Below are 227,383 nucleotides of genomic sequence, written 5' to 3'. Positions count from 1 at the left end.
TTGAAACGCTCTGAAGCACTGACTCCGCACGGGAAGACGGTGGAATATCGCTGCATCACTTCACCTGTTTTGTTTTTCTTAAGTGTGAGTGCATGTAACTGGTGAGGCCGACTATAAACCTGGCCCAGGATAAATCTCAATATATATATTTACATCCCATATTTTGGGATTTATCCCGCAAAACGAGTGCAATGCTTTCCGGGGACGTCCACACGAATCGACAACACGGCCCCATCCAGCGAATGCCCGAGCGGGCTCGCGGCACTGGTGATGTACAGGGTTTTAAGATCGGTATCGCCGAACACGCAACTGGTGGGGCGGCTGACTGGCAGCTCAATCACCCGATCGACTTTCCCGTCCGGACTGAGCCTGAGCAGGCAGCTACCGTCCCACCGGGCGTTCCAGATAAAACCTTGCGCATCCATCGCCGATCCGTCCGGACCGCCGCGCCCATGGGCTGCAAACCAGGTCTGCGCCGGTTCGAGGTTGCCGTCGGTGCGGATGACATGTTGATACAGCGTGCCATCGAGGCTGTCGCCGAAATACAGGGTGGTGACGTCATCGCTCCACAACAACGTATTGGGAATGCCCAAACCGCGAAGCAGGGGCGTTACCCTGGCGTCGCGGTCAATGCGAAACAGCCCGCCGGTACGCCGCACGATGGGCAGGTCTTCGCCTTGTTCGCCGATATTGTTTTGCATGGTGCCGAGCCAGAGCCGACCGAGGGCATCGCAACGCGCTTCGTTGGCGCGGTTGCCCGGTTGCGGGTCGGCAACGCAGAGCAACGTCAGCCGCGGCTCCAGGCCGGGCGAATCCAGATCAAGTCGATAGACGCCACTGCTCAAGGTCACCAGTGCATCGCCGCGCTCACACGGAATGAACGCTGACACGTGCTCCGGCATCTGCCAGATCTGCACGTTGGCGCCAATCAGCCGCAACGCTTGCTTGCCGGCGATGTCCACCCAGTACAGTGCCTGGTTCGGCGCATCCCAGAATGGGCCTTCACCGAGTTGCGCCCGGTGTCCGGTCACCGCTGTCCACGTCATGAAACCTCCTGCTTTCTTATTCTTTTCAGGTCGGAGCCGGTTTGCCGGCGCCCACAGGTTCTTCGTTTTCAGCTGGCTTTTTTGTCGGCCATGACCTGCGGGTAGTAGCGCTTGATCGCCAGGTCAGCGTTGTCGATCAGGGTCATGCAGGCCCAGACACCGCGCGCGGCATCGCGGGCGGCGATGGCTTGGGCCATGTCTTTATGAATGGGCAAGGTGCGACGCAGTTCGTCGGGGTCGGCGGCGGACACTTCGAAACACACCGCCAGCAAGGCACCGAGGGCCGGCACCATTTGCTCGATGAATTGATTGTGGCTCGCGGCGAGGATGCACTCATGGAAGAGCTGGTCGGCGCGGTTGTAGTCGATGCCACTGTCCACGGCGCGTTCGAGCGCGTTGCAAGCCAGTAAAATCGCCTCGACCTGCTCGCCCGTCGCCCGCTCACAGGCCCAGCGCACGGCCATGGGTTCGATGGTGCGGCGCAGGTCGAGCAAGTCATCGACGAAGTTTTCCGGCAAGCCGCTGCGCGACAGCCAGCCGACGACTTGCGGATCGAACAGGTTCCAGCGCCGTACCGGCAACACACGGGTGCCGACCTTCGGCCCGACTTCGAGCAGGCCTTTGGCAACCAGGGTTTTGATGGCTTCGCGGATGACGGTACGACTGACGCCGAGCTGCTCGCCGAGGTCAGCTTCGACCTTGATGGTTTCGCCGGGCTTCACTTGGCCGGTAGCGATCCAGCAACCCAGCCAATCGACGGTCGACGCATGAAAACTGCTGGACATGGATATCCCCAAAGCCATTCGCTAAGGTGGCCACGCTAATCATCATATGATTGACTGTCAAATTGATTTTTTGAACACACGCAAACCCTTTTGGGAGCGAGCTTGCTCCCATAGGGTTATGTGTCAGGGCTCAAGACCGATGCGGAAAAACTCACCCCCACTCCACACGCCCAACCAACGCTGCCCATCGATCTCGCGACTGACTGCCAGCTCAACCAGTTGGTAAAACACATTGCGATGGATCAGCGCTTCAAGGTTCGTGCGCACATGCACGTAAGGCGCCGGTTCCTGGGTGAGTGGATCGACCACCACACGAATCGGGTGTTCAGCACCGGCGTCGGTGGTTTCGTCGACGTTGGTGGTGAAGCGCAGGACCTGCGCCTCACCCTCGCCTTCGACGTCCACGGCGATGGCCACGAAGGGCGCGTCATCAACCTTGATGCCGACCTTCTCGACCGGTGTGATTAGGAAATAATCATCGCCATCGCGACGAATGATGGTGGAGAAGAGTTTGACCATCGGCTTGCGCCCGATCGGCGTGCCCAGGTAATACCAGGTGCCGTCGCGGGCGATGCGCATGTCGATGTCGCCGCAGAAGTCGGGATTCCACAGGTGGACCGGCGGCAAGCCTTTGGTTTTGGGGATTTGCCCCAACAGGTCGTTGGCTTTTTGCGGGCCACTCATGGCGATCTCCTTTGATTTACTGGTCGCTGAGCCCCAGCAGACTACGAGCGTATTGCTCCAGCGGCGGGCCCATCAGGTCTTCCGGCTTTTTATCGTGGAACGTCAGTAAACCGCCACGACTCTTGATACGTGCAGTATCAATCAAATACTGGGTGCTGGTCTCGATCAACATGATCTGAATCACGCCGCTGTCGATTCCGAGGCGATCCAGCGCCTCTTGATCCAGCCATTCATCCGAGTTGCCAATGCGGTCATCGGACTTGGCGAAACGGGTGTAGAGCAGGTAATGGGCGCCAACGGCACGGGCTTCGCTCATGGCCTGGTCCAGACCTTCCGGCGTGCGAGCGCGGCGAACCATCGGGAAGTATTCGACAAAGCCATCAAAGGCGACTTCGGCGATCACGTTAGGTCGCGGGTAGACGGCACTGCCCGGCGGTACGAATGCGCCCTGGGCAATATAGACGAACGAGTCCGGCTGAATGCGCAGGTTATTCACGCGGCGGCTGTCGCTGTGGTCCAGCAGACCGGCGTCGCTCATGTGGTAACGAGTCCCTTCGGCCATATCGCTGACATTCATGCAGCCGCCAAGCGCCAAAACGGCCAGCAGCAAAACCAGGCTACGCATCCTATCCTCCAGAGGCCGGTGTCGGAAAACCGGCGAATGGCCATGGGATGCAGCTTTTGCGCCACCTCACGGACATCGTCACCTGATCCAACGCAATCGCGGGCAAGCCACTCTCCCACAAGGTTTTACGTAGATGCTTGTGGGAGCGTGGCTTACCCGCCATGAGGCCGGTTCAGCCGCCGATAATCTTCATGACTGTGGCACCACCGGAAAACGCCACCTCCTGCTTGTCGCCCAAGGCTTTCACCAAAAGCCGCTGGAGCGCCGGCAGCGCTTGATGACGCGGTTTGTCCAACAGATCGCCGACGTAGTGGCGATTGCTCGAGGACAAACAGCCATGCAACCAGCCGGTGGAGGACAGGCGCAGCCTGGAACAGGTGCGACAGAACGGCACGCTTTCGTTGGCGATTACACCGAAATGGCCCATCCCCGGAATCTCGTAACGCACGGCCGTGGCATCGAGTGGGGCATCGGCCTGGAGATATTCGTAGCGTTCGCCGATCAGGCTCAACAACTGCTGAAGGCTGACAAACTGCTGCAGGAAGGCATTGGAGTCGCTGGCCAGGTGGCCCATTCGCATCAATTCGATGAAGCGCAGCTCATAGCCACGCTCCAGGCAGTACTCGAGCAGTGGCATCACCTGGTCAAGGTTCTGGCCACGCAACGGCACCATGTTGACCTTGATCTTCATGCCGGCGGCGCTGGCCTGGTCCATGCCGTCGAGTACCGTCGCCAGATCGCCGCCACGGGCAATGCCGCGAAAGGCGCTGGCGTCGAGCGTATCGAGGGAAACGTTGATGCGGCGAATGCCGGCATTGACCAGCAATGGCAGCTTTTTCGCCAGCAGTTGGCCATTGGTGGTCAGGCTGATGTCTTCCAGGCCCATCTGCCCGATGGCGGTCATGAAGGCTTCGAGTTTGGGGCTGACCAGCGGCTCGCCGCCGGTGATGCGCAAGCGCTCGATGCCTGCCGCTTCAATCAGATAGGCCACGCCGCGCGCCATGGCTTCGGCCGACAGTTCATCCTGCGCAGCCACCAGCCGCTTGCCGTTAGGCACGCAGTAGGTACAAGCGTAATTGCAGGCTGAGGTCAGACTGATTCGCAAATTACGAAAACGCCTGCCTTGACGGTCAACGATCATGGATCACTCCGGCGGAAGAAAATCGAACCGCTAAAACTTGACTCACAAATCAAGTTTTAGCAAGCCCTATGCCTGAGTATATTCCTGCGGTATCGCACCATGTAACGAATTCATGGCGTCATAAGGCAACTGAATGGCTCAGCTGCTCGGGGCGTCGGTGTCGCGCTTGCGCTTGTTGCCCATGCGAACGCCGATGTCCATCAGGAACTGGAAGAAGCCTTCCTGATCTTCCAGCACATTGCTCCAGAACGGCGAGTGATACAGGGCCACGGCACCGTGCACCAGCGCCCAGGATGCGCAGTAATGGAAGTAAGGCGGCACGTCTTCCAGCTTGCCTTCGCTGATCCGGCCCTTGATCAGCAAGGTCAGGCGTTCGAAATTCGAGGCGCGGATCTTGTGCAACTCCTCGATCATCTCCGGAACCTGGTTGCCCTTGACCACCTTTTCTTCCAGGCGATCGAACAGCCGATAACGTTGCGGGTCACGCATGCGGAATTCGAAATAGGCGCGCGACAGGGCTTCCTTGTCCTTGTCGACGTCGGCCGAATGCAGCAGTTCATTCAGATCGCGCTCGTAGTCGAGCATCAGCCGCAGATAGATCTCGGCCTTGGATTTGAAATGCTTATAGATCGTGCCTTTGCCGATACCGACGGCATCAGCAATCATCTCGACGGTGACACTGTCTTCACCTTGTTCGAGGAACAGCTTGAGCGCGGTATCGAGAATTTCCTGCTCGCGGCGGCGAAACTCACGGACCTTACGAGGTTCTTTATGCATAAGAAAAGGTCTGTAGGGGTCAAAATTCGAAGCCGCGTATTATGCCTAACTTACGCAAAAATGCACGGATCATCCGACCATGTCTGTGTTTCCTGATGAATTCGGACAGGGTCTGCGCCTGATGAGAACGCTTCCGAAGCGGGCGTATTCCAAAATTGTTTAAAAACTGTGTCCGGTAAACTGGACTGGGCGCAATAGTGATCAATACTTGAACTGTCGGCGGGGCATCTCCCCCAAGTGTCACGCCGATATTGGTACCAACGGACCGCGTGCCATTGTTTTACTCCTAATGGTCTTAACCCGGATTCACCCCCCAGAACCCGGGTTTTTTTTGCCTGCGATTTAACCCTGTAGGAGCGAGCCTGCTCGCGAAAGCGGCTTCGAACCTTAAACTGATTTCACATGCGCCAGCGGGAACAATCGCTTGAAGTTCTCGGTGGTCTGCTCGGCAAATCGCTCGTAGGGTTCACCGCGCAGCATGGCCAGAAACTCTGCCACTTCTCGCACATACTGCGGCAGGTTCGGCTTGCCACGATAGGGAATCGGCGCCAGATACGGCGAGTCGGTTTCGACCAGCAACCGATCGGCCGGGACTTTGCTGGCCACATCACGCAACGCATCGGCATTGCGGAAAGTGACAATACCGGACAGGGAAATGTAATAACCCATGTCCAGGGCTGCCTTGGCCATGTCCCAGTCTTCGGTGAAGCAATGCAGAACGCCCGCCTGGGGCAGCGCCGCTTCACGCAGCAAGTCGAGGGTATCTGCACGGGCACCACGGGTATGGATGATCACCGGTTTGCCGGTTTGTTGCGCCGCTTGCAGGTGCAGTCGAAAAGACGCCTGCTGCAATTCGGCGGCTTCGGGTTCGTAGTGGTAGTCCAGACCGGTTTCACCAATCGCCACGACGCGCGGGTGATTGAGTTCCTGCAACAGCCAGTCCAGCGCAGGCGCCGCTCCCGGCTGCACATCCAGCGGATGCACGCCAACCGAGCAGTCGACGTCGTCATAACGCTCGGCCAGCGCTTTGACATCAGCCGCGTTATCGACGCTGACGCCGATACACAGAAAGTGCCCAACCCCGCGTTGACGAGCGGCATCCAGAGCTGCGTCCAGGGATCCGTCGTGGGCTGCCAGGTCAAGGCGATCAAGGTGGCAATGGGAATCTACGAGCATAAAAAGGGCTGCAACTTACATCGTATGAGTGGGAAGGCCGGACTCGAGGACTCCGGCCAGATGGATTTCGATTCGACTGCGGGCAGTGTTTTCACCATGGTTGAACTGTACGCCAACCCCGGTGGCCTGGTAACGCCTTACCGCTGACAGGTAGCGTCCAGGTTACCTCTGGGCAGGCAGGGACGCCCACTGCACCAGCAGCGCCTCCAGCAGCAACACCCGGTTGAGGTTGGCCTTGCTCAGTACTTTCTGGCGCTGGGCAAGGATCCAGTCCTGGATATTCAGGACTTTGTCCTGCGCGGTCTTCTGCGCCAGGTATTGAATCACCTTGCGCATATCCGGCAGTCCCAGCCCCTCTTCGTCCTGGGTCAGCTGATAGCGCAGGATCAGGCTCGACCAATCGCAGAACCAGTCAAACAACAGCAATAACGGGATCGCATTCCAGCCTTCGGCCAGTTGGGTCGGCGATTGCTGCTGCTTGAGCAGCTTCTTCACGCCATCGACCACTTGCGCACGTTGTTCGCGCACACCTTGAGCCTGCAAATTGACCGCGGCCAATGGCGAACCGGCCGCCAGGGTCAGCAATTCAATACGCTCTTCTTGCGAGCAATCCGGCAGCGCTTTCGCCAGCCAGGCCAGGCTCATGGCTTCACTCGGTAGCGGGCAAGCCTGCTGCACGCAGCGACTCTTGATGGTCGGCAGCAAACGGCTCGGCTGGTGGCTGACCAACAGCAATACGGTATCGCCAGACGGCTCTTCAAGGCTTTTGAGCAAGGCGTTGGCGGCGTTGATGTTCATTGATTCGACGGGCTCGATCAGCACCACTTTACGCCCGCCCAGCTGCGCGGTCTGGACCACGAAGCTGACCAGGTCACGTACCTGATCGACTTTGATGGCCTTGTCGGCCTCTTCCGGTTCGAGAATGTAGTTGTCGGGGTGACTGCCGGCCTTGAGCAACAGGCAGGATTTGCATTCACCGCAAGCGCCCTGCGCAGTGGGACGCTGGCACAACAGACTGGCCATCAGGCGCTCGGCCAGCGCTCGCTTGCCGATCCCGGCCGGGCCATGCAGCAGATAGGCGTGGGCGTGATGCGTACGACCGGCCAACTGGTGCCAAAGGCTGTCCTGCCACGGATAGGCTTCAGCCACGGGTCAGCTCCAGCAGACGCGGCAGCAAGGCATCGAGGGACTGCTGAACCTGCGCAAGCGGCTGCGCGGCGTCGACCAATACATAACGTTCCGGCTCCGCTGCCGCGCGCTTGAGGAAGGCACTGCGCACCGCATCGAAAAAGGTTCGGCCTTCGAGCTCGAAGCGATCGAGACGACCCCGCGCACTGGCACGGGCCAGGCCCACTTCTACCGGCAGGTCGAAAATCAGTGTCAGGTCGGGACGCAGATCGCCCTGCACGAAGGTTTCCAGTGTCGCGATACGCTCCAGCGACAAGCCGCGGCCACCGCCCTGATAGGCGTAGGTCGAATCGGTAAAACGATCACAGAGCACCACAGCACCCCGAGCCAGCGCAGGGCGGATCACCTCGGCCAGATGCTGGGCCCGCGCGGCGAAGACCAGCAGCAATTCGGTGTCCGGGTTCATCTGCTCTTCAACCGGTGCCAACAGCACTTCGCGGATACGCTCGGCCAGTGGCGTACCGCCCGGTTCGCGAGTCAGCACGACCTCAATACCGGCGGCGCGCAGGCGCTCGGCCAGGTATTCGCGATTGGTGCTCTTGCCGGCGCCTTCCGGGCCTTCCAGCGTAATAAACAAGCCAGTCACAGGCAGTCCTTAGTCAGAGTCATTGCGGGCTTTGCGGGGCGGCTGCGTCCGGCTCCGGAGCAGTCGCTGGCGCAGGTGCGGGATCTTGCGCCGGCACTGGCGACAGGGCTTCCGGGGCCGGATCGGGTGAAGCAGCCGGAATCGCCTGGCCTTCCGCGGCCGGGGTCTCCTGCGTGTCGGGTACGGTGGCGGGCGCCGGGCTGGAGCGGTAATCGGCACGACGCTTGAGCTGGAACTCGCGCACGGCGTTGTTGTGGGCATCCAGGTCATCGGAGAACACGTGGCTGCCATCGCCACGAGCGACAAAATACAGGCTGTTGCCAGCCACCGGATTCAACGCCGCATGAATCGCTTCACGGCCGACCATGGCGATCGGGGTCGGCGGCAGGCCGGCAATCACATAGGTGTTGTACGGCGTTGGCTCCTTGAGATGGGCGCGGGTCAATTTGCCGCTGTACCGATCACCAAGGCCGTAGATCACCGTCGGGTCGGTCTGCAGCAACATGCCGATCGCCATCCGCCGCACAAATACACCCGCGATCTGCCCGCGTTCCTGTGGCACGCCGGTTTCCTTTTCCACCAGCGAGGCCATGATCAACGCCTGATAGGGCTCGGTGTAGGGCGCATCAGGGGCACGCCGCTCCCATTCCTTGGCGAGCACTTCATTGAGACGGTCATAGGCTGTTTTCAGCAGTTCTGCGTCGGACATTCCACGAACGAAGCGATAGGTGTCAGGGAAGAATCGTCCCTCAGGGAAAATTCCGCCATGGCCGAGCTTATCCATGACCTGGGTGTCGCTCAGGCCGTCCAGGGTGTGATCGAGTTTCTCTTCCTTGGCCAAGGCGGCGCGAACCTGATGGAAGTTCCAGCCTTCGACCAGGGTTACGCTGTACTGCACCATTTCTCCACGCTTCCACAGATCGATCAGACCTTCTACGGTCATGCCGGGAAGCATGCGGTATTCGCCGCTGTGCAAGGGTTGTTTCGGTAGATTGAAACGCCAGTACAGGCGCAGCCAAAAAGCGTCCTTGATGACGCCATCGGCTTCGAGTCGGTAGAAGGTGCGGGTCGGCGTGGTGCCCTTGGGCACCTCCAGCAGTTCTTCCTGAGCGATATTCAGCGGCTGCACCAGCGCCGAATGAACTTTCCAGGCAGAAGCGCCCAACATCAGCCCTGCCAGAACCAGTCCGGTTTCCAGCAGCAGCAAGAATTTACGTCTCACGTATCAAGCATCCAATAGCGCACGGGCAATGATTTGGAGTTTACGGGTGAGCGGCCCAACCGGCCAGCTCAGTGCGGCATAGGCATGCACGGGCCAAATACCATACACGCTGTTGCAGACAAAGACTTCGTCAGCCCATTGCAGCTGTTCGAGGGTGATATCGGTGATTTGCGTGGGAATGCCCAATGACTCGGCTTGAAACAATATCTCGGCACGCATCACACCTTCCACGCCGCAACGTTTCAGATCGGCCGTGATCAACTCGCCATTGCGTACGAGGAACAGGTTACTGAACACACCTTCGATCACGCGCCCCGCCTGATCGAGCATCAGGCCTTCGGCATGTTCGGTGTCTCGCCATTCGGCGCGGGCGATCACCTGTTCGAGGCGGTTCAAGTGCTTGAGACCGGCGAGCAATGGCTGAATGGAAAGTCGTGTCGTGCAGGGGAACAGACGAACACCCTGCTCAGCATGGGCGGCTGGATAAACGGCTGGAGGATTACCAGACAGGATACGTCGGGCCTGGGCTGAAGGATCGAAAGCGTAGCCACGCAAGCCATCGCCGCGAGTCACGATCAGCTTGAGCACACCTTCGTCCAGCTCCCTGGCGTAGGCCAGCAGCTCCGTGGCCATCGCATCACGATCAAGGTTGATCGCCAACCGCTGGCACCCCTTCGCCAAACGCTGCAGATGGCGGTCCAGCAACACTGGAAGGCCACGCCGCACGGCAATGGTCTCGAACAGACCATCACCATAAGCCAGGCCGCGATCCTTCAGCGACAAAGCGTCAGCCGGCTGACCGTCGACCCAGCTGTCCATCAGCCTGCGAACCGGCGGAATACCAGCGAGCCGTTGGTACCGCCAAAACCGAAGGAGTTGGAGAGGACGACATCGATATCCATGTTGCGCGCGGTGTGCGGCACAAAATCGAGATCGCAACCTTCGTCCGGTTCATCGAGGTTGATGGTCGGTGGCGCCACCTGACTGTTGATCGCCAGCACGCTGAAGATCGCCTCGACCGCGCCCGCCGCACCCAGCAGGTGACCGGTCATGGATTTGGTCGAACTGACGGCCAGCTTGTAGGCGTGATCGCCGAACACCGAACGGATCGCATTGGCTTCCGCCAGGTCGCCAGCAGGCGTCGAGGTGCCATGGGCGTTGATGTACTGCACTTGATCGCCATTGATCCTGGCGTCGCGCAAGGCATTGGTGATGCAGCGCGCAGCACCGGCGCCATCAGCCGGAGGCGAGGTCATGTGATAGGCATCGCCACTGGTGCCGAAACCGATCAGTTCGGCATAGATGGTCGCGCCGCGGGCCTTGGCGTGTTCCAGCTCTTCAAGAACCAGCGCACCGGCACCATCGGAAAGCACGAAGCCATCACGGCCCTTGTCCCATGGGCGGCTGGCGCGGGCCGGTTCGTCATTGCGGGTCGACAAGGCGCGAGAGGCACCGAAGCCGCCCATGCCCAGGCCACAGGCCGCCATTTCGGAGCCGCCGGCAATCATCACGTCAGCTTCGTCGTACATGATGTTGCGTGCAGCCATGCCAATGCAGTGCGTACCCGTGGTACATGCGGTGGCGATGGCGTAGTTAGGTCCCTGTGCACCCAAGTGGATCGACAGGAAACCGGAAATCATATTGATGATCGAGCCAGGCACGAAAAACGGCGAAATCCGTCGTGGGCCGGAATCATGCAAGGTACGGCTGGTTTCTTCGATATTGGTCAGTCCGCCAATGCCCGAGCCCATGGCGACGCCAATGCGCTCACGGTTGGCATCGGTGACTTCCAGGCCGGCATTGCGTACCGCCTGAAAACCTGCGGCCAGGCCGTACTGAATGAACAAGTCGAGCTTGCGGGCTTCCTTGACCGACAGGTATTCCTCGACATTGAAACCCTTTACCGAGCCGCCAAAACGGGTGGAATAGGCAGAAAGGTCGGTGTGTTCGATCAGACCAATGCCACTGCGGCCAGCCAGAATGCCCTGCCAGCTGCTTGGCACATCCGTGCCCAGTGGCGACAACATACCCATACCGGTGACTACGACGCGTCTACGCGACACAGCACTCTCCTTTTTTGAAATGACGACTTTGCATCAGGCCTAAAGAAAAAACCGCACGCCGTGATAGCAGTGCGGTTTTTCCATGACAGCAAGCAACGATTACAAACTATTACGCCTGGTGGCTAGTAACGTAGTCGATTGCAGCTTGTACAGTAGTGATCTTCTCAGCTTCTTCGTCAGGGATTTCGGTCTCGAATTCCTCTTCCAGAGCCATCACCAGCTCAACGGTGTCAAGGGAGTCAGCACCCAGGTCTTCAACGAAGGAGGCAGTGTTGATCACTTCTTCTTCTTTAACGCCCAGTTGCTCGGCAACGATTTTCTTGACGCGCTCTTCGATGGTGCTCATACCTTGTTTTCACTCCTAATGGACAAATTCAGGCAGCTGGCCAGTGGGTAAGTGTATAGAAAGACTTTTCAGCTTTTCAACTGAAAGCTTCACTCCTCAAACCCTGCAGCCCTCTGCCTATAAATAGATTGCAGCTTTATAACGGATTTTAGACAGCTCGTATGACATTTTTTTGAAGCAATCCGTCACATTTAACTCATGTACATCCCGCCGTTCACCGGGATTGTAGCCCCAGTAACGTATGCCGCACCGTCGGACGCAAGAAAAGCGACCACAGACGCGATCTCTTGTGCTTGCCCCAGACGACCCAGCGGAATCTGCGCCTGCAAGGCTTCACGCTGCGCCTCGGGCAGTTCGCGGGTCATATCGGTATCGATGAACCCTGGGGCCACCGAGTTTACCGTAATCGAACGCGAACCGACTTCACGCGCCAGTGCACGACTGAAACCTTCCAGACCGGCCTTGGCGGCAGCGTAGTTTACTTGGCCTGCGTTGCCCATGGCACCCACAACCGAGCCAATACTGATAATTCGTCCCCAACGGGCCTTGGTCATGCCACGCAAAACGCCCTTGGACAGGCGGAACAGACTGTTCAGGTTGGTATCGACAACGTCATGCCACTCGTCGTCTTTCATGCGCATCATCAGGTTATCGCGGGTGATGCCGGCATTATTGACCAGAATCGCCGGCGCACCGAACTGCTCCTGAATGCTCGCCAGGACAGCCGCCACGGACTCGTCGCTGGTGACATTGAGTTCCAGGCCAGTGCCCTGAATGCCATTTTCCTTCAGGGTGGCGGCAATGCGCTCGGCACCCGAAGCGGAGGTCGCGGTGCCCACAACGATGGCGCCCTGACGACCCAGTTCCAGGGCGATAGCCTGGCCGATACCGCGGCTTGCACCAGTGACCAGTGCAACTTTACCTTGCAGACTCATGCAAGCTTCTCCTGATTCAGGCCAGCGCTGCACGAGCGGCAGCGAAAGCGTCTGGGGTATTGAGGTTGGAAGTCGATACGCCTTCGGCGCAGCGTTTGTTCAGACCGGCCAGCACTTTGCCCGGGCCGCATTCGACCAATTGAGTTGCCCCCTTGGCCGCCAGTGCCTGGACCGATTCGACCCAGCGCACAGGCTTGTAGAGCTGTTCAAGCAGATCGCGCTTGAGGGTTTGCAGATCGGCCGGCACCTCGGCACTGACGTTCTGCACCACCGGAATCTGCGGCGCCTGCCAGTCGATCGCCGCGATCGACTCAGCGAAACGCTCGGCGGCCGGGCGCATCAGCTCGCAATGGGACGGCACACTGACCGGCAGTGGCATGGCTCGCTTGGCACCACGGGCCTTGCAGCCTTCGATGGCGCGCTCGACCGCCGCCTTGGCACCGGCGATAACCACCTGGCCCGGGGAGTTGAAGTTGACCGCGCTGACCACTTCGCCTTGTGCCGCTTCAGCACAGGCCGCCACTACGTCAGCATCGTCCAGCCCGAGGATGGCGGCCATGCCACCCTGCCCGGCCGGAACGGCTTCCTGCATCAGTTGGCCACGACGCTCGACCAGCTTCACTGCATCGCCCAGGCTCAGGCTGCCCGCCGCGACCAGCGCGCTGTATTCACCCAGGCTGTGACCGGCCACGTAGGCTGGACGCGCACCACCTTCAGCCAGCCACAGACGCCACAGGGCGATCGAGGCGGTCAGAATGGCCGGCTGGGTCTTATCGGTTTGATTGAGTTGCTCTTCCGGCCCTTGCTGGGTCAGTGCCCACAGGTCGTAACCCAGAGCATCGGAAGCTTCTTTGAATGTTTCGAGGACAACCGGATGTTGCGCGCCCAACTCGGCCAGCATGCCGAGGGACTGCGAACCCTGTCCCGGAAAGACGAATGCGAGGGAAGCAGACATGTAACAAGCCCCTAATGATCTTGTCGTCGGAGAATTGACGTCCCTCTTGGGGGACGCAAGAAACTGACAGTTGGATGGCCAATTGAACTGAGCGGTCACATTTAAGCATTGTCCGACGAAAACGCCTAAAGCAACAAATCCGCAAGACGACCGTGAAGCCGTTCAGGCAGGTTTTCCTGAATCTCGATCAGGGCACGCTGAATGGCACTCTGAAAGCCCTGCACTCCGGCAGAACCGTGACTTTTCACCACAATCCCCTGCAACCCCAAAAAGCTTGCGCCATTATGCCGCGCCGGAGCCAGATCCGCCTGCAGGCGCTTCATCAACGGCAGCGCCAATGCACCGACCATTCGCGACATCAGGGTTTTCTTGAACAATGCCTCGATGCGTCCGGCAATCATGGTGGCCAAGCCTTCGCTGGATTTGAGCAGGATATTGCCGACAAAGCCATCACACACCACGACATCCGCCTCACCACGGTACAAGCCGTCACCCTCAATGAAACCGATGTAATTGATGCCACGGGCATTCTGCAACAACGTTGCCGCCAGTTTGACCTGCTGGTTGCCCTTGATGTCTTCAGTGCCGATATTCAGCAGCGCTACACGCGGACGAACAATACCGAGGGTTTCTGCCGCGACAGACCCCATCACCGCGAACTGCAACAAGTGCTCGGCACTGCAATCGACATTCGCACCCAGGTCGAGTAACTGGCAGTACCCTTTCTGCGTCGGAATCGCCGCGATCATGGCGGGCCGATCAATGCCAGGCAAGGTCTTGAGCACAAACCGCGACAACGCCATCAACGCACCGGTGTTGCCAGCACTGACACAGGCCTGGACCTTGCCGTCACGCAGCAACTCAAGCGCCACGCGCATCGAGGAATCAGGCTTGCCGCGCAGGGCCTGGGCCGGTTTTTCGTCCATGGTGATGAATTCGGACGCAGGTGTAATCGACAGGCGAGCGCGATCCACAGCCGAATGGCCAGCGATCAATTCTTCAAGGAGGGAGGCTTGACCGACGAGGGTCAGGTGTAGCGAGGGTGTAGCAGACAGGCAAGCAAGGCTGGCCTGGACAATGCTGCGGGGACCGAAGTCCCCGCCCATTGCGTCAATCGCGATGACTTGAGCGGACAAGTGATTACTCGTCAGCGCCCTTGTCGATCACTTTACGGCCACGGTATACGCCTTCTGGCGATACGTGGTGACGCAGGTGAACTTCACCAGTGGTTTTTTCTACAGACAGAGTGCTAGCCTCAAGAGCGTCGTGCGAACGGCGCATGTCACGGGCAGAGCGGGATTTTTTGTTCTGCTGAACAGCCATAATTGATTAACTCCTAAACGTTTGGGTCACGCTTTAACTGCGCCAATACACTGAACGGGTTGGACCGCGTTACCTCGTCCTCGCTCGGTTCGGGCTCATCTGCTCCCGCCGGCTGCTGGCATTCTTCCGGATGATGAGCAGGCACAATGGGCAAGGCGAGCAGAAGCTCCTCCTCGATCAGTGACTGCAGATCCAATGGATCTTCGCCCAGTTCCAGCACGTCATAACCTTTCGGCAACGACTGGGTATTCGCACCCTCCTTCACCACAGCATAACTGCATTCGCTATGGATCGGCAGGGTGACCAGCTCAAGACAACGCTGGCAAACCATTTTGACTTCAGTGTCGATAAAGCTGTGGATGACCACAGATTTACGTTCATCTCGTTCAAAAACGAATTTAGCCTGCACCGTACCGACATTGTCGGAAAGCGGGTCGCAGAGTCTCTCCAAATCGGCCAGCAGCATTTCACCTTGAAGGGTGGTGCCACGGTCAGCCAATTTGCGCGGGTCAACGTGAGGTGGAATCGGGTCATTCAACATAGGCGCAGCATTATAGGGATGCCCCCGCCCATGTCAAAGGAAATTCAGCCCTGTCCGTCACTTGGAAGGCTCGCTAGAATTCCCGCCTGCCTTTTGGAGTTGCCCATGCTGCCTTTATTACTCGCTTCCAGCTCGGTATATCGCCGGGAATTGCTGGCCCGCCTGCAACTGCCGTTTACCTGTAGCTCGCCGGATATCGACGAAAGCCATCGCCCGGGAGAGACCGCCGTTGATCTGGTCAAGCGCCTCGCCGAGGAAAAAGCCCGCGCATTGACCGGCCGTCACAGCGCTCACTTGATCATTGGCTCCGACCAGGTTGCCGTGCTCGGGGACAGCATCATCGGCAAGCCCCACACCTTCGAAAAGGCCCGCGAACAACTGCTGGCCGCCAGCGGTGCCAGCGTGACCTTCCTGACGGGCCTGGCACTGCTCAATAGCCAGACCGGTCGCTGCCAGATCGATTGCATACCGTTCACCGTGCACATGCGCACACTCGACAACGCCCGCATCGAGCGCTATCTGCGCGCCGAACAACCCTACGACTGCGCTGGCAGCTTCAAAGCCGAAGGCCTGGGCGTGAGCCTGTTCCAAAGCACCGAAGGCCCGGACGCCACCAGCCTGATCGGATTACCGCTGATCCGCCTTGTCGACATGCTGCTGACTGAAGGCGTGCAAATTCCCTGAGCCACAAAAAACCGGCCAAACGGGCCGGTTTTTTTGAGCATCCAAAAGATCAACGCAGTGATGGACCCTTGAAACCCATCCACATCGCCAAATGCTCAGCAACGCTGGCGCCGAGCTTTTTCGAGAAGCGATCGAACGGCGACTCCTGAACCGTGAAGTCCACCAGCTCTTTTTCGCCGATCACATCCCGGGCTACCGAACTGGCATTGCCCAGGCCATCGATCAGCCCCAGCGGCAATGCTTGCTCGCCAGACCAGACCAGACCGGAGAACAGCTCAGGATGCTCTTTGTCCTTCAGGCGATCACCCCGCCCCTGCTTGACGCTGTTGATGAACTGATTGTGAGTGGTATCGAGCACACCCTGCCAAAACGCCGTCTCTTCCGGTTTTTGCGGCTGGAACGGATCAAGGAACGACTTGTGCTCGCCAGAAGTGTAGGTGCGACGCTCGACCCCCAGCTTCTCCATGGTACCGACAAAGCCGTAACCGGCCGCCGTGACGCCGATGGAACCCACCAGGCTCGCTTTGTCGGCGTAGATCTGATCGGCCGCACTGGCAATGTAATACGCGCCGGAAGCCCCCAGATCCGAAATCACCGCATAGAGCTTGGTATCCGGATGCAGGCCACGCAGACGGCGAATCTCGTCATAGACGTAACCTGACTGCACCGGACTGCCACCCGGACTGTTGATTCGCAGGATCACGCCCTTGACCTTATCGTCCTCGAAGGCCGCTCGCAGGCTTCCAACGATATTGTCGGCGCTGGCCGGCTCCTTGTCGGCGATCATGCCCGTCACGTCGATCAACGCGGTGTAATGGGCGCTGCGGGTGGCGGCTTTTTCCATGTCCATCAGCGGCGTGAACAGGGCCAGCGCACCAAACAGATACACAAACGTCAGCAACTTGAAGAAAATCCCCCAGCGACGGGACCGACGCTGTTCCTGCACGCTGGCCAGCAGCGTCTTTTCCAGCAGCTTCCAGCTTTTCTCGTCACCGCTCTCTGCGCTCGACTTGGCGGGCGCTTTCCATTCGTCGGTCATGCCATCTACCCCAGCAACAACGTATTAAGCCCGCTGACTCAGCCAGGCATGCAATTCTGAAAAGCGATCAACCGCCAGCCGCGGCCCGAACAGCTTCAGCGCCTCGATCGATTGAGCACCGTAGCTGACCGCCACCGAATCCATCCCGGCATTGCGCGCCATCTGCAGATCGAACGACGAGTCGCCAACCATCAGCGCCTGCGCGGGAGCCACCTGACAATGAGCCAGGATCTGCTCAAGCATCAGCGGATGCGGCTTGCTGGCGGTCTCGTCAGCCGCACGAGTGATGTCGAAATAATCTTCCCAGCCATGGGATTTCAGTACCCGGTCCAGCCCGCGACGGGCCTTGCCGGTCGCCACAGCCAGATGATAGCCCTCGGCACGAAACGCTTCGAGCGACTCGACCACACCTTCGAACAACGGCGAAGGCACAGCTTCCGATGCGATGTAGTGATCCGCGTAATGCTGACGAAAGGCTATCAGCTCGGCATCGCCGATTTCGGGATACAAGGTGCGGATCGCTTCCGGCAGACCAAGCCCGATGATGCCTTTGACGGCGAAATCATCACGCAACGGAAAACCGGTTCGCTCCGATGCCACATGCATCGCTTCGACAATCCGACCAATGGAATCGGCGAGCGTGCCATCCCAATCGAAAATCAGCAGCTTGTAATCAGATGGGCGCACTCAATCGCTCCACGGTCTTGGCCCACATTTCATCGACCGGCGCCTGCAACTTGAGTTCACCGCCATCGGGCAGCGGCACGGTCAGCATGTAGGCGTGCAGGAACAGGCGCTTGCCGCCCAGGTCGCGAATTTCCTTACTGAAATCGTCATCGCCGTACTTGGTATCGCCGGCGATGCAGTGCCCGGCGTGCAACGTGTGGACGCGGATCTGGTGAGTGCGGCCGGTGATCGGCTTGGCTTCGATCAGGGTGGCAAAGTCGCCAAAGCGACGCAGGACCTTGAACACGGTCACAGACTCCTTGCCCTCCTCCTCGTCGACCTCGACCATGCGCTCGCCGGAGCGCAGATTGCTCTTGCCGAGCGCCGCACGGACTTGCTTGATCGAGCTCGCCCAGTTGCCACGAACCAGCGCCATGTAGCGCTTATCGACACCATCACCGCGCAATGCGGTGTGCAAGTGACGCAACATGCTGCGCTTCTTGGCGATCATCAGCAGCCCGGAAGTGTCACGATCAAGACGGTGAACCAGTTCCAGTTCCTTGCAATCGGGGCGCAACTGACGAAAGGCTTCGATGACGCCGTAATTCAAGCCACTACCGCCGTGAACAGCGATGCCAGCAGGCTTGTTGATCACGATCAGCGCCTTGTCTTCATAGACAATCGAGGCTTCGAGTCGCTGCAGCAGGCCTTGGGCCAGCGGCACCGGTTCGTCGCGCTCAGGCACGCGAACCGGCGGCACGCGCACGATATCGCCCGCCTGCAGCTTGTATTCGGGCTTGATCCGCCCCTTGTTCACCCGCACTTCGCCCTTGCGCAAAATGCGGTAAATCAGGGTCTTGGGCACGCCTTTGAGCCGAGCGAGAAGGAAGTTATCAATACGTTGGCCGGCATATTCCGGCGAGACCTCAAGCAGTTGTACGCTTGGGGTCGAGGGGGCTGTAGTCGTCATGCCGCGGATGATAACAATTTTTTATGGAATTGAAGCACTTAATCATTGCTGCTATAGTCGCGAACGCCGCCAAAAGCGGCCTGGACAGCGGACCAACGGTCAAAAACCGACCCTGACCAACGCAATTCACCAGGACGCGAGGCCGTCCTACGGGGCTTTCGCTGCGTAACGGTGGAGTTTGCAGTTGTAACAAGCGCAGGTGACATGAGGCCTGAATCAAACCGCAAAGCAGAGTTTTCACTCGTCTTGCGAGCCAATATTCATGGCCAGTTCACAAAGTGCAGTCAGCTGCGAATGACCCCGAGCGAATGCTTCGGAAACAACGCCTAAATTAGCCATGATGCGTGACCTCCCCTATCGGAGCTCACGGTAAATGCCAACCCGCTGCGGATTCTGCGCGCGGCAGCACCCGAATTATCAGGGATACGTGTAGGGTGGAGATGCACAACCGCTGGACTGTGTAGCAATAGGCTTTATCAAGACGCTTCATCTCGTCCACAGCCGCTGGTTGATTCCTCCTCCTGACTGAGTGCTTAAGTAGCCACAGCAAGCAGGACGCGTACGTCGCGACACCGGCCCAATTGGTCGGGGTTCGCTAGACACTGGAGTGTCCAACCACTCCTGACGCACCTGACACCGACCATGAGAAGTCGTGTGTGCCGAACGCCGTTTCCGGCAGCCCGGAAACCGACGGTACTACATGAAAAGAATGCTGATTAACGCAACTCAACCCGAAGAGTTGCGTGTTGCACTGGTAGATGGCCAGCGCCTCTACGACCTGGACATCGAATCCGGTGCACGCGAGCAGAAGAAGGCCAACATCTATAAAGGCCGGATTACTCGCATCGAACCAAGCCTTGAGGCTGCCTTTGTCGATTTCGGCTCCGAGCGCCACGGCTTCCTGCCACTCAAAGAAATCTCCCGCGAATACTTCAAGAAAGCCCCTGAAGGCCGCGTCAACATCAAGGACGTCCTGAGCGAAGGCCAGGAAGTCATCGTTCAGGTCGAAAAAGAAGAACGTGGCAACAAGGGCGCCGCCCTGACCACGTTCATCAGCCTGGCCGGTCGTTACCTGGTACTGATGCCGAACAACCCGCGTGCCGGCGGTATCTCCCGTCGCATCGAAGGCGAAGAGCGCAACGAATTGCGCGAAGCCCTGAACGGCCTGGTTGCCCCGGCCGACATGGGTCTGATCGTGCGCACTGCCGGCCTGGGCCGCAGCAGTGAAGAAATGCAGTGGGACCTCGACTACCTGCTGCAACTCTGGACCGCCATCAAAGAAGCCTCGCTGGATCGCTCCGCGCCATTCCTGATCTATCAGGAAAGCAACGTGATCATCCGCGCCATCCGTGACTACCTGCGCCAGGACATCGGCGAAGTGCTGATCGACAGCGTCGAAGCCCAGGACGAAGCCCTGACCTTCATCCGTCAGGTGATGCCGCAGTACGCCAGCAAGATCAAGCTGTACGAAGACAGCGTTCCGCTGTTCAACCGCTTCCAGATCGAAAGCCAGATCGAAACCGCATTCCAGCGCGTCGTCGAACTGCCTTCCGGCGGCTCCATCGTTATCGATCCGACCGAAGCCCTGGTGTCCATCGACATCAACTCGGCGCGCGCCACCAAAGGCAGCGACATCGAAGAAACCGCCCTGCAGACCAACCTCGAAGCCGCCGAAGAAATCGCCCGTCAGTTGCGCCTGCGCGACATTGGCGGCCTGATCGTCATCGACTTCATCGACATGACCCCTGCCAAGAACCAGCGCGCCGTGGAAGAAAAAGTCCGCGAATGCCTGGAAGCCGACCGCGCCCGTGTGCAAGTCGGTCGCATCTCGCGCTTCGGCCTGCTGGAAATGTCCCGTCAGCGCCTGCGTCCTTCCCTGGGCGAAAGCAGTGGCATCGTCTGCCCGCGTTGCAACGGCACCGGCATCATCCGTGATGTTGAATCGCTGTCGCTGGCGATCCTGCGCCTGATCGAAGAAGAAGCACTGAAAGACCGCACCGCCGAAGTTCGCGCCCAGGTGCCGATCCCGGTCGCCGCGTTCCTGCTCAACGAAAAACGCAACTCGATCACCAAGATCGAACTGCGCACCCGCGCCCGCATTGTTATTCTGCCGAACGATCACCTCGAAACGCCGCACTTCGAAGTTCAGCGTCTGCGTGATGACAGCCCAGAAGCCGCGATCAACCAGTCCAGCTACGAAATCGCTGCTGCCGCTGCCGAAGTGGAAGAAGTCCAGCCCGCCGCAGCGACCCGCACCCTGGTTCGCCAGGAAGCCGCGGTCAAGACTGCGCCAGCCCGTGCCAACGCTCCGGTTCCGACCGAAGTCGTTGCCGCTCCGGTTGCCGCTCCAGTCGCTGCTCCAGAGCCAAGCCTGTTCAAGGGCCTGGTGAAGTCGCTGGTCAGCCTGTTCGCCTCCAAGGAAGAGCCTGCTGCCCCGGCCGTGGTCGAGAAACCGGCTGCCACCGAGCGTCCGGCTCGCAGCAATGAAGAACAACGTCGCAACGGTCGCCAGCAGAGCCGCAACCGTAACGGTCGCCGCGATGAAGAACGCAAGCCGCGCGAAGAACGTGCACCGCGTGAAGAGCGCGCACCACGTGAGCCACGCGAAGAGCGTCAACCACGCGAAGCCCGTGAAGAAACACCAGCCGTAGCACGTGAAGAACGCGCACCGCGTGCTCCACGAGAAGAACGTGCACCTCGCGCACCGCGTGAAGACCGTAAGCCACGTGGCGAACGCGAAGAGCGCGTTCGTGAACTGCGTGAGCCTCTGGATGCTGCTCCGGCTGCTCCGGCTGCTGCGGCGACCGCTGAAGAGCGCCCGGCCCGCCCGCCACGCGAAGAACGTGCTCCACGCCCACCGCGTGAAGAACGTCAACCCCGTGCCGAGCAAGCCGCTGCCGTCGCTGAAGAAGAGCTGACCACCAACGAAGAGCAACTGCAGGAAGAAGGTCAGGACGGCGCAGAAGGCGATCGCCCACGCCGCCGTTCCCGTGGCCAGCGTCGTCGCAGCAACCGTCGCGAGCGTCAACGCGATGCCAACGGCAATGTGATCGAAGGATCGGAAGAATCCGAATCCGGCGAAAGCAATGAAGCACCAAGCACCGCCGACCTCGCCGCCGGCCTGGCTGTTACCGCAGCCGTTGCCAGCACCGTGATCAGCGCCCCGGCCGAAGCACAGGCCAACGAGCAAGCCGAACGCGCCACTGCCGCCACCCTGGAAATCGCTCCAGTCGAAGCGCCAGTCGTTGAAGCGACTACCCCGGTCGAAGCTACCGCATCGCCGGAAGTCGAAGTGGCACAAGCACCACACGTAGAGCCTGTGGTTGAAGCGCCTGTCGTGGTTGCAGAGCCGGTTGTCGAAACCGCCACTGAAACCGTGACCGAAGCCGTTCGTGAAGCTCGCGAAGAGCAAACCGCGTTCAACTGGGTTGCCGAGCCAGCCGTAACCGAAACTCCAGCGCCAGTCGTTGAAGCTCCGGCGATTGAAGCTCCGGTTGCCGATGCAGTGACCTCCGAGCCGGTCGTCGCAGCAGCCGAGCCTGCTCCTGTCGTGGAAACGCCGGTAGTTGCCGAAGTGCCTGCATCAGTGGTTGCTGCCGCTCCGGCCAATGCCCTGACACCAAGTGGCCGCGCACCGAACGACCCGCGTGAAGTGCGTCGTCGCAAGCGTGAAGAAGAGCGCCTGCAGAAGGAAGCCGAATTGGCTGCCGCTGCTGCTCAGGCTGAAGCAGTCGTTGCTGAAGTGGCCGAGGCAGCACCTGCCCCGACTGCAGAAGTTGATGCCGAGCCAGCTCAATCCGCAATCCACGAAGCACCACGCTCCGTTCAGGAAGCGATTGAGCAACACGAACAAGCCCTGGAAAAAGAACACGAACCTAAACCTCTCGTCTGATTCCATCGGCTAATGAAAAGCCCCGCCAGGTGACCCTGGCGGGGCTTTTTTATAGCTAAAACAATCACACCGATTCCCTGCTTAACATTCGGAAATTGATGCAGGCTGACCCACCGCTATCGCGAGCAAGCTCCCTCACACAAGGGGTCTGCGATCACTTGAAGAGCAAGCTCCCCGGCACATCCACATCCCACAACACCCCGGGATCCCCCACAGCCACCTCAACCACGCGCCCGTTGGCAAATAGCGGCTTGGCGCCACGATCTCCCGATAGCGCCATCAATCCCGCCGCGAAATCACGTCCGAACCCGACCGGATGCCCATACTCTCCGTTTTGCACCGGCACGCTGACGCTGTCGTGACTGATACCCGCCAGGACTTTTTCAATGGTGGACGGGAGGATGAACGGCATGTCACCCAACACCATCAACCAGCCATCGAGTTGGGCACAGGCAGAAACTCCCGCAGCAATGCTGTCACCCATGCCGATGGACTCGATCAACACAATTTCGCAGCCATAGGCCTGGGCCATGCGAATCACTTGAGGTCGATCAGCGGTGGTCACCAGGACGCGCTTGCCGCCATTGGCCGGAAGATTCACCAGCACGTGCTCGATAACCGAACGAACCGCGCCATCGCGGCCGGTGCAATCGGCCAGTAACTTGTCCTTGTCGGCACCGGCGAGCTGACGAAACCGACTGCCCTGCCCCGCTGCCAGCACAATGACGCCGATGGACTCGCTCATACGCGCTCCCGTAGCGGCTTCTTCTGTTTCAGCTCCACGCCATTTTTAATGGCCACGATTTCAGCCATCAGCGACAAGGCGATTTCCGCCGGGCTATGACTGCCGATATGCAAACCGATCGGACCGTGCAGCCGCTCGATGGACTGTTGCGACAAGCCCAACTGCGCCAGATTGTCCCGGCGCTTCTGACTGTTGACCCGTGAGCCCAGCGCGCCGACATAAAACGCCCTGGAGTCGAGGGCCGTGAGCAGGGCCATGTCATCCAGGCGTGGATCGTGAGTCAAGGCAACGATGGCCGTGCGCTCGTCGGTCTGGATACTCAGCACCGCCTCGTCGGGCATGCCGGAGACGAAACGACCATGCTGCTCTTCCCAGCCATGGACGAACTCGGTCCGCGGATCGCAAATCAGCACTTCGAAATCCAGCAGCCGCGCCATTTCGGCAACGTAGCGCGACAATTGCCCCGCGCCGATCAACAACAAGCGCCAGCGGGGGCCATAGATCGCGCGCAAAGTCTGCTCGTCAAACACCAGTACATCCGTTTTACCGGCCGGCTGCAAAACCACTTCACCGGTTGCGATATCAAGGCAACGCGCCACGATTTCGTGGGCTTCGCAACGCGCCAGCAGTTCAGCGACCCACGCCGGATCACCGACACGCTCCTCGGTTAATCGCAACGTGCCGCCGCAGGGCAAGCCAAAACGTGCCGCCTCTTCGCGGGTCACGCCGTAGGTGATCAATTGCACCGGCGGCCCGTCTGCCGGAATCCGACCATCGTGCAACCGGGCGATCAGGTCGTCCTCGACACAACCACCCGACACCGAACCGATCACCACGCCGTCTTCACGCAAGGCCAGCATGGCCCCGGGTGCCCGGGGCGCGGTGCCCCAGGTCTGGACCACGCTGTACAACACCACCCGCTGACCGGCGCGGCGCCACTCCAGGACACTGCGCAGGACATTCAGATCAGCGCTGTCCATCAGGATTCAGCCTTTTGCCAGCCCTGCAACTGATAGCGAACCGGCAGGCTGCGGATGCGCTTGCCGGTGGCAGCGAAGATCGCGTTACACAGCGCCGGCGCAATCGGCGGCACGCCGGGTTCGCCGACGCCGCCCAACGGGACATTGCCCGGCGGCGTGACCAGATGCACCGCGACCTCCTTCGGCGCCAGGGACATGCGCGCCACTTCGTACATATGGAAGTTGTCCTGCTGGACCTTGCCATCCTTGAAGCTGATCTCACCCAGCACCGCATTGCCAAGGCCCATCACGCAGGCGCCTTCAAACTGTGAGCGAATCCGCTCGGGGTTGATCTGCGGCCCGCAATCCACGGCAATGTCAGCCTTGTGCACAATCAATGTGCCATCATCTTTGACCTCGACTTCGATCACCGCCGCCACGTATGTGACGAAGCTGTAATGCACCGCCAGGCCCAGGCCGCGCCCTTTCGGCAGCTCGCGCCCCCAACCGGCGGCTTTGGCGGCAATTTCCAGCACCGTGCGCAAACGTCCGGTGTCGATCGGGTAACGTTCCGGTGATTCACCGTAGTTCCACTCTTCACTCAAGGTGCGCGGATCGATCTGACGGTCTGGACCGAGCAATTTGATCTGGTACTTCAGCGGGTCCTGTCCGGCCTTGTGCGCCAATTCATCGACGAAGCTCTGGATCGCAAAGCCGTGGGGAATGTTCGATACCGAGCGATACCATCCCACCCGGGTGTGTACCGCCGCTTCGGGGTTTTCCAGGCGTACGTTGGGGATCGCGTAAGCCATGTTGGTAAAGCCCATGCCCAACTCGAATGCCGCCTCGTGGTTCATGCCCGGCGCGAATAGTGCGGTGATACTCGGCGCTACCGTGCGATGCAACCAGCCGGATGGCAGGCCATCCTTGTTCAGGCTGGCCTTCAGGTATTCAGCGGACACGGTGTGGAAATAGGAGCAGTGGATGTCGTCTTCGCGGGTCCATTGCACGCGCACGGCTTTGCCAGGGAACTCCTTGGCAAGAATCGCCGCCTCGATAATGAAATCGGGCTTCGACTTGCGGCCGAAACCGCCACCCAACAAGGTGACATTGAAGGTGACATTGTCGAACGGCAGGCCGAGACGTTCGCTGATCCGCTCACGGGTGACCTGTGGCGCCTGACTCGGGCCCCAGGCTTCGCACACACCGTCCTTGTAGCGGGCGATGGCGACCATTGGCTCCATCGGTGACTGCGATAGATGCGGCAAGTAGTAGGAGGCTTCCAGCGTGCTGTTGGCGCCGCTCATGGCTTCATCGATGTTGCCCGTGTTGCGCACCACTTTGCCGGGTTTGAGCGAAGCGGCTTCCAGCTCCTTGCGGTAGGCGATCGAGTCGTAACTGGCATTGGCGCCGTCATCCCATTCGATTTTCAGCGCTTCACGTCCCTTGATCGCCGCCCAGGTGTTACTGGCCACCACCGCCACCCCACCCAGCGGTTGGAACTCTGATGGCAGTGGACGGCTTTCGATCTGCACGACCTTGAGCACACCGGGGACTTTCATCGCGGCGCTGGCATCGAACGTTTTGACCTTGCCACCGTACACCGCTGGACGGGCGATGGTGGCGAACAACATGCCGTCGACATGCACGTCGGCACCATACACCGCGCGACCGTTGACGATGTCGTCGCCGTCGATGGCCCTGGTGCCTTCCTTGCCGATGTAGCGGAACTCCGAAGGTTGCTTGAGTCGCAGACTGTCACGCGCCGGCACGGCCAAGGCGCCGGCAGCGGCGGCCAGGGCGCCATAATCCAGCTCGCGACCGGAAGGTTTGTGGATGACTTTATGCAGTTGCGCATGACATTCACTGACCGGCACTTTCCACTGCTCGGCAGCCGCCTGCTCCAGCATGGTCCGCGCGGCGGCACCGCAGCGGCGCATGGGTTCGTACCAGTGGCGCATGCTGCGCGAACCGTCGGTGTCCTGGTTGCCGAAACGCACTTCGTCGCCCGGCGCCTGTTTGACTTTGACCCGCGCCCAATCGGCTTCGAGTTCGTCGGCCACGACCATGGTCAGGCTGGTGCGCACACCCTGGCCCATTTCCGACCGGTTGCAGATAACCGTCACCGTGCCGTCGGTGGCGATGCTGAGATAAACCTTGGGATCGTCGACCCAGCCATGGGGCATACCATCGGCGCCGAACTTCTTCTGCGCCTCTTCGGCGAACGCGTCTTGCCAGCCCCAACTGGCGGCCACCACCAGCGCACCTGCAGCGCCGACGCCTTTGAGGAAACCACGCCGACTGAGATTGCTCAGGGCGAAATCATTCGGTAACTGGCTCATGCCTTGGCCTCCTTCAGGTGAGTGGATGCCTGGCGGATCGCGGTCTTGATGCGGTTGTAGGTGCCGCAGCGGCAAATGTTGCCGACCATCGCCTCTTCGATCTGTTCGTCGCTGGGGTTCGGATTGGTTTTAAGCAATGCAGTAGCAGACATGATTTGCCCGCCCTGACAGTAACCGCACTGGGCTACGGCCGTATCGAGCCAGGCTTGCTGCACGACTTGGCCGACCGGGTCGGCATGCAGGTTGTCGATCGTGGTGACGTTCTGCCCCACTACCGAGCCGATTGGCGTGATACAGCTGCGTGCAGGGGCGCCTTCGATGTGAATGGTGCAGGCTCCGCACAGGCCCATGCCGCAGCCGAATTTGGTGCCGTTGTAGCCGGCCACGTCGCGGATCGCCCAGAGCAGCGGCATGTCCTCGGTGACGTCGAGTTGATGGTCTTGACCATTGAGTTTCAGGGTAATCATGGGCACGCCCGCATAGTATTGGGTTATGGGGTCGAGCAATCTGCCGCTTTAGCCAAGCGGTTCGGTCATCGCAGATCGACTCAGGCTAATGGGCTCTCTTGTGCGAACGAACACGTCTGCACCGGGCCTTTGGATGGAGCAAATGCTGGTATCGTTAGGTGGCTAAGTTAACCCAGTATTAACAAAAAAGCCCTGCACAACGGAAGTTGTACAGAGCTTTGAGATCAGTCAGGAGAGCTTAGCTTCAATACTGATTGGGCTCCATTTCCAGATTGACATGAAAACGTTCTGAAATGTCTTTCTGGATACGCTGTGCCAGGTCGAGCAATTGCAGCCCGGTGGCACCGCCATAATTGACCAACACCAATGCCTGCAATTTATGCACGCCTGCATCGTTCTCGCGAAACCCTTTCCACCCTGCCCGTTCGATCAGCCAGCCTGCCGCCAGCTTCATCTGACCGTCCGGTTGCGCGTAGGCCACCAGATCCGGGTATTCGCCCTTGAGCTGCGCGACCAGCGCGGCCGGCACCAGCGGATTCTTGAAGAAACTACCAGCATTGCCGAGCACCGCCGGGTCCGGGAGCTTCTCATTGCGGATACTGCAAATGGCCTGGCTGACATCAGTGGCGGTCGGCTGATCGATGCCCTGCTCGGTCAGCCGCTGACGCACGGGGCCGTATTCCAGGTGCAGATGTGCGGTGCGGTCGAGCGTAAAACGTACCCGAAGGATCAACCAGCGCCCCGGTTGCTGCTTGAAGACGCTGTCGCGGTAAGCGAAGTCGCATTCTTCCAGGCTGAAGTCGCGCAGCTCTCCGCTGTGGCGATCGAGCGCCGTCAGGCCGGCAAACACGTCCTTGATCTCGACGCCATAAGCACCGATGTTCTGCATCGGTGCCGCGCCGACGGTGCCGGGAATCAGGCTCAGGTTTTCCAGACCGGACAACCCCTGCGCCAGTGTGTACTGCACGAACGGATGCCAGGGCTCGCCAGCCTCGGCTTCAAGCACGACTTTGCTGCCATCGTCGCTTAGCACACGAACCCCGCGAGTGGCCATGCGTAGCACCAGCGACGACACGTCTGCCGTCAACAGCAAGTTGCTGCCACCACCGATGACCAGCAGGGGCACATCATGGTCCCGTGCATAAGCCAGAGCGTCACGCACGTCGGCGTCGCTATGGGCCTCGGCAAACAGACGGGCCTGAACATCCACGCCAAAGCTGTTGTACGGTTTGAGCGAAACCTGTTGCCGCACCTGCAGACTCATAACCGTCCCTTCAATTCGATCACCAGCAGATCACTGGCGCGCTCGATCAAATCCAGTACCCGCTCGAAGCCCTGGTCACTGTCGTGATAGGGATCCGGCACCTCATCGATGCCCGACTGATAGCGACGCAGGAACAGATCCAGCTCTGCTTTACCCTTGACCGGTTGCATGGACTCGAGATCGCGCAGATTGCTTTTATCCATCGCCAGGATCAGGTCGTAGGTGGCGAAATCGGCGCGGGTCACTTGTTGGGCGCGCTGGGCGGACAAATCATAACCTCGCAGCTTGGCAGCCGCCTGACTACGCTTGTCCGGCGCCTGGCCGACGTGCCATTCACCGGTGCCGGCGGAGGCGACTTCTATCTGGTCGGCCAGCCCCGCCTCACGCAATTTATGCCGCAGCACGCCTTCGGCCGTGGGTGAACGACAGATGTTGCCCAGGCATACAAACAAAACACGCATCAGGCCTCCAGCAGGCGACGAACGCGCTCAAGGTCTTCAATGGTATCGACGCCGGCCGGCGGTGCGATCAGCGCATCGGCAACGTGAATCCGCACGCCGTGCCACATCGCACGCAGTTGTTCCAGGCTCTCGGTGTTTTCCAGCCAGCATGGCCCCCAGCTGACAAAGTCATGCAGGAAACCGGCGCGGTACGCATAAATACCGATGTGGCGGCGGTAAGGCACGCCTTGCGGCAATTGCTCGCGGCTCTTGGCGAAAGCATCCCGTGCCCACGGTAGCGTGGCGCGACTGAAGGTCAGGGCCAGGCCATTGAGATCACTGACAACCTTGACCACGTTGGGATTGAACAGGGTTTCAACATCGTCGATCGGCTCGGCCAGGGTGGCCATGCGCGCTTCGGTGTGGATAGCCAGATTGGCGGCGACCTGATCGATCACGCTCGGCGGGATCAACGGCTCATCGCCCTGGACGTTGACAACGATGGCATCGGGCGCCAGGCCCAGTTTCGCCGCGACTTCCGCCAGGCGATCGGTACCGGAGTTGTGGTCTTCGCGAGTCAGCACCACCTCAGCGCCAAAACCCTGGCAAGCCTCGACTATACGGGCGTCATCAGTGGCAACCACCACACGCTGGGCGCTGCTTTTGCTGGCCTGCTCCCAAACATGTTGAATCATCGGCTTGCCGGCGATCAACAGCAGTGGCTTGCCCGGCAGGCGCGTAGAGGCGTATCGCGAAGGAATGACAACGGTAAAGGCTGCGGTCATTTGTCCAGACGCTCATCGGTCGTGAGGGTGCGAGCTTCGGTTTCGAGCATCACCGGAATACCGTCCCGGATCGGATAAGCCAGGCCGGCGCCCTTGCTGATCAGCTCGGTCTTGTCGGCGCTGAGCTTGAGCGGGCCTTTGCAGACCGGGCAGGCGAGGATGTCGAGCAATTTGGTGTCCATGAGCATTCCCTGGATAAAACGGTTTAAGGCAAAAGTCGAGCCGGCAACAGGCGCATCAACTGCGTATCGAACCAGGCCACGAAGGCCGGCGACGGCACAGCATCGACCGCCAGGTACCACCAATCGGCAGCGGCGAAGGCACGGCACTTCACCGCGTCCTTTTCGGTCATTACCAATGGCAATGACGGAGTGAAATTCAAGGCCTGCACGCTATATTCGGCATGGTCGGCGAAGGCATGCGGCACGGGTTGCCAGTGTAGCGTTTCGAGGGTCTTGAAGAAACGCTGCGGATTGCCGATCCCGGCCACGGCGTGCAGCGCCTGGCCTTTGGGAAAGTGATCGAGGGGACGACGCTCACCGCTTTGCAGATTGACCAGCGCGGTGGGTTGCAACCGGAAAGCGAACCCCCCGTCTGGATCAGCCATGGCGCCGTTATAGAGCACCGCATCGACGCTTTGCAGGCGTTCGACCGGTTCTCGCAGCGGCCCGGCCGGCAGGCAACGCTGGTTGCCCAGGCCACGGGCAGCGTCGATAAGCACCAGTTCCAGATCCCGCGCCAGCCGGTAATGCTGCATGCCGTCATCGGACAAAATCAGATCCAGCGGCTCGCTCGCCAGCAAGGATTTGACGGCATTGCTGCGATTGGGGTCGATCATCAACGGCACACCGGTGCGCTGGACGATCAACAATGGCTCGTCACCTGCAATGTCTGCGGCTTGATCCGCCTCGACCCGCCATGGCCAGTGCGCCGGCCTGGCGCCGTAACCACGACTGACCACACCCACCCGCAAACCACTGCGCTGGCAATGCTGGATCATCCACAGAATCAGCGGTGTCTTGCCGGTGCCGCCCACGGTGATGTTGCCGACCACGATCAACGGCACGGGTGGCTGATAGATTTCACCTTCGCCCGCCAGAAAGCGCTTGCGCTTGTTGTTGACCACGCGTCGATACAACCACTCCAGCGGCTGCAGAAGTTTCAGGGCCGGATGACCCCGATACCAGGCGGCAAGCAGGCGATCGGACATGGCCATCAGGGTGCGGGCGGCGCCGCCTCGATGGTGGTCATGCGCAAGTGACTGAAACCAAGCTTGCCGGCGGCGTCCATGGCGGTGATCACCGCCTGATGCTGGGTTTTGCCGTCGGCGCTGATGGACAGCGGCCGGCTGGTATCGCCGCCTGACTCTTTCTGCAACGCTTCCATCAGGGTCGCCAGGTCGCTTTTCGGCAAGACCTGGTTATTCACCGAAAACACGCCTTCGGCACTGATGGCGATGTCCAGCTGCCGGTTCTGGTCTTCAGCCGGCGAGCCGCTGACCGCTTCCGGCAGGTCGACGCGCAATTGGGTTTCACGGGTAAAGGTCGTGGTCACCACGAAAAACAGCAGCAGGACAAACACCACGTCGATCAACGACACGAGGTTGATGTCCACCGTTTCCCGTGGTTTGCGGCGGAATTTCACGCTTTGCTCCCGGCCAGATCCACATCACGGTCGCCCTGCACCACCTCGACCAGTTTGATCGCTTCCTGCTCCATGCCCACGACGAGCTCATCGATACGCCGTTGCAGGAAACGATGGAAGAACACCGATGGGATACCTACGATCAGCCCCGACGCCGTAGTGATCAATGCCTTGGAAATACCGCCGGCCAACACCCCTGGGTTGGTCGCCATGCCCGTGCCCATGAACGAACTGAAGATATCGATCATGCCCAGCACAGTACCCAGCAGGCCCAGCAGCGGCGCCATGGCGGCAATGGTACCGAGGGCGTTGATGTAGCGTTCCAGCTCGTGGACAACCCGGGCGGCGGCTTCTTCAATGCACTCTTTCATGATCTCGCGGCCATGCTTGGAGTTCGCCAGACCTGCCGCCAGGATCTCGCCCAACGGCGAATTGGCGCGCAGTTCCTTGAGTTTTTCCTTATTGAGCTGCTTGTCCTTGATCCAGACCCAGACCTGCCCGAGCAAGTGCTCCGGGGTGACGCGACTGGCACGCAGGGTCCAAAGGCGCTCAGCGACAATCGCCATTGCCGCGATGGAACTCAGGATGATCGGTATCATCATCCAACCGCCGGATTTAACCAATTCCCACACAGTGACAGTCCCCTCGAAAAAGTGCGCCACTCTAACATAGGGGGTCGACGCACCGAAGACCGTGATGTCGCATTCGGTCGGGCATTCATGACGCCCGGTTATTTGGCCAGGGGTGGTGGATCGCGCCAGAAGCGCCGTTCCAGACGCATTGAGCGCGGCGCCTCGAAACGCCCGAGCTGGAGATGAATGGCACCTTGATCCGCACTGTCGTAGATCGCCATGCCGTACTTTTGATAGCGTGCCAGGACGGTCGGGTGTGGATGGCCGAACGAATTGCCCTGGCCACGTGAGATCAGCACCGCTTTGGGCCGCAATCGGTCGAGCAGCGCCATGGAGGACGAACTGCGGCTGCCATGGTGCGGCGATTGCAGCCAGTCGGTGGGTATGGCCAAGGGACTCTCGAGCAACGCTCGCTCGGCGGCCATGTCGATGTCGCCGGTCAGCAGCATTCGCTCACCGCTGGCTTCAATCTGCAGCACGCAGGATTTTGGATTGCTTTCACGGGCGTGCGCCCATTGCCACAGTTCAAAGTTCACGCCGTCCCAGGTCCATCGCCGACCGCTCTCGCAGCCCGCCGCTTGCCATTCATTCGGCAATTCTGCGGGTTCACCACCGAGTACGTGCTTCACCGGTAGCCCCTGGGCGACCGCCCGCGCCCCGCCGGCATGATCGGCATGGGCGTGGCTTATCAGCATCAGATCAATACCGTCCACGCCCAGCTTGCGTAACGTTGGCAAGACCACGCGCTCGCCAAGATCGTTATCACCGAATCGGGGACCCGTGTCATACAGCAGCGTGTGGTGGCGAGTGCGCACCAGGATCGCCAGACCTTGGCCGACGTCCAGTTGCCAGATGTCGGCAACGCCTTCCGGTATTTCTGAACGCGGCGGAAAAATCAGCAACAGCAGCAGCGGCCAGCCCAGCGGGCGTAACGGTACGCCTCGCGGCAGCAACAAGAGAAAGGCTCCCAAGGCACCCAGCCCCCAGCCCCACAGCGGGATCGCCGCGGGCACCCATGCCGGAACCAGGCCAGCCACCCACGCCAGGCCCCTGAACAACCCATCGATCAAGCCGCCGGCGAGCCATAACAGGCCCTCACCCACATACGGCACCGGCAATAACAGCGTCCCGAGCAAAGCAGGTGGCAACACCAGCAGGCTGATCCACGGCACGGCCAGCAAGTTGACCAGCGGTCCACTGAGACTGATCGGCAACCCCAGCACCAGTAAAAGTGGGCCCAGGCCGATGGCGATCAACCATTGCGCGCGCGTCCAGGTTTGCCACCATCGCCACGGCCCCAAACGACCGCTGAAAGTGAAAATCAACACCGCGACCGCCGCAAAGGACAACCAGAATCCCGGTTGCAAACTTGCCAGCGGATCCAGCAATAACACGCCATTGAGCGCAAGCAACAGCGGCCACCAGGCACCGAGATGACGAAAACGCAGGCGCCATAACAACACCAGACCGATCATCAAACAGGCACGCCGCACCGGCACCTCGAACCCGGCCAACAACCCGTATCCGAGGGCTGCTGCGAATGCCAGACCACAGGCCCAGGGCAACCACGACAGACGGTTCGGCCACAGGCCATAGCGGGCGAGTCCGGCAATCAACAGATACACCACCCCCGCCAGCAGACCGATGTGCTGCCCGGAAATCACCAATAGATGCACAGTGCCGGTGTCTTGCAACACCTGCCAGTCCTGACGGCTGAGTCCGCTACCATCCCCCAGCACCAACGCCGTCAGAACGCCCGTCCGGCCCTGGGCATCCACGGCCTGCAACCGCTGCCGGATGCCGTCGCGCCAAGCCCAGCGTGCCTCGCTCAATAGCTCGCCGTCCTTGACCGTCCCGGTCGCACCGATTCGTTGCGCCAACAGCCAGGCGTCGTAATCAAAGGCATGTGGATTCAGCAGCCCGGCGGGACGTTTCAGCTTGACCGCCACTCGCCAGCGCTCGCCGCTCTTCACTGGCGGTCCGCCATACCAGGCCAGACGCATGAGTGGCGGCACGGTGCCGTGGCGCGACCGCGCGTCGGCCAATTCGAAACGCACCACTGCCTCGGTATGCTGCGGCAACCCCACCACCCGCCCTTCGACCCAGCGCGTTTCGCCATCGAGGCGCGATGGCAATCGATCATCCAGCGCCCATTGGGCCTGCAGGCAGGCCCAACTCAAACCGAACAGGAAAAACGCCACTGGATAAGTCCTGAACGGCAGCAGCATCAAACCGATAACCGGCAACAACGTGCATAACCAGACCGGCGGCAATGCCGGTAAAAAACGCAACGCCAGCAGACCCAGCGCCAACGCAACCATCCCTGTGCGCATAAGCTCGTCCTAGAGAGTCCAGCCCCTAGGCATAGCCGGCCCGTCGCACCGCCGTCGTTATTAATTGTCACAAACTCTGAATGGGCGCCTCATAGAATCCAGACATACTTGCCGTCTTAACCGACCGAGAAGCCTTATGCCCCGGCGCTTATTCAAACGCTACATGCCAGACCCGACCAGCATCAGGGAACACAAATCCTTACGCTTTCTCGGCACTCTGCTGCATGACCCTAACCTCTGGCACCTCAATCGCCACTCCGTAGCCCGGGCGATGGCGGTTGGCCTGTTCGCCGCGTTCCTGCCGATCCCGTTGCAGATGCTGGTGGCCGCCATACTCGCGATCATCGTGCGCGGCAATATGCCGATTGCCGTCAGCCTAGTCTGGCTGACCAACCCGATCACCATGCCAGCGGTGTTCTACTGCACTTACCAGGCCGGCGCCTGGTTGTTGGACGTTCCTCCCCGCCAGCTGCCGGATGCGTTGACCTGGGAGTGGATCAGCGGCGAGTTATCAACCTTGTGGCAGCCGTTTTTGCTGGGTTCGGTGGTGACGGGACTGACCCTCGGGGCGCTCGCCTATTGCCTGGTGATGATGTATTGGCGCTGGTGGGTGGCGCGGCAATGGAAACGGCGCAAGAAAAGTCGAATGTGAGAAAGCAAAACGGCCTCCTGAGTGGAGGCCGTTTTTTTATCGCATCTGGATCGACAGCTTATTGGCTTGGCGCCACTCAGGTACGCATCCCGCGGCCGCTGACCAGCAATCGCGCGCAACCGATGTACAGCACGACGGTCGCCACCAGCATGAAGGTAATCGCAATGCTGATGCGGATATCCGACACGCCGAGGATGCCGTAGCGGAACGCATTGACCATGTGCAGCACCGGGTTGGCCAGGGACACGGTCTGCCAGAACGGCGGCAGCAACGAGATCGAGTAGAACACCCCGCCCAGATAGGTCAGCGGCGTCAGCACGAAGGTCGGAATGATCGATATGTCATCGAAGTTGCGCGCAAACACCGCATTGATGAAGCCCAGCAGCGAGAAGATCGTCGCCGTCAGCACCACCACCAGAACGGTCACACCCAGGTGATGCACCTGCAAATCAGTGAAGAACAGCGACAGCAGCGTCACGATGACGCCAACCATCAGCCCGCGCAGTACACCGCCCAGGGTAAAGCCAATCAGAATGGTGTGGGGCGAGACCGGCGACACCATCAGTTCTTCAATGGAACGCTGAAACTTGCTGCCGAAGAAACTCGACACCACGTTGCCGTAGGAGTTGGTGATCACCGACATCATGATCAGCCCCGGCACGATGTACTCCATGTAGGTAAAACCACCCATGTCGCCGATCTGCCGGCCGATCAGGTTACCGAAGATCACGAAGTACAGAACCATGGTGATCGCCGGCGGCAGCAGGGTCTGCGGCCAGATCCGGGTAAAACGCCGGACCTCACGGTAAACGATGGTGTTCAGGGCAACGAGGTTGGGCTGCAGCTCGGAACTCATACCGCCACCTTCGACAGATTTTTCTCCACCAGGGACACGAACAACTCCTCGAGGCGATTGGTTTTGTTACGCAGGCTCAGCACTTCGATGTTCAGCTGTGCGAGTTGAGTGAACAACGCAGTGATACCCATGCTCTTGTCGACCTGGACCTCCAGGGTGTGGTCGTCGAGCAACCGTGACGGATAGCCGATCAGCTGCGGTGGCACGCTCAGACTGTTCTTCAAGTCCAGCAGGAAGGTTTCGACGTGCAATTGGCCGAGCAACTGCTTCATGCTGGTGTTTTCGACGATGGTGCCGTGGTCGATGATGCCGATGTTGCGGCACAACTGCTCAGCCTCTTCCAGATAGTGCGTGGTGAGGATGATGGTGATGCCCTTTTTGTTCAGCTCGGTGAGAAAGGTCCACATCGAGCGACGCAGTTCGATGTCCACGCCGGCGGTCGGTTCGTCGAGGATCAACAGGCGTGGCTCGTGGACCAGCGCACGGGCAATCATCAGTCGGCGCTTCATGCCGCCGGACAGTGAACGCGACGGCACATCGCGCTTGTCCCACAGACCGAGCTGGGTCAGATACTGCTCGGCGCGTTCCTTGGCGATTTTCGCTGGAATGCCGTAGTAACCGGCCTGGGTCACGACGATGTCGAAGGTCTTTTCAAACTGGTTGAAGTTGAACTCCTGGGGTACCACGCCGATGGAGCGCTTGAGCCCCGCCGGATCCTTGTCCAGGTCGTGACCGAAGATATTCACCGTACCGCTGGTCTTGTTCACCAGGGTGGAGAGAATGCCGATGGTCGTGGATTTGCCGGCGCCATTGGGGCCGAGCAAGGCGAAAAAGTCACCTTCAGCGACATCCAGATCGATACCACTCAAGGCCTGGAAACCGTTGCCGTAGGTTTTGGTTAGCTGCCGGATGGACAGAGCGGAACTCATATCGGATTTACGCACCAAGAAGGGAAGAGAGGAATAAATAGGGGCGGGCGGCGGACAACTCAACCACGACGCACCGGCACAATGGTGCTTGTCGCCGCCACACAAGTACAGTCAAGTGTGTCGATAGTGAGTATTAAGTCAACGCGGTCATCACCGCCCGTTGATAAGCCGGACGCTGTTTCAGCCGTGCGTACCAGGCCTCCAGATGAGGCATGGGCGCACGCTCGATCGGCATTTCGAACCAGGCATAAATGAAACTGCCCAAGGGAATGTCGCCCATGCCGATCTCATCGCCGGACAGGTAAGGCCGTGTTGCCAGTGCCTGATCGGCCATCGTCAGCAGTGCTTCGCACTCCTTGATTGCCGCCTTGATGGCGGACCAGTCCTGCTGGTCTGCCGGGGTGCGCAAGACGCCCCAGAACACCGTGCGGAACGGTCCGGCAAAACTGGAAGTGGCCCAGTCCATCCACTTGTCGGCCGTTGCGCGGGCTTGCAGGTCGGCCGGATACCAGGCGCTGCCCGCGGCGTGACGGGCCATCAGGTAACGGACGATGGCATTGGATTCCCACAACACGAAGCCATCATCTTCAATCACCGGGACGCGGCCGTTGGGGTTCATCGCGCGGTACTCAGGGGTGTCAACGACACCAAAGGCACCGCCGGCATCGATGGCTTCATAGGCCAGGCCCAGCTCTTCGGCGGCCCACAACGGCTTTCTGACATTCGATGAATTTTTCCGACCCCAGATCTTCAGCATGACCGCCTCTCAATGGATGAATGCGCAGGCAGCATACGCCGGATCAGGCGCGACTCAAATCGCTCTGCATGTCCCCCAGCAACGCTGGAAGTTGCTCGTCGAACAAGTGCGGATAACACTTTTCAAGGTGGGCGAAGAAAAACGTTTCGGGCACGTCGGCGAACTGACCGTGGTCAATCAGATACTCCATCAATTTCTCGCCATCGCGATTGAATGGGTGGAAAACACTGTCGTTGATTCCGTCGAATTCCAGCGGCGCGACATTGAACAGCTCACACAGACCCTGGTTGAAGGCCGGGGTGGCTTTGACCCAGCGACCACTCAGGTAAAACTCGGTATAGCCATGCATGGCAAACACGTCGCTCTTGAGCAATTCGAGCAGACGCGGCGTCGATAAATGATTGCGTACGTCCGCCAGGCCGATCCGCGCAGGAATCCCGCAGTGCCGCGCACACCCGGCCAACAGCGTGGCTTTGGGCACGCAATAACTCTCACCGGTGGCCAGTGCATGACTGCCGCGCAAGGTCTGGGGATTACGGCTAAACGTGTAAGGGTTGTAACGCACGGCTTCACGGACGGCGTAATAGAGGTTGATCGCCTGCTCGAGTGGGTTGCGACTGTTGCCACGATGTTTTTCGGCGAACTCCACCACCGAGGGATGGTCACTATCGATGAAGCGGCCGGGACTCAGATACTCGTGCATGAGGGCAATCTCCAGGGGAAGCCCCGAGTCTAGCGAGCGATCAAGCACAAAGATAACGACGTTTCGGCCAAACATGGACGCTATGTCGCTCGTTCAATGAACGATTTTTCACGACCTGTCGTTCATCAGGCCTACAAAATCATCCATGGTTTCCCCACGTTTTCAATCACAACGCTGTGCCCCCCTGTTTTGCGGATGCCGTCTAAGCTCTGAGGGTTGGCTCGCCCTGGTTTCACGGAGGATTAAATATGCTGCTGTTGTGGATACTGGTTTTGATTGTCGGGATAGCTTATCTGGCCCACCGTCGCATTTCGCCGCTGCCTGCACTGGGCATCGTGGCCGTCTATCTGGTGGCAATGGGTGCTTTGAGCCGTGCACCAGGCTGGCTGTTGCTGATTTTCTGGGTGTTGCTCGCGGTCGTAGCGGCCCCCTTGTTGCTGCCCGAGCTGCGTCGCAAATCCTTCAGTGCGCCCCTGTTCAAATGGTTCCAGAAAACCCTGCCGCCCATGTCTCAAACCGAGCGCGAAGCCATCGAGGCCGGTACGGTGTGGTGGGATGGCGAATTGTTCAGTGGCCGCCCGGACTGGAACAAACTGCTGGCCTATCCCAAAGCGCAGTTGAGCGAAGAAGAACAGGCCTTTATTGACGGCCCGACCAATGAACTCTGTGCCATGGTCAGTGACTGGGAGCTCGGTCAGACCCTGGATCTGCCGGCCGAAGCCTGGGCCTTCATCAAGGAAAACGGCTTCTTCGCCCTGATCATTCCCAAGGAATTTGGCGGCAAGGGATTCTCGGCCCATGCCCACTCCCAAGTGGCGATGAAACTGGCCTCCCACAGCGGCGACCTCGCTTCCACCGTGATGGTCCCCAACTCCCTCGGCCCGGCCGAACTGTTGCTGCATTACGGCACCGACGAACAACGCAATCATTACTTGCCACGCCTGGCGCGCGGCGAAGAAATCCCCTGTTTTGCCCTGACCGGTCCCCTGGCCGGCTCCGACGCGGGCGGCATGCCCGATACCGGGGTGATCTGCAAAGGCGAATGGGAAGGCAAGGAAACCCTCGGCCTGCGCCTGAATTGGGAAAAGCGCTATATCACACTGGGCCCGGTGGCCACCCTGCTCGGCCTGGCGTTCAAGGCCTACGACCCCGACCATTTATTGGGTGACAAGGAAGACCTGGGCATCAGCCTGGCGCTGATACCGACGGATACCGCCGGTGTGGAAATCGGCCGCCGTCACCTGCCGCTCGGCGCGGCGTTCATGAATGGCCCGAACTCAGGCAAGGATGTATTCGTGCCGCTGGAATACCTCATCGGTGGCCAGGAAATGCTCGGCAAGGGCTGGATGATGCTGATGAATTGCCTGTCGGTCGGGCGCTCGATCTCCCTGCCAGCGGTCGGTACCGGCATGGCCAAGTTCACCAGTCTTGTGACCGGCCAATACGCGCGGATTCGCGAGCAGTTCAACGTTCCGATTGCCGCCTTCGAAGGTATCCAGGAAGCCATGGGGCGCATCGCCGGCAACGCCTGGATGATGGACGCGGCGCGAATGCTGACGACCAATGCAGTGGATTTGGGCGAAAAACCGTCCGTGCTGTCGGCCATTCTCAAATATCACCTCACCGAACGCGGTCGCGAGTGCATCACCCACGCCATGGATGTTCATGGCGGCAAGGCCATCATCATGGGGCCAAGGAATTATCTCGGTCGGATCTGGAATGGCGCGCCGATCTGCATCACCGTGGAAGGGGCGAACATTCTGTCGCGCAACCTGATGATCTTCGGCCAGGGCGCGATTCGCTGCCATCCGTTCGTCCTCAAGGAAATGGCGCTCGCCAGCCGCGAAGACAAGGATCAGGCACTGATCGAATTCGACGGCCTGCTGCTCAAGCACATCGGTTTTGCCGTGAGCAACGCAGCCAGCACCCTGGTGTTGAACCTCGGTTTCGGGCATCTGGAACACATGCCCGGCGACAAGCTCAGCCAAGGTTATTTCCGCGCGCTCAACCGACAGGCCGCTGCGTTCGCGCTGCTGGCCGACCTCAGCATGATGTTGCTGGGCGGTGAACTGAAACGACGCGAACGCCTCTCGGCACGACTGGGTGACGTGCTCAGCAACCTGTACCTGGCCAGTGCCGCGCTCAAGCGTTACAGCGACCTCGACTCACCGGAACACATGACGCCGCTGTTGACCTGGGCCATGGAGGAAAGCCTGGGGCAGGCCGAACGGGCCATGGATGAATTGCTGAATAACTTCCCGAACAAGGTGCTGGGCTGCCTGCTGCGGGTAATCGTGTTCCCGTTCGGCCGCCGTCACAAAGGGCCATCGGACAAACTCGGTGCCGAAGTGGCAGCGGTGATCGGCCGTGCCAAAGGCGATCCGGCCCTGGAAGAGTTGCTCCTGGGTTGCTACCGCCCGCAATCGGCCGACGACCCGGTCGGCGCATTGCAGCACGCCAGCGATCTGTTGAGCGCGGCGCAACCTCTTCAAAAGAAACTGCACACGGCGCTCAAGAGCGGCCAGGTCAAACCGGTCGCCGGGGAACATATCATCGATACGGCACTCGAGGCTGGCGTGTTGCAACCCGTGGAGGCTCACACCCTGCGTGAAGCCGAAGCGGCGCGACGCAAGGTGATTGATGTCGATGATTTCGACAAGGACGAGCTGGCGCTGGCCGCAGGGAAGGTCCGCTGATCCCGCACCCCCTCTCTACCCAGTGAAAAAAGGGCGCAGGGGCTTTATACTCCCGCGCCCGTTTTGCTCTTGAGGACTTATCTCGTGTCCAACATCGTTGCCGATCATCTCGTTTTGCTCGACCACTTGCGCAGCATCCTGGTCGCCGTAGGTGAGGCCGACCAGGTTCCCGAAGAAAGCCATGCCTTGTTCCTGGAGCGCTTCGACGAATTGCGTGCGTTGCTGCCGGTCGACCCGATCGAAAGCCAATACCTGGGCCAGGACATTCTGTGTCAGGTGATCACCCGCTACCCGCAAATCGCCCACCTGGTCCCGCGCGACTTGCTGTGGTACTTCGCCGGCGATTGCCTGCATTACATGCCCGACGATGAAATCGACCTGTACCAGGCCCTGGAAGAACGTCGTTTCGAAGCCGAACAGAACGACGAACCTTTCGACTGGAACCAGGAAAAACAGCTGCTGGCGTTGTCGAATGAAGACAGCAAGCACTGATCCGCGATCAGCCATACAAAGGCCCGCCTGTTCAACCATGCGGGCCTTTTTAATGCGTTAAAACAAGCCGTCACTCTCAGGCAATTCATACTCCGAAACCGCCGTAGCCAGCTTGCCCGGCTTACCGGGTTTGCCCAACGTCGGCTCTTTCTCCATGCACTCCACCAGGTAATCGATCAACACCCGTAGCTTGGGAGGCAGGTAGCGAGTGGGCGAATGCAGCAACCAGGCGCCGCCGTGGTAGGACGCCAGAAAAGTCCAGTCCGGCAGCACCTGCACCATTAAGCCCTTCTCCAAGGCACGGCGCGCCGTAAAGTACGGCAGGCTGCCAATACCGATGTGCTGCAAAACGGCGCCAAAACGGACACCCGTGTGGTTGGCGGCGTATCGCCCGCGCACACCCACGGTGACTGATTTGCTGCCTTTCTTGAACTTCCAGCGCGCATCGCTCGGGGTTTCACCCAGGTAGATGCAGCTGTGGTTGAGCAAATCATGGGGATGAGTTGGCGTTCCGTGTTCAGCCAGATACTGCGGCGTCGCACAAAGCAAATGGTCAATCGTCAGTAACTGCCGCCCCACCAGACCCGCAGGGGGCCGATCGGTGATGCGAATCGCCAGGTCGACGTGATCGTCGATCAAATCCACCTGACGATCCTCAAGCAACAACTCAACATCCACTTTGGGATAGCGGCGCAGAAACTCCGGTATATGCGGGTGAATCACGATACGGCCCACCGCTTTCGGCACACTGAGACGCACCACGCCCTCAGGCTCATCCGTAAACTGACCACTGATTTCCATCACTGAACGAGCGGCATTGACCATCTCCCGGCAACGCTTGAACACCTCTTCGCCACCGTCACTCAAACGCAATTTGCGCGTGGTGCGTTGTAGCAAGCGAGTGGCCAGCGCCTTCTCCAGGCGCGAAATGCTACGGCTCACCGCCGAAGGTGAAGTGCCCAATTGCCGGGCCGCCTCGGAGAAGCTGCCGGTCTCGACGACCTTGACGAAAATCGCCATTTCACCGAGCAACGGCAGCGGAAGATTTATGCTCAAAACGCAACAGTCCTTTGATATTTGAACGGATTATCACGCAATTCGAGGCTTCATATAATAAAAAGTGGAAACATTTATACGAGCATTGAATATGACGCTTCGCCTTTTTTTCCATAGGGATGACCTCAAGGCCAATGTGGAAGTCCTGGAATGCACGCCCCACGAGAACGAATTCGCCGTGGTGCTGCGCGCAACGCTGTTTCACCCTCAGGGTGGCGGGCAGCCCTGCGACACCGGATGGATAGGCGAAAGCCAGGTACTGCGCGTGGTTCAGGATCCCGACCGGATCATTCACTTTGTCGACCAACCGATTACACCTGGCATGGCTCCGATCCAGGTGGACGAGCAACGTCGTCAGTTCAATACGCGCATGCATACCGCCGGCCACCTGATCGGCCACTTTGTTCAGGCCATGGGCTGGATGCCGACCAAGGCCCATCATTGGCCAGGCGAAGGACGTGTGCAGTTCAAACCCGCAGAGTCGGCAAAAGACGTTGATGCCCCCATGGTTCAGCACGGCATCGAACAATGGATCGCCCGCGATCTGCCGCGCCTGACATCGCTACGCGAAGGCGCACGGGAGATCGGTTTCGGTGAACTGCCCGCCTATGGCTGCGGCGGCACCCACGTACGCAGCCTGAAGGATCTGGGCACAGTCACAATCGCATCCCTTTCACAGAAGAAAGGGATTCTGTCGGTTCACTACCACGTGGACTGACGCCGGGGCGCCTGTATTCGCAGGCCTCGTTGATTCTCTGATAGATGGACCTAAGACATGATGTTTGACGTCGAGCGTCTCGATGAGGCGTGCATAAAAAAACTGGCCAACGAAGAAGTCCTCGCCATCCGCGTCAAAGGCTGGATACCCCGGCCGCTGGCCATCCAGATCGGTGAAAAGATTCTCGCACCAGGCTTTGAAGGCTATATCAACGCACCGAGCATCGGACGCATCGGCATGGCGTTCTATGAAGCGGAAAACCGGCCGCAGTTGATCGAGGATTACTTTGAGCGGGCCACCCGCAACATCGCAGAGTTGCGCAACCGTTGCGCGCCCTATGCCTGCCCGGTCGACACGCTGCGTTGCATGCTCGACGAATCATGGCCAGCCGGCGCGCACCTGGAAAGCCTCTACGGCCGCAAGATGTACGTTGGCCTGTCGCGGGTGGTGAAACCAGACGTGTGCTTTCTGGCCCACCACGACATTTTCGCCAAGGACGCCCCCGACAGCTTTCAGGCCAGAAGCCTGGCAGCGCAGTTCGCCTGCAATATTTACCTGAGCATGCCCACTGCGGGTGGCGCGCTGCAGATATGGAACCACGATGTTTCCCCGGAGCGGTTCGACGAAATGCGCGGCGACAGCTATGGCATCGACCCTGCTCTTCTGGGCACGCCAACCCTGGAAATTCGCCCCGAGCCCGGGGATTTCATCATGTTCAACTCACGACGCATGCATTCAGTAACACCGGGCGTGGCGGATCCGCGTTTGAGCCTTTCATTCTTTGTCGGCTACCGCGGCAATGCTTCCCCCCTGACCTTTTGGAGTTGAAATGTATTCGAACTACCTGAGCGAGTTTCTGGCGCTGGCGATGATCCACTTTCTGGCGGTGGTCGCTCCCGGCCCTGACTTCGCCGTGACGATTCGCCAGAGTGTGCGTTTCGGCCGGATGATCGGGATTTGCACGGCATTGGGGATCGGCGCGGGAATTTCAGTACACGTGCTGTACACCTTGTTGGGCGTCGGCGCGCTGATGCACACCACTCCCTGGCTGTTGACGGTGGCCAAGGTCGTGGGCGGCGCCTACATTCTGTACCTCGGTGTCAGCCTGTTGCGCAGCAAACCGAAAACCGTGGCGGAGGGCAATAACGACGCCAACGAACCGTTCGTCGAGCAAACGATGCTGAAAGCCTTCACCACCGGTTTTCTGACCAACGCCTCAAACCCCAAAGCCACTCTGTTTTTCCTGGCGATTTTTACCACCCTCATCAGCGCCACGACCCCACTGAAGATTCAGGCGCTGTACGGAGTCTGGATGTGTTTCGTAAACGCATTGTGGTTTGTCATCGTTGCACTGTTCTTTTCCAGTGCACGGGTGCGATTGTTGTTCATGCGCATGGGACACTGGTTTGAACGCACCATGGGGGTGGTCCTGATCCTGTTTGCCGGCAGGCTGATTCTGTCGATGTAAAATCCCGACCACGTAAAAGGCCCGCTCAGTCAGACTGGCGGGCCTTTTTTCTATCTCGCAGATAAATCACGCACAAACAAAAACGCCGCTCAATGAGCGGCGTTTTCGTTAAATATGGAGCGGGAAACGAGACTCGAACTCGCGACCCCGACCTTGGCAAGGTCGTGCTCTACCAACTGAGCTATTCCCGCAAATGGCGTCCCCTAGGGGACTCGAACCCCTGTTACCGCCGTGAAAGGGCGGTGTCCTAGGCCACTAGACGAAGGGGACACGCTACCCGGAACACATGGTGTGTGTTTCGGTGCCCAGATCCGCATCCGAAGACTTGGTTCTGGTTTCACTCAGCCCTGCCCGAAAGCAACGCTGTTTAAAATTGGAGCGGGAAACGAGACTCGAACTCGCGACCCCGACCTTGGCAAGGTCGTGCTCTACCAACTGAGCTATTCCCGCATTGGCGTCCCCTAGGGGACTCGAACCCCTGTTACCGCCGTGAAAGGGCGGTGTCCTAGGCCACTAGACGAAGGGGACACGCTACAACATTCACTCCCTGCTTCGTTTCGCGGTGTGCTTTACGCTGCAAGTGGCGCGCATTCTATGGATGGATTGGAAGGTCGTCAACCCCCTGATATAAATTTATTTAAATCAATGACTTCGCCCTGCTTTTCGGCACCAATCCGGATTTTCCGCCGCCCGGTGTTTGGCGCCTATATTCTGACACTCGCCAAGACGTTATAGTCAATGGCATGAATGATGGCAATTTGCTCAGGAGGTGCCAGTATTCATATAAGCAGGGTCAGACCGATACAGGTTGAGCCACGCCGATCCAACTCGTCGAGCGGCCCTAGGCGCTTAAATGCCAAGCCACTAAACTCGGACGCGAACCCTATTAAGAGGTCTTACCGGTGACACCACTCATGATCACCCTGTTCGTAGTAGCAGGGATCGCACTATTGATCGCCATTGGCTACATCAACCATGTGGTGGAAAACAACAAGGTGGAAAGGGCCCGTACCAAGATTGAACTCAATGATCGCCTGCGTCGTTGCGGCGAGATTACCGAGACCTTCCCCGGCCAGTTTATGACACCAGCGCTCAAGCTGCTGTTGACTCGCCTGGAAATGAACGTCTGCCAGCGCCTGCTGAATCTGGAAAAAACCAGTTCCAATCTCAAGGTACGGATTGCCGAGCTGGAGGTACTGATGGCCTTGGGCGAAGGGATACCAGTGAACAACCCGCCGGCACCGATCCTGACCGAAGCCAAGGCTAAGGACGTGCGTTTCCTGCTCGAAGCCCTGCACGGCCAGATCACCCGCGCGACGCAGGATGGCTTCCTGCCGCCCACTGAGGCCAAGCGCTGGATCCGCGAGGTGCGCCACATTCTGGTGTTGCTGCACATTGAATTCTTCAACAACCTCGGTCAGCACTCCCTGCAACAGAACCAGCCTGGCCAGGCGCGCCTGGCATTCGAACGCGGCGTGCAATACCTGCGCAAACAGCAGGAACCACAGGTCTATGCCGAACAACTGGAATACCTGGAAAAACTCCTGGCCCGCGCCAACGACCAGGTCATGGACCGCATCGCGCCGGTAGAAGGCGAAGTGAACCAATTGACCGAAGGCCTCAAAGACGTCGAGGCGGATGCGGACTGGAAGAAAAAAGTGATTTACGACTGATCACCGAGCAATCGCAAAAAAGCCACCGTGACAGGTGGCTTTTTTTTGGTTCGCAATCCTGGGGAACATGCAGGACGCAATACCGGAGCTGGCTTGCCAGCGATGACATCAAGTGCGCCGCGCTTAACCTGTTCATACGCGTAATCGTTAACGACCATCGCGGCGATGCGGCGACCCGACAAGCCAGCGCCTACAGGAAAACGCGTATACCCGCCAAACAGTACAGCGCAACCCCGCGCAGACGTGACCGCTGGGAGTTGGTCAGGCCACCCTCAGAGCCTGAAATGCCCCACCATCCCCTTCAGCTCAACCCCCAGCTGCGCCAGCTCGATACTGGACGCCGCATTCCCCTGCATCGCCAACGAAGACTGATCCGCACTGGCACGAATACTCGTGACACTGCGGTTGATCTCCTCGGCCACGGAACTCTGCTCCTCGGCAGCGGCGGCGATCTGCTGGTTCATCTGCTGAATCAAGGACACCGCCGTGGCAATGCTGCCGAGCGCACTCTCGGTCTGCAGCGCATCGCTCACCGCCAGCTTCACCAGCTCGCCACTGCTCTGAATCTGTTGCACCGATGCCTGTGCTGCCGTGCGTAAAGCGCTGACCAGCCGTTCTATCTCTTCGGTCGATTGTTGGGTGCGCTTGGCCAGCGCCCGCACTTCATCGGCCACCACCGCAAACCCCCTGCCCTGCTCCCCGGCTCGCGCCGCCTCGATGGCAGCGTTGAGCGCCAGCAGGTTGGTCTGCTCGGCCACACTCTTGATGACACTGAGCACAGTGCCGATGTTCTGGATTTCCGCACTCAGGCTTTCGATGCTGGAACTGGCCGAGGTGGCCGAGTCCGCCAATTGCTCGATCCGCGCCATGCTCTGGCGCACCACCTGTTGCCCACTTTCAACCTTGCCGTCCGCCGTTTGCGCGGCTTGCGCAGCCTCCTCCGCGTTGCGTGCGACGTCGTGCACGGTAGCGGTCATCTGATTCATGGCCGTGGCGACCTGCTCGGTTTCTTCCTTTTGGCTGCTGACTTCGAGGTTGGTCTGCTCAGTCACGGCGGACAGTGATTGCGCTGACGTTGCCAGTTGCTCGATCCCGGCCTGCAAGCCGCTGACGATATGGCTCAGCCCTGCCCCCATCTGCTGCATGGCCTGCATCAATTGACCGATCTCGTCGCGGCGAGTCACCTCGACCGTGGCGCTCAAATCCCCCGAGGCGATCTGCTGCGCCACACGAATCACACTGCGCAGCGGGCCCACGATCAAGCGGGTAATCACCCAGGCCGCCACCAGCCCGACCAGCAACGCCAGTGCCGAGGAACCGATGATCAGCAGCGAGTTCTTTTTCAGTTCGGTCTGCATGGACCGATCTTCGGCCGCATAGGCCTAGTCCACTCGCTCCACCACTTGGTCAGCCCGTTGATGCAGCTGCTGGTAGACGGTCTTTTCCTGCTCCAGCAGTCCGGTGTACTCAGCGAGCTTGTCACTGAAACTGGCGATGTGACCGGTCACTTCATTGAGCACGGTACGGTAGCCGTCATCCTTGACCGTGGTTTTAAGCTGCTCGGCCTGGGTCAGTGCTTGACTGGCCTGTTCGATCTTGCCCTGCCCCGCGCTGTCGTCACCCTTGCGGCTCTGGTCCAGACGCACACGGGCTTCATTCATGGCTTGCAGCATCAAGCGCGACACCTGGCTGACTTGATTGGCTTGTTCGATGAACTGCGCACCGTCCTTGCCTTCGGAGTCCTTCAAGGTATAGGCGCCGTCATCGGCGAGACCGGACTGCAGCACATCAAGATTGTTGGCCACGCTGGACACCGACCAACTGGCCATTTCCAGCGCCAGGTCCTTGGCCTGACTGAGCGAAACGAACTCGTCGAAAGCCTTGCGGTAAGCCCCCAGGGACTGCTCGACGTCCGTCATGACCGGCACATTGGCCGCCGACTGCGCCTTGAGCTGGGTGGCCAGGGCGATCAGCCCATCGACCCCTTCGTGCAAGGCATCGGCGGTTTTCGGATTACCGCGCAAGGCGTATTCCTGCTCCAGCAGTCGCACCTTCAACAAACCGCTGTTGAGCAATGACATTTGCTTGAGCCCGTCGAAACGATGACTAATGGTTTGCAGGGACCAGACGCCGATACCCGCAACCAGGGCGGTCAACAACAGCACCAGCACAAACCCGATACCCAGTTTTTTTGCCATCCCGAGGTTGGCAAAACGTCCTTGCACGGCCGAAATCATTGCACTTAGTCCCCTGCCAGAATCAATAGACGCAGATTCGCAACGGGCCTGTAGCAACACAAGTCTCTGGCGTCGGAATAATGGCAAAAAGCTACGCCCACGTCGTTTTCAGAACGCTTGAGGTCGATCCGGAGCGGTGGACTGAAAAAAAGCGCGGGCTTGCGGATCACAGGCAAAGGCCACATTGATGCGTTGCCAGTCATTGGCCGCACCGCTGGGGCTGAAGGCCGTCTTCGATGAGAGCAAGACACCAAAGCGCTGCGCCTGGGTCCGCACATGAGCGTAGTCGGACATCCGTGATCGCGCCCAGATGAACAGGCCACCGACGGGCTTGCCGAACACCTCCCAGTCAGCGTCTTCGAGCAACTGTAACGCCGCCAGCCCGACACCATTCAAGCGCTGGCGCTGGCGTTGCACCAATTTACGGTATGCGCCGTTGGCCAACAGACAGGCCAGCACCGATTCACCAAACAGCGACGCTCCCATGCTGCTGATCATCTTGACCTGCGCCAGTCGCGCAATCGCCTCGGCACCCGCCACCACAAAGCCGACCCGCAGAGAACTGCTGAGGGTCTTGGAGTAACTGCCGACGTAGATCACACCGTCATCCAGCGCAGCCAGCCGAACACCGGGGCCACAGTGCAGGTCCGCATAGACATCATCCTCGATGACCAGCACGCCATGCTTGTTCGCCAACTGCAGCACTTGCAGCGCCACTTTTGGCGCCAGGCTGCTGCCCGTCGGGTTGTGGCAGAAACTATTGATGAACACTCCACGCGGCTGATGCTTGAGCAACAGCGTCTCCAGCACTGTGGCGTCCGGACCACAGGGGGTTCGCGGCATTTCGAGCAAGTTCACCCCGTGCAGCCTGAGCAAATCGAACAGCAAGGGATAACCGGGACTTTCCACCACTGCACAATCGCCCGGCTTGAAGAAGGTTCGCACGATCAGGTCCAAGCCCTGACTGGCACCCGCGGTGGTCAGGATTCGACTGTCGTCCACCTTGATATCCAGTTTGTTCAGGCGCTTGAGGATCTGTTGGCGCAGGAATGGCAAGCCCAGCGGCGTGCTGTAGTTGAACAACCCGGCCATGTCGGTACGACTGACCTCGCGGATTGCGTAACTCAGGTCGTCCGTCTCGCGCCAGCTTTCGGGCAGTCCACCGCAACCCAGTTTCAACGCGCTCAATAACGAGCCTTGATTGATTTGTGTCCCTTCGAACCGCGATGTGTCCTGCTGCCCCTGACCGGCCGACTGCGCAGCGGCGACGAAAAAAACGCTGCCATGACGCGATACCAGTACACCTTGCGCCACCAGACGTTCACAGGCCTCCATGACACTTGATTGACTGAGCAGATTGATTCGCGCGATTTGCCGCACCGAAGGCAAACGTATACCCGGCGGCACACCGTTACAACGCAGCCAACAGGTCAGCGCATCGACAATTTGCTGCACAATCGGCACCAAAGCCTGTCGATCGATTCTCAACTCCATGAGCAAGCAAACTCCTGTTCGTTTTGCAGGAGCAGTTAATCACAGGAGCGCGCGATGGAATGTGCGACAACGCCGCCAAAATCCTCGGTTCTAACGATTTGAAACATATCGCCCGGCCTTTGGCGGAACCTGAGGCCAATGAAAAACCGGTGGGCAAACTCGCTCGCAATCAGGATGCGCCAGGCAGCACAAATGTCGACTGACACTTCCTGGTCGCGAGCAGGCTCGCTTCCACCGGTTCGGAGTGGTGTGTTGAAAAAAATCCGGCCTTAAAAAGCCGTGACGCCGCCATCCACGGCCAACGAGTGCCCGGTGGTGAACGCCGCGCCGTCGCTGCACAGGTACAACACCGCACTGGCGATTTCCTCGACCTTGCCAATGCGACCGACCGGGTGCATGGCATTGGCGAACTCGCCTTTCTTTGGATCGGCCTCATAAGCGCGACGGAACATGTCGGTGTCGATCACCGCCGGGCACACCGCGTTGACCCGGATCTTTTTCTTGGCGTATTCAATGGCCGCCGATTTGGTCAGGCCGATCACCGCGTGTTTCGATGCCGCGTAGATGCTCATCTTAGGCGCCGCCCCGAGGCCCGCCACCGAGGCAGTGTTGACGATCGCACCGCCCCCCTGGGCCAGCAGCAACGGCAACTGGTATTTCATGCACAGCCAGACGCCTTTGACATTGACGCCCATGATCGCGTCGAACTCGTCGATCGTGCCTTCTGCCAGTTTGCCCTTCTCGATCTCGATACCGGCATTGTTGAAGGCATAGTCGAGACGGCCGTAGGTATTCACGACCTCATCCATCAGGTTTTTCACATCGCTTTCCACGGTGACGTTGCAGCGCACGAACGTCGCTTCGCCGCCCGCCGTACGAATGAGCGCCACGGTGCCCTCGCCCCCCGCCGTGTCCATATCGGCCACCACCACCTTCAAGCCTTCGGCGGCGAATGCCTGGGCGGTCGCGCGGCCGATACCATTGGCCGCGCCCGTGACGACGGCGACCTTGCCGGAAAAGGTCATGCTCATTGTTATGTCCTCGAAGAGAGAGATGTGCGGGAGATCGTGTTTGCCCAGTCTAGCCATAGCGGCCCCGGGCACGGCAGCACTATCAAGAGGCCGGTTGCCAGACCATGAGTTGCAGTGATGGAACTGCCGTACCAACTATCACTGCACTGGATCGGCCTGCATTCGCCGCATCAGCCGAACTTGCGGCAATGGTCATGTGGGGCTATCAACAAGGCTTCATTCATCTTGAGTGCCTGTCATGACTACCCAGACCAATCGCCAGTTCCTGCTCGCCAAACGCCCCGTAGGCGCGGCAACCCGCGAGACGTTCACCTATCAGGAAGTACCGGTCGGCGAGCCGGCTGCGGGTCAGATCCTGGTCAAAAACGAATACCTGTCCCTCGACCCGGCCATGCGTGGCTGGATGAACGAAGGCAAGTCCTACATCCCGCCGGTGGGCCTGGGTGAAGTCATGCGCGCCCTGGGCGTGGGCAAGGTCATCGCCTCGAACAATCCCGGATTTGCGGTTGGGGACTACGTCAACGGTGCGCTGGGTGTGCAGGATTACTTCCTCGGCGAACCGCGCGGTTTCTACAAGGTCGATCCGAAACTGGCACCGCTGCCGCGTTACCTGTCCGCCCTGGGCATGACCGGCATGACCGCTTACTTCGCCCTGCTCGACGTCGGCGCCCCGAAGGCCGGTGACACCGTGGTGTTGTCAGGCGCGGCTGGCGCGGTGGGCAGCATTGCCGGGCAAATCGCCAAGATCAAAGGTTGCCGGGTGGTCGGCATCGCCGGCGGTGCGGATAAATGCCAGTTCCTGATCGATGAACTGGGATTCGACGGCGCTATCGACTACAAGAACGAAGACGTCATCGCCGGGCTCAAACGCGAATGCCCGAAAGGCGTCGACGTGTATTTCGATAACGTCGGTGGCGACATTCTCGACGCGGTGCTGAGCCGCTTGAACCTGAAGGCGCGGGTGGTGATCTGCGGCGCCATCAGCCAGTACAACAACAAGGAAGCGGTCAAAGGCCCGGCGAACTACCTGTCGCTGCTGGTCAATCGCGCGCGCATGGAAGGCTTTGTGGTGATGGACTACGCCGCACAGTTCGCCGCCGCCGGACAGGAAATGGCCGGCTGGATGGCCAAGGGGCAGCTCAAGAGCAAGGAAGACATCGTCGAAGGACTGGAAACGTTCCCGGAGACGCTGATGAAGTTGTTCAGCGGGGAGAATTTCGGGAAATTGGTGCTGAAGGTTTAACCCAGCGCTTGAAATGAGCTCAAAACAACGGTGGGAGCGAGCTTGCTCGCTCCCACAGCTTCAGCGGTATTAGGCGAGTTCGGCCACAACCGAAGCCAACGCCTTCGCCGGATCAGCCGCCTGGCTGATCGGACGGCCGATCACCAGGTAGTCGGAACCGGCATCCAATGCCTGGCGCGGGGTCAGGATGCGGCGCTGATCGTCCTGGGAACTGCCCGCCGGGCGAATGCCCGGTGTCACCAGCTTCAACGACGGATGTGCCGACTTCAGGGCTTGGGCCTCCAGCGCCGAGCACACCAGACCGTCCATCCCGGCTTTTTCCGCCAGCGCGGCCAGGCGCAGGACCTGCTCCTGCGGCTCGATATCCAGGCCGATACCCGCCAGATCCTCACGTTCCATGCTGGTCAGCACGGTCACGCCGATCAACAGCGGTTGCGGGCCACTGCGCTTGTCCAGCACTTCACGGCAGGCCGCCATCATGCGCAGGCCACCGGAGCAATGCACGTTGACCATCCACACGCCCATCTCCGCAGCGGCCTTGACGGCCATGGCGGTGGTGTTGGGAATATCGTGGAACTTGAGGTCCAGGAACACGTCGAAACCCTTGTCGCGCAGGGTGCCGACGATTTCCGATGCACAGCTGGTGAACAGCTCTTTACCGACTTTGACCCGGCACAGTTTCGGGTCCAACTGATCGGCCAGCTTCAGTGCGGCGTCACGGGTAGGGAAATCCAGGGCGACGATGATAGGAGTCTGGCAGGCGGACATGAGTGGGCTCTCAGGCAAGTCGAAATCGGCGCGCATTGTAGCGGAAGCAGCGCCACTGCGGGACCCGATGATCGGTAAATCGTCGAGAACGCTCACGCAATCCTAGCCGCTGGCCCAATTGTGTCGAGCCCGGTACATACACGACACGTCCACAACACCCTTGCCCGCTACCCTCGGCAGCCGCAACACGTCCTTACAGCACTTCCCGCCCCCGGGCCGGACGCCTATGCTGGAGCCACAACCTCGCCGCCTATCTTTGTGGTTGGCAGCCTACACGGCAGATAATCGCACGCATGCACAGCACCCAAGCCCCCTTGAACGACGATCAAAAAGCGCCCGGCGACGACAAACGCTGGAGCATTCGCGCCCTGATCGTCGACGATGACGTCCCGATCCGCGAACTGATGATCGATTACCTGGCCCGGTTCAACATCCATGCCAGCGGCGTCACCGATGGCGCCGCCATGCGCCTGGCGATGCAAGCGGAACATTTTGATGTGGTGGTGCTCGACCTGATGCTGCCCGGCGAAGACGGTCTGTCGCTGTGCCGCTGGCTACGTGCCGAGTCAGACATCCCGATTCTGATGCTCACCGCCCGCTGCGAACCCACCGACCGGATCATCGGCCTGGAACTGGGTGCCGACGACTACATGGCCAAACCGTTCGAACCCCGGGAACTGGTGGCGCGCATCCAGACCATCCTGCGCCGGGTGCGTGACGACCGCACCGAACAACGGGCCAATATCCGTTTCGACAACTGGCGCTTGAACAGCGTGCTGCGCCAATTGATCGCGGCCGATGGCTTGGTCGTTCCGCTGTCCAACGCCGAGTTCCGCCTGTTGTGGGTGTTCATCGAACGCCCGCGCCGGGTCCTGAGCCGTGAACAGCTGCTGGACGCCGCTCGCGGCCGTTCGATCGAAGCCTTCGATCGCAGTATTGACCTGCTGGTGTCGCGACTGCGGCAAAAACTGGGCGACGATCCCAAAGCGCCGCAACTGATCAAGACCGTGCGCGGCGAGGGTTATCTGTTCGACGCCAGAGACATCGGCTGATGCGCGGGCGCTTCGATACGCTATTCGGCCGCCTGTTCGGCGTGCTGTTGGTGGCGATCATCCTGGCGCACCTGCTGGCTTTTGCCTGGTTTCACTACTACAGTCCGCCGCCGCCCCCACCGCCGCCGGCCTTTTCCGAAGATTTCGGCGGACAACGTCCGGCACCAGACCCGCGTTTCGAAAAACGACCACCGCGGCCGTGGTTCGGCGGGCCGTTGGTGCCGCTGACCTTTCAGTTGATCTCGCTGATCGTTGCCGCCTGGTATGGCGCCAAATTGTTGAGCCGCCCCATCCAGCGCCTCAGTGACGCGGCCGAACGCTTGAGCGAGAACCTCGACAGCCCGCCGCTGGAAGAGTCCGGCCCCCTGGAAGCGCGCCAGGCGGCACAGACCTTCAACAAAATGCAGCGGCGCATCATTGAGCAAATGAAACAGCGCTCGCGCATGCTCGGCGCGGTATCCCACGACCTGCGCACCCCGCTGTCACGGCTCAAGCTGCGACTGGAACAGATCGACGACGATAAGTTGCAAGGCCAGATGCGTCAGGACCTGGACGACATGATCAGCATGCTCGACGCCACCCTCACCTACCTGCATGAACAACGCACCAGCGAAGCACCGCAATGGATGGACGTGCAGGCGCTGATTGAGTCCCTGAGCGAAAACGCCCAGGACCAGGGCGCCGACGTCCAGGCCAGCGGTCATTGCGCGCCGCTGCAGGTGCAGCCGATGGCCTTGCGCTCATGCATCAACAACCTGATGGACAACGCCCTGCGTTACGCCGGGCAAGCGCTGATCAGCCTCGAGGACCACCGTGAACAGTTGATCATCCGGGTCATCGACCATGGGCCGGGAATCGCAGCGGAGAAACGCGAAGCGGTGTTCGAACCGTTCTTTCGCCTGGAAGGTTCGCGCAATCGCAATTCCGGCGGCGTGGGCCTGGGCATGACCATCGCCCGCGAGGCCGCGGAACGGATGGGAGGGCAGCTTAGCCTGGAGGAGACCCCGGGCGGCGGCCTGACCGCGGTCATTCGCCTGCCGCGGACTTGAAGATTCGAGCGGCTCCCACTGGGTTCAGTGATCCACCTTCAGAGTTCAGTGTTGGCCTGATGCTTGTGCATGTGTACTGACCGCTACAAACCCCACATACCCACGACAACTTGCCCCTTGAGTCTGCATAAACCGGTACACCCACCGGTTTTCCATTCCAGGGAGTGAGTCCAATGATTGGTAGCGTCAGCAATTACACGAGCTACACCGGTACCAGCAGTACCACCACCAGCAACGCCCGTTCGCAACAGTTCCAGAAAGAACTGCTCGCCAAACTCGACACCAACACTGACGGCTCGGTGGGTCAGGATGAGCTCAAGAGTGCGCTGTCGCAGAAAAGCAATGACGGCCTGCTGGTCAGCCTGAGCAAGAATTTTTCCAATCTGGACAGCGACAACAGTGGCAGTCTGAGCAGCGAAGAGATGGCCGCCATGGCCCCTCCACCACCACCGGATAAGTCGACGGATCAGGCGCCGAACACAGAACTGGCCGATGCCGTGATCAGTGCCCTGGATGCCGACGGCAACGGCACCATCAGTAGCGACGAACTGAGCAACGGCCTGAACAGCGCGGGCAGCAGCGCCGACAGCAGCCAGATTTTCTCGGCCCTGGACAAGAATCAGGACGGCACCGTCAGCAAGGACGAATTGGCTGCCAGCCTGACTCCACAGCCGCCACAGCAAGCGTCCAGTGATGAACTGTTCAGCAGCCTCGACGCCGACAGCGATGGCAGCGTCAGCGGCAGCGAACTCACCAGTGCATTACAGGCCGGTCATTCATCGACCAGCAGTGACACCAGCGCCGCCTTGCTCAAGGCGTTGGACAGCGACAGCAGTGGCGGCGTCAGCAGCGATGAACTCAAGGCCGTCCTGCAAGCCGGCCGCGAGCAAACCAGCGACAGCACCACGGCTCAATCGACCACCAGCGAGGCGCTGAACAAAATGATTGCCAACCTGAGCAAGCAGTATTCGCTCGACAAGGTGGCGAGCGTGGGCAAATACCTGAACGTCGCGACCTGAAGTTCTATCCGAAACAAAAGTGGGAGCTATCGCCGCCAGGCTAGCTCCCACAGGTTTTCGGCTGGGCCGCTAACTCAGCGCTTGCGCAGAATCACGCTGCCGATCGAGTAACCGGCGCCGAACGAGCTGAGCACGGCCAATGAACCGGCGGGCAGATCGTCCTGGTTCTTGTGGAATGCAATCACGGAACCTGCGGAGCTGGTGTTGGCGTAAGTGTCGAGAATCACCGGCGCTTCCTGTTCGGTCGCATCACGACCGAGCAATTTCTTGACGATCAAGTGGTTCATGCTCAGGTTGGCCTGGTGCAGCCAGAAGCGCTTCACGTCGCTGACGTTCAGCTTGTTCTCTTCCAGGTGAGCCGCAACCAGTTCGGCCACCATCGGGCAAACGTCGCGGAATACCTTGCGGCCTTCCTGGACGAACAGTTTGTCCCTGGCACCGATGCCCTCTTCCGCAGCGCGGTTGAGGAAGCCGAAGTTGTTGCGGATGTTGTTGGAGAACTTGGTCAGCAGCTTGGTGCTGACAATGTCGAACTGGTAGGGAGACGTGGCCAGGTCGGCACGTTCGATGATCACGGCGGTCGCGGCATCGCCGAAAATGAAGTGACTGTCGCGGTCGCGGAAATTGAGGTGACCGGTGCAGACTTCCGGGTTGACCATCAGGATCGCCCGGGCCTGGCCCACCTGAATGCTGTTGGCGGCGGTCTGGATGCCGAACGTGGCGGAAGAACACGCCACGTTCATGTCGAAACCGAAGCCCTGGATGCCCAGCGCTTCCTGAACTTCGATGGCAATCGCCGGGTAAGCGCGCTGCAGGTTGGAGCAGGCGACGATCACGCCGTCGATGTCCGCCGCTGTTTTACCGGCACGTTGCAACGCTTGTTCGGCAGCGCCGATGGCCATCTGGCACAGCACCGACCATTCGTCATTCGAGCGCTCCGGCAGGCGTGGCGCCATACGCTGTGGATCGAGGATACCCTCCTTGTCCATGACAAAGCGGCTCTTGATGCCTGAGGCTTTTTCGATAAACGCGGCACTGGACTCGGTCAATGCTTCGACTTCACCACGCGCGATGGCGTCAGCGTTGTCGGCGTTGAATTGCGCCACATAGGTATTGAAAGACTGCACCAGCTCTTCGTTGGAGATGCTGTTGGCCGGTGTGTACAGGCCGGTGCCGCTGATGACGACGTTATGCATGGTCGTGTCTCTATCTGTTCAGGCAGAAAGTATTGGCACCGTCGTACCAACACACAAAGGGATTGTTCCAGTCACAGGAAGCAAACCTGGCATCGCTTTATTCCGTACCGCCCGAACCTTAAAGGCTCAAAACCGCGGGGCCGGCGTTTATAGGCGCGAAGTTTGCCATAAACCTTGGGTTTTGGCCCCTTTTTGCTGGATCAGGAACCACTGACACAACACTTGACCTGTGGGAGCGGGCTTGCCCGCGAAGACGGCGGCACAGGCAACATCATCGCCACTGACAAGCCGCTTTCGCGGGCAAGCCCGCTCCCACAGGTATTCGGTTCTATGGCTCGACCTGGCTCCACTGCTTGCTCAAGCGTTTGTCGGAAATCGGCACCTTGGTTCCCAATTGCTGGGCGAACAGCGAAACCCGGTATTCCTCCAGCCACCAGCGATACAGCTCCAGTTGCGGATCGCGCTTGCCTTCTTGGGCGTGCTTGTTCGCGCGGGTCTGGTATTGCGTCCACAGGCCGGACAATTCGCCGCTCCAGACCCGATCCCGCTGCACCTGAGCGCCGATTTTCTCGAAACGTTGCTCGACCGCTTTCAGATATCGCGGCAACTCCTTGAGCCATTGCATCGGCGTTTCCCGGACAAACCCCGGATACACCAGATGGCTGAGCTGCTGCTTGATGTCGTTGAGGGCCACGGCTTGCGCCAGGTCGATCTTGCCCTTGAAGCGCTTTTGCAGACCATGCCAGAGCTTGAGGATTTCCAGGGTCAGCCTGGCCAGGCGCTCGGCGTGCTCGGTCCAGGCCCCACGCTTGCGCTCGGCCAGCGACGCCAGCGCGGCGCCGTCACGGGGCAACGGGTCTTCGCCTTCGAGAATGCAGCTGTCGAGACTGGCCAGCAGGATGTCTTCCACCAGGCTGTCGACACGCCCCATGTCGCGGTACATCAACCCCAGTTCAGTCAGCCCCGGCAATTTGCCGCGCAGGAACTTCGCCGGTTCCGCCAGTTGCTGCATCAACAAACGCTGCAAGGCCCGGCGATGCTGGAACTCGGCTTCGGCCGGCGTCGAGAAACGCCCTTCCTTGACCGTGCCCGCCTCCTCCACCAACGCCGGATAAACCGTCATCGACAGCCCGGCGATCTTCTGCTGGGTTTTCTCCGCGACCGCGGCAAACACCTTCGGCTCGACCGGTTGCTGGCTTTTCGCCGATTGCGGGACGGCCAACGCGGCCTGGCTGGCTTCGGCGAAACGCGCGGTGAGCTCGGCCAGATCACGGCCTTCACCGAGGAACTTGCCCTGGGCGTCGACGATTTCCAGGTTCATGCGCAAATGGCTTTCGACCTGCTGCGCCGCCTCGGCCCAGGCTTCATCACTGACCCGGGCACCGGTCATGCGCAGCAGCTCGCGGCCCAACGCCTGAGGCAAAGAGCCCTCGGCGAAGGTCATGCGCTGCAAGGCCGCCTTGATGAAGTCCGGCACCGGCACGAAATTCTTGCGCAACGCCTTGGGCAGGTTACGCACCAGGGCAATGCATTTGGCTTCGATCACACCCGGCACCAGCCACTCCAGGCGTTCCGGTGGCAGCATCGGCAACAGCGGCGCCGGCACACGCAGGGTCACGCCGTCGCGCGGATGGTTCGGCTCGAAGTGATAACTCAGCGCCAGTTCCAGATCTCCGATGTGCAGGGTGTCCGGATAATGCTGGGCGGTGACTTCACTGGCCTCGCGGGCCAGCACGTCCTCTTCGCGCATGATCAGCAGCTGCGGGTTTTTCTGGCTGTTGATGCGGTACCAGCTGTCGAAGGTCGCGGTCTGATGAATCTCCGCCGGCAGTCGCGCGTCATAGAACGCGAACAGGGTTTCTTCATCGGCGAGGATATCGCGACGGCGGGCCTTGGCTTCCAGTTCGTCGAGCTGCTCCAGCAACTGCTTGTTCGCCGTCAGGCACTTGGCCTTGGACTGAATCTCGCCGCGCACCAGCGCTTCACGGATAAACAGTTCACGGGACACCACCGGGTCGACCGGGCCGTAATGCACCGGCCGGCGACCGACCACGATCAGCCCGAACAGGGTGATCTGTTCGAACGCCACGACCTGGCCGCGCTTCTTCTCCCAATGGGGTTCGAAGTGGTTTTTCTTGATCAGGTGCCCGGCCAGCGGCTCGATCCAGTCGGCATCGATCTTCGCCACCATCCGCGCATAGAGCTTGGTGGTTTCCACCAGTTCGGCGGCCATCAACCATTGCGGGCGCTTCTTGCCGATACCCGACGACGGATGAATCCAGAAACGCCGCTGACGGGCGCCCAGGTAGTCACCGTCTTCGGTTTTCTGGCCGATCTGGCTGAGCAGGCCGACCAGCACGGCCTTGTGCAGTTTCGGATAGTCCGCCGGCTCTTTGTTGAGGCTCAACTGCATGTCGCGGCAGATCAGACTCAACTGACGATGGGAATCCCGCCATTCGCGCAGACGCAGGTAATTCAGGAAATTCTTGCGACACCAGTTACGCAGCGGGCTGGCGGTCAGTGCCTGGCGCTGCTCTTCGAAACCACGCCACAGATTGACCAGCCCGGCGAAGTCCGAGTCGGCGTCTTTCCATTGCGCGTGGGCCTGATCCGCCGCTTGCTGGCGCTCCGGTGGACGTTCGCGCGGGTCCTGGATCGACATGGCGCTGGCGACGATCAGCACTTCCTGCAAACTGCCGAGCTTGGCCGCTTCGAGCAACATGCGACCCATGCGCGGGTCCACCGGCAGGCGCGCCAGTTGCCGTCCAAGCGGGGTCAGCTGGCTGTTGCGGTCCACCGCCGAGAGTTCTTGCAGCAGGTTGTAGCCGTCGCTGATGGCCTTGCCATCCGGCGGTTCGATAAACGGAAACGCGGTGACCTCGCCGAGGCGCAGGTGCAGCATCTGCAAAATAACCGCCGCGAGGTTGGTCCGCAGGATCTCCGGATCGGTAAATTCCGGACGCCCGAGAAAATCTTCTTCGCTGTACAGGCGCACGCAGATACCCGGCTCGACCCGTCCGCAACGGCCCTTGCGCTGGTTGGCGCTGGCCTGGGAAATGGCTTCGATAGGCAGGCGCTGGACCTTGGCGCGATAGCTGTAGCGGCTGATGCGCGCGGTGCCGCTGTCGATCACGTAGCGAATGCCCGGCACCGTCAGCGAGGTTTCCGCAACGTTGGTGGCCAGGACCACGCGACGGCCAGGGTGCGACTGGAAAATCCGCTGCTGCTCGGCCGGTGACAGGCGTGCGTACAGCGGCAGAATCTCGGTGTGCTTGAGCTGGGCCTTGCGCAGCATGTCGGCGGCATCGCGAATTTCGCGCTCACCGGGCAAAAACACCAGCACGTCGCCAGGACTGCGGCGTTCACTGCGTTCGAAGGCGGCGATTTCATCGAGGGTGGCGAGGATCGCCTGATCCACGGTCAAGTCATCCTCGACGCGGTTGCCCTCTTCGTCTTGCTCCAGGGTCAGCGGGCGGTACCAGGTGTCCACCGGGAAGGTACGGCCAGACACCTCGACAATCGGCGCATCGTCGAAGTGTTTGGAGAAACGCTCCAGGTCGATGGTCGCCGAGGTGATGATGACTTTCAGGTCGGGACGACGCGGCAGCAGGGTTTTCAGGTAACCGAGCAGGAAGTCGATGTTGAGACTGCGTTCGTGGGCTTCGTCGACGATGATCGTGTCGTAGCGTTCCAGATAACGGTCGTTCTGGGTTTCCGCCAGCAGGATGCCGTCGGTCATCAGTTTGATCAGGGTATTGGAATCGCTCTGATCCTCGAACCGCACCTGATAACCGACCAGCGCCCCCAGTGGCGTGCCCAATTCCTCGGCGACGCGGCTGGCCACACTGCGCGCTGCGATTCGGCGCGGTTGGGTATGGCCGATCAAGCCATGCTGGCCACGACCGATTTCCAGGCAGATCTTCGGCAGCTGGGTGGTTTTACCCGAGCCGGTTTCGCCGGCAATGATCAGCACCTGATGCTTGAGCAATGCCTCCTTGATTTCGTCACGCTTGGCGGCGATCGGCAGGCTGTCGTCGTAACGAATCACCGGCAGGCTGGCCTTGCGCGCCAGCACCTGATCACAGGACGCCTGCATGCGGGTCACCCACTGGGCCAGCTTGGCCTCGTCGGGTTTCTTGCGCAGCTCAAGCAACTGCCGCCGCAGCCGGTGGCGGTCGGCGAGCATGGCGTGATCGAGGTTTTTCAGCAATTTGTCGATGGAGGGCGATTCGTCGGTCATCAGGTACGCAATTCAGTCGTCTAGTGGCGCAGGGCGGTGATTGTCGCAGATTTTACGACCGCTGCGCGGCCGATCGCGAGCAAGCTCGCTCCCACTGTAGATCGCAGCGAGCACACAAATGGCGGCACCACGATCAAATGTGCGAGCTTGCTCGCGATAGCGTTGGGCCCGACAACGCGCTTACAGATCAGTCATTCGTTATCCAGGCCTTTGCGCCGATACGGAAACACATCGATCACTTTGCCGGCGCGAATCGCCTCTTGCAGGCTCTTCCAGTAATCGGCGTTGTACAACTCGCCGTGCAGTTGATTGAACAGCTTGCGCTGCCCCGAATCGGCAAACAAAAACGGCGGAAACTCTTCAGGGAACACGTCCAGCGGCCCGATCGAATACCACGGCTCGGAAGCCATTTCGTCCTCGGGCGTGCGCGGCGCCGGAATATGGCGGAAGTTGGCCTCGGTGAGGAAACAGATCTCGTCGTAGTCGTAAAACACCACGCGACCGTGACGGGTGACACCGAAGTTTTTGAGCAGCATGTCGCCGGGAAAGATGTTGGCCGCCGCCAGTTGCTTGATCGCCAGACCGTAATCGTCCAGGGCCTCGCGTACTTGCGCCTCGTTAGCGTTTTCCAGATACAGATTCAGCGGCGTCATGCGCCGTTCGGTCCAGCAGTGGCGGATCAGCACCGTGTCACCTTCCACCGACACCGTGGACGGCGCGACCTCCAGCAGTTCTTCCAGGCACGCCGGCTCGAACTTGCTCAGGGGGAAACGGAAGTCGGCGAACTCCTGGGTATCGGCCATGCGCCCAACGCGGTCGACGCTTTTCACCAGCCGGTACTTCTCGATCACCGTGGCACGGTCGACGTTTTTCGACGGTGAGAAACGGTCCTTGATGATCTTGAACACCGTGTTGAAGCCCGGCAGGGTGAACACGCTCATGACCATGCCGCGCACGCCCGGGGCCATGATGAACTGGTCGTCTGTGTTGGCCAGGTGGTTGATCAGCGCCCGATAGAACTCGGACTTGCCGTGCTTGTAGAAACCGATCGAGGTGTACAGCTCGGCAATGTGCTTGCCCGGCAAGATGCGCTTGAGGAAGCCGATGAACTCCGCCGGCACCGGTACATCGACCATGAAGTACGAACGGGTGAACGAGAAGATGATCGACACGTCCGCCTCGTCGGTGATCAGCGCATCGATCTGGATACCATGGCCCTCGCGATGCAGCAGCGGAATCGCCAGCGGCCATTGTTCATCGGCGGTGTAGATGCGTCCCACCAGGTACGCGCCTTTGTTGCGGTACAGCACCGAGGAAAACAGTTCGACGCTCAGTTCCGGGTCCTTGCATACCCAGTCCGGCAGGTTCTCGCGCAGTTGCGCCTCAAGGCGGCGCAGGTCGCCAGGCAAATCGGCGTATTCCTCGCTGAAGCGATAGTCGGCAAAGATGCTTGCCAGCATGCCCGACAACTGGCCATGGGGTTTATAGGTACGGGTTTGCGCGGCGCGGGCCCGGCGCAGGCTCGGCCGGGTGGTGTGGATGAACATGCAGCCGTCGCTGATCAGGTCATGGCTGAACAGCCCGCAGAAAATCGAGTTGTACCAGGTCTCGGACAGCTCATCGTCGAACCGCAGGTCGATCAGGCTGATGTAGGCGCTTTTCACCAGCGGCCAGGAGCTCACGTCCAGCGTGTCGGTATCAAACGCCGTGCGCAGGCGCTCTACGGTTTCGCTGACTTTGTCTTCGTACAGATTGATCCGCGCCGCCGAGGCCGACTGCGTCTCCTGCCACTGAGCCTGCTCGAAACGGGCCCGGGCGCCATCGGTGATCTGGCGAAAATGCTCGCGGTAATCGTCAAAGCCATCGAGGATCATTCGGGCGATGTCGGCGGCTGGCCATTGCTGCGGCATGGTGAGACCTCTGCGGGAATTCGGGAAGCCAGAGCTTAGCCACTGAAGCGGGTACAGGAGAAGCGTAATTTCGGCCGCCACCTGGACAATTGGTTGGGTCAGCGATGTTTTTTTTGTTTTTTTAACTCGACCGTTTAGTCAGGAAAAAATCGCCGCACGCCTCAATGGCCTGATGAATCGACTCATCCGCAACCCTCGCACCGAGCGGCTTGTCGGTCCAATCAAGCCATCAGCTCATCCACGCTAACCTCTGCTCTTCATCGCCCTCCTCTCTGCGCTCGCCCTGAAACGGCACGAAGGTCGGCCTTACCAAAATAGTGGCACTTTGATATATACGCCACCTTCACCCGCCTAAAAACAAGATCTTCGGTCAACGAGGACTACCTCTCCTAATACACCAAAGGAATAATTTCATGCCGTTAAGGAATCTTCGCATTGGTTTGCGTGCAAGTTTGAGTTTCGCCGTTCTGGCCAGCCTTCTGGTGCTGGTCGGACTGTTCGGAGTCGGTCAGATGGCGACCCTTCGTGAAAGCACGAGGGTTCTGGAAGAAGTGTGGATGCCGAGCAGCGAGAGCATCCACGACAGCGCGGCCAACATTGCGACCATCCGCCTGGAGTCGTTGCGGATGAGGACCAGCAGCCGCCGCGAGGTCCAGGAAACGAGCAAGGGCATCATCAGCGCTCAACGCCAGGAGTTGCTCCAGCGCCTCGACGATTATGCGGCCCTGCTGTCCAGCGATCAGGAACGAGGCATGCTCGACAGTCTGAAGGCGGCCGTCGCCAAGTACCTGTCACTCGTCGACCAGATTATTGTCCACATCGACGCCGGCCATGACAGCCGGACTTACGATCACCTCAACGTTGAAATGAACGTGCTGGGCAGCCTTTTGGATAAAACCCTGGAGTCGATGATCAGTCTCAATCAGCAGGGAGCCGATGCCGCCGCCAATGCCGCCACGTCGTTGTACCAGCGCGCACAATGGATCGTCAGCACGATCATCGTCATCGCATTGATTGCCACCCTGCTGCTGGCCTGGGCATTGACCCGCAGCATCACCACGCCGATCAATCAGGCATTGAACGTCGCGCGCCGAATTGCCTCGGGCGACCTCAGCGGCAAGATTGTCAGCGATGGCAAGGACGAAGCTACGCAGTTGCTCGATGCCCTGGCCGACATGCAGGGCAACCTGCGCTCGACCATCCACGGCATCAGCGAATCGGCCCAGCAACTGGCTTCTGCGGCCGAGGAAATGAGTTCGGTGATGGAGCAAAGTACCCGCAGCCTGCAACAACAGAATGACCAGATCGAAATGGCTGCCACCGCCGTCACCCAGATGAGCACGGCGGTGGATGAAGTCGCCGCCAATGCCGTGTCCAGCGCTGAAGCTTCGCAAGCGTCGAACGAGGACAGCAAGCACGGGCACGTTCAGGTCAGCGAAACCATCACCTCGATTCAGGGCCTTGTCAGCGAAGTGATCAGCGCATCGGAACAGGCCCAGGGCCTGGCCGATCAGGCGCAGGACATCAGCAAGGTACTGGAAGTGATCCGCGGCATCGCCGGGCAGACCAACCTGCTGGCACTCAACGCCGCCATCGAAGCGGCGCGGGCCGGTGAAGCCGGACGCGGGTTCGCCGTGGTGGCCGACGAGGTGCGTTCGCTGGCGCAACGCACGCAGAACTCCACCGAAGAAATCGAGCTGATGATCACCAACATCCAGCAAGGCACCGGGACCACGGTCAGTGCTTTGCAAAGCAGCGCCGAGCATGCGAACCAGACCTTGCGTCGGGCCAACAGCGCCGGCAATGCGCTGGAGAAAATCACTGCGTCGATTTCGCAGATCAACGAGCGCAACCTGGTGATTGCCAGCGCGGCCGAACAGCAGGCGCTGGTGGCCCGGGAAGTCGATCATAACCTGGTGAACATCCGCGATCTTTCGACCCAGACCGCCGCTGGCGCCACCCAGACCTCGGCCGCCAGTCATGAATTGTCGCGACTGGCCGTCGACCTTAACGGCCTGGTGACACGCTTTGTAATTTGATGCCGGTTTTTCGGTTGCCACCGGCAAGGCGCTCGGCAACACTCTCGTCCCGATCAAGAAGGAGTGTGCCGTGAGCCCTGCCGATATCGTTCGTTTACTGTCGCTGGCGGCCATCTGGGGTGCGAGCTTTCTGTTCATGCGCATCATTGCCCCGGTGATTGGCAGCCTTCCTACCGCTTTTTTCCGCGTATCGATAGCCGCCGCCGGACTGCTGGTGATTCTCGGCCTGATGCGCATCAGCTGGGACTTCAAAGGCAAGCTCAAGACCGTGATGCTGCTCGGCGTGATCAACTCCGGGATTCCGGCGACGCTCTATTCGGTGGCGGCACAGGTGCTACCGGCCGGCTATTCGTCGATTTTCAATGCCACCACACCGTTGATGGGCGTGTTGATCGGCGGCCTGTTCTTCAGTGAAAAACTCACCGCTGCCAAACTCGGCGGGGTTTTTCTCGGACTGCTCGGCGTGGGCGTGCTGACCCGCGCCGGCCCGGTGGCGTTCGACCTGCAATTGCTGATGGGCGCCCTCGCCTGCCTGCTCGCTACCACTTGCTACGGCTTTGCGGGGTTTCTGGCCCGCCGCTGGCTCGATCACGCCGGTGGTCTCGACAGCCGTTTGTCGGCACTGGGCAGCATGCTCGGCGCGACGTTGTTCCTGCTGCCCCTGTTCGGCTACAGCGTGATCAGCCAGCCGCCGGCGAGCTGGGGCGGCTGGAGTGTCTGGCTGTCCTTGCTGGGGTTGGGGCTGGGCTGCACGGCGCTTGCCTACATCATTTACTTCCGCCTGCTGAGCTCGATTGGCCCGGTGAAATCGATGACCACGACCTTCCTGATCCCGCTGTTCGGCGTGTTGTGGGGTGCGCTGTTTCTCGATGAACCGCTGTCGATGGCGCACATCTATGGCGGGGTGTTGATTGCGGCGGCGTTGTGGTTGGTGTTGAAACCGACGGTGGTGAAGGCAGCCCAGGTGACCGCCCGATAAATCGCTGGCGTTTTCAAGGACGTCTTCGCTGGCAAGCCAGCGGATTGCCCGCCAGTGACGGGATGGGCTGTTTTTGATCGGGTCACCGCGACCCTGGATATTCGCCGTCACGCCAACTCCCGCTCCGCCTGCGCGGCCAGTTCCGCCTCGCGTTCGGCGATGGCGGCTGCCAGTTCCGGGGAGCGTTTGGCCCATTGCTCGGGAGGCAAGGGTTTTGACCATTCGATGATGTCGGGATAAAGCAGGTCTGGCGGCGGGTACAGCTTTTTCCTTTGCAGGTAGGTGGCGAGTGGAGCATTGAAGATAAATACGCCGAATACTCCTTCCCACAGCAGTGTTAAAAACCAGCCGCGCTGTTTGGCTTTATCGTTCAGGTAATCGATGTAGTAGCGCAGGTTGGCGCCAGAGTTAAGTGCTGCTGCCTCCGGTGCGGCTTGCGGACCAATCTCCATGTAGCTGCGCATGCACTCCCACAACGCCATCGCCGTGGTGCCGCCGCCGCAGTTGAAACCCAGTGAAAAATGCTTGTTGTCTTCCCCGGCCTGCGGGTCCGGGTTTTCGAAGCCAATGATCAACAAACCCATGGTGGCTCGACCGGCCTGACTGACCGACGACTGCTGGGTGGCGGCGGCGGTCACGGTTTCCCACGGGACGATCCAGTATTCGCCATCGTCACGTGGGATGCAGACTTCTCGGCGTTGGCGGTTGAAGCGCACGGGGAGCGGGACTTCGCGGAAAAGGCCGTGGATCAAGATCAGTATCGGAATGCCCAAAATGATCGCCCCCAGGATCAAAACATCCTGGCTGAAATCAGAGTCAAGATTTCGCGTGAAGAAAGACATGGCTAAAAACACCACCACCCCCAGCCACAACACCATCACAGCAGAACCAACGGCGTAGCTGCCAACATCGAGAAACACCCCGTTCTTGCGCCAAATGGTATTAAGCACGTCCTGCGGTTTTTCCCCGGTAGGTAGGGGAAGCGGCGCCAAGTAGTCATTGCGCGAAAGCAGCCGTTTTTTCGTGGTGCCTGCCGGGGGCGTGCTCATCGTTTGTCCTTGGGTTGCAGGTAAATCGCACCGGGATGGCCCTCGCCGAGCGGGTAGTTCAGTACCCGGTCCAGCTCCGGCGTCGGGTCCCCCATAGGGCCGTCACGCCCGTTGAGTGATTCAGGGTAAAGGCCAGCCCTCGCTCGCCGCCGATGAAGTGTTGGGCGCCGAGCATGGCGGTCAATGGCGTGCGATAGCGCACACGCAGGCCTCGGGTATGCGCCGTCACGCCAACTCCCGCTCCGCCTGCGCGGCCAGTTCCGCCTCACGCTCGGCGATGGCGGCCTCCAGTTCCGGGGAGCGTTTGGCCCACTGCTCGGGAGGCAAGGGTTTTGACCATTCGATGATGTCGGGATAGGGCAAATCGGGGGGTGGCGATAATTTCCACTCCTGCAACATCATCGCCAGCGGACCGCCTAGAAATATGGCCCCGATGACCAGCCATAGCGCCTTGCCCACTTCCTGCGCGACCAGGTATCGCCTGATGCCATCCAGATATTCACAGCTAATACCCCAAACGACGTTTCTACCCCGCAGCTTTTCTCGCCCGCCTTCAAAGTCATTTGTGACTGGCAGAGCCTGCGGCCCTATCTCCATATAGCTGCGCATGCACTCCCACAACGCCATCGCCGTGGTCCCGCCGCCGCAGTTGAAGCCCAATGAATAGTGCTTGTTGTCTTCCCGAGCCTGCGGGTCCGGGTTTTCGAAACCAATGATCAACAAACCCATGGTGGCGCGACCGGCCTGACTGACCGACGACTGCTGGGTGGCGGCGGCGGTCACGGTTTCCCACGGGACGATCCAGTACTCGCCATCGTCGCGCGGGACACAGACTTCTCGGCGTTGGCGGTTGAAGCGCACGGGGAGAGGGACTTCGCGGAAGAGGCCTTGGATTATAAAAATGGCTGGGATACCAGTGATCACCCCTCCGCCGATAAGAGTAAAGGTACTCAGTTCAGGTGAAATATTTCTGAATCCATAAGCCAGAGATAAAAACAACATCACCCCCGGCCACAACACCATCACCGCCGAGCCGATGCTGTAATTGCCAACATCCAAAAACACCTCGTTCTTGCGCCAGATGATGTTGAGTACGTCCTGCGGTTTTTCTCCGGTGGGTATAGGCAACGGCGCCAGGTAGTCATTGCGCGAAAGCAGCCGTTTTTTCGTGGTGCCTGCCGGTGGCGTACTCATCGTTTGCCCTTGGGTTGCAGGTAAATCGCACCGGGGTGGCCCTCGCCGAGCGGATAGTTCGGTACCCGATCCAGTTCAGGCGTCGAGTCCGCCCATAGGGCTGTCACGCCCGTTGAGTGATTCAGGGTAAAAGCCAGCCCTCGCTCGCCGCCGATGAAGTGTTGGGCGCCGAGCATGGCGGTCAGTGGCGTGCGATAGCGCACACGCAGGGAAACCGTGGCGGGTTGGGAGCTCAAGACATTGCTCAGTGTGTTGAACGGGCCGCTGAGGCGCAGGCCCTGCCCTTCCTTGAACGGTATCCACTGGCAGGCGCTGCTGGCCAGCCAGTGCGGTGTCAGGTCGCGCCAGGGACGCAGTGGCTTGAAATGATCGCGCCGGCCGGTTTTGATCTGTTCACGGTAGTTCAGGCTGTCCACCGGGTCACCGACCATGCTCAGTTCCAGGTAGGCACTGTCGGGTTCGGCACCTGGCAAGTCGAGGGTCAGGTGATTGATGGAACTGAAATACTCGAGGCGGGAAGGGCCATTACCATGGTTGGACTTCAAGTTGCTTTCCATGCTGACCCGCGGCGCATACAGGATGAAGTACAACCGGTCGAGTTCATCCTGCTGGGCTTTGGGCGGGATAGGCTGTAGATCTTTGGCCCGCGCCTTTGACCAGCAGCAGTGGTTGAGGAAGTTTTGCAGCGGGGTTTTCTGCATGATGCTGGTGATCAGGTACAGCACGCCAAGTATGAGAATCAGCCAGTTCAACGGTCCCATGTACAGCGTGTAACGCAAGATGGCGACATCGACGGTAATTGACCCTGCCAGGGCACGAGCGGTGTAGCCAAACCCTAACAGCGCTTGGGTGCCGAAGGTCGCTATTTGTCCACCGACCACGGTTTGGCGCATCTCCAGCCACGGGTCGACTCGGTTTTGAGCGTTCTCTATTTGTATTTGTAAGGATTTGAACTCTGCTCCTGCTGCAACAAATGAAAACCCACCAATCACCCCACCAAACAGAGTCAGTGTCGGCGCGCTTCCAACCCGGCCATCAGGCAGACGCAGGGACATTTCTCTAACCCTCAACCCCTTCCGCACCTGATTATCAACCACCGCCACCAACGCCGCCCCCGCATACAACGTCGCCGAAATCGTGTCATTGACCCGCCGGCTGTCCATCCCCTCCAACACCCCGGCCTGACTCAAATAGTTATTCGCATTGACCACGTTCAACAACAACGCCGCCAACGGCACCACCCCACCACTGTTGGCCACCACCGGCGATTGGATGATCCGCCCCACCTGCCCGGCGCCAATGGCCTTGCCGGTTGCCCTGGCCCATTGGCCCAGCGCTTCGGCCTGTTGGCCCAACAGCTTCGCCACTGGCCGGCCCGCCTCGGTGACAATCTGCAAGCGCGTGTCGTTGCCCAGGCGCGCGGCGACAAAGATGCCCATCCAGGAACGGCCGAGGCCGCTGTCCCCCTTGAGCAGCAACAGCGCCGCCGCCAACCGGTTGACCAGCACGCTCCATTGGCTGCCGACGTCCCGCGCCATGTTGGCGATGTCGCGCAGGGTCGGTTCGCTCAACGGCGCCAGTGCCTGATGGGTCGCGCTGAGGTTGTCGGAGGCCAGGGCGGCCGTCAGCTCGCTCAGGCGCGAACTGCTGTTAACGGCCGCATCGATGGAGGGTGTCCAGGCGTTGAACAGTTGCTTCAGGGCGCCGCCGTCAGGGGCACGGATGTAGTCGGCGTATTGTTCGGCCCCCTGGGCGCGGATGCACTGGGCGGTCAGGCAGCCAGTGGCCAGTTCGGTCAGCCAGCGGCGCGTCTCCAGGTCGTCGTAATCCACGAACCAAGTGCCGCTGTGTGAGCGCTTGAGGTACAGGCCCCGGTCGGCAAACAGCGCGGTGTGACGTTGCTCCAGATGTTGGTAGTGCGCCGCGGCGGTCTGGGTGAACCAGGTGTTCATCGCCTCGAGGTCGATGTATTTGCCGACCTTGGCACTGAAGAGATGGTTATTGAGGTTGGCGTGCTTTTCGGCGCGGTATTCGCGGACGACGAATTCTGCTTCGGTGTACAGGTCCTCCGGAATAAAGGCCCGCACCGGGGCGACGATGGCCCCAATCCGTGCGTCGCGCTCGGCGGCCTGGGCCTGGGTGGGCTGCCCGCCGTATCGACGGGCTCGGGTTTCTGCCTTGAGCTCTTCGTCCAGCCGATGCTGGGTGTCGAGCATGACCTGGCCCTGGGCCGGCGTGAGGTTGATCTCATGCGCCTTGTAGCGGTAGCTGATGGACCCGGCCAGTTCGGCGCCGTCCTCGCTGATCAGGCTGCGCACGAACCCGCCGATGCTCAGGCGCAGATTATTCTCGCCCAGCCATTTTTCGTGGTTCGCCTCCAGCCATTCCTGTTCGTGATTGATGTCACGCAGCACACCCAGGTCGTCGTCGAGACAGGCGAAGACGGCGAACAGCCCCTCGGTTTGTGCCTTGGCGCCGTCCAGCCAATCCTGAGTGCCCTGCCCCTCCCACGGCTCGGCGCTCCACTCGCCGGGCGGCTGGTCGCTGGCATCGGGATGCTCAGCGAGGATGCGTTTGCGCTCACGGGCGCGGTGCATGGCGTCGGTGTAAGCCTTCATGTTGCCTGGGGTCGGGTCCTTCAGCACGGCTTCGCCCAGCGCGTCGGTATCCTCGACGCCCCGCTTCAGGTCCGCTTTCAGGGCACGGGCGAAGGTGTCGGGGAGCAGTTCAGCCATCACCTCGGCGGCTTGTTCCAGCGGCGGGCAATGTTTGGCTTGCAGTTCGTTGGCCACGGTACGCAGAGCGATATGGCGCATGTGTTCATGGCGCTTGGCGCTGCTGTCACTCAGCGCCTCGCAGTACTCGGGGTTCAACGGGAATTCACTGTAGAGCATCCAGGCATCGTGGATTTTTTCCAACGCCAACCCCGACAGGGGCGCGTCGAGCAGCAGGGTTTCATCCTCCTCCAGTGCCTGTTCCTTGAACTGGCCAGAGCGCGAGACGCCATAGCGCTTGAGCGGACCCTGGTCCTGCCACAGATAAACAAACCCGGCACGCAGGCGTCGCACCGCCATGGGCCGGCCTTGGGTGGACACGCCGGGGGCGCAGCAAGGGTTTTCCGCCTTTTCCTCGGCCAGGGCATAACGCACGGGCACGACGAAAAGCTCCGCCTGGCTAGCGGGGCACGGCATCAGCGTATTGTTGATATCGACGTGAGGCTGCGCCTTGGCGGCGCGCTCGGCCTGGGCGGCTCGATCAAGGCGGGCGAGTTTCTCTGCGCTCATAGGGAGAACTCCTTGTCGATGAGCTGCCGACGCATCAGTTCGGCGTTCAGGTTATCCAGCCGTTGCCTGGGCGATAGGCCGGGCTCGGTCAACATGTTTCGGTAAGTAGCGTGAGCCGGTGCATCGGGGAAGTCAGTGCCCAGCACAGCGTGGAAGTGAGCCCAGAGCAGGACCTCATCGATGGCGCTGTAACCGTGACGGCCGGCATGCTGCTGGCACTGCGACGCCCACTGTTGCAATGCCTCGTCGTCCAGCCCTTGCAGGTATTCGGGAAAGTAATGCTGACCGTGTTCGATCAACTGCTGAGCGAAGTGCTGACGCTGGGCGCTGCCCAAGTGCTCCAGCTGATGCGCGGACAGCAACAGCCAGGGCTCATGCGCATAGAGTGCAGCGGGTTGATCGGGATTTTCCTGGTGGATCTCCAGTTCCGGGAGCCGGATCAGTCGCACAGGTCCCATCAAGCGATCACGCTCGAAAGCGGGCAGCGAGGTTAGCCACAAGGCCGCGATCCGAGGGTCGTGGTAACGGAACAAGACCGTGACATCCCCTTCGACACGCACGTGAATCAGGCTGCGTAAATGTCCAAGCACAGCCTCTTCTTGCGCCTCTGACTCCAGCCAGATGCCGCAGGTCGTGCTCCACTCCTGAAAAAAGCGCTGGGCCAGCGGGCTATCGGGAGACACAGGCACCAGGGCCGGCCCGACTTCCTCCAATGGGCCATAAGCGGTGTTGCGGTAGAGTGACCGGAACGTCGTGTTCCCTAGCTCAAACAGACGCTCGGGCAGACGTTCAATGCGGGTTCGATCCAGCAGCAGATAAGCCTGACTCATGTCGGTTTCTCCGCCAGTTTTTGACACACGGCGCAAATCGGTGCGGCCATCTGAGCCGCCTGAGCCAATGCCCGTTTTTGCGCGGCCAGTGATAGCGCAAGCTGTTGCGACGCTACGGGGAGTAACGAGCCAGCCGCCTGCGGTGCTATCCCGGGTACCGGCACCCCGCCTTCCACAAGGGCTACGCTGCTGAAAATCCCGGCGGAGTTGATGATCAGGTGATGGCCGCCAGCCGTGAGCGTCAGGCTGGCCCCCGCATCAATCACCACGTTGTTGGCGGTGACACGGGCCTGCGACCCACCCTGAATCACCCAGGCGCCTTCTGCGGTCGTGCTGCTGTTGCCGGTGATGTTGACCAGCTCATCGCCGCCGATCACCGTATTGCGCGCGCCTTGGGTGGTGCGCGACTCGTCGCCCTTGATCAGGCAGGTGCTGTGATTATCCACCTGCTCGAAACGGTCGTGGCCAATCCGGATGTCGCTGTCATTGAGAACCCATTGCTCGAAGTCACGCTGCGCCCGCAGGTAGATTTTTTCCTGCCCGGCGCGGTCTTCGATCGACAACTCGTTGTACCCCCCGGTGTGCGGGGAGCTGTGGCTGCGCAATACGGTTTTGGTCTTGTGCTCGGGCAGCGGGTAAGGCGCCGAGTTGACCTTGTTCATCACGCAACCGGTAATGAGCGGATGGTCGGGATTGCCCTCCAGGAAGGTGACGACCACTTCCATTCCGACACGCGGAATGGTCACAGAGCCAAAATTTTCACCTGCCCAGTTACTGGATACCCGCAGCCAGCAACTGCTTCTTTCACTGCTGAGTCCGGCCCGGTCCCAATGGAACTCGACTTTGACCCGACCATACTCATCGCAATAGATCTCCTCGCTGGCAGGTCCGGTCACACGGGCGGTCTGACTCACCAGTGGCATTTTTCGCGTACGCATTGGCGGTCGGTAAAACACATCCCATGGAATGACGCTGAAGCTGTTGCGATAGCCCTGGGTAAAGCCGTCCCCGGACTGGACGTCGCTGGTGATCGCCTCTTCCAGAGACTGTGGCTGTTTTCCAGCGTGCGCAACGCTGAGCAACAGCCACAGACCGTTGCAGCGTTCACGCGGATGCTCGGTCAGGGTAAAAAAGTGACCACTGCGCAGCGTCGCCTGATCGCTCTGGCCCTCGAACAACCGGTAATCAACACGGTGCCGCTCCAGGGCCTGGCGAGCGAGTTGATCACCATGCTTTTCATTCTTGATCAGTACCGGGTAGCGATAGTCTTCAAGCTCGGGACTGAACTCGGCAGCGAAGCAGCTTTCCTGCATCACACTCGGGCGCTGGAAGTCATAGTGCCTGCGCGTGGTGGTGCTGGTGCGGGTGCGATACCTCATGGAGAACTGGTTGACCACGGGGTGATTCGCCACCATGCCGGAGTCTTGTCGATAGGGTGTATCGGCCAGTGTCGGGAACCAGGTCTGATCGTCGGTGAACACCAGCAAATGACCGTCCGGCGAATGCTGGAAATGCCACGCGATACCGTCCTCGGCGCACAGCCGCTGAACAAATTCGTAATTATTTTCCCCGTATTGAGTGCAGTATTCGCGCTCCGGGCTGGTGCTGACATGGAAGGCGAACGCATCGGCCTGAATGCCGTGCCCCTTGAGCACCTGAGCGATGATTTGCGGCACCGTCTGCTTCTGGAAAATTCGTTGGTCGTGGCTGTACTGCAAGTAGTGCAGCGCCGGGACGAGGCACAGGTGGTAATGGGTCAGACGCTTGCCGGTTTCACCGACGACCACCTCTTCGATATGGCCATGAAGACCTTCGCCGTTGAGACCGAACTGAAGGAACGCGGGCTGACCGAGCAGACTCTCCGGATCGACATTCGGATTTTCGCTGACCAGTTCAACCTGGATCGCGTACAAGGCGCTGATGGCCTCTACACCGTCAAAGGAGAGGACTTTGAAATCATTACGAACAGCGGGAATGTGCAGCGCGAAATGCGCAGTGTTGGCCGACCTGAACATACGCTTATCCCTTATCAAGCGCGAGGTGCAAACCATCCCTGGTTGTGCACGCAAAAATTTGGCGGGCACGTTAACAACGGGGCAAACAGATTGATGTAGGAAGGGTCTTGGTATGCGGTCAGACCGTTCCGTCTTGCTAGAGGCTGAGTCAATTCATGAGGGGGGGAATGATCTGGACTGGCCAAGTCACGGCATGACAGGCCCGGCGCAACACGCCGGGGCTGTCCAGCTTTACGCCGTCTTACGGAAGACAAACACCAGACCAACAATGATCAGCAACATGCCGAGCAGGCTCAGCAGTGCCAGGCGGTTGCCGAAGAACAGATAGTCCATCACCGCGGTCACCGCCGGCACCAGGTAAAACAGACTGGTGACGTTCACCAGATTGCCCCGGGCGATCAAGCGGTAGAGCAACAACGTCGCCAATACCGAGACCACCAGGCCCATCCACAGCACCGGCACGATAAAACCGCTGCCGTGCTCGAAGTGGAACGGCTGGAACGGCACGAATATCCCGCACAACAGCAGCCCGGCGAGGTACTGCACCGGCAACGTGCCGAGGGGATTGTCGGTGATGCGTTTTTGCATGATCGAGCCGAACGTCATGCTCACCAGAGCCAATAACCCGAAGAGCATCCCGGCCAGCGACATGCCGGCCAGGCCGATGCCCTGGTAGACCACCATGATCAACCCGGCCAGACCGAGCGACAGGCCGAACATCCGGCTAGCCGATCGCTGACGCTCCATGATCACCACGGTGAGAATGGGTTGCACGCCCATGATGGTCGCCATCACGCCCGGGGTGACTTTCAGGTCCAGGGCCAGCAGATAGAAAATCTGATAAGCCCCCAGCAACACCACCCCGGTGGCCATGGCATACAGCATCGGTTTGCCGCCCTTGGGCAGCTTCAGCTTGAGCAAGGGCACCAGCAGGATCAAGCCGCACAAGGCAATGACAAAGCGGATGAACAGAAAGGCAAAGGGCGACGCGTGAGCCAGCCCCCATTTGGAGAAGATCGCCCCACTGCTCCACAGCAGGACAAACAGACTCGTGGAAGCCGCCGCGAGCGCGGACTTTTTCGAAAGGACAAACATGAATACCACCTGTAGTCAGGCAAGAAGCCAACTCAGCCGTAGCTGAAATTCAGTCGTGTTTTTTTCAGGCAGGCACCGGGGAGCAGCAGAAAACGCTGATCAGCCCGAAACGCCAACACCTGGCGGCGAGACCACCGCGCACACTGGCGTGCGACTGACAGGAGGAGGGTAATGACTGATCTGCCCCGGCTGCTGATTCCCGCACGGCACGACTCCAGCGTTGACCGCTGAATCGACTACCGCGTTGATGAGAGATGCAGGCATGGGCTGATCTTTTCTCGAGGGAGGAAAAAGTGAGTCCTGAAACTCACCGTGCGCCGACTATAACCAGCGTGAGACATGAATTGCAATAAGTTGCGTTAAAGGTCGACCCATCGATGTTGTCGCCCGAATCTCTTGGATTTCCCACCAGAACTGACGAAACAAGCGATCTCTGCGGGAGCCGGCTTACCAGCTCCCGCAGGTTTATTCAGCCAAACAACCAATAACCCAACAATGTCAGCACCACCACCGCCAACACCGGGCGCAGCACTCGGTAGGCCTTGGGGTTGCGACGCTTCCACTGCTTGATCCCACCGCTGAGTTTGTCACTGAAGTGCTTGCTCCAGGCATAGGCCTGGTTGATCCCGCCGACGCGCTCGTCGTCCAGGTTCTGCGGCGCGGTTGCACGCCCCAGCAGGCCGCTGACCCAGCGATTGATACGGGTCATCAGGCGGTTGCTCAGCGGTCGTTCGATGTCGCAGAACAGGATGACCCGTGTCTTCTCGGTTTCGTTCTTGACCCAGTGCACGTAGGTTTCATCGAACATCACGTCTTCACCGTCGCGCCAGGCGTACACCTGACCATCAACGAAAATGCGGCAATCGTCGGAGTTCGGCGTGGACAGGCCGAGGTGATAACGCAGGGAACCGGCGAACGGGTCGCGATGGGGATTGAGATGACTGCCGCCCGGCAGCAGCGCAAACATCGCGCCCTTGACGTTGGGAATGCGGCTGACCAGCTCCACGGTTTTCGGACACAGGAGCTCGGCCGACGGCAATGGTTTGTCGTACCACTTGAGGTAGAAACGCTTCCAGCCTTTCTTGAAAAACGAGCCGAAACCGGCGTCGTTGTTCTTCTCGGCGGCGCGAATGTAGCCCTCGTCGAACAGGTGCATCGCTTCGTCGCGAATGACTTCCCAATTGTCCTTGAGCACATCCAGTTCAGGGAACTTGCTGCGATCCAGGTAGGGTTTCGACGGTACGCCGGAGAACAGGTACATCAGGGCGTTGTAGGGGGCGAACAGCGCCGAATGATTGACGAACTGTCGCAGCACCGGCAACCGTGCCTTGCCACGCAAATGCACATAGAGGGTGCTGCCCAGAAAAAGCAGCAACAATGACGCTTTCGCGGCAAAGGAAAAGGTCATCAACAACTCCTTGGAAATAGACACTGTTGCACAACGCCATCCACCCGGCGCGGCAGTCGGCATGATAAACACTACCGACCTCAGTAAACACCCGCGGGATTCGACATTCAGTGTTGAGGATTGCGCAATAAATGCTTATTAACACAAGACTCTTGAACATTCGCTGACCTGAATCAGCCTCCCGCGGTGCAAGGGCACGCGTCCCTGCGGCAGCACTATCCGGCGCCCGGGTGTTACTGCTGAGTCTCCTGCTCGGTGAACAGATCGCTGAACAGCATGCTCGACAGGTAACGCTCCCCGGAGTCCGGCAGGATCACCACAATGGTCTTGCCCTGCATCTCCGGGGTTTCGGCCAGCCGGACCGCCACCGCCATCGCGGCCCCGCAGGAAATGCCGCACAAAATCCCCTCTTCCTGCATCAAGCGCAGGGCCATGGCCTTGGACTCCTCGTCGCTGACCAGCTCCACCCGGTCGACGATCGACAGGTCCAGGTTCTTCGGCACAAAACCGGCACCGATGCCCTGGATCTTGTGCGGGCTCGGCTTGATCTCTTCACCGGCCATAGCCTGGCTGATCACCGGCGATACCGCGGGTTCCACCGCGACCGAAATGATCGGTTTGCCCTGGGTATTCTTGATATACCGCGAAACGCCGGTAATGGTTCCGCCGGTTCCGACGCCTGCCACCAACACATCGACAGCGCCGTCGGTATCGTTCCAGATTTCCGGGCCGGTGGTTTTTTCGTGGATGGCCGGGTTGGCCGGGTTTTCAAATTGCGCCGGCATGAAATATTTCGACGGATCGCTGGCCACAATTTCGCCAGCCTTTTCGATTGCGCCTTTCATGCCCTTGGCTGGTTCAGTCAGTACCAGTTCGGCCCCCAGGGCCTTGAGCACCTTGCGTCGCTCGATACTCATGGACGCCGGCATGGTCAGCATCAATTTATAGCCACGTGCGGCGGCGACGAAGGCCAGGCCGATGCCTGTGTTACCGGAGGTCGGTTCGACAATGGTCATGCCAGGCTTGAGTTTGCCGGTGCTTTCGGCGTCCCAGATCATGTTCGCGCCGATGCGGCACTTGACCGAATAACCGGGGTTGCGCCCTTCGATCTTGGCCAGGATGGTCACACCGCGCGGGGCGATACGGTTGATCTGTACCAACGGCGTATTGCCGATGGAATGGGCGTTGTCAGCGAAAATGCGGCTCATGACTGGGTCCTTACTACAGCATTTGATAAGCGCACAAAGGTATGCCTGTTGGTCGTGGGCGTCCAGTCAGGCGAACGTCCGCGGGCCGGCGCAGTCAATCGCTATAGTTCGCCAGAGAATTGCCATCATGAAACGTCGATACAGCTGGCCCCTATGGACCTTCGCAGGCCTCGTCGTACTGTTGGTTGCCCTGCACATCGCCCTGCCCTACCTGGTGCGCAATTACCTTAACGACAAGTTGGCGGACATGGGCGAATACCGTGGGCAAGTCACTGACGTGGACCTGGCCTTATGGCGCGGCGCCTACAAAATCAACGGCCTGAAAATCGTCAAAGTCGACGGCAAGGTGCCAGTACCGTTCGTCAATGCGCCGCTGATCGACCTCTCGGTCAGTTGGCATTCGCTGTGGTACGACCATGCGGTGGTGGCACAGGTGCAGTTCATCAACCCCGAGGTGAACTTCGTCGATGGCGGTGCCAACAAGCAGAACTCCCAGACGGGCCGGGGCACCGACTGGCGCGCCCAACTGGGCAAATTGCTGCCGATCACGCTGAATGAAGTGCGAATCGATGACGGCAAGATCAGCTTCCGCAACTTCAATTCCAAACCCCCGGTGAACATGAACGCCACCAAGGTCAACGCCAGCATCTACAACCTGACCAACGTGGTGGATACCGAAGGCAAACGCGACGCCCGCTTCGAAGGGAAAGCCCTGTTGCTGGGGCATGCGCCACTGGAAACCACCGCGACCTTCGACCCGTTGAGCAATTTCGAAGACTTCGAGTTTCGCCTGCGGGCCAAGGACATCGAACTCAAGCGCATGAACGACTTCGCTTCGGCCTACGGCAAGTTCGATTTCAATGGCGGCCATGGCGACGTGGTCATTGAAGCACAGGCCAAAAAGGCCAAATTGACGGGCTATATCAAACCGCTGCTCAGGGATGTCGACGTGTTCAACTGGCAGCAGGATGTGGAAAACAAGGACAAAGGGATTTTCCGCTCCATCTGGGAGGCCATCGTCGGAGGCTCCGAGACCGTGCTGAAAAACCAGGGCAAGAACCAGTTTGCCACCCGGGTTGAACTCAGTGGCAACGTACATCAACAAGATGTCAGCGCGTTCCAGGCGTTTTTGCAGATTTTACGTAATGGATTCATTCAGGCATTCAATGCCCGCTACGAACGACCGAAGCCGGATGCCGGTTAATATCCAGATGGACATGCCCGGTAACCGCCGCGACCCAGTCAGGATGTGACGCTCCATTCAGAGACTGAATAAGCCGTCTGCGTTCACAGTCGACCGGGCACCGCGTTATAGTCGGGGTTGACCCATTTTATTGCGCCCCGCCCTGCCTCGTTCAGGTCGGCGTTACCGTTCGAGGATTAGCAGATGAAGTTCGAAGGCACCCAGGCCTACGTCGCCACCGATGACCTGAAGCTGGCGGTCAATGCCGCCATCACCCTGGAGCGGCCGTTGCTGGTCAAGGGCGAACCGGGCACCGGCAAGACCATGCTCGCCGAGCAACTGGCCGAATCCTTTGGCGCCAAGCTGATCACCTGGCACATCAAGTCCACCACCAAGGCCCATCAAGGCCTGTACGAGTACGACGCGGTCAGCCGCCTGCGTGATTCGCAACTGGGCAACGAAAAAGTCCACGACGTACGCAACTACCTGAAAAAGGGCAAGCTCTGGGAAGCCTTCGAATCCGAAGAGCGGGTGATCCTGCTGATCGACGAAATCGACAAGGCCGACATCGAGTTCCCTAACGACCTGCTGCAAGAACTCGACAAGATGGAGTTCTACGTTTACGAGATCGACGAGACGATCAAGGCCAAGAAACGCCCGATCATCATCATTACCTCCAACAACGAAAAAGAACTGCCGGACGCCTTCCTGCGCCGCTGCTTCTTCCACTACATCGCGTTCCCCGACCGCGTCACACTGCAGAAAATCGTCGACGTGCACTACCCGGACATCAAGAAAGACCTGGTCAGCGAAGCCCTCGACGTGTTCTTCGACGTGCGCAAGGTACCGGGCCTGAAGAAGAAGCCATCGACCTCCGAACTGGTGGACTGGCTGAAACTGCTGATGGCCGACAATATCGGTGAAGCCGTGCTGCGCGAACGCGATCCGACCAAGGCCATCCCGCCGCTGGCCGGCGCCTTGGTGAAAAACGAACAGGACGTGCAACTGCTTGAGCGCCTGGCGTTCATGAGCCGTCGCGGCAGTCGTTGATCATCTGGGGCAAATGCCATGCTGCTCAATCTGTTCAATGAAATGCGCGCAGCCAAGGTCCCGGTCTCGGTGCGCGAGCTGCTGGACCTGATCAACGCGCTGAAACAGCGCGTGACCTTCGCCGACATGGACGAGTTCTATTACTTGTCCCGGGCGATCCTGGTAAAGGACGAAAAGCATTTCGACAAGTTCGACCGGGCCTTCGGGGCGTACTTCAACGGCCTGGAAAAACTCGACGACCATTTGCAGGCCCTGATCCCCGAAGACTGGCTGCGCAAGGAATTCGAACGTTCCCTGACCGATGAAGAGCGGGCGGCGATTCAGTCCCTCGGCGGTCTGGACAAGCTGATCGAAGAGTTCAAGAAGCGCCTGGAAGAGCAAAAGGAACGCCATGCCGGCGGCAACAAGTGGATCGGCACTGGCGGCACCAGCCCGTTCGGCTCCGGCGGGTTCAACCCGGAGGGCATTCGGGTCGGCGATGCCGGCAAGCGCCAAGGCAAGGCGGTCAAGGTCTGGGACCAGCGCGAATACAAGAACCTCGACGATTCGGTCGAACTGGGCACGCGCAATATCAAGGTGGCCCTGCGCCGCCTGCGCAAGTTTGCCCGCCAGGGGGCAGCCGAAGAACTGGACATCGACGGCACCATCGATCACACCGCCAAGGACGCCGGCCTGCTGAACATCCAGATGCGTCCCGAGCGACGCAACACGGTGAAGTTGTTGCTGCTGTTCGACATCGGCGGTTCGATGGACGCCCATGTGAAGATCTGCGAAGAACTGTTCTCGGCCTGCAAGACCGAGTTCAAGCATCTGGAGTATTACTATTTCCACAACTTCATTTATGAATCGGTGTGGAAGAACAACATGCGCCGCACTTCCGAGCGTACATCGACCCAGGACGTGCTGCACAAGTACGGTGCCGACTACAAAGTGATCTTCATCGGTGACGCCGCCATGGCGCCCTACGAAATCACCCAGCCCGGCGGCAGCGTCGAGCACTGGAACGAAGAAGCCGGCTACGTGTGGATGCAGCGGTTCAAGGAGAAGTACAAGAAGCTCATCTGGATCAACCCGTATCCGAAAGACACCTGGGGCTACACCTCCTCGACCAACATTGTGCGGGACTTGATCGAGGACCAGATGTATCCACTGACCCTTCGCGGGTTGGAGGAAGGGATGCGGTTTCTGTCCAAGTAATCCTACTGCCCTGTAGGAGCTGGCTTGCCAGCTCCTACCTGGGTCAACTGAACCGGCGCAGGTAATCGATGTGCTCACGGTGCGCCACGTCCTGCACCACCGGCCGCAACCGCACCTGCGCACCCGGCAGGCACTGCGCCAGCTGCGCCAGCGCCAATGGCGTCAACGCCCCCAATCGTGGATAGCCGCCAATGGTCTGCCGATCATTGAGCAGCACGATCGGCTGCCCGTCCGGTGGCACCTGAACGGCGCCCAGCGGGATGCCTTCGGAAATCATCGGCTTGCCCTGGTACTGCAACGCCGTGCCCAGCAGGCGAATGCCCATCCGGTCGGCGCGACTGTCCAGGCGCCATGGGTTGTTGAACGCGTCGAACAGGCTCTGGCCGCTGAACTCACCGACTTGCGCCCCCAACACCAGATCCAGCGGCGCCTCCAGCTGCAGATCCGGTCGCAGGTCCGCCGGCAACTGCCGCAGCAGCATCACCGAGTTGCCCGAATAACCGAGCGAGTCATCCTTGCCCAACGGGCGGCCCATGCCATCCAGGCCACCGAGTGCTTCGCGCACCACCGTCGCGCTGCTCCCCAACACCTTCGGCGCATCAAACCCGCCCGGCGCGGCCAGATAGGCCCGGGCACCGAGCAACGGCTGGGTGAATTGCAGTCGTTGGCCTTTGTGCAGCCTGAAGCTGCGCCACGGCGCCAGCGCCTCACCGTCCACCTGCGCGCCAAGATCGGCCCCGGCCAGCGCCAGCACGCAATCATCCTCGGCCACCACGGTGAACCCGCCGAGGGTGATTTCGATCACCGGTGCATCCAGCCGGTTGCCCAGCAGCCAGTTGGCCCAGGACAGCGAACGCCAATCCAGCCCACCGCCCTGGGTCACGCCCAGGTGCCGCACGCCAAAGCGCCCGGCGTCCTGCAACAGGCACAGCGGCGTACTGGCTTCAATCGTCAGACGGCTCATGCCTGGCCCTCCAATGGCGTGTCATCACCGCCCAGGTTAATGAACTCGGCGTGATCCACCGCTTCGAAACGCACGGTATCGCCCGGCTGCATCAGGCTGTAGCCGTCGCGGTGACGATCGAACAACTTGGCCGGCGTGCGACCGATCAGGTTCCAGCCCCCCGGCGACACCACCGGGTAGGCGGCGGTCTGCCGTTCAGCGATGCCGACACTGCCAGCGGCAACTTTCTTGCGCGGGGTGTCCAGGCGCGGCGCAGCCAGCACCTCTTCCACCAGCCCCATGAAAGCGAAGCCCGGCGCGAAACCCAGGGCAAACACCTGATACTCACGCTGGCTGTGCCGACGGATCACCTGCGCCACCGTCAACCCGCTGCGCTGTGACAACAGGCTCAGCTCCGGGCCGACGCTCAAGTCGTACCAGACTGGCAGCACATGGCAGGAGCCACGGGTACGGGCGTTGGGCGACAGATCGATCAAGGCTTCGGCAATCACCTCCCGTGCCTGGGCCGGACTCATCGCGACAAGGTCGTAATGCACCATCAGCGTGGTGTAGGACGGCACCAGATCGATCAGATGTTCACCGAAAGCGCTGCGCAGATTTTCGCTGGCGGCGAGCATCCACGGCATGTTGGCTTCGGCGATTTCATCGAACAGACGCACCATCAGACAATCCAGCGCGACCACTTCCACCCGCAGTTTCATGACGCGCTCTGCTGATTCAAGGCCTCGCGGATGCGCCGCACGGCGGCCACCGAACTGGCGTTGTCGCCGTGTACGCACAGGGTGTTGGCCTGCAAGTGCAAGGCGCTGCCGTCGCTGGCGGTGAGGTGGTCGCCACGGGCAATGATCAGCGCCTGCTCGATGATTCTCTCCGGATCATGGTGCACGGCGCCCGGCAGTTGCCGTGATACCAGCATCCCGGCGCTGTCGTAGGCGCGATCGGCAAAGGCTTCGAACCACAGGGTCACGCCATATTCATCGCCCATCTGCTGCGCGGCGCTGTTGTCGCGGGTGGCCATCAACATCAACGGCAAGCTGCGGTCATAACTGGCCACGGCCTGCAACACCGCACGCAATTGCGCCGGGTTGGCCATCATGTCGTTGTACATCGCGCCGTGGGGTTTGACGTAACTGACCCGACCGCCCTGGGCCCGGCAAATGCCATCGAGGGCGCCGATCTGGTAATGCAGAATGTCCTGGAGCTCCTGGGCGGCGTAAGCCATGGAGCGGCGACCGAAGCCCACCAGGTCCTGATAGGCGGGATGGGCGCCAATCTGTACGCCGTGGCTGAGGGCCAGGCTGACGGTCTTGCGCATGATGCTCGGGTCGCCGGCGTGGAAGCCGCAGGCGATGTTGGCGCAATCGATAAACGGCATGACCTCGGCGTCGAGCCCCATGGTCCAGTTGCCGAAACTCTCGCCGATGTCGCAGTTCAATAGCAGGCGGCTCACGGTGAACACTCCTGTAGGCATTTTTCTTTTTAGCTGCGGGACGTATCTGTAAGACAGGCCCGCAGATTATCAGTTACTGAGCGTCGAGTTGCTTGCCACGGGTTTCTGGCAAACTCAGGGCCGCGAGGATCACCACACCGTAGGAAACCGCCGCAAAGGCACCGATTCCCACACTCAGCGGTACTTTCTGGCTGAGCAAACCGATCAGCAGCGGGAACAACGCCGCCAGCGCCCGGCCGATGTTGTAGCAAAAGCCCTGGCCTGAACCGCGAATCCGCGTCGGAAACAACTCGGTCAGGAACGCGCCCATGCCGCTGAAGATGCCTGAGGCGAAGAAACCCAGCGGAAAGCCCAGCCAGAGCATCACACCGTTGCTGACCGGCAGTTGGGTGTAGAGCAGAACAATGGTGAACGAGCCGACCGCGAACAGGATGAAGTTCTTTTTGCGGCGAAGGATGTCGGTCAAGTAGGCACTGATGACGTACCCCACGTAGGACCCGACGATCACCATCGCCAGATAACCGCTCGTATTGAGCACGCTCAAACCGCGTTCGTTCTTCAAGAAGGTCGGCAACCAGGACGTGATCGCGTAGTAGCCACCCAACGCGCCGGTGGTCAACAGTGAAGCGCGAAACGTGGTGAAGAGCATGCCGGGCGCGAAGATCTCGTAGAACTTCGACGGGTTGCTCGGCTCCTGCCTGGCTTTGGCCTCGCGGTAGATTTCCGGGTCCTTGACCAGGCGACGGACGAAGATCACGAAAATCGCCGGCACGATGCCGAGAATGAACAGTGCGCGCCAGGCATCTTCTGCTGGCAACACCGAGAACAACAGCGCATAGAGAATGGCCGTCAGCCCCCAACCCAGTGCCCAGCCGGATTGCACCATGCCAACGGCCTTGCCGCGATCCTGGGCGCGGATCACTTCACCCATCAGGACCGCGCCAGCCGTCCACTCGCCACCGAAACCGAAGCCCATCAGGGTGCGGGCGATCAACAGCTGTTCGTAGTTCTGGGCAAAACCGCAGAGGAAGGTGAAGAAGGCAAACCACAACACCGTCAGTTGCAGGGTACGCACGCGGCCGATGCGGTCGGAGAGAATGCCGGCCACCCAACCGCCGATGGCCGAAGCGATCAGCGTGCTGGTGTGAATCAGCCCGGCCTGCCCGGTGGTGATGCCCCACATGGCAATCAGGGTCGGCACGACGAAGCTGAGCATCTGGGTGTCCATGCCGTCCAGGCCATAGCCGATCTTGCAGCTCCAGAAGGTGCGACGTTCCTGCTGATTGATGTTGCGATACCAATCGAAAGGTCCCGGACGAGCCGCGGCTTTCGGGATGAAGGGGGTGTCGGGCGCACTCATGGCAAATCTCCGCGCTGATTTTATTGGTATTGTTCTGAGCCCCGACGACGCCTATCGTGGGAACCGGATGCATCGATTTTTGGGCCGCTTGCCCTGCTGCGTCCAACTAATAAAAACCCGCCCTAGACATAAGAAATCTTTATCCCCCGAGCCGCCCCCATGAACCTGAAGTTTCTCGAGACCTTCGTCTGGGTCGCCCGACTCAAGAGCTTTCGCCTGACCGCCGACAAACTCTTCACCACCCAGGCGTCGATCTCCAGCCGCATCGCCGTGCTCGAAAGTGAGCTTGGCGTGAAGCTGTTTCTGCGCGATTCCCGTGGTGTCAGCCTGACGCCCGAAGGCTTGAAGGTGCTCGATTATGCCGAGCAGATGATGGACACCATGCAGGCGCTGCGGCAGTCGATCGAGAACCGTTCGAGCAAGGCCGGACGCGTGCGCATCGGTGTGATGGACACGGTCATCCACACCTGGCTCAGCCCGTTGGTGGCGCAGATGACCGATCACTATCCCCTGGTGGAAATCGAGCTGGTGGCCGATACCTCGCTGAACCTCTGCGATCAGCTGCAAACAGGTTTTCTCGACTTGATCCTGCAAACCGATCTGTTACGCCAGGAAAGCGTCCGCAGCCTGGAATTGGCCAGCCATCCCATGGGCTGGATCGTCGCCAGCAATTCCCTCTACAACCGTGAGTATTCAGGCGTCGCCGATCTGGCGAATGAACGGATCATCACCTACTCGAAAAACTCCCATCCGCACCAGGAAGTGCTCGCGCTGATGCAGGCCAATGGCGTCACGGCGCCGCGGCTCAATTGCGTGAACTCGGTATCGGCGATCACCCGATTGTTGCGCGATGGCTTCGGGATTGGTGCGTTGCCGCCAGTGCTGGTGGCCGAGGAGCTGGCGCGTGGGGAACTGACCTTGCTGGCCATCGAGCAACGTCCACCGAATCTGCAGGTGGTGGTGTCGTGGCGGGTGGGCGCGGAGTGGGTCGAGGAGATTGTGGCGTTATGTCAGCAGGTGCTGGAGGGGTATGCGCGCAGGGTGGGAGAAAGCTACATCGTACTGGCGGACTAGCGAACCGTGTGGCGAGGGAGCAAGCGCCCTCGCCACACGGGCCTTGTTCACAAGCCCCGCAGATCCCGCTCTTCGATCGGCCGGCTCTGGCGCAAGCGCTTGCCGCCCAGCACCACCCAGTCTATCAGTCGGAACAGGCACTCCAGGCCGAACGACAGCAACATCGCGCCGCTCATGCCCCAGATCATCGCTTCCGGCGTCAACAGGATCTGGTAGCTGTAGCCATTCCAGGTTTCCTTGCGAATGTCGGGATCGGCGGCCAGCACCACTTGCAGGAAACGGATGTACCAAGGCCCCTGCATCGCCTGGAACTGCTTGTCCAGCGCCAGTTGGCGGGTCAGCAGGTTGCTCAGGCTGTCGGCGTCACTGCGGAAAATCGGGTCTTCGCTGGCACGATAATGGGCCACCAGGGCCTGCATATCCCCTTTGAAGAACTGATTGGCCGTCCCCTGAAATCCGCTCAGGCTGGCCTGCGCTTCGATCAGATGGGCCTCGACCCGTTTGGCGTAATCATTGATGAACCCCGGCACCTGGACACCGATCAACAGGCCCGCCGCGAACAACACCAGCCGTAGGTAACTGAGCAACATGGGGAAGAATCCTTATTCGGTCCTGCCCTGGCTGACGCATTCGCCGCGTCGCCACAGGCTCCATTGGCCCGGTTCGTAGCGGGTCCAGGTTTCGTTTTCGGTCAAGGGTTCGGTGGCGATCACCGTCACCACGTCGTTGGGGGTGGTTTCGGCCTGAAAGTCGACGATGACATCGACGTCCTTCAGGCGCGCCGGGCCGAACGGGGCTCGGCGGGTGATCTGCGCCAGCTTGGTGGAGCAATAGCAGAACAGCCAGTCGCCGTCGCTGAGCAGGCAGTTGAATACGCCTTTGCTGCGATATTCGGCACACGCGGCCACCAGGTCGGGCAGCAGTTCCTCGACCTCGACCGGCTCGGGGAATGCCGCACGCACGCGGTTGAGCAAATCGCAGAACGCCGCTTCGCTGTCGGTATCGCCCACCGGACGATAGAAACTGGCGCCGGGATTAAAGTCCGCCAGTTGACCGTTATGGGCGAAACACCAGTTACGGCCCCACAACTCGCGTACGAAAGGGTGGGTATTGGAGAGGCAGACCTTGCCGACGTTGGCCTGGCGGATATGCCCGATCACGACCTCGCTCTTGATCGGGTAGCGCTGAACCAGGTTCGCGACTTCCGACTCGCAGCTCGCCGCCGGGTCCTGGAACAAACGCAAGCCCCGGCCTTCATAGAAGGCGATGCCCCAGCCGTCGCGATGCGGACCGGTACGGCCGCCACGCTGCATCAACCCGGTGAAGCTGAACACAATATCGGTCGGCACATTGGCGCTCATGCCCAATAATTCACACATGCTCGGACTCTCGCTTCAAGCCAGGGGCGACGTTACAGACGGGGTTCGACCCGCATACGCTGGGGATTGCTCGGAACAGGGGGACGACCATAGCGATCGTCGCCAGCGCCGCCGAAGGCACGCTCCTCTTCCGGCTCCTCGGCAAGCGCGGCCGCTTTGGCGGCGGCGGCCCTTTCCTTGCGCGCATTGGAGGCGCGCTCGATCGGGAAGCGAATCGCCACGAACACCAAGTAAATGCCAAACGCGATCATGCCGTACATGAACAGATCGGAGATCGCCCGCCACGCGTTGTTGCCGACCTTGAACAACAGATCAAGGGCCGTAATGGCGATGGCCGGGGCGACCTTTTCCTTCACGGGGTCGATGATGGTGGGGGAAAACAGCAGCACCGCCACCAGCAACCGCAGCGGCTCACGCAGCCAACGCCACATCCAGCGGGTGATGCGCATCCACACCAACAGGCAGCCCAAAGCGGCAAAGGCGTAGAGGCCCCAAGCGATCAGATAGTCGTTCTCGGTCATGGTGTCCATGGCAAGGCAGGCAAAGAGGCGCTTATGATAACGGCTTTTCGTCCTTGAGGCTGCATCAATGGCAGCCGGTCGGGACACAGGACCTGTGGGAGCGAGCTTGCTCGCGATGAGGCCAGCACATCCAGCATCCATACTGACTGTCAGAACGCTATCGTCGGAACGCCGCCCGGAGCAAACTCGCTCCCACAGGTTCAAAACCTATTCCGTTTACAGTTCGAGAGTCCTCCATGCCGCTATCCGCCACCCTTTGCGACGCTCCGGTTGCCCACAAGGCCGAAGGTTCCGACCCATACGCCTGGCTGCAAGAGCGCGACACCGATGCCGTGCTCGACTATCTCAAGGCTGAAAACAGCTATCAGGAAGCGCAAACCGCCGATCAGGCCGGGCTGCGTGAATCCCTGTTCGAAGAGATCAAGGGCCGGATTCTCGAAACCGACCTGTCCCTGCCCTCCCCGTGGGGACCTTACCTGTATTACACGCGCACCACGGCGGGTGACGAATACGCCCGCCACTACCGCTGCCCGCGCCCGGCCGACGACAGCCTGCAACTCGATGAAAGCCGGGAACAACTGCTGCTTGACCCGAACCTATTGGCCAATGGCGGCTTTTTCTCCCTGGGGGCATTCAGCATCAGCCCGGACCACCAGCGCCTGGCCTACAGCGTCGACTCAACGGGCGATGAGATTTACACGCTGTTCGTGAAGGAATTGTCCGACGGACGCGTCAGCGAACTGGAGTTCCAGGACTGCGACGGCAGCATGACCTGGGCCAACGACAGCCTGACCCTGTTTTTCGGCGAGCTGGACGACACCCATCGTCCGCACAAGCTGTACCGCTATCGCCTCGACGGCACGGCGGCCGAAGAAGTGTTTCATGAGCCGGACGGCCGGTTCTTCATGCACTGCTACCGCTCGAGTTCCGAGCAGCAATTGCTGCTGTCCCTGGGCAGCAAGACCACCAGCGAAGTCTGGGTGCTGGATGCCAACCAGCCGCAGCAAGCCTTTGCCTGCATCGCACCACGGGTCGAGGATCACGAGTACGACGTCGACCACGGCGCGCGCGATGGTCAATGGACCTGGTTCATCCGCAGCAACCGCGACGGCATCAACTTCGCCTTGTACACCGTGGTTGACAGCGGCACGGCACCGAGCGAAGCCGATTGGCAAAACCTGATCCCCCACAGCGACTCCGTGATGATCGACGGCATGAGCCTGAATGCCGGGGCCATGACGCTCAGCCTGCGCGAAGGCGGCTTGCCGATCATCGAAGTGCACCCGCAAGACCTGCCGAGCTACCGGGTGCAACTGCCGGACGCGGCCTACAGCCTGCACGTGCAAAACAGCCTGGAGTTCGTCAGCGAGCGGATTCGGCTGCGCTACGAAGCGTTGAACCGTCCGGCGCAAATCCGCCAGTTGGAATTGAACACGGGCGAACAACAAGTTCTCAAGCAAACCCCGGTGCTCGGCCCGTTCGACGCCGACGCCTATGTCAGCCAGCGCCTGTGGGCCACCGCGCCTGACGGTACGCAGGTGCCGATCAGCCTGGTGGTCAAACGCGAAGCGCTCGGCAAACCGGTGCCGTTGTATCTGTACGGCTACGGCGCCTATGGCGAAAGCCTCGATCCGTGGTTCTCCCACGCCCGCCTGAGCCTGCTTGATCGCGGCATGGCGTTTGCCATCGCACATGTGCGCGGCGGCGGCGAACTGGGCGAAGCCTGGTACCGCGCCGGCAAGCAGGAACACAAACACAACACGTTCAGTGACTTCATCGCCTGCGCCGAACACTTGATCGCCAATGGCTTCACCAGTGCCGCGCAACTGGCGATCAGCGGTGGCAGCGCCGGCGGCCTGCTGATCGGCGCGGTGCTCAACCAGCGTCCGGAGTTGTTCGGCGCGGCGATTGCCGAAGTGCCGTTCGTCGACGTACTCAACACCATGCTCGACCCGGACCTGCCGCTGACCGTCACTGAATACGACGAATGGGGCAACCCTGAAGAACCGGACGTCTATGATCGGATCAAGGCCTACGCCCCGTACGAAAACGTCTCTGCGCAAGCGTATCCGGCGACCCTGGTGATTGCCGGCTACAACGACAGCCGCGTGCAGTACTGGGAAGCGGCCAAGTGGGTGGCCAAATTGCGCGCGACCAAAACCGATACAAACCCCCTGCTGCTCAAGACCGAACTGGGCGCCGGGCACGGCGGGATGAGCGGCCGATATCAGGGATTACGTGACACAGCACTCGAATACGCATTTTTGTTCCGGGTTTTGGGGATCGCCTGAGGAACTTGTCCCGACGAACCGGTCTCAAGACCAGCACTCCGGACCCGATACAACGAAGATCGCCTGGGTGAAATCTGAACCTGGACACAACAAAAAGACCGCACGACATGTCAGAACCGACCTTGCTCAACAATGAAATCCGCGACTGGCTGATGGACTGCGGCCTGTTCAACCAATTGCTGCCAGCGGACTTTGCCGCCGCCTCGGGTTATTTCAGCATCAGCACCATTGCCCAGGGCGAAGAGATTTTCCATGAGGGCGATGCCGGCAGCTTCATGTGCATCATCCACACCGGGCAAGTGGCGGTACAGAAGACCAACGGCGACGGACAACTGGTGACCATCGCGACCCTGCGCAGCGGACGCTCCTTCGGCGAAATGGCGGTGCTTGACGGCGAACGTCGCTCGGCCAGTTGCGTGGCGGCGAGCAACTGTCAGTTGCTCAACCTGGGCAAGGACTCCTTGGAAAAGATGCTCAACGACGCGCCAAAAATCGCCGCCAAGATCATCCGGGCCCTCGCCGTTTCGCTCTCCAAACGCTTGCGCATGGCCGACGGGCAGCTGCTTTTACAGCAAGTCTAACCCCCGGGCGATTTGGTTTTCGGCGGGTTTGGCTCAATCCCGGGCACCGGTTGATCCTTGGTCGGCGGGCTGGGCATCTCGATCGGCACCAATGGCGGACCACCGCTGCCGGGGCCGACTTTCGGCATGGGCGCCGGGCTGATTTGCGGATAAGGCGTGGGCGTCGCGGTACCCGGCGAGCCGGGCAGCGGGACGGGAGTGACGGGAGTGGTTTGCAGCGGTTGGGCCTGCACTGCAGTAATCGAGAGCGCGGCCAGGGTAATGACCGTTAGAATGGTGCGCTTCATCAATGGCTCCGTTGGCCTTGTTGTCATGTGCAGGCTACTCCCAACCACGGGTGTTTGCCCTCCCCGTCTTGCCAATTCTTCTCAAGAGAGCCCTATGAAACGTTTCGTTCTGCTCGACACCGCGCCAATCCCTGAAAATGGCGGAGCCCTGTGCCTGTTCGAGTACGGCGAGGATTTCGTCATCAAGATCCAGGGGGGTGACGGCGGACAGTTGATGAACACGCGCATGCACGGCTCCGAGGATGCGCTGGCCGAAATCCCCTGCCGCAAGGTCGCCGGCCGCCCGAACTCACGGGTGCTGATTGGCGGCCTGGGCATGGGTTTTACCCTGGCCTCGGCGCTCAAGCACCTGGGCAAGACCGCTGAAGTGGTGGTCGCTGAACTGGTGCCCGGCGTGGTCGAATGGAATCGCGGGCCGTTGGGCGAAAAGTCCGGCAACCCGCTGCTCGACCCGCGCACGGTCATCCGCCTGGAAGACGTGGCCAAAGTGCTGCAAGCCGAGCCGCAGGGCTTCGACGCGATCATGCTCGATGTCGACAACGGCCCCGAAGGCCTGACTCAGAGGGCCAACAGTTGGCTGTACTCCGCTGGCGGCTTGAGCGCCTGCGCCAAAGCCCTGCGGCCCAAGGGTGTGCTGGCGGTCTGGTCGGCCAGCGCGGACCGGCAATTTTCCGACAAGCTGAAAAAGGCCGGTTTCAAGGCCGAGGAAGTGCAAGTCTTTGCCCATGGCAACAAGGGCACCCGGCACACCATCTGGATTGCCGAGAAGCTCAAGGGCTAAGCTAAACTTACGTCATAACCGTCATTAGTCTTTTACAAAGGTGAACCCATGAGTTCGTCCACCCCGACCAATACCTCGAAGCTGGATCGCATCCTCGCCGACAACCAGCGCGACAAGGAAATGGGTTACCGCGACAAGGCCCTGAAGATGTACCCGCACGTATGCGGCCGCTGCGCCCGTGAATTCTCCGGCAAGCGCTTGAGCGAACTGACCGTGCACCACCGTGACCATAACCACGACAACAACCCTCAGGATGGTTCGAACTGGGAATTGTTGTGCCTGTATTGCCACGACAATGAGCACTCGCGCTACACCGATCAGCAGTATTTCGGCGAAGGCTCGCTGAGCACGCCGAAAATCGCCAAGGCCACCCATAACCCGTTTGCCGCATTGGCGGGCTTGATGAAAAAAGAAGACTGACCCCCCCCTGCAGGAGCGAGCGTGCTCGCTCCTGCAGGTATCGTGTCAATAACCCGGCAAAATCTGACAGCAGCCGGCGACAACCTGCCGCTAACGGCAAAAAAATTCCCGCCCTTTCCCAAGCTGCAATGTGTCCAGTCCGTTACAAAGCGCCCATCACATGGCCACCACCCCATGATGGCACTGTTCTTGCCGTGTATCAGGTTCAATACATTGAGCGCCAAAAAAGCCCCTGAGCGCTCACGTTGCCTCTGAACCGCGTCATACATGGACAGGCCCGTTTTATGAACGTCACTTCTACCTTCAACAGCGCCGCTATCTTGGCCTACAACAACACGTCCGAGGCGAAGACCCGATCCGTCGCCCCTGACAGCGAGCAGACGGCCAGCAAAACAAGGAATGAAGATTCGCTAAGCCTCTCTAAAACAGCCGCCGATTACAGCGGCTCGATTGCCAACAATGCACCGTTTTTTCCGGTGCGTGCTGGCATGAACGCTGATGCCCTGGTGCTGGGTGTCACCCGACCGGGCGCGGTTTCCAGCTCAGCGGGCAAGACATTCGAAGAAGTGGCCACCGATGCGCGCAAACGCATGGATCAGAAATACGCGCAGATGAACGCCGGCGACAAGCCCTACAGCGGCAGCGTCGAAGACCGCAATGCGCTGATGGGTGACCTGGATCGCCGTTCACTCAATGCCGTCGCGACGAATGAAGGCGGACTGTTTTCGAAGGACGAACAGGAGACGGCCAGAGGGCTGATGCAACAGCAGGCTCGACTGGCTTCTGGCCACTACAGCGGCCCCGATGATCAGAAGAAAAACTGGAAAGACCCTTTCGCCAATGACCCGGTCGGTCGGGCCAAGGCGGCGCTGAACTTCCTCGAAAACATGAGCCCCGAAGAAAAAAACACACCGCAGTGGCTGTCTCAGCACATGACGTTGGCAGACGCATTGAATCAGTATGCAAATGGCAGCAAGGACTCCGCGGACGATGGAAAGAAAACCGGCCACTTCCATAACCTTGCTGAAATTCTCGCCGGCGTCGATAGCGACCCGGGAGCCAGCAAAAACCCGCAGAACGAACAGATCAACAATGCCGGGAATGCCATGATGGACAGGATCAAGGCGCTGACGCCGGCGACACAGTGAGCCTGTCGCCGAATCAGCGGCCCGTCCCCAAACCCCGTATAATCGCGCTTTTTTCCTGAAAGGCGCTTCGCTCGTGGCAGACAAACGGTACAGCTGCATTGGTTTGTATAACCCCAAATCACCGGAGAACGTCGGTTCGGTGATGCGCGCCGCTGGCTGCTACGGTGTGGCGTCGGTGTTCTACACCGGCAAGCGCTATGAGCGTGCCGCCGATTTCGTCACCGACACCAAGCGCGTGCATTACGACATCCCGCTGATCGGCATCGACGACCTGAAAAAAATCCTGCCCCTCAATTGTGTTCCCGTCGCCGTGGAACTGGTTGAAGGCGCCCGCCCGCTGCCCGAATACACCCACCCGGACCGCGCACTGTACATCTTCGGTCCGGAAGACGGCTCGCTGGATAAAGAGATTCGCGACTGGTGCGAAGACGTGGTCTACATCCCGACCACCGGTTGCATGAACCTGGCCGCTACGGTCAACGTTGTGCTTTACGACCGCATGGCCAAGGGGCTCAATACCCGTTCGGGGCCAAAATTCCGCTGAAGCGCCGCACATCCGATGGAACGAGCTGACCGCCCTGGCAGTCAGCTTAACTATCCATTACTGATCCTGCCTGGAGACAGATCATGAGCGAACTCAAACGCGTTGAGCGTATCGAATCCACCCCGTTACAGACGCACACCGAGCAGAATGTGCAGGGCTGGGAGCGCATCGGTTCCCTGGCCGGTGGCGTGGTGATGGTCGGCAAGGGCCTGCGTCGCGGCGGCATCTTCGGCTTGATTCAAGTGGCCATCGGCGGCGTCGCCCTGGCCCGCGGCATCACCGGCCACAGCTCGGCGAAAAGCCTGCTGGAGAAAAGCCGCCAGGACATGGACAACGTGCGAGCGAAGATTCAGCGTGCCGGTGAGGACTTGAGTCGGCTGAAGGCGAATGCCGAAGCAGCGACGAAAACGGCGACCGTGACCGGAAATGACGCCTTGAAGTCGCCGAAAACCGGGGTTTGATCCGAAACAGGCGGTGAGGCTTATGGCCTCTTCGCTGGCAAGCCAGCTCCCACAGTTGATCGGTTTCGCTCACAACCGGTGTGACTGACAAGAATCCGCTGTAGGAGCTGGCTTGCCAGCGAGGGCGGATTTACTGGATCAGCGCGGTATCCAACACTTTGGAAGACTCGCCCAGCACGCTCTCGCTGAGCTGCACGAACGCCTTGGTGTCAACGCTCTCCAACCGCATCGCCCCACGCAATACGTCATCCAGCGACCGCTTGTTGCGTGTCTTCAGGCGAATTTCGCGATCCAGTTCCTGCATCAACACCACCGCTTTTGAAACCTGCGCCGGGCTGACCTGCTCGCCACGCAAGGTCGTGACGTTCTGGCTGTCCTTGCTCAACCGCTCCTGCAGGCTCTGATAACGCTCGTCACTCATACCACCGGCACGGCGTACCAGTTCGATGGCGTAGTACTCGGCAAACCCTTCGCCGATCCATTCACTGCGCTGCGTATCGTTGATCCGTCCGAACACCTGGGCCAATTCACGCACCAAGGCACTGGAGCCGCTCTCGCTGACCAATGGCAAACGGCTGTTCAGGTAGATCGACTCGTGCGCCGCCGAGCCACCGCGCCACATCGGATCGTTGGCGCCGACAATCAGCAGTTTGGTGGGATGACGTGGGTACACGGCTTGCACTTGCGGCCAGACAAACGTCAGCAACGTCAGCACATCCATGCGGCGCATGCCCTGGCCTCGGGGTGAGGCCACGGTGACTTCGGTTTCCCCGAGTCGAGTGCGACGGCTGCCGAGGTGCCCGGCAAGCATCCAGCCAGTAGGCCGGTCGAACCGTCGGGAAACGTTGTCGATGCGGAACTTGTTCTTGCCGATCCGCGGCCAGGCGGTTTCGACGCTTTTCCAACCGCTGGGCAACTCGAACTCGAGGCGTGAAATCAGCTCGATGCCATCCTGTTGATCGAGTTTGGCGGCGGGCACCAGGTCATCGCCTCGCATCAGCGCCCAGGACGGGGTCATGCGCGTATCAAAACTGCCGCTCTTGCGCCCGTGGCTGATGCGTACACGATAGGTCAGGCTGGCCTTGTCAGCCGCGGGGCGCCAAACGCCACGGGCTTGCTTGCCGGGCGTGAGCTGCCATTGGCCGTCGGCCTTGAAATCGCTGTAAAGGCTGCCGTCGCCGAGATCGAAATCCAGATTGCGAACCGCAGAACCCTGGGCCAGGGTCAGTCTCACCTCAGCCTGATCACTTTGGGGCAACAGGCGCACGTGGTAATCCAGATCGACTTTCTTGCCTGCCGCCCACGCTGGCGAGCTCAGGGTCAGTAACCCAATGATCAACGCCCGCCGCCATCGCACAGCCATACAGTCCCCTAGTGTGGCGAGCGAGCCCGCTCGCGCCGGGCTGCGAAACAGCCCCGTTTTTTTGTTATCACTGCCCATGTTCTGAGCGCTACGCACTCAAGCGGGAGCAAGCTCCCTCGCCACGATCAACCGGCACGGAAAATCAGGTGATCTTCCCAATCCTCTTCGGCCACGCTGCCTTCGGCAAGCATGCGCCCGGACTGGGAAATGCGTTCGTGATGCACCGCGTCGCGATCCCCGCACACCAGGTGATGCCACAGCGGCAGGTCCTTGCCTTCGCTGACCAGCCGGTAACCGCAGGTCGGCGGCAGCCATTTGAACTCGTCCGCCTTGCCCGGCGTGAGCTGGATGCAGTCCGGCACGAAGTCACGGCGGTTGGGATAGTCAGTGCACTGGCAGGTTTTCAGGTCCAGCAGTTTGCAGGCGATGCGCGTGTAATAGACGCTATTGTCGTCTTCATCTTCGAGCTTTTGCAGGCAGCACAGGCCGCAGCCGTCGCACAGCGATTCCCATTCCTCGTGATCCAGTTGATCGAGGGTTTTACGTATCCAGAACGGTTCGACTTTGGCGGCCATGGCTCAAGCATCAACATCAGGTGGTGAAAAGGCCGCCAGTCTAGTGCCGCAAGGCCCGTCGGCCAAGCGTTGGCGACTGTCGGTAGAACGCGCTTGTCAGTTTTTGCGCCGCCAAGTAGGGTTTTGCCTCGCCCCACACATTAAAACCTAGCAAGGAATCTGTTGATGAGTGCCAACCCACGCGTAGCCGACTATGCCATCCACCCTCAATTCACCCATCGCTGGTCGCCGCGCGCCTTCACCGGCGAAGCCATTCCCGAAGAAACGCTGCTGAGCTTTTTCGAAGCCGCGCGCTGGGCACCGTCGGCGTACAACTCGCAGCCTTGGCGCTTTCTCTACGCACGCCGGGATACGCCGAACTGGGAGCGTTATCTGGGTCTGCTGAACGAATTCAACCGCAGTTGGGCGCAACATGCCTCGGCTCTGGTGATCGTGGTATCGAAAACCACTTTCGCCGTGCCCGGCGCCACCGAAGAAACCCCGGCCCTGTGGCACACCTTTGACACCGGTGCGGCCTGGGGTCATCTGGCGCTGCAGGCAAGCATCAGCGGCTGGCATACCCACGGCATGGCCGGCTTCGATCAAGCGCTGACGCGCAAAGAGTTGAAGATTCCTGAAGGCTACGCCCTGCACGCCGCCGTGGCGATCGGCAAACTGGGCGACAAGTCGACATTGGCCGACTACCTGCAAGCCCGCGAAGAGCCGAGCCCGCGCCGGCCATTGAGCGAGCTGGCGGCTGAAGGCGACTTCACCCTCTAAGCAATAGCGAAACGCCCTGTGGGAACGAGCTTGCTCCCACAGGTTTTGCCCAATATTCAAGTCCGCGGCGGACTCAATACCCGCGGTTGAAATCCACTTCCCCGCGTAACGCCTCACCGGCCTGATAAGCCCGCAAGTTCTCGACAAACAGCTTCACCATCAACGATGGCGAGGTCGGTGCCGAGCTGTGACCGGTCAGCAGCAAGCCCCAAGCCGTCCAGAAAGGATGACGTTGCGGCAATGGTTCCTGACGGCAGACGTCGATCACGGCGCCCACCAGGTGCCCTTCTTTCAAGGCTTCCACCAGGTCCGCATCGACTACTGCCACACCGCGCCCGACGTTGATGAACAAACCGGTCGGCTTGAACTGTTTGAACAACGCGGCGTTGTAAATATCGTGGGTATTCGGTGTATTGGGCAGCAGATTGACCACGTAATCGACTTTACCGACCAGACGCGGCAAATCGTCGAGCGAGCCGACTTCGACAAACGGCGCCTGCTCGCGGGCCGAACTGGCGATACCGTACAGTTCGACGCCAAAGGGTTGAAGAAACTGCGCCACGGTCTGGCCGATGTCACCGGTGCCGACAATCAATACCTTGCGTCCCGCCAGGCTTTGCCCATGGCGACTGTCCCACTTGCGCTCGACCTGGCTGACCAACCGCGCCAGCACTTCCCGTTCGTGCCCAAGCATGTAGGTGAGTACGTATTCAGCCATGACCTGACCAAAAATCCCCACCGCACGTGTCAGGCGATAGTGCCTTGGCAAACCGTCGGCCAACAGCGGCGTGATGCCGGCCCAGGTCGATTGCAGCCATTGCGGCTGATGGCCTTGACGCAGCAGCGTCGCCAGCAGGTCGGGCTGTCCGAGCCAGACCGGGCAGTCGGCCGCCTGGCGGGCCAGCTCGGCGGAATCACCGCTGGTCAGCACTTCCAGGTCGGGCGCTGCTTCACGCAACAGTTGGGCGTACACAGGGTGGTCGTGTTCAGCAATCAGAACGCGCATGCTTCAACCTTTCAAAAAAACGCTGCAGACGACCGCCGACAGAGTTTCGCTCCCTCGGCATGGCCATCGCCAAAATCATTCCAGTGGGTCACAAAGGCTCTGAACAGAGCCTGTCCGCCGATTACATAGGGTCGTTGCGGCGCAACAACTCTTCCGGCAAGTGCTCGATGTACTCATCCTCGGCCGGCGGCATTTGCAGGTGATAGCCTTGTTTTTCGAGGTTTTCAAGCACAACGGTGATGTCCTCGCGCGACAGTTTGCGCTCCGGGCTCAGCACCAGGTCGAAGGCGTGGAAGGCCTTGCCAAAGGCAGCCATCAAAGGCTCGGGCACACGCTCCAGAGCATCGCTCTTGAGCACATACAGGTACATTTCGTTTCTTTTCGAACTGCGGTAGATGGAGCAAATACGTTTCAAGGCTGTTCTCCGGCGGTGGCCAGGCTGTCGAGCAGCGCCTGGCCCATCAATTCGCGGCGCCAGCCACGCAACGAATCAGGCAATTGGTAGGGACCATTGGGGAAGCCGCTTTTCAGCAGCGCTTCCAGGGTTTTCTTGCGCAGCATCAGTTCCGGCGCGATGTTCAGGCGCTCGGCCTCGGCCTGGCCGATGGCTTTCATTTGCTTGAGCAACACGGCGGCGTCCACCGGCAACGGCTCCGGCACGGCGAGCGGCCATTGATCCGGCGACACACTGCCAGAGCGCTTGATCAGATCAAGCAGAAATTCGCCGTCCTGACGCACGGTACGCGGGTGCATGTCTTCGATTTTCGCCAACGCGCCGAGGTTGTCCGGCTGCGTCCGGGCCAGTGGCCACAGCGAATGCTCGCGGATGATCCGGTTACGCGGCAGGTCACGGGCGCGGGCTTCTTTCTCACGCCAGGCGCAGAGCTCGCGCAGTACGGCAAGTTGGGCGCGGGACAGTTTCCAGGCCAGCTTGGCGTCGCGATAGACCTCGTACGGGTCGATTTCGCGGCGCAGGTTGGCCACCAGTTCGGCACCGTCTTCCAGGACCCAGGCGTATTTGTCGTCGGAAAGCTTCGGCCGAAGCTTCACGAACACTTCGGCCAGGTGCACGGCATCTTCGGCGGCGTAGCTGATCTGGGTTTCGGAAAGCGGACGTTGCAACCAGTCGGAACGGGTCTCGCCCTTGGGCAGGTCGATACCGAGCACTTCCTGCACCAGACGCGAATACCCCATGGAGAAGCCCAGGTTCAGGTAAGCGGCAGCCAGCTGAGTATCGAACAATGGCGTTGGCAGGCTGCCCGTCAGGCGCAGCAGGACCTCGAGGTCTTCGCTGCATGCATGGACGACCTTGACCACCGCCGGGTTCTCCAGCAGTGCGGCCAAGGGCTGCCAGTTGTCGATGGTCAGCGGATCGATCAGGTAAGCACGTACGCCATCGCCCACCTGCAACAGGCCCGCGATGGGATAGAAGGTGTCGACCCGCATGAATTCGGTGTCGAGGGCAACGTATGGCAACTGCTGCCACTCGGTGCAAAACCGACCGAGGCTATCGTTGTCGCGAATCCAGTGAATATCGATGGCCACACGGCTCTCCCTTGAAGAATGGCGCGCAGTATATATCGCGCCCGGCGATTTCCGCGCATCCACTGAACAAGAGCCTTGGCGAAAACACCTGACGGATAGAAAGAATAGTCCGAGAGCGAGGGGCTAGCCGGCCTTGCGCAGTACATAAACCCGCATTGGCGCGAAGCCTGGCAGGAAGTCCTGATGGCTGAGTACGCAGAAACCCGCTTGCTTGAACTCGGCTTCCAGTTCGGTCTTGTTGACCAGCGGACGGGCTGCATGCCCCTCCTCGTCTGAACGTCGCCCCTTGAACCGTCCACTGACCCGTACGGCGACAATCACGGTATCGCGACCGACCCGGTGAAACTCGTGCAGCAGCGCCAAACGATGCTCAGAGCAGGCAATGTGCTGAAACAGATGCATGCAGGAAATGCAGTCGACCGCATTTTCCGACAAGCCGATGTTGAACGCTGAGCTTTGAAAGGTCCTTATCCGCTTCAACAGACTCTGCGGATGGTGGGTCCGGGCATGATCGAGAATGTCCTGGGACGGATCGGAGGCAAGGATCACCCGATTCCCATGCTCGGCCAGCACTCTCCAGAAGCGCCCGACGCCACAGGCCACGTCGAGGATCAGGCCTGGCTCGCCAGCGACCTTGAGCGCATTGCGTACCAATCGCTCTTCACGCCAGAACGCCAGACGCTCGACCAAGCCCTGCGCCCGCGGCTGCAGACAGACGCGGGCGTGTTCCTGATCGTAGCGCCGGGCGAACTCGAGTTCGATGGCGGATGGGGGCTGAGCGGACATGTGCAATGACTCTTGATCGTAGTTTTAGCGGTCGCTATATGAAAAAAAAGGTCCAGTTACTCTTTGGCCAACACTCCGTCTTTCACCGCGCCACGGCATCCGGCAAACATATCCAGCCCCTGGTCATAGGTCTTGCTGTTGACCTGTAGCAGACCCAACATCGAATGGAACAGGTTGTCCTGGCTCAGGGGTTTTTCACGACCCTGTTGCAGGCAATGGGTGTCTACCGAGAACGACTTCTGGTAGCTGTCGGAGAACCAGGCCAGCATCGCAACATGCTTCTGTTGTTCCGGCGCTAACATGTAAGGCGTGCCGTGGAGGAACAAATTGTATTCGCCCAGGGATTCGCCGTGATCCGACAAATAGAGCATTGCGGTATCGACTTTCTGCTGATTGCTGCGCAGCAGATCAATCAAGGTCGACAACACATGGTCGGTATACACCAGCGTGTTGTCATAGCCATTGACGATACTTTCACGGCTGCAGTTGTTCAGTGCATTGCTTTCACAGACGGGTGTGAAGCGTTCGAATTCTTTCGGATAACGCTTGTAGTATTCCGGACCGTGGCTACCCATCTGGTGCAGGACCAATACCGTGTCTTTGCTCAAGGTATCGATGAAGTGCTGCAAACCTTGCAGCAGGATTTCATCCCGGCATTCGCTGTTGGCGCACAACACCGGGTCTTTCAGGTTACTGACGTCATCGAGCGTGACCCGATCGCAAGTACCTTTACAACCGGATTGGTTGTCGCGCCAGATCACATCCAGCCCCGCATGCTTGAGTACGTCCAGCAGGCCCTCTTCATTCTTCGCCTTGCTGGCTTTGTAATCATTGCGCCCCATGTTCGAGAACATGCACGGCACCGAGACTGCGGTTTCAGTCCCGCAGGAATGCACATTGGTAAATGCAATCAGACCCGCTTCTTTATCAAGCTTGGGGGTCGTGTCGCGGTTGTACCCAAGAATGCCGAAGTTCTCCGCCCGGGCACTTTCGCCCACCACCAGAACAGTCAGGGATTTACGGCTGTGGGTTTGCCAGGCCGGATTTCGCTGGGCATCTTCACCGATTTTGACAAAGGGTTGATGGGCGGACACGACCTGCTCACGCAAGTAACCGAACGAAGCACCGATGTAGTTGCTCGGCACCACCATCAGGCGCAACTCATGGTGATTGCGAAACAACGACGACAGGCCTTGATAGTTGACCAGCGCAACACCACCGATAACCGCGACTGACGCCACACTCACCAACACCTTACTGAGCAGTTCGCGGTGCCAGCGGCGGTAGCTGATGGGGGTTTTCCACAAAAGGACCGACGGCAAAACACCCAGCAGCACTATATAAACCAGTAACTTTATCGACAGTAAGTCACGCACTTCCGTGGCATTCGTCTCAGCGAAATTGCGGAACATGCCGGCGTCAATCAAGACACCATACTGACTCATGAAATAAGCGACGCCTGCACTGACCATGAACAGCAGGGTCAGAATCGGCTTAAGGACAGGGCGGAAAGCCAGCAAGGTCAGGATAATATTGAAGGCCGCGAGAATCATCGCCCCGAAGGCAACTCGCATGACGATGCCCTTGCCGTCAGCCGCGGTAATGTCGAACAGGTGCTGCCACAAAACAAAATTGAAGGCGACCAACAAAAAGGCACTGGCTATCAATGTCACCCACTCAGGGCGCACGGCTTTTATCTTCAACATGGGGGGGTCGGCTGTTCCTGAAAAGAAAGGCCTCGGCAAATGAGAAAATGTTCCGTTTGCCGCGACGGCCTGAACTGTAGGCCGTCGACCATCAATTTTTTGTGAAAAAGAAGCCAATTAATGGTTGGCTTCAGGTGACAGACAGAAACTTTCGGACCATTTGAGAACTGTTCAGCTTTCATTCAGCTCTGTTCAGGCCGGGGTCAACCGCCATCGCCTGTCACCTTCGCCGGTCGCGCCGATGAACCGTCGATATCGACGGCCGCTCGCCCCCATTGGTTCAACGTCGCCGCCAGCATTATTTAACTTCTAAATACATCTCCGGACTTTCTGATTTGCGGCCTGCAGATCGCACGCGCCTAATCGGCCCACTGCCAATCAAGGTCCGCTCATGGAAAACGTTCGCTCAAGCTCCCGTCCCGCCCTGTGGCTGATGCTCGGCATCATGTTCATCGCCCTCAATCTGCGCCCCTCCATGGCCGCTGTGGGCCCGCTGTTGACGGCCATTCGCGGCGACATCCCGCTGAGCTTCACGCTGGCGTCGTTGCTGACCATGCTGCCGGTGATGGCCATGGGGCTGGCCATGTTTGTCGGGCTCGGTGTCAGTCAGCGCCTCGGCGAACAACGCACCGTGGTGCTGTCATTGTTGATCATCGGCCTGGCCACGGTGTCGCGTTTGTTCGTCGATTCGGCAGCCGAACTGATTCTCAGCGCGGTACTCGCCGGCATCGGTATCGCGCTGATCCAGGCACTGATGCCGGTGCTGATCAAATCCCGCTTCAGCGACAATGCTGCCTTGTGCATGGGACTCTACGTCACGTCGATCATGGGCGGCGCCGCCCTCGCCGCCTCTTTCGCGCCATTGCTGATGACCCGCACCGGCAGTTGGCGCCTGGGCCTCGCCGGTTGGGCGTTGCTGACCGTGCCAGCACTGCTGTTCTGGTGCGCCCAACGCGCCGGGATGCCGACACAGCCCGCCCGGTCATCGAGCAACAGGTCCTTTTTCAGAAACCCTCGCGCCTGGTTACTCGCCATTTTCTTTGGCCTGGGCACGGCTTCCTACACCTGTGTCCTGGCCTGGCTGGCGCCGTACTACGTAGAAACAGGCTGGAGCGAACAGGACGCCGGTTTACTGCTGGGATTTCTAACGGCCATGGAGGTGTTGTCCGGCCTGCTGACGCCCGCCCTCGCCAGCCGCAGCCGTGACCGACGGTGGGTATTGGGGGTGTTACTGGTGCTGATCATGGCCGGTTTCTGCGGGCTGATACTCAGTCCGCATCACTTGAGCCTTCTGTGGCCGTGTCTGCTGGGGCTGGGTATTGGCGGATTGTTTCCGATGAGCCTGATCGTGTCGCTGGATCATCTGGATGATCCTCGGCGCGCCGGTAGCCTGACTGCGTTCGTGCAAGGCATCGGTTATTTGATCGCCGGGCTCTCGCCGCTGGTGGCCGGGATGATTCGAGATCAGTTCGCAGGCTTCGACTGGGCCTGGTGGACGCTCACCGCCGTCATGGCGCTGATGCTGCTGATGGTCTGGCGCTTCAATCCACTGCACTACAGTCGACACTTTGATTGACTCAGAGGCCACCATGAAACACACCGGATTCGCTGCTGCTCACGCTGGCATGCTGCTTTGGGCGGTGTTGATCGCCGCGTCGTTTTCCGCTGCGGCGCAGGTCAGCCAGGCCATAGACCCGATCCTGCTCACCGGTTTGCGCCTGTTGTTTTGTGCACTGGCATTTCTCCCCCTGCTGCTGTTCAAGGGCGATAGCGTGATGACCGCTCGCGGGTTGTTTGGCCACTGCGTACTCGGCTTGTTGCTGGCGGTGTATTTCGGTTCGCTGTTCGAGGCGCTGCGTTATACCTCGGCCGTCAACACCGGAACGATGTTTACCCTGGTGCCGCTGCTGACCTTGGGTTTCGAGGCAATGCTCATGCCCGACAGCCACTTCAAACAACGACTGTGGCCAATGCTGATCGCCGCTTCCGGCGCCGCGCTCCTGGTGATGAAAGGCACTGGCCCCGGCGAGTTGCCTTCGCCGTACGCGCTGTCGGTGTATGGCGTCGGTTGCCTGGCAATGGCGCTCTACTCGCCCCTCAGCCAGCGACTCAAAACCCGTAGCCTCAAGGGGCGCGGCCCCGTGGCCATGACTTTCTGGAACATGCTGTTCGGCGCGCTGTTCCTGTTGACGTTCTGTGGGTTCAGCGGCGGCTGGCGTTCAACGTCATTGCTGACGACGACGGATGTCTACTGGCTGATGTACCTGGCACTGTTTGCCACCCTGGCGACATTCTGGTTATTGCATCGAGCCATTGGCGTGATCGCTCCGTCCTCGGTCATTGCCTACATTTATCTGAGCACACTGTTCATTACCCTGTTTCACTGGCTCTGGGGGCGTCAGTCACCGTTGCCCCTGGAAACACTGGGCGCAGTGATGGTCGGGGCAGGCATGCTTGCCTTATTAAGGTCCAGCCGACGCACGACACCTGTAAGCGCTGGCCGTTGAATACTTGCCGGACGTTCTCCTTGCTCTTTCGTTGCGCTAGGATCGCTCGCACAGGTTTGCGCACCCGCAGCGCCCGACGAGCCGCGAGAGACAAGGAATGCTCAACAGTAACGTGCTAAGAAAGCTCGACATGCAGGACCTCATGGTGTTCGTCGCCGTATACGAGCAGAACAGCGTCACCGGGGTGTCCGAGGCGTTGTGTGTCAGCCAGTCCACTGTCAGCTATTGCCTGAAAAAACTGCGCGCCGGGTTCGCCGACGAGCTGTTCATCAATACCCGAAGCGGCATGCGTCCCACATTCAAGGCCAGCCACATGTACCCTCATGTGCTGAAGATCCTCGAAAGCATCAATCTGTGTCACGCCGGGGCACCCGCGTTCAATCCAGCCTTGCAACCGGCGACCTTCAACATTTGCGCACCGGAGTATTTCGAGCAGTTGATCCTGCCGCGCCTGTTGAAGAACTTCGCTTTCGCCGACCTTCCGGTGATGATCAACATGCACAAGTTCGAGACCGATATCCCGGCCGAGGCACTGCGCGATGGCAGCCTTGATCTGGTGATTGGTTTCGGCCCGAACTTTCATCGCAGCCACGGCGACTTGAATGCGCGCACGCTACTGGAAGATGATCTGGTCTGCGTCTTCGACGCCTGCGCCACACCAGTGGAACCGCGCTTGAGCCTGCAAGCGTTCGTCCAGCGTCGCCATGTGTTCCCGACACCATGGACGTCCACCACCAATATGGTCGATGGCTGGCTGGCACAGCAGGCGCGGAAACGACACATTGTGGCGCGGGCCAATAGCTACAGCGCGGCACTGAAAATGATCACAGGCACTGACCTCATCCTGACTTTGCCCCGGCGCATCCAGCGACTGCTGGCCGATGAAGCAGCCTTCAATCACCGTGAAGCGCCGGAGGGTCTACCGGGCTTCACGCTCGACATGCAGTGGAGTCAAAGGGTCGATCAGGACAGCGCCAACGCCTGGTTGCGCGAACAAGTGATCAGGGCCTGCACCGATCCGCAAGGGGCCTGAAACTCAGACGCCAATGGCGGTCTTCGCGTAGGACTCGCGGTCGATGTCGAGGATTTCCACACATAACTGGACTTCAACGCCCGTCGGCCATTCGCACAGATCTTTCACGACGGCGAGCAGGCTTTCGGACAGTTGCTGCTTGATCTGCGGCGAGCGCCCGCTCAGCAGTGCCAGCTTCACATGCACGAACGCCCGCTCGGCCATGACAGTACCGACCTTGAATGTCTCGACCTTCACCGCGCGACTCTTGATGTCGAACTCGGCCCCGAACTGACCGGACGCCACCAGCGCATTGTTAAGCCGAATCAATGCCACATCGGCGTTCAGCTCGGGCAGGTTGGCGGTGTATTCCAGGTGCAGATGAGGCATGACGTTACTCCTGTAGGTCGGCGCAAAGGACTTAGATATAACACAGAGCTGCCTTGCTCACTGCGGTAGCGACAACAAATTGCGTTCGCCCATGAACGACTCCAGGCGCGAGCGCAACCAGCGTTCGGCGGGGTCGGTGTCGGCATGACTGAGCCAAACCATGGACAGCTCCAGGGTCGGGGTGTTGAACGGAAAGGGTTCCATGAACAACTGCCCGGTCGCTGCCATGGCCTGCGCTGCGTAATCGGGCAGGCTGGTAATCAGATCGGTCCCGGCGAGCAATGCAGGCAAGGAGCTGTACTGCGGCACCGAAAGCACCACTTGGCGCGTGCGACCGATTTGCGCCAGCCACTCATCGGCGAAGCCACTGACGTTGGCGACGGGGGACACCAGCACATGGGGACGCGAGCAGTATTCATCGAGGGTCAGAGGCGTATCGGAGGCATCGGCACGCAACACGCAGGGTTGAATGTGCCGCAGCAACTTGCGTTTGGCATTGGCCGGCAGGCCACGCGTCTGAGTGATACCGACCGTGACATCGCCGGACGCCAGCAAATCGGGAATTCGCCAGGAATCGACATTCTGCACCACGAACACCACTTTCGGCGCTTCCTGGCGCAAGGCGCGCAGAAGCGACGGCAGCAGACCGAACTCGACATCGTCCGACATGCCGATCCGAAAGGTCATGGTGCTGCTACCGGGGTCAAAATCGTGGGTCAGACTCAACGCCACCGACAACGAATCCAGCGCTGGCGACAGGTATCGAAAGATCTCTTCAGCCCGCGCGGTCGGTTCCATGCGATGGCCGACACGAATGAACAACGGATCGTTGAACATCGCACGCAAGCGGTTGAGCGCCGAACTGATGGTTGGCTGGCCGAGAAACAGCTTCTTCGCCACCTTGGTGACGTTGCGTTCGATCATCAGCGTTTCAAACACCACCATCAGATTGATGTCGGCCTTGCGTAGTTCGTTGCGATTCATCCATTGCCCCTGCGCCCATACACTGTCGACAGTTTAGGGAGATGTCACAATCGGCGTCTATGCGACTAGAGAGAATCACCTGACTACTTGCGTTAAATGTAAAGGCCTTCACGGTTTTGTCTTACAGTCCGGGGTTAAATCGCCCGGCTGAAACGAAGCTGCCCTGCATGGGCAGCTTCATATTTGACGCCTAGATCTCCTTGACCGGCGTCTGTTCGCATGTGCCTTTGATCAAACCGATGGCATGCAGACAATCCGACTTGTTGATGTAAGCCTCCCCGCTGGCAATCGTTTCATGATTACCCGCCTTCAAACGCCAGCGCCATTGGCCTTTGCCAGTCAGAACGGTGCCACGGGTTTGCCTGTAAATCTCAAAATACATACTCGCTCCTTGCGGTTATTTATGACGACAGGAAACTGACCTGCGCCGACAGAGTAGAGGAGCGATCCGGGATATAAAGGCAAACAAAAGCCAGTAAATATTGCGAAGAAACGTGTGACCTTCTATCGGTAAAAATCACACGGATGCGGGGAATAACAACGACCAGGCTCGGTAAACTTTCAGACGTCTAAATGGCTTATTCATACAGAAAAACAGCGACCCTGCCCAGGCACCCACTTCTCTGTCAGTTTTCAACCATCACTTCGAAGGAGTACCTGTTTTTGCCCGCACTCTTTGCTTTATACATTGCATGATCGGCATGCTGGATCAGAGTCCCAATGTCGTTGCCATCGCGTGGAAACATGCTCACGCCCATGCTGGCATGGACGTTCACCCCTTTTCCATCGATCAAAAGCGGCAGCTGAAAGCAGACATGCAGCTTTTCCAGTAACGCGACTATTTTCCGAGGATCCTGGACATCCTCAAAGAACATCACGAATTCGTCTCCTCCCAAGCGTGCGACGTTGTCGCGGGCCTCACTGACTGAACCGAGCAGCTTGGCCACCGCCTGCAGGACCTGGTCGCCAAAGCGGTGACCCCACTGATCATTCACCTCCTTGAAATGATCCAGATCGACAAACAGCAAAGCCATTTTCTGACCGCTCTGTCGCGCACTGATCAAGGCCTGTTCCAGACGTTCGAAGCACATCCGCCGATTGGGCAGCCCCGTCAGCGAATCATGGCGGGCCAGGTGTTCGAACGCGGCGCGGCTGTGGGTGAGGTCCTCGAGCTGGGTGAGAATTTCCTGTTTCATCGCACGGAAACTGCGCGCCAATACACCCAACTCGTCTTGTCGAGGCGGCAGCTCGCTGATCTTCCGTTCCCGGGAAAACAACTCGACCGCTTCGGTCATGTTGCGCAGCGGTCGAATCAGCGCCCGGGACACAATGAACGCTACCAGCAGTGCCAGCAGACTGAAAAACACGGCAATTTGAGCGATATAGCCACCGGCACGCGAGGCTTGCGCCAGCACATGACTCTGCAGTTGCCCCAGGCCTAGAATAATAAAAGGCTCAGATGTTTTGCTGTTGTTGGCAAGCCGCACAAAAGCCGCAACCAAACCATCTTGTTGATTTTGTTCGACACTACGACTGATCAAGCTATTGGGTCCGCTCGTATCGAGAAGCCGGGACACTTCAGAAAACTCATCTTGCAGAAACAGCCGGCGGCCCTGGTCGAAACCGAACGTCCGCCGATGATCGGGATGAATCAATAAATCGCCCCAACGATTACTGAGATACACCTGATATTCATCCGGCAAATCGCTTTGCAGTTGGCTGAACAGCTGGTCGAGATCGACATTGATGACCAGCAGTGCGAACACTTTCCCGTCGGCGTCCGCCACAGGCGTCGAAACGTGCAACGTCGGTTTGCCCAACCCGGAATGCGCGCCTTGCTCGCGATTGATGACAATAGGCGAAATGCGTACATCGCCCGGAGCCAACTTCAACGCCTCGAACACATAGGCAAAATGCCCCTTCTCTTGCAGATCGGCACCACTGACCCTGACGATATGATTGCCGTCCCGATCCTGGCGAACCCATTCCAGTCCATGGTCGGAGGCGCTGATCAAACGAATCTGCATGTAGTCAGGATGCGCCAGCAGCATCGCGCGGAACAAGGCGGCCAGATCATCCTGCACGTGACTACGTTGCGCGGGGTCGTTGATACTCGCCAACTGGCGAACCTGCGGACCATGAGTCAACACAGCGGCATCCAGAGAGATATTGTGCAAACTGCTCTGAAGATTACGCCCGAGCACTTGAACCGCGGTTTGCAAATCGCGCTCGGCTGCCTGAAGCAGTAACTCGCGACTGCTGTTATAGATGTAGTACCCCGCGAGAGCCGTGGGCAACATGCCAAAAACAGCCATCAAGCAGCCAAGTTTAAAGGCGATGCCGAACCTCATCGCAGCTCCAACGGCGGACGTTCGCCCGACACGATACGTTGCCAAAGCTCGGCGCGGCGTTTGTCGTCCTCAACGGGACGCAGCCAGATCAAGGTGTGTGTGGAACCGCCCTCGTTCGGCTCCTGCAGTGTATTTGGGAGCCCCTGACGTTCAGTGAGGAGGATGCTGACCTCAGGTTCGAGCATGTAATTGATCCAGACGCTGGCCAGTACCGGATCGCGCGCACCACGACTGATTGCCCAGCAGTCGAGCCAGGCCAGCGCGCCTTCACGCGGGATCGCATAACCCACATCGATCCCCGCGTCTCGTAGCTGCTTGAGTTGCTGACGCCCGTAGTTGGCAAACAAAAGTGCCACGTTATGCGAACGAAAAAGCTCGGCAGCCTCCTCCGGTAGCGAATAGAACGTCAGGACATTGCGGCGCAGAGCAACCAAATGCTCGGACACACGGGCAAAATCGGCAGCCTTTATCCGAAACGGATCGCCGCCCAAAGACAGGCTGGCCAGGGAAAAATTATGGTTGCTTGTATTGAATGCCAGCACACTGCCCTGAAACTTCGGGTCCCACATGCTGGTGATCGAGTCGGGTGGCTGACTGAACTGCTTTCGATCATAGATCAGTCCCATGTCTGACCAGACATAGGGAATGGCGTAGATGCGACCGTCGACCACTACATCGGGGATTCTTGAATAATCGCGAAACCGCGGGAGCTGACGAGAAGTATTGGCAATCCGCTCCGGGCGAAGCGGTTGAAGTAAGCCTTGGTCGGCGTAGTAGTGGACCTCCGCCGTATTGGCAGCAATCACATCGAAATCACCGCCCCGGTTTTCCATCATCTTGCTTCGAAGCACTTCATCGCTACCCACCATGGTGACTTCGACTTTAACGCCATGGCGTTTTTCGAAGGCAGCAACGATGTCACCGTCGGCATACCCAGGCCAGGCAAGCACACGCAACGTTGGCGTATCAGCCTTGACCTGCAGTGATAGCAAAAAGATGAAAGGTATTACCCACAATGGGCACCGGTAACTCATGAAGACTGCCCAGAAGATGCAATATGGCCACTATACATAGGGCAATGTGCCGATGCTTGGCAACCTATTCGAACAGGCCGCGCCTTCGGTCGGAAACGCCGGGCTGATCACGACTGCCTATTGAGCTTGAAACCGGATCGCAACCTGTAAGCGCCCCTCAGGAACGCTCCTGCCCAGTTGCGCCTCAGATGCTGAACAATGACCCGCTTACGGCGGATTCACCCACACATTGCGCTCATGCCGGGCACACAGCAAAAAAAAACCGCCTCCTTGTGAGAGGCGGGATTTCTTGGCTTTCACCTACATCCCTCACCGAGTCGTGGTGGAGTTGGAATGGTTAAGCCAAACCGGTGATACCCAGACTATGGATATCGGTGACTCCTGCGACACCTACTAGACCGGCGAGTTTAATCACTGTGTCGCTAGGGTCATACATGCCGGCATATTCGTGAGCATTGACGTAGACGTAGGTATTGCTGTCGTACTGAAACACGTACGTGGCGTTGTGGTTTCCGCTAAAACTAGCAAGAAATTCGATAACCAATGCAACCTCGGATTCGCCCATTCCAGATTGAGCACCAAGGTCAGAAACCGCATCAAAAACAACAGAAGAGAATACAGATACTCCGATACTTGCTGTATCACCCGCGACAAGATGAGGACCGTCCCAACGGATCGTATCGGTTGTCGCACGGTAGTCGGTGATGGTGTCCATTGAATACAGGGTTGAGTCGCTGGGAGCGAATACGAACGTATCGTTACCACCACCGCCAGTCAGAGTATCGGCACCAGCACCACCAGTTATGGTGTCGTCGTAAGCCGAACCGATCACCGTCTGGTTACCATTACTCCCTGTCAGTGTCACACCGGTGTTGCCGGTGAAGCCCGTTGTGAAGTTCTGGCCATTTGCAGCCAGGATGGTGTCGCTGATGCTGTAGGTGTGCCCATTGAGATTAAAGCCATTCAATGCAATCAAGCCCTGTGCATCGCCGACGCCAAGGCCAATTGCATTCCCAGACAGCTTGTTGGCCACTTCGCCGCTAAAGGTGCTGTTCAGCAGGTTGGTCGCGGTGTCGACCAGGGTGACGCTTTTACCGTTGAGGTTAAAACCGGTCAACGCCGCCAAGTGGCTCGCGGTAACGGCGTCGACTTCAGCATCGGCCGACAACTTATTGGCCACTTCACCGCTGAAGGTGCTGTTCAGCAGGTTGGTCGCGGTGTCGGCCAGGGTGATGGTCTTGCCATTGGCGTTGTAACCGGTCAGGCCGACCAAGGCCATGGCATTCAGATTGGACAGTTCGGCATTGGCCGACAGCTTGTTGGCCACTTCGCCGCTGAAGGTGCTGTTCAACAGGTTGGTCGCGGTGTCGACCAGGGTAATGCTCTTGCCATTGGCGCTATAACCGGTCAGGCCGACCAAGGCCATGGCATTCAGATCGGACAGCTCGGCATCGGCCGACAGCTTGTTGGCCACTTCGCCGCTGAAGGTGCTGTTCAGCAGGTTGGTCGCGGTGTCGACCAGGGTGATGCTTTTACCGTTCAGGTCAAAACCGGTCAACGCCGCCAATTGGCTCGCGGTAACGGTGTCGACTTCGGCATCGGCCGACAACTTATTGGCCGCTTCACCGCTAAAGGTGCTGTTCAGCAGGTTGGTCGCGGTGTCGACCAGGGTGATGCTCTTGCCATTGGCGTTGTAACCGGTCAGGCCGGCCAATGCCATGGCATTCAGATTGGACAGTTCGGCATCGGCCGACAGCTTGTTGGCCACTTCGCCGCTGAAGGTGCTGTTCAACAGGTTGGTCGCGGTGTCGACCAGGGTGATGCTCTTGCCATTGGCGTTGTAACCGGTCAGGCCGACCAAGGCCATGGCATTCAGATTGGACAGCTCGGCATCGGCCGACAGCTTGTTGGCCACTTCACCGCTGAAGGTGCTGTTCAACAGGTTGGTCGCGGTGTCGACCAGGGTGATGCTCTTGCCATTGGCGTTGTAACCGGTCAGGCCGACCAAGGCCATGGCATTCAGATCGGACAGCTCGGCATCGGCCGACAGTTTGTTGGTCACTTCGCCGCTGAAGGTGCTGTTCAGCAGGTTGGTCGCGGTGTCGACCAAGGTGATGCTTTTACCGTTCAGGTCAAAACCGGTCAACGCCGCCAATTGGCTCGCGGTAATGGCGTCGACTTCAGCATCGGCCGATAACTTATTGGCCGCTTCACCGCTAAAGGTACTGTTCAGCAGGTTGGTCGCGGTGTCGACCAGGGTGATGCTCTTGCCATTGGCGTTGTAACCGGTCAGGCCGATCAAGGCCATGGCATTCAGATTGGACAGCTCGGCATCGGCCGACAGCTTGTTGGCCACTTCACCGCTGAAGGTGCTGTTCAACAGGTTGGTCGCGGTGTCGACCAGGGTGATGCTCTTGCCATTGGCGTTGTAACCGGTCAGGCCGACCAAGGCCATGGCATTCAGATTGGACAGCTCGGCATCGGCCGACAGTTTATTGGCCACTTCGCCGCTGAAGGTGCTGTTCAACAGGTTGGTCGCGGTGTCGACCAGGGTGACGCTTTTACCGTTGAGGTCAAAACCGGTCAACGCCGCCAAGTGGCTCGCGGTAACGGCGTCGATTTCGGCATCGGCCGACAACTTATTGGCCACTTCACCGCTAAAGGTACTGTTCAGCAGGTTGGTCGCGGTGTCGACCAGGGTGATGCTTTTACCGTTCAGGTCAAAACCAGTCAACGCCGCCAATTGGCTCGCGGTAACGGTGTCGACTTCGGCATCGGCCGACAACTTATTGGCCACTTCGCCGCTGAAGGTGCTGTTCAACAGGTTGGTCGCGGTGTCGACCAGGGTGATGGTATTGCCATTGGCGTTGTAACCGGTCAGGCCGACCAAGGCCATGGCATTCAGATTGGACAGCTCGGCATCGGCCGACAGCTTGTTGGCCACTTCGCCGCTGAAGGTGCTGTTCAGCAGGTTGGTCGCGGTGTCGACCAGGGTGATGCTCTTGCCATTGGCGTTGTAACCGGTCAGGCCGACCAAGGCCATGGCATTCAGATTGGACAGCTCGGCATCGGCCGACAGCTTGTTGGCCACTTCGCCGCTGAAAGTGCTGTTCAACAGGTTGGTCGCGGTGTCGACCAGGGTGACGCTTTTACCGTTGAGGCCAAACCCGGTCAACGCCGCCAATTGGCTCGCGGTAACGGTGTCGATTTCGGCATCGGCCGACAACTTATTGGCCACTTCACCGCTAAAGGTACTGTTCAGCAGGTTGGTCGCGGTGTCGACCAGGGTGATGCTCTTGCCATTGGCGCTGTAACCCGCCAGGGCCGTCAGCTTCATGGCATTGGCATTGCTCAGTTCGGCATTAGCGGACAACTTGATAGTTGCCGCTCCCGCGAGGCTCTCGATTGTTGCAATTGAGACTTTTGTCGCTGCTGTAACACCACCACGAACGAATGTTGCTTCACCATTCGCCGAGACTGAAAAAGTGATATCGCCAGTTGCCGTACCTGCAAATGTAACAACCCCGTCAACGTCACTAACAGTAAAGGTCGCACCACCCGTACTGCCACCTGGAGTGGCAGTCGCCACATCATCAATTGCCTGGGTAACCGGGTTGTCCAATGCGGACGGGTTAGTCTGGGCCGCCATAACCTTGGTATTGATGCTAGTGAACAATGTTGTCAGGTTAGTTGCAGCGCTGACTTTGCCAGCAACGGCGGTCAGATAGGTCGCCAGGTCACCCATTTCGCCCGGAGCATTTGCACCCAGATTGATAATGCTATCGAAAGCCTTCGACAGCAGATTAATCAAAGCAGGGGACAAGTCAGCAGCGGTGGCCGGGACCAATTGGATGACAGCTTTAGCAGCCGTCAGGGAGTCAGGAGTGTTATTGACAGAGGCGACGACTTGGCCAGCCAATGTGAGATCATTAAGACCTTTGTCCGCAAACGCTAAGCCTGCTGTAGTCTTATTGCTCAAAGTAGCTGCGTCGAGCACGCCTTGGGTCGAAGAGTTCTCCTTGGCGCCATTGATCACGGCGGCCAGGAACACATCGCGACCTACGCTGTTGTTGGTTAATTGACTCTGCCAATAAGCAAGACCTTCGGCATCAGGTGCTCGACCCAACGTAGCTTGATAAATTTTGCTGATGAAATCGGCATTAGTCAGTGTCGACGGGTATTTGGCGAGACCTTCAGGCTGCTCCGACATCCAGTTTCTGGAGATATCTTCCAGGCTCAGGCTGCCCTTATCAAGTTGATCAACCCAATAAGCCAAGCCAGCGGAATCAGGCGCACGATTGAAGAAAGAAACGTACAACTCTGCCAATTTAGTCTGAGTAATGGTCATGCTTATCCCTATGATGTTCGCCATCGAACGATGGAACTCCGTAATCCATTGACCAGCCCGAAAGGTTCGCGCGGCCGCTCAACACCCTGGTCAAAAAAAGCCACAAACTCCAAACATTTCATGGCCTTATCTACACAAATAACGACAGCTACTCAAAGAGAGTCTCTTCTTAACTTCGATTATTTGACCTATTCAAAATGAAAAACAATCGATTACACGGGTCTACGTCGCTAACTGCGTACTTTTTTATAATGAACAATAGCAAAAAGCCACTGATTTTTTTAAACACGAAAAACTCCCAATCTCGTGTAAGAAAACACCACGGTGACGCCTCTCAGGGTCAGCCTTAGATATAAACGACATCTTCGCTCGGTATCCACTGGAGGATGCAGGCAAGATCACGCCATGGGAAGTGCTGGGGATCGGCACGAAGACAGCTGTCCTTATGGAGGAACGGCAAGTTGGCATCACTGGCTTTTTGTCCGTTGCCACAAGTCGTACAGCACAGATAGACACCACTTAGATGCCATTGACGGAAAAACTCCAACACCTGGTTATCCAGCCCTAGCTGTCGTTGCGGTGGCTGCTTATCAGCCAACTCGAAACCGTCATTCATTACGTTAACGCCCCCAGAATTGCGCCGCCAGCAGTTGAAGGCGCTCGGCCAGTTGGGCGACATGGGCAGCAGTCGTGCGACTCTGGTTACCGGCAAGCACATTGCTCTGAGTGGCTTGACTGATACCTGTCAGGTTGCACTGGATACTGTCACCCACCGAGCTCTGCTCTTCCACGGCGGCGGCTATTTGCACACTCATGTCGCTGATTTCACCGACTCGCTGGGTGATTCCATCCAGCGCCCGGGCGGCAAACTGTGCCTGTTCAACACTGGTTTCGGCCTTGCTGTGGCTGCGTTGCATCGCGACCACGGCGTCACCCGTGGAGCGCCGCAAGGTATCGATGGTTCCCTGGATTTCCGCGGTGGATTGCTGGGTGCGCGAAGCCAGCCCGCGCACTTCGTCGGCGACCACGGCGAAACCGCGCCCGGCCTCGCCGGCGCGAGCGGCCTCGATAGCGGCGTTGAGGGCGAGCAGGTTTGTTTGTTCGGCGATGCTTTGGATGACCTCGAGGACGCGGTTGATTTCCTGGCTATGTTGTTCCAATTGGTAAACCACCGCGCTGGTCTGCTGCACCTCGCTGGCGAGGCTATCGATGTGTTGGCAGGTTTGCTCGACCAGTTCTCGACCTCGGTCGGTTTCTTGATTGGCCAGGCTCGCCGCGTTGGCGGTGAGCTGAGCGTTGCGCGCCACTTCCTGCACACTGCTGGCCATCTGGGTTATGGCGCTGGCCACCTGGGCAGTTTCCCCTTGCTGCAGTAAGGTCACGCTGTTGTTATTGTCCACTGCGGCGACGAGTTCTTCGGCTTCTTTGTTCAACTGATGGGCCGAATCGGCAATGCGTCCAACGACTGCCCGCGTCTCGGCTTCGAGCATTTGCAAGGTGAAATCGATCTGTCCAAATTGGTCGCGACGGCCGGTGTACAGCATCTGGCTCAGTGGATTATTGGCGATATTTGTGGCTTTTCGGGCAAGGACGTCGAGGGGACGCAGGCTATAGCGCAGCATGCCGCCGATCAGCAAGCTCAATAGCGGCGCTGCGATAGCTGCATGGTTCCAGGATAGGGCGCCCACCCAGCCTAAAACGATAAAACCGAGCAGATTCAGCGCAGTGCCAGCAAGTGCCAAGCGCATGCCAACGGACAGTCGCGACGGAGACAGGCAGTGTGTTTTTTTTCCGCTGCGCAACTGCGCATAGAGATGTTCGGCGGCGTCTACCAGTGCTTTCGGTGGGCACGTACGAACCGATTGGTATTCCACTGTTTCACCATTGCGCTGCATCGGCGTGGCGTAGGCGCTGACCCAGTAGTGATCACCATTCTTACAGCGATTTTTTACAAGGCCCATCCACGAGCGTCCGGCCTTGAGGGTTTGCCAAAGATGTTCAAAAGCTTCTGGCGGCATATCCGGGTGACGCACGATGTTGTGATTGACGCCGAGCAACTCGGCCTCACTGAAACCGCTGATGTTGATGAAATCCGGATTGACGTATGTGATGGCGCCCTTCGGGTTGGTTGTTGAAAGAATGTTCGCATTGACGCTGAACTCGACAGCACGACCACTGACCGGAAGATTGATTTTCATTATTTGCCTCCTTAGCTGATGGATAACGCTGGGTGCCTGCCGTGCTTACAGCAATGGACATCCGAGCCCCTCGAAACAGTCTTCTCCGCTGAACAACCGTTGCATCTGCGCAGCAGGTCGTGGTCGGCTAAACCAATAGCCTTGGGCGTAGTGGCAGCCTTCACCGACCACAAAGTCGAGTTGTGCCGGGCTCTCGATGCCCTCGGCCACGACTTCCAGGCCAAGACTACGGCCGAGGCCGATGATCGCCTGGCTGATCGAGCTCTGTTTGTTGTCGTACGGGATGCCGCCGATGAAACTTTTATCCAGCTTGAGGATGTGCAGTGGAAAGCGTGTGAGATAACCGAGCGAGGAGTAACCGGTGCCAAAATCGTCCAGCGCCAACAAGACGCCCAGGCTGGCCAATTCGTTCAGACAGGCCAATGTGTCCAGATCGTCATGCATCAGTTGGCTTTCTGTAATCTCCAGGATCAGGCTGGCAGGTGGCAGGCCGCTTTCACGCAGGATGTCGATCACTCGGAGGATGAAGTCGGCCTGTTGCAACTGGAGGCTGGAAATGTTCACCGAACAGCGCAGATGGCCATGTCCGGCCAGTTGCCACAGGCGGGTCTGTTGGCAGGCCTGGCGCAATACCCATTCGCCGACGCGGATGATTTCCCCCGACTCTTCCAGCGCCGGGATGAACTCCAGTGGCGAGATCAAGCGTTCGCCATGGCGCCACCGTACCAGCGCTTCGACCCCGGACATGAGGGGCGTCCCCTGCTCAAGACGATAGATCGGTTGGTAATGCAGTTCGAATTCATTGTGTTGCAGCGCCTGGCCCAGAGCGGACTCCAATTCCAGATGGTGCTGCGCGGTGTCTTGCAACGCTTCGCTGTAATGGGCGAACCGTGCCTTGCCGGCAGACTTGGCTCTGTAGAGGGCAAGGTCGGCGGCCTGCAAGACATCCAGCGCTTTGCCGTGATCGTGCAATGGGGCGATGCCAATACTGGCGCTGACCACCAGGACACGACCGTCCAGGTGCAGGGGTTGATGCAGGTTGTCGAGAATGCGTTGGGATATTTGCTCGGCGTCGCGTTCGCAGGAGAGTTCATGAAGCAATACGATGAACTCATCTCCGCCGAAGCGGAACAGCTGATCGCTGGGGCGCAGAGCGTCTCTCAAGCGCTGTGCCACTTCTACCAGCACGCGATCACCGACGTTGTGACCGAGGCTATCGTTGATCAACTTGAAGCGGTCGAGGTCGATGAACAGCAGCGCCTCGTGAGCCCCTCCCTTGCGCCGCTTCATGAAGGTTTTCTGCATTTGCTCGTCAAGGCGCATACGGTTGGCAAGGCCGGTCAGCGGATCATGGTGGGCGGCGTGATTGAGCCGCTGCTCAGCGTCCTTGCGTGCACTGATATCCGACTGTGAGCCAGCCATGCGTAGCTGGCCTGTTGTCGTGACTTCGGCGACCCCTCGAACCAGTACCCAAATATAGCCACCGTTTTTTTGACGGATGCGGTACTCGTGATGGACAGAAGATGTCTGCCCTTTTATATGGGCATCGATGGCCTGGCGAAAATCCGGAAGGTCGTCCGGATGCACGCGACCGAACCAACTGGCACTGCTCTCGCCGATGCTATCGCGGTTGAGGTCGAGCATGCTGGCCCAGCGCTCTGAAACGTACAGGCGATCCTGATCGACATGCCAATCCCAGATTCCATCGTTGGCACCGCGTAGCGCACGGGCAAAGCGAGCCTCACTATCCTCCAGAGCCTTGTGCTGAGCCGCGCTGTAGGTGTCGATGGCCAAGGTCATGTCGAAGAACACCGCCTTCAACAGACTCGAATAGAGCGTGGCGTTTTGGCTGTCGCCGAATACGCTTTTAAGCATGTCGTCCAGGTAAAGACGGTAGCTACCGAGGTACCACTTCAACTCCAGGCCGACTTGTTGGTGAATCACTCCGATGCGCAGACGGCCGTTGACGTAGGTGTCATCGAAGGGCCCGCCCCACAAACACTGGTAATACTCGACCTGGCTGTGCTTCAAACGTGCGGTGACCTCCGGCGCACGAAGTAACGCGGACGGCGTGGAGAAGTTCGTCAGGTGACGGTACAAATGATCGACGAAAGCCTGTTGAGCCGGGGCCATGTGCTGAGCTGCTGCACCGAGTCGCTCGGCATCTTCGGCACTCCAGTCGAGAAAGCGAAAGCGTTCGACAATTTCCTCGTGATCGAGACGAATACGCCTGAGCAACTCCTCCAGATCTTTTGTCACCTTCATTCGCAGACCCCTGTGTTGTAGAGATTCCTTTCTGTTAACAAAAAAAAACGCCGCGACAACGAGTTCTGGTCAAGAACTGGTGTCACGGCGCTTCGTCTTTCAGGCCCATTGTCCTGCTCGGCAAAGCCGGTTCCCGCATTGGGCGGAACCTACTAATGGCATATTTACATCATTCTGGATTGTCTGACAGTTTATCCAGCAATGCAACCAAGCGCCGCCGTAGCAGCCCCAGCTCGCGAGATTTGAAGGCGTGTCGAGTCTGCTCCAAAACCTCGGTAGCATCCAACAAAGCAGCCTGCACCAGGCCAGCCGAGGTCAATTGCGCCTCACCGAGCCAGCGGCAAAACGGCACGGCACTGCAATCACCCGGAGCGCTCAGCACCTCGCAATCTGGTGCTATATGAACCAGCAATTGGCGCAATTGATCGGCTAGTTCAAGGTCGTTGCAGATAATTCGGTTTGTCTGGCTGGAATCGTTCATCAACTGCATCCCCAAAAGGTTGATGCGCTGTTTACAACACAGTCCTTGGCGTTTTATTGATTCAAATCAATGGCGAAACCGATCCCATGGATTTTCCACCTGCCATGAAACTCATCGCTATTACTTCCGGTCTCGGATTCCTGGAGGGGAGACTGCAGAATTCGTAAAAATCGCACTAGGGTTTCCGACCTGTCCAGCTGCAAGCGGCTTTTGTTGATGTCGTGTTGGCGCCCACGCCGAATTGACCTAAATGCCGACGCAAGACTGCCCCCCCCCCTCTCCAATCGACAGAAATTCAGCACAGGAAAGGGTTCGCAAGCATCAGACTGGATCAGTGGCATCTCGGTAACTGGATCAACTCGGCGTAGGCGGCAACAGACATCAGCCTTTGATCGAAAAAACACTGGGCCATCCAGGGTGATGGGCCGAGTTTTTTTTCAGAAACACAGAAACGAAAAAGCCCTGAATAATCAGGGCTTTTTCGTAAAGGTATGGCGGAGAGATAGGGATTCGAACCCTAGGTACCGGTGAAGGTACAACGGATTTCGAATCCGTCCCATTCGGCCACTCTGGCATCTCTCCAACGGCGCGCATCATAACAACACTTTCGCCGGAAGCGAACCCCCTAAGCGAAATTTTTCCGTGCTATCAGATGCTTGCGTCGATTAAAGCGGTACACCCAGACGATTGGCGACTTCTTCGTAGGCTTCGATGACGTCACCGAGGCCCTGACGGAAGCGGTCCTTGTCCATTTTCTTGCCGGTCGCCTTGTCCCACAGACGGCAGCCGTCCGGGCTGAATTCGTCGCCCAGGACGATGGTGCCGTCGTGGAACACGCCAAATTCGAGTTTGAAGTCGACCAGCAGCAGGCCTGCGTCGTCGAACAACTTGCTCAGCACTTCGTTGACCTTGAGCGACAGTTCTTTCATCCGAACCAGTTGCTCAGCCGTCCCCCAACCGAACGCCACGACGTGGGATTCGTTGATGAACGGGTCGCCCTTGGCGTCGTCCTTCAGGAACAGTTCGAAGGTGTAAGGGTTGAGCTTCATGCCCTCTTCCACGCCCAGACGCTTGACCAGGCTGCCAGCGGCGTAGTTACGCACGACGCACTCGACCGGGATCATGTCCAGCTTCTTGACCAGGCACTCGTTGTCGCTCAGCAGTTTGTCGAACTGGGTCGGCACGCCGGCTGCTTCGAGTTTCTGCATGATGAAGGCGTTGAACTTGTTGTTCACCATGCCTTTGCGGTCGAGCTGTTCGATGCGCTTGCCGTCGAACGCCGAAGTGTCGTTGCGAAACAGCAGGATCAAACGGTTAGCGTCGTCGGTCTTGTAAACCGACTTGGCTTTGCCGCGGTAGAGTTCTTCACGTTTTTCCATGATGGGCTCCGCTTGGTAAGTAGATGGGCTAGGCGATGTGTCGCCAGTCGAGCCCTGAATCTTGATCGGCCAGTTGCAGCCAGTCCGGGTCGCACCCAAGGGTGTCGACAAAACATTGCCGGGCCAGCTGCGGCAAGTTGTTCTTGCTGCTCAGGTGGGCCAGGACCAGGTGTTGCAGGTCTTTCCAGCCCAACTCGGCCACCAGAAATGCCGCCTGATGGTTGTTCAAATGTCCCAGTTCGCCGCCAACCCGCTGCTTAAGAAAGTACGGATAGTGACCGCGAGCCAGCATGTCACGGCAGTGGTTGGCCTCGATCATCAATGCATCGAGATCCCGATAGCCGTCCAGCACCTTGTTGCAGTACGAGCCCAGGTCGGTCAACAGGCCAAAGCGTCGCTGACCGTCGCTGAACACGTATTGCGTCGGTTCCTGCGCATCATGGGCCACGGCAATGACACCGATGCTCAAGTCGCCGACTTGCAGTTGTTCTCCATCCGCCAGGAAGCCCGCGGGTTCAATCGGTTTGCGCATCCCGCGCAAGGTCCCGCGACTGAGGTAGACAGGCAGATTGTAGCGCCGAGACAGCAAACCCACGCCATGCACGTGGTCGGCATGTTCGTGGGTCACGAGTATCGCGCTCAGCTGCGCAGGGTTCACACCCAGGCGCAGCAGGCGTTTTTCGGTTTCCCGCAGGGAGAAACCACAATCCACCAGCACGTACGTGTCAGCACTGGCTATCAGCGTGCCGTTCCCCTGGCTACCGCTGCCGAGAACGGCAAAACGCATGTGATCAGCCCAGGTTGTCCTGAATCACGCTCAACACTTTGCGCGCTACATCAGCAGGCGCCACAGTATTGATGTTTTTCTCGACGGTGACCTGAACACTGTCGCCCACCTTGCTCAGGCGAACCTGATAACGCTCGGCACGGGCTTCAAGCTGTTCCTTGTCTGGCTTGCTGCCGAACAGACCACTGAAGAAACCTGGCTTGTCATCCTTCTTCTCGGCTTTTTCCGCCAGGTTGATGTAGTACAGGCCCAGGCTGCGGTTAATGTCTTCAACGCGCCATTCGCCCTGTTCCAATGCACGACCGACACTCGCCCAGGCACGATCCAGGTCCGAACCGACGTTCAGGACAGGGTTGCCGCTGCCATCAACACTCAGGCTGACACGGCTTGGCGTTTCGAAGTCACGGGAGGCCAGCATGGAGACCGAACCGCCCTTCTCCGAGATGCGGCTCATGCTCGCGAGCATGTCGTCGACCAGTGCCGCGTCCAGGCCAGTATTGACCGAACGGTTGGTGAAGGCGACATCGGCGGTGCTGCCGGCAGGACGCTCGGCAGTGACCACGTAGACTTCACTGGTGTTACGTTGCACGCCCGGTTCGATACGCACACGGACACGGATTTCGCTGTCAGTGCCGACACCGGCTGCGCTCAGGCGCTTGGCCATGGCGGCGGACAGTTCGTCAGCGTGTTGCCAGGTCGTGGTGAACTCGCCGGTCTGCGGGCGCTGCTCGTCCAGACGGAAACCGTTGTCCTGGAAGAACTGCACGGCCACTGGCCAGGCTTCGGCCGGCGGATTTTGTGCCAGGATCCAGTGCGAGTCACCGCTCTTCTGCAGGGAGTAGGCGCTGGCATCGGCAATGGCCGACAACGGTTGCGGCCGAGGCACGATGTATTCGCCCTTGACGGTGTCGTCCGCTACGTTACGCGGGATCGGCAACAGCGGATCCAGACGCTTGGCGGTGCTGACATCCGGCGGCAGTTGCATCGGTGCAGTCTGTTGCGCTTGCAGGTAATCGCTACCACGGTCACGGAAATAACCTTCCGGGCCCCAGACCCATCCACAGCCACTGGTGCTGGAGATGATCAAGGCAAGTGCGGAAAGTCCGGCCAATCGCTTCATGCGTAATGCTTCCTCAATTAAACCAGAACGCCGGACTGGCGCATGGCCTGCCGCAGCGGTTCGTGACATTCGGCGCTGAGCCAGGTGAGCGGCAGACGGATGCCTTCCGGCATCAGGCCCATCTCATGCAGCGCCCATTTCACAGGGATAGGGTTGGATTCGATAAACAGGGTTTTATTGAGCGGCATCAGCTTTTCATGGATGGCGCGCGCCTTGTCGGCCTCGCCATTCAGCGCGGCGATGCACAGGTCGGCCATTTCGCGCGGTGCAACGTTGGCAGTGACCGAAATATTGCCCTTGCCGCCCAGCAGGATCAGCTCGACTGCGGTGGCATCGTCACCGGAGAGCACCAGGAAATCGCTGCTGACACCGTCGATGATGGCTTTGGCACGCTTGAGGTCGCCGGTGGCTTCCTTGATGCCGATGATGTTCTTGACGGTCGACAGACGGATCACGGTTTCAGCCTGCATGTCGCAAGCGGTACGTCCGGGCACGTTATAGAGGATCTGCGGGATATCGACGGCTTCGGCGATCGTCTTGAAGTGCTGGTACAAGCCTTCCTGGGTCGGCTTGTTGTAGTAGGGAGTGACCAGCAGGCAGGCATCGGCGCCGGCGGTCTTCGCGTTGGTGGTCAGCTCGATGGCTTCACGGGTCGAGTTGGCGCCGGTACCGGCGATCACCGGAATGCGGCCATTGACCTGCTTCACTATGCGACGGATGACTTCGATGTGTTCGCTCACATCAAGAGTGGCCGACTCACCTGTCGTGCCGACCGCCACGATGGCGTGGGTGCCGTTTTGCAGGTGAAAGTCCACCAGTTTGCTCAGACTGTCCCAGTCGAGACGACCCTGTGCATCCATGGGTGTGACCAGTGCCACCATACTGCCCGCAATCATGCAACCGCTCCTGCCGGAAAAAGAGAGCGGTAATGGTACTGGCGCCAAGATGCTTGTACAAGCGAAGTACTGCGCTGCCGCCATTCCCCTGAGCGTCGCTTTTCGCTACCCTTCAGACTTTGATCGATACTGACAAGCTCGTACGTCGGGTTTAAGCCTCCATTTTCGGCATCACAAGCCCCAATCCAGCGTTGCGGCCCCTCGCTCTTGCCATTGTGGAGCACGTTGCAACCTGTGCCTCGGGCTTTCTGAATTCGCATCCGCTGGCTCGCCCTGCTAAAACAAGCCGACAGAAGTATTGACCGCTCATCGCTTTAGGAATGCTGCATGTCCACCCCCACAGTTCGCGAACAATTCCTTGTCATCAGTGCCCTTGGCGCCAACCCCATGGAGCTGACTAACGTCCTGTGCCGCGCCAGCCATGAAAATCGCTGCGCCGTGGTTACCTCACGCCTGACACGCCACGGCGAGTGCAGTGCGCTTATCCTCGAAGTCTCCGGCAGCTGGGACGCCCTGGCACGCCTGGAAGGCAGCCTGCCCGTGCTGGCGAAACGGCACGCGTTCACCGTCAATGTAGTGCGCAGCGCAGCCCTGGAGAATCGTCCACAGGCTCTGCCTTACGTTGCATACGTCAGCTCGGCCTACCGATCGGACATCGTCAACGAGTTGTGCCAGTTCTTCATGGACCACAACGTCGAGCTTGAAAACCTGACTTGCGATACCTATCAGGCTCCGCAGACCGGCGGCACCATGCTCAACGCCACTTTTACCGTGACCTTGCCGGCCGGCGTGCAGATCAGTTGGTTGCGCGATCAATTCCTGGACTTCGCCGACGCGCTGAACCTGGATGCCCTGATTGAACCGTGGCGCCCACAAAACCCAATGTAAGGAAGCTTTCATGGCCGTTGCTATCGACCAACCGGTTGCCGATTTCGAAGCACCCGCCACCAGCGGGCAGACCGTCAGCCTCGCGGCCCTCAAAGGCAAGCAGGTGGTGATCTACTTCTATCCGAAGGACAGCACACCAGGCTGCACCACTCAGGGCCAGGGCTTTCGCGATCAGCTCGAAGCCTTCAAAGCAGCCAACACCGAGGTGTTCGGCGTGTCGCGCGACAGCCTGAAATCCCACGAAAACTTCAAGGCCAAGCAGGCATTCACCTTCGAGCTGATCAGCGACAAGGAAGAAGCGCTTTGCCAGCAGTTCGACGTGATCAAGCTGAAAAAGCTCTACGGCAAGGAATACATGGGTGTGGATCGCAGCACGTTCCTGATCGACAAGGACGGCGTGCTGCGTCAGGAATGGCGTGGCGTGAAGGTGCCAGGGCATGTTGATGCGGTTTTAGCCGCTGCCCAGGCGCTGAACAAGGCTTGATTTTTTGACGCCTGCGCCGGCGCTCTCACTGGTCAGCCAGCGAAAGCGCCTTGGCGCCAACAGACAATTCGGTCATTAAAGCAGAGGCGCCACCACAGGCTCCTTGCGCGGCCAGGCATCCAGCACAGCCTTGAACAGGGTCGCCAGGGGAATCGCAAAGAACACCCCCCAGAAGCCCCACAGGCCACCAAACAACAGCACCGCGCAAATGATCGCCACCGGGTGCAGGTTGACCGCCTCCGAAAACAACAAAGGCACCAGCACGTTTCCGTCCAGGACCTGGATGATGCCGTAGACCGCCATCAAATAGATGAACTGATCGCTCCAGCCCCACTGGAACAGCGCAATCAGCAGCACCGGCACAGTGACCACCACGGCCCCGACATAGGGCACCACCACCGAGATGCCCACCAGCAGTGCCAGCAGCGCCGCGTAGTTGAGCCCCAGCACGACGAAACCGATGTAGGTCGCGCCACCGCAGATGAAGATTTCGATGACCTTGCCGCGAATGTAGTTGGCGATTTGCCGGTTCATCTCATGGGCGACACGGGTGATCAACGCGCGCTCACGAGGCAAGTAACCGCGCACCCACAAACCAATCATCTCCCGGTCCTTGAGAAAGAAAAACACCAGAATCGGCACCAACACCAGATAAATCATGATATTGACCAGCAGCGGCAGGCTCGACAGCGAGAACGTCAGCGCCCACTGGCCGAACTTGCCGATCTCGCCCCGCGCCACTTCAATCGCCTGCAGCACCTGTTCGTCAGATACCAGATGCGGATAGCGTTCCGGTAGCAGCAACAACAGTGACTGCCACTTGGCGAGCATTCCCGGCAACTCGTTGAACAGCGTGATCAACTGATGCCAGAGCAACGGCACCACGACCACGATGAACACCAGCAGCACTCCCATGAACAACGCAAAGACCAACCCCACCGCAACCCCACCAGGTATACGAAGGCGTTCGAGGGTCACCACCAGGCCCTGCATCAAGTAGGCCAGCACCATCCCGGCCAGCACTGGCGCAAGCATGCCGCCGAGCGTGAGCACGGCGGTGAACGCCAGGAACAACAGGACGGCCAGAACCACGGCTTCTTCGTCGGAGAAGTAGCGCTGAATCCAGTCGCGTAACACCTTGAACATTAGAAATCCTTAAGAACAAACACAGCAGGTTTCAGGCTTTTTTCAACCAGTATCGGTAAACGCCCGCTTCATCCTCTTCGCGAAGCAACGTATGACCGGCCAATCGGACAAAGGTGCGGAAGTCGCGCTGTGAACCCGCATCAGTGGCAATCACCTTGAGCACTGCGCCACTGACCATCCGGTTGAGTTCCATCTTGGCTTTGAGCAACGGCAACGGGCAATTCAAGCCACTGGCGTCCAGTTCAACGTCATGGGCTACAGCGTCGGTCATTGCATCACTCCTGGTCAGGTGGTTGAGCTGCCTAGAATATCTGGTCGCGGCGCTGGTGTCCGGCTACAGTAAGGTCTTTGTCGACTAAGGCTTTGTGCATGACTTTTTTGCGCCCTACCCTGCTGACGCTTGCTTGCCTGCTTGCCTCGCCAGGCTTCGCCGACGACCTGCCGTCACTCGGCGACGCCAGCTCTGCCATTGTCTCGCCGCAGCAGGAATACCAGTTGGGCCGTGCATGGCTGGCACTGTTGCGCAGCCAGGTGTCGCAGCTCAACGACCCGCAGCTCAAGGACTATGTGGAATCCAGCGTTTACCGACTGGTCGAGACCAGCCAGGTCAATGACCGGCGCCTGGAGTTCATCCTGATCAACAGTCCCCAGCTCAACGCCTTCGCCGCCCCGGGCGGGATTGTCGGGGTGAACGGCGGCCTGTTCCTCAACGCCCAGACCGAAGGTGAATACGCCTCGGTACTGGCTCACGAATTGGCTCACTTGTCACAACGTCACTTTGCCCGTGGCATCGAAGCCCAGCAGCGCATGCAAGTCCCCATGATGGCCGCCCTGCTGGCGGGTATCGTGATTGCTGCGGCCGGTGCCGGCGACGCCGGTATCGCGGCCATTGCGGGTACGCAGGCGGCAGCGATTCAGGAACAGCGCCGGTTTTCGCGCCAGAACGAGCAGGAAGCCGACCGTATCGGCATCCTCAATCTGGAAAAAGCCGGCTACGATCCGCGCTCGATGCCGACCATGTTCGAGCGCTTGGGGCGTCAGTACCGTTATGACGCCAAGCCACCGGAATTCCTGCTGACTCACCCGGTCACCGAATCACGGATCGCCGACACCCGCAACCGCGCCGAACAAGCGCCAAAGGGTGGTATCGAAGACAGCCTTCGCTATCAACTGATTCGCGCACGGGTCCAGTTGTTCTATGAAGAAACCCCGGGCTTGGGTGCCAAGCGTTTCCGCGCCGAGCTGGATGAAAATCCGAAAAGCGATGTCGCTCGCTACGGCCTGGCCATCGCCCAGATCAAGGGCGGCCAATTGAACGAAGCACGGGAAAATCTCAAGCCACTGCTGGCCAAGTCGCCGAACGAGCTCATCTATAACCTCGCTCAGGTCGATCTGGACATCACCAACAACCGCCTGCCGGACGCTCAATCCCGAGTTGACCGCATGCTGACGCAGTACCCAGGCAATTACCCGCTGAATCAGGTGCGCGTCGACCTGTTGCTGAAACAGAACCGTGCCGCCGATGCCGAAAAGGCACTCGAAGGCCTGCTCAAGTCGCGGCCGGATGATCCGGACGTGTGGTATCAGGTTGCCGAAACGCGCGGTCTGTCAGGCAACATCATCGGTCTGCATCAGGCACGTGCCGAGTATTTCGCGCTTGTAGGCGACTATAAACAGGCCATCCAGCAACTGGATTTTGCCAAGCGCAAGGCTGGCAGCAACTTCCCGCTGTCGTCACGCATCGATGCGCGCCAGCGTGAGCTGATGGAGCAGGAACGCATGATCAAGGACATGATGGGCTGAGTGCCCGAAAAATTTCAGGCACAAAAAAACCGCCTCTTTCGAGGCGGTTTTTCATTCAGCTTACAACCGGATTATTCAGCCAGTTTGAAGGTGATGAAGCTGGCGCGACCTTGACGCAGAACCCGCATCGACACCGAACGGTTCTTCGGCAACGACTTGGCGATCTCCGTGAATTGCTTGGTCGATTCGATGGCCTGATTGTTCAGGTGAGTAATGACGTCTCCTGGCTGCAAGCCAATCATCGAAGCAGGACCATCCTGGACTTCCTTGATCACCACGCCGCCTTTGAGGTCGAAGGTTTTTTTCTGCTCATCCGTCAGCTCAACCACGGAAACACCCAGGCGATTACTGCTGCGCTCGATGCTCGATTTGGGCAGGCTGTCCAGCTCTTTGCCTTCCTCAGGAATGGCACCGACAGTCAGCTCGACGTTCTGGCGCTTACCGTCGCGAATCACCTCCAGCTTAGCCTTGGAGCCAGCTTTCAATGCGCCCACAAGGTGCGGCAGATCGGCAGACATGACGATCGGTTGACCGTTCATGCTCAGGATAACGTCACCGACTTGCAGACCACCCTTGGCAGCCGGGCCGTCGTCCTGGATCTGAGCAACCAGCGCACCAGCCGGTTTCTCCAGACCGAACGACTCGGCCAGATCCTTGTTCACTTCCTGAATCACGACACCCAACCAGCCGCGGCTCACTTTGCCGCCGCTTTTCAGCTGATTGGAAACGTCCATGGCGACATCGATAGGGATTGCGAACGAAACGCCCATGAAGCCGCCGGAACGGGTATAGATCTGCGAGTTGATCCCGACCACTTCACCGTTGAGGTTGAACAGCGGACCACCGGAGTTGCCCGGATTGATCGGCACGTCGGTCTGGATGAACGGCACGTAGTTTTCGTTTGGCAGGCTACGACCGACGGCGCTGACGATACCTTGGGTCACGGTATGGTCAAAGCCGAATGGCGAACCGATTGCCACGACCCACTGGCCAGCCTTCAAATCCTGGGATTTGCCCAGTTTCAAGACCGGCAGATCCTTGCCTTCGATTTTCAGCAGCGCCACGTCGGAACGCGGGTCGGTGCCGACCAGTTTGGCTTTCATTTCGCTGCGGTCGGACAGACGCACGAGAATTTCGTCGGCATCGGCGATCACATGATTGTTGGTGAGGATGTAGCCATCAGGCGAAATGATGAAACCCGAACCCAGGGATTGGGCTTCACGCTGACGATCGCCCCGCGGTGAACGAGGCTGCTGCGGCATGCCCCGCTCGAAGAACTCGCGTAGCGCCGGCGGCAAGCCTTCCAGGTCAGGCATATCCTGGATCGACACTTTGCGGTCCGGCAGTTTTTGCGTGGTGCTGATGTTGACCACCGCAGGCGATGCCTGTTCGACCAGCTGCGTGAAATCAGGCAATTCGACCGCTTGAGCAGCGACCGCCTGACCGAGCACCAGCACGGTGGCAAAAATGGAGAGGTAAGACTTCAAGCGTGGTATCGACATACGGCTCCCGTTACGACGAGCATGGTTAAGCGATATGGATCAAGGAACACCGAGAAAGATACGCCGGTATTTTTGTTCCGGGAACAACAAACAAGGCCAGAGCCGAGGGGTTCTGACTTAAAAAAAATTCACTGGATTTTGCAACTTGAAATGTTCACGAAACATTTCGATCTCAGCTCACTGCTTGGTTGCAGCGGCGTCACTGCGCATGGAAAGCGCAATCCGCTCAGCAGTGCCGACCGGAATTTCGCCGACTACCGTGACCATCATTCCGCCTTGCGGGGTGGTCAGGCTTCGGGAAACGGCAACGGTGGGTCCCAGCTGCGTGCGGGTGTCAGTGACTGTCGCGCCGTTCAACGGCTCCAGGAACACCGAAAAACGCGCCAGACCATCGTCATACATCAAGCTGTTGACCTGGGTTTTGGTTTCCTGATCCTTGCGGGCCGAGCTGCTGACCAACTCGAAACCGGGAGGCAACCAGTCCGAATGCCAAGTTTGCGCCGCCTTCACAGAGGAAGCCTTGTCACTCTCGAGATTGACCGCCTTGCAATCTGCGCCTGGCTGCAACTCGGCGTCAGAAGGGACATCGGCGGTATCCAGTTGCGTAAACTGGAATCGCTCAAGCAAGTGTCCTTTGTCATTCAGTAGCAATGACTTGAGAGGCAGGCCGGTTTCTTTATCCAGATGCAGTTCAAAACCATAGCGGTGTTGATCGCGTGGCGTCAGTGAAACGATCACCGCCGGTCGACCGGCCACGCGTGACTTGCCGATGACAGCAAGGTCATACCAATTCTTGAGCTTTTGAGGATCGAGGGCTCGAGCGGGAGAATTCGGGGAATCCCCAAGCCCGGCTATCAGGATGCCGCTGACGCATTGAGTATGCCCGTCAATGCGGACAACTTCCTGCGCGGAGCCATCCTGCTGGAGCAGGCGTTCATGGACCTTGCCCTCCTGGACGCGGTGCCAGATCTTATGGGTAGAAAAACTACCGTTACGCTCGTAGACAAAAGTACCCTGAAAGCTGTGCTGCTGCTCGGCCTGACCAAGACGGGTCAACCAGTCCTGGGCTTCATCGGCATGGGCTGGAACAATGAACCAGCCACTAAGCAGAAGCGTAAGTAGAGGTATGGCGCGCATGATCCTCCTTAACGGTTTTCCAGGCTTGCTGCACGAGCGTAAGGCAGAGCGCTCTCGGTACCTTTCATTGCAGCCTGTTGAGCATGTTGGCGCAAGTAGCCCGGCAGACGCTGATCGTGCCAGCCTGGTTGACCTTGCAATACGCCATTGGCCATGGGACCAGTAGCTTCCGAACTCTCATTGTAGCCTGCCAAAACGGCTGGGCCTTTAACTTGAGGAGCAATCAGGTTCTGTTGACTGGATTGCTGAGCCAGTTCGACGCCAGCGATCTCGTCCTGGTTGTACAGACGAACACCGGCCAGTACGGCAAGGGTTACCGAAGCCGCTACAGCCAGACGACCCAGGCTGCGCCATGGTCCGCGGGAGGCTTTAGCCGGCACGGCTTCATCAGCCAGAGCAGCAGATACGGCCGCAGCAATATCCAGGCGTGGAAGCAGCAGATCCTTGTGCATCACTGCCCGAGCGATTTGATAACGAGCCCAGGTATCACGGGTTTCAACATCGTCAAAGGCATTCAGTACCCGACGCAATTCCAACTCGTCCGCTTCGTTATCCATCACTGCGGACAGCGATTCCTGCAGGGCTTCACGACTCATGGCGTTCCTCTCTTGGCTGTCGCCGCTGTCTTCAGTTTTCCTGCAACAACGGCTGCAGGGCTTTATCGATGGCCTCCCGAGCGCGGAAAATCCGGGAGCGCACGGTACCGACCGGGCATTGCATGACGCTCGCAATGTCCTCGTAACTCAGACCATCGAATTCACGTAAAGTTAAAGCCGTACGCAAATCTTCTGGCAGTTGCTGAATGGTTCGATGGACGGTGCCTTCGATCTCATCCCGCAGCAAAGCTCGTTCTGGCGACTCGAGATCCTTGAGGCCATGATCGCCATCGTAGAACTCTGCATCCTCGGAACTGACATCGCTATCCGGCGGCCGACGGCCGCGTGAAACCAGATAGTTTTTCGCCGTGTTAATGGCGATGCGGTAAAGCCACGTGTAAAACGCGCTGTCCCCGCGAAAATTTCCAAGTGCACGGTACGCCTTGATAAAGGCTTCCTGTGCCACATCCTGGGCTTCATGGGTGTCGTGCACAAAACGCACGATCAACCCGAGAATTTTGTGCTGGTATTTCAGCACTAGCAGATCGAAAGCACGCTTGTCGCCACGCTGAACGCGCTCGACCAGTTGCTGATCCTCTTCCTGGGTTAGCATGAACACTCCTCGATAAGCTCGAAGGAGGCTTGCATAACTAAACGACCGGACTTGCAAACATAGACTCGGGCTTTTCGCAAAAGTTCTCCCCCTCCAGGCAAGTTTCCTGCGGGCTCTCATTCGGCACGCACGAAAAGCGCAGCGCGAGATGGCCCGGCTGCGCAAATAATCTTGTCATCGGATTCGCTGGCAAGGACCCAACCGCGGTTCCTGCGCTGAAGCCGACACTGTCCCTTGAATCGGGCAACCGTCTATTGATCTTGGGCCTTTGGCAAAAGTTCCAAATATTTATAGCCGTGCCGAACCGACATTGTGCGACTGTGAATAGAAAAAGACTGTTAAATCCGCGATACAGTTCACTTGTCGCCGAATCGACGAAAAAAACATCCGACGAAGCGTCAGGTCTTTTCTGTCACGGTAGTTTCACAATGCCATATAGGCTCGGGTATTGTGCCGCTCCCCCTCTCTATATACTAGTGGGCTGCGCGGCTGCCTGACTCGCCTGTCCAGATGTCTGGCGCCTACCCCGACCCGGGTCGCTTTGAGCGGAATCCTGAAATGAGCCAACAGTTTCAACACGATGTTCTGGTAATTGGCAGCGGCGCTGCCGGCTTGAGCCTTGCGCTGACCTTGCCCGGTCATTTGCGCATCGCCGTACTGAGCAAAGGCGACCTCGCCAATGGTTCGACCTTCTGGGCGCAAGGCGGTGTTGCCGCGGTCCTCGACGACACCGACACCGTCGAGTCCCACGTCGATGACACCCTTAATGCTGGCGGTGGCCTGTGCCATGAGGACGCCGTGCGCTTTACCGTCGAACACAGTAAAGAAGCGATTCAATGGCTGATCGATCAGGGCGTGCCATTTACCCGCGATGAACAGTCAGGCACTGAAGATGGCGGATTCGAGTTTCACCTGACTCGCGAAGGCGGTCACAGCCACCGGCGCATCATCCATGCGGCCGATGCCACGGGCGCTGCGATTTTCAGGACGCTGCTCGCCCAGGCCAAGCAACGGCCGAACATCGAGTTGCTCGAACAACGGGTAGCCGTCGATCTGATCACCGAAAAACGCCTGGGCCTCGAAGGCGATCGCTGCCTGGGTGCCTACGTGCTCAATCGCGGTACCGGCGAAGTCGACACCTACGGCGCACGCTTCGTGATTCTTGCCTCCGGCGGCGCGGCCAAAGTCTACCTCTATACCAGCAACCCCGACGGCGCCTGCGGTGACGGCATCGCCATGGCCTGGCGTTCCGGCTGCCGGGTGGCGAACCTGGAGTTCAACCAGTTCCATCCCACGTGCCTGTATCACCCGCAAGCCAAGAGTTTCCTGATCACCGAAGCCCTGCGCGGCGAAGGTGCACACCTGAAACTGCCCAATGGCGAGCGTTTCATGCAGCGCTTCGATCCACGGGCCGAACTGGCACCACGGGACATCGTCGCCCGGGCCATCGACCATGAAATGAAAAGGCTTGGTATCGATTGTGTCTATCTGGACATCAGCCACAAGTCCGAAGATTTCATCAAGACGCACTTCCCCACCGTGTACGAGCGCTGCCTCGAGTTTTCCATCGACATCACCAAACAGCCCATTCCGGTAGTTCCCGCGGCGCACTACACCTGTGGCGGCGTGATGGTCGACCAGCAAGGTCGCACCGACGTGCCAGGGCTGTATGCGATTGGCGAAACCAGCTTTACCGGCCTGCATGGCGCCAACCGCATGGCCAGTAACTCGCTGCTGGAGTGCTTTGTGTATGCGCGCTCAGCGGCGGCGGACATCCTGGAACAATTGCCGAACGTTTCGGCCCCCGCCGCCCTGCCGGTCTGGGACGCGAGCCAGGTGACCGACTCCGATGAGGACGTGATCATTGCGCACAACTGGGATGAACTGCGGCGATTCATGTGGGATTACGTGGGTATCGTGCGCACCAACAAGCGCCTGCAACGGGCCCAGCACCGGGTGCGTCTGCTGCTGGATGAAATCGACGAGTTCTACAGCAACTATAAAGTGAGCAGAGACCTGATTGAGTTGAGGAACCTTGCTCAGGTTGCTGAACTGATGATCCAGTCAGCCATGGAACGCAAGGAATCTCGGGGTCTGCACTACACGCTGGACTATCCAGAGATGCTGCCAGAGGCGAAGGATACGATCCTTACCCCGACCAGATGAGGCACGTTAGGAGCCCTGAGCGTAGCACGGTGAAGGCTCGTTTTGTCACAGGTTTGGCCCACCTTTGTCTCATCGCTTGGGGTCCTTATCGTCCGCCTGCGAGGGTCCTTATGGCGCCCGCGAGGACCTATGCGAAGGCACACGGGGGAACCTCGGCCTGTAGTAGCAATGAGGTGGTCATTCCCAAATTTTCTGTATTTTCTCATCGGGACCTATGCGACCACAGCCAGATGACCAAATGGACAGCCGCACAGACCAGATAGGCAGCCTGTAGCTTGTCCATTGGGTTCTCCTAAAGGTTACTTGATGGGTCGGCCCCAGCGATCTACACCAGCAAACGCAACAGCCGTGTTCATCTCCTCAGCCTTGGCCTTGAGCCACTCAGTGAGACCCTTGCTGGTGATCTTGAACAGGTGACCGCCATTCTTTGAGACGACCAGATTGGAAGGCTTGAGCGTCTTGATAAAGCCATCACGCTCATAGTCTGGGTGAAGCTGCGTGTGGCCTTGCGTCGTCTTACGGGCGCGCCCAAGGGAGACCAGAACGGCCAGCAGTTTGTCAGGGTGGTCGATGTCAGCGAGGCGGCAGGCTTCACGCCAGCTATAGCCAACTGTGCGGCCCTTACGGACATGCTCGTCATACGCTGGGGCCATTGCATTGACACGGGCCTGTAGCTCATTGAGGGTCTCGGTGATGGCCTGAGCTGCAAAGGCTGGGTTAGCGACTTGCTCCAGTTCGATCCAACGACCTACTACGTTGTGGCGAAGACCAGTGTCATAGCCAGTAATGAGGGTGAAGGTAAGATGCTTGTCGAGGACCAGCATGGGATGTTCTTTATTTTGCTTGTTTGTGTAGGTCGCCTCTGAGTAGCCCAAGGAGGACGGCTGAGATTTCAGCCCACCGATCATCTCGATTACCTTACGGGCATCTGCAAGGACGTTCTTGTGGGCCTTGCCAGTCAGCTCAGCGATCTCAACGGTGGTCATGGTTACGGTGTTGGTCAACATAGTGTTGTGACTCCTTTCTGATTGCTCCCTGAGTTCGCTCCCACAGGCCAGCTCAGAGACCCACAACAAGGGTTCTGGCGAGTGGCACAAGGAGCAATCAGAAAGACTCTGATGGTTGAATGCCCAGCGACGGGCGATAGGTCTCCTCAGATTTGAGGAGTCCTCTTTAAGGTGAAGCGGTGCCCCAGCCGATCCGTCATTAGGTCGGCCTTACGGGGCTCTTTACGATCAGCTCAAGGTAATGCGGGTGATCATCGGGAACGCCACAGCCTCGGTCTGGAGACCATCAGCGGTCAGCTTCACACGGACCTTGCCATTAGCAACGATGTCCACGACAGCCATGATCTCGATGTCCCAGCACTGATGGGCACCGTTGCGGGTCGCTTCGATCTTCCATACGTCACCGTTACGACCTTCGCGGTAGCTCAGAGAGGTGAACATCTTAGGTAACAGAAACAGACCATAGTCAGTACCAGCGTATGGCTGCACAGAGGCGCCGATGAGGCTCTCGATGTCCGGTACGCCAGCTCGCTGAGCAGCACGCTCAAGAACGGCCACCAGCGACACAGGGAGCAGGACCACGAAGTCACCCAACGAGGTGCCCACAGTCTGGTTGATGTTCATCGTCAAGATGTCGATGAGGTCCTCTGCGATTTCCACAGGCTTGCCGGTTGGTTTGGTCGTTGAGACGCTCTCGGTGCTTGGAGCAGTAGCCAGAATGCCAGCGATTTTGCCAGCGGCAAGGAACTCGATGTCCCGTAACAGCTTCTCAGCGGTCTGGTTCATGGAGCCCTCGGTGAAGCCTGCTAACAGTGTGTGGTCGAGGATGGTGAAGCGGTGGCTGATGACCAAGGCTTTATCGGTGGGCTCGGTGAAGATCACAGACCCAGCCAGGACTACGCCCTTCGAGATGGTCTGATTGTCCCAGTTCTTGCGAGGGTCGAAGGTGACCGAACGATCAGCCGTGGTGGTGATCTGTTGACCAGTGGCATCAGAGCCAGCCGGACGGAACTCGCAAGGGGTTCTCTCAGCCGCCTCTTCGCGCCATTTGTCACTGTTGAGGTACTCGTCGAGGCCATCGGTCAATACTTCCACGTAGACGGACACATCGGTGGCGGCTTCGTTCTCAGCGCGGACATCAGCAGTGTTAAAGCGGATCGACCCGTTCTGATCGTCAAAGATGGTCGAGTAGTGGGTAGTTGGTTTCACGTATTGGTTAGGCAGGCGCATGGGGATGTTTCTCCTGAATTAGTTGATTGAAGTGGTGGTGTTAGTAGCCAGAGTTACCAGAGGCAGCACGGATACGAATACCTTGTTCTCGAATGGCAGCCGCTCGGGCTTCTCGGTCGGCCTTCAATTGGGCCAGCTCACGGGGCGTAGCTTCACGGAGACGCTCAGCGTGGGCATTGGCCTCAGCTTGTTGACGGAGACGCTCACGGGCCTTCTCTGACTTGTCTTGGCGGTACTCACGGGCGACATCGGGAACCGCATCGAGCGACAACCCGGCCTCATCGAAGACCTTAACGATCTCGAACTTTCGGCTTACTACGGTGGCGCATTGGGCGACCAGCATGGGCAGCATGATGTTCTCGACGTACTCACGGCTCAGGGTCTGGCCGGACACGGTGACTTCGTTCTTCAGGACGTTGGTGATGGTGATTAGCATGGGATTGGGACTCCTATTGGGTGACCCATTAGTTCAGCCTTGGCGCCATTGAGGCACGCGACCAGACGGCCAAGGAGGGAGCCACGCGGGCATCATCCAAGACTGACTAATAGGTTCTGGGTTTGGTTGTGTGTTGATGGTCAGGACATGGCAATCCTGAGCGGGCATCTTTAAGTTGATCTACGAGGCGACGTAGAGGTGTTACTGAGGTCGAGCTTTGAGGATCACGGGGACACGCTTGACGAGCTTGACGAGCGTCTCCAAGTCGAACCCAGTGGACTCAAGGAGCATCTCAAGGGGGACCAAGTGGAACGCTGATAGTCTGGTCTTCAGGAACTCAAGGGTATCTTCAAGACCACGGTGGAACCGGAGACCACAGGCTTTAAGTTCAAAGACTGCATAGGCCGATCTGGGAATCTCACCCATGGCCTTCTCGATGGTCAATAGGTCCGCTTGGTGCTGCGCGCTAAGATCATCGAGGACAAATTGGAAGTTCATTTATTGACCTCCTTTGAGGTAACTAAGAGAGCGGGATAATCATGGTCGCAAGACCAATCCCTAACTTGAGATGGTCTTAGAGAATCTATTAGAATCTTTAAGTTCTTTTCTTATTAGATTATTTAAAGATAATAATTATAGAGTTACTCAATGAGTAATCTTTAGAATCTTTAAGTTAAGGCCCCCGTGAACATTGAGCAATCCACGGCGGCCCCAAGTCCGTGGAAGGCTTCCCAGCGGTGCCCTTAAGGGACACCGACTTATGGTCAGCAATATCAATGTTCGCTCCTTCCTACTGGAGCCAGATCGCAATGAAGGGTCTGCTTACCGGGGGCAGTTGAGCGCTTGGCGTGTCACCTTGAAAGGTGGTCGCACTGGTCGTCTCGGTCGTCTCGGTCGTTGCCCATGAAGGGAAACGGTAGGAATCTGGAAGATCCACAGAAATATTAATTTTTGTTTTCTGTGGTGTCCTCGCAATAGTGAGGGGTTATTAAATCCCTATTGACGTCCTTGCGGAATCCATGAGTGAAATCAGTCCACATCACTACCGTAGTAGGACGGAACGTCAAGAGGACCGTCATAGCCGTTGAACTCGAAAGGTTCCTCATCGACCACCTTACGGAGTGGACTGAAGTTCTCGGGGAGTTCGTCAAGAACGCTCAACCGGACAAGATAAGAGTTGCCCGTCTCGGTGTTGGTGTGTCGCTCGATGAGGTCACCAGTGTATGCGTCGGCGCCGAGGTGCTCGCTAACGATGTTGGCTGTGATGGAAATAGCTGGGATGCTGGACATGTCGTGGTCCTCCTGTGCGTTGGATGGGTGTGTCGCAACAGTGAGGGGAAATTAAATCAGTATCAGGAATGACCGGAACGGCTTAGATGGTCATGAACTACCACGCTCCTACGCTCACGCAGCAAGGCCAGGGACCCAGCGAGTCGATTAGATTTCTCATAGGAACGCGATCAAGTGCTGGGTTGGTGGACTCCTCAGCGTCATACGAGCCGGTCTTGCGAATGGTCGGGAGGACTTCCTCAGTGACCCACTTACGGAACGGCTCAGAGGTCGGGGAGTTGCCCCGAAGGAGCATCTGGTAGACCCAAGGCTCAGTGCCTGTCCCATAAACATGCGCTCTTCAAATTAAGACCGTTTAAATTGATCTTTAGTTACCTCTCTGCACAACCCGATAATAGCGAGCATTGAGTTCACAAGACATTTTTCACCGCTGGGCTTTTCTGGACAAATCCACCGATAAAAACTCTCCGAATCGAGATTGTCTTTACCAGTCATTAATCCCATAAGTCCTTCAAGCTTTTCAATCGATATCGGAGCGTTCGTCTTCTGATCAATCGGATGAGCTACATGCGCATTGCGCAAATCACCCACATTGAATTTCTTGACCTTTTTCATATGGCTGAAGAAATCCTCAACAACCGAAACCGGGAGCTTTTTTATAAAAGCCCCATAATGGTTTCTCAGTTCGTTTAGCTTAAAAAGGGACAGCACAATACTATGGTTGCAAACCCGCAGCCGACCACAAAGCTTTTCGATACCACCGGGCCCATTCCGATCCGCTGCAAGAACTTCCCGACCCATGCTAACGGCGGAAATCAGGTCAAGAACCAAGTCATTCAAGGCCCAGCTCAAATCATTAGCCACAATTTCATCATTCATCTAATTCATTCCCTAAATAAGCAAAGCGGTCTTGAGCGCATCAGCCATACGGCCAATCTCCACGGAACTTCCCGCACCATAGAGGTCGTTACTGATCGACCCCGAAGCGTGCCCCAAGATCGCCTCATTGATCTCCACTTGAGTCGCAACGGCCTTAAGCGCGCCTGCCAATGAGTGACGCAGCGAGTGGAAGGTTTGGGTCCGGTCAGCATTCAAGCTCAGGACATCCCGAAGGGCTCCATTGAGAACTGCAGAGAACTGACCAGCTCCCAGCTTGAACAGTCGGGAGTCTGCCTTTTCGACAAACTCACGGAATGCCTGAAGGTCGAACCCATAGGCCCCATCTGTAAGCGGTATGACACGCAGCGCATTCTTGGTCTTGGCTGTCTTACCATCGTTCCTATTGATGTCGATCACCCATACGCCAGCGACCTGCTTAACATCAGCCTTGGTCAACTGCCTGAGTTCCGCAATGCGGGTCCCAGTGATAACCCCAAGGGACAATGCCCAGCGTTGCCATGAGTCCATAGGAAGCGTCTTGGCGTGGGCCATGAGAGCCTTCATCTGATCCTGAGTGAACGCCTCACGGGCGCTATCAGTGCCCTTTGTTGGCTTCAGACCATCGGTCAGCGCCTTACTGATGTAATCGTTATTCACAGCCCAGTCCATGACCGTAGACAGTCGGGTCAGAATCTTCTTCACGGTGGATGGCTTGCGATCTTCAAGGAGCTTTGCCCTGAGGTTCTTCATGTCATCCCGCGTGTGGGTCTTCAGGTCCAAGTCACCGAGGATCGCCCCAATAGCCTCGCAGGACGACTTCACGTCCCGCATGGTGCTGGCCTGAATGTTGTCTTTGCGCTCCTCCATGTAGAGCCCTGAGAGGGTCTTGAAGGTCAACGGCTGAATTGGCAATACAGATAGGGACGGAGATAGGGCCACTGGCGTGCTACAAGACTCCCCTCTGAGGTCCCTAACGATCTCGACCAGCTTCCCCGGCCTGCCCTCCAAGCGCTCTTGAGCGGCCTCAATGATCTCTAACGCCTTGCCCACTGCCCGTTGCTGGTTAATGCTCAATGGCAGCTTGGCGCTGGCCTCACGGAGTGCCTGATGCTGCTCATCATTGATCATCTCGTAGGCGACCAGCGAGCTATCGCCATGCGCCATCGTCAGGCATGACTCAGCGATGTCTATCAGACGCTCACGGAGTTCGTCCCAAGTGGCCTCAGGGTTGTCGAAGTGGTACGCCTTGAGGGTCTGGAGGATTTCTTGGGAGATGGTCATTGCGGTGGCCTTGTCAGTCGTCCTGAGCGATAGCGTGAAGAAACCCGTAGCGGTGCCTTGAGGGCGAAGGCGAAGGTAATAGCGACCAGACCGGCGATAGTGGTACGGCTTGGCGAGGGCAGTTTGTAACAGGTTTGTCCCAGTTTGGGAGCGCTGGTTGATGGTCATCGGCTGAAACCCCTGTATCCATTGGGTTTAGCCTCACCGCGTCGAGTTCTACAGCAACTACAAGGTCAGCCGGGACTTGATCGAGTTGCGCAACCTGGCCCAGGTGGCCGAGTTGATGATTCGCTCAGCCATGGAACGCAAGGAAAGTCGTGGCCTGCACTACACGCTGGACTATCCGAAGATGCTGCCGGTCGCGCTGGACACTATTCTGGTGCCGTCCACCTACGCCGGCTGAACTTGAGTCGAACCCGCAGGCGTCGGTGCAGATCCGCCGCCTGCGAATCCCGGGGCACGCAAACAGACCGGATGCGCCGCTCGCCCCGCAGACGAACCCGCAGCAACACCACTAATGGCAGCGCGATACTGTCCGGACGAAGCTGCACCGCTTGCCATCCCGCCGCCCGGCTCCACAACTGCCAGCCATCGGCATCGCGACGCAAGCCGCGAAAGGCCTGCGCGTGGGTCAGCAGAATCTGGCGTGGCAATGCCCAAACGGCGTGCAGCAGGCAGCAAAAGGCGCCGAGCAGACTGGCCCAAAGCGGAATAGCGAGAAGATAAAGCGAACCCAGCGCGAACAGCTGGGCCAACAGATACACCGCCAGCAACTGCCGTGAGGCATGCCAGCGGCATTCGAAACCGTTACTTGGGCTGAACACGGTCCAGAATCATGCGGACCATGCGTTGAAGCTCCGGGTCTTCCGATTCGGCGCGCTCCATGAACCAGCCGAACATGTCCTGATCTTCGCATTCGAGCAACCTGACGTAGCAGGCGCGATCAACCTCGTTGAGGTGCGGATAAACCTCTCTAACAAATGGCACCAGCAACACGTCAAGCTCAAGCATGCCGCGGCGGCTGTGCCAGTAGAGGCGATTCAGTTCAACATCTTCGACCATGGAGCGCTCCTCAAATAGGCCGCAAGTATACAGCCCAACGCCCCGTAGAACAGTCGGCTTTGGTCGGGCACCGACGATCCTTTGTGAACTACCCATTTCAACAGCGCCCCCTTATCATGTCCGCCAGATTCTTTACCCTGCGATGACCCATGGCCGATTCTGCTTTTTTCTGCACGCTGTCTCATGAAGGTGTTCTGGCGGTCCGCGGCGCGGATGCCGGCAAGTTCCTGCAAGGTCAATTGACCTGCAACCTCAATTACCTGAGCGATACCCAGGCCAGCCTCGGCGCGCGTTGCACGCAGAAGGGCCGGATGCAGTCGAGTTTCCGCATTCTGCTCGAAGGTGACGGCGTGCTCATGGCCATGGCCAGCGAATTGCTGGAACCGCAACTGGCCGACCTGAAAAAGTACGCCGTGTTTTCCAAGTCCAAACTGACCGACGAAAGCGCTGCCTGGGTCCGCTTCGGCATCGATCATGGCGATGCCGCGCTCGGCAGCCTCGGCCTTGAACTGCCAGCGGAAACCGACCGGGTGGTGCGCAGTGACGGGCTGATCGCCATTCGTGTTTCACCCGATCGCGCCGAACTCTGGGTCAGCGCCGATCAAGCCGGGGCCATCAAGGGCAAGCTGTCCGCCCTGCTTGCCGAAGGCGACCTGAATCAATGGCTGCTGGGCCAGATCCGCGCAGGGATCGGCCAGGTGATGCCGGGCACCCGCGAGCTGTTCATCCCGCAAATGCTCAACCTGCAGGCTGTCGGAGGCGTGAGCTTCAAGAAAGGTTGCTACACCGGCCAGGAAATCGTCGCGCGGATGCAGTACCTGGGCAAACTCAAGCGCCGCCTGTATCGCCTGCAACTGGACGCCAGCGAACGGCCTGAACCTGGCACCCAGCTGTTTTCCCCGAGCCATGGCAGTTCAATCGGCGAAGTGGTACTGGCCGCCCATGGCGAACAACAGATCGAACTGCTGGCGGTGCTGCAAGCCGAAGCAGCGGAGGCCGGCGACATTCACGTCGGCGCGGTCGACGGCCCTGCCTTGCACTTGCTCGATCTGCCTTATCAACTGGACCGCGACCGCGAAATCCAGCGTTAACCGCAGTACTTTTTTGCAACACCAAGAGAACAGAAATGAGTGAGTTGGCGGAAAAGGTCCAAAGGGATTTGGTTGAGGCCATCGATAACGATGACCTGGTTCTGCCAACACTTCCGGAAGTGGCACTGCAGATTCGCAAGGCGGCAGAGGACCCTGAAGTCAGTATCAGCGCCCTGAGCAAAGTCATTGGCCGCGATACCGCGCTGTCGGCGCGCCTGATCAAAGTGGTCAATAGCCCGCTGCTGCGCGCGACCCAGGAAGTTACCGAGTTGCACACGGCCGTCACTCGCCTGGGGATCAACTACAGCAGTAACCTGGCCATCGGCCTGGTCATGGAGCAGATCTTCCATGCCCGCTCCGAGGTGGTGGAACAGAAAATGCGTGAAGTCTGGCGCAAGAGCCTGGAAATCGCCGGTGTCAGCTATGCGTTGTGTCGCCACTGCACCCAGCTCAAGCCCGATCAGGCAGCCCTTGGCGGGCTGGTGCATCAAATCGGCGTCCTGCCAATCCTGACTTACGCCGAAGATCACTATGATCTGTTGTCCGACCCGATCAGCCTCAACCATGTGATCGACCATATCCATCCGCTGCTCGGCGACAAATTGCTCAGGGTCTGGGAGTTTCCGGACATGCTGGTGCAGGTGCCGAGGCTCTACCTGAACTTCAAGCGACGGTCTGACCAGATCGATTATGTTGATCTGGTGCAGGTGGCCAGCCTGTACTGCTGCAAAGACACCGACCACCCGTTTGCCTGCATCGACCCCTTTAGCGTGCCAGCCTTCAACAAGCTTGGGATCGATTACGACAACAAGACCCTGTGCGCCGATCTGGAAGAATCACGCTCGATGTTTTATTAAGCATCAATGCAATTCCTGTGGCGAGGGAGCTAGCTTCCTCGCCACACATGCTTGACTCACTCCCCGGCAATAAAACTCACCCGCACTTTCAACCCCGCGCGCTCACCATCATGCAGGCTGATCTGCGCCAGGTGCGCGCGGCAGATCTCGCCGACAATCGCCAAGCCCAACCCGGACCCGGCCACTTGCTGGTTACGTCGGTAAAAACGTTCGAACACGCGATCACGCTCATCGAGCGGAATGCCCGGTCCATCGTCCTCAACCTCCAGCACCGCCGGGGCCGAGACTCGCAAAATCACGTTGCCGCCCGGTGGTGTATGGGCCAGCGCGTTATCCACCAGGTTGCTCAACAGTTCGTTGAGCAAGGTCGGCTCACCCCGCATCCACACCGGTTCGTCCGCTTCCAGCGCCAGCGCCACACCGCGCTTGTGGGCCAGCGGCGCCATGGCCATACCCAGGTCACGCGCCAGTTGACTGAGATCGAGCAACTGCGCGCCCCCTTCGGCAATCGCCCGGGCACCGTTTTCAACCCGTGCCAGGGAGAGCAATTGATTGGCCAGATGGGTCAAGCGATCGGTGCCCTGGGCGGCGGTTTCCAGCGTACTGCGCCAGGTTTGCGGTTCGCTTGAACGCAGGCCCAGTTCGAGCCGCGCCTTGAGCGCCGCCAAGGGGGTACGCAGTTCGTGGGCGGCATCGGCGATGAACTGCGCCTGACGCTCGAACTGCCCGCGCAGGCGTTCGGTAAAGTGATTGAGCGCACGCACCAGCGGCCACAACTCATGCTGCACTTCCACCAATGGCAATGGCCGCAGGTCATCCGGCTGGCGTTCTTCCACCGCCGAGCGCAAGCGCTCCAGCGGGCGTAGCGCGGCACTGACCGCAAACCACACCACCATCAGCGCACCAATGGCCAGCATGCCAAGACGCAGCAACGTGTCGGTCGCCAGGCTGCGGGCCATGCTGACGCGCGCCTCGTCGGTTTCCGCCACGCGAATTTCCGCCATGCCATTCATGTTCGGTTCGCTGACCGGTTTGAGCAGACTCACCACGCGTACGTTCTGCCCTCGATAAGTCGCATTGTAGAAACGCGCCAACGCCGGATAGTCATCGGTGCGCGGTGTCCCCGGTGGAGGTGGCGGAAGGTTTTCGTAACCGGAAATCAGCTTCTGATTGATATCGTTGACCAGGTAAAAAATCCGCCCGGCACTGTCGTAAGCGAACGTATCGAGCGCCACGTAAGGCACATCGGCGCTCAGCGTGCCGTCGCGCTGGGTCACGCCCGCCGCGATGGTCCGGGCCGAAGCGAGCAATGTCCGGTCATAAGCGGTGTCGGCCGCTTCGCGACCGTTCCAGTAGGCACTCAAACCACTGGCCAGCATCAACACCACCAACAACAGCGCCAGGTTCCACAGCAACCGCCAGCGCAGGCTGCTGGGCTTATGCATCGCGACTTTCCAGCAAATAACCGAGGCCACGGAAGGTCACGATGGCAACCGGCTGACCGTCGAGCTTCTTGCGCAAGCGATGTACGTAGATTTCGATGGCGTCGGGGCTGGCTTCCTCGTCGAGGCCAAATACCTGGGAGGCCAATTGCTCCTTGCTCATCACCCGGCCGGGACGGGCGATCAAGGCTTCGAGCACCGCTTGTTCACGGGAGGTCAGGGTCAGCAGTTCTTCGCCAAGGGTGAAACGGCGCGTGTCCAGGTCATAGGCCAGCACGCCGCAACGTTGCAGGCGCTCGCCACCGAGCACGCTACGCCGCAGCAGTGCCTTGACCCGGGCTTCGAGTTCGGTGAGTTCGAAAGGTTTGGCCAGGTAGTCGTCGGCACCCAGATTCAGCCCATGGACCCGATCCTTGACGTCGCTGCGCGCGGTCAACATCAACACCGGCAGGTTCTTGCCCCGCCCGCGCAAACGCGCCAACACCTCGAAACCATCCATGCGCGGCAAGCCGACATCGAGGATCGCCATGGCGTATTCCTCGCTGCCCAGCGCCAGGTCGGCGGCCACGCCGTCGTGCAGCACATCCACGGTCAACCCGGTGCTCTTGAGCGCCTGGGCGACACTTTCGGCGAGCTGCAGATGGTCTTCGACGAGCAGGACACGCATGGATCTTTACCTCATTCAGGGATGGTCGACGCCATTCTTTGGCGCGGAGTTTACAGCGGCGTCCGCCACTGTGAAGCCTGAAAAACCGTGAAAGTCAGCTGAAAGGTTAACGAAAGGTTAGCCCGTTACAGTCCAGCCACGGACAGTTTCGACTGCCGTCGCTGCTGCCACACAGCGATACGAAAAACGCCTCGAAGCGTTTTCGACAAATAAAAACAATAAACGGAGTCATTCATCCATGCAGTCCTTGCAGACCCAGGCTATCGCGCCTGCCCGCCTCTCCCGTTTCAGCCACACTGCGCTTGCCAGCGCTGCCGCCCTGGCCGGTTTTTCACCGTTGAGCCAGGCCGCCTTCATCGAAGACAGCTCGGCCACGTTCGAAACCCGCAACATGTACTTCAACCGCGACTTTCGCGACGGTACCAGCGCCCAACAATCCAAGCGTGACGAGTGGGCCCAGGGTTTCATGCTCAATCTGAAATCCGGTTACACCGACGGCACCGTGGGGTTCGGTGTCGACGCACTGGGCATGATGGGGGTCAAGCTCGACTCAAGCCCGGACCGGACGGGGACCGGCCTGTTGCCGACCGACGATGGGCGCGCCGTCAACGAATACTCCAAGCTCGGCCTGACCGGAAAAATGAAGATCTCCGCCAGCGAGCTGAAAGTCGGCACCTTGATTCCGGAACTGCCCATCCTCAAGCCCAACGACGGGCGCATCCTGCCGCAGACCTTCGAGGGCGGCATGCTGACCTCCAGGGAAATCAAGAACCTGACCTTCACCGGCGGGCGCCTGGACAAGGCCAAGGATCGCGACAGCACCGACTTCGAGGACATTGCCCTCAACAACAAGAACAGCCGCTTCGCCGGAACGGTGGCCGGCAAACACTTCGATTTTGGCGGCGTGGACTACAAGTTCACCGACAAGATCACCGGCAGCTACCACTTCGCCCAACTCGATGACGTCTACAACCAGCACTTTCTCGGACTGGTCGCTTCCAAGCCGTTCGGCCCCGGCACCTTTGCCAGCGACCTGCGGTTTGCCATCAGTGACGACCAGGGCCAGGCCCGTGGCGGCAAGATCGACAACAAGTCCCTCAACGGACTGGTGAGCTACGCCTTGAGCGGGCACAAATTCAGCGCCGGCTACCAGCACATGTCCGGCGACAGCGCGTTCCCCTATGTAGATGGCAGCGACCCGTACCTGGTGAACTTCGTGCAGATCAACGACTTTGCCGGCGCCGAAGAGCGCTCCTGGCAGGCGCGTTATGACTTTGACTTTGTCACCCTCGGCATCCCTGGCCTGAGCTTCATGAGCCGTTACGTGAGCGGTGACAACATCAAGCTCAAGAACGGTGACGAAGGCAAGGAATGGGAACGCAACAGCGAGATTAAATATGTTGTACAAAGCGGCGCACTCAAGGATGTCGCCGTCCGCCTGCGCAATGCCACCTACCGTTCCAACTACTCCGCTCGCGATGCCGATGAAGTGCGTCTGCTGGTGAGCTATAGCGTTGCCCTTTGGTAATTCAGTAAGTCCATAACAACAACTCCCAAGGAGACTTGAATGAACCTGTCAATGCGTAAAATCGCCCTCGCCGCCAGCGTCCTGCTGTTCACCGGCCAGGCACTCGCCGAGCCCAAACGCCCCGAATGCATCGCCCCGGCCTCGCCAGGGGGTGGTTTCGACCTGACCTGCAAACTGGCGCAAAGCGCGCTGGTCAACGAAAAATTGCTGACCAAACCGATGCGCGTGACCTACATGCCCGGCGGCGTCGGCGCAGTGGCGTACAACGCGGTCGTCGCCCAGCGTCCGGCCGATGCCGGCACCCTGGTGGCCTGGTCCAGCGGTTCGCTGTTGAACCTGGCGCAAGGCAAGTTCGGGCGTTTCGATGAAACCAACGTGCGCTGGCTCGCCGCCGTGGGTACCAGCTATGGCGCCATCGCGGTGAAAAGCGATTCGCCCTACAAGACCCTGGACGATCTGGTGCAGGCGTTGAAGAAAGATCCGAGCAAAGTCGTGATCGGTTCCGGCGGCACCGTTGGCAGCCAGGACTGGATGCAGACCGCACTGATCGCAAAGGCCGCCGGCATCAATCCGCGTGACCTGCGTTACGTCGCCCTCGAAGGAGGCGGTGAAATCGCGACCGCCCTGCTCGGCGGCCACATCCAGGTCGGCAGCACCGACATTTCCGACTCCATGCCGCACATCCAGAGCGGCGATATGCGCTTGCTGGCGGTGTTCGCCGACAAGCGTCTCGACGAGCCGGAAATGAAAGACATCCCGACCGCCAGGGAACAAGGCTACGACATCGTCTGGCCGGTGGTTCGCGGTTTCTACCTCGGGCCGAAAGTCAGCGATGAAGATTACGCCTGGTGGAAAGCGGCCTTTGACAAGCTGCTGGCGTCCGAAGAGTTCGCCAAGTTGCGCGATCAACGTGAACTGTTCCCGTTCGCCATGACCGGCCCCGAGCTGGACACCTACGTGAAGAAACAGGTGGCGGACTACAAGGTGCTGGCCAAAGAGTTCGGCCTGATTCAGTGATCGTCTCTGTCTAGCTAGCGGCTGCGGCTCCGGTTTGCGGGGCCGCGGCACAGGAGTTCCCCATGCTCTTACAACGCATTTTTGCATCGGTGCTGTTGCTGGCCTGTGTTGGCCTGGCGCTGATGGCGTGGCCGTATCAAGCGGCTTTTTCCTACGAACCGGTGGGTCCTCGGGCCTTTCCACTGCTGATGCTTGGCCTGATGAGTGCGGCGCTGCTGTACATGGTTTTTCGCCCGGCACCGATCAAGCACAGCGCTGACGAGCCGCCACTGGACCGCGCGACCCTGAACAAAATCGGCCTCTGCGTGGTGCTGTTGCTGGTGTTCGCCGGTGCCTTCGAACCCCTCGGCTTCATCATCGCCAGCATCCTCACCGGCGTGCCGATGGCGCGCCTGTATGGCGGCCGCTGGCTGCCCAGTGTCGTGATCATCAGCCTGATGGCCGTCGGCCTCTACCTGCTGTTCGACAAGTTGATGGACGTGCCGCTGCCCCTTGGCGTGCTCGACGTTCTGGAGAACTGAAATGGATACTCTTGGCTATTTGGGTCAGGGTTTTGGCGTTGCGCTGAGCCCGTACAACCTGGTGACCGCCCTCTGCGGCACCCTGATCGGCACGGTCGTGGGACTGTTGCCAGGCCTGGGGCCGATCAACGGCGTGGCACTGCTGATCCCGATCGCATTCGCCCTCGGCCTGCCACCGGAGTCGGCACTGATCCTGTTGGCGGCGGTGTACCTGGGCTGCGAATACGGCGGCCGGATCAGCTCGATCCTGCTGAACATCCCTGGCGAAGCCTCCACCGTGATGACCACCCTCGACGGCTATCCGATGGCCCGCAAAGGCCTGGCCGGTGTGGCCTTGTCGCTCTCGGCGTGGAGCTCGTTCATCGGTGCCTTCATCGCCACCTGCGGCATGGTGCTGTTCGCCCCGCTGCTGGCGAAATGGGCAATTGCCTTCGGACCGGCGGAATATTTCGTACTGATGGTGTTCGCGATTGTCTGTCTCGGCGGCATGGCCGGTGATCGTCCGCTCAAGACCTTCATCGCGGCGCTGATCGGCCTGTTCCTGTCGACCGTCGGCATCGACGCCAATAGCGGCGTGTACCGTTTCACCGGCGATAACATCCACCTGACCGACGGCATTCAATTCGTGGTGCTGGTGCTGGGCCTGTTCTCCATCAGCGAAATCCTCCTGCTGCTGGAAAAGACCCACCACGGTCAGGAAGCGGTGAAAGCCACTGGGCGGATGATGTTCAACTTCAAGGAAGCGGCATCGGTGTTCGTGGTGAACATTCGTTGCGGCGTACTCGGTTTCATCATGGGTGTATTGCCAGGTGCCGGTGCGACCCTGGCCAGTGCCGTGGCCTACATGACCGAGAAACGCATCGCGGGCGCCAAGGGTACGTTCGGCCAAGGCGATATGCGCGGCCTGGCCGCACCGGAAACCGCCATTGGCGGCGCGGCCTGCGGTGCGCTGGTGCCGATGCTGACCCTCGGTGTACCCGGCTCGGGCACCACGGCAGTGATGATCGGCGCACTCTCGCTGTACAACATCACGCCGGGGCCGCTGTTGTTCCAACAGCAACCCGACATCGTCTGGGGCCTGATTGCCTCGTTGTTCATCGCCAACGTCATGCTGGTCATCCTCAATATCCCGATGATCCGTATTTTCACGCGCATCCTCGCCGTGCCGAACTGGGCACTGGTACCGGTGATCGCCATCATTACCGGGATCGGCGTCTACGCGGTGCACGCGACCACCTTCGACCTGTTCCTGATGATCGGCATCGGCATCTTCGGCTACATCCTGCGCAAACTGGATTTCCCGTTGTCGCCCCTGCTGCTGGGCTTCATCCTCGGTGGCTTGATGGAGCAGAACCTGCGTCGTGCCCTGTCGATTTCCAACGGAGCGCTGGAAATCCTCTGGTCGAGCCCAATCACTTTCGGTTGCTGGGTCCTGACGGCGATCATGCTGTTGATGCCGATCATCCGTATCTGGCGTAAACGTTCGGCCGCGCAACGCGCCATCGCCGATGTCTGATCGGTTGCCCCTCAAAAACGGGTGGGGTACACCGCTGGTCGGCCTGCTGGGCGGTTACCTCGCCAGCCAGGTCGGCTGGCCGCTGCCATGGATGGTCGGCTCGTTGCTGGCGATCATCCTGGTGCGCTGCCTGACCTCCTGGCAATTGGCGGAAATCCCTGGCGGCCGCAAGTGCGGCCAGTGGATCGTCGGTATCGGCATCGGCCTGCACTTCACCCCGGTGGTGATGGAGCAGGTGCTCAGTCATTTCGGGCTGATCTTCTTTGGCGCATTGGTCACCAGCCTGTCCGCGGTGGTCGGGGTCTGGTTGATGCGGCGCACCGGTGAAGATCGAGCCACCGCATTCTTCTCCAGCATGCCCGGTGGCTCCGGGGAGATGGTCAACCTCGGCGCCCGCAATGGCGCGGTACTCAGCCGCGTTGCCGCCGGACAAAGCCTGCGGGTACTGGTCGTCGTGCTTTGTGTGCCGGCGGCGTTCAAGTATTTGTTGGGCGACGGCGCACCGGTCTCCCACGCCACCGCCGTGGACTGGCGCTGGCTGGCCCTGCTGTTCCCGGCCGGCGCGTTGGCGGCGTGGCTCTGGGAACGCCTGCGTCAACCCAACCCGTGGCTATTCGGCCCATTATTGGTGAGTGCGGCAGTGAGCATTGGTTGGGATTTGCACATCGGCCTGCCCCAGGGCGGCAGTCAGATCGGTCAGTGGCTGATCGGCAGCGGCCTGGGTTGTCACTTCAATCGGGAGTTTTTCCGACGCGCGCCATCGTTCATGGGCCGCACCCTGATCGGCACGGTGCTGACCATGCTGATCGCCACGGCGGCGGCATTGGGCTTGAGCGCGCTGACCCGTCTGGATCTGCGTTCATTGACCCTGGGCATGATGCCTGGCGGGATTGCCGAGATGAGCCTGACGGCGGAAACCCTGCAACTGTCGGTGCCACTGGTGACGGCGATGCAGGTGATGCGGCTGTTGTTTGTGCTGTTTCTGGCGGAGCCGCTGTTCCAGTATTGGAACCGCAAGCCCGAGTGATACCGAGTCACTGTGGCGAGGAAGCTTGCTCCCTCGCCCAAAATGCCCTCAGCCTTCCTGAACCGGCGGCAGACGCCATTCGATCGGCGTCTCGCCGTTCTGTTCCAGGAACTTGTTGGTCCGACTGAAGTGCCCGCACCCGAGGAAGCCACGATAAGCCGACAACGGTGACGGGTGTACCGACGTCAGGACCAGATGCTTGGTCGCATCGATCAGCTTCTGCTTGCTCTGGGCATGGGCGCCCCACAGCATGAACACCAGATGCGGCTGCTGCTGGCTGACGACTTCAATGATCCGGTCGGTGAAAAACTGCCAGCCCTTGTCCTTGTGCGCATTGGCATTGGCGCGCTCGACCGTCATGGTGGTGTTGAGCATCAACACGCCCTGATCGGCCCAGCTCTGCAGATAGCCGTGGTTGGGAATGTCGATGTTCAGGTCACGCTTCAACTCTTTATAGATGTTCACCAGCGATGGCGGCGCCGGGACACCCGGTTGCACCGAAAAGCACAAACCGTGCGCCTGGCCCGGACCGTGGTAGGGGTCCTGGCCGAGGATGACGACCTTGACCTTGTCCAACGGCGTCGAGTTGAGCGCGTTGAAAATCATCGGGCCCGGTGGATAGATTTCCTTGCCGGCCGCCCGCTCCTCTTGCAGGAATTTTCGCAACTCCGCCATGTAGGGCTGGTCGAACTCAGCACGCAGCGCCTCCTTCCAGCTCGGTTCGAGTTTGATACGGTCGTCAGCAGTCATGGTCATATCCGGTAAAAACAATGGGGCGAACCCTAAGAAGGCCCACCACGCTTGTCAATTGATCTGACGCAGATCCGGCACTTTCCCACACAACGATCATACTTAACCCTCAAATTCCCGATCGAGGTCACGATGAATCTGCACTTCGAAGAACTCACCGGCACCGACGGCGCGCGCATCGGTATCGCCAGCCTGGATGCCGAAAAGTCGCTGAACGCCCTGTCCTTGCCGATGATCAAGGCCTTGCGCGTTCAACTGGACGCCTGGGCCAACGAGCCGCAAATCGTCTGCGTATTGTTGCGCGGTAACGGCGCCAAGGCTTTTTGCGCCGGCGGCGAAGTGCGCAGCCTGGTCGAAGCCTGTCGCGCCCATCCCGGCGAAGTGCCACCCCTGGCCGCGCAGTTCTTTGCCGCGGAGTATCGCCTGGACTTCAGCCTGCACACTTACCCCAAACCCTTGATCTGCTGGGGCCATGGCTATGTGCTTGGCGGTGGCATGGGCCTGCTGCAAGGGGCGAGCATTCGCATTGTCACGCCAAGCAGTCGCCTGGCGATGCCGGAGATCAGTATTGGCCTGTACCCGGATGTCGGAGCCAGTTGGTTCCTGTCACGCCTGCCCGGCAAGCTCGGCTTGTTCCTTGGCCTGACCGGCGCCCACATGAACGCGCGTGATGCGATCGATCTGGACCTGGCCGACCGTTTCCTGCTCGATGAACAGCAAGAGGCACTGATCGAAGGCTTGTTGCAATTGAACTGGCAGGAACAGACGCCGAGGCAGCTCAACAGCCTGCTCAAGGCCTTGCAGCAGCAAGCCGTTGCCAAGATGCCCGAAGCCCAATGGTTGCCGCGGCGCCAGCGTATCGATGAGCTGTTGGATGTCAGTGATGTGGGGTGCGCCTGGAAGGCCATCAGCACGCTGCGCGATCACTCGGATCTGCTGCTCAGCCGCGCGGCGCGGACCCTGAGCGAAGGTTCGCCGCTGACCGCGCACCTGGTATGGGAACAAATCATCCGTGCGCGGCATATGTCACTGGCTCAAGTCTTCCAGATGGAATACACCCTGAGCCTCAATTGCTGTCGCCATCCGGAGTTCAGCGAAGGCGTGCGTGCACGGTTGATCGACAAGGATCAAAAGCCTCACTGGCACTGGCCCGATATCAACAACGTACCGAAGGCCGTGGTGGAGGCGCATTTCCACAAGGTTTGGGAGGGTCGCCATCCACTGGCGGATCTGTCGGAGTATTAAATAAAACTGTAGGAGCGAACCTGCTCGCGATGCTGGGTCAGTTACCGCTGTGGTGACTGATCCTCCATCGCGAGCAGGCTCGCTCCTACAGGGATTTTTGCTTAAGCCGGATTAACGGTGGTCACCCCGGCCGTCGTGATTGCCCCGACCGTTATGGTCGCCTCGGTCGTCGTGATTGTGGTTGCGGCCGCCACCACGGTGGTCATTGTCCCAATTGCCGCGGTTACGGCCGTCCCAGCCGCGATTCTGATACGCCCGGTAGTCGGCCCGCGACGGCTGGTAGTAACGCGGAGCCGGTTGATAGATCCGCGGTTGCGAGTAATAGCGCGGGGTTGGCTGGTAGTACCGCGCAGGCGGGGCGTAATACCGTGCCGGTGGCGAATAGTAACCACCGCCATTGGAATAATAGGAACTGCCGCCGGCGTAATAGGTCGGTGCTGGCGAGCTATAGACCTCGGAACTGTAGTAACCGGCTCCTCCATCGGGATAAGCCACGCATCCACCCACGGACAATCCCAACACTGCAATCAGTAGAATTCGGCGCAGCTTTTTTTGATAGAGCATGGCGGCCTCCTGGACCGCGGGTGAGCCACACCAGCGACGCTGGCAGGCGACAGTCGATGATTCGGTGACTGTCGAAACATCTGACATCAAATTCCGGATCTGGTGCGATCTAGTAACAACTTGAAACATCTCGCCGGTGAAAGGTTTTTCATCTATTCAGCCGCTGATTAATGGTGACCTGCGTGGTATCCGCCGCGGTAATAACGCGCCCCATGCCCGCCCCAATAGTAATAGCGATAGCCACCATAGAAACGTGGACCGGCGTAGTAGTAACCGGGGCCGTAGTAGTAGGAATAAGGCGCGTAGCCAGGATAGTAATAAGGCGCGGGATACACATCGTAGGGGCCGGCGTAGTAATAACAGCCGCAAAGCCCCAGACCGAGCACAACGACCAGCAACACACGACGAAACATGGCGGCCTCCTGAAAGACCCGCCGTCGGGACCAACCGACTGACACCTGTTTTGACTCGCAATCCGCGTCCGAGTGCAGTGCCCTGCCGGCCTTCGGATCAGTGGCCGGCACGTCCCATTGCGGTGCGCGCACGCACCATCACAAGGCAGCCCTTCCCACTGCCGGCCCACGCACCTCACGCCTGAGCCGCATTCCAGAGCGCTTCAAGCGACTTGGCACGGCTCTCGCTTTAACAACAGCGTGCAGGAGTCACTACAGGTTCGCGGCACCACAATTTGCAATGGCTAACTAGGGTTCCGGCTCGCAATCGCGAGTGACTGGTCCGAGAGTTGGCGACCTCCAGTTGAGGTTACACGGCGGGACAAAAGCCCGGGAGACAAGCCACCGTTCGCGGTGCCGCTGCCTTCCTGTCCGTCCTTGACCAACTGGAGAACCACCATGTCCCAGCTTCGTTTACCCGCCTTGCTCGCCGCCGCCTTCGCCGCCCTCGTGAGCCTCTCTTCCCAAGCCGCGCAGAAAGACCACTTTAGCGTCTGCTGGACCATCTATGCCGGCTGGATGCCCTGGGAATACGCCGGCAGCCAAGGCATCGTCGACAAATGGGCGAAGAAGTACGGCATCAAGATCGATGTGGTCCAGCTCAATGACTATGTCGAATCGATCAACCAATACACCGCCGGCCAGTTCGACGGTTGCACCATGACCAACATGGATGCGCTGACCATCCCCGCCGCCGGTGGCGTCGACAGCACCGCGCTGATCGTCAGCGACTTCTCCAACGGCAATGACGGCATCGTGCTCAAGGGCGAAGGCAAGAAAGTCGCCGACCTCAAGGGCATGGACGTCAACCTCGTCGAACTGTCGGTGTCCCATTACCTGCTGGCCCGTGCCCTGGATTCGGTGGACCTCACCGAGAAAGACCTGAAAGTGGTCAACACCTCCGACGCCGATATCTCGGCGGCCTTCAACACCGATCAGGTCAACGCCGTGACCACCTGGAACCCGATGCTCTCGGACATCAAGGCCAAGCCTGCGGTGACCGAAGTGTTCAACTCCAGCCAGATCCCCGGCGAAATCATGGACATGATGGTGGTCAACTCCCAGACCCTCAAAGACAACCCGGCCCTGGGCAAAGCCCTGACCGGCGCCTGGTTCGAAGTCGTCGAACTGATGAACGCGAAAAACGCCGCGAGCAAAAGCGCGCTGGAGCACATGGCCAAAGCCTCGGGCACTGACCTGGCCGGTTTCCAGGCTCAGCTGGACACCACCAAGTTGTTCGCCACGCCTCAAGAAGCCCTGGCGTTCAGCACCAGCAAGCAATTGCCGGAAACCATGCGCAGGGTCGCCGAGTTTTCGTTTCAGCACGGCTTGCTGGGTGAAGGCGCCAAGGACACCAGCGCGGTCGGCATGGCCTTCGCCAACGGCGTGACCAGCGGCGACAAGGGCAACCTCAAGCTGCGCTTCGATCCGAGTTACGTGCAGATGGCCGCCGACGCCAAGCTGTAAGAAGAGGACTTGGCCATGCGCCTGATCAATCGTCACCCGGACAGCCCGAGCCGCCTGTTGTTGGTGATCCTGCCGTTCGCCCTGGTGCTGTTCGCCTATTTCATGGGCTCGGCCGAACGGCTGACGGACAACCCCAACGACAAGTTGCTGCCCAGCGCCGTGCAGATGACCGATGCGGTCAAACGCCTGGCCTTCGTCGCCGACAGCCGCACCGGTGAATACGTACTGTGGCAGGACACCGCCTCCAGCCTGCGCCGCCTGGCCATCGGCCTGGGCATCAGCGCGCTGGCCGGGCTGTGCCTGGGCATGGCCGCTGGCACCCTGCCGCTGTTCGGCGCGCCGCTGTCGCCAATGCTGACGGTGCTGTCGATGGTGCCGCCACTGGCGATCCTGCCGATCCTGTTCATCGTCTTCGGCCTAGGGGAATTGTCGAAGGTGATGCTGATCGTGATCGGCATCACCCCTGCCCTGGCCCGAGACCTGGAGCAGCGCGCCCGGGACATTCCCGTGGAGTTGCTGATCAAGGCCCAGACCCTCGGCGCCTCGACCTGGACCCTGATGCTGCGAGTGGTGCTGCCGCAGTTGCTGCCGCGCCTGTTGATCTCGCTGCGGCTGATGCTCGGTTCTGCGTGGCTGTTCCTGATTGCCGCCGAAGCCATCGCCTCCACCGACGGCCTCGGCTACCGGATCTTCCTGGTGCGCCGCTACCTGGCCATGGACGTGATTCTGCCCTACGTGGTGTGGATCACCCTGCTCGCCTGGCTGATGGATTGGGGGCTCAAATACCTGACCCGTCGCGCGTTTCCCTGGTATGAGGGGGCGGCCAAATGAGCTTCATCACAGTGAAAAACGTCTGGCAGCAATACGCCGATCAGGTGGTGCTCGAAGGCCTGAACCTGAACATCAATGAGGGTGAGTTCTGCACCCTGGTCGGCGCGTCCGGTTGCGGCAAGTCAACCTTCCTGCGCCTGTTGCTGGGCCAGGAGCGCGCCAGTCGCGGCGAGATCCTGCTCGACGGCCAGCCGCTGGCCGGTGAACCGGACGCCAGTCGTGGCGTGGTGTTTCAGCGCTATTCGGTGTTCCCGCACCTGAGCGTACTGGACAACGTCGCCCTCGGCCTGGAACTGCCGCGCTCGCCGCTGTTTGGGCGTTTGTTCGGCAGCGCCAAAAAAGAGGCCCGTGAACAGGCTTCGGTGCTGCTGCACAAAGTCGGCCTCGGGCACTCGCTGGACAAGTACCCGGCGCAGCTTTCCGGTGGCATGCAGCAACGCTTGGCCATCGCTCAGGCGTTGGTCATGAAGCCGCGTGTGTTGCTGCTCGATGAGCCCTTCGGCGCCCTCGATCCGGGTATCCGCAAAGACATGCACGCCTTGTTGCTGGAGCTGTGGCGCGAAACCCGACTGACAGTGTTCATGGTCACCCATGACCTGTCCGAAGGCTTCAGCCTCGGCACGCGCCTGCTGGTGTTCGACAAGGTCCGCGTCGACCCGCACGCCCCCGGTGCCTATGGCGCGCGCATCACCTACGACATCCCTTTGAACAGCGACCGCCGCGCCCAACGTGCCGCCGTCGACGCCCTGCCGATGCCACTGGCAGGCACGCTTCGTATCGCTTAGAGGAACTCTGAAAATGACTGATTCGACTCAACTGTTCCCGCCCTTCGCCGAAGAAATGCTCCCCGGCGGCGGCCATCGCTCCTTCGTCCTGAAACGCGGCCAACTGCTGCGCCTGACCGACCTGCGCGGCGGCGCCAACGTCAGCCTGACATTGCTCAACGCCAATGAAAAAACCGAACGCCTGAACTTGCCCGACAGCCTCAAATGCCAGCACACCGCCAAGCTCACCACAGGCCATTGCCTGTACTCGGACATGGGCCGCGTATTGGCCGCCATCACCGCCGACACCTGCGGCTGGAGCGACAGCCTCGGCGGCGTACTGTGCGCTGAAGAAGTCGCGGAAAAATATGGCGCCGGCCGCTATCAGGAACTGCGCAACGGCTTCTTCCGCAACGGCACCGACAACCTGCTGGTGGAACTGGGCAAGTGGGGGCTGGGCCTGTCGGACTTGCTGATGACCCTCAATCTGTTCAGCCGGGTGAACGTCGACGATGCCGGGCGTTTCCACTTCGTCGAAGGCCATTCGAAGGCCGGCGATTACATCGAGCTGTACGCGCCGATGGACACCCTGGTGGTGCTCACCGCCCTGCAACACCCGATGGACCCGTCGCCGGACTATGCACCCAAACCGCTGAAGCTCAGCTGGATGAACGCCGACGCCAGCGTCGCCGAACACTGCCGCACCTCGCGCCCGGAAAACGAGCGCGGCTTCATCAACACCGACCGTCTGTTCGCCTGAGGATCGCTGCCATGTCACTCGCTATCGCCACCGCCGCTACCACCAACCGGCAGCCAGAAACCGCGATCTACCGCGCCACCATCCCCGCCGGCGAACCCTGGCTGATGGAGGTCAAGGCTGGCCAGACCCTGCGCATCCTTGACCTGGAAGGCAACCAGGCTGTCGACACCCTGTTCTACAGCGTCGCCAACCCGAAAGAACGCTACGACGTGCAACGCACCTTGCGTCGGCAGAACAGCGTCTACCTGAGCACCGGCAGCGTGCTGTATTCCAACCTCGGCAAGCCGATGCTGACCCTCGTCGCCGACACCTGCGGCCGTCACGACACCCTCGGCGGCGCCTGCGCACAAGAGAGCAACACCGTGCGTTACGCCCTGGAAAAACGCTACATGCACAGCTGCCGCGACAACTACCTGCGCGCCTGCGTGCACGACGGGCGCCTGGGCAAGGGCGACATCGGGCCGAACATCAACTTCTTCATGAACGTGCCGGTCACCGCTGACGGCGGCCTGACCTTCGAGGACGGGATTTCCGCGCCCGGCAAATACGTCGACCTGCGCGCCGAGATGGACGTGATCGTGCTGATCTCCAACTGCCCGCAACTGAACAACCCGTGCAACGCCTACAACCCGACGCCTGCGGAGCTACTGGTATGGAACTGAAACTCAACCGTTTGCGCCGCTGGTTGTTTGCCCTGTCCCAGGCCCGTTCGGGGCAGTGCACCAAACCTAAAGAACACCACCAGCCACTGTAGGAGCGAGCCTGCTCGCGAAAAACCAGAGGCCACCGCTGGGCATCTGGTGCTACGCGTCATCGTTCACGTCCATCGCGAGCAGGCTCGCTCCTACAGGGGTGAGCGTTGAAGAAAAAAAGATTTTTCCGTCGGGGACGACCCCGGCGCTCATCGAAAACTGCGGGACGGCCCGCATCCCCTTCAGGGGTTATGCCATGTTCGAAAAAGTCCTGATTGCCAACCGTGGCGCCATTGCCTGCCGCATCCTGCGTACCTTGCGCGACCTGCAAGTCCAGGGCGTTGCCGTTTACTCCGAAGCCGATGCCGCCAGCCTGCACATCCTGCACGCCGATGAAGCCCACAGCCTCGGTGAAGGCGCGGCCTCCGGCACTTATCTGGCGGTCGACAAAATCCTCGCCATCGCCAAGGTCACTGGCGCCACGGCGATTCATCCCGGCTACGGATTTCTGTCGGAAAACGCCGCGTTCGCCGAAGCCTGCGAAAGCGCCGGCATTGCGTTTATCGGCCCGACGCCAGAGCAGCTGCGCGTGTTTGGCCTCAAACACACCGCCCGCGCCCTGGCCAAACAACACGGTGTGCCGATGCTCGAAGGCACCGAGTTGCTCGACAGCCTCGACGCGGCCCTGATCGCTGGCGAGCAGGTCGGCTACCCGGTCATGCTCAAAAGCACCGCCGGCGGTGGCGGCATCGGCATGCGCGTGTGCCGCAGCGCGGCCGAGTTGAGCGAATCCTTCGAGGCCGTGAAGCGCCTCGGCCAGAACAACTTCAGCGATGCTGGCGTGTTCATCGAGAAGTACATTCAGCGCGCCCGGCACCTGGAAGTGCAGGTGTTCGGCGATGGCCGTGGCGAGGTGATTGCCCTCGGTGTGCGCGATTGTTCGGTGCAACGGCGCAACCAGAAAGTCCTCGAAGAAACCCCGGCGCCGAACCTGCCCGACGGCATGGCCGATGAGCTCTGCGCAGCGGCGATCAAACTGGCCAAAGCGGTGAATTACCGCAGCGCCGGCACCGTCGAGTTTGTGTTCGACAGCGATGCCCAGCGCTTCTATTTCCTGGAAGTGAACACCCGCCTGCAGGTGGAGCACGGTGTTACCGAACAGGTGTGGGGTGTGGACCTGGTGCGCTGGATGGTGCAACTGGCGTCCGGTGATTTGCCGCCACTGCACGCCTTGCGTCAGGGATTAAGGCCGGAAGGTCATGCGATTCAGGCGCGCTTGTATGCGGAAGATCCGGGCCGGGATTTTCAACCCAGTCCAGGCTTGCTGACAGCTGTGAATTTTCCCGCCGCCAACGGCATCCAACTGCGCATCGACACCTGGGTCGAGGCCGGTTGCGAGATCCCGCCGTACTTCGACCCGATGATCGCCAAGGTCATCAGCTGGGCACCGACACGCGAACAGGCCCGCGCCGATCTGCATCAAGCCTTGGGCGACAGCCTGCTCTACGGCGTGGAGACCAACCGCGATTACCTGCGGCAGATTCTGCTCGATGCGCCCTTCGCCAGCGGCCAGCCATGGACCCGCTGCCTGGAAGGCCTGGTGTATCAGGCCAACACCTTCGAAGTGCTGAGCGCCGGTACCCAGACCAGCGTTCAGGACTATCCGGGGCGCCTCGGCTATTGGGCAGTCGGCGTACCGCCGTCGGGGCCGATGGACAGTCGCGCGCTGCGCCTGGGCAACCGTCTGCTCGGTAACGATGAGGGGGCGGCAGCGCTGGAAATCACCATGAGCGGGCCATTGTTGCGCTTCAATTGCGACGCGGTGGTGGCAGTGACCGGGGCAGAGATTCCCCTGACGCTGAACGGTGAATCGGTGCCAATGAATACGGCGCTCCTGGTTCCGGCCGGCGCGGCCTTGAGTCTCGGCACCATGGCCGGGGCCGGCGCGCGCAGCTACCTGTGCCTGCGTGGTGGCCTGCAAGTACCGGATTATCTGGGCAGCAAAAGCACCTTCACCCTCGGCCAGTTCGGCGGCCATGGCGGTCGCGCCTTGCGGGCGGGTGATGTGTTGCATGTACCGGCGTTGAATGACCGCAGCGTCGGTGCGCAACTGCCTGAAACTCAAGCCTGCGATTTGCCTGCCGTGCGGCAGATCCGGGTGATTTATGGCCCCCATGGCGCACCGGAATACTTCACCGAAAACTACATCGGCACCTTCTTCGCGACGCAGTGGGAAGTGCATTTCAACTCAAGCCGAACCGGCGTGCGACTGATCGGGCCGAAGCCCGAATGGGTGCGTGCCGACGGCGGTGAAGCCGGCCTGCATCCCTCCAACATCCATGACAATCCGTATGCCATCGGCGCCGTTGATTTCACTGGCGACATGCCGGTGATCCTCGGTCCGGACGGCCCGAGCCTGGGCGGGTTTGTCTGCCCGGTGACGGTGATCGAGGCGGATCTCTGGCAGCTGGGGCAGCTCAAGGCCGGGGATAAGGTGCAGTTTGTGCCGGTCGATATCAAAACTGCCCGCCACCTCGTGTTGAAATGGGATCAATGTGGGAGCGGGCTTGCCAGCGAAAGCGGTGTATCAGACACATCAATCCTGCCTGACAGGGCCCCATCGCTGGCAAGCCAGCTCCCACAGGGGGTTGTGTCGCCTGTGGTTTTGGACATTGGGCAGGACGATACGCGGTTGGTGGCGCGCCTGTCCGGTGATACTCACCTGCTGCTGGAAATCGGCGCGCCGGAACTGGACCTGGTCCTGCGTTTCCGCGCCCACGCCCTGATGCAGGCACTGGAAAGCAAACGCCTGCACGGCGTGATCGACCTGACACCGGGAATCCGCTCGCTGCAAGTGCACTACCAGCCCGAACAACTGCCGCTGGCCGATCTGCTCGGTATCGTCGCCGGCGAATGGGACGCCGTGTGCGCGGCCAAAGACCTGCAAGTGCCGTCGCGCATCGTCCATCTGCCACTGTCCTGGGACGACCCGGCGTGCCAGTTGGCGATCGAGAAATACATGACCACCGTGCGCAAGGACGCGCCCTGGTGCCCGAGCAACCTGGAGTTCATCCGGCGCATCAACGACCTGCCGAACCTCGATGAAGTGCAGCGCACGGTGTTCGATGCCAGCTATCTGGTGATGGGCCTGGGCGATGTGTACCTCGGCGCACCGGTCGCCACACCGCTCGATCCGCGCCATCGCCTGGTGACCACCAAGTACAACCCGGCCCGTACCTGGACCGCCGAGAACTCGGTGGGCATCGGTGGCGCCTACATGTGCGTGTATGGCATGGAAGGCCCCGGCGGATATCAGTTCGTCGGGCGCACGCTGCAGATGTGGAATCGCTACCGCGAAGTCGCCGCGTTCGACGGCAAACCGTGGTTGCTGAGATTCTTCGACCAGATCCGTTTCTACCCGGTGAGCGCCGATGAACTGCTGCGCATCCGTCGGGATTTTCCCCTCGGGCGTTTCGACCTGAACATCGAACACAGTCAGTTGAACCTCGCCGACTACCAGGCGTTTCTGGCCCGGGAAGCCGAAACCATCGCCGCGTTTCGCAGCCAACAACAGGGCGCTTTCAATGCCGAGCGCGAACGCTGGATCGCCAGCGGCCAGGCGCATTTCGACAGCGAAGAGCTGGTCGCGCAAACCACCGAAGACGCACCGCTGGCCAGCGGTCAGCAGAGCGTCGACAGCCACATCGCCGGCAACCTCTGGCAGGTCCAGGTGGACACCGGCACGCGGGTCGAGGCCGGTGATGTGCTGGTGATTCTAGAGTCGATGAAGATGGAAATCCCGCTGCTCGCGCCGATGGCCGGCGTTGTGCGGGAGATTCGCGTGCAGCCGGGTTCGGCGGTGCGTGCCGGACAACGCGTCGTGGTGCTGGAACTCGACTGAACCCATTTGAAAAGGACGAACGTCATGAACATCGATCTGCAACTCGACGCCCTGCGCAACGCTTACCGCGACGGCAGCACCACGCCCCGGCAATTGTTGCTGAGCCTGCGATGCAAAGCCGCGGCGCTGAACCCGGACTATCACCTGTTCATCCACGTGCTCAGTGTCGAAGAACTGGAACCCTACCTCGCCGCCCTCGACGGTCGCGACATCGACAGCCTGCCGCTGTACGGCGTGCCGTTCGCGATCAAGGACAACATCGATCTGGCGGGCATTGCGACCACGGCGGCCTGCCCGGCTTTCGCTTATGTGCCGCAGCGCTCGGCGACCATCGTCGAGCAACTGCTGGCGCTGGGCGCGGTGCCTCTGGGCAAGACCAACCTTGACCAGTTCGCCACCGGCCTCAATGGCAGTCGTTCGCCTTACGGCGCATGCCCGAACAGCGTGTTGCCGGAGTATCCGTCGGGTGGCTCCAGTGCCGGATCGTCGCTGGCCGTGGCGCTCGGTGTGGCGAGCTTTGCCTTGGGCACCGACACGGCGGGATCGGGGCGCGTGCCGGCGGCACTGAACAATCTGGTGGGGCTCAAAGCGACCAAGGGGCTGATCTCTACCGCTGGCGTGGTGCCCGCCTGCCGCACCCTCGATTGCGTGACCACTTTTACCGCCACCGCACGGGAAGCCAGCCAACTGCTGGCGCTCACTGCGCATCTCGACCCACGGGACGAGTACAGCCGCAGTAACCCGTTGTGGAATGACGGCTCGGCCTTCGGCGCGCTGCGTCCATTTCGTTTCGGTGTGCCGCGATCCCGGGACCTGGAGTTTTTCGGCTGTACGCAAGGGCCGCAGTTGTTCGCCGAGGCCATCGAGCAACTCGAGGCCCTGGGCGGTGAAGCCGTGGAGCTTGATCTGTCGCCCTTCCTCGAAGCCGCGCGCCTGCTTTACGAAGGCCCGTGGGTGGCCGAACGCTACAGCGTGGCCGGCGAACTGATGGAGCAGAATCCCGAGGCCGTGCTGCCGGTGATCCGCGCCGTTCTGGCCAAGGCTCCTGCGGTCAGCGGGGTGCAAACCTTCCTCGCCCAGTATCGGCTGCAAGCGTTGAAGGCCCTGTGCGACAAGGCATTGGAAGGTCTTGATTGCGTGCTCACACCGACCATCGGCCGCCCCGTCACGCGGGCGGAGCTTGAAGCCGAACCGGTGCTGCGCAACTCGGAACTCGGTTACTACACCAACTTCATGAACCTGCTCGATTACGCCGCCGTCGCCGCGCCCAGCGGTTTCATGAGCAATGGCCTGCCGTGGGGCGTGACGCTGTTCGGGCGGGCGTTCACCGACCAGTACCTGTTGAGCGTGGCGGCTGGCCTGCAGCGCCAGCAAGGTTCAACCGACCCGGCACCGACGACAGCGGCCCGGAACGACCGCGCGCGGCTGGTGGTCTGCGGGGCGCACCTCGATGGCCTGGCACTGAACTGGCAATTGAAGCGTCGTGGGGCCCGGCTGGTCGAAACCACCCAGAGTTCGCCTGATTATCAACTGTATGCACTGGCCGGCGGCCCGCCGTTTCGTCCAGGCATGGTTCGGGTGAACGAGGGCGGCGTGGCGATTGCCGTAGAAGTGTGGGAATTGCCGAGCAGTGAATTGGGCTCGTTCCTGACCGCCATTCCGGCGCCGCTGGGCCTGGGCAAAGTACAACTGGCGGATGGTCGCTGGGAGAGCGGATTTATCTGCGAGGCCTATGGGTTGGAGGGTGCGGTGGACATCAGTCATTTCGGCGGGTGGCGGGCCTATCTGAAAAGCCTCGTCTGACAGTGATCCTGTGGGAGCGAGCTTGCTCCCACAAGGTTCGGGCAAGATTTACGACCATTCGTGGCACACATGGAGCAGTTATTTCCCGGCAGTGCCATTAGAATGCGTGCCATCGGATTACTGCCAACGGAATGTGTCATGCCGCTTCGCTCGCCGCTGTATTCTCAACGCTCGTTGATTCTCACGCTGATCGCGTTGCTGGGCGCCGGCTTCCTGGCCACTTCGTTTCTCAGTTACCACGCTTCGCGAACGTCAATCCGCGACAGCATCGTCAACACTGAATTGCCACTGACTTCGGACACGGTCTACTCGGAAATCCAGAAAGACCTGGTCCGACCGATCCTGATTTCCTCGATGATGTCCCGCGACACCTTCATGCGCGACTGGGTGGTCAACGGCGAACGCGATCCCACGCCGATGACCCGCTACCTCAACGAGGTCATGACCCATTACGGCGCCTACACGGCGTTTTTCATCTCCGACGCCAGCCTGACCTACTACCACGCCAAGGGCGTACTGAAACAGGTCAAGGTGACCGAGCCCCGCGATGCCTGGTACTTTCGTGTGCGCGACATGAAGGATCCCTACGAGATCAACGTCGATCCCGACCTGGCCAACAAAGACAACCTGACCGTCTTCATCAACTACAAGGTCTACGACTACAACAACCGGTTCATCGGCGCGGCCGGTGTCGGCCTGACCGTCGATGCGGTGATCAAGCTGATCGACAAGTACCAGCAGCACTACCAGCGCAGCGTGTATTTCGTCGACACCTTCGGACGCGTGGTGCTGACCGGTGCAGAGGGTGGCCCACAAGGCGCCCGGGTCGGACAATCGCTGAGTGAAATAGACAGCATGAAGAACCTGGTCAGCCAGTTGCCCAAGCCCCACAGCGGCAGCTATGAGTACTCCGGCGCGGGCCAGGGGCATTTTCTCAATGTGCGGTTCATCCCGGAGCTGAACTGGTATTTGTTCGTCGACAAACTCGAAGACGGCGACCTCGGTGACATCCGTCGCTCGCTCTACCTCAACCTGCTGATCTGCCTGATCGTCACGCTGATCGTGCTCGCACTGCTCAACCGGGCACTCAAACGCTATCAGGACAAGATCCAGGCCCAGGCCACCCTCGACAGCCTGACCGAATTGCCCAACCGTCGCGGCTTCGACCTGCTGGCCGCACAAGCGATGCAGGAAGCCCAGCGAGAACCCAAACCGCTGACCGCGTTGCTGCTGGACCTGGACCACTTCAAGGTGTTGAACGACACCTACGGCCACCTGGCCGGTGATCAGGTGCTGATCGGCTTCGCACGGGACCTGGAGAGCTGCCTGCGCCAATCCGACATCGTCTGCCGCTGGGGCGGCGAAGAGTTTATCGTGCTGCTCAAGGACACCGACGGTGAGTCCGGTCTGATGATCGCTGAGAAAATCCGCCAGCATGTGGCACACCAGCGCTATGCCTACAACGGCAGTAGCCTGCATGTGACGGTCAGCATCGGCCTGACCACCCTGCGGGTCGACGACACCTTGCACACCCTGCTGTCGCGGGCCGATCATGCGATGTATCGGGCCAAACAATCCGGCCGCAACCGTACGTGCTCGGAAATGCCTCAATCCGTCTATGGCTAACGACTCATGAATCAGCCAGACCTCTGCCCGGCCTGCGGTGCGCCCAATGACTGCACCCTGGCCGACCCGCGAACCGCTGACCGGGCGTGCTGGTGCTATGGCGTCAGCATCGACCCGGCGATACTCCAGGCATTGCCGCTCGAGCTGCGCAACGCGTCCTGCCTGTGCCCGCGCTGCGCCGCCGTCGAGGCGCAGTTGCAAGCGGCGCCCCGGCCAATCGAGTAAGATGCGCGGCCCCTTTTTCGCCGATCCTTAGCCATGCGCGTCGACCGCTTCCTCAGCAATCTGCCTTGCTTCAACCGTCAGCAGGTGCGCCTGTTGCTGGTGGAAAAACGCGTGAGGATTGACGGAGAAATCACCCGCGACCCCCACGCCGAAGTCCGTGAATTCAGCCGCGTCGAGGTCGACGACCAAGTGCTGCAGGCCGGCAAACCGGTTCGCCACTTCATGCTGCACAAGCCCGCCGGTTGCGTCAGCGCCACCCGTGACCCGCAGCACCCGACCGTGCTCGACCTGATCCATGAGCCGGACAAGGATGACCTGCACATCGCCGGTCGATTGGATTTCAACACCACCGGCCTGATGCTGATCACCAACGACGGCAGTTGGTCGCGGCGCCTGACCCAACCGCAGACCAAACTGCCAAAGGTCTATTACGTCGAAACCGAACAGACCATCGGCCCCGAATACGCGCTCAAATTCAGCGAAGGCCTGTACTTCGCCTTCGAAGACCTCACCACCCAACCGGCCGGGCTGGAGCTGCTGGGGCCGAAATCCGCGCGCCTGAGCATCGTCGAGGGACGCTATCACCAGGTGAAGCGTATGTTCGGACACTTCGACAACAAAGTGCTGCGCCTGCATCGCGAACGCATGGGGCCTCTGGTGCTCGATGAAGTGCTGAAACCGGGCGAATATCGCCCGCTGAGCGACAAAGAGATCGAAATGATCTAAGCCGCCTACCGCTGAGCAGAAGTTGTCGAACAATTTACCAACGGCACTTGCGCGATCGCTTCTCCCCTGCTTGAATCAGGTCGTCAGCCGAAATGTGACTGACGAGTCACAACGTACTTCTAAGAAACTTTTTGCCGGTAGAGAACCTTCAGGTTCCGCTTCCCCCGGCAAACTGCCCGCCAATAATAATACCCGTCGACCTGCCGTACCGGATCGACATGGGCCTCTCAAATTCCAGGCGTATGCCTACCTGTCACAAAGCTCGTGCAATCTCTTTTGCGCGCATACCCGCTTGCCAGGAGTCTTATGACATGAGGCCAGAAATCGCTGTGCTGGATATACAGGGTCAGTATCGGGTTTACACGGAGTTCTATCGCGCAGACGCCGCAGAGAAGACCATTATTCTGGTCAACGGCTCGATGGCCACGACTGCGTCGTTTGCACAAACCGTGAAAAACCTCCACCCGCAGTTCAATGTGGTCTGCTACGACCAGCCCTACGCGGGCAAGTCAAAAGCCCACAACCTGCATGAGAAATTGCTGACCAAGGAAGTTGAAGGGCAGATCCTCCTGGAGCTGATCGACCACTTCGCCGCCGAACACGTGCTGTCGTTTTCCTGGGGTGGCGCCGCGACACTGGTCGCACTCGCCCACCAGCCACGACGCATCGAAAAAGCTGTGATCAGCTCGTTCTCGCCGGAGATCAACGCGCACATGCTCGACTACCTCGAGCGCGGTGTGGATTATCTCGGCAGCCGCGATGGCGACCGGGTCGGCAACCTGGTGAACAGCACCATCGGCAAACATTTGCCGACGCTGTTCAAGCGCTTCAACTACCGGCACGTCAGCAGCCTGGCCGATCATGAATACGGGCAGATGCATTTCCACATCAGCGACCTGCTGCACAGCGATCGCCAGTGCTTCTTCAAGGCCGCGCAGCAAATCAACGTGCCGGTGCTGTTCATGAACGGCGAATGGGACGAATACACCGCCGCCGAAGGCGCCCGGTTGTTCGCCGACCATGTGCAGCAGGCCACCTTCACGACGCTTGAAGCCACCGGCCACTTTCTCGACATGGAACACAAAGCCGCCTGCCGGGACAGCCGCAACGCACTGCTTGGGTTCCTGAAACCGGCACAGCACGAAAGCCGACCGCGTTACCACTACGTCCAGGACCACCATGCATTGGCAATCTGAAACAGAGTCATCGCGAGCAAGTTTCGCCCCGCAGCGTTAAACGCATTCCTGCACGTGCGAGGCTTGCCCGCGATAGACCGCCATGCGCTTCAACTGCGTTAAACCCGCCCCACGTAAAGAAAAACTTCAAATCCCCAGCTGTATCTGGTACAAAGTCACCGCTCTGAGCGGGTGTCGCACAATGGCATTACTCCAGCTTAACAAGCTGATAACGAGGGTTCTTATTGGACACCCCCGCTTTGGTGCACCGAGTAAGCGCGTAATGCGGGTATAGTTTAGTGGCAAAACGAAAGCTTCCCAAGCTTTAGTTGAGGGTTCGATTCCCTCTACCCGCTCCACCTCCCTCCAGTATTTCCGGGCCTTCAAGCCGACTTTCTCTCCGCGTTCGAACCTTCAAGCCCACCTCGATCCACCCCTCCATCACTCCCGGCTTTCCCCCTACCAACTCAACCGAAGCCGAACCATAGCCCCAGCTCATTCTGGCGCTGGATTGTGTCCTCAGCATCCTGCTTGCGGGATATGCCGGAACCAAGCCTCGGACCGCCACGTTCTCCCGGAACGGAGTGCAGATTAAAACCACTGAACGCTGAAAGCGACTCGGGCTATCTGAAGACCCAAATTGAGTACGCGAAAGCTTCTACGAGACCGAGGGCGATTCAAGTGGGTGATCTACGGGCCTGGGCGGTACATGTATCGCGCACCCAACACAATGCAGAGCTTGCTGACGACGACGCTGCTTATTGGCGTACATCGCGGCATCTGCAGACGCAAGCAACTCCCCCAGAGGCTTCAGCTCATTTGGCGAACAACGAACAGCACCGATACTTAAGCCGATAGGATAACGACAGCGTTCACTACCATTGAATTCGTCGACCAGTGCTTGCACACGAGCAGAGAGCGCATCCGAGGAATCCCCCGCCTCGACAGCCAGGACTACAAACTCATCACCGCCGATCCTGGCGACAATGTCACTCACTCTAAATGCAGATTTGAGCACCTGCGCAGCAGCCATGATCGCCAAGTCGCCCGCCTCATGGCCGTGGATATCATTAAGTTTTTTCAGACCGTCGAGATCAACAAAAAACAGCAAGCAGGATTGATCATTACGGCGAGCAGAGCGCATTAGCTGGTCAGCCAAAAGAAAAAAGCTGCGGCGATTGTGCAAACCGGTCAGTTCATCCGTCAGTGACAGTCGGCGCACATCATCTTCGACTTTTTGTCGCTGCGATATTTCGTCCGTGAGTTTGCTGTTCACCGCTTCGAGGGCACGAGTTCGTTCGAACACCCGCAACTCAAGGGATGCATTCAGCGCAGCCAGTTCCGCCTGAGCATTCCCTCTCGACTTATCGAGCTGACAAAGATGCCTCGCAGTTCGCAGGATTACCGCAACGAGCATGGCTATGCTCAGCGTCGCCATCAAGGCCAGGCTGAACCGCTTGTCGTAGTAGCCCAACCTTTCTCCGACCAGCAGAGCACCTCCGATGCCGAGAATGACCACCGGGATACTGGCGAGCAAGCTTCTGGCAACCTCGCCACCCGCTGTGTCGCTTATCAGTAACTCGACAAATTCGGAACGCTCCTGGATAACCAGCAGTCCGGTATTGAACAGGATCAGCGCAATAGCCGTATGGATGGCCATGGAGCTATAGAGGCCCACCGAGTAAAGCGCGCTGACATCGAACAAATAGCCCACAAACGCCATCAGGCTAATAAATAGCGCTGATGAAGCGAATATTTGCGGCAGTAATGGTCTGCCCTCAAGCAGCAGGCCAAAGCCGGAAAGCAGAAAACACAGCGCTGTCGCCGGCGCCATTCGCCCCGGAAAAAGAACAGGTTGAGTGCGCTGAAGCTCGAAAGGAAGGAGCAAATCGATAGCGAGATCAACCGACATGACATATTCAACGAGGGTCAGTCCTCCAACCAGTATCGTCAAGACAGCGCCAAGCCGTCTGATCCAGTTTCCGGCCAGGGACACTCTAAACGTAGCGCACCACAGTCCCACACCGAGCACAGTGAAGGTACAGGCGGTATTGACTACCATTGCAGTCCAGCCAGGAAGCACGGCCTTTAGCGAAGGCACATCAAGCAGCCAGCCAACCAGCACAACCAAGCCGATTATCATCACAGTGACGGCGGCCAGCCGAGCATAGGTTATGAACTGACGCAGCCTTTTTACTTGGCTGAGTTCCGGCTCCGCCGTCATCGTCATCCCCGTTAATGTGTAGTGGAATGCGGCCATTATGCTGGTATGCATTCAGCACCGCCAATGTGTTGAGGCTGTTGATGTCGACGCCGAATTGACCGAGTGCTGACGCAAGACTGGCCCACCTCCAGATCGGAACAAATTCAGCCAAGTCAGTTGTTAGCAAGGAACAGACCGGGTCAGTGACATCCCGGTATGCGTATCGGCACTGAAACTGCGCTGGCCAGGGAGATTGCGGTGTTCGGCGTGGCGAAGCCGCATTGCGTTTATCTGTTCGCGAACCGCCGCGCCACTCGTATGAACGTGCTGGTGCATGACGGGATTGGCGTCTGGCTGCTCGCAGGTTGAATCAAGGCAAGTTTCACTGGCCAGGCATTCGACAAGGCTGCGAGATGGAGCTGGATACTGAGCAACATAATTACCGAGGCTCAGCGAGGCTGAAATTTCAGCCTCGCACGCCAATACATTGATCCTATTTTTGGCTGAGCGCCGCTATCGATACTCCCGAAGCGACGAAGGTGAGTCCTGCCCCTACGTTCAAGCCATTCACCAATCGTGGCCTCTGACGCAAAAACCGGGAGAGTGCAGTAGCAAATACGCCCATGAGTGCGAATCCCACTGCCGTAAGTACGGCGAACCATATGCCATACACCAGCATCTGCACGCTCACTGAGCCGCGTTGTGGATCGACGAATTGCGGGATGAATGCAAGTACGAAAAAACCAGGCTTTGGATTGAGTGCTGCCGAGAGTAATCCTGTGAGAAAAATGCTCGGCAGAGATTGTCGAGTCGCTGGCCGGAAGCTAATCAGGCTGCGAGAGCGTAGTACTTTGATGCCTAGCCAAAGCAAATAGCCGGCGCCGATAAGCTTGACGACCCAGAAGGCTACTGCGGAGGTTTGCATAAGCAAAGTCAGTCCTAGCGAAGCAGTTGCCACATGAAAGAGAATTCCCGCCCCAGATGCCATGCCCGATACGATAGCGGCCATCCTGCCCTGACTGAGTCCTCGGCCTACGGCCAGCAGATTGTCCGGGCCTGGTGCGAGCACCAATAGCAAGCAGGCGGCAGTATAGGCAAGCCAGATATTGATCGGAAACACGGCATTCTCCTTGGGCCTCAACGAGGCATCCATCCTCATGTGGCGAAAGAATGTGCCCACACCGGGCTGCAAAGTCAAAGCCGCCGGATTTGAGAAGATGTTACTGGCAGCAAGCGCCGGCGCTCCATGAGAGGCGGATAACCGCCGCACCGGCGGACAGACATTCAAACGGCTACGAGGTCGAGAATCCGAAACGGATAAGCAGTCATTCAAAGCAATTGATCAATGTCGACCAGCCTCCTCAACCCATGAGCTGGATCAGTTGAGTTCAAACCTGGGTCGCTATACTGGCTACCGCCCGACATCGACTCAAGGTTTTCCCCATGACTCCTTCGCCCAGCGACCAACGAGATGTAGTGATTATCGGTGGGGGTCAGTCAGCCTTGGCGGTAGCGTATTTCCTGCGCCGAACTCAACTTTCGTTCGTTATCCTCGACGCAGAGGAAGAGCCCGGTGGTGCCTGGCGGCATGGTTGGAATTCGCTGCGTTTATTCTCTCCGTCCACCTGGAGTTCGATCCCAGGCTGGATGATGCCTCCTGTGCAGGAGGGGTATCCAACGCGAAATCATGTAATCGACTACCTCAACCAATATGAGCAGCGCTACCAGTTTCCTGTTGAGCGTCCGGTTCGGGTCACCGCTGTGGAGCGTACTGAAATTGGCTTACGAGTACGTTCCGACGACAGGTATTGGGATGCCAGGGTTGTCATCAGCGCCACCGGCACCTGGAGCAGTCCGTATATCCCTCACTACCCTGATGCCGAGTTATTCGCCGGTCGGCAATTGCACTCCGCGAACTATGTTGATGCACAAGCCTTTGCTGGCAAGAAGGTTTTGGTGGTGGGTGGTGGCAATTCAGGAGCGCAGATTTTGGCAGAAGTATCCAAGGTCGCCGAGACCACTTGGGTAACCCCTGCCGAGCCGGTGTTTTTGCCTGACGACGTGGATGGACGGGTACTGTTCGAGCGCGCCACCCAGCGCTTGAAGGCCCAACAGGAGGGGCGTGTGATTGACCAGCCCGTCGGCGGGTTGGGGGACATTGTCATGGTGCCGCCGGTGCTGGAAGCCCGTGAGCGTGATGCTCTCAAGTCTGTACGCCCCTTTGAACACTTCACTCGCGACGGTGTGATGTGGGCCGATGGATCTGAATCCGCAGTGGATGTGGTGATCTGGTGTACCGGGTTCAGGCCCGCACTTCAGCATCTTGATTCGTTGGGGGTGATCGACACTGAAGGTCGCGTTGAGGTCGACGGCACTCACTCGATCCAGGAACCAAGACTATGGCTAGTGGGCTATGGCGAGTGGACAGGTTCGGCTTCCGCCACACTGATCGGTGTAACACGCACAGCACGCAGCACAGTCAATGAGATCGCGACCTATCTTGGCGATCCGTCCGTGGCCTAGTGCGCCTACATCCCAGGAGTAGTAGAGGACATGAATGAAATGATCGTGCGCTGGCCGGAGCGCAATCCCCGCCTGTTTTTAGCGGTAGCAGCGCTTATCTGGTTCGGATTGTATGAAGCCCTGATACCTGTTTCAGAGGCTTTGGTCGCAGCGCTTCCGGTTGATCGCAACAGCCACTTGGGAGGTGCCTTACAGTTTTTTTTCTACGACACGCCCAAGGTGCTGATGCTGTTGACCGGCATCGTGTTCCTGATGGGCATGATCAATTCCCACTTCACGCCTGAACGCACCCGCGCAATGTTGGCGGGTCGAAGCGAGGGCACGGCCAATGTCATGGCGGCCACTCTCGGTGTGTTTACCCCGTTTTGCTCGTGCTCGGCCGTTCCTCTGTTTATAGGTTTTGTTCAAGCCGGAGTGCCCCTGGGGGTGACTTTCTCTTTCCTCATCTCTGCGCCCATGGTGAATGAGGTAGCGCTGACACTGCTGCTTGGCCTGTTCGGCTGGAAAGTTGCATTGCTGTACCTCAGCCTGGGGTTGTTTATTGCGATTGTTGCCGGCTGGGTCATTGGGCGTCTGAAAATGGAGGCCTATCTGGAAGACTGGGTCCGTGATATGCCCAAGATCCAGGCAACCGCCGGGGACACGAGTATGCCGCTGTATGAGCGGATAAATGCCGGGTTCAGCAGCGTGCGTGAAATCGTCGGAAAAGTGTGGCCTTACATCCTTGCCGGTATTGCCATTGGCGCAGGCATTCATGGGTATGTGCCTGAGGATTTCATGGCCAGCTTCATGGGCAAGGAAGCCTGGTGGTCGGTTCCGCTCGCGGTTCTTATCGGCATCCCCATGTATACCAATGCGGCAGGCATCATCCCCATTGTGCAGGCACTGCTCGCAAAGGGCGCAGCGCTGGGCACTGTGCTGGCCTTTATGATGAGTGTCATCGCTCTATCCCTTCCGGAAATGGTGATCTTGCGCAAGGTGTTGAAAGTTCGCCTGATAGCCACCTTCATTGGCGTTGTCGCCGTCGGCATTCTCATCGTTGGTTACGTCTTCAACTTCGCGTTGTAATCCACCTACCGAGGTTTTTATGAAAGACATCAAGGTTCTGGGCACCGGTTGCGCAAAATGTAAATCGACAGTAGCCATCATCGAACAGGTGGCGAGTGCGAAAGGCGTCCCCGTAAAACTGGAAAAAATCGAAGACATGCAACAGATCGTCAGCTACGGGGTCATGTCCACCCCGAGTGTCGTGATTGATGGAAAGGTTGTTCACTCGGGGGGCATCCCGAGCCGTGACAAGGTTGAAGAGTGGCTCAGCGCGTAGATGGGTAGCCTCTGGACGTCCAGACACGCTCGGTGATGAGAGGCCTGAGCAGTACCCAATGCTGAATATCGTGGTGCAGAGCAAAGCCTGAAAATCAACTACGCAATGGCTGCGTCGCGCACCCCATCGCTATAAACGCTGCGCGCAACACAACAGTGGCTCAACGACATTGATAGCAGGCCCACTACACGACAGCAGTTCGAGGCTAGCGTCAGGGCGCCTTGTTTTCGATCAGACAATTACCGCCATCCACCACCAGCACTTCACCGGTGATATAGCTGGCTTCCGGAGACGCCAGAAACGCCACAGCAGCGGCAACCTCTTCTGGACGACCGGCGCGGCCGATCGGAGTGTAGGTACCGGCGCGGCTTTCTTCCTCGGTCAATGCCCCCGTATCAATCCAGCCTGGGGCAACGCTGTTGACGGTGATGCCCTGTTTACCGACTTCCAGCGCCAGGCCCATATTCATCCCCAGCATCGCTGCCTTGGCCGCACTGTAAGCCGACTCACCTGGATTGCTGCCGCGTGTACCGGTCGTCGAGCTGATGTGGACGATGCGTCCGTAACCGCGTGTCTTCATCCCAGGCAAAACCGCACGAGTCAGCAGAAAAGCGCTGGTCAGGTTGCGCGCCAGAGACAGATTCCAGGTCGCCAAATCCATGTCCGCCACTTCGACGAAGGGTTCCGGGCTGCCAACCATAGCCATACCGGCGTTATTGACCAAAATGTCGATATGGCCGAACTGCTCATGAGCCCAATCGGCAAGCTCCTTGACCTGCAATTCGTCAGTCAGGTCGGCTGTCATCGCCCGAGCGTCTATACCCTCAGCCTGCAACTCGGCGACACGTTGCTGGATCCGCGCACTGCTGGCAGTGATCAATACACGCACGCCTTCGCGGCCCAAACGTCTGGCGATCGCCAGACCAATACCACTTTCACTGCCCGCACCGCTGACCAGCGCGACTTGACCTTGCCACATGGGAATCGTCATCTCTCATCTCTTTTTGATCACACAATTTAAAGCACCATAGCAAAAGGGCCGATGAACGCCGGTTGTTCGAGTACTTGTGATGACAACAATGAAGGCGGTGATGGCGTTCGAACAAGGCTTGCAACAGGACTGCGAATCAGCGCCGCATCCTGTCGGCCGATCACCCCCTTTTGTGAGCAGCTACAGCCGGTGTTGTGAGCCGCGTTATTTATTGGCCTCGACTGCGCTCAAACCACTGCCAGGTATCTTCGAGAGATTGTTCAAAGCAATCCAGAATGGCCTGGATGTCCTTCTCGGTTGAAATGAGCGGGGGGCAAAAAGCAATCGAGTCGCCCATGCTGCGAACGATCATCCCGAGATCCTGCGCACGTGACGCCAAGTAGCGACCCAGCCGACCCACAGTCTCAAACGGCGCTTTGGTATCCCTGTCGGCGACCAGCTCAACTGCCGCTATAAGCCCCACACCACGGACCTCCCCTACCAGCGGATGTCCGATAAAGCGCCGAAGCCCATGGCGAAGCACCTCTCCCATATTGGCTGCATGCTCAACCAGATTGTCTTCCTGAATGATCTTCAGGTTTTCAAGCGCGACCGCCGTTGCGACGGGGTGTCCGCCTCCGGTGAACCCATGACCCAGGGTGCCCAGTGCGTGGCTCTGATCAGCGATGCCTTGATACACCAGGTCGTTGATCAAAATGGCTGCAATCGGCTGGTAGGACGAAGACAGTTGCTTGGACAACACCATAACGTCTGGTTTGATCCCGAACGTCTCGCTCCCGAACAGGTTGCCGGTACGACCAAAACCGCAGATCACCTCATCAGCCACAATGAGGATGTCGTGCTTGCGGCACACTTTCTGGATTTTTTCCCAATAGGTTTCAGGCGGCACAATCACACCACCCGCGCCCATCAACGGTTCCCCGTAGAAGGCCGCGATGGTTTCGGGGCCCTCTTTTTGAATCAGATCATCCAGCTCCTGAGCGAGACGATCGGCAAATTGCTCCTCGGTTTCACCCGGCTTTGCGAACCGGTAGAAGTGAGGACAGCTGACGTGGAGAAAACCAGGAAGAGGCACGTCAAAACCTCGCTGGTTCGCAGGTATCCCGGTAAGGCTTGCGCTGACGGCGGTGATGCCATGGTATGCATTCATCCGACTGATGAATTTCTTTTTGGCCGGTTTGCCCAAAGCGTTGTTGCGGTACCACAGAAGCTTCACAACCGTGTCATTGGCTTCAGAGCCGGAGTTGGTGAAAAACACCTTACTCATTGGCACTGGCGATAGTTCAACCAGCTTTTCTGCCAGCTCGATGCTCGGCGCATGCGCCTTGCTGGTGAACAAGTGATAGAACGGCAGTGTTCGCAGCTGCTTTTGTGCAGCCTCTATCAAACGCTGATTGCTGAAGCCCAGCGCGACACTCCACAACCCCGACATGGCCTCGATGTACTGCTTGCCCTGGTTATCGAAAACGTGAACACCTTCGCCACGCTCGATGATCAATGGGCCAGCCGACTCATGAAGGCGGGCATCCGTGTAAGGATGCATGTGGTATTTAACGTCTTTCTGTTCAAGCGTGAGGTTTGTCTTGTTCATGGTATGAGCCCACAGTCTGGAAGAGAGCGTTATGCCAACTCGTCGAAGCATTCGCCGATGATGTTCAGGCCTTGCTGCGACTGAGCATCGGCCCAGGGGGCCGTGCATCGATAAATGTGCGGGGCGGCTCTCTGCCGCAGAGCCGCCGCTTCAATCCCAATCAGGCTTGCTGACGGAAAAGAACCGCGTTTTGAACGGACATCTCGCTCCCCATTACAGCTTGATCCAGGTGGCTTTCAGCTCGGTGTACTTGTCAAACGCGTGGAGCGATTTGTCGCGACCGTTCCCCGACTGCTTGAATCCACCAAAGGGGGCGGTCATGTCGCCGCCATCGTATTGATTGATCCATACACTGCCCGCCCGCAAGGCTTTGGCCGTGAGGTGTGCCTTGGAAATATCCGCGGTCCAGATCGCAGCGGCCAAACCGTATGGGGAGTCGTTGGCGATCGAGATCGCTTCCTCGACCGAATCGAACGTGATGACCGACAGAACCGGCCCAAAGATTTCTTCCCGGGCGATTCTCATCGCGTTGCTGACACCATCGAAAATGGTGGGCTGTACGTAAGTCCCACCCGTTTCCTGAAGCACGCGCTCGCCACCGACGACCAATTTGGCACCGTCCTTGTGACCGGCCTCGATGTAGGCCAACACGTTGTTCATCTGCTGCGTGTCGACCAGGGCTCCCACGTTTGTTTCAGGATCAAGCGGATTGCCGGGCGTCCAACCTTTCAGTGCTTCGATGACCATCGGTAGGAACGTGTCTTTTATCGAACGCTCGACGAGAAGACGGGAACCGGCGGTACAAACCTCTCCCTGATTGAAGGCGATCGCACCTGCTGCGGATTCCGCTGCGGTTTGAAGATCGGCAGCGTCGGCGAAAACGATGTTGGGACTCTTGCCGCCGGCCTCCAGCCATACGCGCTTCATGTTGGATTCGCCGGAGTAGATCAAGAGTTGCTTGGCCACTCTGGTCGAGCCCGTGAAGACGATGGTATCGACGTCCATATGCAGGGCGAGCGCCTTGCCTACCGTGTGGCCATAGCCCGGCAGTACGTTCAGGACGCCCGCAGGAATGCCGGCATCGATTGCCAGTTGGGCAATACGAATGGCGCTGAGAGGCGACTTCTCCGATGGTTTGAGAATCACCGAGTTGCCCGCTGCAAGTGCAGGGCCCAACTTCCAGCACGCCATCATCAACGGGAAGTTCCACGGCACGATCGCGGCGACAACGCCGATCGGCTCGCGAGTGACCAGGCCTAACTGGTCGTGGGGTGTCGCGGCGACTTCGTCGTAAATCTTGTCAATCGCCTCACCACTCCAACGGATGGCATCAGCTGAGCAAGGAAGATCGACATTCAGTGCATCCGAAATGGGCTTGCCCATGTCGAGTGTTTCCAGGAGCGCCAGCTCCTCGGCGTTCTGATCCAGCAGATCAGCAAAACGGAGCATCGCCTGCTTCCTGGAAACGGGCGACAAACGAGACCAGACACCGGCGTCAAATGTGGCGCGGGCGACTTTTACTGCGTGATCCGCATCGGCGGCATCGCAGCTGGCAACGTTGGCGAGAAAGCGCCCGTCGACCGGACTGACGCACTCAAAAACAGCTTCTGCCGCAGCGCTCACATACGCGCCATTCACGAACGCGCGCCCTTCAATCTTCAGCTGTGCAGATTTGGTTTCCCAATCGCTCAAAGTTAACGGTTGCATGGTTGTCCTCAGGTTTCACGATTGATGGCCCAGGTCGAGCTCGCTGAATTCGTAGACTGGGTCAGGGTTGAAAGGGTGTTTCAGATAGCGGTTAAAAAATCCTGAAGCAGCAGGCGACAGTTGGCTCGATTACCGGCCTCCTTCTCCTGAATCTCCGCGCGCATGCGCTCTGGCAGATCTCCGGCGGAGGCTAGAAACCGCTTCCCTTCCTCGGTATTGCGCCAGTAGTGCGTCCATGTATCGAACATCTGTGCGTCAATTTCCGGATGGAACTGCACCCCCATGGACTTGCCTTTGCGGTAGGCCTGGGGAGCCAGATCGGTTTTCGCCAACAAGGTTGAGCCGGGGGGCGGCGTGAAGGCGTCAAAGTGGAAATTGAGCCAGGGGCCCTTGTGCGCCCACTGCGCCTGAAGCGTTTGAACTTCAGTCCAACCGATCTCTGCGGTGGAGTTTCGATAGACCTGACCGCCCAGCGCGCGGGCGAGCAACTGGCTGCCAAAGCAGATTCCAAGCGTCGGCACGCCTCGCTCCTGAACAGACTTCAGCCATTTGAGCTCGGCGTCCAACCAGGGCAATCGATGGTCATAGGCCGATTCAGGGCTGCCCATCACAACAACGATGTCGAGCGCTTCAGGCGCTGGCAGGGCCTGGCTGATGGATACAATTTCCAGATCCATACCCTGCTCGCTAAAGAGCTCGGGCAGGCTGCCAGGGACATCAGTATCGGAATGAACAATTGCAATGGCGCGCGGCGACTTCATGAGCAAATCCTGATCGAATCTTAATACTTATGAAACCATATCTTAAAGTAAATTAGATGCCAAGCAGCTTTTTTACGCCCTCTCCAGGTGGTTTTCCACTCTAAACAGCCAAATTCTTATGCGATTCGTGCCATGCAATGGCAAAAACGAGCCCAATAGCACCCCGGAAAACGAAAATTCCTCTTGAAAGATATGAAACCATATTTTAAATTGAATTCGTAATGCGACTCCGGCGAGATACCAGACCCACGCAGGTAATGGGCCGCACCGCCCGTCAACCGTCACAGTTGACCCGTGCGAATCGCGAGCAGCTCGCCTCTTCTAATAACGATCGAAGGTGTCCAAATGTCTTCCAGTCTCCCTACTACGCTCGAAGCTGCGCCCTACCTGGATGTGGCCAACCCTTCCTTTTCAATGCGCTCGAAGGAAGTGATTGATGCGCGAGAAAAAAGCTGGTTTGCACGGACGCCTTATGGCATCGCAGTGCTTCGCTACGACGAAGTCAACGCGCTGATTCGAGACCAGCGTCTTCGCCAGGGAAGCTACGCATGGCCTGCGCACAATAAGGCAACAGGAAGTTTTGCCGACTGGTGGATTCGGATGCTGCTGAGTCGCGAAGGCGCCGATCACTCCCGCCTTCGCCGCCTTGCGAACCCTGCTTTTGCACCGAAGCTCGTACGCAAGCTCACGCCTGTATTTCAGGACATGGCCAACGAAATCATTGATGGATTCTCGAAGAAAGGCACCTGCGAATTCGTCGCCGACTTTTCTGAGCCATACGCCACTCAAGTTATCTGCGCCCTCCTCGGCTTACCGCGCAGTGAGTGGCGAGGCCTGGCTCAGTTGGCGGTGGACATGGGCCTGGCGCTGGGCGTGACGTTCAAGCAGGACGAAGCAAAGATCAACGCCGCAACCGACAAACTGTTCGGTTATGCCGCCATGGCGGTTGAAGCCCTGAAGAAGAACGGCCTGGGCGATGACTTTCTCAGCATGCTGGTTAAAGCCAACGAAGAAGACAAAACCGCGCTGAGCGATCAAGAACTGTACGACATGATCGTTCTCGCCATTTTCGGCGGTATCGACACCACGCGTAACCAGATCGCTTTGGCCATGGACATGTTCGTCCAGCACCCGGACCAGTGGAAACTGCTGGGTGAAGATCCTGAGCTGGCAAGGGCTGCTGTCGAAGAAGTCATGCGCGTGCGCCCGACCGTGACATGGGTGACCCGCGAAGCGCTGGAGGATTTCAACTATCAAGGACTGGATATCAAAAAGGGCACGACGGTTCACCTGTTCAGCCAGGCGGCCGGTACCGATCCAACCGTCTTCGAAAATCCCGGGTTCGATATCACGGCCAAACGCCAGGCGCACTTCGGTTTTGGCGCAGGCGCTCACCACTGCATCGGTCACTTCATTGCTCGCGGCGACATGACAGAAGCCTTGGCGCTGCTTGCACAACGCATCAAAAACCCTCGCTTCAATGGCGAAGTGCAATGGCTGCCGGATAGCGGAAACACGGGCCCTATTGCGATGCCTATGGCGTTCGATCCAGAGGTCTGATCATGAGCACTCCAACCATTGCGATCATCGGGTCGGGTCCCTCGGGCTGCTTCATGGCTCAAGCACTTCGACGTGAATGGCCGGACGCAGAGATCACGCTGATTGAACGACTGCCCGTTCCATATGGCTTGGTCCGCTACGGTGTTGCGCCCGACCACCCCGGCACGAAGGCAGTGACCCGGCAATTCGAAAGAATGTTTGAACGCGAGAAAATCCGGTTTCTGGGTAACGTTCATGTTGGCACCGAACTACCACTGGCAGATCTACGCGCCGCTTACGACATCGTGGTGGTTGCGACGGGCCTGTATGGCGATCGGAAACTGGACGTACCGGGGGATGCGTTGAATCACATCTACGGCGCCGGACAGGTCACTCGATTCCTGAACGACCACCCGGACGAAGAAGCGTTTTTGCCACGCTTTGGCGCCCGCCCAATCATCGTGGGCAACGGCAACGTTGCCATCGACGTGCTGCGACTGCTGGTCAAAAAGGGCGAAGAGTTTCATGGCTCTGACTTGTCCCACGAAGCACTGACACACCTGGCGAGCAGCCCGATAGAACACATCGATGTCGTAGGTCGATCTCCAGCTGCATTGGCAAAATTCGACACGGTGATGATCAAAGAACTCGCCAAACTTGCCAATGTGCAATTCGAGTTTAACGACGAGCTCGATCTCGAATCGATTGATGACCCGCTTGCCAAGGCCAAAATTGAGGCACTGCTCGGGCTTGCCAAGGCCAAGATAGAAACACTGCTCGCGCTGGCCAGATCAGAAGCCGAACCGGACACCAGCAAAAAATCGGTGACATTCCATTTTGGCTGGGCGCCCGTTCGCGTGGCCGGTGTCGACCATGTTGCAGGCCTAGTGCTTAAAGGCACGCAAAACCCTGACCACCAGCAAAGCATTCCCGCGACAAGCATCATCACTGCGATTGGATTTGAAGAACGTCCGAAACTCGATCTCTGCCGCACGGATTTATCACGTCCGGGCTCCGATTTGTCTAACGGCTTTCTGGATGACGGCCTGTATTGCACCGGCTGGTTCCGCCGAGGCCCCACGGGCACGATCCCGGACAATCGAGCGGATGCCAAACACGTGGCCGACAACATCGTTCAGGCCGTGAAGTCGGGCGCCCTGGGTCTTGGAAAACCAGGTTACCCGGCGATAGCAAAGGCGATCAAAAGCACGACTGTTTGCTACGAAGACTGGAAGCGCATCGATACGGCCGAACTCAAAAATGCCCCTTATGGCCGCGCGCGCCGAAAATTCCGCAACAAGGTTGCCATGTTGGGCGCAGCCCAGTCCCATCAAGCAGGAGAAAACAATAAATGAACATTCAAGTCCTCTACGGCACAGAAACCGGTAACGCTGAAATGGTCGCCGACGATATCGTCGATGCACTCAGCGCAGACGTGAGCATCGAAAGCACCGACATGTCTAAATTCTCAGTCACCGATCTGTCGCCAGACGTGTTCTATTTCATCGTGTGCTCGACCTATGGCGACGGTGAACTTCCGCATTCTGCTCAGCCTTTCTTCGAAGCGCTCAACAGTGAACAACCCAACCTCTGCGGTCTCAAGTTCGCGCTGTTTGGCCTGGGTGACAGCTTCTACGAAACCTTCAACCGCGGCAGCGAGATCGTTGCACAGACGCTGACTCGGCTGGGAGCCAAACAGGTGGGGGAACGAGGGGTGCATGACGCCAGCGCAGGACAACTTCCCGGTGACCTTGCAATGCCTTGGGCTAAAGCGGTTCTATCAGGACTGTGAACGCTACGACCGGCACAATGGCGACTTCGTGAACCAGCGCCTTCACGGCGCTGCCTGAATCACCTTCGTCATGTGCAGCCCTACGATTCATGAGGTGAAATATGTCTCAGCAGCCATTGCGGATTTGTATTCTGGAAAACGGACGAACACCCGACGACTTGATCGATGAGTTTGGGTCGTACCCGAAAATGATCGACAAGTGGCTATCCCCTTATCTTCCGCAAGCCACGTTCACCTACCTGTCGCCAGTGCGTGGAGAAAAGCTTCCGGCCCCGGGTGACTTCGATGGTTTTATCCTCACCGGGTCGAAACACAGCACCTACGAGCGAAGTCCCTGGATGGTTGGCCTGATCGCACTCCTTCAACAGTTGAGACAGAAGCGAATTCCGGTTTTCGGGATTTGCTTTGGCCACCAAATCATGGCGGATGCGTACGGCGGCCTGAACGCAAAATCAAGCAAGGGATGGGGCGTCGGCGCTCATCAATACAACTATGAGACGCCCGACCTTCCAGGAAGCATTGCCTCATTTGTCTTCCATCAAGATCAGGTTCAGAAGGTTCCGCCAGAAGCCACTCGCATAGGTGGATCAGCTCACTGTGAAAATGGTGTCTTCGCCTATTCCTTTCCGGCGATCTCCGTTCAGTACCATCCTGAGTTTTCAGCGGAATACATCCAGGCACTGGCAAAAAAATTTCGCGGCGACCTTCTAAGCGACTCTGTGTCGGCCAACGCCCTGGACTCCATTGCCCATTTACCCGTCGATGCGTCTCCTGTAGCGAAATGGGTCGCTGACTTCTTTCGCACCCATCGTACGCCGTAAGCATCACCCAACCGATTAACCTCTGGGCCTGTATGTATAGGCCCTTTTTTTTGCCATCCCCCTTTATAAGCGCCTGATCTCACGCCGTAAAGGTCGCAATTTATGCGTTTTACCTTATAAAAAACCAAAAAAACCGCACGAAACAGCCTTACAAATCGGCGATTTCAAAATTTAACGCTTGAAAGATATAAAACCATATCTTAAATTAAATGCGTCCCTGCCAGGTGCCATGTGCCAGCCGTCAGAGCAGGAATACAAAAAGAATGTGCTGCTGCCATGCCTTGCCCATGCAGCGCCAGGAGAACTCGAATGACTGCGTTAGACCTGCACAGAGAATTCAACACCAGCTCCCAAGCGTCCCAGGAACTGGCTAAACGCATCAAAGATGCCGGCGTCGAATACCTCTACTACCAAGTTGTCACCCTCTCTGGTCGCGTCATTGCCAAGGTCGTGCCGGCGAAACATCTGCTGCGCAACCTTGAGAAAGGCGTGCAATTCCATCGCACTGCCGTCTCGGATCTTCAAACGACCCGTACTGGCGAACTGCTCGGCGGGGGCGCACAAGCGGCTGAGTTCACCGCCATCCCGGACATTGATAGCTTCAACATTCTTCCTTGGGACAAATCCATTGGTTCGTTCTTCTGCCGTATGTACGAGCCGGATCACCGCCTCGAAAACGGCGGCGCCCCACTGGGTACCGATGCTCGTGGACACTTGATCCGTTCGCATGAAGCTTTCATCAAGGAAACCGGTTTCCGTATGAAATCGGGCTGCGAGCCAGAGATGACCTGGTTCGGTGACAAGCTGGAAGTTCAAGTGCGCCCAGGTGCAAGCCCGGCCTACCACATGGGCAACCTCGAGCTGATGCGCCCTATCTACAAACGCGTCATGGAATATGCGATCTCCATGGGCCTGGACATGATCGAAGGCGATTACGAGGACCCAGGTCAGCTCGAACTCAACTGGATGTTTGACTCCTGTGAACTGACTGCAGACCGACTGATGACCTATCGCTTGATCTGTCGCCAGGTCGCGAGCGAGTTCGGTGTCAAGGCGAGCTTCATGCCGAAGCCGAGCACCGGCAGCATGGGTAACGGCTGCCACCACAACGTCAGCTTGTGGAAAGGCGACCGTAACGTTCTGGCTGAACCCGGTCGACGTGAACTGCACCTGACTGAAACAGGCATGCATGCCTTGGGTGGCATGCTCGCTCACGCTCCTGGCTCCATGATGATCATGGCGTCGACCGTGAACTCCTATAAACGCTTCTGGGATATCGGCCAATTCGCTCCAACTCGAATCAACTGGGGCATGGACAACAAAACCTGCACCGTGCGCCTGTCCGCCAACGGTCGTCTGGAGTACAAGCTTCCCGATGCCAGCGTGAACCCCTACCTCTCGCACACCGTGCTTCTGGCCGGCATGCTGGACGGTCTTCGTAACAAGACAAGCCCAGGCCCGTCCGAGTCCAAAGACAGCTATGTCGACGGCGGCGAGTCGGTGGGGATTCCTCTCACCTTGGGTGACGCCGTTGCAGCATTTGATCGCGATGAAGTCGTACGCAACGCATTCCCTGCAGAATTATCCAGTCTCTATCGCGAACTGAAGGCCGATGAATGGGCTCGCTCTTGCGGCGTAGTGACCGACTGGGAACGCAAAATGTACCTGGACTACCTGCCATGATCGACAAAGCCCACCAAGCACCAGAATTTCGAATGATTTGTGCAGACCTCCCTGCTCCACCGCTTTTCTGGAGAGACGACAAAGGTTTCCGACACGGCTACGAATCCGATCTGGGCAGGCTGCTGGCCCAAACACTGGGCCTGCCTTTTCAGTTCGCCTATCAGAACTGGGCCGATTTTTATCCCGCGTTACAGGCTGGGGAAGGCGACGTCATTTTGTGCGGTCAGGGCATTTCCGCTCATCGCAAAACATTGGCCGACTTCACTGAGCCGTACGCGGTATTCGATGAAGCCGTGATGATTCGACGTGGCTCAAATCTGCGATCCCCGTCCGATCTGAAGGACAAGAAAGTCGGTGCGATTGCCCAAAGCTTGAACATGGCACTGGCCGAAACGTTCACCGGCTGCATCTGCGTGCCTTTCGGCGGGGATAGCGACGATGTTTTGGGTGACATGGTCAGCGCGCTACGCGACGGAATTATCGATGCATTCGTGGATGACGACGTCGCGCTGGTTCCGCTTGCCGAGGAAGCGGATCTGGAAATCGGGTTCAGTGTTCCCACTCAAAACAAATGGGGCATTGCGGTCAAAAAGGAAAATGAGGCTTGGCTCGCACACGTCAATGAGGCCCTTGCGATGATCAAATCGAACGGCCAACTGGAACAGCTTTGGCGCAAATGGATGCCTTCGCTGAGCTACCCCTTCGGGACCCGTTGAGAAACAGCACTCACCCTGCCTCTCAGCTTGTCTACTCGGCGTTACCACCCGAGTTTTTGGCCGCACCTGTCGAGGGGGCGGCCTTTTTTTTAAAAATTTAATTTGAGAGGTTTTAGCGCGAAGTGCCGGCTGAGTCTGGTAAATTGAGGCCATGAGACACAACCATTTGGGAGGATTGGCAAGTCAATTGAGCTCGCTCGAGCAACATTCACTGCCGATGGATGATGAACAACAACTCCAGTGCAAGAACAGCCTCGTTCATGAGGTTGCGACAAGAAGGCCGGACAGAAGAAGTCGTTCGCAGATTAATTGAAGTGATCGACCTGGGCCTTTTCGCCGAAGGCGAGCAATTGCCCAGCGAAAACGAGCTGGCCATGCAGTTCGGGGTAGCGACCGTCACACTGCGTGAAGCCTTGGCCTATCTTCGCGAACGCCGTGTCATCGAGACAAGGAGAGGTCGTAACGGCGGAAGTTTCGTATGCCCCGCCGTTGAACTCCCGGAAGTTCATTTGCGTACCCGCCTTGCTGATATGAGCGCGCTGGAACTACGCGATCTCTGCGACGAACATGTTGCCATCTCGGGGGCCGCGGCTCGACTCGCCGCCAAGCGCTCCTCATCGGAGCATCATGCCAAGTTACAGCACTACATTGATGCGCTAGGCGATGCGACAACCCGAACAGAACGGCGTCGTGCCGATGCGCGATTCCATATAGAGATTGCCGTTGCCGCGCAGTCAGTCAGACTGACCCACGCAGAAATGAGCCTTCAGGCAGAAATCGGCGAGCTGATGTGGATCCCCGGAGAAGGCTCCATAACCCCCGAAGCGGCCCAATCAGAACACCGAGCGATTACCGATGCGATCATGGCAAATGATCCCAATCTTGCAGGCGCATTGGCAGAAGCGCATGTCACGCGCGGCATCAAAAGGCTCATAGATCTGAGATTAGATCTTTTATCCGAAATAGCCTAGAAAATGGCATGCGCCTTGCTCCTTCTCCCGTAAGCGGCTTTTTGATGCGAAGTGGGTGGAAGCTACTCACGGCATCAAGCTGAAACTGCGTTACGAGAATGCAACAGGGGCCCAACATCATGCCAGTACCACTTTTTCGCACCGACGCAGACGACTGCGCCGCTAGCATCAATGCTTCGATCGGTAACGTTTTCGACCAGTTGACGATCTTGGCAAACGAAGTCGTGGAGATTTGGCGACGTGAGGCTGCGCTGGGCAAGAAGCCCTCATCCAAAGACCTGGCCGTGCTCAAACCAAAAATTGATGCACAGCTCCAAGGCTCCAAATCATGCATTCACGGCACTGGCGTTGTGCTTGAGCCGGGAGAGCTGGAAGACTGCGAGATGTACCTTGAGTGGTGGAGAATGGGGGCTGCGGGCAAGGTCGTACCCATGACCCTCAACTTCAATCGACGCAGCGAAAGCTTCTACAACTACCAGAGCATGCAGTGGTTTGCTCGCCCGAAAAATACAGGAAGCAATGTTGTCATAGGCCCTTACGTCGATCTTTACGGGGCCGATACGTACATATTGACCTTCTCCCTGCCTATCCACGTTGATGGTCGTTTCGTGGGTATCGCCGGTGCGGACATCGCCTTGCACAAGTTCGAACGAATTCTGCTTTCCAGCCTGATCAAAATGGAAAACGAAGCCCTGATCGTATCCGAGGAAGGTCGTGTCATCGCCGCCAACACGGCCAATTGGACGGTTGGCGATATGGCTCATCACGCAATGAATCGCCAGGAAACAGGTTGTCGGGTTATTGAACTCGGCGAAGCCGCGGCGCACTGGTCGCTGGTGCAGCGCCCCTGCAAGCGCAAACACCGAGGCGCGGCATAAGCCCGACGCATTTCGTCGTAGAGAGGCTTATGCCTCTCTACGCAGCCCGAAACCCTTTTCGCCCGCTCACACCCCACCTCTTCCAAATCATTCAACGCCTCGATCAAGCGCATGGTTGGCCCCATCGCTCATCGAGACATGCTCCAGCGCCGCCGGATCCACGCCATCCAGACAACCGATGTTGTAGCCACATTGGGTCGGGGCGGAACGCCTCACGTTATGCGTGTAAATACCGCATCGAGAACAGAAGTAATGGCACGCGACGCCCGTATGGAAACGATAGACCGTCAGAAAATCCGCACCCTGGGTGATGCGTATACCGGATAGCGCTACAGTCCCCATCACTGCGCCTTTGCGCCTGCAGAGCGAACAGTTGCATCGCTTGGGGTCGACCACCCCATCAGGAAGATCCAGCTCAAACAACACCGCACCGCAATGGCAGGATGCAGTATGGGTCGGCTGGATTATGGTTTTACCAATGCGCTTTATCATCGCGAAACACCGGCGCAAGCGACCTGCTCATACAGGCTCACTCACCACTCACTGAGACATTCGACAGCATTGACTGGATCTGCTGAGTGGCCTCCTGCGTTCTTGAAGCGAGCTTTTTTACTTCATCAGCCACAACAGAAAACCCACGCCCCGAATCCCCTGCCCTCGCCGCTTCAATGGCGGCATTGAGCGCAAGCATGGTTGTTTGATCTGCAATGGCCTTTATCACTCCAAGAGCAGTGGAAATCTGAGCATAGGTTGCCTGCATGGCCGCCTGCTCCCGCTGACGTGACTCGATGGCATGCCGCTCGGAAGAAATGTCTCGAACGGCGCCTATCAGCCTGCAGACCTTGCCGTCCGCCCCCGTCATGGCCCGCCCCCGCTCTCGATACCAAACCATACCCCGCTGCTTATGCCTCATTTGATACTCAACGACGTAATGGTCGGCGCTTTGCGGAGCCCGTACGTATTCTTCGATAATCTTCAGCATCCTGGGGAGATCGTCGGGATCAACGATCTGGTTATACGTTTCCCAGCCATCGAGAAACTCCGAATCTGAATAGCCAACCAGCTCCTTGAACTGACGAGACCAACGAAGCTCATTGGAGGGATGTTCCAGGTCTCCGTCAACGATCTTGAGATCCCAACAGCCTTCCGTGAGCGTCTGTTTGACAAGCTCCCACACTTGCGCCTCGCCACTCAGTGCAGTCAATTCTCTATTGATCGACTCGAAGGCCAGGTTTTTCTCAGCTGAATATTGATTCAGGCAAGCGACCTCACTTGTCAGGGCGCTGATTTTATCCGCGCTGGCGGTTGCGTTCCGCGCCCCGTTCTCCTGCACCTGCTTCAGGCTCTCAACCTGGTCCTCCAGCGCTTTTATCCGCTCGGCCAGAGCGAACAAATTTGAATGCGTCGTAGCATGACCATTTTTCAACAACTGCAAACTGTCCGGCGTCAGAGGCTCTTGCCCCAGCAGTGCATGCAGGGCGCGATCCACCTCATTAAATTCTGCACTCAATGAACCTTTGAACCACATCACGTTGCTCCTTTGCTGCGCAACTCAGCCATAGTTTTCTGGTGCCTCCGACCTTCAAGCTGACATCGGCACGCTAGAGACAGCCAACAATTGGAATGCCCTCAGAAACAAAAAAAACGCCCTTCTTAAAGAGCGTTTTGATTACGTCGGAAACTATGCGGTGGTTCTTCGAACCGCGCCGGTTACAACAGCCCCCCTCGATGGAATTGCGTCTCCGTAAATGGCCGCGCTGCGTAAATGAGGGCGGGCAATCCACATGTAGAGGAAGCCGACCGCGATGACAGCGAAGGACGACAACACAACAATCCAGTTGTCATACCAAAGTGCATTGGGTGTGCGTGGCCAGCCGATGTTCACCATAGCGGCAACCCCATAGACGAGCGCGCCAACGTTGGTGATCAAACCAAGCGATCCAAGCTGGTACTCGCCGCTTGGTTTCCAGCCTTTCAAGCGAGCTCGCAGAGCAGCAAGAACAACCATCTGGAACGCGATATAGATGCCGACCGCCGAGAAGGAAATAATCTTCAACAGCGCATCAGCGGAAATCATCGAGCCGACGACAATCACACCAGGCAAAAGCGCCGACAACAACAAGGCATAAGGCGGGACATGACGCTCATGAGAAAATCTGGAAAGCAGGCCGCAGGCAAAAATCATCTTGTCGCGAGCGTACGCATAGATCAGTCGACTGGCCGCAGCTTGCAAGCTCATCACGCAAGAGAGGAAGGAGATCAGCACGACGCACAGCACTGCAGAGGATCCCACTGGGCCAAACGCATTGGCCAGAATGGCGGACACCGGATCAGCAAGAGTGCCATTGATAACCGCGCCAATATCGACCACCGACATAATCAGGGCAAAGCAGACGAAGGTGGCTGCAACACCGCCAATGTAAATCGTGCGACGCATCGATTTGGGGATACGCAGACCGGGCTCCGGGACTTCCTCGGCGACATCGCCACAGGCCTCGAATCCGTAGTATTGGAACACACCGATAAGGCTAGCGGCCAGGAATGCCGCGGTGTATGAGCCCGTACTCTCCGAACCGAACGTATTGAAGAAAATACTCATATCGTGGTGACGCTCAAACACCAACAGGTACACGCCTACCACCAACGCCCCCATTATTTCGGCGAAGAACCCGATCAGCGCTGCCTGCGCCAAGACCTTGGTGCCCATCATGTTGATGACTGTCGCAATGGCCAGGATCACCAATGCACAGATTACGTTTGCACCCACTGTAGGCTCGAACCCGACAACTGACGCGGTGTATGGCGCTGCGCCATATGCCACCCCTGCAATGGTCGAGAACATCGCCATCACGTAAACCCACCCTGTCATCCATGCCCACTTGCGACCCCAAAGGCGACGCGCCCAGGGGTATACACCTCCTGCGAGCGGGAATTGGGAGACGATCTCACCAAACACGAGCGCCACCAGAAGCTGGCCAACACCGGCGATGAGCAATGCCCAAATCATCGGAGGGCCGCCCAGCATCAGAGATGAGGCGAACAGGGTGTAAATGCCGACGACCGGCGAGAGATAAGTGAAGCCCAACGCAAAGTTCGCCCAAAGGCTCATATCGCGTTTGAATTCTGACTGGTATCCCAGGGATGCAAGACGCTCGGCGTCTGCGTCAACCGGGGAATTCACGGGATGATTCGTCATGGTGCAACCTCGTATTTTTGTGTTCTCGGCAGCGACGTAGAAGGGGGGGCCATCTAGCATTTTTTTGCTCTTGTAAACGCGAACGCTCATCGCAGGACTAGAAATACCTCCAAATACATTTGAAGTCAAAGGAAAATGTTTTATCCATGACCGACTGGCAAAAATCCCTGTAAACGCTGGCCACAAACCCGATATACCTAACAATCAATCAACCAACACACGAAAAAATCGGCCAGATATGATCAAAAAAACGGCAGATATCGTTGACAATACATATGGATTAGAATTTTATAGGATGCAGCGCCAGGCATGCAGCCGGCCTTGACCCATCAGGAGGCTTCTCATGCGTGAAATAATCGGTGCATTCGAGATCGGAGTGATGCCGGCCCCAGAGACGGAGGAGCCGATCAGTGAATCCAAAACAGATCAACGAAACGTTTGGCCACTGCTCGCCGCATTGTTCGTTCAGGTTTTTGCCTGTCTGAGTCTGGCTCGTTAAGGATCCGGGCTCGCCAAGCGCTTTCCTGGCTCAAAAAAAGCCGCTATCGCTAGCGGCTTTATTATTTATACGAACGCCCTGGCCTCCGCTGGATCGACCTTCGGCGCGGCGAAGAACGCCCGCTCACCGATTTGCTCTTTTACCTTGCTTACGATGTAGGCGCCGATAGGAATGGCCGAGGTGGCGGCTGGTGAAGGTGCGTTACACACATTCACGCTCCTCTTCGTATTGACGAACAAGAAGTCATCAATCAGCTTACCGCTGTTCGAAACAGCCTGGGCACGAACCCCAGCGGGGTACGGTGTCAGATCCTCTTTATTGATCGACGGGCAGTATTTCTGCACTTGCTTGAGATAGCCGCTCTTGAACAGAGAATTCCTCATCTCTATCAGGCCAGGTTTGAAGTTTGCCTTCAAAACCTTCAAGACCCCGAGCGAGGTGAAGATTTCAAACATGTCCCCCAGGGAGAAATCAGTTTTCTTGTAGCCCTCGCGCTTGAGCGCCAATACAGCGTTCGGCCCGACGGTGACAGTGCCGTCAATCATACGAGTCAGGTGCACACCCAAAAATGGCATGGACGGATCAGGGATGGGGTAGATCAAGTGATTGACGATCTGATTGTGTTGCTTGGGCAACAGGTAGTATTCGCCCCTGAAAGGACAAATCTGGAACTCGGGTTCGAGCCCCAGCATCCTGACGACCCGATCAGCCATCAGGCCTGAGCATGAAATCAGAAAACGGGCCTGGTAAATGCCTGTCGACGTCGTGACCACGACCTCGTCCGCTCGCTCATCGAGAGCCGTCACTTCAGAGTTGTAGCGAATGACACCGCCCGCTTTCGTAAACTCTGCAGCCATCTGTCGAGTGACTTCGGCGTAATTCACGATGCCACTGGAAGGGACGAAGATTCCCGCCAACCCGACAATATTCGGTTCTCTTTCCCGAAGCTCGGCAGCTGAAAGCCATTCACGCTCAAGGCCATTGGCCTCAGTGCGCTCCCAAAGGGCTTTCATTCGTTCCTTCTCAATTTCATTCGTCGCCACAAGCATTTTGCCGCAGGCGTCATAACGAATTCCGTGCTGATCACAGAAGGCTTTCGTTGCCCGGTTTCCTTCCAGGCAAAACTTGGCTTTCAGACTGCCAGGCGTGTAGTAAACACCCGCATGGATCACCCCACTGTTATGACCGGTCTGATGCTGGGCGGGACCCGATTCTTTTTCCAGCAACAGAATTTTTGCATCCGGGTATTCAGATGCCATTTGCATGGCTGTAGACATTCCCACAATGCCGCCACCAATGATTACAAAGTCGTACACAGCTATCACCTCACAAGGATGGCGGACAGGGAACAGGCCGCAGTCGCCTGCGACCCATCCGTCAATTAGTTGGATGTCTGGCCGTGGTGGTGACCCACCTTCGGATAGCTGAAGTAGCCGCGTTGACGCATCAGTTCGCGACGAAGGCCTGGATGCGCTGCGAAGCGGTCGCGTCCGTGAAGCCAGAACAAGTTGTTGATCAACACGAACGAACCCACCGCAACGGGAATGGACAACTTCGCCTGACTGGTTTCCAGCGACTCACCGAGTTCGAAAAGCCAGGTACCCTCTTCGAAGTTTTCAGGCTGAACAAATTGATCGATGTAGCGCATGGTCGGACGCCCCTCACCATCCGTATCAAAGATGGAATGGAACACGTCCTCTTTGACGTTCTTGCTCGGTGGAGCCGTCCAGCGCAGGGAGCGGCGAGCCAATGGATGCTTGTAGAACTTATTCAAATCAGCCCAATCGTCGAGGTGCAACAGCAAGGAGTTGCCACCTTCCATATTTTGCTCGTCGATCTTCATCATCAGGACGTAGTCAGTGATCTGATTCACGAACGTACCGTCGTTGTGCAGCTCCATCACACGATGTGGCGCACGCAGGTAGCTGTCCGAGTTATCAACGTTCTCTACGACGAAGCGTGCATAAAACTGCCCGCTCATCGCATCGAAATTAGAACGCCCGAGCAGGTGCGCCACGGCGGTTGAAAACTTAACCATGTCTTCTGCCTGGGAGACATCGTTCAGCCCTTCCGGCTTCACCAACAGACCACCCGTTTCCCGATCCATCAGCGTGTTGACCAAAACCGGACGCAGCGTCTCGCCGCAAATTCCGTCCAGGACTTTGCCAATCTGAAAGCGCAAAAACGACTTGTACTCAAGTGCCTGAACTGGCCATTGGGACACGGCAGAGAGAAACGCGTCGACGGTGACCTTGGGGAATGTGAGCTCCAGGAAACGCTTGGACTGAGCAGAAGGCTTGAGAGAGAAACCCACGCACTCAGCGGGCTGTTGCATTACCGGAGCGTTGATCTGAGAGAAGGCGTTCATTGCTATGTCCTGGCGTAGTGAGTGTGGGCGCTTTCCAGGGCGTCTGGTGAAGCGACGGTCAAAAAATATCGCCACTAAATAAAAATGTCTACATTTTTAAAATACGTAGATAGAAAATGATTTAGTAGCCATTCGGCGGGCCTTTTGAAAAGTGGGTATCATTAGGAAAATTTGACGATGAGTGGTCGCTATGGAAGAGCTTGAGCCAAAGCAGAAATCTACTTTCGATGGTTACGAAAGGCTCAAGAAGGACATTATTCGTGGCGTATTTCCGGCTGGACAGAAGCTGCTGATGAGCGCCCTGAAAGATCGATATGGTCTTGGGGTTGGCCCACTCAGAGAGGCTTTGTCTCAGCTCGTCGCGGAACACCTGGTCATTGCGATTAACCAGAAAGGCTATCGGGTAGCCCCCATGTCGTTGGAGGAAATGCGCGACATCTACGACGCGCGCGCCAACCTGGAGGCCATGATCCTCACGCTCGCGATCGAACGAGGCGATGACTCGTGGGAAGCCTCGATCCTGGCGCGAACTCACACGCTATCGAAAGTCATGGAGCTCAGAACGCAGGAGCAAATGCTCGAGATATGGGACTCTCGACATAAGGCGTTTCATAGTGCGATAGCCTCCGGGTGCGGATCCAAGCATCTGCTGCAACTAAGATCGCAACTGCTGGACCAGGCTGAGAGGTACAGGCACCTGTGGCTCAAAAGCACTGTATTTTCCGAAGAGGCGCTTCGTCAAAAAAGGGTCGAGCATGCAACCCTCGTTGACGCAATCCTTGCTCGCGATGCGGTAAAGGCGAGCGCCCTGATGAGGGAACATCTGATGACACCTGTTCCTATCATTTCTGAAATAATTAAAAACTCGATGCCGGCGTTACACGCGTAGTCCACAAATGAAAGGGGCCTTTGAACAAGCCCTTTTACATTCAAACTACCTTGGCCGAATGCATAGACCTCAAGGACGCGCGATGATATTTCAACACAGGCCAGTGACGGCGGCTGACATCAAAACCATCTGCAGCTTTCCCCTTAACGCTCAGGAACTGTTTTATATGTTCCCGAAAGCTCAATACCCTCTGACGGAAGCCCAGCTGTCTAACGCAATTACTCAACGATTCGACTCGACGATTGTCGAGGCCGGAAACAGCGTCGTTGGCTTTGCTAACTTTTATCGGGCTGAGACGGGTGGGGTTTGCTGTATCGGCAATGTCATCGTTGCCCAGCAGGCACGAGGTCAAGGTGTGGCGACCTTCATCGTGGAGACGATGACGGCTCTGGCGTTCGAGCGCTATGACGCCACAGAGGTGCAGATCTCGTGTTTCAATGAAAATACCGCTGGCTTGTTGCTTTATCCAAAACTCGGCTTCTTGCCCTTTGCTGTCGAAGAGAGAACCTCTCTGGATGGTCGCAGATTAGCGCTCATCCATATGACCCGCAGCCGAGCGGGCCGACCAGAATAGTCACCTTGAAAGCCCGCTCATGATCGGGTTCAGGTGCTTCAGCACTGAATGGCAGGCGAACGCGTGACCCACTGACTGGCCGAAGAACGCGAATGGCCGATGATGTTGCTGGTTGGTGTTTAGCGTTGAACTGACCTTGCCGGCCCCGGCACTCGTATTGTTTGCGTATAGATCCGCGCACGCCCGTAAAGAAGCCATCGTGCTGCGTTGAGCCCGCTGGCAGATACCTTATGCTCCGGGCTCACCTTCCGCCCCCCGAGATCAACATGCAAAATTCAGAGTTGGGAATCATGATCATTTCATTGATCGGGTTGTTCGGCTTTGCTTCGTTTGTTTTTGAGTACTTGAGCGCCAGACGCTCGAAGAGAAGTAAACCGCAGTGATGTTTCCAGACGATCAAAAAAAGGGGGCAGATGCATCATCTACCCCCTTTCTTTCATCAGCGCGTCGCCACCAGAAACAACCGCGGAAACGGCAGCAGCACCCAACCATCCGCCTGCGCCGGATAAGCCTGCTCGACGGCGGCCAGATACAGCGCCAGATATTCAGCCCGTTCCGCCTCATCCAGTGGATCGAGAAACGGCCGCAAACCACTGCCCTTGAACCACTCGACCACCCCCGAGGCGCCGCCTGCGAGTGGATGATGATAAGTGGTGCGCCACACATCGACCCGAGTGCAGTGTGGTTTGAGCATTGTGTAGTAGCCGCTGGCATCGGCCATCTGCGTGCGCTGCCCGGCCGCGCCAGTCAGCTTGGTAGCCCAAGGACCACTCGCCGCCACCTCGCGCATCAAGCGATGCGAGGGTTCATTGAGATTGTCCGGCATCTGGATCGCCAGGCTGCCACCCGGTGCAAGTTTGCTCACCAATGAAGGCAGCAACGTGGCGTGATCAGGCAGCCACTGCAACACCGCATTGGCGAAAATCACATCGAATGGGCCAGTTTCGTTCCAGCGATCAATGTCCGCGATATCGAACCGCACCTGCGGTAAACGCTTGCGGGCGGCCTCGATCATATCAGTTGAACTGTCCAGACCGCGCAACGTAGCGTTGGCAAAGCGCTCCACCAGCAACTCGGTCGAGTTGCCGGGCCCACATCCGATATCGATTGCCGAGCGCACATCACCGGCGGGAATGGCCGCCAGCAGGTCACGGGCGGGACGGGTGCGTTCATCTTCAAAAGCGACGTACTGTTTGGCGGACCAACTCATTGCGTTCTCCTGTCGGTGCGTTGTCCTTGGACCGCTACGATACCGCGACAGGCGAGACCAAAGGTTTCAGAACACAGCCTTTTGCGCCGTACCGTCATTCCCGACGAATTTTCTTCCCGCCCCCACTGCCTGAAATTCACGCGCCCTCAGATAAGGAACACGGCCATGAAATTCGCAAAAAATCGCCCAGAAACTTGCCCTGTGGACCAGCAGTCCCTAGACGTTCATCGGGGCGAACATTCTGATTTTCCTGTGGGGGCTGAGCGGGCAGCACTGGGTCACCCGCGTGATCGAACGATCTAACGACTGGCTTGCAATGCCCTGGCCATCTGCAGGTGATGTTGCAGCTTGGGCAATGTCTCTTCAGCGAACGCCTTGATCTCAGGCACATCCGTGGTTTGCGCTTCCTGCTGAAGCTGTGCGATGGCTTCTTCGGTGGACTTCACCTGACTGGCCGCATAGGCCTCATCGAAGTTCGCGCCGTCCATGACTTGCGGCATCAAGGCCTTGGCCTTATCGGCCACCTGCTCACGCGGGGCCACCGGCAAATCCAGCTGTTTGGCGATTTTCGCCAGGTGCTGGTTGGCGGTGGTGCGGTCGTTGATCACGACGATGGTGTAGTCCTTGACCTCTTTGGATTCCGACTTCTGATGCGCCAGACGACTGGTTTCGATATCGGCGATACCCTGGGCCGACGCATCGTTGATGAACTCGGCGGGGGACTGGGCGAAGGCACTGCTGGCACACAGGCCCAGTAACGTGGCGAAACCGGTGTTGCGTATTTGGGTGGCCATCCGCTTCATGGTCGCGCCCTCCTCAGTAAACATTCAAACGGGAGCTTTCGCCCCCGCTTCTCAATCAAAACCACCTTCATCCACTACTTGGATTTTTGTCCGGGCTTGCGGCCCATGTCGGGTTTCGCTGGCTCTTTATCGACAGTCGTGGTGGTGGTTTTCCCACCCTTGCGACCGGCTTCAGACGCCTTGGTTCGATCGTTGGCGAAATTTCCCGAGTTCGAGTTTTTTGAGTTAGGCATGATTCTCTACCTCTTGGTGATGATCGCGGCGAGCTGACGCCCGCATAAAATCTGAATGGGCGCGATGCAAAAGGTTTAGAAAAAAACGTCGACGCCACGACGAACGGTGAGCGCGATTCAGACGAGCCGCAGGTGATGCTCGCGCTTGGCGGTGTACATCGCCTCATCGGCGTGCCTGAACAACTGCTTCTCTTCCGTGCCGTGCTCGGGGTATTGGGCAACGCCGATGCTTGGTTGAATGTTGAAGCTATGGCCGTCCAGGCGCAGGGGTTGAGCCAGGACCTGACGGATTTTCACGGCCACGCCGTCGGCATCTCCCGAAGCGTGAATGCTGTGTAACAACACCACAAACTCATCGCCGCCAATACGCGCCACCGTGTCGGTTTCACGCACACAGCCCTTGAGCCGATTGGCCACGGTTTGCAGCAACATGTCGCCAACCGCATGCCCGTGGGTGTCGTTGACCTCCTTGAAGCGGTCAAGATCGACATACAGCAAAGCCAAGCGTCCGCAGTCCTCACGCGCCGCTTCCAATGCAGCCTTGAGCCGGTCGCGCAGCAATTCGCGGTTAGGCAGTTGCGTCAGTTGGTCGTACTGGGCCATGCGCTGCAGGCGCGCGTGCAATTGCTTGCGCTCGATCGCAGTCGCGACCTGCGCGCAGACGTACTGCAACAACTCTTTATCCTGCTCGGTGTAGTGCTCACTGCCCGGCATGCTTTTGACGATCAGTGCGCCAATGGTGCCGTTTTGCGAGTTGAGCGGCACGCCGAGCCAGCACGGCGTGTTCTGTGCGCTCTCTTGCCTCTCGAACCCCGCAGGTCGATCGTCCTGATCCGGGGTCAGCAGGATCGGCTGGCCGCTGCGGACCACCTCGGCACACAGGCGGCCGGTCATCGTGCAGGGCTGCTCGGGTTCGTGGGCATCAACGTGATAGGGGAAACTCAGCTCGGCACCGTGATCGTCATACAACGCCACGGAAAAATTCAGCGCTGGCAGCCATTCGCCAATGATCAGATGAATACGCTTGAACAACGCCAATAGATCTTCCGCTGCATGCGCCGCCTCGGAAATCGCGTACAGCGCTGCTTGCCGGGACTCGGCTTGCTTGCGCTCGGTGATGTCACGCGCCACGGCGATGCGCAGTTGATCGACCTCCGACCAGCGTGCCGACCAGAGGATGTGCACCACCCGGCCGTCCTTGCGCATATAGCGGTTTTCGAAATTGAGCTTGGACTCACCACCCATGATCTCCCGCGCGGCATCGAGGGTGCGCTGACGATCGGCCGGGTGAACCAGGTCGATCATCGGCTGGCCAATCAATTCTTCAGGGCTGTAGCCGAAAATGTGCTCGCAGGCCGCACTGACAAAAACGAAGCGACCTTGTTTGTCGACCGCGCAAACGGCGTCCAGCAAGAGGTCGATGTAGCTCGCCAGCGGCGCGGAATTTCTGGTGGTCATGGCGCTTAATGCATGTCCGGACAATGCGGCAAAAAAAGAACATCCCTGACTGTTAGAACCTGTGTCACCGAGGCCTCCCTGTACGCGGCTTCAAGCCTTGTTCGTCACCAGGCCCGGCACGGCGTGCACCAGGGCGTTGATGGCGAAACCGATGAACATTAACCCGCAAAGCCGGGTGATGGCCAGTTCATGGCGCTGATACAAGGTGCGCACCCGCCGCGCACCGACGACGCCAATGAGAATAGCGTAGGCGATAAGCCCCCCCACGAAACTCAGCAGGATCAGCCACGGCAACATCGACCAGGTCAGCAACTCGGCTCGGCTCGACAACAAGGCGGTAAACGTGGCCACGGCCACCGGGTAAGCCTTCGGATTGGTCAGGCCAAACAGGATGCCATGCCAGAACGGCTGCCGCGCCGGCCCTTGCGGTGCCTGGGCACTGCTGCGACGCGCCCGCACCGCACGCCAGCCGAGCCAGAACAGATAGAGACCGCTGAGCACGCCCAGCACATCGAACGCCGTGCTGCCGATCTCCCGCGCCCCGACAATCGCCACCAGCGCAGTGCCGCACCAGACCACGTCCCCCAGCAAATGCCCGCAGAGGAACCCCGCCCCGGCCCGTCGCCCATGGGCCGCTCCAATGCCGAATACGGCCAGCACGCCGGGGCCTGGCGTAATCCCGTAAATAAAACCCGAGGCAAGAACAGCCATTAACAGCGACGGGGTCATGGGAAGTCCTTTTGAACTGTTTGGTGAATGGGCGCCAGTCTATATCAGCTCATTGGGCATTGATTGACTGATCGTCGAAGAACTTCATCAGCGTTTTATCCCCTCTGCGATTCGTTGATTCAACCAGTTCAACGCCTGATCCCCGCCGCGCCGCTGGTGCCACGCCAACACAAAGGTAAACGACGGAATATGAAACGGTGGAGGCACGACGATCAGCGACGCCTCGTCGAGGTCGCGCAAGCCAAGGGAGGCAACGGTCAAAATCAAATCCGTGCCACTGATCAACTGCGGGGCGACATTCCAGTGCGGCAGGCTGACCGCCACGCGCCGCCGTTCATGCAGAGCGGTCAGGGCACGCTCGATCTCCGGCGTGCCACTGCCGCGCATTTCCAGCAAAACGTGGGGGCGCGCCAGATAGGTTGGCAGGTCGAGCGTTGCGTCGGCCGACAAACTGTCACGATCCACCAGGCAGGCGTAGTGCTCTTCGAACAGCGCAGTGCTGCGTAGCTCGTTGGGCATCTCCGGAAACACACCAATGGCGATATCGATATCACCGTTGAGTATCCCGTCGAGCATGCCTTCGCGGCTGGCGTGACTGATTTGCAGATCGATGCCCGGAGCTTCACTGCGCAACGTGCGGATCAAGCCGGGCAGGACGATGGCGGCACCGTAATCGGACATGGCCAGGCGAAAGGTGCGCCGGGTGGTCGCCGGATCAAAGGCATTGGGCGCCAGCAGCGATTGCACCTGGGCCAGGGCTTCGGTCAAGGGCGCCATCAGCTCCAGCGCGCGCGAGGTCGGCACCAGGCCGGCGCCTGCCCGCACCAGCAGCGGATCGCCCAGCAGATCGCGCAAACGCGCCAGGGCATGGCTGACGGCCGGCTGACTCAGGTGCAGACGTTCAGCCGCCCGGGTGACGTGTTGCTCGCTGAGCAAGGCGTCGAGAATCACCAGTAAATTGAGATCGATGCGGCGCAGATCATTCATTTGATGCATGTTCTGGATAGCAAAACGGAATTTAAATCTGCGCGACGAATACCCTAGAGTCCAGCAAAACCTGCTGGAGAATGATCATGAGTACGTTGCATGGGATCGGCCTGTTATTGCTGGCCGTGATTGCCGGGGCGGTGGTGCCTTTTCAGAGTGCGATCAACGCGAACCTTGGACGGGGCCTGGGGCATCCGTTATGGGCCACCTTGGCCTCGTTGCTGGTGAGTATCCTGGTGTTGCTGCCGATCATGCTGGCGATGCGCGTGCCGTTGCCATCAGTGGCGTTCATCAGCAAGGCGCCCCTTTGGATGTGGGCTGGCGGTGCGTTCGGGGTGTGTTTCATTTCCCTGGCCCTGGTGCTGCTGCCCAAACTCGGCGCCTCTGGGTTCATGGCGTTGGCGCTGGCCGGGCAAGTGGTCGCGTCATTGGTGCTGGATCACTTCGGGTGGTTTGGGTTGGTGCAGCGGCAGGTGAGCTTGCCAAGGGTATTGGGCGCCTTGCTATTGATTGGCGGTGTGGTGTTGATTCAATTAAGCGCAGCGCCGAGCAAAGCTTTAGCAGCCGCGAGTTGAGGGGGCAATCCCCAAGCGCTTGATGCTCAGCCGCACGGCCCGGGGCTCCCTATACATGAATGGCAACAAACTATTACAGGGCAATCAGTCGCGCTCCATTCGTCCTGGACCTGTTGCCTCAGTATATTCATGCCGCAATTTCCCCGGCCAACAAAAAAATACTACGAGCCCTCCATGAAGAGCAGCACCACCCTCCTCGTCACCTGCAGCACGGTTTTTCTCGCGCAATTGGGCATGAGCATTTATCTACCCGCTCTTCCGGAAATTGCCCGGGGTCTGTCCGCTGATGCTTCGCAAGTGTCGTGGGGATTGGCCGCGTATCTGATCGGCATGGCAATGCCCATGTTGTTCTGGGGCAGCATGGCCCAGCGTGTCGGGCGCAAACCGGTGTTGCTCGCTGCACTGGGCATTTATGGTGCCGGGAATCTCGCCTTGCCCGTGAGTTCGACACTGGAGTCGTTTCTGATCCTGCGCATGCTCCAAGGCGTTGGCGCCAGCGGGATTTCGGTGATGGCCAGGGTGTTGATTCGCGACAGTTTCCGGGGTGACCTGTTGGCCAAAGCGCTGTCCTGGCTCTCGATTTCCTTTGTGGTGGCGCTGGGAATCGGCCAGTACCTGGGGTCGATTATCCAGATCGTACTAGGCTGGCCGGCGATCTTTTACTTGTTGGGTGGCGTGAGTCTGGCGATGGCGCTGATTGTGTCGCGTATTACATTCCCGACGCTGTCTGAGGAAAGCGCTCAGCGATCCGCCTGGCCCAGTTACTGGCGAATTCTGCGCCATCGATCTTTTCTGCTTCCGGCACTGACCGGCGGATTGGGGTACGGGGTGATTATCGCCTTTAACACCGCTGCGCCACTGATTCTACAAGGCCCTTTCAACTGGTCTGTCGTGGAATATGGATTGCTGGGCTGGCCTATCAGCGCGGCCTATTTTCTGGGGGCGGTGGCAGTCAACCGTTTGGTGCTGCGCATCGGTCAACGGCGCTTGATGACGGCGGGTGTAGGGCTGGTGTTGGCCGGTAGCACGCTGATGTTGCTGGGCAGCATCGCAGGCACTCCAATTGCGTTGCTATTTTGGTTGCCGTATTGCATTGCAGTGTTCGGACAGTCGTTGAATTACCCGATCAGTCTGTCGCTGGCCAACGACGGTTCACCCATTGGTGGTGCCTATGCAATGGCGCTGAGCGGTTTCATTCATCAACTGATGGCCGCCATCATCGGCGGGATTGTCAGCCTGACCGCCAGCCCGCAGCCCTGGCCGCTGTCATTGTCATGCACATTGCTGGCCTTGGGCGCGCTGCTTTGCGTGGTGCTCGCGCCCGGCCGCCAAAACGTCTAGAACGCGCTGCGGAATATCTCTTCGATCTGCCGCTGATCCGCCGCCCGGGGGTTGGTCACGCCGCATGCATCTTTCAGGGCGTTGCTGGCCAGGGTCGGGATGTCGTTGAGCCGGACGCCGAGCTCACGCAAACCGGCGGGGATGTCCACATCGAGTGCAAGGCGGCGGATGGCCTCGATAGCCGCCTGGGCGCCCTCTTCCGGGCTGAATCCGCGAATGTCGGCGCCCATGGCGTGGGCCACGTCGGTCAGGCGAACGGCGCAGACCTGGGCATTGAAGCTTTGCACGTGGGGTAACAGCACTGCGTTGCACACGCCATGGGGCAAGTCGTAGAAGCCACCCAACTGGTGAGCCATGGCATGCACGAAGCCAAGGGACGCATTGTTGAACGCCATGCCGGCCAAAAACTGCGCGTACGCCATGCCTTCCCGCGCCCCCAGGTTTTCACCGTCCTCCACCACCAGGCGCAGGTTATGGCTGATCAGGGTGATGGCCTTCAGGGCGCAGGCATCGGTGATCGGAGTGGCAGCGGTGGACACGTAGGCTTCGATGGCGTGGGTCAGGGCATCCATGCCGGTGGCGGCCGTCAGGCCCTTGGGCATGGCGATCATCAGGTCCGGATCGTTGACCGACAGCAGCGGCGTGACGTTGCGATCGACAATGGCCATTTTCACGTGCCGCGATTCGTCGGTGATGATGCAGAACCGGGTCATTTCGCTGGCCGTGCCGGCCGTGGTGTTGATGGCAATCAACGGCAGTTGCGGTTTAGTGGACCGATCGACGCCCTCGTAGTCGCGAATCTGCCCGCCGTTGGTCGCGCACAGGGCGATCCCCTTGGCACAGTCGTGGGGCGAGCCCCCACCCAGGGACACCACGAAGTCACACCGGGTCTCCTTGAGCAGACCCAGGCCGTGCTCGACGTTGGCGATGCTCGGGTTGGGTTTGGCCCCGTCGAAGATCACCGAATCGATGTCCTGCAGCGCCAGTTTCCCGGCAATCATGCTCGCCACGCCGGCCTTGGCCAGCCCGGCGTCGGTGACGATGAACGCTTTGCGAAAACCGTATTGGCGGATGGCGTCCATGGCTTCGTCCAGGCAACCGATGCCCATGATGTTCACGGCGGGGATAAAAAACGTACTAATCATGTGCGAGTCTCCTGACGAGGGGCAGACCGGCAGCACCGATCCTCTGAATGCGCTCAGGATCGACCCGTCGCCACGACGGCATGTTGATCTGGCTCAACGTCCGGTCGTGATAAAGTCGCCGCCCATCAGACCTTTTGCTTCGAGACGACAAACGCAATGACCGATTTACAGGATGTCGACGCCCAACTTGAAGACTGGAACGCCTTGCGCTCAAGCGCTGCGTTCGCCGGCTTGCTGGTGGGCAACGGCGCCAGCCGCGCCGTGTGGGACGATTTCGGCTACGACTCGCTGTTCGAGAACGCCCGCACCGTCGAAGAAAAGCCCCTGAGCCAATCGGAATTGAGTGTGTTCGATGCGCTGCAAACCCGCAGTTTCGAACAAGTGCTCAGCGCGCTGAAAACCACCAGCCGGGTCAACAAGGCCCTGGCCGTCAGCTCCGCCGCCCCGCGCAATCGTTACTATGCGATCAAGGAAGCCTTGATCAACACCGTGCACGCGGTGCATATCCCGTGGCGGTTGGTCCAGGCGTCGACCCTGGGCTCGATCAATCAGGAACTGGCCCGCTACCGCACGGTATTCACCACCAACTACGATCTGCTCAATTACTGGGCGATCCAGCACTCGCCGCAGGCGATCACCGATCTGTTCCAGGGTGACGAGCCCGGCTTCGACCTCAGCGCCACCGCCACCGACAAAACCCGCTTGCTGTACCTGCACGGTGGCCTGCACCTGGTGCGCAATCAGGACGGCACGGCGCGCAAGCTGATGTCGACCGAGGGCACATTGCTGGGTAATTTCGCGATCAACAATACGATCAAGACCCTCGACGACGTGCCGCTGTTCATCAACGAAGGGCCGAGCACGGACAAGCTCAAGACCATTCGCAGCTCGGATTATCTGTCGTTCTGCTACGACCAGTTACTGAGTCATGGCGAGGGCTTGTGCATTTTCGGCCATGCCTTGGGTGAGCAGGACAGCCACATTGTGCACGCCTTGCGTCAGGCGAAACCGCAGCGGGTGGCGATCTCGATCTATCCGCGCAGCAAGGCGTTTATCCAGCATCAGAAGCGCTATTACGCGAAGGTGTTTGAGGGGACGGGTATTGAGTTGCGCTTTTTTGACTCGAAGACCCATGCATTGGGTAGCCCGAAGCTGACCGTTCCGGTCGAAGTCTGAGGCCGGCACTTGATCGGTGGCGAGGGAGCAAGCGCCCTCGCCACAACAGCGCCAGGCTCATTCCTCGTTGCTGTGCACCACCACCAGCAACTGCGCCTGAACCTCTCCCACTGACCGTATCCGGTGCGGTTTTTGCGCGTTGAAGTGCAGCGCGTCACCGCGATCGAGCAGCACTCGCTCGTTCATAAAGTCCACTTCCACCTGCCCCTCGTGGACGAACAGAAACTCCTCCCCGGTGTGTTCCTTGAAGGCTTTGTCGGTGAATTCGGCGGGCGGATAAATGATGAATGGCAGCAGGCTGCGTTCACTGACCTGATGGGCCAGCACCGCGTAGCCGGGACTTTGATCGTTGGCCGCCAGGGACTGGCGCTCATGGCTGCGCACCAGGCTGTAGCCGTCGAGACTGACCTTGTCCTCGGAAAACAACTCCTCGACCTTCACGTTCAGCGCCTTGGCCAGTTTCAGGGCAGCCGCGATCGACGGCGTGTTCAGCCCGCGCTCGACTTTCGACAGATAGCTCTTGGTCATGCCGGATTTTTCGGCCAAGGCTTCAAGTGTCACGCCAAGTTTTTTTCTGAGTAATTTCAAACGGATAGACATGTGGAGCGATTAATCCATCAAGGAGCCGACGATTTGTCCTTGCCAATGACACAAAGTGTCATATAGCCTCTTTAGTGTCATCTGCATGAATCACCCCAAAGGACACCGATATGGCCAAGACCTTAGCACTGCCCAAAGAGCAACTGGTCAAGCAAGCGCTGACCCAGATGCAAAACACCCTCGCGGATAATACGTGGACCGACCGGCAAAAGCTGGCCCTGACGTGCCGCATTCTGTTCGAGAACGGCCATGATTCCGGACTGGCCGGGCAAATCACCGCCCGCGGCCCGCAGCCAGGCACCTATTACACTCAACAACTGGGCCTGGGTTTTGACGAAATCACCGCGAGCAACCTGTTGCTGGTCAATGAAGACCTGGACGTGCTTGCCGGCCATGGCATGCCCAATCCGGCCAACCGTTTCCACAGTTGGGTGTACCGCGCCCGGCCGGATGTGAACTGCATCATTCACACCCACCCGACCCACGTTGCGGCCTTGTCGATGCTGGAAGTGCCGCTGCAGATTTCCCACATGGACCTCTGCCCGCTCTACGACGACTGCGCGTTTCTCGAAGGCTGGCCTGGTGTGCCGGTCGGCAATGAAGAAGGCGGGTTGATTGCCGGGGCCCTGGGCGACAAACGGGCGATCCTGCTTTCCCATCACGGCCAGTTGTCCACCGGTGGCACCATCGAGGAAGCCTGTGTGATTGCCCAACTGATCGAACGCGCCGCCAGGCTGCAACTGCTGGCGATGAGCGCCGGGACCATCAAGCCGATCATCCCCGAGCTGGGCCGTGAAGCCCATGACTGGATCGCCCGGCCCAAACGACACGCCGCCGCTTTCAACTACTACGCCCGGCAGAACCTGCGTCAACACGCCGATTGCCTGAACTGAACCCCGACCTTTTACCACGGAGAGACACCATGTCGAGCACAACCATTCACGGCATCATCGGCTACACCATCACGCCTTTCACCGCCCAGGGTGAAAGTGTCGACCTCGACGCGCTCGGGCGCTCCATCGACCGTTTGATCGACAGCGGCGTGCATGCCATCGCCCCGCTGGGCAGCACCGGGGAAGGCGCTTACCTGAGCGACGCAGAGTGGGATCAAGTCGCCGAATTCAGTATCAGACACGTGGCCAAACGCGTGCCGACCATTGTCAGCGTGTCCGATCTGACCACTGCCAAAGCAGTGCGCCGCGCACGTTTCGCCGAAGCCCAGGGTGCCGATGCGGTGATGGTGTTGCCAACCGCCTACTGGAAACTCAGCGAAGCGGAAATCCTCGCCCACTACCGCGCCATCGGCGACAGCATCGGTGTGCCGATCATGCTCTACAACAACCCGGCCACCAGCGGCACCGACATGTCGGTGGACCTGATTTTGCGCATCGTCAAAGGCGTGGAAAACGTGACCATGGTCAAGGAGAGCACCGGCGACATCCAGCGCATGCATCAACTGCAACGCCTGGGCGAAGGTCAGGTGCCGTTTTACAACGGTTGCAACCCGTTGGCGCTGGAAGCGTTTGCCGCCGGGGCCAAGGGCTGGTGCACGGCGGCAACAAACCTGATCCCGCAGCTCAACCTCGACTTGTATCAGGCGGTGCTGGAAAACGACTTGAGCAAGGCGCGCGAGCTGTTCTATCGCCAGTTGCCCTTGCTGGACTTCATTCTCAAGGGTGGCCTGCCGGCGACCATCAAGGCTGGGTTGCGTGCCACCGGGCTGGAATCGGGCGATCCGCGGTTACCGGTTTTTCCGTTGAGTGAGGCTGGACGCGATCAGCTCCAGGGGCTGTTGAACACTCTGCGCTGACTTCCAACCTCATAAAACCACTGTGGGAGCGAGCTTGCCCGCTCCGACAAGTGCCTCAAAGCACCGGCAATGTCTTGTCCTTGATCACCTTGGTTGGCCCGTTGGCCTTCACACTGGCGATGCCTTTTTCCAGAGCGGTCGCAGAAGAAAAGGCCTCGCTGGTGCCGATGATCTCGTGGTTAGCGGCCTTGAGGTTGAAATAAGGGTGGCCATCCCTGGTGGTTTTTTTCTCGTAACGCTCATCCATCGGGCTGTTGGCCTGCACCGCCGCGATGCCTTTATCGGCTGCGGCGCGCGTGCTGTAGTGCTCGCTGGTCAGAATGGTCTCGGCATTGGCCGCCTTCAGTACAAACCTGAATTGACCGCTGATGCTTTTGCTCACTTCGTACCATCCGGACATGCTCTTTCTCCTTTGGCGATTGAGAGGTTGCGCGCTTCAGAGTAAAGACCAGCCCGGCAAATCTGTCGCCTGAGCCGCCGCCATCGTCGGAACGCCGCCCGGGAGCGAGCCTGCTCCGGGCGGCGTTCCGACGATGGGGCCGGCAAGTACGCCGAAAAACCTATAACACTGAGCGTTTCACCACCGACAATTCAGGCGTCGCCACCCGCCGCTGACTCAGATACCGCGTACAACTCACGCGCAAGAACGAGGCGAAATTCACCACCTCGCCGCGGTAGTCCATCACCTCTTCATACAGCTTGGCGATCAACTGGTTGGTGGTCATGCCGTCGACCTCGGCGATTTCGCTGAGGATGTCCCAGAACTGATTCTCCAGCCGCAGGGTGGTGACCACTCCGCAGATGCGCAGCGAGCGGGAGCGCGATTCGTAGAGAATCGGGTCAGCTTTGACGTAGAGCTCGCACATGGAAAGGTCCCTCGTTACAGCGTGATTTTGGTGCCCAGCAACCCAAGGAAACCCGCCAGCCAGTTCGGGTGGGCAGGCCAGGCCGGCGCGGTGGCCAGATTGCCTTGAACGTGGCCGTCCGTCACCGGAATATCGATATACGTACCGCCGGCCAGGCGCACTTCCGGCGCGCAGGCCGGGTAAGCACTGCACTCACGGCCTTCGAGAATCCCTGCCGCCGCCAGCAACTGCGCGCCGTGGCACACGGCGGCAATCGGTTTGCCGGCCTTGTCGAAATCCCGTACCAGCTCCAGGACTTTTTCGTTCAGCCGCAGGTACTCCGGCGCACGACCACCGGGCACCAGCAGCGCGTCGTAGTCCGCTGCCGCGACCTTGGCGAAGTCGAAGTTCAGGGCAAACAGGTGACCGGGCTTTTCGCTGTAGGTCTGGTCGCCTTCGAAGTCATGGATCGCCGTGCGCACGGTCTGGCCGGCGGTTTTGTCCGGGCACACCGCATGTACCGTATGACCCACCATCAACAACGCCTGGAAAGGCACCATCACTTCGTAGTCTTCGACGTAATCGCCAACCAGCATCAGAATTTTTTTAGCCGCCATGGGGAGGACTCCTCTGGAAAACGTGGGCTTGCAGGAGTATTCAAGGTAGTCCTTATCCGGCGGGTCGGGTAATAACCTGCTACTACCTGATGGACCGCGTTACCGTTCTTCGCGGGCTTGCCCGCGAAGGCGTCCTCAAACTGTACGGATAACTCTGCACCTAGCTGTAACAGCGCGCTCCCCGCCAATTATGGCTAGATGAAGGCACCCCCACCCACCTCGATTCTGGTTGCCATCATGTCCTCCCGCGAAAACACCGGCATGGCCCTTGGCCTGCTCGGCGTTGTGATCTTCAGCCTCACCCTGCCCTTCACGCGAATCGTCGTGCAAGAGCTCCACCCACTGCTCAACGGCTTGGGCCGGGCCCTGTTCGCGGCGATTCCCGCGGCACTGCTGTTGCTCTGGCGTCGTGAGAAATGGCCGACCTGGAAGCAGGTCAAAGGCCTGACCCTGGTGATTGCCGGGGTGATCCTGGGCTTCCCGGTGTTGTCGGCCTGGGCCATGCAAACCTTGCCGGCGTCCCATGGCGCCCTGGTCAATGGCCTGCAGCCCCTGTGCGTGGCGTTGTACGCGGCATGGCTGTCCCATGAACGACCGTCGAAGGCGTTCTGGGCCTGCGCCGCACTGGGCAGTGCGTTGGTGTTGGGGTATGCGCTGATCAGCGGTGCCGGGAGCATTCAGGCCGGCGATTTGCTGATGCTCGGAGCGATTGCCGTGGGCGGCCTGGGGTATGCCGAAGGGGGACGCCTGGCCAAGGAAATGGGCGGCTGGCAGGTGATCTGCTGGGCGCTGGTGCTGTCGACGCCCGTGTTGATCGGGCCGGTGGTGTACCTGGCGCTGCAACATCAAGGCGATATCTCGGCGAAAACCTGGTGGGCTTTCGGCTATGTCTCGCTGTTTTCGCAGTTCATCGGGTTCTTTGCCTGGTACGCCGGGCTGGCCATGGGCGGAATTGCGCGGGTCAGTCAGATCCAGTTGCTGCAGATCTTCTTCACCATCGCCTTCTCGGCGCTGTTCTTCGGCGAACACGTCGAGCCGATCACCTGGCTGTTTGCCGCCGGAGTGATCGTGACGGTGATGTTGGGACGCAAGACCGCCATCAAACCCGCGCGCATTGCCACCGCATAAATCCTGTGGGAGCCAGCAAGCTGGCTCCTACATGGGTTCACAGGTAGCCGTCAGCCCGCAGCAGCGTTTCCAGGCAATGCTCGCTGATGTGGTAGAAATCCTTCAGCTCCTGGATCTTCACCAACAGCTGGGCCGGGTCCACCGGCTCGGCGCGTTTGACCGCCAGGATCATCTTGTTCTTGTTGGTATGGTCCAGTGAGATGAACTCGAACACCTTGGTCTCGTAACCGCAGGCTTCGAGGAACAGCGCACGCAGACTGTCGGTCACCATCTCAGCCTGCTGGCCCAGGTGCAAACCGTACTGCAGCATCGGTTTGAGCAATGCCGGGCTCTGGATTTGCAGGCGAATCTGTTTATGGCAGCACGGCGAGCACATGATGATCGACGCGCCGGAACGGATACCGGTGTGAATCGCGTAGTCGGTGGCGATATCACAGGCGTGCAGCGCGATCATGACGTCCAGCTCGCTCGGCGCCACGCTGCGCACGTCACCACACTTGAAGACCAGCCCCGGATGCTCAAGCTTGGCCGCGGCGGCATTGCAGAGGGTGACCATGTCCTCACGCAACTCGACACCCGTCACTTCGCCCTCGGCGTTCAAGGTATTGCGCAGGTAATCGTGAATGGCAAAGGTCAGGTAACCCTTGCCCGAACCGAAGTCCGCCACGCGCACGGGCTTGTCCAGCGCCAAGGGTGACGAGGTCAGGGCGTGGCTGAACACTTCGATGAATTTGTTGATCTGCTTCCACTTGCGCGACATCGCCGGGATCAGCTCATGCTGCTTGTTGGTCACGCCAAGGTCGGCGAGAAACGGTCGGCTCAGGTCGAGGAAGCGGTTTTTCTCGCGGTTGTGCTCGGCGGACGGCACTTCACGCAATTGCTGGGGTTTGCTCTTAAACAGTGAAGGCTTGCCCTTTTTGCTGTATTCGAGCTGGGCTTCATCGGTCAACGACAGTAAATGCGCATTCTTGAACGACGCGGGAAGCAGTTCGGCAATGCTTGCCACCCCTTCGGCCAGCGGCAGGTTCTTGGTGATGTCGCGGGTTTTGTAGCGATAGACGAAGGACAGGCAAGGCTGCGACTTGACGGTGACCGGCTTGATGATGATCCGCTGCAGCTCCGCCTCTTCGCCGACGTATTTGGCCAGCACCAGTTTGATGAAGGCATTCTGATCGAGGCTCGATTGCAGCAAATCGATGAATTGAGCGTGATGATCCGGCACGAGGCTGGCGGGAGTGGCGGTGACAGACATGAAAAACGGCCTCGGGCGATACGAATCGGGGGGAATGCCGGGTATTTTAGGGGGGCCGGGGGTTTTGGGCACGGGGTTATTTTGTGGCAGGTCTTGGTCACGCCACCCAAGACCTGAATAAATGCCTTTAAAGCGTCACGGCTCAACCAGGCGAAGCTTACGGTTACTCGGCGAATTGATCACGTATTTGACGATCAGCCCGACCGGTACCGCCCAGGTAAGACCGTTGAGCGGGTCAGTCACCACCGCGACGGTTTCAGAACTCGCGGCGATGTCCAGGCGCCGACGATCATGGCTCGATTTGAGCTCCCCATAAGCATGACTGACCAGTCTTTCCGCCACATGCATGGGCACATCGACACTTTGCAAATGCTTGACGGCACGACAGAACAACACCTGGTCATCGAGCAATCCGTCGCTTTCATGTCGAACCAGAAAGGCCTGGGCCATGGCCAGCAGATCCTCATTCAATTCCGGGTTTTCATCGACTTCGTTCATGCTCACGGCTCCTGTTGCGTGTCCGTCGATGTTTCACTGACTGCAACAGGCCGGGCGGCACGGCGCAAGTCCGGCCCGGCGCAAGGTAACCGAACCGCCGGGTTGGGCATTCCACTGGGGGAAAGTTCATGGGTCATTTCGAACTCGGCGCGAACCGACCAGCCGCACGCTTCCGACGTACATTGCAAATAGGCGACCCGCAGAAAAATATGACGGCCCTCGCTGGTTCGAATACGCATTCGGCTCAAGCAGTGCGGACACACCATCTTGTAAGTACTCATGCCTGCTTCCCGGTGGTCATCTGGTGGTAATCGAGATTGTCAAACGCAATACTGCTGGAAGCGTTGCTCGCCAGGATCCGTTCTTGCGAATGGCGCCTGCCGGACAAAGGGAAGTGCAATGGGCAGAAGCGTATTGGGTAAGAACTAAACCCGTAGGAAATCACCTTGCTACCATTAGGAAGTTTCGACATCGTATTCTTCTGATTCATAGTTGACGATTGATTACTCACAAGAAAAAAAGTACTCATTACGCATAAGTTAGGCACTCAAAAAGCATATGTCAAAAGGAAGAGGCTCAAATTGCGTAGCAAAAAATCACAGGCTGTTCTGACGCGCCTGAAGCAAATTACCGGTACTAAAAGCGATGCATCATTATCCTCCGCACTAAAGATCAGCCCGCAAACCCTCAGTAGCTGGAAAGGTCGCGATAGCACACCATACTCATTATGCGTAGATATCGCACAAACCCGTGGCATCTCTCTTGATTGGTTACTGCTCGGTGAAGGGCCGGTATTACGGCCTGTTCCCGGGCAGTCATCCGAGGAAAATCAAGACAATTCGAACCGGGAAAATACAATTCTCGCGTTATGGCGATTGCTCAATGAAGAGGATCGCCACGCCATTCAATATGCACTGGAGGAAAAGCGACGCCTGCGTGATATGGAACTTCAACTAGCGGAAATGACCGCCATCCTTAAGACACTTCAACCATCGAAAGAAACATAAAGTCATATCTAAACAGAAGTGCGGTTACTTCAAGGCGCGCCATAGCACAATGATATTTCCTTCATTTCGTATGATCAGTACGCATAACAACACGCTCACCACTGAATGCCATGGACTCACAGGTACAGAGGTTATAAGTACATCCATCCCGGCCACGCAAAACAGCCCCCCACACAGGCTGGTCAACAGTCCGTCGCGCCAACGGTGTCGCATTTCATCACGCTGATAACAGGCCAGCCTGAATGCACTCAACAAATGAGCAATGCCGGTTATGAGGGCAAGTGCAACGGCGTCATCACCCATCATCCTCGCCCTCTCAAATGCCGAACGATTTCCCCCAGGGCGGCACCGTCAATCCACAGCATGAGCTTGATGCTGATGGGAATGACGACCAGCGCACAAAGAAACGCCGTCACACCCGCTGTCAGGAATGGGGTCAACGGCAGTGCCACCGGCGTGAAGAGATAACCGACGCCCGCCGACAGCAACCAGGAGCCGATACGCTGCCACGCCTTGAAATTGGAGCGCGTCGTGGTCACCAGCCACGCCCCGAGCGATGCACCGAACAGCACCTCGCCATCAATCGCGGGCAGAGTCGCGACACCCAAGCCCAACAGCAGTCCACCGACACTGTTGTAGGTCGAGTCAGTCAGGCTCATGGGGGCCTCGCCATTCAACCTCGCCCACGCTGATGGCGCCCGCCTCAATGGCTTTGAGCAAGGCAGCGCTACGAGACCTGACCGCAAACTTGCGGCGAATATTGGAGAAGTGGAAGTTGACCGTGGATTCCGAACAATTCTGAATCCTGGCGATTTCCCACGAGGTTTTACCTTTGAAGCACCACATCAGGGTTTGTGTTTCTTTGGCCGTCAGTTGCACCGGCAGAGCCTGCGCGCCGCCGCGGGCGCCAGCCAAAGAGTCGAGCATTTGATGCATTGACATAGGAACTCTCTCTTATCAGAACGCCCGTCGTGCGGCGTTCACTGTTAGGAGAGATGTTGAAGACTGGCCTGAACCCGGACAACCGACGGTCATTGTCCCTGGAAGCGCTACAAAAGATCGTGGTCAAAATGCCTAGCCAAGCACTACCAGGCGATTGGGCAACTCGTTGCGCACATGGGTCACCGGCACATGAACCTTGAGTAACTCGCCGCACGCCTCGACGCAGTTGACGAACCCCTGCAACGTCTGTCCTTGCCGCACTTGTTGGGTGAACGTCGCGACAATCGCGTCCCAGTTCTTGTCGTCCAGGCGACTGGAGATCCCTTCATCTACCAGAATTTCTACATAGCGCTCGGCCTCACAGACGAATATCAACATACCAGTGCGGCCAACCGTGTGGTGCAGGTTTTGCTCCAGGAACTGTCGCCGCGCCAGGTTGGAAGCACGCCAGTGCCGCACCGCGCGCGGGATGAGGTGGGTGGTGATTTTCGGCAGGCGGAACACCAGGCACAGGACGATGAAACTGATCCATTGCACCAGCAGCAGGCTGTGCAGGGTCAACCACCCCGTCAGGTAATGCACGATACCCGGCACCACCAGCGCCAGCAGACTGGCCCAGAGCAGCGGGATGTACGCATAGTCGTCGGCGCGGGCCGCGAGCACGGTCACCAGCTCCGCGTCGGTGTCGCGCTCGACCCGGGCAATGGCCTCGGCCACTTTGCGTTGTTCATGTTCAGTGAGTAATGCCATGTCTTGAAGATGCCTGTTCGCTATTGTTTTTATCACCAGCCGCCCGACGAACCACCGCCCCCGAAACTGCCCCCGCCGCCGCTGAAGCCACCGCCGCCACCGCCGCCGAAACCTCCACCGCCGAAACCGCCTCCGGAGCCGCCCGCCCCCCCACGGCCGGCGGGAAGGATACCGAGCATCTGGCAGACAAACACAGTCAGGATGAACAGCAGCACCAAAAACACGAAGATACCCGGATGCCGCGAGACGAAATCGTCACCCGGATCGCCTCTGGATTCATAGGCGGTCGATGGCTCGTCCAGGGCGTTGCCACCCAGCACCACCAACATCGCCGCCACCCCGTCGCTGATACCTTTGCTGAAGTGACCGGCCTTGAAGGACGGGGTGATGACCTGATGGATGATCACCGAGCTCTGCGCATCGGTCAGGCGATCTTCCAGGCCATAACCGACTTCGATGCGCAGTTTGCGCTCGTCACGGGCCACGATCAGCAAGGCTCCGTTGTTCTTGTCCTTCTGCCCGATCCCCCAGTAGCGCCCCAGTTGATAGCCGAAATCGGCGATGTCGGTGCCCTGCAAGTCCGGCACCGTGACCACGACCACCTGCTCGCCGGTGGCTTTTTCATGAGCCTGAAGCTGCTGCGTCAGTTGCTCGCGCACCGCTGGCTCAATCATCTGGGCGTTATCCACCACCCGGCCGGTCAGCTGCGGAAACTTCAATTCGGCCTGGGCCGCCAGGGCAACCCACCAGACCAACAGCATCAGGCCTATCTTCAACGCTCGCATTGGCAACCTCGACAGCACCGACGGCAATTCAGAATTTGACCTCGGGCGCCTTCTCCGAACCCGGCGTGGCTTCGAAGGTCTCGCGAATCGGCAGATTGCTGTACATCACGCTGTGCCACAGGCGTCCGGGGAACGTGCGGATTTCGGTGTTGTACTTCTGCACCGCGAGAATGAAATCGCGGCGGGCGACGGCGATGCGGTTCTCGGTACCTTCAAGTTGCGATTGCAGGGCCAGGAAGTTCTGGTTGGCCTTGAGGTCCGGGTAGCGCTCGGAGACCACCATCAACCGGCTCAACGCACCACTGAGCTGATCCTGGGCCTGTTGGTATTGCTTGAGTTTTGCCGGGTCGTCCAGGGTCGAAGCATCGACCTGGATCGACGTGGCCTTGGCCCGGGCCTCGATCACGGCGGTCAGGGTTGCCTCTTCGTGCTTGGCGTAGCCCTTGACGGTCTCCACCAGATTGGGAATCAGGTCGGCACGGCGCTGATACTGGTTTTGCACCTGGCCCCAGGCAGCCTTGGCCTGTTCATCGAGGGTCGGAATATTGTTGATGCCGCAGGCAGTCAGCAATGTGGCCAGCACCAGCAGCGTGGCGACCTGCAAGCGAGAACGGTAGGTTGGACTGACATTCATCAGGATGATGCTCCGTTGTACATTTATTGAAAAAACCGACCGTGAAACCTTCTGAGTCGGCTCTTGGGGCATAATCGCCCGCGCCTCTGGATTGCAACGGGCCGATGGGCTAAAAAGAGCCCCTGCGCAAAGACACATCCGATTCGGCTGCCGTATTTTGGCTGTCGTTTATCGAGTCTGCACCCGAACAACAATAGTCGCTCCCTAAATTTTGGCTGGCCGGCGTGTGTACTCGCCGTTTGGGCCCTTGAGAAAACTATTCATGAAGAAGCTGTGTTTGCTGGGCCTGCTCGTCAGCCTGGCCAGTCATAACGTATTGGCCGCCACGACACCCGCACCCCTGGAGAACAAGGACGCCTTCATCAGCAAACTGATGAAGCAAATGACCCTCGATGAAAAAATCGGCCAGTTACGCCTGATCAGCATCGGCCCGGAAATGCCCCGGGAGCTGATCCGCAAGGAAATCGCGGCCGGCAAGATCGGTGGTACGTTCAACTCGATCACCCGCCCGGAAAACCGCCCGATGCAGGACGCGGCGATGCGCAGCCGGCTGAAGATCCCGATGTTCTTCGCCTATGACGTGATCCACGGCCACCGCACCATTTTCCCGATCCCGCTGGCCCTGGCCTCGAGCTGGGACATGGATGCCATCGGCCTGTCCGGGCGCATCGCCGCCAAGGAAGCCGCGGCTGACAGCCTCGACATCACCTTCGCGCCGATGGTCGACATCTCCCGCGACCCGCGCTGGGGTCGCACGTCCGAAGGCTTCGGCGAAGACACTTATCTCGTCTCGCGGATTGCCGGCGTGATGGTCAAGGCGTTCCAGGGCGCCGGCGCGAATGCCGCCGACAGCATCATGGCCAGCGTCAAGCACTTCGCCTTGTACGGCGCCGTCGAGGGCGGTCGCGACTACAACGTGGTCGACATGAGCCCGGTCAAGATGTACCAGGATTACCTGCCGCCCTACCGCGCCGCCATTGACGCCGGCGCTGGCGGGGTGATGGTCGCGCTGAACTCGATCAACGGCGTGCCGGCCACCGCCAACACCTGGCTGATGAACGACCTGCTGCGCAAGGAGTGGGGCTTCAAGGGGCTGGCGGTCAGTGACCACGGCGCGATTTTCGAACTGATCAAGCACGGCGTGGCCGCTGACGGTCGCGAAGCGGCGAAGCTGGCGATCAAGGCCGGCATCCACATGAGCATGAACGACACGCTCTATGGCAAAGAGCTGCCGGGGCTGTTGAAGTCTGGCGAGATCAAGCAAAGCGATATCGACAACGCCGTGCGTGCCGTACTGGGCGCCAAGTACGACATGGGCCTGTTCAAGGACCCGTACCTGCGCATCGGCAAGGCCGAGGATGACCCGGCCGACACCTACGCCGACAGCCGCCTGCACCGCGCCGAAGCCCGCGATGTGGCGCGTCGCAGCCTGGTGCTGCTGAAGAACCGGAACGAGACCCTGCCGCTGAAGAAAACCGCGAAAATCGCGCTGGTCGGTCCGCTGGCCAAGGCGCCGATCGACATGATGGGCAGTTGGGCCGCCGCCGGGAAACCCGCGCAATCGGTGACCCTGTTCGACGGCATGAACGCCGCCGTCGCCGACAAGGCAACGCTGATCTACGCCCGTGGCGCCAACATCACCAACGACAAGAAAGTCCTCGATTACCTGAACTTCCTCAACTTCGATGCACCGGAAGTGGTGGATGACCCGCGCCCGGCCCATGAGCTGATCGACGAAGCGGTCAAGGCCGCCAAGGATGCCGATGTCGTGGTGGCCGCCGTGGGTGAATCCCGTGGCATGTCCCACGAATCCTCGAGCCGCACCGACATCAATATCCCGGAAAACCAGCGTGAGCTGATCCGCGCCTTGAAAGCCACCGGCAAACCGCTGGTGCTGGTACTGATGAACGGCCGTCCGCTGTCGATTCTCGAAGAGAAGGAACAGGCTGACGCGATCCTGGAAACCTGGTTCAGCGGCACCGAAGGCGGCAACGCCATCGCCGACGTGCTGTTCGGCGACTACAACCCGTCCGGCAAACTGCCGATCACCTTCCCGCGTTCGGTGGGGCAGATTCCGACCTACTACAACCACCTGACCATTGGCCGGCCGTTCACGCCGGGCAAACCGGGCAACTACACCTCGCAGTATTTCGATGACACCACCGGCCCCCTGTACCCGTTCGGCTATGGCCTGAGCTACACCGACTTCAGCCTGAGCGAGATGGCCCTGTCATCGACCACGCTGAACAAGACCGGCAAGCTCGACGCCAGCGTCACGGTGAAAAACACTGGCCAGCGTGATGGCGAAACCGTGGTACAGCTGTACATCCAGGACGTGACCGGCTCAATGATCCGGCCGATCAAGGAACTGAAGAACTTCCAGAAAGTGATGCTCAAGGCCGGCGAACAGAAGGTCGTGCACTTCACCATCACCGAGGACGACCTGAAGTTCTTCAACGCCCAGCTCAAGTACGCGGCGGAACCGGGCAAGTTCAACGTGCAGATCGGCCTGGATTCCGAGGACGTGACGCAGCAGAGCTTTGAACTGCTGTAATCCTTAGAGCTGCAGGAAGTACCTGTGGGAGCGAGTTCGCTCCCACAGGTTTTTGGATCGTTCACAAAATCAAGTAACACCTTCGGACTTGTGGGAGCTGGCTTGCCAGCGATGGCGGCCTGACAGACACCTTGGATGTGACTGCCAGACCGCTCCCACAGTGTTTTTTGGTGTTGCGCCTATCCCCGCCGATCCAGCAGATTCACCACGACCCGATCCACCCATCCCCATACCCTCTGCTTCACCCGCCGCCACAGCGGTCGGCGCTTCCACGACTCCAGGCTCACTTCCTGGCTCAAGGCGAAGTCGTTTTCGAAACTCGCCTTCACCGCCCGGGTCAGTCCGGCGTCCAGTGATTCAAGGTTGGCTTCGAGGTTGAAACGCAAATTCCAGTGATCGAAATTGCACGAGCCGATGCTCACCCAGTCATCGATCAGAACCATTTTCAAATGCAGGAAGCAGGGCTGGTACTCAAAAATCCTCACCCCGGACTTGAGCAGTCGCGGGTAGTAGCGATGCCCGGCATAGCGCACGGAAGGGTGATCGGTGCGCGGCCCGGTCAGCAGCAGCCGCACATCGACACCGCGGCTGGCCGCGCGACGCAATGAACGCCGGACTCTCCAGGTCGGCAGAAAATAAGGGGTGGCGAGCCAGACTCGCTTGTGCCCGCTGTTCAAGGCACGAACCAGCGAATGCAGGATGTCCCGATGCTGACGGGCGTCGGCATAGGCGACCCGGCCCATGCCCTCGCCCGTGGAGGGCACCCGCGGCAAGCGCGGCAGGCCGAAGTGCGAGGCGGGTTTCCAGGCGCGGCGATGGCGGTTGGCGATCCATTGCCGATCGAACAGCAACTGCCAGTCAAGGACCAGCGGCCCCGTGATTTCCACCATCACCTCGTGCCACTCACTGACATCCTCGCCCGGCGTCCAGAATTCATCGGTGACACCGGTGCCGCCGACCACCGCCAGGCTCTGGTCCACCAGCAACAGCTTGCGGTGATCGCGGTAGAAATTACCGACCCAACGCCGCCAGCTCAGGCGATTGTAGAAACGCAGCTCGACCCCGGCGGCCATCAGGCGCTGACGCAGGTTCAACGTGAAGGCCAGGCTGCCGTAATCATCGAACAGGCAACGCACCCGCACACCGCGCCCGGCGGCCTGGACCAACGCCTGAACCATCGCCTCGGCGCAGGCACCCGCCTCCACCAGGTACAACTCCAGTTCGACTTGCTCCTCGGCACGGGCAATCGCCACCAGCATGCGCGGAAAAAACTGCGGGCCGTCGATCAGCAGTTCGAAGTGGTTGCCTTCACGCCAGGGAAAGACGGGGCCGGCCATGTCAGCGCGCCGTGAAGATCAGGACGGCACCCACCGGCACCGACAGGCTGATCGCCGACAGCCCGGCGAGCTTGCGCAACGCTTCCAGGCCGGGGGCCAGGTCGAAGTCTTCGGCATTGATCACCACCGGCTCCAGCGTCACCACCTGAAAGCGCCGGTCATCGAGACGGGTCGCCAGCAACTCGGTGTTGTAGGTGTGTTGCTGGCCATGCAGGTTGACGGTGAGCGGCAAGCGCAGTTCCAGCTGCGCACCGGGGGCGAGATCGTTGATCGGGCGCAGATCGATCTGCGTGGTGATCAGCGCTTCGGGAAACTTGTCGATCTCGAACAGCTCTTTGCGCATGCGCTCGTCGCGCAACGGAATGCCGCTGTTGATCGATTCAAGCTCGACCTCCACCTCGGCCACCCCTTTGGGATCGACCTTGCCGTGCAACACCAGAAAGCGCTGCACTTCGGAAACATTGGCGTTTTTGGTGCTGACGAACGACAGCCGCGAAGACTCGCCGTCCAGGTACCAGTTGGCCTGGGCCGACAACGAAGCGCCGGCCAACAGCAGGATGGAGAAGCTTTTGATGATGGAACGCTTGAACATAGTGACTCGTGGGGCAGATAAACCTGTGCTGAACCTTAACTGCCCTGACACAGGTTGCAAACATTAATGCCAAAGAGCCTGAATTAAAGGCACGCGTCTGTGGCAAGCCCCCTCGCCCAAAAAAAGCGTCGATTCAGTCAAGGCGACAGCCCTGACGCTCACCGATCCACACGGAACTGTTGCTGCGTCCCAAACCGCTGACGGTAACGCGCTTGCTGGCGGCGTCATCGGTAAAGCCGCTGATGGGCAGCCACTGTTTCACGTAGCCACGGCAGTACTCGGCGCCGTTGTTCATCACGTAGCGGCACGAGCAATATTCCTTGGCGGTGTAGGCGCTGATGATGTCCGGGAACGCCGACAGCGCCACCCGCTCCCGCCAGATCCAGCCGGACAATACGATCAGCACAATCAACAGCAAGGTGCTGAACGGCCGGCGACGAACGAAGCTGCGTCGGTTCATGGCTGCACCTTGCCGCCAAAGGCCTTGAGCGCGAGTTTGAGTAATTGGTTGTGTTGGTAACTGTCGTCGCGGTCATCGCCGTAGCGCACGATCACCAGGTTTTCGCTGGGGATCACGTACATCGCCTGCCCCCAGTGTCCTAGCGCGGCGAAGGTGTCCGCGGGTGCGTCGGGCCAGGGCCGGGGCGCGCCCTCCACGTCGCGGTTGAGCCACCAGTGGCCGCCGGGCACGGCGTCGTCCTGCCTGGCGTGATAGCGGGCGAAGGGTTCGCGGTTGAAGGCCACCCAATCCTTGGGCAGCAACTGGCGCTCGCCCCAGCGCCCGTCGCGGGCCATCAACAGACCGACCCGCGCCAGATCCCGCGCGGTGAGGTAGGCGTAAGACGAGGCGACGAAGACACCTGTGGCGTCGGTTTCCCAGACGGCATGGCGAATGCCCAGGGGTTCAAACAGCGCGGTCCACGGATAGTCTGCATAGCGGGCCGGACCGACGATGCCCTTCAGCGCAGCGGACAACAGACTGCTGTCACCGCTGGAGTAACGAAACACCTGCCCCGGTGCGGCGTACGCGTCCTGATCGACGGTAAACGCCGCCATGTCGCGGTGCCCACGGGTGTAGAGCATCGCTACCACTGAGGATTTCAATGGCGCGTATTCGTAGTCTTCCTGCCAGTCCAGGCCCGAGGCCCAGTGCAGCAGGTCGGCCATGGTCATGTCAGGGTGTTTTTTCAGTGGCGGGTAGAACTTCGCCACCGGGTCCTGCAGATTGAACCGGCCTTCGCCGTAGGCCACGCCCAGCACCGTGGCCATCAGGCTCTTGCTGATGGACCAGGTCAGGTGCGGCGTTGCGGCGGTGGTCGGGCCAGCGTAACGCTCGAAGACCAACTGGCCATCGCGAATCACCAGCAAGGCATCGGTGCGGACACCCTGGCGAGTGGTGTCGTTGCGCGGTGGGAAGGCGTAATTCTCAAACGTCCGAAGCGCCGGCCCGGCGACGCTCGGGCCGGGTGACCACTGTTCGCCTGGCCAGTTTTCCGCGTGGACCGCGAGACTGAACAGCAGCACAAAAAACAGCGACAGGCCTTTGGGCATGGCGGGTGCTCGTGGGGATTAACCTTCTGAGCCTAGTCGAGGTTGATGACAGTTTTGAAAATTGCATTGCCGGAAAGATGGCCATCGCGAGCGAGCTCGCTCCCACACGTTTTTTGGGTGAATGAAATATTGTTCATGGCACAAAACCTGTGGGAGCGAGCTTGCTCGCGATGGGGCCAGTCAGATCGCCGCCAATGCTTTGGCAAGACGCTTGCCACGTGCCCCCGCCGCCAGATCCATCACTGCCTGATCACGCTGCCACATCGCCGCCCACTGTGGCGGGCCTTCGGCCAGCGCTTGATTGATTTCAGCCTTGAGCCCCTCGAACTGCGCAAACAAGCCGCCGAGCAACACATGCCCGCACGGATTGTTCGGTGCCTGGCGGCTGACTTCCGCGCACCCGGCCAGCAGCGCCAGCAAGCGCAGTTGCAAGGCTTGCGGCCAATCACTGTCCTGGCCGACGCCGTACAGCCACGCCGTCATGGCGCTCAACACATAGATGTCTTCCAGGGTTCGGAACGGTTTGACGTAGGCGTCCCAACCGTCCCCGGCCAGCAACTCGCACAAAGCGTTGTCCAGAAACACCCGGCCATGGCTGACGTCCGGCATCAACGGGATCGCCGCCAGTTTTTCCACTCGTACGCCCGGTTCACCGGGATAAACCACCGCCAGGCTCAGACACGGATCGTCGCCGGGGGCCTCACTGCGCGCAGCGATCAACAGCCAGTCGGCGGCATCGCCAGCGGTGACAAAGTCCTTGCGCCCGCTCAAGCGCAAATCGTGCAGACGGGTTTGCATGTCCGCCACTCGCAGGCTGCGCTGCTCAGTGGCGCATAACGCGCCGAGGCTCAATGGCGCGCTCGGCCACAACATGCGCAAGGCGGCTTGATACCCCACCAGAAATGCCAGCCCCGGGGTCGCCATCATCCGCCCCCCCGCCACCGCCAAATCAAAGGGCGTGACCGTGCCCAAGAGGTGCAACAAGGTCGCGAAGCCCTCACCCAGGTCCGGGTTGGCGGGCAAGCGATCGCGGCGAATCAACAGGGTTTGCCAGGGCATAAGAGGCTCCTTGTGGGCTGTCATATAAGCATCACCAAAGCTTAACGGCGATGACACCGGCGCTACATAGCCTGACTTTGCACAACACGGCTGCATAAAGAAAGTCGACCGGCTGCACCCAAAGACGAGTGAACAGCCCGCACGGAGATTCGCCATGACTCAGATCGCCCGCATCAGCGACACCGGCAACGAACGCCGCCTGCAAGCCGAACGCCTGGTCGGCATCGAGGCTCTGCAGGAAGCCCAGGCCCTGCGCTTCAACGTGTTCAGCGGCGAATTCAACGCCACCCTCAAGGGCGCGGAACTGGGTCTGGACATGGATGACTACGATGTTCACTGCGCCCACATCGGCGTACGTGACCTCAACACCGGGCGCCTGGTGGCCACCACTCGTTTGCTCGATCACACCGCCGCCAGCAGCCTGGGCAGGTTTTACAGCGAAGAAGAATTCAGCCTGCACGGCCTGATCCATCTGCAAGGCCCGATCCTGGAAATCGGCCGCACCTGCGTCGATCCGGCCTACCGCAACGGCGGCACCATCGCCGTGCTCTGGAGCGAACTGGCCGAAGTGCTGAACCAGGGTGGCTACAGCTACTTGATGGGATGCGCGAGCATTCCGATGCAGGACGGCGGGATTCAGGCCCACGCGATCATGCAGCGCCTGCGCGAACGCTACCTGTGCACCGAGCACCTGCGGGCCGAACCGAAGAAGCCACTGCCGACCCTCGATATTCCATCGAACGTGATCGCCGAAATGCCGCCGCTGCTCAAGGCCTACATGCGCCTGGGCGCAAAAATCTGCGGCGAGCCATGCTGGGACGAAGACTTCCAGGTTGCCGATGTGTTCATCCTGCTCAAGCGCGATGAGCTCTGCCCGCGTTACGCCAAACACTTCAAGGCGGCTGTGTGATGCGTCGGTTGCGCGTGTACGCGCGAATCGCGCGGGTGCTGCTGGTGGTCGGGCTCGGCCTGAGCATGGCCACCGTGTTCGGGGTGTTCGAGCGCCTGGGCATGGCGCACTCGATGGAGCGCCGTCAGCGCTGGTCGCGTTTTTTCATGGCGCGCCTGAGCAACGCCCTGCCCTTCGACGTGACGGTGCAAGGGGAACTGCCGAAGACGTCGATGCTCTGGGTCAGCAACCATGTGTCCTGGACCGACATCCCGTTGCTGGGGATGCTCACGCCGTTGTCGTTCCTGTCCAAGGCCGAAGTGCGGACCTGGCCGGTGGCGGGCTGGCTGGCGGCCAAGGCCGGCAGTCTGTTCATCCGTCGCGGTTCGGGCGACAGCCAGTTGATCCGCAAACAGATGACTCGCCACCTGGAGCAGGCACACCCGCTGCTGATGTTCCCGGAAGGCACCACCACCGATGGCCGTTCGCTGCGCACCTTTCACGGTCGCTTGTTGTCGGCGGCGATTGATTCCGAAGTGAAGCTGCAACCGGTGGCGATTCGTTATGTGCGTGACGGTGAGCCTTGCCTGCTGGCACCGTTCATTGGCGAAGATGATTTGCTGTCGCACCTGATGCGTTTGTTTGCCAACGACCGGGGGCAAGTGGAAATCCATCTGCTCAAGCCGATCGCTTGCGACGGTCGCGAACGCGCGGCGCTGGCGTTCGAGGCACAGCAGGCGGTGCAGAAGGCATTGTTCGGGGCGATTCCGGAAACACAACCGGCCCCGATGCGCCCCGCCATCGCGGCCTGAACACATCCCCCCCTGTGGGAGCTGGCTTGCCAGCGATAGCGGCGGGTCAGCCAATGGGGATGTTGGATGATCCGGACTTATCGCTGGCAAGCCAGCTCCCACAGTGATCTATGTTGTCGGATGCTTCTGCGCAAACGCCTGAAGCTGCGGATAGAACAACCGGAAGTCCTCGCTCAACGGCTCGTACAACATCCGCAACTCCTGCATCGCGGCGGCCAGTTCCTCAGGCCGGGTCAAGCGCCGGGAAATCCCCCTCAGCACCTGCTCCAGCACCTCAAACTCCCGGTAAGACCCCAACCAGTCATTGGCCACCATGTGCGGTGCGATTTTCGCCAGCCGTTCGGGCAACTGCCGTTCACTGGACAACACCCGGTATACGTCCGAGGTGAAATGCTCCAGCGGCCGATCCGCGTACAGCACCCAGTCCCGCGCCAGGCAGTGGTCGAAGAACACGTCGAGGACGATCCCGGCATAGCGCCTGCGCGTCAGGGAAAACCGCGACAACGAAGCATCCACCAACGGGTGGCGATCGGTGAATACGTCGATGCTGCGATGCAGCTGGATGGCCGTTTCGATCTCCGGATCGAACTGCCCTTGCAGCCGTCCCTTGACGAAATCGCCATACAGACTGCCGAGCAGTTGACCGGGACGCTGGCCACCGAGGTGAAGATGTGCGAGATAGTTCATGGTCGCAGCTTAGCACTGCCCCTTGTATCGACACACCAACGTATCGTTATAACTCGATATACCGAAATGTGAGCGGGTCAGATCCAAATCATATTTGTATATCGCGAAATACCGATTTAAAGTTCGCCCCATCGCGATATAGCGTTTTAATCATCACGAGCCCACACCCATGACCCTCAATCTCGACGAAATAATAAAAGCCCTGGCGCACCCGGTACGGCGAGAAATCCTGCACTGGCTCAAAGACCCGGACGTCGAATTTCCAGACCAGACCCACAGCAACGAGCACGGCGTTTGCGCCGGGCAGATCGATCAACGTTGCGGCTTGTCGCAGTCCACGGTGTCCGCGCACCTGGCGACCCTGCAACGCGCCGGCCTGATCAGCAGCCGCAAAGTCGGCCAGTGGCATTTCTTCAAACGCAACGAGGAAACCATTCAGGAATTCCTCAAGACCTTCAGCAAAGAGCTCTGACCCTTAAAGTCAGCCAAAAGGGAATTCACCCATGCCTCTCTCGCTACTCATCCTGGCCTTGAGCGCCTTCGCCATCGGCACCACGGAGTTCGTCATCATGGGCTTGCTGCCCAACGTGGCGGCCGACCTCGGTGTGTCGATCCCCGGTGCCGGCTGGCTGGTGACCGGGTACGCCCTGGGCGTGGCCATCGGTGCGCCGTTCATGGCGCTGGCCACCGCCAAACTGCCGCGCAAGGCTGCGCTGGTGGCGTTGATGGGCATATTCATTATCGGCAACCTGCTGTGCGCGGTGGCCAGTGACTACAACGTGCTGATGCTCGCCCGTGTGGTGACAGCGCTGTGTCATGGTGCCTTCTTCGGGATTGGCTCGGTGGTGGCGGCGGGCCTGGTGCCAGCGAACAAACGTGCATCGGCCGTGGCCCTGATGTTCACCGGCCTGACCCTGGCCAACGTCCTCGGCGTGCCGCTGGGCACCGCGCTCGGTCAGGAAGCCGGCTGGCGCTCGACCTTCTGGGCGGTGACGGTCATCGGTGTGATCGCGCTGATCGGCCTGATTCGTTTTCTGCCGGCCAAGCGCGATGAAGAAACACTCGACATGCGTGCCGAACTACGCGCTCTCAAAGGCGCCGGCATCTGGTTGTCCCTGAGCATGACCGTGCTGTTCGCCGCCTCGGTGTTCACCCTCTTTACCTACGTCGCGCCGCTGCTGGGCGAAGTCACCGGCGTCTCGCCCCGAGGCGTGACCTGGAGCCTGATGCTGATCGGCCTGGGCCTGACCGTCGGCAACATCATCGGCGGCAAGCTGGCGGACAAAGGCCTGGCCGCGACGCTGATCGGCGTCTTCATCGCCATGGCCGTGGTCTCCACCGTACTGACCTGGACCAGCGTCGCGCTGATCCCCACCGAAATCACCCTGTTCCTCTGGGCCACCGCG

The 227,383-nt window shown here is 59.1% G+C and carries 221 protein-coding genes, 6 tRNA genes, 5 pseudogenes and 1 riboswitch (1 of these 233 running past the window's edge); of the genes and pseudogenes, 82 read left to right on the top strand and 150 right to left on the bottom strand.

All coding sequences use genetic code 11. The annotated features are described in order from the left end of the window. Window positions 1–170: 170 nt before the first annotated feature. From BLV61_RS23830 to BLV61_RS23740, 18 genes are all read right to left on the bottom strand, one after another. Window positions 171–1,046, bottom strand: a complete 876-nt coding sequence (locus BLV61_RS23830) for an SMP-30/gluconolactonase/LRE family protein (RefSeq protein WP_090467782.1) — start codon at window positions 1,044–1,046, stop codon at window positions 171–173. 68 nt (window positions 1,047–1,114) lie between these two features. Beyond that, entirely contained in the window at window positions 1,115–1,831 is a 717-nt protein-coding gene (locus BLV61_RS23825; RefSeq protein WP_047526995.1) for a FadR/GntR family transcriptional regulator, read from the bottom strand. 123 nt (window positions 1,832–1,954) lie between these two features. Then, window positions 1,955–2,515 (bottom strand): DUF1285 domain-containing protein, encoded by a 561-nt coding sequence (locus BLV61_RS23820; protein WP_047526994.1) that lies wholly within the window; start codon window positions 2,513–2,515, stop codon window positions 1,955–1,957. A gap of 16 nt (window positions 2,516–2,531) precedes the next feature. Further along, window positions 2,532–3,140, bottom strand: coding sequence for a DUF4823 domain-containing protein (locus tag BLV61_RS23815; RefSeq protein WP_047526993.1), 609 nt, complete (start codon window positions 3,138–3,140; stop codon window positions 2,532–2,534). A gap of 172 nt (window positions 3,141–3,312) precedes the next feature. Further along, window positions 3,313–4,281 (bottom strand): GTP 3',8-cyclase MoaA, encoded by a 969-nt coding sequence (locus BLV61_RS23810; RefSeq protein WP_047526991.1) that lies wholly within the window; start codon window positions 4,279–4,281, stop codon window positions 3,313–3,315. A gap of 138 nt (window positions 4,282–4,419) precedes the next feature. Then, window positions 4,420–5,058 carry a TetR/AcrR family transcriptional regulator gene (locus tag BLV61_RS23805; RefSeq protein WP_047526990.1) on the bottom strand — a complete coding sequence of 213 codons (639 nt, stop codon included), beginning with the start codon at window positions 5,056–5,058 and terminating at the stop codon, window positions 4,420–4,422. A 387-nt stretch (window positions 5,059–5,445) separates the two neighbouring features. After that, window positions 5,446–6,234 carry a TatD family hydrolase gene (locus BLV61_RS23800; RefSeq protein WP_047526989.1) on the bottom strand — a complete coding sequence of 263 codons (789 nt, stop codon included), beginning with the start codon at window positions 6,232–6,234 and terminating at the stop codon, window positions 5,446–5,448. Window positions 6,235–6,396: 162 nt separating this feature from the next. Beyond that, complete coding sequence (locus BLV61_RS23790; RefSeq protein WP_090467780.1) at window positions 6,397–7,383, bottom strand: DNA polymerase III subunit delta'; 987 nt, start codon at window positions 7,381–7,383, stop codon at window positions 6,397–6,399. Beyond that, window positions 7,376–8,008: a dTMP kinase gene (gene tmk / locus BLV61_RS23785; protein ID WP_090467778.1), complete on the bottom strand. Its 633-nt coding sequence runs from the start codon at window positions 8,006–8,008 to the stop codon at window positions 7,376–7,378. Before tmk ends, BLV61_RS23790 begins: the two co-directional genes overlap by 8 nt. Before the next feature lie 19 nt (window positions 8,009–8,027). Next, window positions 8,028–9,230 (bottom strand): endolytic transglycosylase MltG, encoded by a 1,203-nt coding sequence (gene mltG, locus BLV61_RS23780; RefSeq protein ID WP_090467776.1) that lies wholly within the window; start codon window positions 9,228–9,230, stop codon window positions 8,028–8,030. 3 nt (window positions 9,231–9,233) lie between these two features. After that, a complete protein-coding gene (gene pabC / locus BLV61_RS23775; RefSeq protein ID WP_090467774.1) occupies window positions 9,234–10,049 on the bottom strand; it encodes an aminodeoxychorismate lyase in 816 nt (271 codons plus the stop codon). Continuing rightward, entirely contained in the window at window positions 10,049–11,293 is a 1,245-nt protein-coding gene (gene fabF / locus BLV61_RS23770; protein ID WP_047526983.1) for a beta-ketoacyl-ACP synthase II, read from the bottom strand. Before fabF ends, pabC begins: the two co-directional genes overlap by 1 nt. Before the next feature lie 109 nt (window positions 11,294–11,402). After that, a complete protein-coding gene (acpP, locus tag BLV61_RS23765; protein ID WP_024076962.1) occupies window positions 11,403–11,639 on the bottom strand; it encodes an acyl carrier protein in 237 nt (78 codons plus the stop codon). 191 nt (window positions 11,640–11,830) lie between these two features. Next, window positions 11,831–12,574, bottom strand: a complete 744-nt coding sequence (fabG, locus tag BLV61_RS23760; protein ID WP_047526979.1) for a 3-oxoacyl-ACP reductase FabG — start codon at window positions 12,572–12,574, stop codon at window positions 11,831–11,833. 16 nt (window positions 12,575–12,590) lie between these two features. After that, the gene (gene fabD, locus BLV61_RS23755) at window positions 12,591–13,529 is read right to left on the bottom strand and encodes an ACP S-malonyltransferase (protein WP_047526978.1); all 939 of its coding nucleotides are present in this window, start codon (window positions 13,527–13,529) and stop codon (window positions 12,591–12,593) included. Window positions 13,530–13,654: 125 nt separating this feature from the next. Next, a complete protein-coding gene (plsX, locus tag BLV61_RS23750) occupies window positions 13,655–14,665 on the bottom strand; it encodes a phosphate acyltransferase PlsX (protein ID WP_090467772.1) in 1,011 nt (336 codons plus the stop codon). Between the two features lie 4 nt (window positions 14,666–14,669). Beyond that, on the bottom strand, window positions 14,670–14,852 hold the full coding sequence (gene rpmF / locus BLV61_RS23745) for a 50S ribosomal protein L32 (protein WP_003179396.1): 183 nt from the start codon (window positions 14,850–14,852) through the stop codon (window positions 14,670–14,672). A gap of 13 nt (window positions 14,853–14,865) precedes the next feature. After that, window positions 14,866–15,393, bottom strand: a complete 528-nt coding sequence (locus tag BLV61_RS23740; RefSeq protein ID WP_007942001.1) for a YceD family protein — start codon at window positions 15,391–15,393, stop codon at window positions 14,866–14,868. A 105-nt stretch (window positions 15,394–15,498) separates the two neighbouring features. On the opposite strand from BLV61_RS23740, the gene BLV61_RS23735 reads away from it, so the two are divergent. Next, window positions 15,499–16,077, top strand: coding sequence for a Maf family protein (locus BLV61_RS23735; protein ID WP_090467770.1), 579 nt, complete (start codon window positions 15,499–15,501; stop codon window positions 16,075–16,077). Between the two features lie 49 nt (window positions 16,078–16,126). Here BLV61_RS23735 and BLV61_RS23730 read toward each other — a convergent pair whose 3' ends face one another. The 3 genes from BLV61_RS23730 to rluC are packed head-to-tail and all read right to left on the bottom strand — an operon-like array spanning window position 16,127 to window position 18,752. After that, a complete protein-coding gene (locus BLV61_RS23730; protein WP_090467768.1) occupies window positions 16,127–17,116 on the bottom strand; it encodes a S49 family peptidase in 990 nt (329 codons plus the stop codon). Window positions 17,117–17,140: 24 nt separating this feature from the next. Next, window positions 17,141–17,803 (bottom strand): HAD-IA family hydrolase, encoded by a 663-nt coding sequence (locus tag BLV61_RS23725; protein WP_047526971.1) that lies wholly within the window; start codon window positions 17,801–17,803, stop codon window positions 17,141–17,143. Then, window positions 17,790–18,752, bottom strand: a complete 963-nt coding sequence (rluC, locus tag BLV61_RS23720; RefSeq protein ID WP_047526970.1) for a 23S rRNA pseudouridine(955/2504/2580) synthase RluC — start codon at window positions 18,750–18,752, stop codon at window positions 17,790–17,792. The genes BLV61_RS23725 and rluC overlap by 14 nt, the downstream gene beginning before the upstream one ends. A gap of 700 nt (window positions 18,753–19,452) precedes the next feature. Between rluC and rne the strand changes: the two genes are divergently transcribed. Next, entirely contained in the window at window positions 19,453–22,644 is a 3,192-nt protein-coding gene (gene rne / locus BLV61_RS23715) for a ribonuclease E (protein ID WP_090467766.1), read from the top strand. Window positions 22,645–22,798: 154 nt separating this feature from the next. Here the strand turns inward: rne and BLV61_RS23710 are convergent, their stop codons facing one another. From BLV61_RS23710 to BLV61_RS23655, 12 genes are all read right to left on the bottom strand, one after another. After that, a complete protein-coding gene (locus BLV61_RS23710; protein WP_090467764.1) occupies window positions 22,799–23,389 on the bottom strand; it encodes a nucleotidyltransferase family protein in 591 nt (196 codons plus the stop codon). Further along, window positions 23,386–24,369 carry an XdhC family protein gene (locus BLV61_RS23705; protein WP_047526966.1) on the bottom strand — a complete coding sequence of 328 codons (984 nt, stop codon included), beginning with the start codon at window positions 24,367–24,369 and terminating at the stop codon, window positions 23,386–23,388. The genes BLV61_RS23710 and BLV61_RS23705 overlap by 4 nt, the downstream gene beginning before the upstream one ends. Beyond that, window positions 24,369–26,690 (bottom strand): xanthine dehydrogenase family protein molybdopterin-binding subunit, encoded by a 2,322-nt coding sequence (locus BLV61_RS23700; RefSeq protein ID WP_090467762.1) that lies wholly within the window; start codon window positions 26,688–26,690, stop codon window positions 24,369–24,371. Before BLV61_RS23700 ends, BLV61_RS23705 begins: the two co-directional genes overlap by 1 nt. Beyond that, complete coding sequence (locus BLV61_RS23695; protein ID WP_090467760.1) at window positions 26,687–27,157, bottom strand: (2Fe-2S)-binding protein; 471 nt, start codon at window positions 27,155–27,157, stop codon at window positions 26,687–26,689. The genes BLV61_RS23700 and BLV61_RS23695 overlap by 4 nt, the downstream gene beginning before the upstream one ends. A gap of 244 nt (window positions 27,158–27,401) precedes the next feature. Further along, window positions 27,402–28,421, bottom strand: coding sequence for a UDP-N-acetylmuramate dehydrogenase (murB, locus tag BLV61_RS23690; protein ID WP_047526961.1), 1,020 nt, complete (start codon window positions 28,419–28,421; stop codon window positions 27,402–27,404). Further along, entirely contained in the window at window positions 28,418–28,882 is a 465-nt protein-coding gene (locus tag BLV61_RS23685) for a low molecular weight protein-tyrosine-phosphatase (RefSeq protein WP_047526959.1), read from the bottom strand. The genes murB and BLV61_RS23685 overlap by 4 nt, the downstream gene beginning before the upstream one ends. After that, window positions 28,882–29,646, bottom strand: a complete 765-nt coding sequence (kdsB, locus tag BLV61_RS23680) for a 3-deoxy-manno-octulosonate cytidylyltransferase (protein WP_047526957.1) — start codon at window positions 29,644–29,646, stop codon at window positions 28,882–28,884. The genes BLV61_RS23685 and kdsB overlap by 1 nt, the downstream gene beginning before the upstream one ends. Then, a complete protein-coding gene (locus BLV61_RS23675) occupies window positions 29,643–29,828 on the bottom strand; it encodes a Trm112 family protein (RefSeq protein WP_007945752.1) in 186 nt (61 codons plus the stop codon). Before BLV61_RS23675 ends, kdsB begins: the two co-directional genes overlap by 4 nt. Window positions 29,829–29,851: 23 nt before the next feature. Beyond that, window positions 29,852–30,862 (bottom strand): tetraacyldisaccharide 4'-kinase, encoded by a 1,011-nt coding sequence (gene lpxK, locus BLV61_RS23670; protein WP_090467757.1) that lies wholly within the window; start codon window positions 30,860–30,862, stop codon window positions 29,852–29,854. Then, complete coding sequence (locus BLV61_RS23665; RefSeq protein WP_090467755.1) at window positions 30,862–31,290, bottom strand: ExbD/TolR family protein; 429 nt, start codon at window positions 31,288–31,290, stop codon at window positions 30,862–30,864. The genes lpxK and BLV61_RS23665 overlap by 1 nt, the downstream gene beginning before the upstream one ends. After that, complete coding sequence (locus tag BLV61_RS23660) at window positions 31,287–31,922, bottom strand: MotA/TolQ/ExbB proton channel family protein (RefSeq protein ID WP_047526945.1); 636 nt, start codon at window positions 31,920–31,922, stop codon at window positions 31,287–31,289. The genes BLV61_RS23665 and BLV61_RS23660 overlap by 4 nt, the downstream gene beginning before the upstream one ends. A 98-nt stretch (window positions 31,923–32,020) precedes the next feature. Continuing rightward, a complete protein-coding gene (locus BLV61_RS23655; RefSeq protein ID WP_090467753.1) occupies window positions 32,021–34,255 on the bottom strand; it encodes a DNA internalization-related competence protein ComEC/Rec2 in 2,235 nt (744 codons plus the stop codon). A 136-nt stretch (window positions 34,256–34,391) separates the two neighbouring features. Between BLV61_RS23655 and BLV61_RS23650 the strand changes: the two genes are divergently transcribed. Beyond that, on the top strand, window positions 34,392–34,907 hold the full coding sequence (locus BLV61_RS23650; RefSeq protein ID WP_047526941.1) for a DUF2062 domain-containing protein: 516 nt from the start codon (window positions 34,392–34,394) through the stop codon (window positions 34,905–34,907). Between the two features lie 76 nt (window positions 34,908–34,983). On the opposite strand, the gene BLV61_RS23645 is transcribed toward BLV61_RS23650, so the two are convergent. From BLV61_RS23645 to BLV61_RS23630, 4 genes are all read right to left on the bottom strand, one after another. Beyond that, the gene (locus BLV61_RS23645; RefSeq protein WP_047526939.1) at window positions 34,984–35,763 is read right to left on the bottom strand and encodes an ABC transporter permease; all 780 of its coding nucleotides are present in this window, start codon (window positions 35,761–35,763) and stop codon (window positions 34,984–34,986) included. Then, window positions 35,760–36,692 carry an ABC transporter ATP-binding protein gene (locus BLV61_RS23640; RefSeq protein ID WP_047526937.1) on the bottom strand — a complete coding sequence of 311 codons (933 nt, stop codon included), beginning with the start codon at window positions 36,690–36,692 and terminating at the stop codon, window positions 35,760–35,762. Before BLV61_RS23640 ends, BLV61_RS23645 begins: the two co-directional genes overlap by 4 nt. A gap of 133 nt (window positions 36,693–36,825) precedes the next feature. After that, on the bottom strand, window positions 36,826–37,449 hold the full coding sequence (locus tag BLV61_RS23635) for a glutathione S-transferase family protein (RefSeq protein WP_047526936.1): 624 nt from the start codon (window positions 37,447–37,449) through the stop codon (window positions 36,826–36,828). A 43-nt stretch (window positions 37,450–37,492) separates the two neighbouring features. Then, window positions 37,493–38,152: a transglutaminase-like domain-containing protein gene (locus tag BLV61_RS23630; protein WP_090467751.1), complete on the bottom strand. Its 660-nt coding sequence runs from the start codon at window positions 38,150–38,152 to the stop codon at window positions 37,493–37,495. A gap of 248 nt (window positions 38,153–38,400) precedes the next feature. Here BLV61_RS23630 and BLV61_RS23625 point away from each other — a divergent pair, with 248 nt between their 5' ends. Continuing rightward, window positions 38,401–40,848, top strand: coding sequence for an acyl-CoA dehydrogenase (locus BLV61_RS23625; RefSeq protein ID WP_090467749.1), 2,448 nt, complete (start codon window positions 38,401–38,403; stop codon window positions 40,846–40,848). 84 nt (window positions 40,849–40,932) lie between these two features. Continuing rightward, window positions 40,933–41,340, top strand: a complete 408-nt coding sequence (locus BLV61_RS23620; RefSeq protein ID WP_047526931.1) for a PA2817 family protein — start codon at window positions 40,933–40,935, stop codon at window positions 41,338–41,340. A gap of 57 nt (window positions 41,341–41,397) precedes the next feature. On the opposite strand, the gene BLV61_RS23615 is transcribed toward BLV61_RS23620, so the two are convergent. Next, window positions 41,398–42,396, bottom strand: coding sequence for a LysR family transcriptional regulator (locus tag BLV61_RS23615; RefSeq protein WP_090467748.1), 999 nt, complete (start codon window positions 42,394–42,396; stop codon window positions 41,398–41,400). Window positions 42,397–42,487: 91 nt separating this feature from the next. Between BLV61_RS23615 and BLV61_RS23610 the strand changes: the two genes are divergently transcribed. From BLV61_RS23610 to BLV61_RS23600, 3 genes are read left to right on the top strand one after another with little or no spacing between them, the layout of a single operon-like run. Continuing rightward, window positions 42,488–43,114: an alanyl-tRNA editing protein gene (locus BLV61_RS23610; RefSeq protein ID WP_090467747.1), complete on the top strand. Its 627-nt coding sequence runs from the start codon at window positions 42,488–42,490 to the stop codon at window positions 43,112–43,114. Window positions 43,115–43,171: 57 nt separating this feature from the next. Further along, window positions 43,172–43,942, top strand: a complete 771-nt coding sequence (locus BLV61_RS23605; RefSeq protein WP_090467745.1) for a 2OG-Fe(II) oxygenase — start codon at window positions 43,172–43,174, stop codon at window positions 43,940–43,942. Window position 43,943: 1 nt separating this feature from the next. Beyond that, on the top strand, window positions 43,944–44,582 hold the full coding sequence (locus BLV61_RS23600; protein ID WP_090467743.1) for a LysE family translocator: 639 nt from the start codon (window positions 43,944–43,946) through the stop codon (window positions 44,580–44,582). 115 nt (window positions 44,583–44,697) lie between these two features. Here BLV61_RS23600 and BLV61_RS23595 read toward each other — a convergent pair. From BLV61_RS23595 to BLV61_RS23580, 4 genes are all read right to left on the bottom strand, one after another. Beyond that, window positions 44,698–44,773, bottom strand: a tRNA-Gly gene (locus tag BLV61_RS23595). Between the two features lie 3 nt (window positions 44,774–44,776). After that, a tRNA-Glu gene (locus tag BLV61_RS23590) sits at window positions 44,777–44,852 on the bottom strand. 104 nt (window positions 44,853–44,956) lie between these two features. Then, window positions 44,957–45,032: transfer RNA gene (locus BLV61_RS23585), tRNA-Gly, on the bottom strand. A gap of 2 nt (window positions 45,033–45,034) precedes the next feature. Beyond that, a tRNA-Glu gene (locus BLV61_RS23580) sits at window positions 45,035–45,110 on the bottom strand. A gap of 386 nt (window positions 45,111–45,496) precedes the next feature. Here BLV61_RS23580 and BLV61_RS23575 point away from each other — a divergent pair. Beyond that, the gene (locus tag BLV61_RS23575) at window positions 45,497–46,255 is read left to right on the top strand and encodes a hypothetical protein (RefSeq protein ID WP_047526918.1); all 759 of its coding nucleotides are present in this window, start codon (window positions 45,497–45,499) and stop codon (window positions 46,253–46,255) included. Between the two features lie 272 nt (window positions 46,256–46,527). On the opposite strand, the gene BLV61_RS32305 is transcribed toward BLV61_RS23575, so the two are convergent. The 5 genes and pseudogenes from BLV61_RS32305 to BLV61_RS23560 form a co-directional block, all read right to left on the bottom strand. Next, complete coding sequence (locus BLV61_RS32305; protein WP_442961742.1) at window positions 46,528–47,391, bottom strand: methyl-accepting chemotaxis protein; 864 nt, start codon at window positions 47,389–47,391, stop codon at window positions 46,528–46,530. After that, window positions 47,389–47,613, bottom strand: a pseudogene (locus tag BLV61_RS32300) (HAMP domain-containing protein); the annotation flags it as partial. The gene BLV61_RS32305 and the pseudogene BLV61_RS32300, both read right to left, overlap by 3 nt. A 24-nt stretch (window positions 47,614–47,637) precedes the next feature. Then, window positions 47,638–48,492, bottom strand: a complete 855-nt coding sequence (locus BLV61_RS32295) for a methyl-accepting chemotaxis protein (protein WP_482822325.1) — start codon at window positions 48,490–48,492, stop codon at window positions 47,638–47,640. Window positions 48,493–48,600: 108 nt separating this feature from the next. Next, window positions 48,601–49,986: an aminotransferase-like domain-containing protein gene (locus BLV61_RS23565; protein WP_047526914.1), complete on the bottom strand. Its 1,386-nt coding sequence runs from the start codon at window positions 49,984–49,986 to the stop codon at window positions 48,601–48,603. Window positions 49,987–50,255: 269 nt separating this feature from the next. Next, window positions 50,256–51,017, bottom strand: coding sequence for an SDR family oxidoreductase (locus BLV61_RS23560; RefSeq protein ID WP_047526912.1), 762 nt, complete (start codon window positions 51,015–51,017; stop codon window positions 50,256–50,258). Window positions 51,018–51,255: 238 nt separating this feature from the next. Between BLV61_RS23560 and BLV61_RS23555 the strand changes: the two genes are divergently transcribed. Beyond that, window positions 51,256–52,260: an NADP-dependent oxidoreductase gene (locus BLV61_RS23555; protein WP_047526910.1), complete on the top strand. Its 1,005-nt coding sequence runs from the start codon at window positions 51,256–51,258 to the stop codon at window positions 52,258–52,260. Window positions 52,261–52,329: 69 nt separating this feature from the next. On the opposite strand, the gene pyrF is transcribed toward BLV61_RS23555, so the two are convergent. After that, window positions 52,330–53,028, bottom strand: coding sequence for an orotidine-5'-phosphate decarboxylase (pyrF, locus tag BLV61_RS23550; RefSeq protein WP_047526908.1), 699 nt, complete (start codon window positions 53,026–53,028; stop codon window positions 52,330–52,332). Between the two features lie 293 nt (window positions 53,029–53,321). Here pyrF and BLV61_RS23545 point away from each other — a divergent pair, with 293 nt between their 5' ends. From BLV61_RS23545 to xopAW, 3 genes are all read left to right on the top strand, one after another. Continuing rightward, complete coding sequence (locus BLV61_RS23545; protein ID WP_047526906.1) at window positions 53,322–54,080, top strand: response regulator; 759 nt, start codon at window positions 53,322–53,324, stop codon at window positions 54,078–54,080. After that, window positions 54,080–55,129 carry a sensor histidine kinase gene (locus tag BLV61_RS23540; RefSeq protein WP_047526904.1) on the top strand — a complete coding sequence of 350 codons (1,050 nt, stop codon included), beginning with the start codon at window positions 54,080–54,082 and terminating at the stop codon, window positions 55,127–55,129. The genes BLV61_RS23545 and BLV61_RS23540 overlap by 1 nt, the downstream gene beginning before the upstream one ends. A gap of 173 nt (window positions 55,130–55,302) precedes the next feature. Continuing rightward, window positions 55,303–56,148, top strand: coding sequence for an EF-hand domain-containing protein (gene xopAW / locus BLV61_RS23535; RefSeq protein WP_047526902.1), 846 nt, complete (start codon window positions 55,303–55,305; stop codon window positions 56,146–56,148). 74 nt (window positions 56,149–56,222) lie between these two features. Here xopAW and BLV61_RS23530 read toward each other — a convergent pair whose 3' ends face one another. The 3 genes from BLV61_RS23530 to aceK form a co-directional block, all read right to left on the bottom strand. Beyond that, complete coding sequence (locus tag BLV61_RS23530) at window positions 56,223–57,344, bottom strand: beta-ketoacyl-ACP synthase III (RefSeq protein ID WP_047526900.1); 1,122 nt, start codon at window positions 57,342–57,344, stop codon at window positions 56,223–56,225. A 328-nt stretch (window positions 57,345–57,672) separates the two neighbouring features. Further along, a complete protein-coding gene (gene hrpA, locus BLV61_RS23525) occupies window positions 57,673–61,584 on the bottom strand; it encodes an ATP-dependent RNA helicase HrpA (RefSeq protein ID WP_090467740.1) in 3,912 nt (1,303 codons plus the stop codon). Between the two features lie 191 nt (window positions 61,585–61,775). After that, on the bottom strand, window positions 61,776–63,494 hold the full coding sequence (gene aceK, locus BLV61_RS23520; protein WP_090467738.1) for a bifunctional isocitrate dehydrogenase kinase/phosphatase: 1,719 nt from the start codon (window positions 63,492–63,494) through the stop codon (window positions 61,776–61,778). 413 nt (window positions 63,495–63,907) lie between these two features. Between aceK and BLV61_RS23515 the strand changes: the two genes are divergently transcribed. Further along, the gene (locus BLV61_RS23515) at window positions 63,908–65,533 is read left to right on the top strand and encodes a methyl-accepting chemotaxis protein (RefSeq protein WP_047526892.1); all 1,626 of its coding nucleotides are present in this window, start codon (window positions 63,908–63,910) and stop codon (window positions 65,531–65,533) included. A gap of 70 nt (window positions 65,534–65,603) precedes the next feature. After that, the gene (locus BLV61_RS23510) at window positions 65,604–66,512 is read left to right on the top strand and encodes a DMT family transporter (protein WP_090467736.1); all 909 of its coding nucleotides are present in this window, start codon (window positions 65,604–65,606) and stop codon (window positions 66,510–66,512) included. A gap of 107 nt (window positions 66,513–66,619) precedes the next feature. Here the strand turns inward: BLV61_RS23510 and BLV61_RS23505 are convergent, their stop codons facing one another. From BLV61_RS23505 to cysK, 9 genes are all read right to left on the bottom strand, one after another. Then, entirely contained in the window at window positions 66,620–67,561 is a 942-nt protein-coding gene (locus tag BLV61_RS23505) for a DUF6708 domain-containing protein (protein ID WP_090467734.1), read from the bottom strand. A gap of 58 nt (window positions 67,562–67,619) precedes the next feature. Then, window positions 67,620–67,790: a hypothetical protein gene (locus tag BLV61_RS31350; RefSeq protein WP_167361802.1), complete on the bottom strand. Its 171-nt coding sequence runs from the start codon at window positions 67,788–67,790 to the stop codon at window positions 67,620–67,622. Beyond that, window positions 67,787–68,755 carry a hypothetical protein gene (locus BLV61_RS23500; protein WP_090467732.1) on the bottom strand — a complete coding sequence of 323 codons (969 nt, stop codon included), beginning with the start codon at window positions 68,753–68,755 and terminating at the stop codon, window positions 67,787–67,789. Before BLV61_RS23500 ends, BLV61_RS31350 begins: the two co-directional genes overlap by 4 nt. Continuing rightward, complete coding sequence (locus tag BLV61_RS23495; RefSeq protein WP_090467730.1) at window positions 68,752–72,039, bottom strand: toxin VasX; 3,288 nt, start codon at window positions 72,037–72,039, stop codon at window positions 68,752–68,754. The genes BLV61_RS23500 and BLV61_RS23495 overlap by 4 nt, the downstream gene beginning before the upstream one ends. Continuing rightward, on the bottom strand, window positions 72,036–72,869 hold the full coding sequence (locus BLV61_RS23490; RefSeq protein ID WP_090467728.1) for a DUF4123 domain-containing protein: 834 nt from the start codon (window positions 72,867–72,869) through the stop codon (window positions 72,036–72,038). The genes BLV61_RS23495 and BLV61_RS23490 overlap by 4 nt, the downstream gene beginning before the upstream one ends. Then, window positions 72,866–74,884 carry a type VI secretion system Vgr family protein gene (locus tag BLV61_RS23485; RefSeq protein ID WP_090467726.1) on the bottom strand — a complete coding sequence of 673 codons (2,019 nt, stop codon included), beginning with the start codon at window positions 74,882–74,884 and terminating at the stop codon, window positions 72,866–72,868. The genes BLV61_RS23490 and BLV61_RS23485 overlap by 4 nt, the downstream gene beginning before the upstream one ends. A gap of 231 nt (window positions 74,885–75,115) precedes the next feature. Next, window positions 75,116–75,979 carry a DMT family transporter gene (locus tag BLV61_RS23480; RefSeq protein ID WP_047526886.1) on the bottom strand — a complete coding sequence of 288 codons (864 nt, stop codon included), beginning with the start codon at window positions 75,977–75,979 and terminating at the stop codon, window positions 75,116–75,118. A gap of 469 nt (window positions 75,980–76,448) precedes the next feature. Further along, window positions 76,449–77,387, bottom strand: a complete 939-nt coding sequence (locus tag BLV61_RS23475; RefSeq protein ID WP_047526885.1) for an aspartyl/asparaginyl beta-hydroxylase domain-containing protein — start codon at window positions 77,385–77,387, stop codon at window positions 76,449–76,451. A gap of 233 nt (window positions 77,388–77,620) precedes the next feature. Next, entirely contained in the window at window positions 77,621–78,595 is a 975-nt protein-coding gene (cysK, locus tag BLV61_RS23470) for a cysteine synthase A (protein ID WP_047526884.1), read from the bottom strand. 127 nt (window positions 78,596–78,722) lie between these two features. Between cysK and BLV61_RS23465 the strand changes: the two genes are divergently transcribed. The 3 genes from BLV61_RS23465 to BLV61_RS23455 all read left to right on the top strand — a co-directional run bounded on the left by BLV61_RS23465 (window position 78,723) and on the right by BLV61_RS23455 (window position 82,025). Further along, window positions 78,723–79,799 (top strand): DUF748 domain-containing protein, encoded by a 1,077-nt coding sequence (locus tag BLV61_RS23465; protein ID WP_047526882.1) that lies wholly within the window; start codon window positions 78,723–78,725, stop codon window positions 79,797–79,799. A gap of 183 nt (window positions 79,800–79,982) precedes the next feature. Beyond that, entirely contained in the window at window positions 79,983–80,828 is an 846-nt protein-coding gene (locus BLV61_RS23460) for an AAA family ATPase (protein WP_047526880.1), read from the top strand. 18 nt (window positions 80,829–80,846) lie between these two features. Then, a complete protein-coding gene (locus tag BLV61_RS23455; RefSeq protein WP_047526877.1) occupies window positions 80,847–82,025 on the top strand; it encodes a vWA domain-containing protein in 1,179 nt (392 codons plus the stop codon). A gap of 43 nt (window positions 82,026–82,068) precedes the next feature. Here the strand turns inward: BLV61_RS23455 and BLV61_RS23450 are convergent, their stop codons facing one another. The 4 genes from BLV61_RS23450 to BLV61_RS23435 form a co-directional block, all read right to left on the bottom strand. Beyond that, window positions 82,069–82,989, bottom strand: a complete 921-nt coding sequence (locus BLV61_RS23450; protein WP_090467724.1) for a 5-oxoprolinase subunit C family protein — start codon at window positions 82,987–82,989, stop codon at window positions 82,069–82,071. Next, window positions 82,986–83,690, bottom strand: a complete 705-nt coding sequence (locus BLV61_RS23445; protein ID WP_090467721.1) for a 5-oxoprolinase subunit B family protein — start codon at window positions 83,688–83,690, stop codon at window positions 82,986–82,988. The genes BLV61_RS23450 and BLV61_RS23445 overlap by 4 nt, the downstream gene beginning before the upstream one ends. Continuing rightward, window positions 83,687–84,439 (bottom strand): 5-oxoprolinase subunit PxpA, encoded by a 753-nt coding sequence (locus BLV61_RS23440; RefSeq protein ID WP_090467719.1) that lies wholly within the window; start codon window positions 84,437–84,439, stop codon window positions 83,687–83,689. Before BLV61_RS23440 ends, BLV61_RS23445 begins: the two co-directional genes overlap by 4 nt. A 73-nt stretch (window positions 84,440–84,512) precedes the next feature. Further along, on the bottom strand, window positions 84,513–85,799 hold the full coding sequence (locus BLV61_RS23435; protein ID WP_090467717.1) for an MFS transporter: 1,287 nt from the start codon (window positions 85,797–85,799) through the stop codon (window positions 84,513–84,515). A gap of 159 nt (window positions 85,800–85,958) precedes the next feature. On the opposite strand from BLV61_RS23435, the gene BLV61_RS23430 reads away from it, so the two are divergent. Next, window positions 85,959–86,873 (top strand): LysR family transcriptional regulator, encoded by a 915-nt coding sequence (locus tag BLV61_RS23430; RefSeq protein WP_090467714.1) that lies wholly within the window; start codon window positions 85,959–85,961, stop codon window positions 86,871–86,873. Window positions 86,874–86,920: 47 nt separating this feature from the next. Here BLV61_RS23430 and BLV61_RS23425 read toward each other — a convergent pair whose 3' ends face one another. The 3 genes from BLV61_RS23425 to BLV61_RS23415 are packed head-to-tail and all read right to left on the bottom strand — an operon-like array spanning window position 86,921 to window position 88,782. Beyond that, a complete protein-coding gene (locus BLV61_RS23425; protein ID WP_047526869.1) occupies window positions 86,921–87,463 on the bottom strand; it encodes a DUF2937 family protein in 543 nt (180 codons plus the stop codon). A gap of 12 nt (window positions 87,464–87,475) precedes the next feature. Beyond that, window positions 87,476–88,252, bottom strand: coding sequence for a class II glutamine amidotransferase (locus tag BLV61_RS23420; protein ID WP_047526868.1), 777 nt, complete (start codon window positions 88,250–88,252; stop codon window positions 87,476–87,478). 32 nt (window positions 88,253–88,284) lie between these two features. Continuing rightward, window positions 88,285–88,782 carry a hypothetical protein gene (locus BLV61_RS23415; protein ID WP_047526866.1) on the bottom strand — a complete coding sequence of 166 codons (498 nt, stop codon included), beginning with the start codon at window positions 88,780–88,782 and terminating at the stop codon, window positions 88,285–88,287. Between the two features lie 227 nt (window positions 88,783–89,009). On the opposite strand from BLV61_RS23415, the gene BLV61_RS23410 reads away from it, so the two are divergent. Next, window positions 89,010–91,064 (top strand): S9 family peptidase, encoded by a 2,055-nt coding sequence (locus BLV61_RS23410; protein WP_090467712.1) that lies wholly within the window; start codon window positions 89,010–89,012, stop codon window positions 91,062–91,064. Between the two features lie 107 nt (window positions 91,065–91,171). After that, the gene (locus tag BLV61_RS23405; protein WP_047526864.1) at window positions 91,172–91,645 is read left to right on the top strand and encodes a cyclic nucleotide-binding domain-containing protein; all 474 of its coding nucleotides are present in this window, start codon (window positions 91,172–91,174) and stop codon (window positions 91,643–91,645) included. On the opposite strand, the gene BLV61_RS23400 is transcribed toward BLV61_RS23405, so the two are convergent. Then, window positions 91,642–91,932 (bottom strand): hypothetical protein, encoded by a 291-nt coding sequence (locus BLV61_RS23400; RefSeq protein ID WP_090467710.1) that lies wholly within the window; start codon window positions 91,930–91,932, stop codon window positions 91,642–91,644. The genes BLV61_RS23405 and BLV61_RS23400 overlap by 4 nt on opposite strands. Window positions 91,933–92,026: 94 nt before the next feature. Between BLV61_RS23400 and BLV61_RS23395 the strand changes: the two genes are divergently transcribed. The 5 genes from BLV61_RS23395 (at window position 92,027) to BLV61_RS23375 (ending at window position 95,286) form a co-directional block, all read left to right on the top strand. After that, complete coding sequence (locus BLV61_RS23395) at window positions 92,027–92,713, top strand: spermidine synthase (protein ID WP_047526860.1); 687 nt, start codon at window positions 92,027–92,029, stop codon at window positions 92,711–92,713. Window positions 92,714–92,761: 48 nt separating this feature from the next. Further along, window positions 92,762–93,133 carry a YajD family HNH nuclease gene (locus BLV61_RS23390; protein ID WP_007944009.1) on the top strand — a complete coding sequence of 124 codons (372 nt, stop codon included), beginning with the start codon at window positions 92,762–92,764 and terminating at the stop codon, window positions 93,131–93,133. A gap of 284 nt (window positions 93,134–93,417) precedes the next feature. Next, window positions 93,418–94,281 (top strand): hypothetical protein, encoded by an 864-nt coding sequence (locus BLV61_RS23385; protein WP_090467708.1) that lies wholly within the window; start codon window positions 93,418–93,420, stop codon window positions 94,279–94,281. 73 nt (window positions 94,282–94,354) lie between these two features. Beyond that, a complete protein-coding gene (locus BLV61_RS23380; RefSeq protein ID WP_007911337.1) occupies window positions 94,355–94,825 on the top strand; it encodes an RNA methyltransferase in 471 nt (156 codons plus the stop codon). An 83-nt stretch (window positions 94,826–94,908) separates the two neighbouring features. Next, window positions 94,909–95,286 carry a YgaP family membrane protein gene (locus BLV61_RS23375; RefSeq protein ID WP_090467707.1) on the top strand — a complete coding sequence of 126 codons (378 nt, stop codon included), beginning with the start codon at window positions 94,909–94,911 and terminating at the stop codon, window positions 95,284–95,286. A gap of 130 nt (window positions 95,287–95,416) precedes the next feature. Here BLV61_RS23375 and BLV61_RS23370 read toward each other — a convergent pair whose 3' ends face one another. Beyond that, a complete protein-coding gene (locus BLV61_RS23370; protein WP_090467705.1) occupies window positions 95,417–96,649 on the bottom strand; it encodes a hypothetical protein in 1,233 nt (410 codons plus the stop codon). Window positions 96,650–96,774: 125 nt separating this feature from the next. Next, window positions 96,775–97,224, bottom strand: a complete 450-nt coding sequence (locus BLV61_RS23365) for a YcgN family cysteine cluster protein (protein ID WP_047526821.1) — start codon at window positions 97,222–97,224, stop codon at window positions 96,775–96,777. Window positions 97,225–97,389: 165 nt separating this feature from the next. On the opposite strand from BLV61_RS23365, the gene BLV61_RS23360 reads away from it, so the two are divergent. Continuing rightward, window positions 97,390–97,983, top strand: coding sequence for a nitroreductase family protein (locus tag BLV61_RS23360; protein WP_047526820.1), 594 nt, complete (start codon window positions 97,390–97,392; stop codon window positions 97,981–97,983). Between the two features lie 73 nt (window positions 97,984–98,056). On the opposite strand, the gene BLV61_RS23355 is transcribed toward BLV61_RS23360, so the two are convergent. The 5 genes from BLV61_RS23355 to BLV61_RS23335 all read right to left on the bottom strand — a co-directional run bounded on the left by BLV61_RS23355 (window position 98,057) and on the right by BLV61_RS23335 (window position 103,026). Further along, window positions 98,057–98,989 carry a D-2-hydroxyacid dehydrogenase gene (locus tag BLV61_RS23355; protein ID WP_090467704.1) on the bottom strand — a complete coding sequence of 311 codons (933 nt, stop codon included), beginning with the start codon at window positions 98,987–98,989 and terminating at the stop codon, window positions 98,057–98,059. A gap of 121 nt (window positions 98,990–99,110) precedes the next feature. Next, window positions 99,111–99,404: a YcgL domain-containing protein gene (locus tag BLV61_RS23350; RefSeq protein ID WP_090467702.1), complete on the bottom strand. Its 294-nt coding sequence runs from the start codon at window positions 99,402–99,404 to the stop codon at window positions 99,111–99,113. Continuing rightward, window positions 99,401–100,534, bottom strand: a complete 1,134-nt coding sequence (rnd, locus tag BLV61_RS23345; protein ID WP_047526816.1) for a ribonuclease D — start codon at window positions 100,532–100,534, stop codon at window positions 99,401–99,403. The genes BLV61_RS23350 and rnd overlap by 4 nt, the downstream gene beginning before the upstream one ends. A gap of 123 nt (window positions 100,535–100,657) precedes the next feature. After that, a complete protein-coding gene (locus BLV61_RS23340) occupies window positions 100,658–101,320 on the bottom strand; it encodes a class I SAM-dependent methyltransferase (protein ID WP_047526815.1) in 663 nt (220 codons plus the stop codon). Window positions 101,321–101,376: 56 nt separating this feature from the next. Continuing rightward, entirely contained in the window at window positions 101,377–103,026 is a 1,650-nt protein-coding gene (locus BLV61_RS23335; protein WP_090467699.1) for a phosphoethanolamine transferase, read from the bottom strand. Between the two features lie 391 nt (window positions 103,027–103,417). Here BLV61_RS23335 and BLV61_RS23330 point away from each other — a divergent pair, with 391 nt between their 5' ends. From BLV61_RS23330 to BLV61_RS23320, 3 genes are all read left to right on the top strand, one after another. Next, window positions 103,418–104,602: a cyanate transporter gene (locus BLV61_RS23330; protein WP_090467697.1), complete on the top strand. Its 1,185-nt coding sequence runs from the start codon at window positions 103,418–103,420 to the stop codon at window positions 104,600–104,602. Between the two features lie 13 nt (window positions 104,603–104,615). Then, window positions 104,616–105,533: a DMT family transporter gene (locus BLV61_RS23325; RefSeq protein WP_090467695.1), complete on the top strand. Its 918-nt coding sequence runs from the start codon at window positions 104,616–104,618 to the stop codon at window positions 105,531–105,533. A gap of 97 nt (window positions 105,534–105,630) precedes the next feature. Continuing rightward, entirely contained in the window at window positions 105,631–106,566 is a 936-nt protein-coding gene (locus tag BLV61_RS23320) for a LysR family transcriptional regulator (protein WP_090467693.1), read from the top strand. Window positions 106,567–106,569: 3 nt separating this feature from the next. Here the strand turns inward: BLV61_RS23320 and BLV61_RS23315 are convergent, their stop codons facing one another. From BLV61_RS23315 to dapA, 17 genes and pseudogenes are all read right to left on the bottom strand, one after another. Then, window positions 106,570–106,935, bottom strand: a complete 366-nt coding sequence (locus BLV61_RS23315) for a 5-carboxymethyl-2-hydroxymuconate Delta-isomerase (protein ID WP_090467691.1) — start codon at window positions 106,933–106,935, stop codon at window positions 106,570–106,572. 57 nt (window positions 106,936–106,992) lie between these two features. Beyond that, window positions 106,993–107,919 (bottom strand): LysR family transcriptional regulator, encoded by a 927-nt coding sequence (locus BLV61_RS23310; RefSeq protein WP_090467689.1) that lies wholly within the window; start codon window positions 107,917–107,919, stop codon window positions 106,993–106,995. Between the two features lie 190 nt (window positions 107,920–108,109). Continuing rightward, entirely contained in the window at window positions 108,110–108,301 is a 192-nt protein-coding gene (locus tag BLV61_RS23305; RefSeq protein WP_047526802.1) for a YegP family protein, read from the bottom strand. A gap of 244 nt (window positions 108,302–108,545) precedes the next feature. Further along, the gene (locus tag BLV61_RS23300) at window positions 108,546–110,270 is read right to left on the bottom strand and encodes a diguanylate cyclase domain-containing protein (protein WP_047526800.1); all 1,725 of its coding nucleotides are present in this window, start codon (window positions 110,268–110,270) and stop codon (window positions 108,546–108,548) included. Continuing rightward, window positions 110,267–111,304 (bottom strand): extracellular solute-binding protein, encoded by a 1,038-nt coding sequence (locus tag BLV61_RS23295; protein WP_090467687.1) that lies wholly within the window; start codon window positions 111,302–111,304, stop codon window positions 110,267–110,269. The genes BLV61_RS23300 and BLV61_RS23295 overlap by 4 nt, the downstream gene beginning before the upstream one ends. 337 nt (window positions 111,305–111,641) lie before the next feature. Next, on the bottom strand, window positions 111,642–114,677 hold the full coding sequence (locus BLV61_RS23290; protein WP_244159916.1) for a beta strand repeat-containing protein: 3,036 nt from the start codon (window positions 114,675–114,677) through the stop codon (window positions 111,642–111,644). 672 nt (window positions 114,678–115,349) lie between these two features. Continuing rightward, window positions 115,350–115,514, bottom strand: a pseudogene (locus tag BLV61_RS32290) (DUF4214 domain-containing protein); the annotation flags it as partial. A 484-nt stretch (window positions 115,515–115,998) separates the two neighbouring features. After that, window positions 115,999–116,268, bottom strand: coding sequence for a hypothetical protein (locus BLV61_RS23285; protein WP_047526797.1), 270 nt, complete (start codon window positions 116,266–116,268; stop codon window positions 115,999–116,001). Between the two features lie 4 nt (window positions 116,269–116,272). Next, on the bottom strand, window positions 116,273–117,400 hold the full coding sequence (locus BLV61_RS23280) for a methyl-accepting chemotaxis protein (protein WP_425272126.1): 1,128 nt from the start codon (window positions 117,398–117,400) through the stop codon (window positions 116,273–116,275). Window positions 117,401–117,520: 120 nt separating this feature from the next. Further along, window positions 117,521–117,850, bottom strand: a pseudogene (locus tag BLV61_RS32180) (PAS domain-containing protein); the annotation flags it as partial. Window positions 117,851–117,895: 45 nt separating this feature from the next. Beyond that, entirely contained in the window at window positions 117,896–120,115 is a 2,220-nt protein-coding gene (locus BLV61_RS23275; RefSeq protein WP_047526794.1) for an EAL domain-containing protein, read from the bottom strand. Window positions 120,116–120,284: 169 nt separating this feature from the next. After that, a complete protein-coding gene (locus tag BLV61_RS23270) occupies window positions 120,285–120,596 on the bottom strand; it encodes a hypothetical protein (protein ID WP_047538372.1) in 312 nt (103 codons plus the stop codon). Between the two features lie 492 nt (window positions 120,597–121,088). After that, a tRNA-Ser gene (locus BLV61_RS23265) sits at window positions 121,089–121,178 on the bottom strand. Between the two features lie 83 nt (window positions 121,179–121,261). Beyond that, window positions 121,262–121,975, bottom strand: a complete 714-nt coding sequence (purC, locus tag BLV61_RS23260) for a phosphoribosylaminoimidazolesuccinocarboxamide synthase (RefSeq protein WP_090467683.1) — start codon at window positions 121,973–121,975, stop codon at window positions 121,262–121,264. 28 nt (window positions 121,976–122,003) lie between these two features. Further along, window positions 122,004–122,762 carry an MBL fold metallo-hydrolase gene (locus tag BLV61_RS23255; protein WP_047526792.1) on the bottom strand — a complete coding sequence of 253 codons (759 nt, stop codon included), beginning with the start codon at window positions 122,760–122,762 and terminating at the stop codon, window positions 122,004–122,006. 4 nt (window positions 122,763–122,766) lie between these two features. Then, on the bottom strand, window positions 122,767–123,882 hold the full coding sequence (gene bamC, locus BLV61_RS23250; protein ID WP_090467681.1) for an outer membrane protein assembly factor BamC: 1,116 nt from the start codon (window positions 123,880–123,882) through the stop codon (window positions 122,767–122,769). A 17-nt stretch (window positions 123,883–123,899) separates the two neighbouring features. Next, the gene (gene dapA, locus BLV61_RS23245; protein ID WP_090467679.1) at window positions 123,900–124,778 is read right to left on the bottom strand and encodes a 4-hydroxy-tetrahydrodipicolinate synthase; all 879 of its coding nucleotides are present in this window, start codon (window positions 124,776–124,778) and stop codon (window positions 123,900–123,902) included. A gap of 327 nt (window positions 124,779–125,105) precedes the next feature. On the opposite strand from dapA, the gene BLV61_RS23235 reads away from it, so the two are divergent. Beyond that, window positions 125,106–125,666, top strand: coding sequence for a glycine cleavage system transcriptional repressor (locus tag BLV61_RS23235; protein WP_047526789.1), 561 nt, complete (start codon window positions 125,106–125,108; stop codon window positions 125,664–125,666). 10 nt (window positions 125,667–125,676) lie between these two features. Next, window positions 125,677–126,150: a peroxiredoxin gene (locus BLV61_RS23230; protein WP_090317451.1), complete on the top strand. Its 474-nt coding sequence runs from the start codon at window positions 125,677–125,679 to the stop codon at window positions 126,148–126,150. 75 nt (window positions 126,151–126,225) lie between these two features. Here BLV61_RS23230 and BLV61_RS23225 read toward each other — a convergent pair whose 3' ends face one another. Beyond that, complete coding sequence (locus BLV61_RS23225) at window positions 126,226–127,296, bottom strand: AI-2E family transporter (protein WP_047526786.1); 1,071 nt, start codon at window positions 127,294–127,296, stop codon at window positions 126,226–126,228. Between the two features lie 31 nt (window positions 127,297–127,327). Then, on the bottom strand, window positions 127,328–127,567 hold the full coding sequence (locus BLV61_RS23220) for a sulfurtransferase TusA family protein (protein WP_090467677.1): 240 nt from the start codon (window positions 127,565–127,567) through the stop codon (window positions 127,328–127,330). Between the two features lie 98 nt (window positions 127,568–127,665). Between BLV61_RS23220 and BLV61_RS23215 the strand changes: the two genes are divergently transcribed. Further along, entirely contained in the window at window positions 127,666–129,099 is a 1,434-nt protein-coding gene (locus BLV61_RS23215) for a M48 family metalloprotease (protein WP_090467675.1), read from the top strand. Window positions 129,100–129,170: 71 nt separating this feature from the next. Here the strand turns inward: BLV61_RS23215 and BLV61_RS23210 are convergent, their stop codons facing one another. From BLV61_RS23210 to rpoE, 4 genes are all read right to left on the bottom strand, one after another. After that, a complete protein-coding gene (locus tag BLV61_RS23210) occupies window positions 129,171–130,601 on the bottom strand; it encodes a DegQ family serine endoprotease (protein WP_047526781.1) in 1,431 nt (476 codons plus the stop codon). Window positions 130,602–130,778: 177 nt separating this feature from the next. Continuing rightward, a complete protein-coding gene (locus BLV61_RS23205) occupies window positions 130,779–131,738 on the bottom strand; it encodes a MucB/RseB C-terminal domain-containing protein (protein WP_090467673.1) in 960 nt (319 codons plus the stop codon). Window positions 131,739–131,746: 8 nt separating this feature from the next. Continuing rightward, window positions 131,747–132,334: a sigma-E factor negative regulatory protein gene (locus tag BLV61_RS23200; RefSeq protein WP_047526779.1), complete on the bottom strand. Its 588-nt coding sequence runs from the start codon at window positions 132,332–132,334 to the stop codon at window positions 131,747–131,749. A gap of 31 nt (window positions 132,335–132,365) precedes the next feature. Continuing rightward, window positions 132,366–132,947, bottom strand: a complete 582-nt coding sequence (rpoE, locus tag BLV61_RS23195) for an RNA polymerase sigma factor RpoE/AlgU (protein WP_003172477.1) — start codon at window positions 132,945–132,947, stop codon at window positions 132,366–132,368. 558 nt (window positions 132,948–133,505) lie between these two features. Here rpoE and nadB point away from each other — a divergent pair. After that, the gene (gene nadB, locus BLV61_RS23190; RefSeq protein WP_090467671.1) at window positions 133,506–135,113 is read left to right on the top strand and encodes an L-aspartate oxidase; all 1,608 of its coding nucleotides are present in this window, start codon (window positions 133,506–133,508) and stop codon (window positions 135,111–135,113) included. 299 nt (window positions 135,114–135,412) lie between these two features. On the opposite strand, the gene BLV61_RS23185 is transcribed toward nadB, so the two are convergent. The 8 genes and pseudogenes from BLV61_RS23185 to BLV61_RS23150 all read right to left on the bottom strand — a co-directional run bounded on the left by BLV61_RS23185 (window position 135,413) and on the right by BLV61_RS23150 (window position 141,404). After that, window positions 135,413–136,120, bottom strand: coding sequence for a Rha family transcriptional regulator (locus tag BLV61_RS23185; protein WP_090467669.1), 708 nt, complete (start codon window positions 136,118–136,120; stop codon window positions 135,413–135,415). 228 nt (window positions 136,121–136,348) lie between these two features. Further along, on the bottom strand, window positions 136,349–137,350 hold the full coding sequence (locus BLV61_RS23180) for a hypothetical protein (RefSeq protein ID WP_090467666.1): 1,002 nt from the start codon (window positions 137,348–137,350) through the stop codon (window positions 136,349–136,351). Window positions 137,351–137,390: 40 nt separating this feature from the next. Beyond that, window positions 137,391–137,786 carry a hypothetical protein gene (locus tag BLV61_RS23175; RefSeq protein ID WP_090467664.1) on the bottom strand — a complete coding sequence of 132 codons (396 nt, stop codon included), beginning with the start codon at window positions 137,784–137,786 and terminating at the stop codon, window positions 137,391–137,393. 201 nt (window positions 137,787–137,987) lie between these two features. Further along, entirely contained in the window at window positions 137,988–138,284 is a 297-nt protein-coding gene (locus BLV61_RS23170) for a hypothetical protein (protein WP_090467662.1), read from the bottom strand. 531 nt (window positions 138,285–138,815) lie between these two features. Then, window positions 138,816–139,076, bottom strand: a complete 261-nt coding sequence (locus BLV61_RS23165) for a hypothetical protein (RefSeq protein WP_090467660.1) — start codon at window positions 139,074–139,076, stop codon at window positions 138,816–138,818. A 97-nt stretch (window positions 139,077–139,173) separates the two neighbouring features. Continuing rightward, window positions 139,174–139,380, bottom strand: a pseudogene (locus BLV61_RS32175) (hypothetical protein); the annotation flags it as partial. A 41-nt stretch (window positions 139,381–139,421) separates the two neighbouring features. Next, window positions 139,422–139,955 (bottom strand): hypothetical protein, encoded by a 534-nt coding sequence (locus BLV61_RS23155; protein WP_090467657.1) that lies wholly within the window; start codon window positions 139,953–139,955, stop codon window positions 139,422–139,424. Window positions 139,956–139,967: 12 nt separating this feature from the next. Then, entirely contained in the window at window positions 139,968–141,404 is a 1,437-nt protein-coding gene (locus tag BLV61_RS23150) for a tyrosine-type recombinase/integrase (protein ID WP_090467655.1), read from the bottom strand. A 43-nt stretch (window positions 141,405–141,447) separates the two neighbouring features. On the opposite strand from BLV61_RS23150, the pseudogene BLV61_RS23145 reads away from it, so the two are divergent. Further along, window positions 141,448–141,639 (top strand): annotated as a pseudogene (locus tag BLV61_RS23145) (L-aspartate oxidase); the annotation flags it as partial. Here BLV61_RS23145 and BLV61_RS23140 read toward each other — a convergent pair. Together BLV61_RS23140 and BLV61_RS23135 are read right to left on the bottom strand one after the other, a co-directional pair. Beyond that, window positions 141,608–142,060: a protein YgfX gene (locus tag BLV61_RS23140; RefSeq protein WP_090467653.1), complete on the bottom strand. Its 453-nt coding sequence runs from the start codon at window positions 142,058–142,060 to the stop codon at window positions 141,608–141,610. The pseudogene BLV61_RS23145 and the gene BLV61_RS23140 overlap by 32 nt on opposite strands. Further along, window positions 142,044–142,298: an FAD assembly factor SdhE gene (locus tag BLV61_RS23135; protein ID WP_090467651.1), complete on the bottom strand. Its 255-nt coding sequence runs from the start codon at window positions 142,296–142,298 to the stop codon at window positions 142,044–142,046. The genes BLV61_RS23140 and BLV61_RS23135 overlap by 17 nt, the downstream gene beginning before the upstream one ends. A 149-nt stretch (window positions 142,299–142,447) precedes the next feature. Here BLV61_RS23135 and ygfZ point away from each other — a divergent pair, with 149 nt between their 5' ends. Both ygfZ and BLV61_RS23125 read left to right on the top strand, forming a co-directional pair. Then, on the top strand, window positions 142,448–143,389 hold the full coding sequence (ygfZ, locus tag BLV61_RS23130) for a CAF17-like 4Fe-4S cluster assembly/insertion protein YgfZ (protein ID WP_090467648.1): 942 nt from the start codon (window positions 142,448–142,450) through the stop codon (window positions 143,387–143,389). 35 nt (window positions 143,390–143,424) lie between these two features. Further along, on the top strand, window positions 143,425–144,246 hold the full coding sequence (locus BLV61_RS23125; RefSeq protein WP_047526756.1) for an HDOD domain-containing protein: 822 nt from the start codon (window positions 143,425–143,427) through the stop codon (window positions 144,244–144,246). A gap of 56 nt (window positions 144,247–144,302) precedes the next feature. Here the strand turns inward: BLV61_RS23125 and BLV61_RS23120 are convergent, their stop codons facing one another. Then, window positions 144,303–145,691: a sensor histidine kinase gene (locus tag BLV61_RS23120; RefSeq protein ID WP_090467646.1), complete on the bottom strand. Its 1,389-nt coding sequence runs from the start codon at window positions 145,689–145,691 to the stop codon at window positions 144,303–144,305. Beyond that, window positions 145,684–146,355: a response regulator gene (locus BLV61_RS23115; protein ID WP_090467644.1), complete on the bottom strand. Its 672-nt coding sequence runs from the start codon at window positions 146,353–146,355 to the stop codon at window positions 145,684–145,686. The genes BLV61_RS23120 and BLV61_RS23115 overlap by 8 nt, the downstream gene beginning before the upstream one ends. Before the next feature lie 238 nt (window positions 146,356–146,593). Between BLV61_RS23115 and BLV61_RS23110 the strand changes: the two genes are divergently transcribed. The 5 genes from BLV61_RS23110 (at window position 146,594) to BLV61_RS23090 (ending at window position 151,964) form a co-directional block, all read left to right on the top strand. Continuing rightward, window positions 146,594–147,883, top strand: a complete 1,290-nt coding sequence (locus BLV61_RS23110; protein WP_090467642.1) for an OprD family porin — start codon at window positions 146,594–146,596, stop codon at window positions 147,881–147,883. Window positions 147,884–147,922: 39 nt separating this feature from the next. Next, complete coding sequence (locus tag BLV61_RS23105; protein WP_047526751.1) at window positions 147,923–148,900, top strand: Bug family tripartite tricarboxylate transporter substrate binding protein; 978 nt, start codon at window positions 147,923–147,925, stop codon at window positions 148,898–148,900. A gap of 62 nt (window positions 148,901–148,962) precedes the next feature. Then, window positions 148,963–149,421, top strand: coding sequence for a tripartite tricarboxylate transporter TctB family protein (locus BLV61_RS23100; protein ID WP_090467640.1), 459 nt, complete (start codon window positions 148,963–148,965; stop codon window positions 149,419–149,421). 1 nt (window position 149,422) lies between these two features. Then, window positions 149,423–150,937 (top strand): tripartite tricarboxylate transporter permease, encoded by a 1,515-nt coding sequence (locus BLV61_RS23095; RefSeq protein WP_047526747.1) that lies wholly within the window; start codon window positions 149,423–149,425, stop codon window positions 150,935–150,937. Beyond that, window positions 150,930–151,964 carry an AbrB family transcriptional regulator gene (locus BLV61_RS23090; protein WP_090467638.1) on the top strand — a complete coding sequence of 345 codons (1,035 nt, stop codon included), beginning with the start codon at window positions 150,930–150,932 and terminating at the stop codon, window positions 151,962–151,964. Before BLV61_RS23095 ends, BLV61_RS23090 begins: the two co-directional genes overlap by 8 nt. 48 nt (window positions 151,965–152,012) lie before the next feature. On the opposite strand, the gene ung is transcribed toward BLV61_RS23090, so the two are convergent. Further along, window positions 152,013–152,714 (bottom strand): uracil-DNA glycosylase, encoded by a 702-nt coding sequence (gene ung, locus BLV61_RS23085; RefSeq protein ID WP_047526744.1) that lies wholly within the window; start codon window positions 152,712–152,714, stop codon window positions 152,013–152,015. A 132-nt stretch (window positions 152,715–152,846) separates the two neighbouring features. Between ung and BLV61_RS23080 the strand changes: the two genes are divergently transcribed. Then, the gene (locus BLV61_RS23080) at window positions 152,847–153,959 is read left to right on the top strand and encodes an enoyl-CoA hydratase/isomerase family protein (protein WP_047526743.1); all 1,113 of its coding nucleotides are present in this window, start codon (window positions 152,847–152,849) and stop codon (window positions 153,957–153,959) included. 111 nt (window positions 153,960–154,070) lie between these two features. Here the strand turns inward: BLV61_RS23080 and BLV61_RS23075 are convergent, their stop codons facing one another. Both BLV61_RS23075 and BLV61_RS23070 read right to left on the bottom strand, forming a co-directional pair. After that, window positions 154,071–154,523: a hypothetical protein gene (locus BLV61_RS23075; protein WP_047526742.1), complete on the bottom strand. Its 453-nt coding sequence runs from the start codon at window positions 154,521–154,523 to the stop codon at window positions 154,071–154,073. Window positions 154,524–154,690: 167 nt separating this feature from the next. After that, on the bottom strand, window positions 154,691–154,936 hold the full coding sequence (locus tag BLV61_RS23070) for a hypothetical protein (protein WP_090467636.1): 246 nt from the start codon (window positions 154,934–154,936) through the stop codon (window positions 154,691–154,693). Between the two features lie 277 nt (window positions 154,937–155,213). Then, window positions 155,214–155,314: riboswitch (guanidine-I (ykkC/yxkD leader) on the top strand. 60 nt (window positions 155,315–155,374) lie between these two features. Between BLV61_RS23070 and BLV61_RS23065 the strand changes: the two genes are divergently transcribed. The 12 genes from BLV61_RS23065 (at window position 155,375) to BLV61_RS23010 (ending at window position 169,304) form a co-directional block, all read left to right on the top strand. After that, window positions 155,375–156,442, top strand: a complete 1,068-nt coding sequence (locus BLV61_RS23065; protein ID WP_047526740.1) for a putative urea ABC transporter substrate-binding protein — start codon at window positions 155,375–155,377, stop codon at window positions 156,440–156,442. 15 nt (window positions 156,443–156,457) lie between these two features. Further along, window positions 156,458–157,273 (top strand): ABC transporter permease, encoded by an 816-nt coding sequence (locus BLV61_RS23060; protein WP_090467633.1) that lies wholly within the window; start codon window positions 156,458–156,460, stop codon window positions 157,271–157,273. Continuing rightward, entirely contained in the window at window positions 157,270–158,058 is a 789-nt protein-coding gene (locus tag BLV61_RS23055; RefSeq protein WP_047526739.1) for an ABC transporter ATP-binding protein, read from the top strand. The genes BLV61_RS23060 and BLV61_RS23055 overlap by 4 nt, the downstream gene beginning before the upstream one ends. A gap of 13 nt (window positions 158,059–158,071) precedes the next feature. Further along, window positions 158,072–158,797: an urea amidolyase associated protein UAAP1 gene (locus BLV61_RS23050; RefSeq protein ID WP_090467632.1), complete on the top strand. Its 726-nt coding sequence runs from the start codon at window positions 158,072–158,074 to the stop codon at window positions 158,795–158,797. 11 nt (window positions 158,798–158,808) lie between these two features. Next, window positions 158,809–159,459: an urea amidolyase associated protein UAAP2 gene (locus BLV61_RS23045; protein WP_047526735.1), complete on the top strand. Its 651-nt coding sequence runs from the start codon at window positions 158,809–158,811 to the stop codon at window positions 159,457–159,459. Between the two features lie 286 nt (window positions 159,460–159,745). Continuing rightward, the gene (gene uca, locus BLV61_RS23040) at window positions 159,746–163,390 is read left to right on the top strand and encodes an urea carboxylase (protein ID WP_090467630.1); all 3,645 of its coding nucleotides are present in this window, start codon (window positions 159,746–159,748) and stop codon (window positions 163,388–163,390) included. A 24-nt stretch (window positions 163,391–163,414) separates the two neighbouring features. Next, window positions 163,415–165,193 carry an allophanate hydrolase gene (gene atzF / locus BLV61_RS23035; protein WP_090467628.1) on the top strand — a complete coding sequence of 593 codons (1,779 nt, stop codon included), beginning with the start codon at window positions 163,415–163,417 and terminating at the stop codon, window positions 165,191–165,193. A 138-nt stretch (window positions 165,194–165,331) separates the two neighbouring features. After that, complete coding sequence (locus BLV61_RS23030; RefSeq protein ID WP_090467627.1) at window positions 165,332–166,819, top strand: sensor domain-containing diguanylate cyclase; 1,488 nt, start codon at window positions 165,332–165,334, stop codon at window positions 166,817–166,819. A 6-nt stretch (window positions 166,820–166,825) separates the two neighbouring features. Then, window positions 166,826–167,044, top strand: coding sequence for a cysteine-rich CWC family protein (locus tag BLV61_RS23025; protein WP_047526728.1), 219 nt, complete (start codon window positions 166,826–166,828; stop codon window positions 167,042–167,044). A 33-nt stretch (window positions 167,045–167,077) separates the two neighbouring features. Continuing rightward, window positions 167,078–167,770 (top strand): pseudouridine synthase, encoded by a 693-nt coding sequence (locus tag BLV61_RS23020; RefSeq protein WP_090467625.1) that lies wholly within the window; start codon window positions 167,078–167,080, stop codon window positions 167,768–167,770. A 311-nt stretch (window positions 167,771–168,081) separates the two neighbouring features. After that, window positions 168,082–168,966, top strand: coding sequence for an alpha/beta fold hydrolase (locus tag BLV61_RS23015; RefSeq protein ID WP_047526724.1), 885 nt, complete (start codon window positions 168,082–168,084; stop codon window positions 168,964–168,966). A gap of 264 nt (window positions 168,967–169,230) precedes the next feature. Continuing rightward, a tRNA-Gly gene (locus BLV61_RS23010) sits at window positions 169,231–169,304 on the top strand. A gap of 299 nt (window positions 169,305–169,603) precedes the next feature. Here the strand turns inward: BLV61_RS23010 and BLV61_RS23005 are convergent. Continuing rightward, window positions 169,604–171,220 carry a GGDEF domain-containing protein gene (locus BLV61_RS23005; protein ID WP_090467623.1) on the bottom strand — a complete coding sequence of 539 codons (1,617 nt, stop codon included), beginning with the start codon at window positions 171,218–171,220 and terminating at the stop codon, window positions 169,604–169,606. Between the two features lie 144 nt (window positions 171,221–171,364). Between BLV61_RS23005 and tnpB the strand changes: the two genes are divergently transcribed. Then, window positions 171,365–171,517: an IS66 family insertion sequence element accessory protein TnpB gene (gene tnpB, locus BLV61_RS23000; RefSeq protein ID WP_090467622.1), complete on the top strand. Its 153-nt coding sequence runs from the start codon at window positions 171,365–171,367 to the stop codon at window positions 171,515–171,517. 124 nt (window positions 171,518–171,641) lie between these two features. On the opposite strand, the gene BLV61_RS22995 is transcribed toward tnpB, so the two are convergent. After that, window positions 171,642–172,268, bottom strand: a complete 627-nt coding sequence (locus tag BLV61_RS22995; protein WP_047538345.1) for a LysE family translocator — start codon at window positions 172,266–172,268, stop codon at window positions 171,642–171,644. 323 nt (window positions 172,269–172,591) lie between these two features. Here BLV61_RS22995 and BLV61_RS22990 point away from each other — a divergent pair, with 323 nt between their 5' ends. From BLV61_RS22990 to BLV61_RS22980, 3 genes are read left to right on the top strand one after another with little or no spacing between them, the layout of a single operon-like run. Next, entirely contained in the window at window positions 172,592–173,671 is a 1,080-nt protein-coding gene (locus tag BLV61_RS22990; RefSeq protein WP_090467620.1) for an ArsO family NAD(P)H-dependent flavin-containing monooxygenase, read from the top strand. A 30-nt stretch (window positions 173,672–173,701) separates the two neighbouring features. Continuing rightward, a complete protein-coding gene (locus tag BLV61_RS22985) occupies window positions 173,702–174,739 on the top strand; it encodes a permease (RefSeq protein ID WP_090467618.1) in 1,038 nt (345 codons plus the stop codon). Between the two features lie 19 nt (window positions 174,740–174,758). Beyond that, window positions 174,759–174,995, top strand: a complete 237-nt coding sequence (locus BLV61_RS22980; protein WP_047526614.1) for a thioredoxin family protein — start codon at window positions 174,759–174,761, stop codon at window positions 174,993–174,995. A gap of 211 nt (window positions 174,996–175,206) precedes the next feature. Here the strand turns inward: BLV61_RS22980 and BLV61_RS22975 are convergent, their stop codons facing one another. The 4 genes from BLV61_RS22975 to BLV61_RS22960 form a co-directional block, all read right to left on the bottom strand. Next, complete coding sequence (locus tag BLV61_RS22975; RefSeq protein WP_047526613.1) at window positions 175,207–175,986, bottom strand: SDR family NAD(P)-dependent oxidoreductase; 780 nt, start codon at window positions 175,984–175,986, stop codon at window positions 175,207–175,209. A gap of 208 nt (window positions 175,987–176,194) precedes the next feature. After that, complete coding sequence (locus tag BLV61_RS22970; protein WP_090467617.1) at window positions 176,195–177,577, bottom strand: aspartate aminotransferase family protein; 1,383 nt, start codon at window positions 177,575–177,577, stop codon at window positions 176,195–176,197. Between the two features lie 213 nt (window positions 177,578–177,790). Beyond that, entirely contained in the window at window positions 177,791–179,284 is a 1,494-nt protein-coding gene (locus BLV61_RS22965) for an aldehyde dehydrogenase (protein WP_090467615.1), read from the bottom strand. 80 nt (window positions 179,285–179,364) lie between these two features. Beyond that, the gene (locus BLV61_RS22960) at window positions 179,365–180,045 is read right to left on the bottom strand and encodes a type 1 glutamine amidotransferase (RefSeq protein WP_090467613.1); all 681 of its coding nucleotides are present in this window, start codon (window positions 180,043–180,045) and stop codon (window positions 179,365–179,367) included. A 345-nt stretch (window positions 180,046–180,390) separates the two neighbouring features. Here BLV61_RS22960 and BLV61_RS22955 point away from each other — a divergent pair, with 345 nt between their 5' ends. The 8 genes from BLV61_RS22955 to BLV61_RS22920 all read left to right on the top strand — a co-directional run bounded on the left by BLV61_RS22955 (window position 180,391) and on the right by BLV61_RS22920 (window position 188,445). After that, on the top strand, window positions 180,391–181,605 hold the full coding sequence (locus BLV61_RS22955) for a cytochrome P450 (RefSeq protein WP_090467611.1): 1,215 nt from the start codon (window positions 180,391–180,393) through the stop codon (window positions 181,603–181,605). A 2-nt stretch (window positions 181,606–181,607) separates the two neighbouring features. After that, window positions 181,608–182,939, top strand: a complete 1,332-nt coding sequence (locus BLV61_RS22950) for an FAD-dependent oxidoreductase (protein ID WP_090467609.1) — start codon at window positions 181,608–181,610, stop codon at window positions 182,937–182,939. After that, window positions 182,936–183,376 (top strand): flavodoxin domain-containing protein, encoded by a 441-nt coding sequence (locus tag BLV61_RS22945; RefSeq protein WP_090467608.1) that lies wholly within the window; start codon window positions 182,936–182,938, stop codon window positions 183,374–183,376. Before BLV61_RS22950 ends, BLV61_RS22945 begins: the two co-directional genes overlap by 4 nt. A 101-nt stretch (window positions 183,377–183,477) precedes the next feature. Beyond that, window positions 183,478–184,197 carry a type 1 glutamine amidotransferase gene (locus BLV61_RS22940; RefSeq protein ID WP_090467605.1) on the top strand — a complete coding sequence of 240 codons (720 nt, stop codon included), beginning with the start codon at window positions 183,478–183,480 and terminating at the stop codon, window positions 184,195–184,197. A 309-nt stretch (window positions 184,198–184,506) separates the two neighbouring features. Next, the gene (locus BLV61_RS22935; protein ID WP_047526599.1) at window positions 184,507–185,880 is read left to right on the top strand and encodes a glutamine synthetase family protein; all 1,374 of its coding nucleotides are present in this window, start codon (window positions 184,507–184,509) and stop codon (window positions 185,878–185,880) included. Beyond that, window positions 185,877–186,596 carry a substrate-binding periplasmic protein gene (locus BLV61_RS22930; RefSeq protein ID WP_090467603.1) on the top strand — a complete coding sequence of 240 codons (720 nt, stop codon included), beginning with the start codon at window positions 185,877–185,879 and terminating at the stop codon, window positions 186,594–186,596. The genes BLV61_RS22935 and BLV61_RS22930 overlap by 4 nt, the downstream gene beginning before the upstream one ends. A 224-nt stretch (window positions 186,597–186,820) precedes the next feature. After that, on the top strand, window positions 186,821–187,567 hold the full coding sequence (locus tag BLV61_RS22925; RefSeq protein WP_047538342.1) for a FadR/GntR family transcriptional regulator: 747 nt from the start codon (window positions 186,821–186,823) through the stop codon (window positions 187,565–187,567). A 119-nt stretch (window positions 187,568–187,686) separates the two neighbouring features. Beyond that, on the top strand, window positions 187,687–188,445 hold the full coding sequence (locus tag BLV61_RS22920) for a cache domain-containing protein (protein WP_244159914.1): 759 nt from the start codon (window positions 187,687–187,689) through the stop codon (window positions 188,443–188,445). Between the two features lie 87 nt (window positions 188,446–188,532). Here BLV61_RS22920 and BLV61_RS22915 read toward each other — a convergent pair whose 3' ends face one another. From BLV61_RS22915 to BLV61_RS22905, 3 genes are all read right to left on the bottom strand, one after another. Next, the gene (locus BLV61_RS22915; protein ID WP_090467599.1) at window positions 188,533–188,937 is read right to left on the bottom strand and encodes a GFA family protein; all 405 of its coding nucleotides are present in this window, start codon (window positions 188,935–188,937) and stop codon (window positions 188,533–188,535) included. Window positions 188,938–188,974: 37 nt separating this feature from the next. Beyond that, window positions 188,975–189,973: a methyl-accepting chemotaxis protein gene (locus BLV61_RS22910; RefSeq protein WP_090467597.1), complete on the bottom strand. Its 999-nt coding sequence runs from the start codon at window positions 189,971–189,973 to the stop codon at window positions 188,975–188,977. Window positions 189,974–190,126: 153 nt separating this feature from the next. Beyond that, window positions 190,127–191,641: an APC family permease gene (locus tag BLV61_RS22905; RefSeq protein WP_090469960.1), complete on the bottom strand. Its 1,515-nt coding sequence runs from the start codon at window positions 191,639–191,641 to the stop codon at window positions 190,127–190,129. A 343-nt stretch (window positions 191,642–191,984) separates the two neighbouring features. Here BLV61_RS22905 and BLV61_RS31345 point away from each other — a divergent pair, with 343 nt between their 5' ends. After that, a complete protein-coding gene (locus BLV61_RS31345) occupies window positions 191,985–192,140 on the top strand; it encodes a hypothetical protein (RefSeq protein WP_167361800.1) in 156 nt (51 codons plus the stop codon). Between the two features lie 65 nt (window positions 192,141–192,205). Here BLV61_RS31345 and lhgO read toward each other — a convergent pair whose 3' ends face one another. Both lhgO and glaH read right to left on the bottom strand, forming a co-directional pair. Continuing rightward, complete coding sequence (lhgO, locus tag BLV61_RS22900) at window positions 192,206–193,456, bottom strand: L-2-hydroxyglutarate oxidase (RefSeq protein ID WP_047526595.1); 1,251 nt, start codon at window positions 193,454–193,456, stop codon at window positions 192,206–192,208. Between the two features lie 65 nt (window positions 193,457–193,521). After that, on the bottom strand, window positions 193,522–194,508 hold the full coding sequence (gene glaH / locus BLV61_RS22895) for a glutarate dioxygenase GlaH (protein ID WP_090467595.1): 987 nt from the start codon (window positions 194,506–194,508) through the stop codon (window positions 193,522–193,524). Window positions 194,509–194,698: 190 nt separating this feature from the next. On the opposite strand from glaH, the gene csiR reads away from it, so the two are divergent. Continuing rightward, window positions 194,699–195,397, top strand: a complete 699-nt coding sequence (gene csiR / locus BLV61_RS22890) for a DNA-binding transcriptional regulator CsiR (RefSeq protein ID WP_047526592.1) — start codon at window positions 194,699–194,701, stop codon at window positions 195,395–195,397. A gap of 82 nt (window positions 195,398–195,479) precedes the next feature. After that, complete coding sequence (locus BLV61_RS22885) at window positions 195,480–195,971, top strand: GNAT family N-acetyltransferase (protein WP_047526591.1); 492 nt, start codon at window positions 195,480–195,482, stop codon at window positions 195,969–195,971. Between the two features lie 439 nt (window positions 195,972–196,410). Here the strand turns inward: BLV61_RS22885 and tam are convergent, their stop codons facing one another. The 6 genes from tam to BLV61_RS22855 form a co-directional block, all read right to left on the bottom strand. Continuing rightward, window positions 196,411–197,181, bottom strand: coding sequence for a trans-aconitate 2-methyltransferase (tam, locus tag BLV61_RS22880; RefSeq protein WP_090467593.1), 771 nt, complete (start codon window positions 197,179–197,181; stop codon window positions 196,411–196,413). A gap of 299 nt (window positions 197,182–197,480) precedes the next feature. After that, a complete protein-coding gene (locus tag BLV61_RS22875; RefSeq protein ID WP_047526587.1) occupies window positions 197,481–197,984 on the bottom strand; it encodes a DUF4142 domain-containing protein in 504 nt (167 codons plus the stop codon). 74 nt (window positions 197,985–198,058) lie between these two features. Further along, window positions 198,059–198,217, bottom strand: coding sequence for a KGG domain-containing protein (locus BLV61_RS22870; protein WP_081997823.1), 159 nt, complete (start codon window positions 198,215–198,217; stop codon window positions 198,059–198,061). Window positions 198,218–198,334: 117 nt separating this feature from the next. Beyond that, a complete protein-coding gene (locus tag BLV61_RS22865; RefSeq protein ID WP_090467591.1) occupies window positions 198,335–199,675 on the bottom strand; it encodes a sensor domain-containing protein in 1,341 nt (446 codons plus the stop codon). A 90-nt stretch (window positions 199,676–199,765) separates the two neighbouring features. Then, window positions 199,766–200,404 (bottom strand): LysE family translocator, encoded by a 639-nt coding sequence (locus tag BLV61_RS22860; protein WP_047526584.1) that lies wholly within the window; start codon window positions 200,402–200,404, stop codon window positions 199,766–199,768. A gap of 87 nt (window positions 200,405–200,491) precedes the next feature. Further along, window positions 200,492–201,400 (bottom strand): LysR substrate-binding domain-containing protein, encoded by a 909-nt coding sequence (locus BLV61_RS22855; protein ID WP_090467589.1) that lies wholly within the window; start codon window positions 201,398–201,400, stop codon window positions 200,492–200,494. Between the two features lie 77 nt (window positions 201,401–201,477). Here BLV61_RS22855 and BLV61_RS22850 point away from each other — a divergent pair, with 77 nt between their 5' ends. Together BLV61_RS22850 and BLV61_RS22845 are read left to right on the top strand one after the other, a co-directional pair. Further along, window positions 201,478–201,966, top strand: a complete 489-nt coding sequence (locus BLV61_RS22850) for a DMT family transporter (RefSeq protein ID WP_090467587.1) — start codon at window positions 201,478–201,480, stop codon at window positions 201,964–201,966. A gap of 174 nt (window positions 201,967–202,140) precedes the next feature. Further along, complete coding sequence (locus BLV61_RS22845) at window positions 202,141–203,307, top strand: multidrug effflux MFS transporter (RefSeq protein ID WP_090467585.1); 1,167 nt, start codon at window positions 202,141–202,143, stop codon at window positions 203,305–203,307. Here BLV61_RS22845 and yiaY read toward each other — a convergent pair. Further along, entirely contained in the window at window positions 203,304–204,452 is a 1,149-nt protein-coding gene (yiaY, locus tag BLV61_RS22840) for an L-threonine dehydrogenase (RefSeq protein WP_047526577.1), read from the bottom strand. The two genes, BLV61_RS22845 and yiaY, sit on opposite strands and share 4 nt — an antisense overlap. 156 nt (window positions 204,453–204,608) lie before the next feature. Between yiaY and BLV61_RS22835 the strand changes: the two genes are divergently transcribed. After that, on the top strand, window positions 204,609–205,628 hold the full coding sequence (locus BLV61_RS22835) for a DUF4917 family protein (protein ID WP_090467583.1): 1,020 nt from the start codon (window positions 204,609–204,611) through the stop codon (window positions 205,626–205,628). Between the two features lie 57 nt (window positions 205,629–205,685). Here the strand turns inward: BLV61_RS22835 and BLV61_RS22830 are convergent, their stop codons facing one another. Next, on the bottom strand, window positions 205,686–206,228 hold the full coding sequence (locus BLV61_RS22830; protein WP_090467581.1) for a helix-turn-helix domain-containing protein: 543 nt from the start codon (window positions 206,226–206,228) through the stop codon (window positions 205,686–205,688). Between the two features lie 110 nt (window positions 206,229–206,338). Here BLV61_RS22830 and BLV61_RS22825 point away from each other — a divergent pair, with 110 nt between their 5' ends. Together BLV61_RS22825 and BLV61_RS22820 are read left to right on the top strand one after the other, a co-directional pair. Beyond that, window positions 206,339–207,121 (top strand): aldolase, encoded by a 783-nt coding sequence (locus tag BLV61_RS22825; protein ID WP_090467579.1) that lies wholly within the window; start codon window positions 206,339–206,341, stop codon window positions 207,119–207,121. 29 nt (window positions 207,122–207,150) lie between these two features. Next, the gene (locus BLV61_RS22820; protein WP_047526571.1) at window positions 207,151–208,038 is read left to right on the top strand and encodes a dihydrodipicolinate synthase family protein; all 888 of its coding nucleotides are present in this window, start codon (window positions 207,151–207,153) and stop codon (window positions 208,036–208,038) included. Window positions 208,039–208,093: 55 nt separating this feature from the next. Here the strand turns inward: BLV61_RS22820 and BLV61_RS22815 are convergent, their stop codons facing one another. From BLV61_RS22815 to BLV61_RS22805, 3 genes are all read right to left on the bottom strand, one after another. Beyond that, window positions 208,094–208,438: a YegP family protein gene (locus BLV61_RS22815; RefSeq protein ID WP_047526570.1), complete on the bottom strand. Its 345-nt coding sequence runs from the start codon at window positions 208,436–208,438 to the stop codon at window positions 208,094–208,096. Window positions 208,439–208,598: 160 nt separating this feature from the next. Beyond that, window positions 208,599–208,904, bottom strand: a complete 306-nt coding sequence (locus BLV61_RS22810; RefSeq protein ID WP_090467577.1) for a ribbon-helix-helix domain-containing protein — start codon at window positions 208,902–208,904, stop codon at window positions 208,599–208,601. A 14-nt stretch (window positions 208,905–208,918) separates the two neighbouring features. Next, window positions 208,919–209,500 (bottom strand): DJ-1/PfpI family protein, encoded by a 582-nt coding sequence (locus tag BLV61_RS22805; RefSeq protein ID WP_047526566.1) that lies wholly within the window; start codon window positions 209,498–209,500, stop codon window positions 208,919–208,921. A 237-nt stretch (window positions 209,501–209,737) separates the two neighbouring features. On the opposite strand from BLV61_RS22805, the gene BLV61_RS22800 reads away from it, so the two are divergent. Continuing rightward, on the top strand, window positions 209,738–210,628 hold the full coding sequence (locus BLV61_RS22800) for a DMT family transporter (RefSeq protein WP_090469957.1): 891 nt from the start codon (window positions 209,738–209,740) through the stop codon (window positions 210,626–210,628). A gap of 37 nt (window positions 210,629–210,665) precedes the next feature. Here the strand turns inward: BLV61_RS22800 and BLV61_RS22795 are convergent, their stop codons facing one another. From BLV61_RS22795 to BLV61_RS22785, 3 genes are all read right to left on the bottom strand, one after another. Beyond that, window positions 210,666–211,880: a class I SAM-dependent methyltransferase gene (locus BLV61_RS22795; protein WP_090467575.1), complete on the bottom strand. Its 1,215-nt coding sequence runs from the start codon at window positions 211,878–211,880 to the stop codon at window positions 210,666–210,668. A 135-nt stretch (window positions 211,881–212,015) separates the two neighbouring features. Continuing rightward, complete coding sequence (locus BLV61_RS22790) at window positions 212,016–212,378, bottom strand: hypothetical protein (protein ID WP_090467572.1); 363 nt, start codon at window positions 212,376–212,378, stop codon at window positions 212,016–212,018. A 2-nt stretch (window positions 212,379–212,380) separates the two neighbouring features. Continuing rightward, window positions 212,381–212,659 (bottom strand): Ogr/Delta-like zinc finger protein, encoded by a 279-nt coding sequence (locus tag BLV61_RS22785; RefSeq protein WP_081997822.1) that lies wholly within the window; start codon window positions 212,657–212,659, stop codon window positions 212,381–212,383. A 300-nt stretch (window positions 212,660–212,959) separates the two neighbouring features. Between BLV61_RS22785 and BLV61_RS22775 the strand changes: the two genes are divergently transcribed. Beyond that, a complete protein-coding gene (locus tag BLV61_RS22775; RefSeq protein WP_090467568.1) occupies window positions 212,960–213,385 on the top strand; it encodes a helix-turn-helix domain-containing protein in 426 nt (141 codons plus the stop codon). 24 nt (window positions 213,386–213,409) lie between these two features. Here the strand turns inward: BLV61_RS22775 and BLV61_RS22770 are convergent, their stop codons facing one another. The 6 genes from BLV61_RS22770 to BLV61_RS22745 all read right to left on the bottom strand — a co-directional run bounded on the left by BLV61_RS22770 (window position 213,410) and on the right by BLV61_RS22745 (window position 216,496). Continuing rightward, window positions 213,410–213,688 (bottom strand): phage holin family protein, encoded by a 279-nt coding sequence (locus tag BLV61_RS22770; RefSeq protein ID WP_047538330.1) that lies wholly within the window; start codon window positions 213,686–213,688, stop codon window positions 213,410–213,412. Beyond that, window positions 213,688–214,044 carry a putative holin gene (locus BLV61_RS22765; RefSeq protein WP_090467566.1) on the bottom strand — a complete coding sequence of 119 codons (357 nt, stop codon included), beginning with the start codon at window positions 214,042–214,044 and terminating at the stop codon, window positions 213,688–213,690. The genes BLV61_RS22770 and BLV61_RS22765 overlap by 1 nt, the downstream gene beginning before the upstream one ends. Then, entirely contained in the window at window positions 214,031–214,327 is a 297-nt protein-coding gene (locus BLV61_RS22760; protein ID WP_090467564.1) for a helix-turn-helix domain-containing protein, read from the bottom strand. The genes BLV61_RS22765 and BLV61_RS22760 overlap by 14 nt, the downstream gene beginning before the upstream one ends. A gap of 132 nt (window positions 214,328–214,459) precedes the next feature. Then, a complete protein-coding gene (locus BLV61_RS22755) occupies window positions 214,460–215,077 on the bottom strand; it encodes a TPM domain-containing protein (RefSeq protein WP_090467562.1) in 618 nt (205 codons plus the stop codon). A gap of 32 nt (window positions 215,078–215,109) precedes the next feature. Continuing rightward, window positions 215,110–215,862: a TPM domain-containing protein gene (locus BLV61_RS22750; RefSeq protein ID WP_090467560.1), complete on the bottom strand. Its 753-nt coding sequence runs from the start codon at window positions 215,860–215,862 to the stop codon at window positions 215,110–215,112. A gap of 28 nt (window positions 215,863–215,890) precedes the next feature. Beyond that, window positions 215,891–216,496 carry a LemA family protein gene (locus BLV61_RS22745; RefSeq protein WP_090467557.1) on the bottom strand — a complete coding sequence of 202 codons (606 nt, stop codon included), beginning with the start codon at window positions 216,494–216,496 and terminating at the stop codon, window positions 215,891–215,893. A 262-nt stretch (window positions 216,497–216,758) separates the two neighbouring features. Between BLV61_RS22745 and bglX the strand changes: the two genes are divergently transcribed. Continuing rightward, window positions 216,759–219,050, top strand: a complete 2,292-nt coding sequence (gene bglX, locus BLV61_RS22740) for a beta-glucosidase BglX (RefSeq protein WP_047526548.1) — start codon at window positions 216,759–216,761, stop codon at window positions 219,048–219,050. Between the two features lie 179 nt (window positions 219,051–219,229). Here the strand turns inward: bglX and BLV61_RS22735 are convergent, their stop codons facing one another. The 5 genes from BLV61_RS22735 to BLV61_RS22715 all read right to left on the bottom strand — a co-directional run bounded on the left by BLV61_RS22735 (window position 219,230) and on the right by BLV61_RS22715 (window position 223,589). Continuing rightward, entirely contained in the window at window positions 219,230–220,387 is a 1,158-nt protein-coding gene (locus BLV61_RS22735) for a phospholipase D-like domain-containing protein (RefSeq protein WP_090467554.1), read from the bottom strand. Between the two features lies 1 nt (window position 220,388). Further along, complete coding sequence (locus BLV61_RS22730; protein WP_047526541.1) at window positions 220,389–220,979, bottom strand: YceI family protein; 591 nt, start codon at window positions 220,977–220,979, stop codon at window positions 220,389–220,391. Between the two features lie 133 nt (window positions 220,980–221,112). Continuing rightward, window positions 221,113–221,439, bottom strand: coding sequence for a hypothetical protein (locus BLV61_RS22725; protein ID WP_047526539.1), 327 nt, complete (start codon window positions 221,437–221,439; stop codon window positions 221,113–221,115). Beyond that, window positions 221,436–222,530, bottom strand: a complete 1,095-nt coding sequence (locus tag BLV61_RS22720) for a serine hydrolase domain-containing protein (RefSeq protein ID WP_090467550.1) — start codon at window positions 222,528–222,530, stop codon at window positions 221,436–221,438. The genes BLV61_RS22725 and BLV61_RS22720 overlap by 4 nt, the downstream gene beginning before the upstream one ends. A 180-nt stretch (window positions 222,531–222,710) precedes the next feature. Then, window positions 222,711–223,589 (bottom strand): acyl-CoA dehydrogenase family protein, encoded by an 879-nt coding sequence (locus BLV61_RS22715; RefSeq protein ID WP_090467548.1) that lies wholly within the window; start codon window positions 223,587–223,589, stop codon window positions 222,711–222,713. Between the two features lie 154 nt (window positions 223,590–223,743). On the opposite strand from BLV61_RS22715, the gene olsB reads away from it, so the two are divergent. Next, complete coding sequence (gene olsB, locus BLV61_RS22710; protein WP_047526532.1) at window positions 223,744–224,499, top strand: L-ornithine N(alpha)-acyltransferase; 756 nt, start codon at window positions 223,744–223,746, stop codon at window positions 224,497–224,499. Further along, window positions 224,499–225,290 (top strand): lysophospholipid acyltransferase family protein, encoded by a 792-nt coding sequence (locus BLV61_RS22705; RefSeq protein ID WP_090467546.1) that lies wholly within the window; start codon window positions 224,499–224,501, stop codon window positions 225,288–225,290. The genes olsB and BLV61_RS22705 overlap by 1 nt, the downstream gene beginning before the upstream one ends. Window positions 225,291–225,398: 108 nt before the next feature. On the opposite strand, the gene BLV61_RS22700 is transcribed toward BLV61_RS22705, so the two are convergent. Next, entirely contained in the window at window positions 225,399–225,977 is a 579-nt protein-coding gene (locus tag BLV61_RS22700) for an acyl carrier protein phosphodiesterase (protein WP_090467544.1), read from the bottom strand. A gap of 169 nt (window positions 225,978–226,146) precedes the next feature. On the opposite strand from BLV61_RS22700, the gene BLV61_RS22695 reads away from it, so the two are divergent. Next, a complete protein-coding gene (locus BLV61_RS22695) occupies window positions 226,147–226,449 on the top strand; it encodes an ArsR/SmtB family transcription factor (RefSeq protein WP_047526527.1) in 303 nt (100 codons plus the stop codon). Between the two features lie 31 nt (window positions 226,450–226,480). Then, on the top strand, window positions 226,481–227,383 hold the 5' portion of the coding sequence (locus tag BLV61_RS22690; RefSeq protein WP_047526525.1) for an MFS transporter. Its footprint extends 264 nt past the window's final position; only the first 903 of its 1,167 coding nucleotides appear in the window; it begins with the start codon at window positions 226,481–226,483; its stop codon lies off the right edge, out of view.

Origin of the sequence: Pseudomonas mohnii, assembly GCF_900105115.1 — a bacterium.
In the GTDB taxonomy this organism is placed as follows: Bacteria; Pseudomonadota; Gammaproteobacteria; order Pseudomonadales; family Pseudomonadaceae; genus Aquipseudomonas; species Aquipseudomonas mohnii.
The sequence above is the reverse complement of the archived record's forward strand: the minus strand, read 5'-3'. Positions and strand labels throughout refer to the sequence as shown.

Coding starts and splice junctions, on each gene's coding strand:
- BLV61_RS23830 (WP_090467782.1), bottom strand. CDS start 1,046: ATGACGTGGACAGCGGTGACCGGACACCGGGCGCAACTCGGTGAAGGC.
- BLV61_RS23825 (WP_047526995.1), bottom strand. CDS start 1,831: ATGTCCAGCAGTTTTCATGCGTCGACCGTCGATTGGCTGGGTTGCTGG.
- BLV61_RS23820 (WP_047526994.1), bottom strand. CDS start 2,515: ATGAGTGGCCCGCAAAAAGCCAACGACCTGTTGGGGCAAATCCCCAAA.
- BLV61_RS23815 (WP_047526993.1), bottom strand. CDS start 3,140: ATGCGTAGCCTGGTTTTGCTGCTGGCCGTTTTGGCGCTTGGCGGCTGC.
- BLV61_RS23810 (WP_047526991.1), bottom strand. CDS start 4,281: ATGATCGTTGACCGTCAAGGCAGGCGTTTTCGTAATTTGCGAATCAGT.
- BLV61_RS23805 (WP_047526990.1), bottom strand. CDS start 5,058: ATGCATAAAGAACCTCGTAAGGTCCGTGAGTTTCGCCGCCGCGAGCAG.
- BLV61_RS23800 (WP_047526989.1), bottom strand. CDS start 6,234: ATGCTCGTAGATTCCCATTGCCACCTTGATCGCCTTGACCTGGCAGCC.
- pabC (WP_090467774.1), bottom strand. CDS start 10,049: ATGGACAGCTGGGTCGACGGTCAGCCGGCTGACGCTTTGTCGCTGAAG.
- acpP (WP_024076962.1), bottom strand. CDS start 11,639: ATGAGCACCATCGAAGAGCGCGTCAAGAAAATCGTTGCCGAGCAACTG.
- fabG (WP_047526979.1), bottom strand. CDS start 12,574: ATGAGTCTGCAAGGTAAAGTTGCACTGGTCACTGGTGCAAGCCGCGGT.
- fabD (WP_047526978.1), bottom strand. CDS start 13,529: ATGTCTGCTTCCCTCGCATTCGTCTTTCCGGGACAGGGTTCGCAGTCC.
- rpmF (WP_003179396.1), bottom strand. CDS start 14,852: ATGGCTGTTCAGCAGAACAAAAAATCCCGCTCTGCCCGTGACATGCGC.
- BLV61_RS23740 (WP_007942001.1), bottom strand. CDS start 15,393: ATGTTGAATGACCCGATTCCACCTCACGTTGACCCGCGCAAATTGGCT.
- BLV61_RS23735 (WP_090467770.1), top strand. CDS start 15,499: ATGCTGCCTTTATTACTCGCTTCCAGCTCGGTATATCGCCGGGAATTG.
- BLV61_RS23730 (WP_090467768.1), bottom strand. CDS start 17,116: ATGACCGACGAATGGAAAGCGCCCGCCAAGTCGAGCGCAGAGAGCGGT.
- rluC (WP_047526970.1), bottom strand. CDS start 18,752: ATGACGACTACAGCCCCCTCGACCCCAAGCGTACAACTGCTTGAGGTC.
- rne (WP_090467766.1), top strand. CDS start 19,453: ATGAAAAGAATGCTGATTAACGCAACTCAACCCGAAGAGTTGCGTGTT.
- BLV61_RS23710 (WP_090467764.1), bottom strand. CDS start 23,389: ATGAGCGAGTCCATCGGCGTCATTGTGCTGGCAGCGGGGCAGGGCAGT.
- BLV61_RS23705 (WP_047526966.1), bottom strand. CDS start 24,369: ATGGACAGCGCTGATCTGAATGTCCTGCGCAGTGTCCTGGAGTGGCGC.
- BLV61_RS23700 (WP_090467762.1), bottom strand. CDS start 26,690: ATGAGCCAGTTACCGAATGATTTCGCCCTGAGCAATCTCAGTCGGCGT.
- BLV61_RS23695 (WP_090467760.1), bottom strand. CDS start 27,157: ATGATTACCCTGAAACTCAATGGTCAAGACCATCAACTCGACGTCACC.
- murB (WP_047526961.1), bottom strand. CDS start 28,421: ATGAGTCTGCAGGTGCGGCAACAGGTTTCGCTCAAACCGTACAACAGC.
- BLV61_RS23685 (WP_047526959.1), bottom strand. CDS start 28,882: ATGCGTGTTTTGTTTGTATGCCTGGGCAACATCTGTCGTTCACCCACG.
- kdsB (WP_047526957.1), bottom strand. CDS start 29,646: ATGACCGCAGCCTTTACCGTTGTCATTCCTTCGCGATACGCCTCTACG.
- BLV61_RS23675 (WP_007945752.1), bottom strand. CDS start 29,828: ATGGACACCAAATTGCTCGACATCCTCGCCTGCCCGGTCTGCAAAGGC.
- lpxK (WP_090467757.1), bottom strand. CDS start 30,862: ATGGCCATGTCCGATCGCCTGCTTGCCGCCTGGTATCGGGGTCATCCG.
- BLV61_RS23655 (WP_090467753.1), bottom strand. CDS start 34,255: ATGCGCACAGGGATGGTTGCGTTGGCGCTGGGTCTGCTGGCGTTGCGT.
- BLV61_RS23650 (WP_047526941.1), top strand. CDS start 34,392: ATGCCCCGGCGCTTATTCAAACGCTACATGCCAGACCCGACCAGCATC.
- BLV61_RS23645 (WP_047526939.1), bottom strand. CDS start 35,763: ATGAGTTCCGAGCTGCAGCCCAACCTCGTTGCCCTGAACACCATCGTT.
- BLV61_RS23640 (WP_047526937.1), bottom strand. CDS start 36,692: ATGAGTTCCGCTCTGTCCATCCGGCAGCTAACCAAAACCTACGGCAAC.
- BLV61_RS23635 (WP_047526936.1), bottom strand. CDS start 37,449: ATGCTGAAGATCTGGGGTCGGAAAAATTCATCGAATGTCAGAAAGCCG.
- BLV61_RS23630 (WP_090467751.1), bottom strand. CDS start 38,152: ATGCACGAGTATCTGAGTCCCGGCCGCTTCATCGATAGTGACCATCCC.
- BLV61_RS23625 (WP_090467749.1), top strand. CDS start 38,401: ATGCTGCTGTTGTGGATACTGGTTTTGATTGTCGGGATAGCTTATCTG.
- BLV61_RS23610 (WP_090467747.1), top strand. CDS start 42,488: ATGACGCTTCGCCTTTTTTTCCATAGGGATGACCTCAAGGCCAATGTG.
- BLV61_RS23605 (WP_090467745.1), top strand. CDS start 43,172: ATGATGTTTGACGTCGAGCGTCTCGATGAGGCGTGCATAAAAAAACTG.
- BLV61_RS23600 (WP_090467743.1), top strand. CDS start 43,944: ATGTATTCGAACTACCTGAGCGAGTTTCTGGCGCTGGCGATGATCCAC.
- BLV61_RS23575 (WP_047526918.1), top strand. CDS start 45,497: ATGATCACCCTGTTCGTAGTAGCAGGGATCGCACTATTGATCGCCATT.
- BLV61_RS32305 (WP_442961742.1), bottom strand. CDS start 47,391: ATGGGGGCAGGGCTGAGCCATATCGTCAGCGGCTTGCAGGCCGGGATC.
- BLV61_RS32295 (WP_482822325.1), bottom strand. CDS start 48,492: ATGATTTCGGCCGTGCAAGGACGTTTTGCCAACCTCGGGATGGCAAAA.
- BLV61_RS23565 (WP_047526914.1), bottom strand. CDS start 49,986: ATGGAGTTGAGAATCGATCGACAGGCTTTGGTGCCGATTGTGCAGCAA.
- BLV61_RS23560 (WP_047526912.1), bottom strand. CDS start 51,017: ATGAGCATGACCTTTTCCGGCAAGGTCGCCGTCGTCACGGGCGCGGCC.
- BLV61_RS23555 (WP_047526910.1), top strand. CDS start 51,256: ATGACTACCCAGACCAATCGCCAGTTCCTGCTCGCCAAACGCCCCGTA.
- pyrF (WP_047526908.1), bottom strand. CDS start 53,028: ATGTCCGCCTGCCAGACTCCTATCATCGTCGCCCTGGATTTCCCTACC.
- BLV61_RS23545 (WP_047526906.1), top strand. CDS start 53,322: ATGCACAGCACCCAAGCCCCCTTGAACGACGATCAAAAAGCGCCCGGC.
- BLV61_RS23540 (WP_047526904.1), top strand. CDS start 54,080: ATGCGCGGGCGCTTCGATACGCTATTCGGCCGCCTGTTCGGCGTGCTG.
- xopAW (WP_047526902.1), top strand. CDS start 55,303: ATGATTGGTAGCGTCAGCAATTACACGAGCTACACCGGTACCAGCAGT.
- BLV61_RS23530 (WP_047526900.1), bottom strand. CDS start 57,344: ATGCATAACGTCGTCATCAGCGGCACCGGCCTGTACACACCGGCCAAC.
- hrpA (WP_090467740.1), bottom strand. CDS start 61,584: ATGACCGACGAATCGCCCTCCATCGACAAATTGCTGAAAAACCTCGAT.
- aceK (WP_090467738.1), bottom strand. CDS start 63,494: ATGCCGCAGCAATGGCCAGCCGCCGACATCGCCCGAATGATCCTCGAT.
- BLV61_RS23515 (WP_047526892.1), top strand. CDS start 63,908: ATGCCGTTAAGGAATCTTCGCATTGGTTTGCGTGCAAGTTTGAGTTTC.
- BLV61_RS23505 (WP_090467734.1), bottom strand. CDS start 67,561: ATGAGCACGCCCCCGGCAGGCACCACGAAAAAACGGCTGCTTTCGCGC.
- BLV61_RS23500 (WP_090467732.1), bottom strand. CDS start 68,755: ATGAGTACGCCACCGGCAGGCACCACGAAAAAACGGCTGCTTTCGCGC.
- BLV61_RS23495 (WP_090467730.1), bottom strand. CDS start 72,039: ATGAGCGCAGAGAAACTCGCCCGCCTTGATCGAGCCGCCCAGGCCGAG.
- BLV61_RS23490 (WP_090467728.1), bottom strand. CDS start 72,869: ATGAGTCAGGCTTATCTGCTGCTGGATCGAACCCGCATTGAACGTCTG.
- BLV61_RS23485 (WP_090467726.1), bottom strand. CDS start 74,884: ATGTTCAGGTCGGCCAACACTGCGCATTTCGCGCTGCACATTCCCGCT.
- BLV61_RS23480 (WP_047526886.1), bottom strand. CDS start 75,979: ATGTTTGTCCTTTCGAAAAAGTCCGCGCTCGCGGCGGCTTCCACGAGT.
- BLV61_RS23475 (WP_047526885.1), bottom strand. CDS start 77,387: ATGACCTTTTCCTTTGCCGCGAAAGCGTCATTGTTGCTGCTTTTTCTG.
- cysK (WP_047526884.1), bottom strand. CDS start 78,595: ATGAGCCGCATTTTCGCTGACAACGCCCATTCCATCGGCAATACGCCG.
- BLV61_RS23465 (WP_047526882.1), top strand. CDS start 78,723: ATGAAACGTCGATACAGCTGGCCCCTATGGACCTTCGCAGGCCTCGTC.
- BLV61_RS23460 (WP_047526880.1), top strand. CDS start 79,983: ATGAAGTTCGAAGGCACCCAGGCCTACGTCGCCACCGATGACCTGAAG.
- BLV61_RS23455 (WP_047526877.1), top strand. CDS start 80,847: ATGCTGCTCAATCTGTTCAATGAAATGCGCGCAGCCAAGGTCCCGGTC.
- BLV61_RS23450 (WP_090467724.1), bottom strand. CDS start 82,989: ATGAGCCGTCTGACGATTGAAGCCAGTACGCCGCTGTGCCTGTTGCAG.
- BLV61_RS23445 (WP_090467721.1), bottom strand. CDS start 83,690: ATGAAACTGCGGGTGGAAGTGGTCGCGCTGGATTGTCTGATGGTGCGT.
- BLV61_RS23435 (WP_090467717.1), bottom strand. CDS start 85,799: ATGAGTGCGCCCGACACCCCCTTCATCCCGAAAGCCGCGGCTCGTCCG.
- BLV61_RS23430 (WP_090467714.1), top strand. CDS start 85,959: ATGAACCTGAAGTTTCTCGAGACCTTCGTCTGGGTCGCCCGACTCAAG.
- BLV61_RS23425 (WP_047526869.1), bottom strand. CDS start 87,463: ATGTTGCTCAGTTACCTACGGCTGGTGTTGTTCGCGGCGGGCCTGTTG.
- BLV61_RS23420 (WP_047526868.1), bottom strand. CDS start 88,252: ATGTGTGAATTATTGGGCATGAGCGCCAATGTGCCGACCGATATTGTG.
- BLV61_RS23415 (WP_047526866.1), bottom strand. CDS start 88,782: ATGGACACCATGACCGAGAACGACTATCTGATCGCTTGGGGCCTCTAC.
- BLV61_RS23410 (WP_090467712.1), top strand. CDS start 89,010: ATGCCGCTATCCGCCACCCTTTGCGACGCTCCGGTTGCCCACAAGGCC.
- BLV61_RS23405 (WP_047526864.1), top strand. CDS start 91,172: ATGTCAGAACCGACCTTGCTCAACAATGAAATCCGCGACTGGCTGATG.
- BLV61_RS23400 (WP_090467710.1), bottom strand. CDS start 91,932: ATGAAGCGCACCATTCTAACGGTCATTACCCTGGCCGCGCTCTCGATT.
- BLV61_RS23395 (WP_047526860.1), top strand. CDS start 92,027: ATGAAACGTTTCGTTCTGCTCGACACCGCGCCAATCCCTGAAAATGGC.
- BLV61_RS23390 (WP_007944009.1), top strand. CDS start 92,762: ATGAGTTCGTCCACCCCGACCAATACCTCGAAGCTGGATCGCATCCTC.
- BLV61_RS23385 (WP_090467708.1), top strand. CDS start 93,418: ATGAACGTCACTTCTACCTTCAACAGCGCCGCTATCTTGGCCTACAAC.
- BLV61_RS23375 (WP_090467707.1), top strand. CDS start 94,909: ATGAGCGAACTCAAACGCGTTGAGCGTATCGAATCCACCCCGTTACAG.
- BLV61_RS23370 (WP_090467705.1), bottom strand. CDS start 96,649: ATGGCTGTGCGATGGCGGCGGGCGTTGATCATTGGGTTACTGACCCTG.
- BLV61_RS23365 (WP_047526821.1), bottom strand. CDS start 97,224: ATGGCCGCCAAAGTCGAACCGTTCTGGATACGTAAAACCCTCGATCAA.
- BLV61_RS23360 (WP_047526820.1), top strand. CDS start 97,390: ATGAGTGCCAACCCACGCGTAGCCGACTATGCCATCCACCCTCAATTC.
- BLV61_RS23355 (WP_090467704.1), bottom strand. CDS start 98,989: ATGCGCGTTCTGATTGCTGAACACGACCACCCTGTGTACGCCCAACTG.
- BLV61_RS23340 (WP_047526815.1), bottom strand. CDS start 101,320: ATGTCCGCTCAGCCCCCATCCGCCATCGAACTCGAGTTCGCCCGGCGC.
- BLV61_RS23335 (WP_090467699.1), bottom strand. CDS start 103,026: ATGTTGAAGATAAAAGCCGTGCGCCCTGAGTGGGTGACATTGATAGCC.
- BLV61_RS23330 (WP_090467697.1), top strand. CDS start 103,418: ATGGAAAACGTTCGCTCAAGCTCCCGTCCCGCCCTGTGGCTGATGCTC.
- BLV61_RS23325 (WP_090467695.1), top strand. CDS start 104,616: ATGAAACACACCGGATTCGCTGCTGCTCACGCTGGCATGCTGCTTTGG.
- BLV61_RS23320 (WP_090467693.1), top strand. CDS start 105,631: ATGCTCAACAGTAACGTGCTAAGAAAGCTCGACATGCAGGACCTCATG.
- BLV61_RS23315 (WP_090467691.1), bottom strand. CDS start 106,935: ATGCCTCATCTGCACCTGGAATACACCGCCAACCTGCCCGAGCTGAAC.
- BLV61_RS23310 (WP_090467689.1), bottom strand. CDS start 107,919: ATGAATCGCAACGAACTACGCAAGGCCGACATCAATCTGATGGTGGTG.
- BLV61_RS23305 (WP_047526802.1), bottom strand. CDS start 108,301: ATGTATTTTGAGATTTACAGGCAAACCCGTGGCACCGTTCTGACTGGC.
- BLV61_RS23300 (WP_047526800.1), bottom strand. CDS start 110,270: ATGAGGTTCGGCATCGCCTTTAAACTTGGCTGCTTGATGGCTGTTTTT.
- BLV61_RS23295 (WP_090467687.1), bottom strand. CDS start 111,304: ATGAGTTACCGGTGCCCATTGTGGGTAATACCTTTCATCTTTTTGCTA.
- BLV61_RS23285 (WP_047526797.1), bottom strand. CDS start 116,268: ATGAATGACGGTTTCGAGTTGGCTGATAAGCAGCCACCGCAACGACAG.
- BLV61_RS23280 (WP_425272126.1), bottom strand. CDS start 117,400: ATGCGCTTGGCACTTGCTGGCACTGCGCTGAATCTGCTCGGTTTTATC.
- BLV61_RS23275 (WP_047526794.1), bottom strand. CDS start 120,115: ATGAAGGTGACAAAAGATCTGGAGGAGTTGCTCAGGCGTATTCGTCTC.
- BLV61_RS23270 (WP_047538372.1), bottom strand. CDS start 120,596: ATGAACGATTCCAGCCAGACAAACCGAATTATCTGCAACGACCTTGAA.
- purC (WP_090467683.1), bottom strand. CDS start 121,975: ATGGAAAAACGTGAAGAACTCTACCGCGGCAAAGCCAAGTCGGTTTAC.
- BLV61_RS23255 (WP_047526792.1), bottom strand. CDS start 122,762: ATGCGTTTTGCCGTTCTCGGCAGCGGTAGCCAGGGGAACGGCACGCTG.
- bamC (WP_090467681.1), bottom strand. CDS start 123,882: ATGAAGCGATTGGCCGGACTTTCCGCACTTGCCTTGATCATCTCCAGC.
- dapA (WP_090467679.1), bottom strand. CDS start 124,778: ATGATTGCGGGCAGTATGGTGGCACTGGTCACACCCATGGATGCACAG.
- BLV61_RS23235 (WP_047526789.1), top strand. CDS start 125,106: ATGTCCACCCCCACAGTTCGCGAACAATTCCTTGTCATCAGTGCCCTT.
- BLV61_RS23230 (WP_090317451.1), top strand. CDS start 125,677: ATGGCCGTTGCTATCGACCAACCGGTTGCCGATTTCGAAGCACCCGCC.
- BLV61_RS23225 (WP_047526786.1), bottom strand. CDS start 127,296: ATGTTCAAGGTGTTACGCGACTGGATTCAGCGCTACTTCTCCGACGAA.
- BLV61_RS23220 (WP_090467677.1), bottom strand. CDS start 127,567: ATGACCGACGCTGTAGCCCATGACGTTGAACTGGACGCCAGTGGCTTG.
- BLV61_RS23215 (WP_090467675.1), top strand. CDS start 127,666: ATGACTTTTTTGCGCCCTACCCTGCTGACGCTTGCTTGCCTGCTTGCC.
- BLV61_RS23210 (WP_047526781.1), bottom strand. CDS start 130,601: ATGTCGATACCACGCTTGAAGTCTTACCTCTCCATTTTTGCCACCGTG.
- BLV61_RS23205 (WP_090467673.1), bottom strand. CDS start 131,738: ATGCGCGCCATACCTCTACTTACGCTTCTGCTTAGTGGCTGGTTCATT.
- BLV61_RS23200 (WP_047526779.1), bottom strand. CDS start 132,334: ATGAGTCGTGAAGCCCTGCAGGAATCGCTGTCCGCAGTGATGGATAAC.
- rpoE (WP_003172477.1), bottom strand. CDS start 132,947: ATGCTAACCCAGGAAGAGGATCAGCAACTGGTCGAGCGCGTTCAGCGT.
- nadB (WP_090467671.1), top strand. CDS start 133,506: ATGAGCCAACAGTTTCAACACGATGTTCTGGTAATTGGCAGCGGCGCT.
- BLV61_RS23185 (WP_090467669.1), bottom strand. CDS start 136,120: ATGTTGACCAACACCGTAACCATGACCACCGTTGAGATCGCTGAGCTG.
- BLV61_RS23180 (WP_090467666.1), bottom strand. CDS start 137,350: ATGCGCCTGCCTAACCAATACGTGAAACCAACTACCCACTACTCGACC.
- BLV61_RS23175 (WP_090467664.1), bottom strand. CDS start 137,786: ATGCTAATCACCATCACCAACGTCCTGAAGAACGAAGTCACCGTGTCC.
- BLV61_RS23170 (WP_090467662.1), bottom strand. CDS start 138,284: ATGAACTTCCAATTTGTCCTCGATGATCTTAGCGCGCAGCACCAAGCG.
- BLV61_RS23165 (WP_090467660.1), bottom strand. CDS start 139,076: ATGTCCAGCATCCCAGCTATTTCCATCACAGCCAACATCGTTAGCGAG.
- BLV61_RS23155 (WP_090467657.1), bottom strand. CDS start 139,955: ATGAATGATGAAATTGTGGCTAATGATTTGAGCTGGGCCTTGAATGAC.
- BLV61_RS23150 (WP_090467655.1), bottom strand. CDS start 141,404: ATGACCATCAACCAGCGCTCCCAAACTGGGACAAACCTGTTACAAACT.
- BLV61_RS23135 (WP_090467651.1), bottom strand. CDS start 142,298: ATGGTCGAAGATGTTGAACTGAATCGCCTCTACTGGCACAGCCGCCGC.
- ygfZ (WP_090467648.1), top strand. CDS start 142,448: ATGGCCGATTCTGCTTTTTTCTGCACGCTGTCTCATGAAGGTGTTCTG.
- BLV61_RS23125 (WP_047526756.1), top strand. CDS start 143,425: ATGAGTGAGTTGGCGGAAAAGGTCCAAAGGGATTTGGTTGAGGCCATC.
- BLV61_RS23120 (WP_090467646.1), bottom strand. CDS start 145,691: ATGCATAAGCCCAGCAGCCTGCGCTGGCGGTTGCTGTGGAACCTGGCG.
- BLV61_RS23115 (WP_090467644.1), bottom strand. CDS start 146,355: ATGCGTGTCCTGCTCGTCGAAGACCATCTGCAGCTCGCCGAAAGTGTC.
- BLV61_RS23110 (WP_090467642.1), top strand. CDS start 146,594: ATGCAGTCCTTGCAGACCCAGGCTATCGCGCCTGCCCGCCTCTCCCGT.
- BLV61_RS23105 (WP_047526751.1), top strand. CDS start 147,923: ATGAACCTGTCAATGCGTAAAATCGCCCTCGCCGCCAGCGTCCTGCTG.
- BLV61_RS23100 (WP_090467640.1), top strand. CDS start 148,963: ATGCTCTTACAACGCATTTTTGCATCGGTGCTGTTGCTGGCCTGTGTT.
- BLV61_RS23095 (WP_047526747.1), top strand. CDS start 149,423: ATGGATACTCTTGGCTATTTGGGTCAGGGTTTTGGCGTTGCGCTGAGC.
- BLV61_RS23090 (WP_090467638.1), top strand. CDS start 150,930: ATGTCTGATCGGTTGCCCCTCAAAAACGGGTGGGGTACACCGCTGGTC.
- ung (WP_047526744.1), bottom strand. CDS start 152,714: ATGACTGCTGACGACCGTATCAAACTCGAACCGAGCTGGAAGGAGGCG.
- BLV61_RS23080 (WP_047526743.1), top strand. CDS start 152,847: ATGAATCTGCACTTCGAAGAACTCACCGGCACCGACGGCGCGCGCATC.
- BLV61_RS23075 (WP_047526742.1), bottom strand. CDS start 154,523: ATGCTCTATCAAAAAAAGCTGCGCCGAATTCTACTGATTGCAGTGTTG.
- BLV61_RS23070 (WP_090467636.1), bottom strand. CDS start 154,936: ATGTTTCGTCGTGTGTTGCTGGTCGTTGTGCTCGGTCTGGGGCTTTGC.
- BLV61_RS23065 (WP_047526740.1), top strand. CDS start 155,375: ATGTCCCAGCTTCGTTTACCCGCCTTGCTCGCCGCCGCCTTCGCCGCC.
- BLV61_RS23060 (WP_090467633.1), top strand. CDS start 156,458: ATGCGCCTGATCAATCGTCACCCGGACAGCCCGAGCCGCCTGTTGTTG.
- BLV61_RS23055 (WP_047526739.1), top strand. CDS start 157,270: ATGAGCTTCATCACAGTGAAAAACGTCTGGCAGCAATACGCCGATCAG.
- BLV61_RS23050 (WP_090467632.1), top strand. CDS start 158,072: ATGACTGATTCGACTCAACTGTTCCCGCCCTTCGCCGAAGAAATGCTC.
- BLV61_RS23045 (WP_047526735.1), top strand. CDS start 158,809: ATGTCACTCGCTATCGCCACCGCCGCTACCACCAACCGGCAGCCAGAA.
- uca (WP_090467630.1), top strand. CDS start 159,746: ATGTTCGAAAAAGTCCTGATTGCCAACCGTGGCGCCATTGCCTGCCGC.
- atzF (WP_090467628.1), top strand. CDS start 163,415: ATGAACATCGATCTGCAACTCGACGCCCTGCGCAACGCTTACCGCGAC.
- BLV61_RS23030 (WP_090467627.1), top strand. CDS start 165,332: ATGCCGCTTCGCTCGCCGCTGTATTCTCAACGCTCGTTGATTCTCACG.
- BLV61_RS23025 (WP_047526728.1), top strand. CDS start 166,826: ATGAATCAGCCAGACCTCTGCCCGGCCTGCGGTGCGCCCAATGACTGC.
- BLV61_RS23020 (WP_090467625.1), top strand. CDS start 167,078: ATGCGCGTCGACCGCTTCCTCAGCAATCTGCCTTGCTTCAACCGTCAG.
- BLV61_RS23015 (WP_047526724.1), top strand. CDS start 168,082: ATGAGGCCAGAAATCGCTGTGCTGGATATACAGGGTCAGTATCGGGTT.
- BLV61_RS23005 (WP_090467623.1), bottom strand. CDS start 171,220: ATGCATACCAGCATAATGGCCGCATTCCACTACACATTAACGGGGATG.
- tnpB (WP_090467622.1), top strand. CDS start 171,365: ATGCGTATCGGCACTGAAACTGCGCTGGCCAGGGAGATTGCGGTGTTC.
- BLV61_RS22990 (WP_090467620.1), top strand. CDS start 172,592: ATGACTCCTTCGCCCAGCGACCAACGAGATGTAGTGATTATCGGTGGG.
- BLV61_RS22985 (WP_090467618.1), top strand. CDS start 173,702: ATGAATGAAATGATCGTGCGCTGGCCGGAGCGCAATCCCCGCCTGTTT.
- BLV61_RS22980 (WP_047526614.1), top strand. CDS start 174,759: ATGAAAGACATCAAGGTTCTGGGCACCGGTTGCGCAAAATGTAAATCG.
- BLV61_RS22975 (WP_047526613.1), bottom strand. CDS start 175,986: ATGACGATTCCCATGTGGCAAGGTCAAGTCGCGCTGGTCAGCGGTGCG.
- BLV61_RS22970 (WP_090467617.1), bottom strand. CDS start 177,577: ATGAACAAGACAAACCTCACGCTTGAACAGAAAGACGTTAAATACCAC.
- BLV61_RS22965 (WP_090467615.1), bottom strand. CDS start 179,284: ATGCAACCGTTAACTTTGAGCGATTGGGAAACCAAATCTGCACAGCTG.
- BLV61_RS22960 (WP_090467613.1), bottom strand. CDS start 180,045: ATGAAGTCGCCGCGCGCCATTGCAATTGTTCATTCCGATACTGATGTC.
- BLV61_RS22955 (WP_090467611.1), top strand. CDS start 180,391: ATGTCTTCCAGTCTCCCTACTACGCTCGAAGCTGCGCCCTACCTGGAT.
- BLV61_RS22950 (WP_090467609.1), top strand. CDS start 181,608: ATGAGCACTCCAACCATTGCGATCATCGGGTCGGGTCCCTCGGGCTGC.
- BLV61_RS22945 (WP_090467608.1), top strand. CDS start 182,936: ATGAACATTCAAGTCCTCTACGGCACAGAAACCGGTAACGCTGAAATG.
- BLV61_RS22940 (WP_090467605.1), top strand. CDS start 183,478: ATGTCTCAGCAGCCATTGCGGATTTGTATTCTGGAAAACGGACGAACA.
- BLV61_RS22935 (WP_047526599.1), top strand. CDS start 184,507: ATGACTGCGTTAGACCTGCACAGAGAATTCAACACCAGCTCCCAAGCG.
- BLV61_RS22930 (WP_090467603.1), top strand. CDS start 185,877: ATGATCGACAAAGCCCACCAAGCACCAGAATTTCGAATGATTTGTGCA.
- BLV61_RS22925 (WP_047538342.1), top strand. CDS start 186,821: ATGAACAACAACTCCAGTGCAAGAACAGCCTCGTTCATGAGGTTGCGA.
- BLV61_RS22920 (WP_244159914.1), top strand. CDS start 187,687: ATGCCAGTACCACTTTTTCGCACCGACGCAGACGACTGCGCCGCTAGC.
- BLV61_RS22915 (WP_090467599.1), bottom strand. CDS start 188,937: ATGATAAAGCGCATTGGTAAAACCATAATCCAGCCGACCCATACTGCA.
- BLV61_RS22910 (WP_090467597.1), bottom strand. CDS start 189,973: ATGTGGTTCAAAGGTTCATTGAGTGCAGAATTTAATGAGGTGGATCGC.
- BLV61_RS22905 (WP_090469960.1), bottom strand. CDS start 191,641: ATGACGAATCATCCCGTGAATTCCCCGGTTGACGCAGACGCCGAGCGT.
- BLV61_RS31345 (WP_167361800.1), top strand. CDS start 191,985: ATGCGTGAAATAATCGGTGCATTCGAGATCGGAGTGATGCCGGCCCCA.
- glaH (WP_090467595.1), bottom strand. CDS start 194,508: ATGAACGCCTTCTCTCAGATCAACGCTCCGGTAATGCAACAGCCCGCT.
- csiR (WP_047526592.1), top strand. CDS start 194,699: ATGGAAGAGCTTGAGCCAAAGCAGAAATCTACTTTCGATGGTTACGAA.
- BLV61_RS22885 (WP_047526591.1), top strand. CDS start 195,480: ATGATATTTCAACACAGGCCAGTGACGGCGGCTGACATCAAAACCATC.
- tam (WP_090467593.1), bottom strand. CDS start 197,181: ATGAGTTGGTCCGCCAAACAGTACGTCGCTTTTGAAGATGAACGCACC.
- BLV61_RS22875 (WP_047526587.1), bottom strand. CDS start 197,984: ATGAAGCGGATGGCCACCCAAATACGCAACACCGGTTTCGCCACGTTA.
- BLV61_RS22870 (WP_081997823.1), bottom strand. CDS start 198,217: ATGCCTAACTCAAAAAACTCGAACTCGGGAAATTTCGCCAACGATCGA.
- BLV61_RS22865 (WP_090467591.1), bottom strand. CDS start 199,675: ATGACCACCAGAAATTCCGCGCCGCTGGCGAGCTACATCGACCTCTTG.
- BLV61_RS22860 (WP_047526584.1), bottom strand. CDS start 200,404: ATGACCCCGTCGCTGTTAATGGCTGTTCTTGCCTCGGGTTTTATTTAC.
- BLV61_RS22855 (WP_090467589.1), bottom strand. CDS start 201,400: ATGCATCAAATGAATGATCTGCGCCGCATCGATCTCAATTTACTGGTG.
- BLV61_RS22850 (WP_090467587.1), top strand. CDS start 201,478: ATGAGTACGTTGCATGGGATCGGCCTGTTATTGCTGGCCGTGATTGCC.
- BLV61_RS22845 (WP_090467585.1), top strand. CDS start 202,141: ATGAAGAGCAGCACCACCCTCCTCGTCACCTGCAGCACGGTTTTTCTC.
- yiaY (WP_047526577.1), bottom strand. CDS start 204,452: ATGATTAGTACGTTTTTTATCCCCGCCGTGAACATCATGGGCATCGGT.
- BLV61_RS22835 (WP_090467583.1), top strand. CDS start 204,609: ATGACCGATTTACAGGATGTCGACGCCCAACTTGAAGACTGGAACGCC.
- BLV61_RS22830 (WP_090467581.1), bottom strand. CDS start 206,228: ATGTCTATCCGTTTGAAATTACTCAGAAAAAAACTTGGCGTGACACTT.
- BLV61_RS22825 (WP_090467579.1), top strand. CDS start 206,339: ATGGCCAAGACCTTAGCACTGCCCAAAGAGCAACTGGTCAAGCAAGCG.
- BLV61_RS22820 (WP_047526571.1), top strand. CDS start 207,151: ATGTCGAGCACAACCATTCACGGCATCATCGGCTACACCATCACGCCT.
- BLV61_RS22815 (WP_047526570.1), bottom strand. CDS start 208,438: ATGTCCGGATGGTACGAAGTGAGCAAAAGCATCAGCGGTCAATTCAGG.
- BLV61_RS22810 (WP_090467577.1), bottom strand. CDS start 208,904: ATGTGCGAGCTCTACGTCAAAGCTGACCCGATTCTCTACGAATCGCGC.
- BLV61_RS22805 (WP_047526566.1), bottom strand. CDS start 209,500: ATGGCGGCTAAAAAAATTCTGATGCTGGTTGGCGATTACGTCGAAGAC.
- BLV61_RS22800 (WP_090469957.1), top strand. CDS start 209,738: ATGTCCTCCCGCGAAAACACCGGCATGGCCCTTGGCCTGCTCGGCGTT.
- BLV61_RS22795 (WP_090467575.1), bottom strand. CDS start 211,880: ATGTCTGTCACCGCCACTCCCGCCAGCCTCGTGCCGGATCATCACGCT.
- BLV61_RS22790 (WP_090467572.1), bottom strand. CDS start 212,378: ATGAACGAAGTCGATGAAAACCCGGAATTGAATGAGGATCTGCTGGCC.
- BLV61_RS22785 (WP_081997822.1), bottom strand. CDS start 212,659: ATGAGTACTTACAAGATGGTGTGTCCGCACTGCTTGAGCCGAATGCGT.
- BLV61_RS22770 (WP_047538330.1), bottom strand. CDS start 213,688: ATGGGTGATGACGCCGTTGCACTTGCCCTCATAACCGGCATTGCTCAT.
- BLV61_RS22765 (WP_090467566.1), bottom strand. CDS start 214,044: ATGAGCCTGACTGACTCGACCTACAACAGTGTCGGTGGACTGCTGTTG.
- BLV61_RS22760 (WP_090467564.1), bottom strand. CDS start 214,327: ATGTCAATGCATCAAATGCTCGACTCTTTGGCTGGCGCCCGCGGCGGC.
- BLV61_RS22755 (WP_090467562.1), bottom strand. CDS start 215,077: ATGGCATTACTCACTGAACATGAACAACGCAAAGTGGCCGAGGCCATT.
- BLV61_RS22750 (WP_090467560.1), bottom strand. CDS start 215,862: ATGCGAGCGTTGAAGATAGGCCTGATGCTGTTGGTCTGGTGGGTTGCC.
- BLV61_RS22745 (WP_090467557.1), bottom strand. CDS start 216,496: ATGAATGTCAGTCCAACCTACCGTTCTCGCTTGCAGGTCGCCACGCTG.
- bglX (WP_047526548.1), top strand. CDS start 216,759: ATGAAGAAGCTGTGTTTGCTGGGCCTGCTCGTCAGCCTGGCCAGTCAT.
- BLV61_RS22735 (WP_090467554.1), bottom strand. CDS start 220,387: ATGGCCGGCCCCGTCTTTCCCTGGCGTGAAGGCAACCACTTCGAACTG.
- BLV61_RS22730 (WP_047526541.1), bottom strand. CDS start 220,979: ATGTTCAAGCGTTCCATCATCAAAAGCTTCTCCATCCTGCTGTTGGCC.
- BLV61_RS22725 (WP_047526539.1), bottom strand. CDS start 221,439: ATGAACCGACGCAGCTTCGTTCGTCGCCGGCCGTTCAGCACCTTGCTG.
- BLV61_RS22720 (WP_090467550.1), bottom strand. CDS start 222,530: ATGCCCAAAGGCCTGTCGCTGTTTTTTGTGCTGCTGTTCAGTCTCGCG.
- BLV61_RS22715 (WP_090467548.1), bottom strand. CDS start 223,589: ATGCCCTGGCAAACCCTGTTGATTCGCCGCGATCGCTTGCCCGCCAAC.
- olsB (WP_047526532.1), top strand. CDS start 223,744: ATGACTCAGATCGCCCGCATCAGCGACACCGGCAACGAACGCCGCCTG.
- BLV61_RS22705 (WP_090467546.1), top strand. CDS start 224,499: ATGCGTCGGTTGCGCGTGTACGCGCGAATCGCGCGGGTGCTGCTGGTG.
- BLV61_RS22700 (WP_090467544.1), bottom strand. CDS start 225,977: ATGAACTATCTCGCACATCTTCACCTCGGTGGCCAGCGTCCCGGTCAA.
- BLV61_RS22695 (WP_047526527.1), top strand. CDS start 226,147: ATGACCCTCAATCTCGACGAAATAATAAAAGCCCTGGCGCACCCGGTA.